At 44.7% G+C, this 230686-nt stretch carries 185 protein-coding genes, 2 tRNA genes and 1 riboswitch (2 of these 188 cut by a window edge); of the genes, 52 read left to right on the top strand and 135 right to left on the bottom strand.

Annotated features, from left to right (window positions below; translation table 11 throughout):
* Positions 1–595 carry the 3' portion of a dihydropteroate synthase gene (folP, locus tag HYN43_RS29765; protein WP_245447091.1) on the top strand. Its footprint begins 260 nt before the window's first position, so 595 of the gene's 855 nt are visible here — the last part of the coding sequence; the start codon falls outside the window, past its left edge; its stop codon occupies positions 593–595.
* Positions 596–602: 7 nt separating this feature from the next.
* Here the strand turns inward: folP and HYN43_RS29760 are convergent, their stop codons facing one another.
* Complete coding sequence (locus HYN43_RS29760) at positions 603–1559, bottom strand: hypothetical protein (RefSeq protein WP_119407443.1); 957 nt, start codon at positions 1557–1559, stop codon at positions 603–605.
* Between the two features lie 90 nt (positions 1560–1649).
* Here HYN43_RS29760 and HYN43_RS29755 point away from each other — a divergent pair, with 90 nt between their 5' ends.
* Entirely contained in the window at positions 1650–2243 is a 594-nt protein-coding gene (locus HYN43_RS29755; protein WP_205589846.1) for a CDP-alcohol phosphatidyltransferase family protein, read from the top strand.
* Positions 2244–2337: 94 nt separating this feature from the next.
* On the opposite strand, the gene HYN43_RS29750 is transcribed toward HYN43_RS29755, so the two are convergent.
* From HYN43_RS29750 to recJ, 3 genes are all read right to left on the bottom strand, one after another.
* Positions 2338–3882: a GH3 auxin-responsive promoter family protein gene (locus HYN43_RS29750; protein WP_119407441.1), complete on the bottom strand. Its 1545-nt coding sequence runs from the start codon at positions 3880–3882 to the stop codon at positions 2338–2340.
* 8 nt (positions 3883–3890) lie between these two features.
* Positions 3891–4631, bottom strand: coding sequence for an LPS export ABC transporter ATP-binding protein (gene lptB, locus HYN43_RS29745; RefSeq protein WP_119409186.1), 741 nt, complete (start codon positions 4629–4631; stop codon positions 3891–3893).
* Between the two features lie 156 nt (positions 4632–4787).
* The gene (recJ, locus tag HYN43_RS29740) at positions 4788–6491 is read right to left on the bottom strand and encodes a single-stranded-DNA-specific exonuclease RecJ (protein ID WP_119407440.1); all 1704 of its coding nucleotides are present in this window, start codon (positions 6489–6491) and stop codon (positions 4788–4790) included.
* Between the two features lie 82 nt (positions 6492–6573).
* On the opposite strand from recJ, the gene HYN43_RS29735 reads away from it, so the two are divergent.
* On the top strand, positions 6574–7344 hold the full coding sequence (locus HYN43_RS29735; RefSeq protein ID WP_119407439.1) for an MBL fold metallo-hydrolase: 771 nt from the start codon (positions 6574–6576) through the stop codon (positions 7342–7344).
* On the opposite strand, the gene HYN43_RS29730 is transcribed toward HYN43_RS29735, so the two are convergent.
* The 3 genes from HYN43_RS29730 to gcvP form a co-directional block, all read right to left on the bottom strand.
* Positions 7341–7760 (bottom strand): response regulator, encoded by a 420-nt coding sequence (locus tag HYN43_RS29730; RefSeq protein ID WP_119407438.1) that lies wholly within the window; start codon positions 7758–7760, stop codon positions 7341–7343. The genes HYN43_RS29735 and HYN43_RS29730 overlap by 4 nt on opposite strands.
* A gap of 204 nt (positions 7761–7964) precedes the next feature.
* Positions 7965–8333 (bottom strand): antibiotic biosynthesis monooxygenase family protein, encoded by a 369-nt coding sequence (locus HYN43_RS29725; RefSeq protein WP_119407437.1) that lies wholly within the window; start codon positions 8331–8333, stop codon positions 7965–7967.
* 63 nt (positions 8334–8396) lie between these two features.
* Complete coding sequence (gene gcvP, locus HYN43_RS29720) at positions 8397–11288, bottom strand: aminomethyl-transferring glycine dehydrogenase (RefSeq protein ID WP_119407436.1); 2892 nt, start codon at positions 11286–11288, stop codon at positions 8397–8399.
* Between the two features lie 231 nt (positions 11289–11519).
* Here gcvP and HYN43_RS29715 point away from each other — a divergent pair, with 231 nt between their 5' ends.
* Entirely contained in the window at positions 11520–13883 is a 2364-nt protein-coding gene (locus HYN43_RS29715) for a T9SS type B sorting domain-containing protein (RefSeq protein WP_119407435.1), read from the top strand.
* On the opposite strand, the gene HYN43_RS29710 is transcribed toward HYN43_RS29715, so the two are convergent.
* Positions 13866–14597, bottom strand: a complete 732-nt coding sequence (locus HYN43_RS29710) for a pyridoxine 5'-phosphate synthase (protein WP_119407434.1) — start codon at positions 14595–14597, stop codon at positions 13866–13868. The genes HYN43_RS29715 and HYN43_RS29710 overlap by 18 nt on opposite strands.
* A 55-nt stretch (positions 14598–14652) precedes the next feature.
* On the opposite strand from HYN43_RS29710, the gene HYN43_RS29705 reads away from it, so the two are divergent.
* Positions 14653–15192, top strand: coding sequence for a hypothetical protein (locus HYN43_RS29705; RefSeq protein ID WP_119407433.1), 540 nt, complete (start codon positions 14653–14655; stop codon positions 15190–15192).
* Positions 15173–16171, top strand: coding sequence for a polysaccharide deacetylase family protein (locus tag HYN43_RS29700; protein WP_205589845.1), 999 nt, complete (start codon positions 15173–15175; stop codon positions 16169–16171). The genes HYN43_RS29705 and HYN43_RS29700 overlap by 20 nt, the downstream gene beginning before the upstream one ends.
* A gap of 136 nt (positions 16172–16307) precedes the next feature.
* Here HYN43_RS29700 and HYN43_RS29695 read toward each other — a convergent pair whose 3' ends face one another.
* The 5 genes from HYN43_RS29695 to HYN43_RS29675 form a co-directional block, all read right to left on the bottom strand.
* On the bottom strand, positions 16308–16592 hold the full coding sequence (locus tag HYN43_RS29695) for a hypothetical protein (protein ID WP_119407432.1): 285 nt from the start codon (positions 16590–16592) through the stop codon (positions 16308–16310).
* Positions 16593–16726: 134 nt separating this feature from the next.
* Positions 16727–18043 (bottom strand): adenosylhomocysteinase, encoded by a 1317-nt coding sequence (gene ahcY / locus HYN43_RS29690; protein WP_119407431.1) that lies wholly within the window; start codon positions 18041–18043, stop codon positions 16727–16729.
* A gap of 308 nt (positions 18044–18351) precedes the next feature.
* Positions 18352–18585, bottom strand: a complete 234-nt coding sequence (locus tag HYN43_RS29685; protein WP_119407430.1) for a UPF0175 family protein — start codon at positions 18583–18585, stop codon at positions 18352–18354.
* A gap of 34 nt (positions 18586–18619) precedes the next feature.
* Positions 18620–19003, bottom strand: coding sequence for a bactofilin family protein (locus tag HYN43_RS29680; RefSeq protein ID WP_119407429.1), 384 nt, complete (start codon positions 19001–19003; stop codon positions 18620–18622).
* A gap of 102 nt (positions 19004–19105) precedes the next feature.
* Positions 19106–19978, bottom strand: a complete 873-nt coding sequence (locus tag HYN43_RS29675) for a M23 family metallopeptidase (RefSeq protein ID WP_119407428.1) — start codon at positions 19976–19978, stop codon at positions 19106–19108.
* Between the two features lie 201 nt (positions 19979–20179).
* On the opposite strand from HYN43_RS29675, the gene HYN43_RS29670 reads away from it, so the two are divergent.
* Positions 20180–20590: a BrxA/BrxB family bacilliredoxin gene (locus HYN43_RS29670; protein WP_119407427.1), complete on the top strand. Its 411-nt coding sequence runs from the start codon at positions 20180–20182 to the stop codon at positions 20588–20590.
* A gap of 500 nt (positions 20591–21090) precedes the next feature.
* On the opposite strand, the gene HYN43_RS29665 is transcribed toward HYN43_RS29670, so the two are convergent.
* The 4 genes from HYN43_RS29665 to HYN43_RS29650 all read right to left on the bottom strand — a co-directional run bounded on the left by HYN43_RS29665 (position 21091) and on the right by HYN43_RS29650 (position 31170).
* A complete protein-coding gene (locus tag HYN43_RS29665) occupies positions 21091–23484 on the bottom strand; it encodes an ABC transporter permease (protein ID WP_119407426.1) in 2394 nt (797 codons plus the stop codon).
* Between the two features lie 203 nt (positions 23485–23687).
* Positions 23688–26048, bottom strand: coding sequence for an ABC transporter permease (locus tag HYN43_RS29660; RefSeq protein WP_119407425.1), 2361 nt, complete (start codon positions 26046–26048; stop codon positions 23688–23690).
* A gap of 124 nt (positions 26049–26172) precedes the next feature.
* Positions 26173–28602: an ABC transporter permease gene (locus HYN43_RS29655; RefSeq protein ID WP_119407424.1), complete on the bottom strand. Its 2430-nt coding sequence runs from the start codon at positions 28600–28602 to the stop codon at positions 26173–26175.
* Between the two features lie 132 nt (positions 28603–28734).
* Entirely contained in the window at positions 28735–31170 is a 2436-nt protein-coding gene (locus HYN43_RS29650; protein WP_119407423.1) for an ABC transporter permease, read from the bottom strand.
* A 648-nt stretch (positions 31171–31818) separates the two neighbouring features.
* On the opposite strand from HYN43_RS29650, the gene HYN43_RS29645 reads away from it, so the two are divergent.
* Positions 31819–34317: a M1 family metallopeptidase gene (locus tag HYN43_RS29645; protein ID WP_245447089.1), complete on the top strand. Its 2499-nt coding sequence runs from the start codon at positions 31819–31821 to the stop codon at positions 34315–34317.
* Between the two features lie 579 nt (positions 34318–34896).
* On the opposite strand, the gene pyrH is transcribed toward HYN43_RS29645, so the two are convergent.
* The 6 genes from pyrH to rplM form a co-directional block, all read right to left on the bottom strand.
* On the bottom strand, positions 34897–35601 hold the full coding sequence (gene pyrH, locus HYN43_RS29640; protein ID WP_119407422.1) for a UMP kinase: 705 nt from the start codon (positions 35599–35601) through the stop codon (positions 34897–34899).
* A 125-nt stretch (positions 35602–35726) separates the two neighbouring features.
* Positions 35727–36851 (bottom strand): N-acetylglucosamine-6-phosphate deacetylase, encoded by a 1125-nt coding sequence (nagA, locus tag HYN43_RS29635; protein ID WP_119407421.1) that lies wholly within the window; start codon positions 36849–36851, stop codon positions 35727–35729.
* A gap of 158 nt (positions 36852–37009) precedes the next feature.
* A complete protein-coding gene (tsf, locus tag HYN43_RS29630) occupies positions 37010–37861 on the bottom strand; it encodes a translation elongation factor Ts (protein WP_119407420.1) in 852 nt (283 codons plus the stop codon).
* A gap of 165 nt (positions 37862–38026) precedes the next feature.
* Entirely contained in the window at positions 38027–38866 is an 840-nt protein-coding gene (rpsB, locus tag HYN43_RS29625) for a 30S ribosomal protein S2 (protein ID WP_119407419.1), read from the bottom strand.
* An 18-nt stretch (positions 38867–38884) separates the two neighbouring features.
* On the bottom strand, positions 38885–39271 hold the full coding sequence (gene rpsI, locus HYN43_RS29620; protein WP_119407418.1) for a 30S ribosomal protein S9: 387 nt from the start codon (positions 39269–39271) through the stop codon (positions 38885–38887).
* A 25-nt stretch (positions 39272–39296) separates the two neighbouring features.
* On the bottom strand, positions 39297–39734 hold the full coding sequence (rplM, locus tag HYN43_RS29615; RefSeq protein ID WP_022830282.1) for a 50S ribosomal protein L13: 438 nt from the start codon (positions 39732–39734) through the stop codon (positions 39297–39299).
* A gap of 814 nt (positions 39735–40548) precedes the next feature.
* Here rplM and HYN43_RS29610 point away from each other — a divergent pair.
* The 3 genes from HYN43_RS29610 to HYN43_RS29600 all read left to right on the top strand — a co-directional run bounded on the left by HYN43_RS29610 (position 40549) and on the right by HYN43_RS29600 (position 43457).
* Positions 40549–41208 (top strand): hypothetical protein, encoded by a 660-nt coding sequence (locus HYN43_RS29610; RefSeq protein ID WP_119407417.1) that lies wholly within the window; start codon positions 40549–40551, stop codon positions 41206–41208.
* Positions 41209–41404: 196 nt separating this feature from the next.
* Complete coding sequence (locus tag HYN43_RS29605) at positions 41405–42694, top strand: BamA/TamA family outer membrane protein (protein ID WP_119407416.1); 1290 nt, start codon at positions 41405–41407, stop codon at positions 42692–42694.
* A gap of 76 nt (positions 42695–42770) precedes the next feature.
* Positions 42771–43457, top strand: coding sequence for a PAS domain-containing protein (locus tag HYN43_RS29600; RefSeq protein WP_119407415.1), 687 nt, complete (start codon positions 42771–42773; stop codon positions 43455–43457).
* 59 nt (positions 43458–43516) lie between these two features.
* Here the strand turns inward: HYN43_RS29600 and HYN43_RS29595 are convergent, their stop codons facing one another.
* Positions 43517–43915 (bottom strand): SPW repeat domain-containing protein, encoded by a 399-nt coding sequence (locus HYN43_RS29595; protein WP_119407414.1) that lies wholly within the window; start codon positions 43913–43915, stop codon positions 43517–43519.
* Between the two features lie 323 nt (positions 43916–44238).
* On the opposite strand from HYN43_RS29595, the gene HYN43_RS30930 reads away from it, so the two are divergent.
* Positions 44239–44373, top strand: a complete 135-nt coding sequence (locus HYN43_RS30930; RefSeq protein WP_281024309.1) for a hypothetical protein — start codon at positions 44239–44241, stop codon at positions 44371–44373.
* 112 nt (positions 44374–44485) lie between these two features.
* On the opposite strand, the gene HYN43_RS29590 is transcribed toward HYN43_RS30930, so the two are convergent.
* A complete protein-coding gene (locus tag HYN43_RS29590; protein WP_119409184.1) occupies positions 44486–44971 on the bottom strand; it encodes an ABC transporter ATPase in 486 nt (161 codons plus the stop codon).
* Between the two features lie 46 nt (positions 44972–45017).
* Between HYN43_RS29590 and HYN43_RS29585 the strand changes: the two genes are divergently transcribed.
* Complete coding sequence (locus HYN43_RS29585; RefSeq protein WP_119407413.1) at positions 45018–45500, top strand: hypothetical protein; 483 nt, start codon at positions 45018–45020, stop codon at positions 45498–45500.
* Here HYN43_RS29585 and HYN43_RS29580 read toward each other — a convergent pair.
* Both HYN43_RS29580 and HYN43_RS29575 read right to left on the bottom strand, forming a co-directional pair.
* Complete coding sequence (locus tag HYN43_RS29580) at positions 45495–46298, bottom strand: (Fe-S)-binding protein (protein WP_119407412.1); 804 nt, start codon at positions 46296–46298, stop codon at positions 45495–45497. The genes HYN43_RS29585 and HYN43_RS29580 overlap by 6 nt on opposite strands.
* A 52-nt stretch (positions 46299–46350) precedes the next feature.
* A complete protein-coding gene (locus HYN43_RS29575) occupies positions 46351–47652 on the bottom strand; it encodes a 4Fe-4S dicluster domain-containing protein (RefSeq protein WP_119407411.1) in 1302 nt (433 codons plus the stop codon).
* A gap of 206 nt (positions 47653–47858) precedes the next feature.
* Here HYN43_RS29575 and HYN43_RS29570 point away from each other — a divergent pair.
* Both HYN43_RS29570 and HYN43_RS29565 read left to right on the top strand, forming a co-directional pair.
* Positions 47859–47931 (top strand) — tRNA-Phe (locus HYN43_RS29570).
* A gap of 196 nt (positions 47932–48127) precedes the next feature.
* On the top strand, positions 48128–49447 hold the full coding sequence (locus tag HYN43_RS29565; protein ID WP_119407410.1) for a phage integrase SAM-like domain-containing protein: 1320 nt from the start codon (positions 48128–48130) through the stop codon (positions 49445–49447).
* Here the strand turns inward: HYN43_RS29565 and HYN43_RS29560 are convergent.
* The 14 genes from HYN43_RS29560 to HYN43_RS29495 all read right to left on the bottom strand — a co-directional run bounded on the left by HYN43_RS29560 (position 49403) and on the right by HYN43_RS29495 (position 58738).
* On the bottom strand, positions 49403–49669 hold the full coding sequence (locus tag HYN43_RS29560) for a hypothetical protein (protein WP_119407409.1): 267 nt from the start codon (positions 49667–49669) through the stop codon (positions 49403–49405). The genes HYN43_RS29565 and HYN43_RS29560 overlap by 45 nt on opposite strands.
* Positions 49670–49731: 62 nt before the next feature.
* Positions 49732–50118, bottom strand: coding sequence for a DoxX family protein (locus tag HYN43_RS29555; RefSeq protein ID WP_119407408.1), 387 nt, complete (start codon positions 50116–50118; stop codon positions 49732–49734).
* Positions 50119–50127: 9 nt separating this feature from the next.
* The gene (locus tag HYN43_RS29550) at positions 50128–50640 is read right to left on the bottom strand and encodes a cupin domain-containing protein (RefSeq protein ID WP_119407407.1); all 513 of its coding nucleotides are present in this window, start codon (positions 50638–50640) and stop codon (positions 50128–50130) included.
* 8 nt (positions 50641–50648) lie between these two features.
* Entirely contained in the window at positions 50649–51314 is a 666-nt protein-coding gene (locus HYN43_RS29545; protein ID WP_119407406.1) for a flavodoxin family protein, read from the bottom strand.
* 71 nt (positions 51315–51385) lie between these two features.
* A complete protein-coding gene (locus HYN43_RS29540; RefSeq protein WP_119407405.1) occupies positions 51386–52384 on the bottom strand; it encodes an SDR family oxidoreductase in 999 nt (332 codons plus the stop codon).
* Position 52385: 1 nt separating this feature from the next.
* Positions 52386–52562: a DUF6496 domain-containing protein gene (locus HYN43_RS30570; RefSeq protein ID WP_162996680.1), complete on the bottom strand. Its 177-nt coding sequence runs from the start codon at positions 52560–52562 to the stop codon at positions 52386–52388.
* Between the two features lie 85 nt (positions 52563–52647).
* Positions 52648–53097: a ferritin-like domain-containing protein gene (locus HYN43_RS29535; protein WP_119407404.1), complete on the bottom strand. Its 450-nt coding sequence runs from the start codon at positions 53095–53097 to the stop codon at positions 52648–52650.
* A gap of 75 nt (positions 53098–53172) precedes the next feature.
* Positions 53173–53913: a DUF72 domain-containing protein gene (locus tag HYN43_RS29530; protein ID WP_119407403.1), complete on the bottom strand. Its 741-nt coding sequence runs from the start codon at positions 53911–53913 to the stop codon at positions 53173–53175.
* Positions 53913–54194, bottom strand: a complete 282-nt coding sequence (locus HYN43_RS29525; RefSeq protein WP_119407402.1) for a DUF3175 domain-containing protein — start codon at positions 54192–54194, stop codon at positions 53913–53915. The genes HYN43_RS29530 and HYN43_RS29525 overlap by 1 nt, the downstream gene beginning before the upstream one ends.
* 29 nt (positions 54195–54223) lie before the next feature.
* Positions 54224–55078, bottom strand: a complete 855-nt coding sequence (locus HYN43_RS29520) for an SDR family oxidoreductase (RefSeq protein ID WP_119407401.1) — start codon at positions 55076–55078, stop codon at positions 54224–54226.
* Positions 55079–55133: 55 nt separating this feature from the next.
* Entirely contained in the window at positions 55134–55400 is a 267-nt protein-coding gene (locus tag HYN43_RS29515) for a YetF domain-containing protein (RefSeq protein ID WP_119407400.1), read from the bottom strand.
* Between the two features lie 462 nt (positions 55401–55862).
* Positions 55863–56447: a hypothetical protein gene (locus HYN43_RS29505; RefSeq protein WP_119407399.1), complete on the bottom strand. Its 585-nt coding sequence runs from the start codon at positions 56445–56447 to the stop codon at positions 55863–55865.
* A 63-nt stretch (positions 56448–56510) separates the two neighbouring features.
* Entirely contained in the window at positions 56511–57068 is a 558-nt protein-coding gene (locus HYN43_RS29500; RefSeq protein WP_119407398.1) for a DUF1543 domain-containing protein, read from the bottom strand.
* A complete protein-coding gene (locus HYN43_RS29495; RefSeq protein ID WP_119407397.1) occupies positions 57065–58738 on the bottom strand; it encodes an FAD/NAD(P)-binding protein in 1674 nt (557 codons plus the stop codon). Before HYN43_RS29495 ends, HYN43_RS29500 begins: the two co-directional genes overlap by 4 nt.
* Before the next feature lie 23 nt (positions 58739–58761).
* Between HYN43_RS29495 and HYN43_RS30835 the strand changes: the two genes are divergently transcribed.
* Positions 58762–59358, top strand: a complete 597-nt coding sequence (locus HYN43_RS30835) for a hypothetical protein (protein ID WP_245447087.1) — start codon at positions 58762–58764, stop codon at positions 59356–59358.
* Here the strand turns inward: HYN43_RS30835 and HYN43_RS29485 are convergent.
* From HYN43_RS29485 to HYN43_RS29455, 7 genes are all read right to left on the bottom strand, one after another.
* Complete coding sequence (locus tag HYN43_RS29485) at positions 59325–61139, bottom strand: alpha-amylase family glycosyl hydrolase (protein WP_119407395.1); 1815 nt, start codon at positions 61137–61139, stop codon at positions 59325–59327. The genes HYN43_RS30835 and HYN43_RS29485 overlap by 34 nt on opposite strands.
* A 108-nt stretch (positions 61140–61247) precedes the next feature.
* Positions 61248–61733: a low affinity iron permease family protein gene (locus tag HYN43_RS29480; RefSeq protein WP_119407394.1), complete on the bottom strand. Its 486-nt coding sequence runs from the start codon at positions 61731–61733 to the stop codon at positions 61248–61250.
* 83 nt (positions 61734–61816) lie between these two features.
* On the bottom strand, positions 61817–62293 hold the full coding sequence (locus HYN43_RS29475; protein ID WP_119407393.1) for an ankyrin repeat domain-containing protein: 477 nt from the start codon (positions 62291–62293) through the stop codon (positions 61817–61819).
* A 1-nt stretch (position 62294) separates the two neighbouring features.
* A complete protein-coding gene (locus tag HYN43_RS29470; protein ID WP_119407392.1) occupies positions 62295–64451 on the bottom strand; it encodes a catalase in 2157 nt (718 codons plus the stop codon).
* A 538-nt stretch (positions 64452–64989) separates the two neighbouring features.
* Positions 64990–65502 (bottom strand): 2'-5' RNA ligase family protein, encoded by a 513-nt coding sequence (locus tag HYN43_RS29465; protein WP_119407391.1) that lies wholly within the window; start codon positions 65500–65502, stop codon positions 64990–64992.
* Positions 65478–65621, bottom strand: a complete 144-nt coding sequence (locus HYN43_RS29460; protein ID WP_119407390.1) for a DUF2256 domain-containing protein — start codon at positions 65619–65621, stop codon at positions 65478–65480. The genes HYN43_RS29465 and HYN43_RS29460 overlap by 25 nt, the downstream gene beginning before the upstream one ends.
* The gene (locus HYN43_RS29455) at positions 65608–66087 is read right to left on the bottom strand and encodes a DUF4385 domain-containing protein (protein WP_119407389.1); all 480 of its coding nucleotides are present in this window, start codon (positions 66085–66087) and stop codon (positions 65608–65610) included. The genes HYN43_RS29460 and HYN43_RS29455 overlap by 14 nt, the downstream gene beginning before the upstream one ends.
* Positions 66088–66636: 549 nt before the next feature.
* Here HYN43_RS29455 and HYN43_RS29450 point away from each other — a divergent pair.
* Complete coding sequence (locus tag HYN43_RS29450) at positions 66637–66870, top strand: helix-turn-helix domain-containing protein (RefSeq protein ID WP_119407388.1); 234 nt, start codon at positions 66637–66639, stop codon at positions 66868–66870.
* Between the two features lie 191 nt (positions 66871–67061).
* Here HYN43_RS29450 and istB read toward each other — a convergent pair whose 3' ends face one another.
* The 3 genes from istB to HYN43_RS30565 all read right to left on the bottom strand — a co-directional run bounded on the left by istB (position 67062) and on the right by HYN43_RS30565 (position 70169).
* The gene (gene istB / locus HYN43_RS29445; protein ID WP_119407387.1) at positions 67062–67823 is read right to left on the bottom strand and encodes an IS21-like element helper ATPase IstB; all 762 of its coding nucleotides are present in this window, start codon (positions 67821–67823) and stop codon (positions 67062–67064) included.
* 20 nt (positions 67824–67843) lie between these two features.
* Positions 67844–69373: an IS21 family transposase gene (gene istA, locus HYN43_RS29440; RefSeq protein WP_245446919.1), complete on the bottom strand. Its 1530-nt coding sequence runs from the start codon at positions 69371–69373 to the stop codon at positions 67844–67846.
* A gap of 649 nt (positions 69374–70022) precedes the next feature.
* Positions 70023–70169, bottom strand: coding sequence for a hypothetical protein (locus HYN43_RS30565; protein WP_162996679.1), 147 nt, complete (start codon positions 70167–70169; stop codon positions 70023–70025).
* 352 nt (positions 70170–70521) lie between these two features.
* On the opposite strand from HYN43_RS30565, the gene HYN43_RS29425 reads away from it, so the two are divergent.
* Positions 70522–70782, top strand: a complete 261-nt coding sequence (locus HYN43_RS29425; protein ID WP_119407383.1) for a helix-turn-helix domain-containing protein — start codon at positions 70522–70524, stop codon at positions 70780–70782.
* Here HYN43_RS29425 and HYN43_RS29420 read toward each other — a convergent pair.
* Positions 70779–71105 carry a hypothetical protein gene (locus tag HYN43_RS29420; RefSeq protein WP_119407382.1) on the bottom strand — a complete coding sequence of 109 codons (327 nt, stop codon included), beginning with the start codon at positions 71103–71105 and terminating at the stop codon, positions 70779–70781. The genes HYN43_RS29425 and HYN43_RS29420 overlap by 4 nt on opposite strands.
* A gap of 267 nt (positions 71106–71372) precedes the next feature.
* Positions 71373–71639, bottom strand: coding sequence for a hypothetical protein (locus HYN43_RS29415; RefSeq protein ID WP_119407381.1), 267 nt, complete (start codon positions 71637–71639; stop codon positions 71373–71375).
* A 246-nt stretch (positions 71640–71885) separates the two neighbouring features.
* On the opposite strand from HYN43_RS29415, the gene HYN43_RS29410 reads away from it, so the two are divergent.
* Positions 71886–72155 carry a hypothetical protein gene (locus HYN43_RS29410; protein WP_119407380.1) on the top strand — a complete coding sequence of 90 codons (270 nt, stop codon included), beginning with the start codon at positions 71886–71888 and terminating at the stop codon, positions 72153–72155.
* A gap of 728 nt (positions 72156–72883) precedes the next feature.
* On the opposite strand, the gene HYN43_RS29405 is transcribed toward HYN43_RS29410, so the two are convergent.
* From HYN43_RS29405 to HYN43_RS29370, 8 genes are all read right to left on the bottom strand, one after another.
* Complete coding sequence (locus HYN43_RS29405; RefSeq protein WP_119407379.1) at positions 72884–73177, bottom strand: hypothetical protein; 294 nt, start codon at positions 73175–73177, stop codon at positions 72884–72886.
* A 52-nt stretch (positions 73178–73229) separates the two neighbouring features.
* Positions 73230–73670, bottom strand: a complete 441-nt coding sequence (locus HYN43_RS29400; protein WP_119407378.1) for an Hsp20/alpha crystallin family protein — start codon at positions 73668–73670, stop codon at positions 73230–73232.
* Positions 73671–74333: 663 nt separating this feature from the next.
* The gene (locus tag HYN43_RS29395) at positions 74334–74699 is read right to left on the bottom strand and encodes a response regulator transcription factor (RefSeq protein ID WP_119409183.1); all 366 of its coding nucleotides are present in this window, start codon (positions 74697–74699) and stop codon (positions 74334–74336) included.
* On the bottom strand, positions 74689–76263 hold the full coding sequence (locus HYN43_RS29390; RefSeq protein WP_119407377.1) for a PAS domain-containing sensor histidine kinase: 1575 nt from the start codon (positions 76261–76263) through the stop codon (positions 74689–74691). Before HYN43_RS29390 ends, HYN43_RS29395 begins: the two co-directional genes overlap by 11 nt.
* A gap of 168 nt (positions 76264–76431) precedes the next feature.
* Positions 76432–79878 carry a PAS domain-containing protein gene (locus tag HYN43_RS29385; RefSeq protein ID WP_119407376.1) on the bottom strand — a complete coding sequence of 1149 codons (3447 nt, stop codon included), beginning with the start codon at positions 79876–79878 and terminating at the stop codon, positions 76432–76434.
* A gap of 149 nt (positions 79879–80027) precedes the next feature.
* Positions 80028–81680: a sensor histidine kinase gene (locus tag HYN43_RS29380; protein WP_119407375.1), complete on the bottom strand. Its 1653-nt coding sequence runs from the start codon at positions 81678–81680 to the stop codon at positions 80028–80030.
* 41 nt (positions 81681–81721) lie between these two features.
* On the bottom strand, positions 81722–82165 hold the full coding sequence (locus HYN43_RS29375; protein ID WP_119407374.1) for a hypothetical protein: 444 nt from the start codon (positions 82163–82165) through the stop codon (positions 81722–81724).
* 104 nt (positions 82166–82269) lie between these two features.
* A complete protein-coding gene (locus HYN43_RS29370; protein ID WP_162996678.1) occupies positions 82270–82983 on the bottom strand; it encodes a LytR/AlgR family response regulator transcription factor in 714 nt (237 codons plus the stop codon).
* Between the two features lie 169 nt (positions 82984–83152).
* Between HYN43_RS29370 and HYN43_RS29365 the strand changes: the two genes are divergently transcribed.
* The gene (locus HYN43_RS29365; RefSeq protein ID WP_245447085.1) at positions 83153–84484 is read left to right on the top strand and encodes an OmpA family protein; all 1332 of its coding nucleotides are present in this window, start codon (positions 83153–83155) and stop codon (positions 84482–84484) included.
* 16 nt (positions 84485–84500) lie between these two features.
* Positions 84501–85082 carry a hypothetical protein gene (locus tag HYN43_RS29360; RefSeq protein WP_119407371.1) on the top strand — a complete coding sequence of 194 codons (582 nt, stop codon included), beginning with the start codon at positions 84501–84503 and terminating at the stop codon, positions 85080–85082.
* 640 nt (positions 85083–85722) lie between these two features.
* On the opposite strand, the gene HYN43_RS29350 is transcribed toward HYN43_RS29360, so the two are convergent.
* The 6 genes from HYN43_RS29350 to HYN43_RS29325 form a co-directional block, all read right to left on the bottom strand.
* Positions 85723–87015 carry a paraquat-inducible protein A gene (locus HYN43_RS29350; protein ID WP_119407369.1) on the bottom strand — a complete coding sequence of 431 codons (1293 nt, stop codon included), beginning with the start codon at positions 87013–87015 and terminating at the stop codon, positions 85723–85725.
* Positions 87016–88203 (bottom strand): paraquat-inducible protein A, encoded by a 1188-nt coding sequence (locus HYN43_RS29345; RefSeq protein ID WP_245447083.1) that lies wholly within the window; start codon positions 88201–88203, stop codon positions 87016–87018. It lies immediately after the preceding gene.
* Between the two features lie 470 nt (positions 88204–88673).
* Positions 88674–89132: a helix-turn-helix transcriptional regulator gene (locus tag HYN43_RS29340; protein WP_119407368.1), complete on the bottom strand. Its 459-nt coding sequence runs from the start codon at positions 89130–89132 to the stop codon at positions 88674–88676.
* On the bottom strand, positions 89129–89359 hold the full coding sequence (locus HYN43_RS29335; RefSeq protein ID WP_119407367.1) for a DUF6597 domain-containing transcriptional factor: 231 nt from the start codon (positions 89357–89359) through the stop codon (positions 89129–89131). The genes HYN43_RS29340 and HYN43_RS29335 overlap by 4 nt, the downstream gene beginning before the upstream one ends.
* Before the next feature lie 88 nt (positions 89360–89447).
* The gene (locus tag HYN43_RS29330) at positions 89448–89819 is read right to left on the bottom strand and encodes a hypothetical protein (RefSeq protein WP_119407366.1); all 372 of its coding nucleotides are present in this window, start codon (positions 89817–89819) and stop codon (positions 89448–89450) included.
* Positions 89820–90288: 469 nt separating this feature from the next.
* Positions 90289–90561 carry a hypothetical protein gene (locus HYN43_RS29325; RefSeq protein WP_119407365.1) on the bottom strand — a complete coding sequence of 91 codons (273 nt, stop codon included), beginning with the start codon at positions 90559–90561 and terminating at the stop codon, positions 90289–90291.
* 396 nt (positions 90562–90957) lie between these two features.
* Between HYN43_RS29325 and HYN43_RS29320 the strand changes: the two genes are divergently transcribed.
* Genes HYN43_RS29320 through HYN43_RS29300 form a run of 5 tightly spaced genes read left to right on the top strand, consistent with a single transcriptional unit; the run spans position 90958 to position 94521 of the window.
* The gene (locus HYN43_RS29320; protein ID WP_119407364.1) at positions 90958–91395 is read left to right on the top strand and encodes a thioredoxin family protein; all 438 of its coding nucleotides are present in this window, start codon (positions 90958–90960) and stop codon (positions 91393–91395) included.
* The gene (locus tag HYN43_RS29315; RefSeq protein WP_119407363.1) at positions 91382–92335 is read left to right on the top strand and encodes an FAD:protein FMN transferase; all 954 of its coding nucleotides are present in this window, start codon (positions 91382–91384) and stop codon (positions 92333–92335) included. The genes HYN43_RS29320 and HYN43_RS29315 overlap by 14 nt, the downstream gene beginning before the upstream one ends.
* Positions 92336–92341: 6 nt before the next feature.
* Entirely contained in the window at positions 92342–92569 is a 228-nt protein-coding gene (locus HYN43_RS29310; protein ID WP_119407362.1) for a DUF4266 domain-containing protein, read from the top strand.
* A 17-nt stretch (positions 92570–92586) separates the two neighbouring features.
* Positions 92587–93810 carry a DUF3570 domain-containing protein gene (locus HYN43_RS29305; protein ID WP_119407361.1) on the top strand — a complete coding sequence of 408 codons (1224 nt, stop codon included), beginning with the start codon at positions 92587–92589 and terminating at the stop codon, positions 93808–93810.
* Positions 93811–93831: 21 nt separating this feature from the next.
* The gene (locus tag HYN43_RS29300) at positions 93832–94521 is read left to right on the top strand and encodes a VIT1/CCC1 transporter family protein (protein ID WP_119407360.1); all 690 of its coding nucleotides are present in this window, start codon (positions 93832–93834) and stop codon (positions 94519–94521) included.
* On the opposite strand, the gene HYN43_RS29295 is transcribed toward HYN43_RS29300, so the two are convergent.
* Entirely contained in the window at positions 94522–95160 is a 639-nt protein-coding gene (locus HYN43_RS29295) for a cytochrome b/b6 domain-containing protein (protein ID WP_245447081.1), read from the bottom strand.
* 51 nt (positions 95161–95211) lie between these two features.
* Complete coding sequence (locus HYN43_RS29290; protein WP_119407358.1) at positions 95212–95694, bottom strand: VIT1/CCC1 transporter family protein; 483 nt, start codon at positions 95692–95694, stop codon at positions 95212–95214.
* A gap of 142 nt (positions 95695–95836) precedes the next feature.
* On the opposite strand from HYN43_RS29290, the gene HYN43_RS29285 reads away from it, so the two are divergent.
* The 3 genes from HYN43_RS29285 to HYN43_RS29275 are packed head-to-tail and all read left to right on the top strand — an operon-like array spanning position 95837 to position 98663.
* Entirely contained in the window at positions 95837–96511 is a 675-nt protein-coding gene (locus HYN43_RS29285) for a response regulator transcription factor (RefSeq protein WP_119407357.1), read from the top strand.
* Complete coding sequence (locus tag HYN43_RS29280) at positions 96511–97764, top strand: sensor histidine kinase (RefSeq protein ID WP_119407356.1); 1254 nt, start codon at positions 96511–96513, stop codon at positions 97762–97764. Before HYN43_RS29285 ends, HYN43_RS29280 begins: the two co-directional genes overlap by 1 nt.
* A 35-nt stretch (positions 97765–97799) precedes the next feature.
* Positions 97800–98663, top strand: a complete 864-nt coding sequence (locus HYN43_RS29275; RefSeq protein WP_245447077.1) for a hypothetical protein — start codon at positions 97800–97802, stop codon at positions 98661–98663.
* A gap of 67 nt (positions 98664–98730) precedes the next feature.
* Here the strand turns inward: HYN43_RS29275 and HYN43_RS29270 are convergent, their stop codons facing one another.
* From HYN43_RS29270 to HYN43_RS29220, 11 genes are all read right to left on the bottom strand, one after another.
* Complete coding sequence (locus tag HYN43_RS29270; RefSeq protein ID WP_281024308.1) at positions 98731–98919, bottom strand: DUF892 family protein; 189 nt, start codon at positions 98917–98919, stop codon at positions 98731–98733.
* A gap of 699 nt (positions 98920–99618) precedes the next feature.
* Positions 99619–104064, bottom strand: coding sequence for a PKD domain-containing protein (locus HYN43_RS29265; protein WP_119407355.1), 4446 nt, complete (start codon positions 104062–104064; stop codon positions 99619–99621).
* Positions 104065–104076: 12 nt separating this feature from the next.
* Positions 104077–105138 (bottom strand): AAA family ATPase, encoded by a 1062-nt coding sequence (locus HYN43_RS29260; RefSeq protein WP_162996676.1) that lies wholly within the window; start codon positions 105136–105138, stop codon positions 104077–104079.
* Between the two features lie 11 nt (positions 105139–105149).
* Positions 105150–106370: a DUF4062 domain-containing protein gene (locus HYN43_RS29255; RefSeq protein WP_119407353.1), complete on the bottom strand. Its 1221-nt coding sequence runs from the start codon at positions 106368–106370 to the stop codon at positions 105150–105152.
* A 374-nt stretch (positions 106371–106744) separates the two neighbouring features.
* A complete protein-coding gene (locus tag HYN43_RS29250) occupies positions 106745–107974 on the bottom strand; it encodes a cytochrome c3 family protein (protein WP_119407352.1) in 1230 nt (409 codons plus the stop codon).
* A 97-nt stretch (positions 107975–108071) separates the two neighbouring features.
* Entirely contained in the window at positions 108072–109574 is a 1503-nt protein-coding gene (locus tag HYN43_RS29245; protein WP_119407351.1) for a RagB/SusD family nutrient uptake outer membrane protein, read from the bottom strand.
* Between the two features lie 18 nt (positions 109575–109592).
* The gene (locus HYN43_RS29240; protein ID WP_162996675.1) at positions 109593–113006 is read right to left on the bottom strand and encodes a TonB-dependent receptor; all 3414 of its coding nucleotides are present in this window, start codon (positions 113004–113006) and stop codon (positions 109593–109595) included.
* Between the two features lie 258 nt (positions 113007–113264).
* Complete coding sequence (locus HYN43_RS29235) at positions 113265–114302, bottom strand: FecR family protein (protein WP_119407349.1); 1038 nt, start codon at positions 114300–114302, stop codon at positions 113265–113267.
* Between the two features lie 79 nt (positions 114303–114381).
* Positions 114382–114972, bottom strand: a complete 591-nt coding sequence (locus HYN43_RS29230) for an RNA polymerase sigma-70 factor (RefSeq protein WP_119407348.1) — start codon at positions 114970–114972, stop codon at positions 114382–114384.
* Between the two features lie 197 nt (positions 114973–115169).
* Positions 115170–116621 carry a porin gene (locus tag HYN43_RS29225; RefSeq protein ID WP_119407347.1) on the bottom strand — a complete coding sequence of 484 codons (1452 nt, stop codon included), beginning with the start codon at positions 116619–116621 and terminating at the stop codon, positions 115170–115172.
* A gap of 281 nt (positions 116622–116902) precedes the next feature.
* Complete coding sequence (locus tag HYN43_RS29220; protein WP_119407346.1) at positions 116903–117664, bottom strand: alpha/beta hydrolase; 762 nt, start codon at positions 117662–117664, stop codon at positions 116903–116905.
* Between the two features lie 674 nt (positions 117665–118338).
* Here HYN43_RS29220 and HYN43_RS29205 point away from each other — a divergent pair.
* From HYN43_RS29205 to HYN43_RS29185, 5 genes are all read left to right on the top strand, one after another.
* A complete protein-coding gene (locus HYN43_RS29205) occupies positions 118339–118479 on the top strand; it encodes a formate dehydrogenase accessory sulfurtransferase FdhD (RefSeq protein ID WP_205589844.1) in 141 nt (46 codons plus the stop codon).
* Positions 118469–118819 carry a DUF7009 family protein gene (locus HYN43_RS29200; protein WP_119407343.1) on the top strand — a complete coding sequence of 117 codons (351 nt, stop codon included), beginning with the start codon at positions 118469–118471 and terminating at the stop codon, positions 118817–118819. The genes HYN43_RS29205 and HYN43_RS29200 overlap by 11 nt, the downstream gene beginning before the upstream one ends.
* Before the next feature lie 15 nt (positions 118820–118834).
* Complete coding sequence (locus HYN43_RS29195; RefSeq protein WP_119407342.1) at positions 118835–121162, top strand: FdhF/YdeP family oxidoreductase; 2328 nt, start codon at positions 118835–118837, stop codon at positions 121160–121162.
* 228 nt (positions 121163–121390) lie between these two features.
* Entirely contained in the window at positions 121391–122068 is a 678-nt protein-coding gene (locus HYN43_RS29190; protein ID WP_119407341.1) for a type 1 glutamine amidotransferase domain-containing protein, read from the top strand.
* 203 nt (positions 122069–122271) lie between these two features.
* On the top strand, positions 122272–124563 hold the full coding sequence (locus HYN43_RS29185; RefSeq protein ID WP_119407340.1) for a histidine kinase dimerization/phosphoacceptor domain -containing protein: 2292 nt from the start codon (positions 122272–122274) through the stop codon (positions 124561–124563).
* On the opposite strand, the gene HYN43_RS29180 is transcribed toward HYN43_RS29185, so the two are convergent.
* Entirely contained in the window at positions 124547–124930 is a 384-nt protein-coding gene (locus HYN43_RS29180; protein WP_162996674.1) for an aldo/keto reductase, read from the bottom strand. The two genes, HYN43_RS29185 and HYN43_RS29180, sit on opposite strands and share 17 nt — an antisense overlap.
* A gap of 191 nt (positions 124931–125121) precedes the next feature.
* On the opposite strand from HYN43_RS29180, the gene HYN43_RS29175 reads away from it, so the two are divergent.
* From HYN43_RS29175 to HYN43_RS29155, 5 genes are all read left to right on the top strand, one after another.
* The gene (locus HYN43_RS29175) at positions 125122–125889 is read left to right on the top strand and encodes a carboxypeptidase-like regulatory domain-containing protein (RefSeq protein ID WP_119407338.1); all 768 of its coding nucleotides are present in this window, start codon (positions 125122–125124) and stop codon (positions 125887–125889) included.
* Between the two features lie 156 nt (positions 125890–126045).
* Complete coding sequence (locus HYN43_RS29170) at positions 126046–127068, top strand: LLM class flavin-dependent oxidoreductase (RefSeq protein ID WP_119407337.1); 1023 nt, start codon at positions 126046–126048, stop codon at positions 127066–127068.
* Positions 127069–127282: 214 nt separating this feature from the next.
* Positions 127283–129088, top strand: coding sequence for a class I mannose-6-phosphate isomerase (locus HYN43_RS29165; RefSeq protein WP_119407336.1), 1806 nt, complete (start codon positions 127283–127285; stop codon positions 129086–129088).
* A 6-nt stretch (positions 129089–129094) separates the two neighbouring features.
* On the top strand, positions 129095–131980 hold the full coding sequence (locus HYN43_RS29160) for a glycoside hydrolase family 38 N-terminal domain-containing protein (protein WP_119407335.1): 2886 nt from the start codon (positions 129095–129097) through the stop codon (positions 131978–131980).
* Positions 131981–131995: 15 nt separating this feature from the next.
* Complete coding sequence (locus HYN43_RS29155; RefSeq protein WP_119407334.1) at positions 131996–133390, top strand: sugar porter family MFS transporter; 1395 nt, start codon at positions 131996–131998, stop codon at positions 133388–133390.
* Between the two features lie 286 nt (positions 133391–133676).
* Here the strand turns inward: HYN43_RS29155 and HYN43_RS29150 are convergent, their stop codons facing one another.
* Together HYN43_RS29150 and HYN43_RS29145 are read right to left on the bottom strand one after the other, a co-directional pair.
* Positions 133677–134219, bottom strand: a complete 543-nt coding sequence (locus HYN43_RS29150) for a carboxymuconolactone decarboxylase family protein (RefSeq protein WP_119407333.1) — start codon at positions 134217–134219, stop codon at positions 133677–133679.
* A 42-nt stretch (positions 134220–134261) separates the two neighbouring features.
* Entirely contained in the window at positions 134262–135134 is an 873-nt protein-coding gene (locus tag HYN43_RS29145; RefSeq protein WP_119407332.1) for an alpha/beta fold hydrolase, read from the bottom strand.
* A gap of 329 nt (positions 135135–135463) precedes the next feature.
* Here HYN43_RS29145 and HYN43_RS29140 point away from each other — a divergent pair, with 329 nt between their 5' ends.
* From HYN43_RS29140 to HYN43_RS29125, 4 genes are all read left to right on the top strand, one after another.
* On the top strand, positions 135464–137929 hold the full coding sequence (locus tag HYN43_RS29140) for a sensor histidine kinase (protein WP_119409180.1): 2466 nt from the start codon (positions 135464–135466) through the stop codon (positions 137927–137929).
* Between the two features lie 42 nt (positions 137930–137971).
* A complete protein-coding gene (locus tag HYN43_RS29135; RefSeq protein WP_119407331.1) occupies positions 137972–139936 on the top strand; it encodes a sigma 54-interacting response regulator in 1965 nt (654 codons plus the stop codon).
* 211 nt (positions 139937–140147) lie between these two features.
* The gene (locus HYN43_RS29130) at positions 140148–140996 is read left to right on the top strand and encodes an alpha/beta hydrolase (protein WP_119407330.1); all 849 of its coding nucleotides are present in this window, start codon (positions 140148–140150) and stop codon (positions 140994–140996) included.
* A 37-nt stretch (positions 140997–141033) separates the two neighbouring features.
* Positions 141034–141948, top strand: coding sequence for a LysR family transcriptional regulator (locus HYN43_RS29125; protein ID WP_245447074.1), 915 nt, complete (start codon positions 141034–141036; stop codon positions 141946–141948).
* A 410-nt stretch (positions 141949–142358) separates the two neighbouring features.
* Here the strand turns inward: HYN43_RS29125 and HYN43_RS29120 are convergent, their stop codons facing one another.
* From HYN43_RS29120 to HYN43_RS29080, 9 genes are all read right to left on the bottom strand, one after another.
* On the bottom strand, positions 142359–142661 hold the full coding sequence (locus tag HYN43_RS29120) for a putative quinol monooxygenase (RefSeq protein WP_119407328.1): 303 nt from the start codon (positions 142659–142661) through the stop codon (positions 142359–142361).
* 112 nt (positions 142662–142773) lie between these two features.
* Positions 142774–143448, bottom strand: coding sequence for a type 1 glutamine amidotransferase domain-containing protein (locus HYN43_RS29115; RefSeq protein WP_119407327.1), 675 nt, complete (start codon positions 143446–143448; stop codon positions 142774–142776).
* A 177-nt stretch (positions 143449–143625) separates the two neighbouring features.
* The gene (locus HYN43_RS29110; RefSeq protein ID WP_119407326.1) at positions 143626–144693 is read right to left on the bottom strand and encodes an NADH:flavin oxidoreductase/NADH oxidase; all 1068 of its coding nucleotides are present in this window, start codon (positions 144691–144693) and stop codon (positions 143626–143628) included.
* Between the two features lie 248 nt (positions 144694–144941).
* Complete coding sequence (locus HYN43_RS29105) at positions 144942–145433, bottom strand: FUSC family protein (RefSeq protein ID WP_119407325.1); 492 nt, start codon at positions 145431–145433, stop codon at positions 144942–144944.
* Between the two features lie 6 nt (positions 145434–145439).
* Positions 145440–146336 carry an alpha/beta fold hydrolase gene (locus HYN43_RS29100; RefSeq protein ID WP_119407324.1) on the bottom strand — a complete coding sequence of 299 codons (897 nt, stop codon included), beginning with the start codon at positions 146334–146336 and terminating at the stop codon, positions 145440–145442.
* 224 nt (positions 146337–146560) lie between these two features.
* On the bottom strand, positions 146561–147667 hold the full coding sequence (locus HYN43_RS29095; RefSeq protein ID WP_119407323.1) for an XdhC family protein: 1107 nt from the start codon (positions 147665–147667) through the stop codon (positions 146561–146563).
* Between the two features lie 33 nt (positions 147668–147700).
* Positions 147701–149854 (bottom strand): xanthine dehydrogenase family protein molybdopterin-binding subunit, encoded by a 2154-nt coding sequence (locus HYN43_RS29090; protein ID WP_119407322.1) that lies wholly within the window; start codon positions 149852–149854, stop codon positions 147701–147703.
* A 27-nt stretch (positions 149855–149881) separates the two neighbouring features.
* Entirely contained in the window at positions 149882–150493 is a 612-nt protein-coding gene (locus HYN43_RS29085) for a c-type cytochrome (RefSeq protein WP_162996673.1), read from the bottom strand.
* Complete coding sequence (locus HYN43_RS29080; RefSeq protein WP_119407320.1) at positions 150490–150960, bottom strand: (2Fe-2S)-binding protein; 471 nt, start codon at positions 150958–150960, stop codon at positions 150490–150492. The genes HYN43_RS29085 and HYN43_RS29080 overlap by 4 nt, the downstream gene beginning before the upstream one ends.
* A gap of 213 nt (positions 150961–151173) precedes the next feature.
* On the opposite strand from HYN43_RS29080, the gene HYN43_RS29075 reads away from it, so the two are divergent.
* A complete protein-coding gene (locus HYN43_RS29075) occupies positions 151174–151527 on the top strand; it encodes a DUF1801 domain-containing protein (RefSeq protein WP_119407319.1) in 354 nt (117 codons plus the stop codon).
* Between the two features lie 11 nt (positions 151528–151538).
* On the opposite strand, the gene HYN43_RS29070 is transcribed toward HYN43_RS29075, so the two are convergent.
* Positions 151539–151790, bottom strand: coding sequence for a hypothetical protein (locus HYN43_RS29070; protein ID WP_119407318.1), 252 nt, complete (start codon positions 151788–151790; stop codon positions 151539–151541).
* Positions 151791–152147: 357 nt separating this feature from the next.
* On the opposite strand from HYN43_RS29070, the gene HYN43_RS29065 reads away from it, so the two are divergent.
* The gene (locus tag HYN43_RS29065; protein WP_119407317.1) at positions 152148–154586 is read left to right on the top strand and encodes a TonB-dependent receptor; all 2439 of its coding nucleotides are present in this window, start codon (positions 152148–152150) and stop codon (positions 154584–154586) included.
* A 906-nt stretch (positions 154587–155492) separates the two neighbouring features.
* Here the strand turns inward: HYN43_RS29065 and HYN43_RS29060 are convergent.
* The 5 genes from HYN43_RS29060 to HYN43_RS29040 all read right to left on the bottom strand — a co-directional run bounded on the left by HYN43_RS29060 (position 155493) and on the right by HYN43_RS29040 (position 163014).
* A complete protein-coding gene (locus HYN43_RS29060) occupies positions 155493–156554 on the bottom strand; it encodes a phytase (protein ID WP_119407316.1) in 1062 nt (353 codons plus the stop codon).
* A 3-nt stretch (positions 156555–156557) separates the two neighbouring features.
* The gene (locus HYN43_RS29055) at positions 156558–157823 is read right to left on the bottom strand and encodes a right-handed parallel beta-helix repeat-containing protein (protein ID WP_119407315.1); all 1266 of its coding nucleotides are present in this window, start codon (positions 157821–157823) and stop codon (positions 156558–156560) included.
* A gap of 25 nt (positions 157824–157848) precedes the next feature.
* Positions 157849–160629: a TonB-dependent receptor gene (locus tag HYN43_RS29050; RefSeq protein WP_119407314.1), complete on the bottom strand. Its 2781-nt coding sequence runs from the start codon at positions 160627–160629 to the stop codon at positions 157849–157851.
* Positions 160630–160895: 266 nt separating this feature from the next.
* Positions 160896–162509, bottom strand: a complete 1614-nt coding sequence (locus HYN43_RS29045) for a tetratricopeptide repeat protein (protein WP_119407313.1) — start codon at positions 162507–162509, stop codon at positions 160896–160898.
* A gap of 283 nt (positions 162510–162792) precedes the next feature.
* Entirely contained in the window at positions 162793–163014 is a 222-nt protein-coding gene (locus tag HYN43_RS29040; protein WP_119407312.1) for a YdeI/OmpD-associated family protein, read from the bottom strand.
* Positions 163015–163187: 173 nt separating this feature from the next.
* Here HYN43_RS29040 and HYN43_RS29035 point away from each other — a divergent pair, with 173 nt between their 5' ends.
* Positions 163188–163886, top strand: a complete 699-nt coding sequence (locus HYN43_RS29035) for a DUF2461 domain-containing protein (RefSeq protein WP_119407311.1) — start codon at positions 163188–163190, stop codon at positions 163884–163886.
* A gap of 176 nt (positions 163887–164062) precedes the next feature.
* The gene (locus HYN43_RS29030; RefSeq protein WP_119407310.1) at positions 164063–165280 is read left to right on the top strand and encodes an MFS transporter; all 1218 of its coding nucleotides are present in this window, start codon (positions 164063–164065) and stop codon (positions 165278–165280) included.
* A gap of 2 nt (positions 165281–165282) precedes the next feature.
* Here the strand turns inward: HYN43_RS29030 and HYN43_RS29025 are convergent, their stop codons facing one another.
* The 5 genes from HYN43_RS29025 to HYN43_RS29005 all read right to left on the bottom strand — a co-directional run bounded on the left by HYN43_RS29025 (position 165283) and on the right by HYN43_RS29005 (position 172105).
* Positions 165283–166218 (bottom strand): PIG-L family deacetylase, encoded by a 936-nt coding sequence (locus HYN43_RS29025; protein WP_119407309.1) that lies wholly within the window; start codon positions 166216–166218, stop codon positions 165283–165285.
* Positions 166219–166407: 189 nt separating this feature from the next.
* A tRNA-Cys gene (locus tag HYN43_RS29020) sits at positions 166408–166479 on the bottom strand.
* Between the two features lie 43 nt (positions 166480–166522).
* Positions 166523–167959, bottom strand: coding sequence for a SusD/RagB family nutrient-binding outer membrane lipoprotein (locus tag HYN43_RS29015; RefSeq protein WP_119407308.1), 1437 nt, complete (start codon positions 167957–167959; stop codon positions 166523–166525).
* A 5-nt stretch (positions 167960–167964) separates the two neighbouring features.
* Positions 167965–171147, bottom strand: coding sequence for a SusC/RagA family TonB-linked outer membrane protein (locus tag HYN43_RS29010; protein ID WP_119407307.1), 3183 nt, complete (start codon positions 171145–171147; stop codon positions 167965–167967).
* A 388-nt stretch (positions 171148–171535) separates the two neighbouring features.
* Positions 171536–172105, bottom strand: a complete 570-nt coding sequence (locus HYN43_RS29005; RefSeq protein WP_119407306.1) for a TlpA family protein disulfide reductase — start codon at positions 172103–172105, stop codon at positions 171536–171538.
* A gap of 93 nt (positions 172106–172198) precedes the next feature.
* A riboswitch (SAM riboswitch) is annotated at positions 172199–172312 on the bottom strand.
* Positions 172313–172528: 216 nt separating this feature from the next.
* Here HYN43_RS29005 and HYN43_RS29000 point away from each other — a divergent pair.
* The gene (locus HYN43_RS29000; RefSeq protein ID WP_119407305.1) at positions 172529–173329 is read left to right on the top strand and encodes a DUF5995 family protein; all 801 of its coding nucleotides are present in this window, start codon (positions 172529–172531) and stop codon (positions 173327–173329) included.
* A gap of 192 nt (positions 173330–173521) precedes the next feature.
* Here HYN43_RS29000 and HYN43_RS28995 read toward each other — a convergent pair whose 3' ends face one another.
* Positions 173522–174661: a hypothetical protein gene (locus HYN43_RS28995; protein WP_119407304.1), complete on the bottom strand. Its 1140-nt coding sequence runs from the start codon at positions 174659–174661 to the stop codon at positions 173522–173524.
* Positions 174662–174869: 208 nt separating this feature from the next.
* On the opposite strand from HYN43_RS28995, the gene HYN43_RS28990 reads away from it, so the two are divergent.
* Both HYN43_RS28990 and HYN43_RS28985 read left to right on the top strand, forming a co-directional pair.
* Positions 174870–175658: an SDR family NAD(P)-dependent oxidoreductase gene (locus tag HYN43_RS28990; RefSeq protein ID WP_245447073.1), complete on the top strand. Its 789-nt coding sequence runs from the start codon at positions 174870–174872 to the stop codon at positions 175656–175658.
* Positions 175659–175921: 263 nt separating this feature from the next.
* Positions 175922–176728, top strand: coding sequence for a phytanoyl-CoA dioxygenase family protein (locus tag HYN43_RS28985; RefSeq protein WP_119407302.1), 807 nt, complete (start codon positions 175922–175924; stop codon positions 176726–176728).
* Positions 176729–176839: 111 nt separating this feature from the next.
* On the opposite strand, the gene HYN43_RS28980 is transcribed toward HYN43_RS28985, so the two are convergent.
* The 11 genes from HYN43_RS28980 to HYN43_RS28930 form a co-directional block, all read right to left on the bottom strand.
* Positions 176840–177499 (bottom strand): SdpI family protein, encoded by a 660-nt coding sequence (locus HYN43_RS28980; protein ID WP_119407301.1) that lies wholly within the window; start codon positions 177497–177499, stop codon positions 176840–176842.
* 1 nt (position 177500) lies between these two features.
* Positions 177501–177770: an autorepressor SdpR family transcription factor gene (locus HYN43_RS28975; RefSeq protein ID WP_119407300.1), complete on the bottom strand. Its 270-nt coding sequence runs from the start codon at positions 177768–177770 to the stop codon at positions 177501–177503.
* Between the two features lie 298 nt (positions 177771–178068).
* The gene (locus HYN43_RS28970; protein ID WP_119407299.1) at positions 178069–180141 is read right to left on the bottom strand and encodes a CehA/McbA family metallohydrolase domain-containing protein; all 2073 of its coding nucleotides are present in this window, start codon (positions 180139–180141) and stop codon (positions 178069–178071) included.
* A 12-nt stretch (positions 180142–180153) separates the two neighbouring features.
* Entirely contained in the window at positions 180154–181164 is a 1011-nt protein-coding gene (locus tag HYN43_RS28965; protein ID WP_119407298.1) for a glycoside hydrolase family 43 protein, read from the bottom strand.
* Positions 181165–181382: 218 nt separating this feature from the next.
* Positions 181383–182459, bottom strand: coding sequence for a cellulase family glycosylhydrolase (locus HYN43_RS28960; RefSeq protein ID WP_245447071.1), 1077 nt, complete (start codon positions 182457–182459; stop codon positions 181383–181385).
* Between the two features lie 287 nt (positions 182460–182746).
* Entirely contained in the window at positions 182747–183895 is a 1149-nt protein-coding gene (locus HYN43_RS28955; protein WP_119407297.1) for a sialidase family protein, read from the bottom strand.
* Between the two features lie 71 nt (positions 183896–183966).
* A complete protein-coding gene (locus HYN43_RS28950; RefSeq protein ID WP_245447069.1) occupies positions 183967–186039 on the bottom strand; it encodes a beta-L-arabinofuranosidase domain-containing protein in 2073 nt (690 codons plus the stop codon).
* 12 nt (positions 186040–186051) lie between these two features.
* On the bottom strand, positions 186052–187893 hold the full coding sequence (locus tag HYN43_RS28945; RefSeq protein WP_119407296.1) for a glycoside hydrolase family 2 protein: 1842 nt from the start codon (positions 187891–187893) through the stop codon (positions 186052–186054).
* Between the two features lie 85 nt (positions 187894–187978).
* Positions 187979–188683, bottom strand: a complete 705-nt coding sequence (locus HYN43_RS28940) for a DUF3823 domain-containing protein (RefSeq protein ID WP_119407295.1) — start codon at positions 188681–188683, stop codon at positions 187979–187981.
* 19 nt (positions 188684–188702) lie between these two features.
* Positions 188703–190589 (bottom strand): RagB/SusD family nutrient uptake outer membrane protein, encoded by a 1887-nt coding sequence (locus tag HYN43_RS28935; protein ID WP_119407294.1) that lies wholly within the window; start codon positions 190587–190589, stop codon positions 188703–188705.
* A gap of 23 nt (positions 190590–190612) precedes the next feature.
* A complete protein-coding gene (locus HYN43_RS28930; RefSeq protein ID WP_245447067.1) occupies positions 190613–193816 on the bottom strand; it encodes a SusC/RagA family TonB-linked outer membrane protein in 3204 nt (1067 codons plus the stop codon).
* A gap of 195 nt (positions 193817–194011) precedes the next feature.
* On the opposite strand from HYN43_RS28930, the gene HYN43_RS28925 reads away from it, so the two are divergent.
* Positions 194012–198004, top strand: a complete 3993-nt coding sequence (locus tag HYN43_RS28925) for a hybrid sensor histidine kinase/response regulator transcription factor (RefSeq protein ID WP_205589843.1) — start codon at positions 194012–194014, stop codon at positions 198002–198004.
* A 294-nt stretch (positions 198005–198298) separates the two neighbouring features.
* Here the strand turns inward: HYN43_RS28925 and HYN43_RS28920 are convergent, their stop codons facing one another.
* On the bottom strand, positions 198299–199621 hold the full coding sequence (locus HYN43_RS28920) for a vanadium-dependent haloperoxidase (protein ID WP_119407293.1): 1323 nt from the start codon (positions 199619–199621) through the stop codon (positions 198299–198301).
* A 238-nt stretch (positions 199622–199859) separates the two neighbouring features.
* Between HYN43_RS28920 and HYN43_RS28915 the strand changes: the two genes are divergently transcribed.
* On the top strand, positions 199860–203414 hold the full coding sequence (locus tag HYN43_RS28915) for a VCBS repeat-containing protein (RefSeq protein WP_162996672.1): 3555 nt from the start codon (positions 199860–199862) through the stop codon (positions 203412–203414).
* 451 nt (positions 203415–203865) lie between these two features.
* On the opposite strand, the gene HYN43_RS28910 is transcribed toward HYN43_RS28915, so the two are convergent.
* From HYN43_RS28910 to HYN43_RS28825, 19 genes are all read right to left on the bottom strand, one after another.
* The gene (locus tag HYN43_RS28910; RefSeq protein ID WP_119407291.1) at positions 203866–206094 is read right to left on the bottom strand and encodes a glycoside hydrolase family 2 protein; all 2229 of its coding nucleotides are present in this window, start codon (positions 206092–206094) and stop codon (positions 203866–203868) included.
* Between the two features lie 216 nt (positions 206095–206310).
* On the bottom strand, positions 206311–207489 hold the full coding sequence (locus HYN43_RS28905; protein WP_119407290.1) for an eCIS core domain-containing protein: 1179 nt from the start codon (positions 207487–207489) through the stop codon (positions 206311–206313).
* Positions 207490–207528: 39 nt separating this feature from the next.
* Entirely contained in the window at positions 207529–208776 is a 1248-nt protein-coding gene (locus tag HYN43_RS28900; RefSeq protein WP_119407289.1) for a hypothetical protein, read from the bottom strand.
* Positions 208777–208786: 10 nt separating this feature from the next.
* The gene (locus tag HYN43_RS28895; protein ID WP_119407288.1) at positions 208787–209350 is read right to left on the bottom strand and encodes a hypothetical protein; all 564 of its coding nucleotides are present in this window, start codon (positions 209348–209350) and stop codon (positions 208787–208789) included.
* Between the two features lie 6 nt (positions 209351–209356).
* The gene (locus HYN43_RS28890; protein ID WP_119407287.1) at positions 209357–210712 is read right to left on the bottom strand and encodes an ATP-binding protein; all 1356 of its coding nucleotides are present in this window, start codon (positions 210710–210712) and stop codon (positions 209357–209359) included.
* A complete protein-coding gene (locus tag HYN43_RS28885) occupies positions 210702–211622 on the bottom strand; it encodes a hypothetical protein (RefSeq protein ID WP_119407286.1) in 921 nt (306 codons plus the stop codon). Before HYN43_RS28885 ends, HYN43_RS28890 begins: the two co-directional genes overlap by 11 nt.
* A 44-nt stretch (positions 211623–211666) precedes the next feature.
* Complete coding sequence (locus tag HYN43_RS28880) at positions 211667–212491, bottom strand: hypothetical protein (protein ID WP_162996671.1); 825 nt, start codon at positions 212489–212491, stop codon at positions 211667–211669.
* Positions 212492–212495: 4 nt separating this feature from the next.
* Positions 212496–214601 carry a hypothetical protein gene (locus HYN43_RS28875; RefSeq protein WP_119407284.1) on the bottom strand — a complete coding sequence of 702 codons (2106 nt, stop codon included), beginning with the start codon at positions 214599–214601 and terminating at the stop codon, positions 212496–212498.
* A gap of 118 nt (positions 214602–214719) precedes the next feature.
* Positions 214720–218919 (bottom strand): contractile injection system tape measure protein, encoded by a 4200-nt coding sequence (locus HYN43_RS28870; protein ID WP_119407283.1) that lies wholly within the window; start codon positions 218917–218919, stop codon positions 214720–214722.
* Position 218920: 1 nt separating this feature from the next.
* Positions 218921–221572 carry a hypothetical protein gene (locus HYN43_RS28865; RefSeq protein ID WP_119407282.1) on the bottom strand — a complete coding sequence of 884 codons (2652 nt, stop codon included), beginning with the start codon at positions 221570–221572 and terminating at the stop codon, positions 218921–218923.
* A 2-nt stretch (positions 221573–221574) separates the two neighbouring features.
* Positions 221575–225312, bottom strand: coding sequence for a hypothetical protein (locus HYN43_RS28860; RefSeq protein WP_119407281.1), 3738 nt, complete (start codon positions 225310–225312; stop codon positions 221575–221577).
* Positions 225313–225321: 9 nt separating this feature from the next.
* A complete protein-coding gene (locus tag HYN43_RS28855; protein WP_119407280.1) occupies positions 225322–225747 on the bottom strand; it encodes a GPW/gp25 family protein in 426 nt (141 codons plus the stop codon).
* Positions 225740–226039: a PAAR domain-containing protein gene (locus tag HYN43_RS28850; RefSeq protein WP_119407279.1), complete on the bottom strand. Its 300-nt coding sequence runs from the start codon at positions 226037–226039 to the stop codon at positions 225740–225742. The genes HYN43_RS28855 and HYN43_RS28850 overlap by 8 nt, the downstream gene beginning before the upstream one ends.
* Positions 226040–226050: 11 nt before the next feature.
* Positions 226051–227841 carry a type VI secretion system tip protein VgrG gene (gene vgrG / locus HYN43_RS28845; RefSeq protein ID WP_119407278.1) on the bottom strand — a complete coding sequence of 597 codons (1791 nt, stop codon included), beginning with the start codon at positions 227839–227841 and terminating at the stop codon, positions 226051–226053.
* A gap of 1 nt (position 227842) precedes the next feature.
* Positions 227843–228499: a CIS tube protein gene (locus HYN43_RS28840; protein WP_162996670.1), complete on the bottom strand. Its 657-nt coding sequence runs from the start codon at positions 228497–228499 to the stop codon at positions 227843–227845.
* Positions 228500–228522: 23 nt separating this feature from the next.
* Complete coding sequence (locus HYN43_RS30560; RefSeq protein WP_162996669.1) at positions 228523–228693, bottom strand: DUF5908 family protein; 171 nt, start codon at positions 228691–228693, stop codon at positions 228523–228525.
* A gap of 1 nt (position 228694) precedes the next feature.
* Positions 228695–229177, bottom strand: a complete 483-nt coding sequence (locus HYN43_RS28835) for a phage tail protein (protein ID WP_119407276.1) — start codon at positions 229175–229177, stop codon at positions 228695–228697.
* Positions 229158–229637: a phage tail protein gene (locus tag HYN43_RS28830; protein ID WP_119407275.1), complete on the bottom strand. Its 480-nt coding sequence runs from the start codon at positions 229635–229637 to the stop codon at positions 229158–229160. The genes HYN43_RS28835 and HYN43_RS28830 overlap by 20 nt, the downstream gene beginning before the upstream one ends.
* 46 nt (positions 229638–229683) lie before the next feature.
* On the bottom strand, positions 229684–230686 hold the 3' portion of the coding sequence (locus HYN43_RS28825) for a phage tail sheath family protein (RefSeq protein WP_119407274.1). It continues 578 nt past the right edge of the window; only the last 1003 of its 1581 coding nucleotides appear in the window; its start codon lies off the right edge, out of view — the gene reads right to left on this strand; its stop codon occupies positions 229684–229686.

The following is a 230686-nucleotide window of genomic DNA, read 5'->3' as shown; positions in this document are numbered from 1 at the left end:
TTTATTACCTGTTGTTGAGGCTATTGCTAAGGCATTTCCGGAAGCTATTATGTCGATAGATACTTTTCGTGCCGGTGTGGCCGAAGCCGCTATTAAAAGCGGCGCGCACATCATTAATGATATTGGCGGCGGCACGCTTGATGATGAAATGTTTGCTACCGTTGCCCGCTTGCAGGTACCTTACATTTTAATGCACATGAAGGGTACGCCGCAAACTATGACCCAACTGGCACAATATGATGATGTGTTTAATGAAGTATTTAATGATTTAGCAGCCAAATACCAACAGTTAAAACGCCTTGGCGTGCATGATGTAATTATTGACCCTGGTTTTGGCTTCGCCAAAACTGCCGAGCAAAGCTATGCGCTTTTAAACAAAGTGGACGAGTTTAAGATGCTTGATTTGCCGGTGCTTACGGGTGTTTCGCGTAAAAGAATGATCTATGGGGTATTGGGGAGTACCGCCGCTGAAGCTTTGAATGGCACTACGGTTTTGAATACTATTGCTTTAACTAAGGGTACGGATATTTTGCGGGTGCATGATGTTAAAGAGGCTGTAGAAGCGGTGAAAATTTGGGAGGCGGTTAACCGGTAACCAGGTCCTAAAATAATCCTACATCACCTTCTATACGCTGCCTGTAAATATTTATTCTTTGGAAAGCGCGATTAAAAAACTGTTTCCTGTCGCGCAAGCTACCCGTATTTAGCGGCATAGAGTGTTTAAGTTGCTGATTGAAAAACAACTCGGTATTGGCACACGTTGCATCGTCGTACGTGATAAAATAGCCAAGCAAATTATAGGGTACAAACAAAGCTTTTTGTTTAGCCGAAACCACCAGCACATTATTATTCAATACCAGTAATTCGTTATAATAAAGATGATAGCTACCATTATTTACTGCGCTTTTATCTTCTATTAATTTCAAAACGGTTTCCAACTCGTTCAGTAAGGTTAAAGCATTTTCTATATTCAACAAACCTGCCCGGTAGTAATAATAAATTTGTTGCAGGCCGCTGTTAACGGTAGTATCGTTCCATATTTCATGTGCTTCAAAATGGCTATACATATCCCGCAGTGCTTTTCCGTATTCATGAATGGGGCCTTGAACGTCAAACTGCTCGAAGCTAACCGAAGCTACATTGCCGGATAACAAGCCCAACCATACGTATTGCTTAAACTTACTGAGTAAACTATCATCAATGGTGTAAAACAAGGGAATATCCTTTGCCGAATAATAGATCTTCGCTGCGCCGTCATTTTTCAAAGTATTGAGGATCCCGATGGATTGTTTCAGATAATCAACAAAATCTCCCGCCGAACGAATCTCTTTGGTCTTCTCTGCCAATACCCGGTTTCCCGGCATAAAAAGCTGATCGGGGCTTAGGCTATAATGCTGGCAAATGATAATGGCCTCTTCTAATAAAAGCTTTGTTTTTCCGGTGATGCGCCTGTGCGCGGCATCATAGCTGATATTCAATACACCCGCCAGTTCGGTAAGCAATGATTTGCTTTGCATCCGGGCCTTCACCTGGTTTAACAATATTGTTTGGCTATCCATGTTTGTGAATTTCGCAAAAAATATTCTTAAATGCATCTATAAAACGCAATCACATTTCGGCTATCCGCAATAATTTGGAGCATGAAAAAAATGCCCTATCTATTGATCCTTTTCCGGCTGCTTTTGGGGCCCTTTATGATACTGATAACCTATCACAATGGCGAAGCTGCAAGGCTGCTTTTAGCCGTCTTGCTTTTGCTCGGCATACTTTCTGATATTTTTGACGGTATCATAGCAAGGCACCTGAAGGTGTCTAACGCTGTTTTAAGGCGAATGGACAGCCAAACCGATGTTGTTTTCTGGCTTTGCGCTGCCTGGTGCGCATGGTTGCTTAATCCGGCCATTATTACGGCCAATCGGTATGCCATCGTAGTTTTATTTATAATGGAAGGATTAACTTATGTATTGAGCATTGCAAAATTCGGTAAGGAAACCTGTACCCACGCTTTATTAAGCAAGCTTTGGGGGCTGGCACTTTTTGCAGCTTTTACATCACTTATAGGTTTTGGATATGGAGGCTTGCCTTTGATGTTGGCTATCGTTATTGGCATCATCTCACATATTGATGTTTACCTTATCATTATGCTATTGCCACAATGGACACATGATGTACCGAGTGCGTGGCATGCCTGGCAAATACGGCAGGGTAAGGAAATTAAGCGGACTAAATTGTTTAATGGTTAAGTTTGGGTGGTTAAGTTATAAACTTAACCTGTTATTCCCACGGGTTACGCTATCGCTAAACCCGCGGTAGATTAGGGCATTTGTTTCCTGATTCTTAATTCTTACAGTCCTGATTCTGAACGCCCACCAACTCCATCATCTTCAATATCCCATCCACATACTCCCTGTCATTAGCCAACCTCGGCACTTTATGCTGCCCGCCCAACTTCCCTTTCTCCCGCATCCAGTTAAAAAAAGTACCATCCGGCGCGCGGCGAACTATCGGCCTGCGCAGGGCCATATCTTTAAAACGCTTGGCATCATAATCAGAATTTATGCGGCGCAGGGTTTCATCCAGCAAATCAACGAAACGTTCAAACTCGGCAGGGCGCTTTTCAAACTCGATGATCCATTCATGGGCACCGCAATCATCGCCGTTAAAATAAACGGGAGCAGCCGTGTATTCCCTAATCACAGCACCTGTTTGCTGGCAGGCCTCATCTAAAGCTCGTTCGGCATTATCAATGATCACCTCCTCGCCAAAAGCGTTGATAAAATGTTTGGTGCGACCTGTAATCTGGATCCGGAACGGATCGAGCGACGAAAACCTGATGGTATCCCCTATCATATAGCGCCACAAACCAGCATTGGTAGAGATAATAAGAGCGTAGTTTTTATTCAGCTCCACTTCATCAAGGGTGAGGGTTTTAGGGTGCTCATCGTGCAGATGCTCTAACGGTAAAAACTCGTAAAAAATACCATAGTCCAGCATCAATAGCATCTCACCCGGCTCTTTGGTATCCTGTATTCCGAAGAAACCTTCCGAAGCGTTATAGTTTTCGAGGTAATACATATCCTCGTTAGGGATCAGCTTTTTAAACTGCTCACGGTATGGGGTAAAGTTAACCGCGCCGTGAAAATACATCTCCAGGTTAGGCCAAACTTCCAGCAGGTTGTTTTTGCCGGTTATCTCCAAAATACGTTTAAACAGCACCAAATTCCAGGTAGGCACACCGCTGATGCTGGTTACGTTTACATCCTTGGTAGCATGAGCTATTTTTTCAATCTTTTCCTCAAAGTTTTCCAGCAGGGCAATATCCAAATGCGGCGTACGGTGAAACTCGGCCCACATGGGCAGGTTTTTCATGATCACCGCCGATAAATCGCCAAAAGAAGTATCCGGACTTAGCTGACTGATCTGGTGACTCCCCCCCAATGTCAATATCTTACCCGTAAACATACGGGCGTTGGGTTGGTTATTAAAGTAGATGGTAAGCAGATCTTTACCACCCTTAAAATGGCATTCCTCCAGTGCCTCTTCACTAACGGGGATAAACTTGCTCCTATCATTGGTAGTCCCCGATGATTTGGCAAACCAACGGATCTCCGACGGCCAAAGCACATTCTTTTCACCCTTCAACATCCGCTCGATGTAGGGCTTCAGCGTATCATAATTTTGTATCGGCACCCGTTCCTTAAACTGGCTCAGGTTTTCAATACTTTTATAGTGATATTTTTTGCCCCACTCGGTGTTTTCAGCAACCGATACCAGTTGCTCAAACCATTCTTCCTGCACTTCATTCGGGTATTTCATAAAAAGCTCTATCTGGTGGATACGCTTTTTCATGAACCAGGTAAATACGGAGTTAAAGAGGGTCATATATTGGTTTATTGAGGAAAAACTTTTCGTTTAAGCACAAAGTTTGCCCCAAGATACACTTTCCTCACCATTTCATTCTCAGCCAATACCTCAGGCACGCCCGATTCTAATATTTTACCTTCAAAAAGCAGGTAGGCCCTATCAGTGATCGAAAGGGTTTCCTGCACGTTGTGGTCGGTTATTAAGATGCCGATGTTGCGGGTACGCAGCTTGGCTACCATCGCCTGGATCTCTTCTACCGCTATCGGGTCAACACCCGCGAAAGGCTCATCCAGCAAGATGAAATTAGGTTCGGCAGCTAATGCCCTTGCAATTTCGGTACGGCGGCGTTCGCCGCCCGATAGCAGGTCGCCCCTATTCCGGCGTACTTTGTGTAAGCTGAACTCGTCAATCAGTTCTTCCAGTTTATCTTTCTGCTGATCTTTTGACATATTGCCCATTTCCAGTACAGCCTTGATATTATCCTCAACCGAAAGTTTTCTGAATACCGAAGCTTCCTGAGCCAAATAGCCGATACCTTTTTGAGCACGGCGGTACATCGGATCCTGGGTGATGTTATCATCATCCAAATGAATAACGCCTTCGTTTGGCTTAATCAAACCCACAATCATATAAAACGAAGTGGTTTTCCCGGCGCCATTCGGGCCAAGCAAACCAACAATTTCCCCTTGCGCTACGTCAAACGATACGTCGTTTACTACGGTGCGCTGTTTGTATTTTTTTACTAAATTATCTGCTCTTAGTATCATGCTGTTGTCTGAACCATGATTTATGGGATTCATGGATTACCCTGATATATTACCGTTGATTTTTTTGATTTCGTTGATTTCGCTGATTATAACTCCGGCTATGAACCATGATTTATCAAGCTTGAACCAACCCAACTAATCTCTAATCTCCAACCTCTAATCACTAAACCGTATTCCCTTCACATTTAACTGTATCGTTCTACGCTCGCGCCAAACATTTTCTTCTATCGAGTAGCACATTTCAAAGGGCGCTCCTGATCGTAATTGTTCAATGTACTGCCCATGATTAAACGCAATACAATCAAACGCCGCCGAACCTTCCTGTATCACACTCATTTTTATGTGCGAGCCGCCTACCAGGCCTGCGTTACCACTAACATACACATTTTTACTAATGAAAACAGGGGCCATATTTTCCGGGCCGAAGGGCGCAAACTGGTTCAGGATCCTGAAAAATTTGGCTTCTATCTGGCTTAAACGTAATTCGGCGTCAATTTGTATTTGTTGTATTAATTGTTCGGGTTTTATGGTGGTGCTTACCACTTCTTCAAACCGGTTGATGAACGCCTCAAGGTTTTCGGGATGCATGGTTAAACCTGCTGCATACTTGTGGCCACCGAATTGAATTAGCAGGTCTTTACAGCCGCAAAGCGCCTCGTACAGGTCGTATCCCAATACAGAACGCGCCGAACCTGCTACATGCCCGTTTGAGCGTGTAAGTACAATGGTTGGGCGGTAATATTTTTCGGTAAGCCGCGATGCTACAATACCGATAACACCTTTATGCCAGTTTTCATTGAACAATACGGTCGATTTACGGGCCACCAGCACGGCATCATTGTCTATCATGCTTAGCGCTTCATCCGTAATGTTCACATCATGTCCTTTGCGCTCGGTGTTATGCACATTAATCAGGGCGCTTTGCTCTTTGGCCACGTCTTTATCGGTTGCTATTAATAGCGCAACGGCATGTTTTGCATCATCTATCCTACCTGCGGCATTAATGCGCGGGCCGAGCAGGAACACCACATCCGATATGGTATACGGTCCTGTTCTGCCTGCAATTTCCATCAAAGCTTTAACGCCTGTACACGGATCAGTATTTATTTTATTTAAACCGAAATGCGCCAACACACGGTTTTCGCCGGTAATGTGTACAATATCGCAGGAGATACTGATCACCACCAAATCGAGGTAGCAATTCACCTCTTCTTCCGGAATATCATTCTTTATTGCATAAGCCTGGATAAGTTTAAAGCCGATACCGCAGCCCGAAAGTTCTTTATAAGGATATTCGCAATCCTCACGCTTGGGGTCAAGCACCGCCACCGCGTTGGGGATTGTTGCACCCGGCAAGTGGTGATCGCAGATAATAAAGTCGATACCCTTTTCATTAGCGTAATCAATTTTATCAACGGATTTGATACCGCAATCCAATGCGATGATCAAATCGACACCCGTTTCTGCTGCATAATCTATGCCCTGGGTTGAGATACCATAGCCTTCCTTGTAACGATCAGGGATATAGTAGTCAATATTATCATAAAGCTTTTTGAAAAAGCTATAGGTAAGCGCTACGGCTGTGGTACCATCCACATCATAGTCACCATAAATCATGATCTTTTCGCCGCCGGCAATAGCCTGCTCAATGCGGATGATGGCCTTTTCCATATCCTTCATTAAAAAAGGATCGTGTAGGTGCCGGTGATCCGGCCTAAAGAAGTAGCGGGCATCTTCAAAAGTGGTGATACCGCGCTGTACCAGCAGGCTGCTTAAAACGGTATCGATATTGAGTTCGGCGGCTAATTTTATTACATCATCATGGTTTATATTATCTCTTAGCGCCCAACGTTTATTCATATCTTTGCAGCTTTAAACAGTAAATATACTATGCCCTGTTAAAGGGGCAAAGTTACATCCAAAATCTGACAGATAGTTTACTATGGAATTTTTTGCTTTAGGCGAAGGCTCTTACTCGGTTGATGCTTCAAAAAAGTTTATCCCGTTCAACCCCGAAACCGATAACCCGAAAGATCGCCCTGCCTCGTTATTCATCCACGTTAACCCTTTTTTAATCAAAACCAAAACGGATCTGATAGTTTTAGATACCGGTTTAGGCTTTAAGGATACGCGCGACGAACTGATGCTGCATCAAAATATCCGTAACGCCGGTTTTGATCCGGATGATGTAACGCTGGTATTAATGTCGCACCTGCACTATGATCATTCGGGCGGCCTGGTGGTTGAACGTGGTGGCAAACTGGTGCCCAGCTTTCCGCAAGCCGAACACGTGATTAACAAACAGGAATGGGAATTTGGCATCAGCGGCAAGGGCTCATCTTACCATGTAGAGATATTTGAAGCTTTACAGGCCAGCGCCAAAATTACTTTTATTGAAGGTAACGGCGAGTTTAAACCGGGCATCAGGTATGAGCATTCGGGTGGTCACTGCCCGGCGCACCAGGTATTTTGGTTTGATTTGGAAGGCGAAAAAGTATTTTTTGGGGGAGATGAACTGCCCGAGCCTGAACAACTATTGCGGAAATTTATCGCCAAATATGATATGGACGGCCGCAAGGCGATGATGCTGCGCGAAGAATATGGTAAAAAAGCCGCTTCCGAAGGTTGGAAATGCCTTTTTTACCATTCTAAATCATTTGCTATTGGTACTGTTGAAACCGAGGGAGATCACTTTAAAGTGAAGCCTGTTTAAACTTCTTTAGCTACGTCAAAAAGCTCTTTTATTTTTTCAACGTTAAGTGGTTTCGAGATAAAATCTTTTACCAGCGGGTAAGAGCGTGCCTTATTGATATCGTTGCTGAAAACAGAAGATGAAATAATGTAGATCTTGCTTTTGCCCAACGGATCGAGGTTTAAGCGTTTATACTCATCTAAAAACTCCCATCCGTTCATGATGGGCATGTTAATGTCCAGCAAAATATAGTCCGGCAGTTTCTCAGGATCTTTCCGCTGGATATCTGATAGCTGTTCGATAGCGTATTTACCATTTAAACAAGCCATGATCTCCGTGTTCAATAAAGCCTTCTTTATCAGTTTAATAGAGATAAAGTTATTGATCTCATCATCATCAACCAGTAATACACTTATGGCTTTGTTGTTAATTGTCATGTTTATAATTCTAAGCGCGTATTCGTTATACGAGAGTACAGTTTAAAAAGTTATATTCCCATTAGTTGTATTATAACGAAAATTTACTTTTGTACGTATGTGGCTAAATAACCTTATAACGCGGTATTTTATTTTAAAAAGAAAAGTAAATAAAGTTTTACGAACCCAAAATTTCACAAAAAAACTAACCGTTGATACGGTAGTTTAAAAACTATAGTCGTGCTCAACCTTACAAATGCGTACCTTGTAACTTTCATACCATTTTTCGCGACCTTGCTGCTGGGCAAATAAATGACGGGCATTGGCCTTCCAGTTCTTAATGGCATCTAAAGTTGCCCAGTATGATACAGTAATGCCCACATCATTACGTGCGGATTCAACACCTAAAAAGCCCGGTTGCTGCCTCGCAAGCTTGTCCATCTCCGCAGCCATTTCACCATAGCCCTCATCACCCGGTGTACGCACCGAGGTAAATATTACAGCATAGTAAGGTGGATGTGGTGTTGGGGCGGTCAGCCTTGCTAAATCTACACTAAGATGAGAAGCTTCCGGATTATTGTCGATGTTATCCATTGTAATAATATTGATATAAAAATAAAAAACCCTCCGGTTTTAAGGGAGGGTTTATGTTAAAGCCTATTCAATCACGCTTTCTTCAAACTCGTACTCTTCCAGCGGAGGGCATGAGCAGATCAGCGTACGGTCGCCATAAGTGTCGTTGACCCTGCCTACCGATGGCCAGAATTTGTTGGCCGCTACGTAAGGCAGCGGGAACGCCGCTTTTTGGCGGGTATATGGATGCTCCCACTCGTTGCCGGTAATTACGGCTACGGTGTGTGGTGCATTTTTTAATGGGTTATCTGTTTTATCAGAAATACCGTCCATCACATCGGCAATTTCATGGCGGATGGCGATCATGGCATCGCAGAAACGGTCAAGCTCGTGCTTAGGCTCCGATTCGGTTGGCTCAACCATTACAGTACCTGCAACCGGGAATGATACGGTTGGCGCATGGAAACCATAATCCATCAAACGTTTAGCAATATCAGTAACCTCGATACCTGCCGATTTAAATGAGCGGCAATCTAAAATCATCTCATGCGCGCAACGGCCGTTAGCACCGGTATACAACACAGGGTAGTGTTCTTTAAGCCTTGCTTTAATATAGTTGGCGTTCAGGATGGCGTAACGGGTAGCGTTGGTTAATCCTTCGGCACCCATCATAGCGATGTATGCGTGAGAGATGATCAGGATAGAAGCCGAACCCCAAGGCGCAGCCGAAACCGCGTGGATTGATTTACCCCTGTCAATATCTACCACAGCATGACCAGGCAGGTAAGGAACCAAGTGTTTAGCAACACCGATCGGGCCCATGCCCGGGCCACCTCCACCGTGAGGGATACAGAATGTTTTATGCAAATTCAAGTGGCAAACATCGGCACCTATATTGGCCGGGCTGGTTAAACCTACCTGGGCGTTCATGTTGGCACCATCCATATAAACCTGGCCTCCATTCTCGTGAATGATCTCGCAGATCTCGATGATGCTTTCTTCAAACACACCGTGGGTTGATGGGTAAGTAACCATCAAACATGAAAGCTCATTTTTATATTGCTCGGCTTTGGCGCGCATATCGGCAACATCAATGTTACCGTTATCGTCGCACTTAACCACAACTATCTTCATACCGGCCATAGCTGCAGATGCAGGGTTGGTACCGTGTGCTGATGATGGGATCAAAGCGATATTACGGTGAGCATCGCCCCTATCCAAATGATAAGCACGGATTACCATTAAACCAGCATACTCACCTTGCGCGCCAGCATTTGGCTGTAAGCTCATGGCCGCAAAGCCGGTGATCTCGCTTAACCAGTTATTGATCTCGTCAAACAGTTGCATATAGCCGCCAACCTGGTCGGTTGGGGCAAATGGGTGGATTTTGCTGAACTCGGCCCAGGTAACAGGTACCATCTCGGTGGTAGCGTTCAGTTTCATGGTACATGAACCTAAAGCAATCATCGAGTGGCAAAGCGAAAGGTCTTTTGCCTCTAACGATTTGATGTAACGCAGCATTTCATGTTCAGACCTGTGGGTGTTGAACAAGCTGTGCGTTAAGTAAGCCGAGGTACGTTGCAATTCGGCAGGGATAACGGTTTCGATGTTGGCGTTAAGTCCGTCAAAGTCAACATCGTTAATCGTTTTACCTTTTACCTTAGCAAAAAAACGAACAATGGTTTTAATATCCTCAACCGAAGTGGTTTCGTCAATACTGATAGTAACTACCGAACCTTCGTAGTTCAGGTTCATTTCGTTATTCAAAGCTTCAGAATGGATAGGGCCTATAAGGTTGCCTACGTCAAACTTAACGGTATCAAAATAAGCTTTATTCAGTTGCTCGTAACCTAACTGGCCTAAAGTTTTAGCCGTTAACACTGCCAAACCGTGAATACGCTCAGCGATCAATTTAATGCCATCCGGACCATGGTAAACAGCATACATACCGGCCATAATAGCCAGTAATGCCTGCGCGGTACAGATATTTGAAGTTGCTTTATCCCTGCGGATATGTTGCTCGCGGGTTTGCAATGCCATACGCAAAGCGTAGTTACCGGCACTATCAATAGTTACACCGATTATACGGCCAGGGATTGAACGTTTGTACTCTTCTTTAGTAGCGAAGAAAGCGGCATGCGGGCCACCAAAGCCCATCGGTACGCCAAAACGTTGTGATGAACCTACTACAATGTCGGCACCCCACTCGCCCGGAGGCGTTAACAGGGCAAGGCTCATGATATCGGCAACAACGGTTAGTTTAATCCCTTTTTCGTGGCCTTTAGCAGCAAAATCGGCATAGTTATAAACCGAGCCATCGCCGGCAGGGTATTGAACAATGGCACCAAACATATCGTCGGTTAATTCAACGGTGCGGTGGTCGCCTATTCTTAGCTCGATGCCGTAAGGCTCGGAGCGGGTTTTTAAAATATCAATAGTTTGCGGGAACACATCTTCAGATACGAAGAACACATTGGCGCTATTGTTTTTACGCAGACTGTACTGCATAAACATAGCCTCGGCAGCGGCGGTACCCTCATCCAGCAATGACGCGTTGGCAATTTCCATACCTGTAAGATCAATGATCATGGTTTGGAAATTTAACAAAGCCTGCAAACGGCCCTGGGCAATCTCGGCCTGGTAAGGGGTGTATTGCGTATACCATCCGGGATTTTCAAGTATATTACGTTGAATAACACCCGGAACGATTACATCATAGTAACCCTTACCGATAAATGATTTGAAAACTTTGTTTTTTGAAGCGGTTTGCTTTAGGGTGTTTAAATAATCAAACTCACTTTTAGCGGCGGGCAGGTTAAGTGGTTTGGTAAGCCTGATCTTTTCGGGCACTGTTTGCCCTATCAGTTCATCGAGTGAATTTACACCGATGGTTTTCAACATTTTGGCCTTATCGGCCTCACTCGGAGCAATGTGTCTCGACTGAAACTGCTCCTGGTAGGTTGTGCTCAACTTCATGAAATAGTCGTCCCTCTTAAATTTAGCGCAAAGGTACGCTTTTACAACATCAGTAACAATTGGGTAATATGATATTGACAGTGTATTTACAAGTAAAAAATATGTTTTAGATTCTCCTTACCCAAACAAATACCGATAAAAACGTAACTTGCTGCTGCGCAGTTTAAAACCGGCAGGTAAAAAACAAGCTTTTCCTATCAATTATAAACTTATTTACGTCAAAAAACGTCCATGAAATACAGGCTGTTTCTGTTTGCTTTGTTAGTATTGCATAGCCTGCAGGCAAGGCCGGCGGTTTTTACCGTTACCAGCAATGCCGATAGCGGGCCCGGTACCTTACACGAAGCGCTTACCAAAGCTGCCGCTAATGGTGATGCAACCCAGGACGTGATCAATTTTAATCTTCCGGGTACAGATCTTGCCTCGCGCACCATTATCCTGCTTACCCAGCTTCCAAACGTAAGCTCGAATGTAATTATTGATGGTACAACGCAGCCCGGCACCAAACTGGGCCGGAGCGATGCAAAAGTAAACCTCATTGCCGATATTAATTTCGATTCGCCGGGTATTTTGCCGGGTGGACTTATATTGGATGGGGTTAAAAAAGTGGAGATCTATGGCCTGGCAATCAAGGGGTTTAATGCTTCGCTTAAAAACTTTAACGGCATGCTTTTTTTTACGGCGATAGGTGTTTACGAGAGTTCAGACATCACCATCGGGGCTCCCGGAAAAGGGAATGTTTTGGCCGATAATATTTACAGCATTTATGGCGTGCGGGATCTGGCAACAGGTAACAGGTATAACGAAAATGTAAAAATCAGTTCCAACTTCCTGTCGTACGACGAATCGGGTACAGTGGTTTACGAATCCGGTTCATCAATTTATATCAATGCCAACAATTCTGTTATAGGCGGATCAACACCTGGCGAACGCAACTATATCGCCAAAAACATTGAAGTTTACGGTGATAGCTATCAGTTTATCAACAACTCGCTTTCTATCGATGTTGACGGGCAAGACAGCCGCGCGCCGGGAGCTTCCAGTACATTCCGGTTTCAGGGAAACGGATTTAAGGTGAGCAACAATGACTTTTGCGCATCGTTATTTTTGTTTATAGATGCTCATAATTTCAGTTTTACCGGCAACAGGCAAAGCCCGCTGCGCGATAACTCGCTTATTTCGATTACCGATAGCAGCAACGGACTTGTCGGGAGCGATAATCCGGCCGAAATAAATACTTTTATCAATGATGGCGGAGCGATGAGCTCTATCCATTCAACCAATATCACCATCAAAAAAAACAGTATCAGCTGCAGTAAAGTACCCTACAAAATTTCGGACGGAACGGCTATACCTGATATACATGTAGCGGTTAACAACAATACCGAATTTTCGGGAACGGCCTCGCCTGGTGCAGCAATTTATATTTACAATGACAATACCGATTGCCCTGTATGCAACCCTGTTCAATACCTCCAGACGGTTATGGCCGATGCGGCAGGTAACTGGAAAATAACAGGCAATTTAAGTGCGCTTAAGCTGGTTGCTAATGCCACGCTAAATAATAACTCGTCCGAATTTACTCAACCTGTGGTATCATCAAACCTGCAGGATGTGGATATCAAGCGCCCCACCTGTGGTAAACAAAATGGCTCCATCACTTTAAAAAACCTAAAAAATGTTACCACCATTAACTGGTACGACAGCAATAACCAATTGGCCGGAAGCGGACCAACTTTAAATGCCGGGCCGGGTACTTATTATGCCAAATGCAGCAGCGGATCGTGCTATGCCCAAACGGATGCTTTTACCCTAACCGATGAAACTCCGGCTTTTGACCTTTCGGGCCTTAAAAAAACTAATGCCACCTGTGGTAATAACAATGGCAGTATTACAGGAATTTACCTCAGTAACAGTACCGGAAATCCTCCCCTAACCTGGACCAATGCCGCCGGTACTATTGTTGGTCACGATATTAACCTTTCCGGGCAACCAGCCGGAGATTACACCCTCAGCGTGATGCTTGATAATTGCACCATACCCAATTACGGACCTGTTACTTTAACTAACGAGGATATAGTTATCGATCCGCCGACGGTAAGCAATTTTCAGCTTTGCAGTCCCGGTGTTGCTTTTATCCCGGTAAACAACCCGGTTGAAGGTTCGGTTTACCGATTGTACGATACCGAAGCTGCTGCAACGCCCCTGGCCGAACAACCTTCAGGAAAATTTAAAATTACGGTTACCGCAGGGCGAAGTTACTACATAAGCCGCGTTACCGATGGTTGCGAAAGTGCCCGCAGCAAGGTTGATGTAAGTGTTGGCCTTTCAAATTTATATATCGCTAACACCATAACGCCAAACGCCGATGGTGTAAACGATTACTGGCAGATCCCCGGTATTGAAAATTACATAGCGGCTACCGTTAAAATATTTAACCGCTACGGGCAACTGGTGTTTGATTCGAAAGGTTACGACCATCCGTTTAACGGCACACAAAACGGCCACGAACTGCCATCCGGCACCTATTATTACATCATTAACCTTAACAGCAGCTGCGGCATTCTTTCGGGTAACTTAAGCATTATCCGTTAGCACAAGCTGGCGCAGGTACATCTGGATGGTATTCTCTAAACCGTAGTATAAAGCATCGCTAACCAATGCATGGCCGATGCTAACCTCTAATAAACCGGGGATATTTTGGGCAAAATATTTAAGGTTATGCAAATCCAAATCGTGCCCGGCGTTAAGGCCAAGTCCGGCTTGCTGTGCAACCTTTGCGGCTTCAATGTAAGGTGCTATAGCCAGTTCTTTACCTTGCGGAAAGTGCGTGGCGTAACCTTCGGTATAAAGTTCAACGCGGTCGGTACCGGTTTTGGCGGCGCCTTCAACCATGGCGGGGATAGGATCAACAAATATTGATACCCGGATGCCGGCTTCTTTAAACACCGCTATCATATCTTTTAAATAATGATAGTTGGTGATGGTATCCCAACCGTGATTTGAGGTGATCTGGCCCAACACATCAGGCACCAGCGTAACCTGTTCGGGTTTATTGGCCAGCACCAGGTCAATAAATTTTTGCTCCTGGCAATTGCCTTCTATATTAAACTCGGTGGTAACTATTTTTTTAAGTTCGAAAACGTCGTTGTAACGAATGTGGCGCTCGTCGGGCCTTGGATGCACGGTAATGCCCTGGGCACCGAAACGTTCGCAATCTTTGGCAACCTGGATCAGATCGGGGTTATTACCACCGCGGCTGTTACGCAAAGTGGCTATTTTATTGATATTGACAGATAGACGGGTCATGCATCAAAGTTAGGCATCATTTAAATAAATTGTCCGATATATTTAACTTTAGAGCATGAAACCTAAACAAATTATAATTGAATTGGCCATACTTGTTGCCATATACCTGCTTTCGTTTTTTTGCTGGCCGGTATTATTCGGAGCAGTTCATGGTAATATGACACTTGATATCAACCTGCACGATACTTATTTTGTTATGTCCGCGTCTCCCGGGCAACTGTTGGTATTGAGTACTTTTTCTCTTTTAAGTACGCTGATCTATTTTATCCGCGCTGTTGTTAAACGTTATAAAAACAAAGCAGTCAATGTTATTACAATAGCAAGCAATTTTTTGCTGATTATTATGCTGATAAAGATATACCGGATGATTTTGCTTTTTGAGCAAACGTTGGATGCAAATGCCAAAGGGTGGACCATATACCCTCCCCTTTCGGCACTTGGCGGGCATGAATATCCAAAAACACCTGTAGCACATCTTCATTTTGACAGCTACATGTTTATTCCTATAGTTATTTTTATGTTAATATTAGTGATCAGCAGTACCCAAACCGGTAAAAACTGGAAAACTAACACCCATGAACAAGCATCTGCCTAAATTATATCTCCTGCTTTTTATCCTGATAGTTTTTTGCGGTGATGCTTTTCCGCAAACCATCTACCGCAAAATAGAAAACTACAAAGCATTTTACGGCTGGGCGCATAACTACCCGCAGGATTGGATGGTCCTTCGCCGCTTTGATAACGAAGGTCGCAATTACCTGCTGATGGTAAACCCGCAAACGCTGGAGACCAAAATAAACGAAAGCAGCTTTTACCAGATCAAGCCGATGAGTATGGAGCAGGCGCGCGATTTTTTTAAAAGTACACCTTATGTTAAAGCCCTTAGCAAAGCCGAAAAACAATCTATAAGTATCCAGGACGCGGGAATAGAAAGTGGTGTCCCCAAACAAACCGGTATCAGCCTCACGGCCGATCTTTGCCCTTCGCACCGGCCTTTAGATAAACGCATTTTTACCGATATCTTCACCGAATTTAAAAAGGTAGAGCGACCGGTACCAATAGCACTTTCGGTAACGGGTATCTGGATGCGCCAGCACCCGCAGGATCTGGCCTGGCTGAAACAAATGCAGGCCAACCACGAAATTTATATCACCTGGATCAACCACTCCTACAATCACCGGGTAAGTTTGAAGGCTCCGCTTAAAGAAAACTTTTTGCTTGAACCGGGAACGGATATCAATTATGAGGTACTGGAGACGGAGAAAGCTATGCTGCGAAACGGCTTGCTGCCATCGGTATTTTTCAGGTTTCCGGGTTTGGTGTCTGATCAGCAACTGGTATACCAGGTTACCAATTTTGGTTTGATCCCGGTTGGTACCGATGCCTGGCTGGCTAAAGGGCAGCAACCGCAAAACGGCAGTATTGTATTAATACACGGCAATGGCAATGAGCCGGTCGGGGTTAATGATTTCATCAAACTACTCCAATCAAAAACACGATCAATAGCCGGTAAACAATGGCTGCTATATGATTTGCGGGAGAGCGTGGATGAGGAATTTAGCGAAGCGCCGTGATTTTGAGTAGACAGTTTTGGGTTTGTGGATAGCAGTTGCAGCGGCCCCTGGCTTAAGTCTTGTGCAGCCGGCCGCGCATGGATACCTTATGAGTTTTTGCCTCTTTGGCGCAAGACTTATGCAAGATGAGACTGAATCAACTAACCAGATTACCTTTTTTTTGACGTTTTACCGCATTAGTTATGATCATAACGAGCAAAACCAATAAGTGTATCGCTGTAATTAATAAATCAAAAAAAACAGGAATTATTCCTTCCTCTCCCCGCCAAAACAATAATACACATCCCCCAATAATTACATTATAAAATATCAGTACAGCTAAGTTGATCATCAAAAGCTTCCAAAACTTCGTATTCACAGCCAATGCATAGCGCGAAAGCACCAGGCATACAAAAAGCATAATGACGATTGCAACAATCATATCTTACTGATAAAATAAAATCCAAACTAATTTAAACATCAAATCGACAAAATAAAAAAAGGCATGGGTCAAAAAAACCATGCCTTTCAAACAAAAACCTTTCAGCTTTCGCCTTTATCCTTTAACCTAAAAGATTAATAACGGTAGTACTCCGGTTTAAACGGACCATCAACAGTTACGCCTATGTATTCAGCCTGATCCTGATCCAGTACTTCCAGTTCAACACCAATTTTGGCAAGGTGTAAACGGGCTACTTTCTCATCAAGGTGTTTTGGCAGGGTATAAACTTCGTTTTTGTAAGCAGCGCTGTTAGTCCAAAGTTCCAACTGGGCTAAAGTTTGGTTGGTGAACGAGTTACTCATTACAAAGCTTGGGTGACCGGTTGCACAACCTAAGTTAACCAAACGGCCTTCGGCTAATACAATAACGTCTTTACCTTCAATGGTATATTTATCAACCTGTGGTTTGATCTCTACTTTAGTATCGCCATAAGCGCCGTTTAACCAGGCCATGTCAATTTCGTTATCAAAGTGACCGATGTTACAAACGATAGCTTTATCTTTCAAAGCACGGAAGTGTTGCTCACGCACGATGTTTTTGTTACCGGTAGCAGTAACAACAATATCAGCCTCGGCAATGGCTGTGCTTAATTTTTTAACTTCAAAACCTTCCATTGCAGCCTGCAGGGCACAGATCGGGTCGATCTCGGTAACGATAACACGTACGCCGGAGTTGCGCAATGAATCGGCCGAACCTTTACCTACGTCGCCATAACCGCAAACTACGGCTACTTTACCGGCCATCATTACGTCGGTTGCGCGACGGATAGCGTCAACCAGTGATTCGCGGCAACCGTATTTGTTATCAAATTTCGATTTGGTAACCGAGTCGTTCACGTTAATAGCCGGCATTGGCAGGGTACCTGCTTTCATGCGCTCGTATAAACGGTGTACGCCGGTAGTGGTTTCTTCAGATAAGCCCTTGATATTGCCAATAAGTTCAGGGTATTTATCCAGTACCATGTTGGTTAAATCGCCACCATCGTCAAGAATCATGTTAAGCGGCTGGCGGTCTTCGCCAAAAAATAAAGTTTGTTCAATGCACCAGTCAAACTCTTCGGCATTCATACCCTTCCAGGCATAAACAGAGATACCGGCAGCAGCGATAGCGGCGGCGGCATGATCCTGGGTAGAGAAAATGTTGCATGAAGACCAGGTAACTTCGGCGCCAAGGGCTGTAAGGGTTTCAATTAATACAGCGGTTTGGATGGTCATGTGTAAACAGCCGGCAATCCTTGCGCCTTTAAGCGGCTGCGTAGGGCCGTATTCCTTACGTAAAGCCATTAAGCCAGGCATCTCAGCCTCAGCCAGTTCAATCTCTTTACGTCCCCACTCTGCCAGCGACAGATCTTTTACTTTGTATTTAACGAATGCAGTTTCTACTGATGACATATCAATTTTTATTTTTGAGACTGCAAAGTTAACTTATATCCTTGTGAAAATGAAATGTTTGGTTTTAACGTGTGAGGCAGATCGCTTTTAACACACGGGGCTCCTATGGAGCCGGAAACCCGGATAAGAAATATTGCTATAAATACGGCACCCCTATGGGGTGTGGTAACGCAAATTATAGTACTCCGTAGGAGTAACGTGTTTATAGCAATACGGATAGTTAGGAAAAAGGCTCTGTAGGTGCCTCGTAATCACCACTTCTTTTAAAGACGATGTATCAACAAAAGAAAAACCAAACAGTATCCCACTCATGTATTGGATGGGGCAATTTCTGCCATTATATCTTCGTAACTATACTGGATATAATTTACTTTAAACTCGTTCAATATCGCTGGAAAATCTATTTTATCGATACTACACATTTCCGCGGCCTCGCCTAATGATAATTTCCCCGCTTCATATAATTTGGCAGCGATAAAACGCACTGTTTCATCATGCTCTTGGGCAAGAGTTTCCGGTACATTTAATATCATATTTGCCATATCATAAAGATAGCAAACAAACGGTTACAAAACCCTACGCCTGCAACTGCTTCTGCGCCTCGCCTTGCTGCATGCTCAGGTTACCATTATAAACCCCACCGTTTTCAACCGAAAGGTTTTGTGTTTTTATATTGCCGGTAATGCGCCCTGTAGCCCTTATTTCGAGTGATGAGGTATTGATATCGCCGGTTACTTTACCGTAAACCACAATCTCTTTAGTGGTGATATTGCCTTTAACCTCGCCTTTTTCGCCGAGAATGAGGCCTTCATCGACAGTCACATCACCGTTAACCAGGCCGTCGATACGGGCAAAAGCCGGGGCTTTTAAATTTCCATCCAAAACACTGCCTTCGCTAATAAGGGTCGAGATAGCTTGCAGGTCGAGCGAAACCTTCTCCTTTTTTGAAAAAATAGCCATGCTTTTTTAAGTCGTAAGTTCTAAGTCTATAGTCTTAAGTAAAATCCCTTTGTAATCGAATGCAAACGTCCGACTTAAGGCTCAGAACTTAAGACTCCCGACTTATTTATTCAGTGTTAAAAATTTAACAGGGTTTATTGGTTTACCATCTTTACGTACCTCGTAGTGCAGGTGCGTACCAGTTGAGTGCCCGGTTGAACCTACTTTACCTATATCATCGCCAACAGTAACCTTCTGGCCAACTTTTACCTCAATTTTTGAAAGGTGACCATACAAAGTTTCCAAATTATTGATATGCTGAATGCGCACGCAGTTACCATAACCACCGGCCCATCCGGCAAAAACAACTTTACCACTGGCCGTACATTTTACCTCATCGCCACGGCGGCCCTGGAAATCAATACCCGGATGAAATTCGGCATGTTCTGAGTTAAACGGATCGCTGCGGTAACCAAAAAACGATGTAAAGGAACTGATGCGCGGATAGCCCATCGGCGTAAAAGCAATGGTGCTGGTTAAATGCTTCAGGTAATCATCATACAAACTGTAAGCTTCACTATCCGGAAGTTTGGCCGCTTCGTTATTACCGCTGCCGCCGGTGCTTTTAACGGCAAAACCTTTCAGTCCGCGGCGTTTTAAATAATCGTTAATGGTTTTGAGCTTGGTTTCGATAGATTGGATATATGATTGGGCCGAACCCTGCTGCGTATTTGCCGGATTTGCCACTGCCGCCGGTACTGCAATTTTTAGTTTGGCTATCTGCGCCTGCAATTGCTTATTGCGCTCTTCCTGTTCTTTATTTTGGCTGTGCAGGTAAAAAACCAGGCCACTCAATGCGGCTACAACGGCAAATACACCCAGGGCGTAGTGCCTTAACCTTTCAATATGCTTGGTTTTAATTTGTAAAGATTTTGCCTGCTGCTGATTTTTGTTGATGATAACAATGGTACTGATGTCAGATGTTTTTGGTTTCATCAAAGTTTAAATAGATTGGGGTATGCAAGATATAAATTCCTGATAATAAAACAATATTAAATGTGTGTTAATAAGTTATCAGCAAAATTGCTTAATACGGTAATCGTCAAACAATTGTTATTATTAGCTTTTATAAACGTAAACAAATTATCATTTCTTATTTTTGTATCACTGATTTTATTTAAAAGCTAAAAAAACATGATGTATCCTGAATATTTGGTAGCCCCAATGCGGGAAGACCTTACTAAAGTTGGTTTTGAGGAATTGAAAGATGCTGCTGCTGTAAAAAGCGCCATCGAAAGCGAAGGTACCGTATTTGTAATGGTTAACTCGGTATGTGGCTGTGCTGCTGCCAACGCGCGCCCTGCTGCAAAAATTGCTGCCGCCAATGGCAAACACCCTGATAAACTGGTAACCGTTTTTGCCGGTATGGAGAAAGAAGCTGTTGATGTAGCCCGTAACTATATGTTGCCTTATCCACCGTCGTCGCCTGCAATGGCCTTGTTTAAAGATGGCAAACTGGTACATATGATTGAACGTTACCAGATTGAAGGCCGCCCGGCACAAATGATTGCCGATAACCTGATTGACGCATTTGAGCAATACTGCTAATTTTTTTTGAGCTAAAAGCGGAAGGCAGAAAGCTGAAAGCATAGGGCGGAAAGCTGAAAGCAAAAGGCTTAAAGCCCAAAGCTAAGAATACAAAAAGAGCCGATGGAATTTCCATTGGCTCTTTTCTTTTATATAATAATCTTGAACCATTCCTGCTTTAAGCTTTCAGCATTCGGCTTTAAGCTTAAATGGGATAAGGCAAAAGCCGGAAGCTCGCCTTCCGGCTTTTGCAGTTTATAACAATCTCATTTCACCTCTATTGTTTAAACTCCTTCTGTATCCCTGGTTGTAAAAGTACGTGCAAATTTTAAATACCGTGTTGGCGGTATGTTATATTTTGCTTGCTTCATATTGTCTGAACCCGAATTTGGGGGAATTATTAGAATTTATAGAATGTTCCTTTCTAAAATTCTGATCATTCATTAATTCTATAAATCAGTTCAGACAAAATCCGAAATCGAAAATCTCAAATCCGAAATTCTTCCCAACCACTAATCTCTCTACTCCGTCTTCAAACTCTTCACCGGGTTCATGGTTGCAGCCCTGATGCTCTGGTAGCTTACCGTTAGCAGGGTTATGGCAATAGCCCCAATAGCGGTCAAACCAAAAATCCACCATGATAACACCGCCCGGTATTTATACTCCTGCAGCCAACCATCCATAAAGTAATAAGCGGTTGGTATGGCTATCAACAGGGATATCGAAACCAACACTACAAAATCTTTCGACATCAGTTGCCATAAACTGAATACGGACGCACCTAATACTTTACGTACGCCAATCTCTTTGATACGTTGTTCGGCCATAAAAGATGCCATGCCGAATAGCCCCATACAACTGATGAAGATAGCCAGTAGTGTAAAGAAACCTGCCAGTTTGCCTATGCGTTCTTCGTTGGTGAATTTGCGGGCGTATTCTTCGTCGGTAAATTTATACTCGAAGGGGCTGCCGGGGGCATATTGCTTGTAAACGGTTTCTATTTGGGCCAGCGCATCATGCGCGCTCATTTTGGGGTTAAGGCGGATATCCACCAGGCCGCCCGCATCGTTATCTAAAATAAATATGGATGATTTGACCGGCTCGTAAGGTGACGACATGATCATATCCCGCACCACGCCGATAATCTTATATTTTTTACCCCAATCTACTGTTTCGCCAACGGCATGTTTAAAATTCATGAAACGGGCAGCGGTTTCGTTTACAATCATACTTGATGAATCGCTTAGGTTGTGACGTTCAAAATCACGGCCTTCCACTAATTTCCACTGGGCAACTTTACCAAACTCGGGGCTGAGGCTTATGGTAGCAAAATCATCCTGTAAACCGGCCGGTTTACCGCGCCAGTTTAAACCGCTGTTGTTTGAATATACATCGGTAAGCGGACTGCCCGACTCGGCAATTTCAATTATAGCGCCCGATTTAAGCAAATCATTCCTAACGGCTTCAAAATGTTTATGGATCTCATCCGTACGCATATCTATCTGCACCAAACCCGTGCGCTCATAACCGATAGGCCGGTTTTTGGTGAATTGCACCTGCCTGAAAACGATGAGTGTACCAATAATCAGCGTAACCGATACCGCGAACTGTACCACAACCAGTATTTTGCGCGGCACAGCGGCATAGCGCCCGGCTTTAAAAGTGCCTTTCAATACCTTCACCGGCTGAAACGACGAGAGGTAAAAGGCTGGATAACTACCTGCAATCAGCCCGGTAATAATACTAAAACCAAAACCCATCAGCCAAAAAACACCATTACCCCAAAGGATATGCATGTTTTTATCGGCAACGCTGTTAAACCACGACAAGGTAAGCTGAGCCAGCAAAACCGAAATTAAAAATGCAAACACCGCCAATATAACCGACTCGATAAAAAACTGGCTGATGAGCTGGCTGCGTAAAGAGCCAACCGTTTTGCGGATGCCAACTTCCTTAGCCCGTTTCTCGCTGCGGGCGGTGCTCAGGTTCATGAAGTTGATACAAGCCAGCATCAGTACAAACACACCGATAATGCCAAACATCCACACAAACTTAATATCGCCGCCAACATTAAAGCCATCCTTAAAGTTTGAGTACAGGTGCCATTTGCTCATAGGATGCAAAAACACCGCGGGCTTAAAGCTTGCACCCACATCATCGCCCTGGGCTTTGATGGCATGCAGTTTCAGATCTTTTATTTCTGCAGATACTTTTTGCGCATCGATACCCGGTTTCAGCTGCGCGAAAATTTGCCACGAGTTGTTACCCCAACGTGTTTCGGCACGTTTTAGCCATGGCGCGGTGTTCATATACAAATCCCAGGGAGCGATAAAACCCAGCTCGCGGAAGGCGGAGTTATGGGGCAGATCCTCATAAACACCCGTAACCTTCACATTCCAAACGTTATCAATTTTGATGGTTTTCAGCATCGGGTCGGCATCACCAAACAAAGCCTTTGCCAGCGAGGCCGAAAGTAAAACCGAAGATGGATCTGTTAAACCCGAGCGCGTACCCTTCAGCATTTTTAAAGTGAGCAGATCAGGCGCTTCGGCCTGCATATAGCTGCCCTCTTTGGTAAGCTTTTTATCACCATAAGCCATAATGTGGCCATAGTTCCAGGATGAAAGCACTACGTATTTAAAATCGTGCTTATAATCCTGTCTTAGTTTGTAGCCAAGCGGTATGGGCATGGCTGTTTGCGAACCGGTTACACCGTTAAAGGTTTGGTTTTGCCATACCTGCACAATGCGGTCGTAACTGTCAAAATTTTTATCGTACGATAGCTCGTCCCAAATCCAAAGGCCTATGAGCATGGCCACCGCCATACCAACCGATAGGCCGGTAATGTTAATAAGCGTATGCGCCTTGTTCTTAACAAGGTTACGCCAGGCAACGGTTAGATAATTTTTAAACATGATGGTATATCATTTTACTTTGTGTCATTGAGTCATTTGCTTCGCGTCATTGGGTCATTGAGTCATTTTTGTCTGAACTCGAATTAAACGAATTAGGAGAATTTTTCGAATTTGCTTGGCATTCTGTTAATTCATTAATTCAACAAATTCCGGTTCAGAAAAATTTGCGATCCTCCTAACCTCTAATCTCCAACCTCTAACCACTATTCACTCCTCAAATTCTTCACCGGGTTAGCCAGCGCCGCCTTTATAGCATGGTAGCTAACCGTTAACAACGTGATTACTATTGCCCCTATGCCTGATGCCGCGAAAATCCACCAGGTTATGGTTGAGCGGTATTCGTAGCGGTGCAGCCAGTTGTTCATATAATAATAGGCCATAGGTATAGCGATCAGCAGCGATATGGTAACCAGTACCACAAACTCGGTTGAGAGCAGGCGCCACAGGTTGGCTACCGAAGCACCCAGCACTTTACGAACGCCGATTTCTTTGATGCGCTGCTCAGCTATAAATGAGGCCAGGCCGAATAAACCAAGACATGAGATAAATATGGCCAGCACGGCGAAGATAGTGGCCAGGTTGCCGATGCGTTGCTCGTCCGAAAACTTGTGCGCGTATTCATCATCGTTAAATTTAAAATCGAATGGGCTGCCGGGGTTGTATTTTTTAAATACAGGCTCTATCTTTTTCAAAGCTTCCTGCATGGCTATGGTTGGTTTAACCCTAAGAGTAATAAAGTTAACCCAACCCGGCGACATCAGGAATATGGAAGCTACCGGCTTTTCATATGGTGATTCCATGATCATATCTTTAACCACGCCAACAACCAAATGCGGCTTACCTCCCCATTTCATTATTTTACCTACCGGATTTTTAAGCCCGGTTAGTTTCAGTGCCGATTCATTCATAATAAACGCATCGGTATCAGTGGGGAAACTTCTCGAAAAATCACGGCCCTGCGTTATTTTCCAGCCTACGGTGTGGCCAAAATCATAGGTTACGGCAATGGATGCAAATGTAGGCTCGAAGGTTGGCGATTTGCCTTCCCAGTCGAACCCGCCGTTACGGGCCCAGATGGCATTGGTGGTACTGTTTGATTCGGCCATATCTTCAATAGCTCCGGTCTGGATCAGGTCGTTGCGCATGGCTTCGTAGTGTCCGTAAATTTCGGGGGTATTCATTTCCACGGTAAGCAAACCAGCACGTGAATAGCCAACCGGGCGGTTTTTGGCATACTGGATCTGCCTGAAAACAATGATGGTACCGATAATCAGCACAATCGAAACTGTAAACTGCACCACCACCAGCACCTTGCGCGGTACCGATGCCAAACGACCAACTTTAAAAGTACCTTTCAGCACTTTTACCGGTTGGAAAGATGATAGATAGAAAGCCGGGTAACTACCCGCAATGATTCCGGTGAATAAGGTGAAGCCTAAGGCCATCGCCCAAAACCAGGTATTGGTAAAAGGCATAGCTATCTGCTTATCGGCAATTTGATTAAATCCAGGCAGCGCTATTAAAACTATCCCGAAGGTAACCATCAAAGCCAGGCAGGCAAACAATACCGATTCGCTTAAAAACTGTTTAATCAACTGCGACCGTAACGAACCGATAGATTTACGGATGCCTACTTCTTTAGCACGTTTCTCGCTGCGGGCGGTGCTCAGGTTCATGAAGTTGATGCAGGCCAGCAGCAATACAAACACACCGATAATGCCAAACAACCACACCATTTCAATACGGCCACCTACGGCTATCCTGTTTTTAAAATCGTTGTAGAGATGCCATTTACTCATGGGGTGCACCTGGATGGTTTCGTCGTAAACCTTGAAATGGGCCGCAGTAACCCGTGCTATTTTTGCCGAAACCTTATCAAAATCGGCGTTATCGGCCAGTTGAACATACATCTGGCAACCGTGATTATCCCATTTATCGGTCTGCGTGCTCCACCAGTTGTCTTTATTAAAAAACGGCATAAAAAACTTCGTTTCGTAAAACGTAGTATTTCGTGGCAGGTCTTCATACACCCCAATAACTTTAAGGTTGGTTTTATTATCAGCCTTGATGGTTTTGTTGATCGGATCGGCATCACCAAAAAGTGATCTGGCTACCGACTGCGATATGATCATAGATGACGGATCTTTAAAATCTGTATAGTTGCCTTTTACCATTTTAAGCGCCAGCATGGCCGGCATATCCGCCTCGGCCCAGCTGCCTGTTTGCGATATCTTTTTATCGCCAACGGCCAGGATATGCGTACTGCGCCAAATCAGCGAAATGCGCTTAAAATCATCAGCAAAACGGGTACGCAGATCAGCACTAAGCGGAACAACCGTTGATTGAAAAGTTACTACATCTTCAGTACCCTTCTGGCTCACCATAATCTGGCCCACGCGGTTATAGGTACTATGATATTTATCAAACGATAACTCATCCCAAACCCAAAGCCCGATAAGCATAGCCACCGCCATTCCTACCGATAAACCCGCGATGTTAATAAAGGCATGCACCTTATTTTTAACCATATTGCGGAACGCGATTTTAATGTAATTCTTTATCATGATTGTTTCATTAAGTCATTTGTCTGAATCAGAATTTACAGAATTTTAAGATTTTCAGAATTACTTGTTGCCGTTACCTTTTTATTCTGCTAATTCTCAAATTCTGTAAATTCTGATTCAGATATTATTCTGCTTTAAGGCTTTTCACCGGGTTCATCCTGGCCGCTTTAATAGCCTGGCTGCTTACCGTTACCAGGGCAATGATCATAGCAAGCATACCTGCCAGGGCAAACATCCACCAGCTTATATTTACCCGGTATTCAAAGGCCTGCAGCCACTTGCTCATGGCCCACCAGGCTACCGGGGTTGCTATAGCAAGGGCAATTAAAACCAGCTTTACAAAATCTTTTGATAACAGTTGTACTATACCGGTTACACTTGCACCTAATACCTTACGTACACCTATCTCTTTACTGCGCTGCTCGGCGCTAAAGGCGGCGAGGCCGAATAAGCCCAGGCACGAGATTACGATGGCCATCACTGTGAAAGCGTTGATAATTTGCGATAAGGTAACTTCGGTTTCATACTGTTTTTGTACCTCGGTATCTAAAAACGAATATTCAAAAGGAGCATCTATAACATCTTTACGCCATAGCGATTCCATTTTGCCCAGCAGCGATTTATAGTTTTTACTATCGGTCGATACCACCATCACATTAAAATATTGCGGATCTTTTTGGTAAACCAGCATAAAGGGTTTTACCTGCATGTGCAGCGAGTTGTAATTAAAATCTTTCATTACACCGGCCACCTCAACAAACGTTACCGGATCGGGAGCGTATTGGGTATAAAGCCTTGTTCCCGGAGCAGTTTGCGGGTTTAGGCCCAAACGCTTACATAAAGTTTCGTTAATAAGCACGCGACTGCTATCGCCTATCCTGAAATCCCTGCCGGCTATGATTTTAATGCCGTTGGCTTTGGCAAAAAACTCGTCGGTATTAATATTTTGCGCATCGGTGGCGGTTGCCATATTGCCACCGGCTGTGTAAACGCCATGATCGTGCGGTACAAACTGGCTCAGGTAGTTATCGGCATTGCTTACGGTTTTCACCTCGGCCAGGCCTTTTAAATCGTTGGCAAAATTCTTCATTTTACCCTGCGTGGTGGCGGTGTAAAAATTAAAGATCAGCTTTTGGTTCTGATCAAAACCCAGGTCTTTGTTCTTTACAAAATTGAGCTGACTATAAATGATTATAACACCCGATATCAATATGATAGATAACCAAAACTGGAAAACCACCAGTGTTTTCCGTATTCCCCCTGCCGAAATATGATTGGTAAAATTGCCTTTAATAACCTTAATAGCTTTAAATGCCGATAGGTAAAACGCAGGGTAGCTACCGGCTACCAAACCCGTAACCAGTACCATACCTGCCAACATTACCCAAAGCTTATAATTGATAAAAAAAGTCAACCTGATGTCGCTGTGCGTTACCTGGTTTAAATATGGAAGCAACACCACCAATAATGGCAATGCCACAGCTACCCCTATTAACGTAAGCATGAACGATTCGCCCAAAAACTGCTTCATCAAATCGCCCTGATCTGCGCCTATTACTTTACGTACGCCTACTTCTTTAGCGCGTTTTGACGCGCGGGCGGTTGATAGATTCATGAAGTTGATGCAAGCCACCACCTGGATCAATACGGCCACCAAAATCATGATGTATAAAAACGACGGATCGAGCGTTTTTGTAAGCTCATGTTCATGACCCGGTGTGATATGGATACTGGTTACCGGTTGCAGATGCAGGGCTTTTTTCATTCCGATAGCTTTGAGCTGATCGGCACCGTATTTATTTAAAAACTCAGGCAGCTTTTTTTCAAGAGCGGCAGCATTGGTGTTGGGGCGAAGTTTTACATAAGCGTATAAAAAGTTATTGCCCGCCCAGGCGGTGTTTTTCCGAACATAGTCGCCAAGGCCGCCGCTGTTCATCGCCATAAATATGCTGGCTTTGATATGCGATTCGCCTGCACTTTCGTCAATAACCCCCATCACCTTAAAATCGTGCTTGCCAAAGGAGTTATCGATAGAGATCATTTTGCCCACGGCATCCTCGCTGCCAAAAAGCTTATCAGCCACCGGTTTTAGCAACACAATGGTATAAGGTTCGGCCAAAGCTTTGTTAGCATTACCGCTAACAAAATGAAAATTAAACATATCGAAAAAGGTCGAATCCACATAAACAGCATCCTGCTGATAAAATGATTTTTCCTTGTAACGCAGCAAATGTTGTTTTGCACCAAAGCCATCGGTATTTACCAAACGGGTATATTGCAAAACCTCGCCAAAATCATTTTTCATGGCCGGGGCAATAGGCGGCGAACTGGCCGCGCCATCATGCTTATCGCCTGTAAGCTCAAGTGTGGTGGTAATACGGTAAATATCTTTAACATCTTTATGCTGTTTATCATAACTGTACTGATCCTGCACATAAAGCAAAATATACAGGCAGCATAAGGTACCTGTGGCCAGGCCCACAATGTTAATGAGGCTGAATGTTTTGTTCTTTAACAAAAACCGCCAGGCTGTTTTTAAATAACTTTTAAGCATTTGAACCTTGATTTATATGATTTTAATGTTATCTGAATCAGAATTTACAGAATTTTAGGATTTTCAGAATTGCTTAGGATTGTTTCAATTCTATTCTGTTAATTCTTTAATTCTGCAAATTCTGATTCAGAACTACTCCGCCTTCAAACTCTTCACCGGGTTCATCAACGCGGCCTTTATACTCTGGTAGCTTACCGTAACCAGTGCAATCATAATAGCGGCCACTCCCGCCAAAGCAAACATCCACCAGCTTAATGTTACCCTGTAGGTAAAATCCTGCAGCCATTTGGTCATGGCGTAGTAGGCTATTGGGGTGGCTATTACAATGGCTATGAATACCAGTTTTACAAAATTCATAGATAGCATGGTGGTGATGTTACCAATGGTAGCCCCCAGCACTTTACGAATACCTATCTCCTTACTGCGCTGTTCGGCCATAAAGGCGGCTAAGGCAAACAGGCCAAGGCAGGCTATCATGATGGCTAATACTGCGAAACTGGTAAAAATGCGCCCCATACGTTGTACATCTGCATACATGCTGGCAAAGCGTTCGTCCATAAAATTGTAGCGGATAGGCTGGTTTGGGGCAAATTGCTTCCAGGTGGCGGTGATCTGATCGAGCGCGGTTTTCACATCGCCGGCTTTTATTTTTACCGATACTATCGATTCGCTTGGGCTTAAGTGCATCACCAATGGTTCGATACCATCGCGCATCGAGTTGAAATTAAAATCTGCAACCACGCCAATGATGGTTTTAGCCGGACCGTAGTTAACTATCTTTTTACCTATCGCATTTTTAAGTCCCAGTTTGTTGGCCATCATCTGGTTAATGATCACCGCCTGCGAATCGGTTTTCATATCAGGAATAAAATTGCGACCAGCCACCAGCTTAATGCCCAGCGTTTTGATATAGTCATGATCCACATCCCAAAACTGCCCGCCAACTGTAGGATCGATCTTTTCTCTTCCTTCAATATAAAACTGGTTACCGTTACGCTTGGTGCCCGATACGGGTAGAAAATCGCTGATTGAAGCACTTTTTACGGTAGATAATTTCAGCAACTCGCTTTTAAACGGTTTAACCTGGTTATCGAGCGTGTTGGTGCCCTGTATCATCACTACCTGGTCTTTTTCAAAACCTACTTTTTTGTTAAGCAGGTATTGCATCTGGTTATAAATAACCACTGTACTGATGATGAGGATAATGGATGTAGCAAACTGGAAAACTACCAGCACATTCCGCAACACCGAACTCTTGCTTCCGTTACTTAAATTGCCTTTCAGTACTTCGGCAGGTTTAAAGCCGGATAAATAAAATGCCGGATAAATGCCCGCCACAACACCAATTAAAAATGCCGATGCCAATACTACGGGTACCAGCCACCAGGCCGCCCAAGGCATAACAAGCGATTTGGACGCCAGCGTATTAAAATATGGCAACAACACCCAGGCAAGGATCAATCCTAAAACAAACGAGAAAAAGCTATATAATAATGATTCGGCCAGAAACTGCTGGATCAGGCCGCTGCGCTGCGAGCCAACTACTTTACGTAAACCAACTTCTTTAGCGCGATTAGCGGATTTAGCTGTAGACAAGTTAACAAAATTGATGCAGGCAATCACCAAAATAAACCCGGCCACCGCGCCAAACAGCCACACAAAACGGATATCCCCGTGCGACATGCCATCATGTACATCGTACGACCGCAGGTTAATATCCTGTACATTCTGCACCATCAAATTAAACATGCTCATCACCTTGCTGGCCCGTTTATCTCCATTACGGGTCATGTTGGGGATATAGTAAGTTTTCAGGATACCATCATTAAGTTTTTTATCAAACTGCGCTATGTTGGTACCGGGTTTCAGCGCTATGTAGATATGATAGTTATTGGCATCCCAGGTAGCCTGCTCGCCGTTCCAAAACTCTACGCCTGCAAGGGTGATGAAAAACTTAAAATCGTGCAGGTGCGAATTACTTGGGATGTCCTGCATTACCGCAGCTATTTTAAAAGGCTTGGTTTTGTTATTGTTGAGGTACATTACCTTACCTACCGGGTTTTGGCCGGGAAAATATTTATCGGCTTTGCTCTTTGATATCACCATGCTTAATGGTTCGCTCAACGCGTGTTTTGGGTCGCCGTAAACCATAGGGAGGTTTAAAATATCTATCAGGCCCTGATCGGCATAGGCAAAACCTTCTTCGTGGGTATTATCGGGCTGATCGGCACGTTTTAATTCGTTGGCACCTGCTCCCCAAAATAATGAGTTGGGCATCAGCCGGCCGGATTTCTCCACCTCCGGAAAATCCTGTTTAATCACTTTGCCCAGTACTGAGGGCCAGTCAACCCCTTTTTCGTCTATCGAGCCATCGTGATAATGCCCAAGCACACGGTAAACGTTGGCGGCGTTGGGATAACTTTTATCAAAGCTCAACTCATCGCGAATGTAGAGGGCAATTAACAAACAGGCCGCAATACTGAACGCGAAACCGCCTATTTTAATGGCTGTATACATTTTTTGCTTGCGCAATTGCCTAAAGGCTATTTTCAGGTAATTTTTGAGCATGGCTATGTGGTTTGAAAACGGTTTATATTGTTTTTATTTTTTATATGACAACTGCTTTTACTTATTGGTTGCACCCTGTAATCAATTTTACTTTGTTTACGTCTGCCCTGTCGGGGTGGAGTTTTGTAGTCGGTTTTCAAAATCAGATCACAAACACCATCATCTAAGCTCATCTCCAACAAGTTTTCAGTTTATGAAAGGCAATACGCTACTATTTTGATAGATAAAAGGCATGCCATTTATCTAATTATCTAAAAATCAACAGATTAATATTTAATCTTAATTTATACTGTTCGAAAGCGTACAGCGGGTGTTCGGTTTTAGGGGGAGGTTTGAGATTGAAGTTTTGAGATTAGTTTGAAAAAGAATGCCTGCACGGTCCGGCTTCCACGCTTGACAGATATGAGTTTCGGTTGTCCACGCTCGCGATTATAGACACCACACCTACTTTCCGAATAGTTCAGGCATAGACATTGGAACTGCGGGTTTTATCTGATTATCTACTAAAATCCAGTCCCGTTCCGTAACATATTGTCCTTCCACGCGTCATAGGTGATTTACGCACAAAACATTTTGGCTGCAGGGATGTATATTTGAAAATTAACTATCCTTAATAGCTTGTAAAAAAGCAAACTTTTTGTACCCTATATGACTGATCGCAAACTAATTACCCGCCTCATGCTGTCGTGCGCGCTTACGGCGGCCATGGCAACAGCCTACGCCCAACAGGCACCGGCTCCCGAAGACCCGGCACTGAAAATTTACCGCGCCGTACCTACCAAAGTAAACGACCTGATCCACACCAAACTCGATGTACGGTTCGATTATAAAAAACGTTACCTCTACGGCAAAGAATGGGTTACCCTCAAACCTCACTTTTACCCAACCGACAGCCTCCGCCTCGACGCGAAGGGCATGGACCTGAAAAGCATCTCGGTAGTAAAAAACGGTAAAAACGTTCCGCTGAAATTTAAATATGAGGATAGCCTTTCGGTAGCAATTAAGCTGGATAAGGTATACCAAAACAACGAAAACTATACCATCTACATTGATTATACCGCCAAGCCAAACGAACTGAAAGCAAAAGGAAGCGCGGCCATTAACGATGCCAAAGGTTTATATTTTATTAATCCCGACGGCACAGAAAAGGATAAGCCAACCCAGATCTGGACACAGGGCGAAACCGAATCGTCATCGGCCTGGTTCCCAACCATCGATAAGCCAAGCCAGAAAACTACCGAAGAGATTACCATGACCGTACCTGCAAAGTACGTTACCCTATCAAACGGTAAACTGGTATCGCAAAAAGCGAACGCCGATGGCACCCGCACCGATACCTGGAAACAGGAGTTACCGCACTCGCCATATTTGTTTATGATGGCTGTGGGCGATTTCAAAATTTATAAAGATAAATGGAAGAATAAAGAAGTAAGCTATTACCTCGAGCCTAAATACGCTCCTTACGCCAAGGAGATTTTTGGCTTTACACCAGAGGTGATCGATTTTTATTCAAAAACCCTTGGTGTTGATTACCCATGGGTTAAATACTCGCAAATTGTAGTGCGCGATTACGTGAGCGGTGCCATGGAAAACACCTCGGCCACCCTGCACGGCGACTATGTACAGGCTACCAAACGTGAACTGCTGGATGCTTATTTTAGCACCGGCCAAAGCACCATAGTACACGAATTGTTTCACCAATGGTTTGGCGATTATGTTACCGCCGAAAGCTGGAGCAACCTAACCGTGAACGAATCTTTCGCAAACTTCAGCGAAACCATCTGGGCCGAACATAAATATGGTAAAGATGCCGGCGATGATCATAACTATGCCGATATGCAATCGTACCTCCGTTCGCCGGGAGCCAATACCAAAAACCTGGTACGTTTTTACTATGGCGATAAAGAGGAAGTGTTTGATGCCGTTACCTACCAAAAAGGTGGTCGCATCCTAAATATGCTTCGCAACTATTTAGGCAACGCTGCATTTTACAAAGGCTTGAACATCTACCTAAAAACAAACGCTTTCAAAAACGGCGAAGCCCAGCAACTGCGTTTAGCATTTGAGGAAGCCAGCGGCCAGGATCTGAACTGGTATTTTAACCAATGGTATTACGGTGCCGGTCACCCGATACTGAATATCAGCTACAAATGGAATGAGGCTACCAAAACCGAAACCGTGTACCTGAAACAAACCCAGGACGGCCAGACTTTCAAATTGCCAATGGCTATTGATGTTTACCAGGGCGGTAAAAAAGTACGCTACAAAGCATGGATGAATAACAAAGTTGATTCGATCAGCTACCAACTGGCCGGCAAACCGGATTTGGTTAATGTTGACGCTGATAAGATTCTGTTAACCAAGAAAACAGATGCCAAAACCATCGAAGAATTTTCATTCCAGTACTTCAACGCACCAAACTATCTTGATCGTTACGAGGCGATAGAAGCAGCCGCATCCGATCAAACCCGCAAAGAGGCTCAAAAAATATTGATCGCTGCTTTGAAAGACAAATACTATGGTTTACGTGTTAAGGCTATTAAAGCTTTAAACCTTACTAAAGATGATATCCGCAATCCGGCTCAACCTATCCTGATTTCATTGGCTCAAACTGATGATAACACATTGGTACGTGCAGCCGCTATCAGCGCTTTAGGTAAATTGAAAGCCAGCGGCAACATGAATCTGTTTACACAATCGCTGTCAAGCCAATCGTACGCGGTACAGGGTGCTGCTTTGAATGCTATAGCGGCTCTTGATCCTGCCAAAGCAATGAGTTTGGCTAAAAGCCTCGAAAAAGACAACAGGGCTGCCCTTACATCGGCCATCATGAACCTGTACACCACGAATGGTAATGATGCCGAGTGGCCTTATGTATACCAGCATTTTATTGACGCCGGGATCCAGGAAAAATTCAATAACCTCAGAGGCTTTGCCGATATGACGGCCAAGGTAAACAAGCCGGAGTATGCACAACAAGGCATTGGCCAGTTAAAAGAAGCTGGTATCAGGTTTAAAGTTTACGGTGCCGCTCCGTTTATTGTTACCCAGCTGGAAAGCATTAAAACCGCCCGTACTGCTATGAAAGACGATGCTTCGGCCAAAGCCGCCGATGATGCCATCAAGGCAGTAAACGATGCCAAATAATTAATTAAGCATATATAACGTGAAAGGCCGCATCTGTTTCAGAGCGGCCTTTCTGTTTCATAATAGTTTGTAGGGCGTAGGTTATATATAAATTATAGTGATATTCTCTTTTTGAGCCGAGGGCGTAAAGCCTAATGCTTAAAGCTAATATACTGAAAATAAATTTCTTATAATAAAATAAAAAATCCCTGTTAGATCAGTTTCGATAACAGGGATTTTCTATTTTATGCCCTTTGTCATGCTGAGGTACGAAGCATCTTCTCCGCCCTGTATAGTGGCCATGCATATTGAAGAATATCCTACCCAGCCGTTGTTGATGTTGTCACCATAGGTGTTCGGAAGATTTTTTCATTCCCTCCCTTGGGAGGGGTGTGATGGATTGCGCAATGGCAGGGAGGGGTTTTTACGCCTTGCCCGACGAATATGCAGGGTGTAGAAACCCCTCCCTACACCCTCCCAAGGGAGGGAATCGCACAATCCCCCGCTTCTTTATTTCTTCCGAACAGCTTTGGTGACAACACCAACAGCGGCATGAGTTTTTTTAAGCCCTCTCCCTTCAGGGGAGGGTTTGGGTGGGGTTTACTTCACCAACGTACCAATATGCTCACCTTTGGCAATTTTCATAAAGTTGCCTTCCTTGTTCATGTCAAATACAATGATAGGCAGCTTATTTTCCTGGCAAAGGGTAATGGCGGTCATGTCCATCACGTTGAGGCCTTTATCATATACTTCCTGGAAAGTGATCTCGTCGTAACGGGTTGCTGTTGGATCTTTCTCCGGATCGGCAGTGTAGATACCATCAACGCGGGTACCTTTCAATACTACGTCGGCTTTAATTTCGATAGCGCGCAGCGAAGCGGCAGTATCGGTAGTAAAATAAGGGTTGCCGGTACCGGCACCAAAAATCACGATTTTGCCCAGTTCCAAATGGTGCATAGCGCGGCGACGGATATACGGCTCGCAAATCTGTTCCATTTTAATGGCCGATTGCAGGCGGGTTTCCACACCAATGCTTTCCAGGGCGTTTTGTAGTGCCATACAATTAATTACCGTGGCAAGCATACCCATATAATCGGCCTGTGCACGTTCCATGCCCGATTTTTCGGCACTCAGGCCTCTAAAAATATTACCGCCTCCAACAACTACCGCTATCTCAATACCAGCGTCATAAACGTTTTTAATGTCCTGAGCATACTGCAATACCTGGTTGTTGTCGATACCATATTGCCTTCCGCCCATCAGCGATTCGCCCGAAAGTTTCAGTAATATCCTTTTGTATTTCATTTGGTGTGATTTGTTATTAATAGAAATGAATGAAACCTGCTTTTGTTTATATCAAGAATTGATAAAGCTCTGTTCATACGGGAGTAGTTCGCCAAAAATAGCGATTAATTTGCAGTGTTAAAATTTTATGTTGTCTTTGTTAAAAAATTACCGTTGAGGATAGTTTCAAGCACTTCAAAATCAGCATTAAAAACAATCAGGTCGGCGTCAAAATCTTTTTCAATTTTACCTTTTTTTGTTTGTGATGCAAGTTCTGCAGGGTATAACGAGGCCATATTAACGGCTTCGGCCAAATCGATACCTACTTGTTTAACGCAGTTTTCAACGGCTTTAAGCATGGTAAGGCATGAGCCGGATAGCGTACCATCGGGCATGGTATACCTGTCGCCGCGCAATTCGTGCTGGTAAGCGCCCTCTTTGGTTGAGGTTACCGCATCGGTTATCAGGAACAGCTTATCGCCCAGTTCGCGTTTAGCTAAACGGATCATGGCAAAATCAACGTGGATGCCATCGGCTACAATACTGGTATAAGGCCTTTCCTCAAAAATAGCAGGGATGTAGCCCGGTTCGCGATGATGCATTTGCGGCATAGCATTAAAGAGGTGAGTAACTGCTTGCACAGGCTTGTTTAAAAAAGCCTTTCCCTCGGTATAAGTAGCGTTGCTATGGCCTGAAGAGATGATGATGCCCTGCCCGTACAAATAATCAATTACCTCCTGGTCCTGTAACTCAGGAGCGATAGTAATCATCTTAATAACACCATCGGCTTTTTCAACCCAACCCTTTACTTCGGCAAGCATAGCCTTTTTAATAAACTTTTCAGGATGCGCACCTTTTTTGGCAGGGTTAAGATATGGTCCTTCTAAATGCAACCCCCAGAAAGCGCCTCTGGCTTTTTCGCGAAAGATCTTTGCCGCCTCAATGCCGGCCTCCACAATTTCATTAGTATTAGTGCCGATAGTAGCAAACACGCCTGTTGTGCCCTGGTTCAACAGGTCGTTTTCCAGTTGCTCAAGCGCTTCAACGGTTGGTGTGCCTGCAAACAATTTACCGCCACTGCCGTAGATTTGCAGATCGATAAAACCAGGAGCAAGATATGCGCCGTTGAGGTTTTTCTTTTCCGCATCCGTTGGGATGGCAGTTTCGTCAATAATATCAATGATGGTTCCGTTTTGAACTAAAACGGCTTTGCCTTCGGCGATGACGCCGGTAGAGATGAGTTTGAGGTTGTGGAGCGCGAGGATAGGCATGATGATTTATTTCTTTACGTCATTGCGAGGTACGAAGCAATCGCGAACTTTACAGAGCGGCTCTGTATATCGGGGATTGCTTCGTACCTCGCAATGACGGGTGTAAAAAGAAAATAGCAAAAAAAATCCCCCGATTTTCATCGGGGGATTTAATATAATTAAGCTCCTAAAGCTACTCGCTTAAAGGCGGTTACTGTAAGGCCTTTTTCAACCTCGTTTAAGAATTGTGAAACGCTCTTAGACGAATCTTTCACAAACTCCTGGTTTAACAAAGTTGAATCTTTGTAAAATTTATTCAGTTTACCGGCAGCAATTTTTTCAACCATTGCTTCTGGTTTACCTTCCGCACGGATCTGCTCTTTAGCAATTTCAAGCTCACGCTCAATTACTGAAGCATCAACACCGTCTTTATCTAAAGCGATAGGGTTCATAGCTGCAATTTGCATAGCTACGTCTTTACCAGCTTCTTCAGCGCCGGCTGCATCAGTGCTTAATGCTACCAATACTCCTAAACGGAAGTTACCGTGGATGTAAGCAACAACTTTCTCGCCTGTTACTACTTCATATTTAGATACACCGATTTTTTCGCCGATTTTACCGGTTTTTTCGATGATAGCTTCAGATATTGCCTGGCGGCCGGTTTCAACGTCGATCTCCAATGCTAAAAGCTCTTCAATTGAAGCTGGTTTAGCTTCAACAGCAACGTTAGCAATTTGGTTAGCAAAAGCCACGAACTCAGCATTTTTAGCTACGAAGTCGGTTTCGCAATTTAATTCAATTACAACACCGGTTTTAAAATCAGCCGAAGTACGTGCAATAACAACACCTTCGTTTGATTCCCTGTCCTGACGGCTTGCTGCAACTTTAGCACCTTTTTTCCTTAAAAAATCGATAGCTGCTTCAAAATCACCGTTAGTTTCGGTTAATGCTTTTTTGCAATCCATCATACCGGCACCGGTTTGCTGGCGCAGTTTGTTTACGTCGGCTGCAGAAATTTGTACTGTAGACATGTTTTTTTGAGTTTAAGATTTTTTATATCGGGTTACAAGTTACCGCAAGCGTGTTACGCTATTATTAACCTGCAACTATTTTTAATATTAAAAATCTCCCACCCCGTTTTCGAGGTGAGAGAATTAATATATTTTGTTGTTCCCTTAAGGGATTAACAAGTAAGATTATTCTTCTGTTTCAGATGGAGCTTCTGTTTCAGCTTCAGCGCTTACTTCAGCAACTTTGCGGGTTCTTTTACCGCCTTCGTTAACTTCAGGAGCATCAGCTTTAGCTTTTGCAGCTACTGCTTCTTTTTCAGCTTCGTCTTCTTTCTCGCGTTTACGCTCGTCTAAACCTTCTTCGATAGCTTTGATGATGATGCTGGTGATCAAAGAGATTGATTTAGTAGCGTCGTCATTCGCAGGGATCGGGAAATCGATGTTTGAAGGATCAGAGTTGGTATCAACCATTGCAAAGGTTGGGATGTTCAACTTCAATGCTTCAGAAACCGCGATGTGCTCTTTCTTAACGTCGATCAGGAACAATGCAGCCGGTAAACGGTTCAGATCAGAGATACCACCTAAAAGGGTTTCTAATTTGATACGCTCACGCTGAATCATCAAACGCTCTTTTTTAGAAAGATTGCTGTAAGTACCGTCTTTAGTCAATTTATCGATGTTTGACATCTTTTTGATCGACTTACGTACAGTAGTAAAGTTGGTTAACATACCACCTAACCAACGCTCGGTGATGTATGGCATGTTTACGCTTTTTGCATAATCAGCAACAATATCTTTCGCTTGTTTCTTTGTAGCTACGAATAATACCTTACGGCCTGATTTTACAATTTGTTTTATAGCTGCAGCAGCTTCTTCAACCTTAGTTAAGGTTTTATTTAAATCGATAATGTGGATACCGTTACGTTCCATGAAAATGTACTGCGACATTTTCGGATCCCATTTGCGGGTAAGGTGACCAAAGTGTACACCAGCGTCCAGTAAATCCTGATAAGTTGTTCTTGCCATTTTGTTGTCCTCCTGTGATTAACGTTTACTGAATTGGAATCTCTTACGTGCTTTCCTGCGACCTGGTTTTTTACGCTCAACCATACGGTCATCGCGGGTCATTAAGCCTTTAGCACGTAATGCCGGTTTCTTATCAGCATCAAGTTCAACAATAGCTTTAGCGATAGCTAAACGAACGGCTTCTGCCTGTCCTTTTACACCACCACCTGCAACGTTTACTTTAACATCATATTTTCCGGTGCTACCAGAAACTTCTGTGCTTTGAGTAACAATGTATTGTAATGGCAAAGTTGGGAAATACTCTTTGTAATCTTTACCGTTAACGATGATCGCGCCATTTCCTTCTGTAAGGTAGATGCGGGCAACGGCTGTTTTTCTTCTGCCTGAAGTGTTAGTTGTTGGCATTTTTTTTCTCCTTAAAAATTAAAAATTAAATGGCTGTTGGGTTTTGCGCTGCATGAGGATGCTCAGCACCTGCATATACATGCAAATTGCCGAATAATGCTTTACCCAAACGATTTTTAGGTAACATACCACGTACCGCTTTCTCGATGATGCGGGTTGGATGTTTCGCCAATAACTCCTTAGGAGAAATAAAACGCTGACCACCTGGATAACCAGTGTAACGAACATAAACCTTGTCGCTCAGTTTGTTACCAGTCAGTTTTACCTTGTCTGCATTGATAACAATCACGTTATCACCGCAGTCTACGTTTGGGGTAAAATCAGGCTTGTTTTTTCCACGAATGATCATTGCGATCTTCGTAGACAAGCGCCCCAAAATCTCGCCTTCCGCGTCAACAACAACCCATTGTTTGTTAACGGTTTTTTTGTTGGCTGAGACAGTTTTGTAACTTAACGTATTCACTTGCTTTAAATTAAATTGTTTAAACGTTTATTATACCCCGTATTTTCGGGACTGCAAAGATAGGGTTAATTATCTTATTAGCAAATAGATTTTAAGGAAATTATCTGAACCGGGATTTGGGGGGATTTTTGGGATGGACAGGATTTGATTTGCGTCTGTTTTTCGTCTGAACTCGAATTTTGGGGGAATTATTTGAATTTATCGAATTTGCTCAGCATTCTGTTAATTCCTTCATTCCATAAATTCGAGTTCAGACAAAAAAATCAGCGAAATCAACGACATCAAAAAAATCAACGGTTCAGAATCGGCGTAATCAAAAAACAATCGGTATAATCAACTGCAAACTGCCTACTCAAAACTGCCAACTGAACAATGGTGTTGCCTGCGGCCCGGGCTATACGCACATACTGCGCAAGGCATTAGCCACAGGGCCGGTATCCGCTCCTATCCCTAACACAACTCATAGCTCTTTTTAAGCTACTCCTCTTTTTTAACATCTTTTTTGAAAAAAATTAAAAATATTTTTTCTTTTTAAACCCACAAACATCAAAAGTTAAAACACCTATTTTACAACAATCTAAAAATCAACATTATAAATGCGATAAAAATTACTTTATCGGCTTTTTAAACTAAGTGTATAAACTACACCAAAAATCACTCATCCCGCAAAATATATTCATACCCCATTGTAACGTAACAGGTTTTTTACTCGTCAATGTCTCCAAAATGCGGCAAACGGAGGCGCCCCGGATGTTGCAGCACATTAAATATTTACCTTAAAAACCGACCTCATGGGTCACAATTTATTACTGAAATGAAAAAATCACTTTTAACCTTAACTACAATTGTTGCTTTATTTTTTGGTGCCTGCAAAAAAGACGATAACAAACCCAACAATAACGGCGGCGACACTTACCAGCCTTTCAGCGCAAACTCTACCTGGAAATATAAAAACACCAACACCTTTACCGAAGGCGCGGATATTGATACCACAACCAATACCATGAGCGCCGAAACCAAAAAAATCGGTGCCAAAACTTATCATGTGCTCAATACCCTAAATAGCGGCGATGCCGATAAAGCTTACTTAGGCTTCGACAATCACATTTACACCACCCTGCAGGAAGACAGTGAATCCGGCGAAACCATGGAGCTTGAATACCTGAACGATAATGTAGCCGCCGGCACCAGTTGGAGCAAAGATATCACCATTGGCGAAGGCGAAGGTTCGGCCCAGGGCAGGTTAAAAACCACCATTGCCGAAAAAGGGATTTCGAAAGTGGTGCTGGGCAAAACCTATAACAATGTTATTCACAGCACAATTGAGCTGCAAATAAAAGTTGGTGCTAACTATCAAACCCAGCTTACCCAGGATTTTTATATAGCCAAAGGCATAGGCGCAATTCTGATCAATGCTAAAACGCCAACCAAACAGCTCACCAAATCCGAATTGATTAGCTATAACATTAAATAGTTCTACTCAACTCAGCATCTGCCTTAAATTACACCTATATCTACCTATAATAACAGCAGGCCTTATCATCCTGCAAAATCGTCACAATTAAAAATAAGGGCGCCCTTTAGCGGGTGCGCCCTTATTTTTGTAATAACTTTTTTACATTTAAATGATATACTTATATTAGCCATAACACTTATAAACTATTGCTGAATTGGCTCCCGCTGTTTACCGGCTTATACTGATATTATTCGCGCTGCTGTGCGGCTGCCATTTGTTTGCCCAAACCGTGGCCGATCCTGTCGATTCATTAAAATCACAACTGGATGCCAATACCATCCTTGCATCCATATTTAGTGGTAAAAGCAATAAACCTGCCGCGCCCGATCAGCCTTTGCAAAGCCGAACCTATTGGTCGGTGCTCCCATCGGCGGCGTATAACCCAAGTGTAGGCTTTGCCGCAGGAGTGATCTCATCTGGGGGCAAATATTTTGGCGATCCGGCAAATACTACCCTATCCGTTATCAACGCCGGCTTTTATATTTCAACCGGGGGGCTGTCCACCTTCGAGTTTAAACAAAACGCCTTTTCGGCCCAAAACAAGTGGAACCTGCAGGGCACCGTACAAATAGGTAAAACCGTAGCCATGGATAACGGCCTCGGCACAGGCCGTCGCAGCTTTGGCGAAGGGAGCTTTTTTATGAATGATACTCATTTCGAAAACAACCCAGATGCCTTCCCTATCCGCTATGTTTATATCAAAGCTAATGAACGCGTTTACCGCAAACTGGCCAACAGCATATATGTAGGAGCAGGCCTCAGCTTTAATTACTACAGCCATATTGATGATGATCGTAAGGATATCCCCATCAGTCAAACGCATAATTATCGTTACAGTATCCGTAACGGTTTTCCCATAAGCTCCTACCAGGCCAACGGCTTACTTTTCAATTTTCAGTTAAACACCCGCGATCAGCCTAACCGGGCCTTCAGGGGTATTTATGCCGATATTGTTTTCCGCAGCAATCAAACCTGGCTGGGCAGCAACCGCGATGCCATGCAGGTTAAGCTGGAATTCAGAAAATACTGGAGCCTGTCAAAAACCAATCCCGAGCATGTTTTTGCTATCTGGCATTGGTCAAACTATCTTATCAGCGGCGCACTCCCCTACCTCGAGCTTCCGGGTACCGGCAGTGATGCTTACGGGCGCATTGGCAGGGCATTTATTATCGGGCGTTTTAAAGGCATGTCATTTGTTTATAACGAGGCCGAATATCGTTTTCCGCTCACTTCTAATAAGCTGCTTAGCGGTGTGGCATTTATCAATGCAGAAACGGCCAATAATCAGCAACGCATTAAACTGTTTAGCCATTGGGAGCCGGGCGGCGGCGCGGGGTTAAGGCTGTTGTTTAATAAATACACCCGATCTAATTTGTGTATTGATTATGGTAGAGGCACCTACGGCTCAAGTGGTTTCTTTTTAGGTTTGAATGAGGTGTTTTAAGCTTCAGGCATCTATCAAAATATATAACTGGTGTTATTTTTGTACTGCTTTAGCTTTTACCATATAAAACTAAGCTATGCGCATCCCGCTAACCTCACAGCTACTTGGCGACCTGATTGAAAAAGGATATAGTTACGTATTGGTTAAAGTTATTGTAAACCAGCAAGCCGGTGAAACTGTAGAGATCACCCTAATACCCGTAAAACAAAAGCCGGAACTAAATAAACTACCGCCCGATTTTGAAACCTTTTACCGCATAACCCGCGAACCCATGCAACTGGCCTGCGGTATTGACAATACCAACGTTTATATTGAATATCAAACTTTTGATGAGACGATAACCGATGCCGATATTTTTAACGACACCTACTTTAGAATGAGTGAAGAATTTTTCAGGCAGGTCCTGGATAGCCTGGAAGATTATGCCGTAATAACCACCGATAAAAACGGCGACGTTAACAGCTGGAACACCGGTGCTCAAAACCTGTTAGGCTATACCGAGCCTGAAGTATTAGGCTTAAGCGCCCGCGTATTTTTTACCGACGAGGATATAGCCGAAGGTAAATTTGATCTTGAACTAAAAAAGGCTTTAAGTAAAGGCAGAGCGGTTGATGAGCGCTATCATGTACGTAAAGATAAAAGCCGCTTTTGGGGCAGCGGCCTTGTTTTCCCGCTGTTTGATGAAGAACATAACCATAGGGGCTTTACTAAAATTATGCGCAACCAGCGGGAAGAGCAACAAGCTAAAAGCGGGAGGATATAAATAAAAAAAGGCGCTTCATTTTTGAAGCACCTTTTCTGTTATATTTTAAAGACCGATAATTAAGCGTTGTGGCTGATACCGAAATCTTCTTCGTGTTGAGGGTTAACAAAAGGCGAGCCTTTAGTAAAGCAACCTACAATTACCAGGTAAGCACCAAAAATTAATTGTGGGGCCACCATTTTATCATGGAAGCCGTAAACCCATGGCGAGCAAAACAGGAATGAACCCATAATTACATCACCAACATTGTGCATTACCATCGGAAATTGTTTGATAAAGCCCATCTCGTTTTTAGCAAAAATAGCCTGGATCAGTTGTAACCAGCCCATCAGTAAAGGCAGGAACAAAGCAGCACCACCAACTTTCAGGGTACCGAAAGTCCATAAAGATGAGATCATTAACAGGGCTACAACGTAGTTTAAAAATCCGTAAGTTTTGGTTGAAATGAAGCCTTTCATGTTTTAGCTTATTGTTATTAAGTATCTGTAGTAAATAATTCCTATCAAAAATTGTCTCAAAGGTAATAATTTGCCCGGCACCAGCCTATTTTAATTACACATATAATATAAATTTTGCGTTACGGCAGATGCTGGGTAAAAAACCGTACATTTATCCAAAAGCCTTAATAATACGTACAAAGTATACGTTTTAAAATTAAGGTACCTCTTTAACCCATCAAAGCCGGGTAATGCAAAACTCCGGCAAACCACCTCCCTATCGCCACTTAAATTACTGCAAATATCAGTAATCTTTAATTCAATCAAACAATAATTTAAAAATCATGAGCAAGGAAAAACATGCCACAAAAGAAAAAAAGAAACCCGCTGCCGAAGGCAGTAAAAAAGCACCCTCAGATTATCAGTCGGGCAAAAAGGACGTTGTAAAACCTATTATAGCCCCGGCTAAAAAGAAATAAAACTATTTTTCCATCTATAACCGCAGGGAATATATACAATAACAAAATTACACCGATCCATAACAGGGGCTGGTGTAATTTTCCCTGCGTTGGGCCAAAGGTTATATACTGATCAGGCTGTTACTATATCCCTAAACAGCTGTATATGCCAGCTATCCTTAAAAGGTACTTCCCATTTGGTTTCGAGTTCTGTAAGGTTTTGCACAAGGTTATTGTACACAATGGTTTCTCTGTTGATACTGCCGTTTTTCAGCTTCTCCTCAAAACCATGGCGCGGCAGCGAAAGCACTTCTTCGCCTTCGCGGTAAGCCAAATTAAACCTATCAAACAAATTAATGCCCAAATGCTGCTGCACCTGCTGCATAAAATGTACCGACTTATCTATCGAGCAACCGCTGGCACCAGCCTGGCTTTCATCAACAATTAAAACAAAAAAACGGTTATAGCGTATTTCACCTTTGGCCTTTAGCTGGTTATTGTGCGCTGTCCATCCTGTGGTAAACCTATCCAACTCGGGTTGTATAGCGGCTACCTCGGCATTGGTTAATTTCCTGTCTGCCTGATAGATCCAAACTCTTGACTGTGGAGAAAAAATCATTTTCAAAAATATCAATTTATTAACTTCGAATAACATCTATGCTGTCATGAAAACATCAATTATTCCGGCGCTCGGGAAAACCATGCTCATCACATCAATTATTGCTTTCAGCGCGCTAAATTACGGTTTTAAAGCCGAAATGAGCGAACAGGAATGGCTTAGCTGGAGCAATAAGTGCCTAAACACGTCATTTACTCCCGGTGCTGATCTTAACCTGAAAAAGTGGGAAATAGTACTTACCAACGATTATTTTCTCCGCCTCCGAAAAACTTATCAACAGGGCAAACAGGAATACTTTTCGTTTAATTTACACCGCTTATCAGGCATTGATTACTTACCTGGCGATACCCTGAGCACCATTAAACTGAGCACCCACGCCGATGATATCATTGTACAAACCTACGAAGATCCCGAAGGCGACCTCGATTCGATGGCCACCTCAATTGATTTACCGGTGCATAATATGAACACGGCCCGGTTTGACAGTTTGAAAAGCGCTTTTAATTATTTCAGGATAAAAAGCTTATAAACCATTCGCTTTAACGGTAATCTCGGCAATATCCAGCACCTGTATTTCCTGTTGTTTATCCTGGTGTTTTACGCCGTCGGTAAGCATGGTCATACAAAAAGGACAGGCAGCGGCAACCACCTGGGCTTTGGCTTCAATAACATCGGCAATGCGCTCCATATTAATGTCTTTTTTACCGGGTTCGGGCTCTTTAAACATTTGCGCACCGCCTGCACCGCAGCATAAACCGTTTGATTTGCAGCGTTTCATTTCCACCAGTTCGGTATCCAATATTTCTAAAGCGGCACGAGGTGCTTCATAAACATCATTCCCCCGGCCTAAATAGCAAGGATCATGATAGGTGATGCGTTTGCCTTTAAAACTTTCGCCCCCCTCGGCTTTAAGCTTACCATCGTTTATTAGCTGCTGAATGAGTTGGGTATGATGGATTACCTCATAATTACCGCCAAGGCCGGGATACTCGTTTTTGATGGTATTGAAGCAATGCGGGCAACCGGTAACTATTTTTTTGATGTTATAACCATCCAGCAACTGGATATTCATCATAGCCTGCATCTGAAACAAAAATTCATTACCTGCACGCTTGGCCGGGTCGCCGGTGCAACCTTCTTCCGTACCCAGCACTGCGTAGCTAATGCCTACATGGTGCAGAATCTTGCAGATATCGCGCGTTATTTTGCGCGCCCGCTCATCAAAACTACCGGCACATCCTACCCAAAACAAAATTTCGGGTTCTTTGCCCTCAGCAGCCATTTCGGCCATGGTAGGTATTTTTATTTCGGATTTCGGATTTTCCATTTCGGATTTTAAAATTTGAATTAAAAACTGCTAACTGGATACTACAAACTGCCTACTGCTCTTCCGCCCAGTTAAACCTGTCGTCCTGGCTGTATTTCCAGGGGGCTCCGTTGTTTTCAATATTGCCAAACATATTGTTAAGGCTTGCAGGGGCCTGCGATTCTTCCATTACCGCGTAGCGGCGCAGTTCGGTGATAATTTCCAGCGGGTTGATATTCACCGGGCAGGCTTCAGTACAGGCGTTACAGGTAGTGCAGGCCCAGATCTCTTCGCGGGTGATGTAATTATCAAGCAGGGTTTTCTCATCCTGGTAATCTTTGCCATGCTTATCAATATTATCGCCCACTTCAGTAATACGGTCGCGCGTATCCATCATGATCTTGCGGGGCGAGAGCAGCTTACCGGTAATATTCGCCGGGCAAACCGAGGTGCACCTGCCGCACTCGGTACAGGTATAAGCCTCCATCAGGTTTTTCCAGGTAAGGTCGGTTACATCTTTAGCCCCAAACCTTGCAGGCTCGCCGGTAGTTTCGGGAACAAATGAAGGATCGAGCATAGCTTTCACTTCGGTAGTTACCGATGCCATATTGGTAAACTTACCTTTGGGATTTAAGTTGGAGTAGTAGGTATTTGGAAATGCCAGCAGGATATGGAAATGCTTGGAATACGGTAAATAATTTAAAAAACACAAAATACCGACGATGTGAAACCACCAGCAAACACGCTCGACAATTACCAATGCCGATGCGCTATCAGGCAGCAGTGGGGCAAGTGCTGAACTAACAGGAAAACTGCCCGCTTTAACATAATGCTCAAAATGCAGCAATTGCAGCTTATAGTCGGCGGCGTTCATGGTAAGAAAAGCCGTCATGAGCAGGATCTCGGTAATGAGGATATAATTGGCATCAGATTTTGGCCCTTGGGTCATCTCGGTTCCCGAAAAGCGTTTAAGTTTCACAATATTACGCCTGCACAGAAAAACAACACAGGCTATCAGCACCAATACTGCCAACCCCTCGAAAGCACCGATTAAAAACCCGTAAAGCCCGCCAAGCGGATTTGAAAAGATGCGGTGCGAACCAAAAATACCGTCGATCATAATCTCGAGCACCTCGAGGTTAATAATGATAAAACCCACGTAAATAAAAAAGTGCATTACGGCGGCTACCGGGCGTTTGGTCATTTTAGTTTGCCCCAGGGCTACCTTTGCCATCACTTTCCAGCGTAGCGCGGGCTGGTCGTTGCGGTCTACATCCCTACCCAGCAGTATGTTACGCCTAATTTTAGCAACATTTTTGCTAAAAAGGTAAATGGCCGCGCCAAGAATAATAATGAATATAAGCTGTGCAATCATTATGCGTGCATAGTAATTTGTTCAAAGTTAAATGAATTGTTCAAAGCCCGAAATGTTTTGATACCGAAAAAATATTTGAAAATTAATTAGCTGATTTCCTGAACAGTTAATTCAAAAACGATGAATTATCCCATCTTTTTGCAAAAAAAATTTTCAAACTTAAAAAAAGACACTACATTTGCACTCCCCAATCACGGGAACGGTTTGGTACCATAGCTCAGATGGTAGAGCAAAGGACTGAAAATCCTTGTGTCACTGGTTCGATCCCAGTTGGTACCACAGCATAAAAAAGGTCATTTTCGCTCGAAAATGGCCTTTTTTGCTTTAAAAGGCGTATTTTTTACGTTACTCTTCTATGTTCGCTTAATCAAGGGATTAGCAGTTAAACAGATTCTTTTGTTGAATTAACCGAAAAAAAATCGAGAAATAATTGAGAATTTTTTGAGGCTATTTCGGTTGCTAAACTTTTGATCTAATGGCAACTGTACGTGGGGTTATCATACCCTTAGAACAAAAAAGTGATGGAACTTGGAATGTTAAAATTAGCGTAAATCACAAAGGCAAAACCCGCTACATTAAGACGCCGCATTATATCGGCGTCAGACAAATTAAAAAAGACTTTACGATTAAAGATCAGTTCATTTTAGATCTGATCGCGCCGACACTCATAGAGTACCGTCGGAAGATCAGCGAACTTGGGAATCGGCTGTCCCTTTACGACGTAACGCGCCTGAAAAAACACCTGGAAGGCGAAAGTATTCAAAGCGCAGATGAGGTTGATATTATCAAAATTGGTAACAATCAAATTGAGATCTTAAAAAAAGCGAAAAGAAAAGCGAGCGCCGCAAATATGCAAACTGTGGTCAATAGCTTAAAAGACTATTTTGAGACGGAAGTGATACCAATAACTGAAATACAGGCAAACATGTTAGTTGAATACGAACGGTACCTTAAAAAGGAGAGGCGCATCATCAGGCTTGATCAATTCAAAAGACCGCTCCCACGGATAGTAAACGGATTATCCGACACGGGATTACACAATCACATGCGCGATTTACGGATCCTGTTCAATAATGCTACCGACTTTTATAACGATGAAAACCTGGGGATTACCATTATTAAACATTATCCATTTAAAAAATATAAAATCCTTGAAGTTCCGGAAAATCAAAAGCCGAAACTAACTATCGAACAAGTATTAGCAATCAAAAACCTGGCTGTACCTGAGAATACCCGAATGGAAATAGCGAAGGATTTATTTATGCTGAGTTTTTATTTGTGCGGCATGAACGCTGTTGATTTGTATCAGCTTTCAAATAGCCAAAGATTTCTTTCAAGGGTTAATTACAATAGATCAAAGACAAGGACCAGGAGGAAAGATAAGGCATTCATTAGCATTGGGGTTCCGCCGGAAGCGCACGAACTTTACATCAAGTACGCCGGAAAACTGCAATGCCGATATTCGACTCATAACACACTTGATCGTGCGCTAAGCATTGGTATGCGCAGAATAGGGCTCCAAACAGGGATCCCTAATTTGGAATTTTATGATGCAAGGCATGCCTTTGGAGATTGGGCAAGAAATATCTGTAGATTTAGTAAAGATGACGTTGCGCTCGCCTTAAACCACAAGGACTTATCAAATGACGTAACTGACATTTACATTTCGAAGAATTGGAAGATTATCGATGAGGTGCAGGAAGGAACAATAAAACTTCTAAAAACGAAACGACTAAGAAAATTATCGAAGTCAGAGCTGTCGATCGAGCTTGCATTCAATCCGATAACATCTTGATAGAATATTGTAGTCAGCCTCTTCTTCCTGACCGGGCACTTTGAAATTGTTATTTTCGGGGTGCTTTTCAGCTGGTTGAGTACGATTGAAGTAGGCATTGTTATTTCCCGCCATTTGTGAGGGATTTGCTTCATCATTGCCCGCTTTGGTTATATTGTTATGCCCGAAATTATGGCCACCCATACCCTTGCCTTCCATACCTTCGTCATCTGGGCTTTTCATACGTAATCTTTAAATTGGTCGATTATGTTCGGCAACTCATTTCTTTTGTCCGCCATTGTGTTCTATTTAGAAGTGCTTTTTAAGGCCCATAAAACCAGCAGGGGCTGGAAGAATAAACGGGCCAGTCTTTTGTGGTCCGTATCCAATCCAAAAGCGTCGCGGTGATTAGTGTATTGCGCAATATTGCCCGGAAATACTGCCACAAAGAATGCTGCGGCCAATTTACCTGTACTTTCCGCGTATTTCTCCGGTGTAAAGATCAGTGCGCTGCCAAGGGCAATCTCTGCAAAACCTGAATACAATACCGTATCGTCTTTTTTCAATGGCACCCACTTGGGAACCTGGGCCCGGAAAGCTTTACGGGCAAAAGTGAGGTGACTGATCCCTGCGATCACCAGGTTAGCTCCAAGGGCAATTCTGACTATTTTTTTGATCTTTTGTTTTTCCATGAGGTATAATTATAACCATTGCTTTATCGACCATGTCCTGATCAGCTCGCCAGTACGTCCGCTAAGGGGGTCGTTTTCCGGCATAGGGACCTGTGCAATGCGCCGATCGGCATCAGGCCGTTCACCCGGCTTGCCGTAATTCATATCATAATCCATGCCTTCCGGATAAGCACCCACTACCGCGATAGCGTTTTTTTCATTTAAATTCCTGTGTGCCACTCCGGCAGGAATTACGAGTACATCGCCCTTTTCAAGAATCAGTACGGGCCCATGATCTCCTCCCAGCTGTGCCTGCGCTTTCCCGGAATATATACCCAACACTTCATGCGTAATGCTATGGTAATGGTGAAAGGTAAAAATTCCCGCGTCCCAGCTATTTGTCCAATTATGTTCCGCAAATTGGCTTTGGACATATGCTGCCGCAAAAATCAAAGGAATATCCAATGCTTGTTTATACAACAGCGCCGGTAAGCTGTTCCCGGGAAAAATCCCGTCATCCCGGATGTAAATTTCCTGTACCATATTTTAGCTTATGCTTCTTCCTGATCGCTTTCTGCTTCGGCTTTTTTTGCCGCATCATTCAGGTTAGTCGTAATCGGATTTTCATACAGCAGTTTGGCCATAAAAGCTAAGTTGCCGGTCATGTAACGCAGGCTTTTATTCGTGTACAGGAACCGTTCCCCTCCCGCTTCGACGTAATCTTTCTCGCCACCTGCCTTGCCCACCCAATACGCATTAACATTTGGTGGGATCGTGAAACCTACTTCCTGTAAAGACCAGAGTACCTGGGCCGCGCAACTGTGCGCGCCATCTTCATTCCCCGTAACCAGGCAACCGCCAACTTTATTATAGGGCATGTACTGACCGGTGGTTTTATCCGCCAGGCCTTCATCCCTGAAAATGGCATCAAGCCGTTCGATCACTTTTTGAGCGGTAGAGGCTAAATGGCCCATCCATACCGGGGTGGCGATGATGAAGATGTTACAGTCTTTGATCTTTTCCAGGATCTGCGACCATTCGTCACCGTCCCCTTCGTCGGAGCTGTTTCCGGTCAATACCTGGTAATCGTTCAAACGGATGATTTCTGTCTTTACCCCGAGTTCCGCAAATTGCCCGGCTGCTTTTTCTGCGAGCGCTTCGGTGTTTGAAAAACCTGGACGCCGTTTCAGTGTACAGTTGATAATGAATGCTTTCATAGGTAGATGGGTTTATATAGGTTGAATAAGCTTGAACGCGGGGCCTGCGTTGCACCGACCCCGCCTGACGGTCAGGGCTGTCCGGCTCCCCCGGATGATCCGTAAACCTGGCCGGCCGCGTAGCTGGCATCGCTGGCCGCCAGTTGTACATAGATCGATGCCAATTCAGCAGGCTGCCCCGGCCTTCCCAACGGCGTCTGGCCGCCGAACTGTTTGAGTTTTTCCATGGACGCACCGCCGCTCACCTGTAAGGGTGTCCAGATCGGCCCGGGGGCAACGCCATTGACACGGATCCCTTTGGGCCCCAATTGCTTGGCGAGCGACTTGATATAGTTCATGGTTGCGGCCTTGGTCTGGGCATAGTCATACAGGTCGGGTGAAGGGTCGTATGCCTGCTCTGAAGTTGTTCCGATGATTACCGAACCGGGCAATAAATGCGGCAGTGCCGCTTTGATGGTCCAGAAGGGCGCGTAAATATTGGTCTTCATCGTCCAGTCAAATTGTTCTGAAGAGATATCCATAATGGATTGATGCGATTGCTGACGGCCTGCGTTATTGACCAGGATATCCAGTCCCCCTAATTGACGGACTGCTTCTTCGACCATTTTCCTGCAAAAATTTTCGTCCCGTAGGTCGCCTGGTATGGCAATCGCTTTCACGCCTTCTTTTTTCATCAGTTCGATCACTTCCTTCGCATCCGGTTCTTCCGTGGGATAATAATTGATCGCGACATCTGCTCCTTCACGCGCGTAGGCGATTGCGGCAGCCCGGCCCATGCCGGAATCCCCGCCGGTGATCAATGCCTTTCTTCCCTTTAACCTTCCGGAGCCCTTGTAGCTCGTTTCTCCGTGATCCGGTCTGGGCTTCATTTTACTTGCGAGCCCGGGCCATTCCTGTGTTTGCTCCATGAAGGGAGGTTTGGGATATTTACTGGTCGGATCTTCCAATTTTGTATTTTCCATAGGTTCGTTTTTAATGGCCGCAAAGGCCGGCGCTGCCGCAGCGGCAGCCAGCGTGGTGCCTAACCCGGTAACCAGTTGCCGACGGGTCATTTTATTTTCACTGTCCATGTCAGTCTTTCTTTTTAGGGACTTTGGCACCCTCTTTCCGGGCTTCGGACAGACCGATCGCGATGGCCTGTTTGCGGGAGGTCACCTTTCTACCACTTCCGCTTTTCAGTTTACCTTCCTTTTCCTCGTGTAATGCTTTATGGACCTTGTCCTGCGCTTTCTCTGAATATTTTGCCATGATAAAAAATTGTTAAAATGATCTTTAAATGCTCACAAACAAAAGGAGCTGCCATCGGCAGCTCCTTTATTCAGTCATATCCGAATTATTTTGACGCGTCCCGCAAAGCTTTCACTTCGTCATGTGCGGCATTGATCCCGCTTTGCTGGCGGGTAATGGTTTCCCGTGCAGTAGCGTTCAGTTCCGTGTCCTCCAATGCTTCACGGTAAGCCTTTTTGATGGCATCCTCGCCACGTTCGGCTTCAGAAAGGATGCTTTCGCGTGTGCTTCCACCAAAAATAGATTTTACATCGATCCAGGCTCGGTGCAGGCTGCCGCTTACGCTGGTTCCTGTTTCCACTTCGTCGCCCTCGGCGCCCACCAAAGCTGCCAGTTCCTGGCTGTTCTCCCTGCTTTGTGCGGCGTAACGCTGAAAAAGTTCTTTCAGGTCGATGTTTTCATCGTTGATATCTGCGATTGCTTTTTCAAAACCGGCTACGCGGTCGTTGTTGATTTCGATCAGTTCGTTCAGAACTGAAGTTGTTTTAGTTTCCATAGGTTAGATCTTTTTACTTTATGGAACAACAGCATTGATTTAGCTTTGTTTTTAAATAAATTAATTAAAAGGAAATCATTCGAACTCTAAATAGTTCGCTGACACCAGGCGGTTCAAGTTTTGCAGATCCTGTACAGCCGCTCCCAAAGTATTGTTAAAATAAGCATATACTGACTTTCCTTCGCCCAGCCATCCCTGTATATAACTGGCATATTCCTCTAAATAATCAGCAGTATAGCTGCCACGGTAACCATCCTCCGGTCCGTGAAAACGGATATAGGTATGATTGGCTGTGAATACCTGCGGCGTTGTCGATTTACGCAAATCATGAAGTACCAAAGCAGCATCAAAACTGTTCAACAATTCAAACACATCGTCCGTGTACCAGTCCGGCTGACGAAATTCGACCGCGATACGCCAGCCATATGGTTTTAATACCGTTAATAATGCGGGTAACTGAAACAGGTCAGGCCTGAATTTTGGCGGTAACTGAATCAACAGGCATCCGCGTTTGGTTGTGACACCTATCGCATCCATAAATGCAGGAATCGGCTGTACGTCAAATGCTCCCTGCAGTGTATGGGTTACCGTTTTGTTTAGCTTAAAAGAAAAGACAAAATCATCCGGAACTTCGCCTGACCATTTCAAGACCGTCTTCGCCCGCGGCATTTTGTAAAAGCTGGCATTAATCTCTACAGAATTGAATAGTGAAGCATAATAACTCAATCTCGTCCGGTCACGAAATGCTTCAGGAAAGAATGTTTTATTGGGCACCGGCAGTACCAGGTTGCTGGTCCCGGAGTAAAAGTTACGCATCAGTGATGTGGCTTCCCAAACAACTCTCTCAATTTGTCTTTAGCCTTTTCCAATACTTTTTTATCCTCATCACTTAGGTTTTTGCCTGCGCGGTTTTCATAAAAGGTAAGCATGGACATCGCACTGCGAAAAGGTGAAGATTTACGGCGCTCACTATGTTCAGCGGAATGCTTCAATGATGCAGCGATCTTGTCTGGGTCGCCTGATTTAAAAATATCCTTTTCCAGATCCAGCGCATCGCTGTGTTCGGTGACTTCACCCGACCATTTTTTCTGTGCCATAATGTTCAGTTATCGAATTTTGCTATACATTAGCCATTAACCACTTCGCCTCCGTTAACATGGATCACCTGGCCAGTAATAAAGGACGCATCATCCGAAGCCAGGAAAACATATGCGGGTCCAAGCTCCGACGGTTGCCCTGCCCTTTTCATCGCTGTTTCACTGCCAAACTTTTTGATCTTTTCCTTGTCGAAAGTTGAAACGATCAGTGGTGTCCAGACCGGTCCGGGCGCTACTGCATTTACCCGTATATGTTTATCAGTGAGATTGGTTGCTAACGAACGGGTAAACGTCGTTATTGCCCCTTTCGTGGAGGAGTAATCAATCAGCGAAGGCGAAGAGCGGTAAGCAGTAACCGAGGTAGTATTGATGATACAATCCCCTGCTTGCAAATATTCCAGCGCCGCTTCCGCGAAATAAAAATACGCGAAGATATTGGTACGGAAAGTAACATCCAATTGCGCTTCGTCGATGGCTTTGACATCTTTTTGAGGGAATTGCATACCGGCATTGTTAACGAGAATATTCAACTTACCTAATGCTTTAACGGTTTGTTCGACAGCTCGTTTACAAAAAGCGGCATCTTTTACATCACCTTTGATCAGCAGGCATTTCTTTCCCGCGGCTTCCACCAGTTTTTGCGTTTCTTTGGCGTCGACATCCTCGTTCAGATACAAGATAGCGATATCGGCACCCTCTTCTGCGAAATGCACCGCGACCGATCGGCCGATGCCACTATCCCCTCCGGTGATTAGGGCAACTTTACCTATCAGTTTTCCGGCCGGTTTATAGGTTTCCTTGATATATTCGGGGGCCGGGTGCATCCTGGCTTCAATTCCTGGTTGTTTGTTTTGCTTCTGGGGCCTTTTAGTTGCGGTTGTCATGTGGTTGTATTTAATTATTAATTAAACTATTCAACCAATAACATTCCTTTAAGTTTTATCCTTTTTTGCGGATTACGCTGACTTCACCGTTGCGCTCCATATATACTTTATCGATCGTATCCATATCTGTGGTCAACGCGGAGCGGCGAATGCCCTGCATCACATCTTCTTTGCAAACCAGTGCACGGCGCATTTCTTCATGATCGAACTTGCCATCATGAAAAAGCAGGAACTTATTTCCTTCTGTCCAATGACTGAATTTCCCGATCTCGCCACAAACCAGCCGAAAAGCCGGTGCAACAAAACGATAACGAGACAACATATAACTACCGGGATAAAGGGCGAAGCACCCACTATCGCACGGCTCATGACAGCCCCCAATAAAATGATAACGATATTATCCAGCGGCATTCTCAATCCAAAAGAGCCGCGGCCGGAAATGCGGATGAGTACAAGGGCGATCAAAAAGAAAGCAACTCCCCGGCAACTCATTTGCAGGGCATTAAGCTGATCCCCAGCCCCGAATAAAAATAGCAATGCTTCTATTGAGCAATAACAGCAGAATTAAGGCTAAGTTTTGGGATATGAGGGCTAACGGTTAAGATTGAACAAAGCCGCATCATCATTTTTCCGGCCGTTCATCGTGTCCTGGATGATCTTGACAGCAATTGCGCTGACTGCAAGGCACATGCATTGGGGATCATAATAATCGGCGTTAAATAAAATGGGCCAGAGTATTCCTAAGTAAAAAGCAGGAATTAATAAACCGAATTTTAAAAGTTCGTTAAAGTACAGCAGCGATGGAAAGCAGGTTAGCTAAATTGCCATTGATATTAAAGGAGCGATACGCATGGTCCAGTACTTTTTGCTGCAAGTCCGTGTTCCCTTTATCCAGGCGCTTCAGTAATCGGATTTTTCGCTCGAGGTAACGCTCCGCTTTTTCGGGCTCATAACAGAGCTTCCAATCCATGTTGTATAACAGGTCGGCATATTTAACCGTTTGTGCAGCGGCGCTGACTTTCCTGAGACGCTTGTTTTCCTTCCGCCGCCGCTCCTTTTTACTGAGTTGGGGATAAGCCTCGCAAGTATAATGATCAGTCAATTCAGTCACCAGTTCTAAAATAGCGTTTCTTTCCTCCAGGCTGTAGGAACATGAAGACAAAGCAGAGATCAGCTCGTCGGTTGTGCAAATACCATCTTCAAGCATATCATGGCACAGGCCCGCTTCATAACCGAACGTCACATAATGCGCAGCTATTTCTGCGACCGCCGAAACATGGTGAATGTAAGGTACATTACTCAGGGGAATGACCCTTCCCTCATAGCGTTTTTTTACCCATTCCAATAAACATGCTGATTTTAATGCCATAATTTTCTTTAAACACCAGGTGCTGCGCCTGTTTTAGAAATCAATTCATTTTTGCGGAGGAGTTTAGCCCAGCTGGCTCATTTTTAAATACCCCAGGTGGATTTCGTCCGCGGGAGCATTTTCCACCGCAGTTAAGTGAATATGCCAGCGGGCCTTGGTTTCCGGCGACAACAAGTCTTCGATCCGGTAAATGTCGTCCACATCGATACCATATTTTTCATCGATATGTGCATCCGCCCCTTTCAGACCTTTGATCGTGGCGGTCCTGAAAAAAGCCGTCAGTTTGCTCGCTTTCAGGGCGGAGATCCGGTCATCCTGTACCGTCAGTAAAGTGTAATGCTGTTCTTCCAGTTTTCCCGAAGTATAACCGCCCAGGTTGATAAAGAAAATGCGCTTATTGTTTCCCTGATGCTCTTCCGGCACAATGTCAACGCGGTAACCATCCACAAAATTGATCTCCCGCCAGCCATCGATATGCAGGCTGTTCCCCGCTTCCGGCCAGAACCCGATAAATTGTTGTTTGAGGTCGCCAAGTTTTTCAGCTATACCGAAAAAGAAATCGTGCTGCTCGACATTTCTTCTCGGCGCTTTCGATCCCAGTAAAACCATAAATAATTTCATAAGCTATCGATAATGGCTTTAGAGGCCGCTTCACAAAAATCCAGGCCGGAATAATCCGGGTTAAATCCCCCGATGAACGGCACAGCCATGATGTAGATCCGTTCGTTCAGTGCATTGAACTCATCAACCGCCTGAAAGCTGTCATTGATACTTACGCCCGGCACCGTCAGGTAATAGTTCTTCTGATCATCAGTGACCACCTTTTGCTGATCATCGCTCATCATTTGCCTGCCCTTTTCCGGATCCCGGAACCGTAAGCGCGCCGGGCTCACCGTACGGTTTTGCAACAGGCCCGGATATGGCAATTCTTCATATTTCAAATGGGGCTGACCGATGCAATCCACAAAAGTTTGGTAATGGGTGCCGTCGATAACCGCGCCCCCGTCCTCTCCTGGCTCGAAAGAGCCGTCTTCTCCCACTGCGAGCAGTTCCAGTTTCCCGGCCTGGTGCATTGCCAGTAAGGTTTCAGCCGAGCTTTGCGGTACAAAAGCGATTACAACGGAAATGAGTGGCATCAACTTTCTTTGCATCCGCAACCAATCCTCCGCTGAAAAATACTTGGCAGGATAATTCATGGCAAAGCTTAGGATGGCCAGCATTTCTTTCCAGTAAACTGACTCGCGTTTCTTTATAGACTGTTCCGCCTCCGCATATTCCTCTTTTAACAATTCAAAGGGGGCAGCCTGCGCCCGCTGTTCCATGATCCAGTCCACGAAGGTTTCCATGTTCATTTCTTTGATCTGCTCATAAAATTCAGGATCCTGCCTTAAAATTCCGGCTTTAAAGTTCTTTTCAAAAACATAGTCCAAAGGCAAAAAACCTTCATGCTGCGCGCGCACCGCTTCGACCTCTTCAGCAGGTAATACCGTTTCTTTGCCTAAATGTGAGTCTTCCAGATGAAAACGAACTGCAGGCAGCAGTCCGTTGCGGGAATACATGACGATTTTGAAATTAGGATCATCAGCTGTAAAGCACAGTTTTCCATCTATCTTCTCAAAAGTGCCGTTATGCCTGCCTAAGGTACGGATCGCATCGATGGCGGTAAGTGAAGAACCGCGTATGGCGACGGCATGATTTACCCTGATACTGATCTTTGCCGGGGGATAAGGAGAGTCAAACCAGCCTTTAACTTTGCCTTCATATCTGAAAGGCCAAAGGTGGCCGGTACAGATGACTACACGGTCGAAATCAAAGCCGCGGTCATCCTCCAGCAAAACTTTTATTTTTCTTTTAACTGGGTCATCGATGACATCAGCTACTATGCTCTTATAACAGACCGTTGTTTCGATTCCTTTTTCCCTGGCCTGTTTAAGGAGCTGGTTAAACTGGTCGTTCAGGTATTGCCCGAAAAGCAAACGCGGCAGGACTTTATAGTCATTAAAGTTCCCCGGATCAATGTGGTACTTGTCCAGCGTGTCTTTAGGAACTTTTTTGATCCAGTCAGCCAGATCACTCATCAATTCCGGGATCTCATTGCCCGAAACATTGGTAACATGTTCGTCCGCCGCGCCATTGTGCCCATAAGGCATCCCGTAACCGAGCCGGTCATTTTTTTCAAAAATGGTTATGTTCTGATGCGGTAGTCCGCGGTCTACCAAACGTTTGAAGATAAACAGTGCAGCGGGTCCGCCGCCTAAAATAGCCAACTGTTGAGAATTATCTTTTTTCATTATTATCAATACCTCCAAAGAAAATGTCGCTTACGAAAAATGTGTTTACCGGGATAACTGCGCATAATGGTCATCATCATCATGTGTTAACTGTTCTTCCTGATCTTTTCGCGAATGTCGGCGATATTCGTTTGTTTTTTCATTTCTTCCAGTTCCTGATCATTATTGCTGATACCGAGCTTTTGCTGGATAGTGTGCAGCATTTCCAGTATCTTGGTGATCTCGTGCTCAGCGCGTACATTAACTTCGAATTCCACCTGCTCACGGATCTTTTCCAGACGGCGCTGCCGCTTTTGACTGATCAAAACCGCAACAGAAAGCACGATAGCGAATATCGACAGTATCGTGTCAAGCACGTTGAACGGAGCCCGGTCAAATGGTTGCAGTCCTTTAATCAGTCCGAAGTTCCAAAGCAGGTAAAACCCAATGAGGGGCGAGGAATGCAATTAAAAGCCACACGCTACCCAATATATCCGAAAGCAGGATTGCTGCCCGGTCGGCTGGCCCTCCTTTGGGATCAGGTACAGAACGCAAAACAGATTTTCCCTTCATTCTTTCAATCGTTAAAGCATTCCCCACACCAAGATCATTTATCCTGTGAAAGTATGACGGCCGAGTAAGGTCCTACCGATATACTGGCTGAATGCTGATATCCGTCGCATTCCTGTTGTTCGGCATTGGTATCCGGCACATTATAATCACCGAACTCCTGGTCATAGCCTTCCCAATCGCTGTTGAAACGAATCTTCCACAGTCCCGCGCCCGGCATGCCTATCCGGTAATCGGAGTAGGCTTGTCCTGAGAAGTTCAGCACAACGACTGTGGTATCTCCCGGCCCTCCCTCCTGCCAGCGCTGAAACACCAGCATTTTCTTCTCATTATCAACCCGGATGACTTCGGTGTTTCGCCCGCTTAATCCTTCGCTGATACCGTCTTTATTCAAGCGTAGACGGATCAGGTCGCGGTGCAAGCGTACGAATCCGTTGAATTCCTTCTCCCGGTTCCATTCAATGGGGTCAGTATCAGAAAACCAGCGGTCTTCCAGAAGTTCATGTCCCTGGAAGATCATCGGGATCCCGGGCGAGGTGAGCACCATCGCCATGCCGAGCGATGCGCGTTTTTTAGAATACCAGTTATTCACGTCACCGTCGGAAATCTCTTCGGCCACCCGGGCTTTCCCATTGGCCACCTCGTCGTGACTTTCGGTATAAATGATCCTGTGAAATGGATCGCCGCTATATTGTCGCATCAGCGCCGCTTCCATTGCACACATATCCCTTTCTGCATCATCAGGAGCTATAATCGCATTGCGCACAGGGTGCACGAAATCACCATCCCATTGTGCACCAAAGCCCAACCCATCACCGTCTGTCGGGTTAGTGATGCTATCCAGACCATGCAGGTCTTCTGCGATGGTCAGTTTCCAGGGAAATTTTTCAGCGATCTCATTGTTGATCCAGCGGAGCAGGCTAAGCCCGTCTTCCAGCATGCTGCCCGGACTCTCATCAGCGTGTACGTTCCTGATGTAGGGGATCATATCCATCCGCAGTCCGTCCACCCGGTATTCTTCCAGCCACATCAAGGCATTATCGCGCAAGTATTGTCTGACCTCTCCCCTCCCATAATCAGGACGGGTATCACCCCAGGGTGTTTCCGATTTCCAGTCATTATAAAAATAGATACCGCCTTTGCCGTTTTCTGACCAGCCGTCAAACTGCCAGAGATCGAGGTCGCTGGGGCCGAAGTGATTGTAAACCACATCGAGGATAACAGCGATGCCCTGCTCGTGCGCTGCTTTTACCAGACTTTTGAACGCGTCGGGGCCGCCGTATTCCGATTCGATTGCGAAAGGCTGGGTAGGGTTATATCCCCAGGAAAACCCGCCGGGAAATTCGAAAGGAGGCATCACCTCGATGGCATTGATTCCCAGCTCTTTCAAATATGGCAGCTTTTCGATTACACCATACAAGTCCCCGGGCTTTCCCTCTTCTTTAACATTAAAGGTACCGGTATGAAGTTCGTAGATCACCAGTTTATTCCATGAGGGCATTTGGTATTCAGTTTCGCCCCAGTCAAACCGGTTACCGTCATAAATCACGCCATTGCCTGCGGAGTTGGTCATTTGTTTGGCATATGGATCATTCCGGAAAAACTCACCATAAGGTGTTTGCAGATAATATTTATATTCATCGCCGGTTTTGGCCTCCGCTGCCGTGCCCGCCCAGTACCCGTTACCTTCGTTTTCCAGCGGGAGAGAGGTTTTATCAAAATCATTAAAGCTGCCAGTCACAAAGACGGCGTCGGCGTTCGGTGCCCAGACACGGAAGTGGACACCCTGTTCAAGCGGCACGGCACCCATGCCGGCCACCGTTATATTAGTGGGTAAAGATGTAGTTTTCATAGACCGCTTAATAAACAATCAGTGTAAAAAATGTTTGCTGCCCGTAACCGGTAATTTGACAAAGCTGACTTTCAATCAATAAAATCGCCGTGGACCATTTCATCTGCTTCAGGCATTATCCCTTTCTTGTTTGCTGTAAGACTTCCGTTTTTTTAGGTTTACCGTTTTGTTACGGTTATTTTCTTCGGCCGCGTCAATAGAATGCGTACAGGTCAGGTCGTCTTCCTTTTCTGCCAGTTTTGCGATCTGCACATAGAACTTATGCAACTGATCAAGTTCCTTTTCGGTCAGGTTTTCTATATCCACCATCCGGTTGCTGGTTCCTTCATGGGAAGCGATAAGTTCATTCAGTTTCAAATGGATCGCTTTGGAATCTTTGTTTTGTGATTTCTGGATCAGGAAAACCATCAGGAAGGTGATAATGGTCGTCCCGGTATTGATGATCAGCTGCCAGGTCTGGGAATATTTGGCTACCGGGCCAGTGGCAGCCCAAATAACCACTGCTGACACTGCGAGAATAAAGGCAGCAGAACTGCCGGTAGCTTTAGTGGCCCATTCAGAAAAGCGTTCAAAAAGGTTTTTCTTTCGTTTCATAGATTGTACCGGGAAGCCCCGCAGAAGACCTGCAGGGCGATATCACAAGTTTAGGAATGCATTTGTTTTTTTAAGTGACGTGTTTATTGATTTTCTAAAATTCCAATAGCTTCTTCATTGCCTTGTTGCGCGGCCAGGTCAAATGCGCTAAGCCCCCGGTTATCCGTTAGATTCCGGTTTGCACCGTTCGCCACCAATAAGCGGATCATCTCGTTGCGTCCAAACATGGCGGCGAACATCAGGGCCGTACCGCCGTTCCCATGCTGAAGATCAAGGTCTGCCCCGTACCGGATCAACAAGTCGGCAATAAGCGGGTAACCCTTAAAGCAAACACCCATCAGGGCGGTATTACCGCCTGCGTCCCCGGTATTGACATCCGCGCCCGCTTCGAGAAGCAACTCTGCGGCATCCGGCTGGTTGTTGTAACAGGCAATGATCAGCGGCGTATAACCTTTCTCGTCACGGCTGTTAACTTCCATCCCGTCGCGAAGCATCCGGTTTAGGGTATCCAGGTCACCGGTTCGGGCTGCCTGGAAGAATAAGGTATTGTTGACATCCATATTAAGCAGGGATTAATCTTGATTTTTCGCGTTCCCAAACCCTGTGTCCCTTAATGGCGGTAATAAAGTCATTGATCAGATCCTTTCCTATTATGACGCCCGGATCATCTTTCACTTTTTGCGAGAAACCGGTAGCGGCCAATATGGCCTCCGTTCCATCTTCAAACGCGATAACCTTGCAATGCTTGAACGCTTCGTTCAGAAAATGTAAAGCATTAGCCTCGGCATCCAAACCCTTCCCACCAGCTACATATACCGCATCGAACAATACAGAAGCGGCACCAAGAAAGCTCTGGTCTGCTTCTATGCCATCATCGATCAAACCCAGTTTCGGAGCGATAACCTCTGCAACAGCGCCCTCGGCTTCCAAAGCAGCTTTGACGGCGTTAAGGGACTGTGCTTTTACGCCCTCTGCTGCCAGGATCGCGATCTTACGGCTTTTGATGGTGTCCTTGATGGTATTGGCCATACTTAAGGCAGGTGAAATTTTTACGGCGCTTTTACCTTTTACAGGTGCATAATCTGCCGGATCGCCATCTGCCGGTATATTCTGGTTGAGAACAGGTCCTTCAGGTACCTGCAGGCCAAGGCCGTCAGCCACCATTTTGGCCAGTGCCGTATCAATCTGCAGGAGCACGCCCAGCATCCGTTCACGGACCGCGACGGTTTTCACCTTCCCAAGTTCAAAGGTTAATGCGTCGATGATGTGGTTCTTTTCCGGCTGCGACTGGCTGTTGAAGAATAAACTTGCCTGGCTGAAATGATCAAAGAAACTTTTGTTCCTTGCCCTGGTTTTGCGGGCCTCGATCCGCTCCTGGTAACTTACAAAGCCGCCATCTGCCTCCTTTACCTGCTGCGGGTCATTGTTCCCTAAAGAATTTGGCCCGTAACTCGTTTTTCCCTTATTGATCATTTGGCGCATATGCCCGTCGCGCTGGTTATTATGGACGGCGTTGAGCGGACGATTGATCGGGATCTCCTGGAAGTTAGGACCTCCCAGGCGGCTCAGCTGGGTATCCGTATAAGAGAACAGGCGGCCCTGCAACAAGGGGTCATTGCTAAAATCAATCCCCGGTACGATGTGTCCCAGGTGAAACGCGACCTGTTCGGTCTCCGCAAAAAAATTGTCCGGGTTCCTGTTCAACGTCATTTTACCGATACGTTCAACGGGCACCAGTTCCTCCGGCACCAGCTTGGTCGGATCAAGCAGATCGAAATCGAACTTGAATTCGTCTTCTTCCGGTATGATCTGCACGCCCAGCTCCCATTCCGGAAAGGAACCGCTTTCAATGGCATCCCAAAGATCACGGCGATGAAAATCCGAGTCTTTACCGGAAATATTCTGCGCCTCGTCCCATGCCACGGCGTGGACGCCTAACAAGGGCTTCCAATGAAATTTAACAAAACTGGCCTTACCTGCTTCGTTGATGAACCGGAAGGTATGTACACCGAACCCTTCCATCATCCGGAGGCTGCGCGGTATCGCACGGTCGCTCATCGCCCACATAATCATATGGGCCGATTCCGGCGTTAATGAAATAAAATCCCAAAAAGTATCGTGGGCAGAAGCCGCCTGCGGGATCTCATTATCCGGCTCGGGCTTAACGGCATGGATAAGGTCAGGGAATTTCATCGCATCCTGTATGAAAAATACGGGCATGTTGTTGCCTACCAGGTCAAAGTTTCCTTCTTCGGTATAAAATCGCACGGCAAAGCCCCGTACATCCCTGGCCAGATCGGTGGAACCTTTCGATCCTGCCACCGTTGAGAACCTGACGAATACCGGAGTTTCCCTTTCGGTGTCCAGTAAAAATTTTGCTTTCGTAGCTTTCGAAACATTTCCGTAGGCCTTGAAAATGCCATGCGCCCCCGAACCGCGGGCATGTACCACCCGCTCCGGAATGCGTTCATGATCAAAATGAGTGATTTTTTCCCGTAATATAAAATCTTCCAGAAGGCTTGGCCCCCGGTCACCGGCTTTCAAAGAATTCTGGTCGTCGTTGATGGCGAGACCTGTATTGGTGGTCATTGATTCCCCGGTGGCGTCGGCAGTATGGGCTTTCAAATTTTCCGTTTTCGCGTTCTCTGGTTGCCGTGCCAGCTTTTGATCTATAGCACTTTCAGTGCCTTTTTTGGGTGGCGTATTTTTCTTTTCCATATTTTCCGGTTAAATCATACCCCCTGAGACTAATTGGGTATCCAGGTCTATCAATCTTGTTTATCAAAAAACGGAACTATTCTTAAATTGTTTGAAAATATTTATATTAAAACGAAAATTTAATAGATAAAATAGCCCAGGCATCAAATACAGCAAATTGAAATCCAAGCCGCTGGGTATAGTTATAAATGATCATTAATTGGGTTTCTATAATTTCATTTTGAAAAAACAACCGTTAGTACTTAATTTTGAATAACTGATTAAACCAAATGATGAGCGGAAATAACATCCCCTATCATGATCGTTGACTTATATCCTACACCACCCAAAGTAAGCCCAGGTTGTCTATGTGGGAAAAATACCCGTTCATCGCTTAAGCGTGTGCCACGAACCCTGCTCATGAAAACTTTACTATTCTGGCTTCCCTTGAAACGATATCGTTGCATGTCTTGTAAGAAGACGAGATGGGAATTAAATTTGTAATAGGATTACAGTGTTCTTTTACGTTTCGTTTCACTGTTTGAAATCAGGAGATTCACTAATGATTCACTTTAAAAAAATGATAACTTGAACTGTGACGCCATGGACCTCCCAGATACTCCCATAAGTCAAGTCCGGTGGCCGTGACCGTAAATGGTTTGAAATTCCCCATTAGCTCGGTCAGCAAATCTTTGGATGCCGCCGGCGTCACTTTATTTTGAATGGTAATGTGGGGTTTGAATGGTTGCCGGTCCTGCGGAATTAACACCTTGTGAAAATATTGGCTTAATTTCCGATGAAACTCCTGCAATTCTCCCGAATCAATTTCGTAAGCCACACCTGCGCCGAGGTGACGCAAGCCGGTAACCTCCACATCAAAAGCGTTGTATCGTAAACTGCTGAAATATTTCGGCGTATCCGCTTCATTCGGCAACTGGTGAAATAAAGTCAAATGTGCTTTGAGAAAATTCCGCTCCGGTGGGAAATACCTCATCCGCAATTCATTAAAGAATGCCTGGCTTTTCTCATCCAGCCTAAGGGTCAATATCATTGGGTTTTGTTCCGTCTGCATTTCTCCGAACAGTATTTAACTTTTTCCCAAACTTTTTCCCACTTTTTGCGCCAAACAAAGGGTTTGCCGCATGTAGTACATATCTTTTGTGGTAAATTTTCCCTTTTAACCCCTCGCATGCTTCCAATCCTTTTTCATGGCAGCGTAAACTTCATTCGCCTCCGCTGCTTTCCATCTGGCATAAAATACTTTAGCCGCATCTGCTTTTTCCAGATCACCCGTGCCCCGTTCCAACAAGACGTGATCCTGCGCCGCATCATACTTCCTGCCTCCACTGTAATTCGCGTAACGACGCGCCCGCGTGTACCCCATCTGCAAGTATTTCCGGGCCATATCTGCGCCTACAAAATCGCCGGACGCTAAGTATTCATTAAACAAATTATAGATTTTTTGGCTGCTTTTCTCAGCAATTGCTTTTGTTTTAAAGCGCCAATATTTCCCGATCTCACTTTTGTAAGGTTCACAGATGAGGACGCCTTGTTCGCCTTTACCCACCTTATATCGTTCAGGATATTTCTTATAGTCAATATCGGATTTCCATGCGTATTTCGACGCATCGAAATTCAGGTAGCTGGGTTGTTGCATTAATTAACCAACAAAAGAAGAGGCCTAATGTTGCGCATCCCTTTAAAACGATCAAATGTTTGTTACTTCCTAACCGCGAATTATCTTATCAAGTTTGTAAAGGCTTAAGCGGCGAGATGTCAGGATGTTGAGCTACAACGCATATGGTCCAAGACAGTCTTTAAATAACGTTTGGGCAAGTTATCGCACCTCGCCTGGTAAAATAACATCAAGCTTAATTTTCAAGCGAAATCAAGGAAGCCCAAAGCTGTTGTGAGCGATCACGATTTCATAAAAAGATAGCGTGCAAAACAATATTTATTCAATAATAATCGATGCTCATCATCATGGATAAACAGCCGAATTATGAATCGTTCTTTCTCGATGTAATTCGGCACTAACTTCTCCTCTCACTTTCTGTGCTCCTCATTGTCTTAAACGATATCTCATCAAAACGTTTATCGGTATTAGTCTCTATTGTCTCTTACCCACCTCCATTAAAATATTTACCCTTCCTTCAGCTACAACTTCAGGTTGTATTTGTAATTTTACGGAGTTTTATATTATTCTATGAACGAACAAGCCAGAGCCCGTGCACATCGCGAACAATTTGGGCGCAAGATAGCGCTTGAGCGAAATTACAGAGCCTTAAGTTTGGAGCAACTGGCGGAACTCACGGCTATCGATGTTGCCATGCTCAGGAATATCGAAGAGACCTCTATAGATTTTTCGATAGAATATATGTTTACATTATTCGAGGTACTTAACATTGATACACAGGACTTTTTCTCTGATTTTAAATAAAAAAAATCCAATATAAGCTCGCTGATATTTCAGTCCCTATTATATTTTTTCTACAGCAGATCATACATGAACGAAAGGCATTATGTATAATACGGAGAAGTTGACCAGGTGATTCCGTGGCAAATTGACCACCTAAAGTGCTGGCGAACGAGCGCAGCGAACGCTGTAGAAGCGTTGTCAAAAGTAGTTATTTAAAGTGTGTTTTGCAGATAGCTTTTTTCGGGCTCTGCCGGCCTTCTTTTTCTCATCGACTCTCCCTTAAGTTCCATCCGGTGCGCATCATGCACGATACGGTCAAGGATAGCATCAGCGATCGTCTTTTCACCAATGACCTCATACCATTTACTGACCGGCAGTTGAGAGGTAATGATCAATGACGTTTTACCGTGCCTGTCCTCAATGATCTCCATCAGTGCAGCCCTGCTCTGCGCATCAAAAGGCTGTATACCGAAGTCATCCAGGATCAGTAGTTGCTGGCGTTCCAGTTTGGCGACATCCTTCATATAGGAACCATCTGCCTTAGCCATCTTCAGCTTAGCAAAGAGCTTGGGTGTGCTGGCATAGAACACGCGGTAACCCAGTATGCAGGCTTGGTGTCCGATAGCAGAAGCGATATAGCTTTTGCCGATACCGGTGCTGCCTGTGATCAACAGGTTCTCATTCCGGTCAATAAAGTGGCAGTCTGCCAGGCGCATTACCTGATTGCGGTCGATACTACGGTCGGCATGGTAGTGGATGTTCTCTACCGAGGCCTTATAGCGGAACTTAGCATACATGATCGTACGCTCTATGCGCCTGTTCTGCCGGTCGTCCCATTCGGCCTCTACCAGGTGGGCCAGCAGTTCATCAGTAGTGTATTCAGCGGTCTGGCCCGTTTCCAGGCAGCTTTTAAAGGCATGGTACATGCCAAAGAACTTCAGCTTGCGAAGTTTGTCCAAGGTGTTCGTGTTCATATCGATCTATTTATTAATGGTTATTTATAGTAGTTCTCTCCACGGATATTGTCATGGCTGGGCATAGGCAGTTCGTCAGCAAATAAGCTATCCTCGTAGCTGTCCATCTTGTTCTCCAGTATCTGCTGTATGGTCTTGTAGTTATAAACGCCATAACCGAGTGCACGCCTGCAAGCGCTGGCCAGCCTTTCGTTACCTGCCTTACGCGCCAGGCTGAGGATACCGATACAGGAGCGGTAAGCTTGTTCCGGGTGTTGCTTCCGGTCCAGTATCTTCAGGATGTAAAGCCTCACATCCTCATGAATGGATGCCGCCCATTCCAGGAACTTATCTGGTGTCCATTCGGTCATAAAGCGGTGTGTCGAAGCCAGGTGGTCTTTATCCGTAGTATAGCTGTAAGGGCTTTTGATACGCCTGTGCATGGCAATGCGTTCGTAGTGGTAATAGACCTCTACGTTGGTGCGGGAATACAGCAGTTTGACCTTCCTGCCGATGAAGCGGTACGGTACGCTGTAGTAGTGTTTGTCGATACCAAGACAAACATGCCCGTTCTTCATTACGGTGGCCTGGTGCTGCCGTTTGAACTCATAACGTAATGCCGGTAATGGCGAGAGAGCCTGGCGTTCTATCTCCTCGAACTGGAGCTTTCTGCTGTAATTGCGGCCTTTCAGCGGCTGGCTGTTATGTGCTTCTAAAGCGGCTTTGACCGCTGTGTTCAGTTCTGCAAGGGTATGATAGGCCTCTTTGCGAACAGGTGCGTAGATACGGCTGTAAACGATCTTAACAGCTCCTTCTACCAGTGCTTTGTCGCGAGGGCGGTACGCCCTCGCTGGTAAGATGGTCGTTCCGTAATGGTCGGCAAAGTCGGCAAAGGTCTCGTTCAGTGTTGGCTCATAGCGGTTGCTTTTGGTAACGGCAGCCTTCAGGTTGTCGGGAACGATGGCGGCAGGTACGCCGCCATAAAAGTGCAGGGCATTCTCGCAGGCTGCTATAAAGTCTTCTTTCTGCTGGCTCAGCACAGCTTCTACGTAAGTTAGCTGACTGGCACCAAGGATAGCAACGAACACCTCGGCCTCGATGACCTCACCGGTATCCTTGTCCGTTATGCTTAGCTTTTCACCGGCAAAGTCCACATACAGCTTATCACCGGCTTTATGATCCAGGTGCATCGTGGGGTTCACGCGGGCTTTCCACTGGTTGTAATAAAAGCAGAACTGGGTGTACTTGAACCCGTCAGGGAACTCTTTGATATAAGCTTCCCACAGGATGCGGCGGTTCATGCCGACACGCTTTAACTCTTTATCTATCTGCGGGAAACAGCGCTGCAGGGCCACCATGCGCTTGTCCGGGGGGCGTTCACTGCTTTTGCCAAAGAAGTCCTCCAGCTCTTTATCATTAAGGGTATTGATCTCTTCGAACGTAAAGCCGCTGGCATCGAACGCAACAAGGTACTTCTTTGCGGTATTGCGTGACACGCCGGACTGGGCCGCTATCGATAGCTTGCTGCGGCCCTGGCTGTACATCCTTAGGATCTGTCTTATCTTACTCATGCTTATCGTAGTGTTGGCCATTAGTGAAGTTGTTAAACCTCAAAAATAGGCCTGCTTCTACAGCATAAGTGGCTCGTTCGGGGTGGTCACTTTCCCGCGGAATCAGGTGGTCACTTTCCCGCGGAATCGGTGGTCAGTTTCCTCCGAAATCAGGTGGTCAATATCAGCGAATTCTCCAGGCATTAGGCATAACGTTATAAGTAAAACTGCGTTTCTCGCCAGGTATTTTCCTGATGAATGTCTAATTACAACGATTCTTCGCTATTTTAAGGTCACTTAGACGCCCACAACAACTTATAGCAAACATGCAATTTATCTAACCGTTGACTCTTGCAACTTTTCGTTTAATTCCACGTAAGAATCTCAAAATAAAGAAAGGATATGAATAATTTCAAGTTCAAAATTCTGTTACATTTGATCAATCTTTTCAGTATGGCTTCTTTAGAGAAATATTGGAAACATGGGATCACCTTTTCTTTTAAAAAACGAAAATAAGTACCTTTTTTGGACCTGAGGATGAATGCTACGGATGCCATCGAAATTAAGAACTATGCTGCACGCGATGAAAGTAAATTCGGCTTCTGATATTTTTTTCAAAGTCCTGTTTAGGTTTACTTATAAAATAGAGTGATAGTAAATAATGCTCCGTTTAGTGGATTACTTTCTGCCCAAGTTCTCTATATAAACCCAGCACATAAAATTTTTCACTATCAATCCCTTCTTGTTTTAAATCGGGCGCTTTATCGAAGATTCTTTCCAGTACAGGCGGGAGGATTTCAATTCCCTGATTTTTCATCGTGACTCTATAAAACTCGAGTTGGGATTTGCCTTTAATTGTTATTTCCGAACAGTAAGGACTGAATTTAATGGGTTTGTTCAATAGATTGTCGATCTCACGCGCAATCTTTTCGGCATATAGCAAAAGCTTCCGAGGATCTTTAGTGTATAGAATGCCTTGTTCTTTTGCGTGAGCAAATTATTTTTGATAGTAGGAATGGGAAATAAATGTCCCGTTTTGTGAAAAACGGTTGATGGTTTATTAAATAACAAACTAAACATAGCCGCGATTGTCTGCGGCACTAAAATTGTACGCGGAAAATCTGTAATAGCGGCGCCTTCGAGGGGGGCCGCATGGTGCAATAAAATTCATGCAAGAGATACATACTAAGATTAAGTCACTCGTTAACACGATCAGATTTATCAGAGAGAAGAAAAATTATTCCCAGGCTTACATAGCTGCAAAACTTTCAATAAGCCAGAATGCCTATAGTAAAATGGAACTTGGAAACAGTACGTTAACGGTGGAGCGCTTGTTAATGATTGCCGAATTACTGGAAATGACCGTTCCTGAGTTAATCAACTATCCGGCACCTACTCCTATTGCGAGGCAAGGAAAACATACCCCCTAAAAGATCGTATCGTCATGGTGTTGGAAGGCGTTTTCAAATTCACTTTTTCTGATGGTAACTGAGGCAACTATCAGGTCATTGTCGAAAATCATGTTAAAAATTTCAACGGTGGTATCTATGTATATTTCAAATTCAAGATATTGGAGCGTTATGTTTTTGTGATTCGCATTGATTTCAGCTATCCGTTCTTCGATAAGCTTTTTAAGATGGTATGTGCCGGAAAGCGCGGGTGTAGTACCCGTAACAAGCGTTTTGCAATACGCCTGAATTTCCGATACAAAGGGGTCGGTAGAGGGATGGAAAACAGCATTAATAACTTTCATTTTCTGACGTAACGGATTAAGCCACCTGCTGCTGATTCAATAAGCAGGAGTAGGCTTTGCCAGCGATAAAGGGATTGTAAATTAGGTTTTACGCACTGACCGGAAATAAGGTTTCTTTCGTGAAAGTAAGTAGGGCTTCAACGGATTACCTCGTATCTACGCAATAGAAACCTATGTGGGAAATTAAAATCGCCGCGGGCACATCGCGTAATAGCTTAATTTTCTTCCGCACGGGGAAATTCTACTAAAGCTAGGCATAAACGATGCTTACGCGAAATGCTGTAATAGTTTTTCAGCATCGGCATTATATCTCTCGATCCATTCCTGAAGTTTGATATCAGCGCACACCCATCCTGTTGATTCTTCCTTAACGAATACAAAATGGTGAGATTTGCCGGCTGCCCGGACATGGCGGTGACTGAATAAAGATTTTTCATTGCCAACTGAAACGATAATGACATCTTCATCGAAATCAGCAGGGCGTGGCAGGACAACCCGCGCCTCTAAAAAAGATTTTTGTAATGAAGTAAGCATTTTAAGATAAATATAGGTGTTGTTTATCCGTTACTTAAAAACAATATCGGCAAATATAATAATCTGCCCGGATCTTGATTAGTGAAAAAAAGTTATTTTTATTTTCACTATATGATTGCCGCTTAAGCGAGACTTACTAATAAACTGCCCTCAAAAACATAAAATCCAATAAACTGGTAATGATTGCATTATGATAGCGAACAAAAGAAAGGGATTTTCGCATAATTTTTTAAATGAATGTATTCAATGAATGACCCTTATTTGGATTCACTTAAATATTTAGTATTGATTAAAGGCAACACGCTGCTAAGTGTCTCCCATGAAGCCAAACAACTTTCAGAATTGATAACAAGGCAAACCAACCACCAAATCGCAGAAGTAACGATCCTGCGTCTTTATGGTTTCATGACGCAAAAATTTCCACCTTCAGCATTCACCAAAAATACATTGGCGCAGTTCTGCGGTTTTGAAAACTATGTTGCATTTTGTGAGGAACAAGAAAGCAGGTTAGAATAACTCCATTCATAGATTAATCTTAAGCCATCTTAAATAACGCATCTATAACACAGCGACAAACTGTGAAACACGTCTCGTGTTTCCAAACTTTTTGCTGATTGTAGCGACGATAAGCCGATTCGTCCCCCCAAAAACCTACTGAATGATATTATTCATCAGGCCGATATTAACTTTTACGTCTACAGTAAAACGACATTATTAGTTGGTCAAAGAAAACTTTTTAAATTATCAATGCCGGCTTCTTCTACTCCCCGACATATTAGACGAAGCACGACATTCCTTGGACTCTCGTTGAGGCTTTTTCTCAGGAAAGTGAAGTTTCATTGTCAGGTGAATTACTATTCCTTCTTTTGTAGTATATCGCAGCACTGCACATCAATATTAATATGATTAATCCCGATTCGACAGCCAGATGACCGGTCGGGATAAAAAGCGAAGTTCCTGATAACATAACCATAGCGTCAGGTAACAATAGGCCGGCGAGAGGAAAACATAAGAACATTCTAAGTATTAATAATTTTTCCATAAATACATCGGTTTAGTATGACTATGCAAAATTAATAAACATTTTCTTAATAATCAGGCAATTCTGACAATTATCTGAACAGTTAGAACATTTACTACGGTATTAGAAATCGCCCCCTATTACCAAGCCAGATCATCATCGTTTTTGCGAAACAATATGAGTACAGCCGCAAAAAGCAGCAGCGTTAATAATGTTTTTGTGATCATGTTTCTCCCCTCAAGTTTTTTTGTCTGAATATTTCCAAAGCCACCCGTTCTGCATTTACCCCTAATTCGTCCAGCCTGCAACATTTACTGCGAATTTTTTCAGGCAGGGTGTCAACGGTTTCAATGAGGTCCACATGAAAATGGCAGAGATCATCCATTTCCGGGTTTCCATCCAGACTGTCAAACAAAGCATAAGCTAACTCCCGATCAACTCCCAAGTCGAATTCACCAAAAGGCTCATAGCTTCCCGGTGTTTTAAGGCTGATCAATAAGTAAAATGATGATTCCATGGTAAATAAGTTAGGCCCCAAACCGGGGCCGTATCATTAGCATCAATACTAGTTACTTGATCTCGATCTGGCGACGAACAATTTTTGCTTCCTCGCGCTTCGCAATATCAATTTTCAGCACGCCGTCCGTATAAGACGCCTCGATGCTTTCCGCATTCGCGCTTTCGGGCAGGGTAAACGAGCGAACCCAGGAATTGTAGCTGTACTCACGCTTGCTGTAATTCTTCGCAGCATCATTGTGTTCGATTCTTCGTTCCACAGCCACGTTTAGCACATTACGGTCAAGGTTCAACTTGAACTCTTCCTTCTTCAAACCGGGCGCAGCCAGCTCTACGTGATAGTGATCTTCAGTTTCACTAATATTAGCAGCAGGCACGCGGGTGGTCAGTCGGTCATTAAAGAATGTGTCATTGAAAACGGAATCAAATACGTCATTAAGGCCGGGAATTAATGAGTTGCTGTTTTTTGCGGGATTAAATTTAACCAAAGTCATAGGTCTTTCCTCCTTAGTAGATTAATGATTTGAAACTTATGATGTTAATTAAACTGATTGGAAACAATCAAGTACTGTGCCATGAGCTTTAATGAGAATATTTACTGAAAAAAGTTCAGTTTTTATGAAAAATTTGCAGTGTGAAATCTCATTTTTTTGGAATTGTATACTTCGATATAAAACTCATCAGGTCGGTCACATTAGTGCTGCCCGCAGTTAGTATAGCGCCGCTGAGTGCTTTTTGAATCGCGAACCACTAACAATTTGCAGAAAAAAAGTCATAAAGGATCAATAGTAGATCGGTGCAGCAGTAATAATATTTTAATTACTTCTGCCACCTTAGCCAGGCGATAATGAATAAATGTAATCATAACATTGCCGCCCAATAGGTATTAGTCACCGAATAGTACAGATGATCCCACTGCACAAGGGTTATTAAATGATATTGGGGCAATTCATGACTATCCATAAAAACGTCCAGAAAGTGGATGGAGAATTTTCCCGTAACCCTGCACAATATAGGGGCAGTGGCAACCGGATATATTTTGTAGCTGAATCCTTTTCCCTATGCGTTAGTTATGCGTGGACCCATTTACAAAATTTTTTTATCAAAAGTTGCCTGCTTCAAACTACCCTGTTATAATACATCAATCAGAGATGTTTTTAAGCTGCTTCCAGCAACGCTTTTACCCTTCCAAGTAAATGATCGAGATCAAATGGTTTAGGTATAAAGTCATTAGCCCCAGCGTTCATAGCGATTGCCTTGCCATCCCCGCTTGCAGATATGACCATAACCGGAAGATTTTTTGTAGTAGGGTCTTTTCTTAGATTACGCAGTACCTGGTCGCCGGACAGTACCGGCATCCATAAGTCAAGTACCACAAGATCGGGATTTTCACTACCGACAAGGTTGGCGACGTTAAGACTGTTAAGCTCAGGGATCACTTCATAGCCTTCTTCTTTTAACACTAATTCGACAAGGTCTAATATCCCCTCATCGTCATCACAGATCAATATCTTAGCGGCCATTATCACCTCCATTTTTACTGGGATAATTAGAAGTCAGCGGTAAGGTAAAGCTAAAAGTCGATCCTTTGCCGGGTTCACTTTCTACCCATAGTGTACCATTGTGGTTGCTGACAATCGAAGCACAGATGAAAAGCCCGATACCCATCCCGGGAAATTTTTGCTGGACGTCTCTCACGCGATAGAACCGGTCAAATACTTTAGCCTGTTCATCTTTAGCAATGCCAACACCGTGGTCGGTCACCGCGACTTTGATAAAGCCGCTCAGCACGGAAAGATGTACTCCAATTTTCTTATGATCCGGGGAATATTTAATTGCATTGCTCAGCAAGTTAGTCACCACCTGGGTGATGTGAGATTCATCACCATTAAACTGGACACCTGTCTGGCCGGTTATGATGATCTCGTGGGTCCCGCTGCCATGTTGGATGCTTGCCACGGTTTCATTAATCATACGATCAAAATCAAATGGCGCTTTGTGCAACTCGATCATGCCGGACTGAATGCGCGAAACATCCAGCAGTTCCCCGATCAGGTTGTTAAGGCGTTCGACATATAAGCTCGTTTTACCAACCGATTCCCGAAGCTTTTCATCGTCATAGTTTTTAATGAGACGGTTAATGATTTGCACATAGCCCTTGATTGTTGTCAACGGGGTTTTAAGTTCATGACTGGCAATGGACAGGAAATCATCTTTGCGCTGCTCGATGGCCCGACGGTCGGTAATATCTTCGATGGCGATCAGAATGCGGTCCTTGTACTGTCCCTCCAGTTCGATGCGGTGTGCATTAAGCAGCATGAGCTTTTTACCAATATGCGGAAAATCATGCGCAACCTCAAAATCTGTTACCGGGTTATTGGTCGGCAAAATCTGCTCCAGCAACTCTTGTAATTCAGGTATATTCCACTGTCCGTTACCCAGGTCGTAGAGTTTTTTGCCTTCAGTTTCCTCACGGGTGACTTTAAATGTATTGATGAAATGATCGTTGACACTCAATACTTTCAGATCAGGAGAAAGCACGATCAGGCTCTCCCGAACGGTCTGCACGATGCTGGCCAGATATTCCTCATTTTCGCGGAGGTCTTTGGTACGTTCCTGGATTCGCTGTTCCATTTTCGCATGGTTGGACTTCACCTCATCTTCGGCTTTTTTGCGGCGTGAAACGTCGTTTTGAACACCGATGAAGTAATTAACCTGGTTGTCCCCGTCTTTGATCGGTGACATATATAGTTCATTCCAAAAAAGCGTTCCATCCTTTTTATAATTTCGGATGTCTACTACAGCATTGGTACCGTTATCAATCGCATCACGGAGAGTATGCCGGGCAGTCTGATCGCGGTCGTCCTTTTGCAAGAAACGACAATTGTGGCCAATGATCTCAGAACGATGGTAACCGGTGATGTCTTCGAACGCCTTATTGCAATAAATTATAGGGTTGTCGGGTTGCCTGTTATCGGTGATTATAATGCCGGACAGGGAAGCATCCAGCGCCTTTGTCAATAATTCAAAATCTTGTTTTGAGGTGTTGTTTGAAAAACTAAATTCCCCATTATATAAACTATCCAATGTATAAATAAGCTATGTAGTTTTACTTGTCATTCTTTATTTTCCTGCATGCTGGAGGCAATAATTATTCCAAACCGCCTTACAGGTAAAAGGCTGTCCATCGCAGCCAATGAACTATACACATGGCTTTAAAACATCCTTTTTTTGATACACTTTTCCGAAGAATATTTATCGTTTTAACAGCCATTTAGCAGCCGTTTCCTTATCATCAAAAAAAGCAACTTGTACGGTGTCATATTCGGAAGGCAGGCTCTTGCCTGCCGCGATCCGGCTAAAAGTGCTGGGTGAGTATATCCAGGCGAATTTCTTCAGGCCGGCTTTGGCCATCGCCGGGAACCAGACTTCTGCACCCCAGTCTGACGCTTCCGACCAGTTACCTTTCACGGAAGTGTTATCATTTAATACCAGCGAGCATTGATTCTTTTTCATCAGATCAAGGAGTGTCTCGCAGCCTTTAACTACGGAATCATAGTTCTGGTATCCCTTCCAGTCCACATCCATATATTGGCCATCAGGCTGGTAATGGATGGTGATAAAACTACCTTCATAGTAGCTTTGCAGGTCTGTCGAGATGTCTGAAAACTCCTGCTGCCCGTTTAATGGCAGTAAAAAGAAAAAAGTTGAACCTTTGTCTAACGTGCTTTCGATCCAGAAACTGCCGCCATGACGCTTAACAATCTCCGAGGCGATAAATAGGCCCAGGCCAAGGCCTTGAAATCTCGCTGATGAATTATCGACACGGTAGAACCGATCAAACAGGCCTTTAAGGTGTTCTTCAGGGATACCTATCCCGAAGTCCTCTACCGAAACGATGAGGTTTTTATTTTCCTGCGCACAGCGTACGATAACCTGATCTGCATCTGGCGAATATTTGATCGCATTGCCGATCAAATTGACCATTACCTGTTCAATGCGGTGCTGATCACCACTATAAATAACCTGACAATCCGTATCCAGAATAATCTGGTGGGTATTTGTCGTATGCTGTATACTTTCAACAACTTCGCGCAACATGAGTTTAAAATCAAATTGTTCCTTGTGATAGACCATTTTCCCGGCATTGATGCGGGATACATCAAGCAGGTCTTCGATCAACCGGCCAAGCCGGTCCAGTTGCCGTTGCGCCTTGCCGATCAGCGGCTGGATGCGTGGTTGCTGATTGATCTCCCGCTGCGTCAATTGAAAAAACGCCTTGATGGTTGTCAAAGGGGTTTTCAGCTCATGGCTGGCGATACTGATAAACTCGTCTTTTTTGAATTCATTGGTCTTTTGCTGATGAATATTGGTATTGGTACCCACCCATAATACGATGCGGTCTTCTTCGATCAGGGGCAGCGCGCGTGACAAATGCCAGTAGTAGTTTCCATCAGCGAAACGTAAACGGAATTCAGTCAGGTATTCACGGCCATTATGAAGCGAGCGGGTCCATCTTTCCAGGGCACCAGGCAGGTCGTCCGGGTGAACGTAATTTCGCCAGCCGTTGCCTACAATGGTCTCATTGGAATCTTCCCCAAAGTCTTCACAAACAACATCATTAACATAATCGAGCGCGCCATCAGGTTTGGCAGTCCAAACCTGTTGTGGTACAGCATTCAGCAAAAATCGAAACCTTTCTTCGCTTTGCTTCAATCCGGTAATCGTCTGCTCTAATAAACGCTGCGTTTCGCTCAGTTCCTCATTGGTCGTTACCAGTTCCTCGTTAGTGGCCGCCACCTCCTCGGTCAGCGACTGTTGTTCACTGTAGCTTTCCTGAAGCAGCTGACGCGATTTTACCATTTCGGTAATGTCAGCTGCCGTAACGATGATACCGTTGACCCTCCCGTCAGGATCCTTGATCGGGTCATAATAGAAACTGATGTATTTTGTCAACTTTCCTGCATCACTTTCCACATAAAATATTTCCTCTTCCTGCCCATAAGCTTCACCGGTTTGATAGACATGCGCCAATAGCTCCGGAAAAGGTTGATCGATCAATTCCGGCAAAATATCCATTAGTTTTTGTCCGGTAATGTTTTCGAGATCTTTATACCAGAAATCTGCCAAAGGGCGGTTGGCGATCTCCACTATATATTCGGGGCCGCGCAGGATCATTAACGGATAGTGGGAATTCATCACCAGGTCCCGGAGATCGGATTCAACCTTCTCGGAATGCTTCCGTGCGCGAACCAGTTCAGTAACGTCGTAAGCAAATACCATAATGCCATCCGTAACGCCTGAGGCGTCTGTACGGGGCTGATAGGTAAAATTAAAATAACGGTCTGCCAATTTGCCGTCCGGATCGGTCAGCGGTACTAAAAGTTCATTTCCGTGATAGGCCTCTCCGTTATTATAAACTTTGCGGATAATGTCGCCAATTGGCTGATGTTCAATTTCCGGCAAGGCCTCAAATATTGGACGCCCGAGTAATTCCCTTTCCGGTAAGAATTCCTGGTACGGGCCATTAACCAGTTCGAAAATGAGCTGCGGGCCGGACAAAATGCAAATACCGGCGGGCGCTTTCATAAAAAAACGGTGTAACTTATCTCGTTCAAGACTCAGTTCCGCGGTGCGCTTATGCACACGTTCCTCCAGTGCGGCATTCAGCTGGTAAAGATTTTCCTGAGTGGAGTTTAATTCTTCATTGGTGGCGGCGAGTTCTTCATTTGCGGCGGCGAGTTCTTCATTCAGCGTTTGTTGATTCTGGAATTCCTGGCTAAGTTCGTAAGCCAGCGCGTTGTTCAGGATCGTTCCGATGTGAAAGGCTGTACTTTCGATGAATAAAGAATAATCCTTGTCAAGTCGCTTTCGTGCAGAAATCCCGCAGACGAACTGCCCCTGCATTTCGGCATCCCCGTGGGCTATTGGTGCAGCATAAGCTTCTACAAGGGCTTCAGGCCAAAAAAGGCTGATATCATCTGGATAAATAAAATGAATATCCTGAAGGTGACCATCGGAAACAAGTGCCAAACGATTGGCATCCCAGCCAGCGGCGGCCAGGATTGTAGTGTGGTCGTTGTTTCGAGTACCATAAATAGCAAAGCATGGAATGTCCGCCTGGCCCGTTTGCAAAATATCTTTGATAACTTGTAATGCTTCAGTTAATCGGCGTGCCTCGTTTTTCCGGTTCATCAGCGCGACAAGTAGCTGATTGCGGCGATCATTGATGACGCGGAAGCTGGTTTCCATCACGGCGTTAAAAACACCGCCAACGCTCCCATCTGCGGCTTTGATTGGCGAAAGTGTGTAATCAAAATAACATTCTTCTGTATAACCGTACCGATGCATGTAAAGTGGGGCATCAGGGCGACGGTAAGATGCGCCCTCATGTAAAACCGATTCAAATTCATCTTTTAAGCCCGCCCATATCTCTGTCCAGACTTGCGCACCTGGTTTACCTAAAGCCCAGGGATGCTTTTGGCCGGGAATAGTGCTCCAGGGTTCATTGTAAATCAAACTGAAATCGGCACCCCAGTATATAGCAATTGGAAACCCGGAATTAAGCACAATGCTGACCGCTGAACGTAGACTTTCCGACCACGACTCAGGTTTACCCAAACTGGTAGCTGACCAGTCGGTCTGTTTAATTAAATCATGATGTTCGCCGCTCCCGGCTAAAAAAGCATATTCCTTGTTCACGGTTATTTGGGCTTTTAAATGTTTCCACTTATAACTTAAAAACCTCCGAATTGTTGAAATAAACGTGTAGTTATATAAATTAATAAGATTCGAATTACTTACAGAATATCTACTAACTGCCCGCTTACAAGGTCATTGCGATCATGCTTTTAAGTATATGGAATTTCAAAAAAGACTGTCGTACCCTTTCCTTCCAAGCTTTCCAGACTGATGTTTCCGCCCTGACGGGTGATCAATTGTTTACATAAATACAATCCAAGGCCAGTACCTGGCTTTTGGCCGCCCGCCTGATAATAAGGCGTGAATAATTGCGCTTGCTTACTTTGAGGTATACCAACGCCTGTATCCGTCACTTCTACCTTAAGCTGATAGCCCCAATCGTAACCGATGAGTTTTCCGTTAACCAATATTGATCCTGATTGTGTGTATTTGATCGCATTGCTTATTAAATTCAAAAGGACTTGTTTGAGGCGGAAGCTGTCTCCATGAACTGTTATTCCCTCATCACTGTTCATTTGCAATTTTAATTCCAGTTTTTTATTCTCAGCCATAAATCGCATGGCTTCTACTGCGTCACGCAATGCATTCTTAGGATTAAAGGGTTCATATTTGTTATCGTCCGCATATCCTCGCTCCATTTTAGTGGCATCCAAAACATTATTAATGGTTTCCAGGACCAGCCCCGAAGCCAATGTAATAGATCCAATCTTTTGTTCCTGCTGGTCAGTTAAGGGTGTTTTTTTGATTGTTGAAACAGCACCGTTGATCGCCATCAATTTATTCCGGATCTCATGGCTCATAATTGCTAAAATCTCCGATTTTTGGCCAGCTAATCTGATCGCACGCCCGTTTTCTATACGGATCCGCTTTTCAGCCCAGCCTGCCCGGCGAACGTAAGCGATAAGTAAAACGATAAAGATCAGTACAGCGATCAGTGCAATACCGGTGAACGTATTTAAATCGCGTGTTGCTGATGCATAAGCTTGTAAGGTTGCCTCCCTGCTGCGTTCATAGGCGATCTGATCAATATCTTGTAATTGGCCCGTAAGCTGCCGAAGCTCCGTCAATAGATTAAGATTAGCAGAGACGAGGGCTTGCCCGGATAATGCCATCCTGCCGTATTGCGACCCCAATTGGGCTAACAGGCTTTTGGCGGCGGCGTCAGATAGTCCAGCCCTTTCCTTTTGTTGCTGACGAACGGTAAGCACTTTGACTGAATGTGTAGCATGCAAGGCATCCTTCAGCCTGCGTAGCAAGCTATTTTTAGTCGTTTCTTTTTTAGTGGTAACTACCGTATCGGTTTTAATGCTTACAGAAGCAGGTCGCATAAACCTCATGCGATTGTGGATACGGTCAAAAGTCGTGACCCTAAGCAAAGAGTCAAAATGTTTTCGCAGACCGAATAATTGTGTTGACAGTTCCAGTTTTTGTTGCAGCTTTTGTTCCAACTGCCTGCGGCTTTCCGGGAGCGTAGTGTCTCCACCCTGCCTGTAATGATCAATAATCGCACTCATGCCATGGAAAATCGTATCAAGTCTCCGTTGGTAAATGATCAAGTCGGACGGGTTGCCATCAGTGGTCGCTTTCTGAAAGCTATTTTCAGCCACATCCAGGTCAACCAGCAACGCGCTGATGCTTTCTTTATAAGAAGGGCTTTTCAATTGCGCGCCCAGTTTATCAAGTTTGACGGTTATCGTGTGCCTTAAAACAAAAGATCCTGTTGTTACCAAAAAGGTAAACAACAGGAATATGATCAAGATACGGTTAACGATATGCGAGAAATTGTCGGCCTTTGTTGTCATAAGGGTAATGTACGGTAAACAACATTTTTCGCGGTAAAGTTTTAGGAATCACCGCGCTGTAGTTTGGCTATCTTCTCGTTCGTTTTATCGATATCCTTATTTAGATCTCTAATCTTGTCCTGGTCTTTCCTGACCTTGTTGGCGGCATCTTCGGCATCTCCGGTTTCTCTTGCCGCTTTTTTTGCGGCCTTTGCCGCTTTGCGGTTATCGCCGGCGTCACCACCCAATGCAGAATTTGCAGCCCGCTTACTTTTCTCCTGTGCTGCTGTAGAGCTATTAGCTGCTTCTTCGGCGGCTGATTGCTCACCAGGAAGCCTGTTTTGTACCTTCGTCAGCTCGGTTTGCAGGTCAGTTAGCTTTTCCTGAAGTTTTCGCAGCTGGTTATTTATTTTAACTGTATCCCGTTTAGTAGAGTCGCTCTTTGACTCGGCTTTGGCCGCAATCCCTAAACTAAGCATCAGGGCAATCATAATAATCTTTTTCATGGTCGTAGATTTAAATTTTATTCAAATCAACGCTGTTGGAAAAAAACCGCCAAGCCGGTTCGACGAAAACTAAGAGTCAGCCGACGAAAATACACTATTGTCCGTCACAGCCATTCACGGAATGCGGCAGTAAATGCTTCGCGATATTGCTCCGTAACCGGAATAATAGTTTTTCCGAACCTTATCGTCAGGTTTTGGATATGATCGATCTTATCAAGGTTAACGATAAATGATCGATGGACGCGCATAAAGCGATGGCCTGCAAGGCGATCTTCCAATGCTTTCAGCGTAGACAAGGCTACGATCATTTTTTCACCTGTAAAAACTTTCACATAATCTTTGAAACTTTCAAGATAGGTGATCTCATGAATATTGACCTTTAACAGGTCCCTTTCGACTTTTAAAAACAGAAAGTCGTTTGGCGATGAAGGTTTAGTATTCAGCGCCTGTCCACGTGCTTTCGCTGCAGCCCGGTAAAAATCTTCGTACGAAAACGGCTTTACCAAATAGTCTATCGCATCTACCTTATAACCGTCAACCGCATATTCACGCGACCCGCTGATCAAAATCACCCGTGGCCCGGCATTTCCGGGCATGTTTTTCAAGGTGCCTGCAAAGGTCACCCCATCTATGCCCGGTAAATTGATATCTAATATCAGTAAATGGATGCCGCCGGTTTCCAGCATATTTAAAGCAGCCGGGGCATTGTCGTAACTGCCCGCCAGGCGAAGGAAAGGAGTTTGTTCTACCATTTCACATACGTAGGCATTCACTTCGGGATCATCGTCGATCACCAGGCAATTAAGCATTTGTTCCATAAAGCTAAGATACAATCGTTCCGCATCCATTCCAACTACGCTGGAGGCGGTTGGTGAGGAGCCCGCCGAAGCAAAGTTACTTTCCGTCTGATCAAATGGGCATTTCGTCGAACCGACTCCAAGGTTTGGGTTTCCATTCGTTGTTTTGGGCAGATAAAATTCTACAACTATGAAAATGAAACTTAAACATGTAGCGATAGCCGCGGCAATAATATGCGGCCCGGCTACAGTCTTCGCACAGAACAACGCGACGGACACCATGCGCTTTGACAGGAAGGCCTTCCGTACCTGGTCCCTTGGGCTCAATGGTGGCATCCTGACGCATTACACGCCTTTCAATAACAGCAACAATGGCGATTTTAAAAAGACACAGGCAGACTGGGGCTATGGCGCTTACATCAAAAAACAAATTTTACCGAGTTTTGGCCTGCAGGCCGATTTCCTGATGGGTCACGTAAAAGGCGCATATGCAAATTCGCTCGCGTCCTCGTCACAAGCACAGGACGCCAGCCGTTTCGATACCCGTATCGAATGGTCAGGTTCAGTTAGCGCTAATTTCACCATTGCAAACATGAGCCTGAATCACCAGCGGTCGTTATTATCGCCTTACCTGACAGCCGGTGCGGGTTATATGTCTTACAATGCTATAGCTTACAACACGCCAAACAGTGACAATATCGGCTATCGGCGTAACTGGTTTGTTCCCGTTGGTGCCGGTTTTAAGATTGGTGTTTCTAAGGCAGTCAATATCGATTTGGGGTATACCGTAGGATTTATGAAGACGAACCGTTTTGATGGCGTGGCTGGTAGTTTAAACGATCGCTATTCTTATGCCCATGCAGGTATAGAGATCGCTTTTGGAAAAAAGAAAGCTTCCCAATTACAAAACTACAGCCCGATAGCGGCGCTGCGTGAAGCCAATGCAGCAGAAAGTGCAGAACTGCGTAACCGTCTTGCAGTAGCAGAAGCAAAACGCCAGGCAGACCAGCAGCAATATGCAATGGACATGGCCGATGATGACCATGACGGTGTTGCCAATAAATTTGATAAATGCCCCGGCACCGTGCTGAACGACAGCACGCAGGTTGATGGCGCAGGTTGCCCGATTAAACGCGTCGTACCGGTATTCCAGCAAAAAGTAATTGTTACAGAAGAAGACCGCAAAGTGGTTGATGAAGCAATCCGCAACCTGGAATTCGACCTGGGCAAAGCGAGTATTCGTGCACATTCATTTGCGACCTTAAATAAGGTTGCTGCCTTATTGGTTGAAAAGAACTTCAGTCTGAAACTGGCAGGCCACACCGATAACACAGGGTCTGCTGATTTGAATATGCGTCTTTCGAAAAACCGCGCGGAAGCAGTTAAAGCTTACCTGGTTGCGCAAGGAGCTAATGCATCACGGATTGAAGCGACGGGTTATGGCCAGACACAGCCTATAGCAAGTAACAAAACAGCTGCCGGCCGCCAGCAAAACCGCAGGGTTGAATTCACCTTATTTTAAATCAAAATCAAGCAAAATGAAAAAAATATTCTTGTTAATGTTACTTGCCGCGGTAGCGCAAGTGACTATCGTTAACGCCCAGATCCAGCAGGGAAATGTGATGGTGGGCGGCAGTTTGTCCAATATCAGCCTTGGACTGGATAACTCCAAAATATTCAGTCTTGACCTGACGCCAAAGGCGGCCTGGTTTGTAAAAGACAATGTCGCATTGGGCGGGTATGTCAACCTTGGGATACAAACAGCAAAAGCTTCGGCTACTACGGTAACCTACGGAATCGGCGGACTCGGACGCTATTATACGGGGGCAGACATGGAAGTAGTTAAACACGGGCGTTTTTTTGGAGAAGGAACAGTCGGTCTTGGCGGGATCAATGTCAGCGATGGCGGGGGCCACACCAATGGATTGGACTTTAGTTTCGGACCGGGCTTTGCCTATTTTGTTACGCCAAATATTGGCTTAGAGACAATGGTCAAATACCAGGGTGTTGGAGGCTTTGGCAACGCGGGCTACCAAAGTAGTCTTGGTTTATCATTTGGTTTCCAGGTCTATCTCCCCGGAAAGCGCACTCTTAACAAGGTCAAACGTGACGTGAAATAAAAAAAGGCCCCGCTGGGGCCTTTTTTTATTTAGGATCCTTAACGGGCACCCCCTCGAACTTCTATTTAACTCATTCACCAGCAAAAACATACAGGACCTTATTATTCAAAAATTATTTAAATAGGATCTACCGCGCAAGTACTTAGATCAAGTTGGCCGTGATTTATTAGAAATTCCGTTATAATTAATCCATGCTTTTCCGCACCCATTTGACGAATGACTTGTGTTGATGAAATCACATTTCAAACATAAAGCTCGGGTAGATAGCATGATTAAAGTATAACAGAATTCGATGGATTCCTTTCCGGAACAAATTGCTCAACGGCTTCAGAATATCCAATTTGCTCTTTGTTCAATACTATCCTTTTTGTTTCCCACATAAGTCATCCGGCAATTATATTTCAATCTATGATTCCATGACAGGCCTAGTCAACGATTTCATCCATTACAGGGCGTATTATTCTATGGGAGAACCCGGTATCACGGCATATCCATAGGGCTGCCAGGTCTTTAATCCTGGATTTTACAAATGTTTTTCCGCTCCTGGTCAGGCATAACCAGCTTAATGTACCTATAGTCATGGCACTTGCGACAAGTGCAGCCAATAACAGGGTTTGATCTTGCTTTCCGGGTGATGTTTTCATAAGCGATCGTTAGGTGAAACGCGTTTTAAAATATAGGAGAGCGCTGCGGCGAACAGAACATAACTCGCGAAAATAAAATAGCCGGGTTGCAGCGAGGTGCCGTTGGAGGTGATGACATTCAGGGATCCGCTGTGAATATTTAAACCTGACAGCTGACTTTTCAGGATGCCGTTCAAGCCGATATAGGTCATCAGCATGCCGACGATCATAACATCGGACATATCCCATTTGCCCAGTTCGAAGGTTAGGTAGCGGACGATGTTGTTACGGCCGAGGCGGTTGGGGTTGAGTACGTATAAGCCTTTGGCAATCAGGCGCAACAATGGGAGTACCAGGATGAACAACAGGATGAGTGCGCCTACGACGATGGCGTCGGGCTTTGATTGGCTGATCAGGGTTTCGACAATCCCCAAAATGCTTTTGCTCTGGTAAAAAAGCACCTGGTTTTTAAACTCCACTTTTCCGTTCAGCAGCTCCAGGTCTAGCGACTGGATACGGGCGTCCACTTCGATAACGGGTAGCAGGCTGCCGGTGGCCAGCATGACAAATGCAAACAACAGGCCGAAAAGGAACAGCGGGGTTTGTAGGTGTATTTTTTTTCGTAATGTAAACCACCATAAGAGTGCGGCCAACACGCAGCCCAGCATGATGCATACATAGGTAATAAGTTGTTTTTTAAGCACATTGAGGCTTTGGGCGATGCGCTGGTTAAAAGCTATCGGATCGGACACCTTGTATTTTTTATAAACGTATTTGGTGACGGCGTAGTTGGCTACGCTCACGCTGTCATAGATCTGGCTGGTCAGCTGGTTGACTTTGCTGCCAGCGATGTTTTTGAGGCGTTTTTCACTTTGAGGGCTGCTTATTTTGGCTACGATGGTTTTGGCAAAGGGCCTGACCTGGGCTTGTAATTCGGCGGAATCAACTAGGGTATTGAAAGCCAGTTTTTTCAACTTGCCGCCCAGGCCTTTCTGAGGTTGGTTGATCTCGGCTACGGTTTTGCTAACGAGGCCGTGCATCTCCTTTTCGACCATTACAAGCAGGTCTTTTTGCTGCGTTTTGGTAATATGATAATCCTGGATCTGGTTGCTCAGCACATCGGTGATGCGGTTCCGCCACTGATCGATGGAAAATAAACCGAAAGTAACGCTGTTGGATAAAGCATAGTCTTCCTTGACCTGTTCTCGTTCGCCGGATGTAGCTGCCAGTTTATAGCCGGAATAAACCGCTCCGGCAAGCAATACGCTGAGTCCGGCAAGCACGATGATATTTAAAACGGTGTACTTCATTTAGTGGGCATCATCCGGGGTTATATATTTCAGGATGGTGGACAGGATCAGGCCGTACAACACAAAGCTGATAAAAACAATATAGCCGGGCTGCAAAGCGGTGTTGTTGGTGGCGATCAGCGTAAGGTCCTGGCCGCGAATATTGAGCATGGCGAGCTGCTTGTCCAGGAGGCCATTCAGGCCGATATAGGTCATCAGAACGGCGATCACAATTACATCGGCCATGCTCCATTTGCCTGACCGAAAAGCGAAATACTTGATGATCCGGTTCTCGGCGAGTTTCTTTTTGCTCAGCAGATGGATGCCGGTGGAGGTCAGCTTCATCACCGGGAAAAGGATACTGAAGCAAAGGATCAGGACACCTACGGCGATCGAATCAATGGCGGGTTGTTTCACCAGTACTTCCACTACGCCCAGAATGCTTTTACTTTCATAAAAAAGCACCTGGTCTCTAAAGGATACGTGCTCCCCCAGTAACATAAAATCCAGTGTTTTGATCCGGCAGTCGACCTCAATCATCGAAGCGCTCAGGCCCACGGCCAACAGGACAAAGGCGAACAATAGGGACAGGATAAATAAAGTGCCGTGCAGTTCGGTACGTTTGCGCAATATCCACCATAATGCCAGTACGGCGAGGATGCAGCCGAGCATTAAAAAGCAATAACGGTACATCGCTGTGCGGATCTCCTGTAATTGGCCGCCCAGTTTTTCATTTAATTCTGCTTTGGAATGCACGTGGTATTTACGATACATGCGCTCAAATAAGGCATGATTGGCGCGCAGGGTGCTATCCATGCTATCGGTATGCTGCAGCTGGGTGAATTTACCCATGGCCAGGTTGCTCAGTTTGTTTTTCTGATTGGGATTATCGGCTTTGGCGATGATCTTCTGCGCGAAATCAGGAACCTGCGCTTTGATCTTATCGGTCTTTACAAAAGTTTTTACGGCCAGCTTCCGGATCTTTCCGGCGAGACTTTGAGGTTTCTTTGCCACCATGGCCTCGGCTTTGCGGATCAGGGCGTAAAGCACTGACTCCACTTCAGCCTGTAATTCCTGTTTTTGCTTTAACGTAAGTTTGAAATGTTTAACCTGCCGGTTCACGATTCCGGCTACTTCTTCCCGCCACTGATCAACGGATAAAAGACCATAGGAAATATTATTGACGGTGGAATGGTCCTGCTTGATCATTTCCTGCCGGGCGGACAAATCGTGGAGTTGGTAACTGAAAAAACCTTCCAGGCCTAGCAGAACGGACAGGCCGAGGATCAAAAGCAGTTTCGGTAGATATCTATAATTGGCCAAGATACATTAAATGGTAAAAATGGTTTGCTCATCACAGGTTCAGACATTTTCTATATAATATCATGCCACGTCCCTTATGCCGTTTAATGTAGGAATCCCCTCCCCCCTTTTTGTACTTTTTCCCGGACAGGGTTTGATAAAAGCGGGCATCACATCCCATACACTCAGCTGTTTGAGACTTCAGTTCCATCAACTGTTTTATGATTTTTTACAAATGTTCTGTTCTGCATTGTTGTAAGAAAATTTAAATCATAAAAAATGCCATCAATTTTTGATGGCATTTACTTCACTTGGAGAAAATCGAACCATTTTCTCGACTAAATGAGGGTCCCCTGAAGTCACCATAGCTTTATTCTTCATCGCCTCAGGTTGGTGATCACCCCGGGATTATCGATAGCACCGAGCACTTCCTGGAAACTGACGATCCGCAGGAAATCCTTGGGTGGGATACCTACGTTCTTTTTGAAAATACGTTCGAGCGTTCGGTTACTGACACACATTTCATCTGCCAGTTCTTCAACGGTTACCTGCCCTCCGGATTCGTACATCCGTTTCCGGAGATAGATAAAATCATATTTACCGGCAACCTGCACCACCGCGTCAGTTGAGCGGTCTGTAAACCATTGGTTCAGCCTGTTGTCCATGTTTTCGGTTTGCCGCATCAGTGTGCGTAAATCTTCGTCTGGAAATTCAATAGTCGAATCAACCGCTGTTTCCATCGTTTGTGAGAACAGGGCATAAAAACCGCCCGGCCAGAAGCGGATGCCGGTCAGCGTACAACCAGGTTTGCTTTTGAGCACGCCGTAAGCGGTCATTGTCCCGCCCAGTATAGCTGTCCGGGATATAAAGGGATGGCCTGATGCGTTCCTTCCAGTGGGTAAAAATAAGCGATGGTGTCGCCTGCATTGCAAATGATATCAGAGCATCCATCGGCATAGATCCGCATGCCGGACGGGTCTACCGCTGCTTCTGTCTGAAGCACCCAATAGAAGGCAATATGCTTTTGCCTGTTTGTATCAGGTAGAAATTCAGATATACCCATACCGTAAAATTAGGGATTATTTGAGTTCTAAGATTGATATTTTGACATTTGTCCTTATATCGAAACGACTTGTGCCGCTAATTTCTCACTATACAGAACCATAAAGGCCTATGCCAAATAAAAATGAGGTATCCATGCCTGTAGAAAAACTAAGATGTTTGAAAAGTTCCAGTTTTACAACGGGTTGAATCGTCGTTTTTTCGTGCCTGATCAATAAAGCAACTGCAATAAAGGCGACGATAGCCAGTAGTACAATCCCATTGTTAGAATTAATATTAACCAGTTGTTCTTTTCTACTCGGGTTGACCATCCACTCATCCTGCAAAACAATACATTTGTTGACACGCCAGGCCATTTGCTTTCTCTGGGCGCTGAAACTAATATCTAACTGGTGATGGATGAACTCGTTTTTTACCTGGGTTACACTTACACGGATACCAAAGAGCACTTTAATGGCCAAATCGGTACGCAGCCATTAACACCTAAAAAATCAATTTAGCTTTGGTGCCACCTATGAGATCGAAGGCAGTTTCCGTTTTGGTGCCGAGAGTTTTTATACCCGGCCTCAATTGTTAAGCGATGGCACAAGGGGAAAAGGATATGCAACCTTTGGTTGATTGGTGCAAAAAATGTGGAAACATCTCGACATATTTATTAATGCGGAAAACCTGACCGATCAGCGTCATACCAAATGGGGGAGTATTTATACCGGAAGCATCACGAGCCCGGTTTTCAAAGACATTTATGCCCCATAGGATGGTGGAGTTATAAATGCTGGGATTAGAATTAAACTTTCGAATAAGTAAGCAGTTCATAGCCTATAAATAAGTGCCACGATCAAGCGTGGTACTTACTCATATAAATTTCATTAATCGTCATCTTCACCTTTAGCAACTTTTACAAAGCCGCCCCCAGAAGGCGATAAATAATTATTTTTTTAAAGCGCGATAAAAATTTTTGTTGTACCTGATAGATGTTTTTTCGATTAACCCCGTATCTACAAGTTTTTTAAGCCTATTGTTAAATGTGGTATTACTCATCTTATTGCCTTTTTCCCTGAAGCCAAGCCAAAGCGTTTCGGCATCCTTATCTTCATCAATACTGTTTATATATTCAAGTATGTGGTTGGTAAGCAGGTTGTATTCTTCCTGTTGTTTGGTGATGCGTGATTTAGAGGCCCTAAATTGTTTTTGATTACTCATCTTTTTTGTTTTTGCTCCTTCGAATCAGACCATTTAACCTACTAAATTAAAACCAAAATTTGAAGCAAATTTGAAGTGTGAAAACACCTCAAAAGAAAATAAACAACGCTCCATCCGTTTGCTAAAGGTGAAAAATTGTTAATTAAATCAATTGATTATCAATCATCGAAATATTGTTAAATTCCGTTGAATGGCTTCAATTTCATTTCAACTACAGAATGTTGACCTATAATTGCTTTTGATTAGTCGGTTAACCAGGGCAACAGCAAATGGTTTTATTAAAATAACAACGACTCCGATTTAATGACACTGGAGTTCTACCAACCCACCTGCTAATTACAGTATCAATTCGCGTTAACCGCTTACCTTTTAAGCTGTTTTATAAAAAATAAAAATATGAAGCTATTAACATTGATATTTTTCTATGCTCTGGCCAATCCTGTCACCTGGCTTGGAGATTTTGATAAAGCAAAAACGGAGGCGGCGGCCACCCATAAACTTATCGTAATTAATTTTTCCGGATCTGATTGGTGCGGGCCGTGTATCAGGCTGCGAAAGGAAATACTCGAAACAGATCAATTTGATGCCTTCGCATCAGATCACTTAGTATTGGTCCGCGCCGATTTTCCACGGCAGAAGAAAAACCAGCTCAGTAAAGAGCAGGTCAAACTCAATGAGGCGCTTGCTGAAAGATATAATCCTGATGGCAAATTTCCGTTTACGCTGCTTGTCGATGAAAATGGAAAAGTGTTAAAGAATTGGGATGGCTACCCCAACGAATCAACCGACCAGTTCATCGATCAGATCAAACCTTTCGTTCATGCAGGAAACTGAGCATGTAAGCGGGGCGCTAAGTGTGCACAGGCGGGTACTGAAATTAATGGGAAACCGTTTCGAGATCAGTGTTGTCAGCGATAATGCAGCATGGGCCGATAGCCGCATCGACCTGGCTATCGGGGAGATCGGCAGGATCGAGAAACTGCTGACTACCTTTAGCGATGACAGCCAAACCTCCCTGATCAATGAACAGGCTGGCATTAAACCTGTAAAAGTAGACCGGGAAGTTTACCTGCTGATCGAACGGTCACTTAAAATATCGGCGCTTACCCAGGGGGCTTTTGACATAACTTATGGTTCAATTGATAAAAGCCTCTGGAATTTTGATGTGAACATGAAAGTGTTACCCAGCAAAGAAAAAGCACTTCGATCTGTTGATCTCATTAACTACAAGAATGTGATCCTCGATCCTCAGGATGGTACCGTATTTCTGAGAAGGCAGGGTATGAGGATTGGCTTTGGCGGGATAGGCAAAGGTTACGCCGCCGACAGGGCCAAACTCATCTTGCAACAGCATGGGGTTAAAAGCGGCATTGTGAACGCGGCGGGGGACCTCATTACGTGGGGGCAGCAGCCTAACGGCAAACCCTGGACCATTGCTATCGCTGACCCTGACAAGCGGCTTAGCCCATTTTCAACGCTTAACATCAGCGACATGGCAATCGCTACATCCGGGAATTATGAAAAATACGCCATTATAAATGGTAAGAGATACTCGCACACCATCGACCCGAAAACCGGGCTGCCCGTATCAGGCATCAAAAGCGTAAGCGTAATTTGCCCGAATGCGGAATTTGCGGATGCCATGGCTACGCCGGTGACCGTGATGGGCGTCCGGGTAGGCCTGGACATGATCAACCAGATGCAACAGGTAGCCTGCGTGATTATAGATGACGACAACAGGCTTTATACTTCAAAAAACATCCATATCAAATAGTAACACATGAAAAAGAGAGCCCGGTTTACATGGCTATTATGCAGCCTCTTGACTGGCACAGCATTCAGTTCCTGCCAAACGGTTAAGGCCTACCAAAAAAACAAGCTCAACGATTCGGAAATGGAACTTTCGGCAAGAAAAGCCCAAAAATTCGAACAGAGCTTCCAGTTGTACCGCGAAGGCGGTTCTGGTGCCAATGGCGGTAAAAGCGGTGGTGGCTGCGGGTGTAACTGATATTTAAAAGGTCATAAATGAGAAAAATATATCTTGGCGTTTTAGCCTTATACCTCGGGATCCTGTCATCGCACGCGCAAATTGGAAAAACAGTCGTTAAAGACACCTCGAACTATGAATCGCGCCGGTTGAAGATCGATGAAATAAATTTCGTGTCTGCCTATTACCACCAGGACGGTAATAATTCGGCGGTCACCGGGGGCATTGGGACCGAAAAGCTGACAGACTTTGCCAACACTTTCGACCTTCAGTTATCGAAATACAGCGCAAGCGGAAAGAAACATACCTTCCTTTTTGAGCTCGGTATCGACCATTACACTTCAGCATCTTCGGATAAGATCGATCCCAATACCATATCTTCCGCTTCGATGTCTGATAACCGGATCTACCCTTCACTGAACTGGACGGTATCCAACGAAAAAACGGGCAATGCCTTTGGGATCACGGGGTCGTATTCCCATGAGTTCGACTACCAGTCCGTAGGTGGCGGTGTTAACCTTACCCGTGTTTCCAAAAACAAAAATACCCAGTTTGATTTTAAGGCCCAGGTATTTCTGGATAAATGGAAAGTGATCTTACCAGTTGAACTTCGGCCACCGGGGTATGGCTCCGGCTCTGACCGGGAAGACCATAGCCCGGTCGATCATAAGCCGCGGAACTCGTACAGCACCTCATTTTCTATTTCGCAGGTCATCGACACAAAGTTACAGGCATTGTTTATCGTCGAACCTTCCTGGCAACATGGTTTGCTGGCTACTAAATATCAACGCGATTACTTTACAGACGGCTCTGAACGCGTTGAGAACTTACCAGGCGACCGTTACAAATTACCGGTAGCCGTCCGCTTCAATTATTTCCCCGGTGACCATTTTATTATCCGCACCTTTTACCGTTACTACCTGGATAATTGGGGTATCAGGGCGCATACGGCAGAGATTGAAGTGCCCGTAAAGCTGACCGCATTCGTATCGGTAAGCCCTTTTTACAGGTATAACAATCAAACCGGCACCCGTTACTTTGCTCCTTATGGCCAGCATAATCCCGCAGATAATTATTATACCAGTGATTATGACCTTTCAACACTGCACAGTAATTTTATTGGGGCAAACCTCCGGCTCGCTCCTCCTAAAGGCGTATTCGGCTGGCAGCACTTAAATACACTTGAGTTACGATACGGTCACTACATGCGGTCAACCGGGTTAAACTCAAACATTATAACACTGGCAATGAAATTCAAATAGTAAATTAGTTATCGGAATTATATGCATAAAGAGCAACATGTCACCAGTTCGGAGACCATCAGAGATATCGTTATCGGTATGTCTGATGGTTTGACCGTACCATTTGCACTCGCTGCCGGATTGAGCGGAGCAATCAGTTCATCGGCACTTGTGGTTACCGCGGGCATTGCAGAGATCGTTGCAGGGTCTATCGCCATGGGGCTCGGGGGGTATCTCGCCGGCAAAACAGAAGCTGACCACTACCGGTCTGAACTTAAGCGGGAATTTGAAGAAGTGGAGCTGCTTCCCGAACAGGAAAAAGCGGAGGTAAAGGAAGTCTTCGCCGCATTTGGTCTTTCAGAAGCCTTACAGCAGCAAATTGCTGATGAACTGGCTAAAGACAAAAAACAATGGGTTGACTTTATGATGCGATATGAATTGGGGCTGGAAGAACCCGATGCCAACCGGGCTACGAAAAGTGCGATCACGATCGGGATATCGTATATTATCGGCGGTGTTATTCCATTATCGCCTTATATCTTTATCGAACAGGCTCAGCAGGCGTTATACTACTCGTGCGGGTTAACCTTGATCTGTCTTTTCGTTTTTGGGTATTTTAAAAGTAAAATGACCGGACAACCGCCATTAAGCGGGGCTTTTAAGGTAGTAGTCATCGGAACCCTCGCTGCCGGGGCGGCTTTTCTGATGGCCAAACTCATTACCGGTAAATGATCAAGCCCGATCTTCGCCACCACTGATCATATCAGAAATTATGCCTTTGTCTGTTGACCTTTCTGCTAAAAAAACACCGGTGATATGAACGATGATGAAAGCGAGTACCAAATACATACAAAAGCCGTGCACCTCTTTTACACTATGCCTGATCGCTTTGAATGGCGCGAGAAGATCTTCAAAGGCCAGGAATAATCCGCTAATTACCATTATAGTGAGTAATCCGTAGAGCGAAGCATAAATAGCTTTTACAATAAAAGTGTGCTTAGCATGCTTCTGTTTCTTACCGGTCAACTTGAATTGACGATAAGCGTTACTCAATTTAAAAATAAACTTTTGATCGGCACGCTGGAAAAACTCCATCCCTATCCGAAACAGCAGCAGCAGAGCCAATGTATAACCAAAATAAACATGTATGTTCCAAACATCATCGCTGATCCCGTGGGCAACTGAGTTTGCCTGTTGGCCCGTAATGGTTACGCCGGATTTTTGAAGCTCGGTTTGTACAAGCGCACTGATCGGCTGTTCATCGGTAACAGTCGAATTGATCAGAACGGTTATCAATGACCCGCTGATCACAATTGTGTTTGTCCAATGCCAAAAACGCAATGAGGCCGGATACTTTTTTACGGGTTTCATATTTGTTGGTCCGGTTGTTTTGGTTTTAATAGTTCTCATATGTTTTTTTTTCTATGCCCCTGCTTTACCAAGGAATATGCCCAGAACGAAAACGATCCCTCCCCCTACTACTACCTGGAGGATCGTGGACAGCAATGGCGTTCTCATATACCGGTACCGTATGAAGGCGATCAGCAGGAGCTCAGTAACCACCACGATGTAAGCGAGATGCAAGGCCTGTTGAATGTCCCCGAGTAAGAACGGCAGGGTATGGAGCATGCCGCCTATCGCCGTCGCAACAGCAGTTATGCTGCCCCTGAGTACAGGGCTTCCCCTGCCTGTGACTTTTCCGTCATCTGACAATGCTTCTGCAAGCCCCATGCTGATTCCAGCCCCCAGCGAGGCTGCAAGTCCCACGTAAAATGCTTTAATTGGCTGGCCGGTCAGGCCGGCAGCCGCAAAGATCGGGGCAAGTGTAGAAACGGAACCATCCATGAGGCCAAGTAACCCTGGCTGGACTTTCTGAATGACGAAGGAACGGTCGCGTTTTGTCATCTTGCTTTATAAATTGGCATTTTAAAAATACCTAATAATTTTGTGGCAAATCTGAAGCCGGTTTTTATTAACTTGATCAAGGTTAGCAACATCAGATTTGCTCCAGTTTTATGGTTTATTTTTAATAGAAATTCAAAAGACATTGAAGGTACTGGTAATTGAAGATGAGCAGGGCTTGCGGGAAAACATCACGTCTTATCTCAACGTGGACGGGAACATCTGTGAAAGCTCGGCCAGTTTAGACGGCGCTATAGAAAAGCTTTCCCTGTACCAGTACGACTGCGTTCTATTGGATATCGGTTTACCCGACGGTGATGGTTTTGCGGTGCTGGATTACCTTAAAAATGAATCCAAAAGCGAAGCTGTATTGATCATATCCGCCCGCAATTCACTGGATGATAAACTAAAGGGCCTGAACATCGGGGCGGACGACTACCTGACGAAGCCCTTTCACCTGGCTGAATTAAAGGCCAGACTGATGGCCGTTTACAGGCGAAAAGTGTTAAACAGTAATAATAAACTCCTGTTTAACGAAATTTCGATAGATATTATGGGACGCACATTTTTTGTTAATGACACGCCTGTTATACTTACGAGGAAAGAATATGACATCATGCTTTATTTCATATCTAATAAAGGCAGGATCATTTCCAAAAGTGCTATCGCTGAACATCTTTGGGGAGATGAGATGGATATGTACGACAGTTATGACTTTATTTATACCCATATAAAAAACCTTCGTAAAAAACTGCTTGACGCAGGGTGTGCTGATTATCTCAAATCTATATACGGCATGGGTTATAAATTCTCGGCCTGATGAAGCTCTCTGCACATTATACCAAAACAAGTGTTTATATCAGTTTATCGGTATTGTTCATTGGCGCAATCATTTACTACTTTGCGATCAATTTCATTGCCGACAGCCAGCTGGACCGTGGGCTGCAGCAACAGTTGACTGAGGCGGAAGAATATCTGCGGACCGGTCAGGCTCCCCAGCAGTACGACCTGGATCGTGACCACGCTGTCTTTACGCAGACCATGCAGCAAACATTAAAAAAGCGTTTTTTTGACACTGTTTATTTTAATCCTAAAACTCAAAAGGCTGAATCCGGACGAGCAGTTGAAGAGCTCTGCACATTTAACAATGTCCATTACATAGTTCGGATCACGATATCACGTGAGGGTACCAAATACCTGATCGAAGTGATAACGATCATTACACTTGCATTGCTGGCCATACTGGTATTCACCCTTTTTCTGACAAACAGGTATCTATTGGACGGGCTCTGGAAACCGTTTTATGGAACCCTCCGCGAAATAAAGGAGTTTAATATTGCCGATGTTCCCCGTTTCAGCGGGCAGCCGAGTAAGGTGGAGGAGTTCAATGAACTGAACAGTGCGATCAACGAAATGTCGCTTCGCGTAAAGGATGATTATCTTAGCCTCAAGGAATTTACAGAAAATGCTTCACATGAAATGATGACGCCACTCGCGGTTGTCACAACCAAACTGGATACGCTGATACAGGATGAAACACTTGGCCCGGAGCAATTATCGCAGATCACAGACATTTACGCCTCCATCAATAAATCAACCAGGCTCAACCAGGCGCTGATCCTTTTAGCGAAGCTGGAAAATAAAGTGATCACGGATGTTGAAGTGATTGTTTTGGAAAGCGCCATTGAATCGAAGGCCATGCAGTTTCAGGAATTATTGCAGGCAAAAAATCTCAGCCTCAGTCAGCAACTTACTCATAAAACCTTCGAAGCGAGCAAATATCTCATCGACATCCTGTTGAACAATTTTTTCAGCAATGCTATCCGGCACAACTATGAGGGTGGGACGATTGAGGTTATGCTTTCTGAAAAAGAATTGTGCTTTAAAAATACCGGCACGCCTGATGATCTGGCACAGCAGCATATTTTTGAACGTTTCAAAAAAGGAAAAGAGTCACAGGGCATGGGCCTTGGCCTGACCCTCGTTAAAAATATTTGCCAGTTATACCGGCTTGGTATCTCCTATAGCCATGTCAATGGTATGCATATTTTTACTGTAAAATTTCCCCATTGACAATCCAGGTGTAAAATCATTGTCATAATCTCCAATTGCAGTTTGTTGAAGGTTCAACTTCAGATTTGCCACAAATTGCAGGTATAGTTTTAGGCCAACATTCATTGCTGACATTAAAATATATGCGCCGTTTACTTTTAAATAATCTGACACTGATTTTTTGCCTGTTGATATCCATCAATAAATTGAAGGCACAGGATAATTATGAAATACAGGTATATGGCTCGGAAACGGTTGAAAAGGGAAAAACGATGCTGGAACTCCATAGCAACTTTACCTTAAAAGGGAGTCAATCAGTATCTAACGGGGAATTCCCGACCAACCATGTCGAGCATGAAACCATTGAAGTAACACATGGCTGGACCACCTGGTTCGAAACCGGGTTCTACTTTTTCAACTCCATAGGCGATGGCAACCGCACGGCATACGTTGGTTCCCATATCCGTCCAAGGATTGCGGCACCGGAAAGTTGGGGTTGGCCTGTAGGGGTCAGCATCTCGACTGAATTCGGGTTCCAGAAAAGTGCTTTTTCAGCAAATACAAGTACGCTGGAGATCCGGCCCATTATCGATAAAAAGTGGCAGAAATTATATCTCTCGGTAAACCCTACTTTAGAAAAAAGTTTTAAAGGCCCCGATCAGAACAGGGGGTTCACATTTTCACCGAATGTCAAAAGCAGCTATGATATAACCAAAATCATTACTCTTGGCCTGGAATACTACGGAAGTACCGGACCTTTTTTTCACTACGATCCTTATCGGCAGCAGGACCATCAATTATTTTTAGCAACAGACCTTAACTTTGATCCCGCATGGGAATTCAATGCAGGGGTGGGATATGGTTTTCCACAACGATCTGATAAAGAAATATTAAAGATTATAATTGGAAGAAGATTTTAATAGGCAACACCTACCTGCTAAAGGAAAAAACCTGTAGCTAAAATAACCCGGTAATTAAGGAACATCGCTAAACCCAAGTAATGTATTTAGCCGCAATAAGCAGCATAAGTGTCCTGTCAGCCTTGGCTTCATCGTAGTTTCGCTGGGTGAGTTTTTTAATCTGACTGTTTTTCAGTTTAACTGCAGCTATCCGTAGAATCTGAAATGAGGCCATTTCCATGCTTTCGATATTGTGAAGATAGAAAAGAATGGACATATCTCTGGAACGTGGATCAAGACATTCCTAAAAAGCATACATCGAATTCTGTTACACTTTGACCACTACATCTACCTGAACTAAAAATTTAAAATTTGATCACATTAACACAACTCATTGGTAAAATGGGTGCGGAACAGCATGGTCAAGCACAATGGAATATCCACGCATGCTTATGAATAGTCCACGCGTGATCATTTTGTAATTTGCGTAAATTTGATTCAGGTTACAGCGGATCGTCCAAGTAATGATCTATTTGATTGAGCAGGGAGATTATAAGTCTAAAATCGCTGTTAAGCAAAATCGAAATGGTTCGAGTTTTTTATATTAGCTAAATTGGCGGAATTCGAACCACTTTTTAGATCAAATACGTATTTTAAGCGAATTAGGACACTTTTAATAATCCCCAGACTGGGCTCGAATCATTATCCGATGTTAAACATTTTATAATTAAAGATATATATTTAAATTTGTGAATAAAATTGAGAATCTGAATTTCTATCTCAATAATCATTTGAATTACAGCGAATTATACAAACAGAGCATACGACTGAAAATCCTTGTGTCACTGGTTCGATCCCAGTTGGTACCACACTCAAAAGCTTCTTAGTTAATTCTAAGAGGCTTTTTATTTGCCTGGTACAACATTCGGATCAGTCTAACTACTACCGCATCACTGCTTCAAGCCCTCCATGGGGGCTATCCCTTCGCCTGTTGCCTCTTATAGATCTCTACATAAATAAAGGCTGCCTTTGTTAGCGGGTTTACCCCGGCAGCACCTATCCGTGTGAGTGTAATATGGTATTGATAATCTCCTGAGTTTATAACTACCGGCTTCGAAATTGATAAAAGTTGACTCGTACTTATCACGTTTTGTCCCGGTAACTCCGTGATTCTTACATCAACGGTCTTAGCCGAATTATCCAGATCGTTAATTCCAACCCTCAGTAAACCTCTAAATTGTGCGTAATAGCCTTTTTTGCAATAAAGGACCTCTGGTTTTGCATACAGTTCATACCCTTTTATGGTCGATGTGGTGTCTGGCTTTATTGAATTTTGGATACCTGTAATTTCTTTTATAATGGCAGGAGTGATCTGCGCGGTATCTACCGGCTTAAATATTGTTTGCCTGTTTGCCGTTAATGATTTAATTAATTCGCTTATATGTTTAAATGCGGGTAAATTAACCAGGTTGCTGTTTTTTGGCGGTGCTGACGCATCTTTTGCTGCAATTTTAACAGCTACGGCAAATTTACTGTTGCTTGTTACCCGTATCACCAACATGGCGTAGCTTGTTTTTACAGTTGCCACACTACAGTACACCACATCAGTTTGGTTTAACCGGTCATAATATATCTTTAATATCCTGGCAGAAGGATAACCTGCTATTTGCGGAGGAGCTTTGACAGAATCCGTCAGCACAAAATCATTGCCGTTACCAATTTGCCACAAACCAAAAAGGCGCTTATCTGTCAATTTATCAGGGGAAGTATAGCCCTTAGTATCAAATAATAACGCATACCGGCCGGTTGCAAATATTTTTGATTGTAAAATATTAAGTCCCTTACTATCTATTGACAACCGGGTGCTATCAACCACCTTCCGGTTGTTGTTTAAAAGATAAATAGTGTAGCTGCCTCCACAGTATTTTATCTGCCTGGAGATACGCGCAGTTGAACCCAGGTTTTTAGTATTAAAGGCAATACTATCGGGATATAACGCCAGGTGATTTGTCATCGCATCATTATAGTAAGTGTTGCCGGCTGCCAATCCCTGAATAGAACTGAAATCAACGGTTTGGCAATTGCCGGTGCTGCTTATCCATATTTCAAGTTGTCGGGGATTATAACTTGATTTATCTCTGCGGTTGGGTTGCGGCGCATACAGCGCAACAAATTTTTCAGTTGAGCACTGTGATAATTCGGACACCAATATTTCAGCATTGTCTTTCATTTCCGGAACCAGGTACTTTACTACATTCCGGCCCTTATAAGACAGCAGGTCTATCCCTTCCGCAATATATCCGTCTGATAATATACACTGACGGATACTTTCGGCAGCGGCCTTATTAACGGTGCTATCGTATTGTATATATACTACCTGGTTTGACAAATTACATAAAGGACCGGTAATCACCAATCCATACTGCTTATCCACAGATTGAATACCCGCATGCATAAGCTCAGTATTTTTTCCTGATGAAAACAAAGCAATACTGCTGCCATCGATTTCATTGACCGGAATATTCTTGAACACAATTTTGTGTGTAGTGTCCGGGGCGCTGTTAGCCGAATCAGATTTTGAAGCAATAAAATGGAGCTGTTGGGTATAAATATTATTAGAGGTTTGTAATTCCAGCTTAAGCGGGCTGTTGTTTTTCCGCGATATTAGGGTGTTTAAACATTTCCCTTCAGCAAAATCAAACGTTATATCTGTAAATTTTGGTTCATAATAACTCAATGCCGGCAGGAAGATATCATTAACGGCCGTTTCAAAACCACCCTGAGGGCTCCGGGTATACTTGGTTATCATACCCCAGGAAATCGAGATCAACAGTATGATAAATGCTGCAGATACCCATAATAACGGAAGCCGTTTAGGTTTAACTATTATTTCGGTTTGTCCCTCCGGCTGCAATTTATTGCCTTCGATAGCCTTCAAGGGCGGGTTTTGCTTCCCGTCCTCATTTTCAAGATGAATTTTCAATGCCACATCAAGTATCTGCCCGCTGTTCCACAATTCCATAAACCGGTCGGCATCGGCCTTGTATCCACTGTTTGTTCCCGGATCATTGACATAAAGCACAAACTTATCGGTTAAAATTTGAGTTTGTTTTTCCTGATAGCTTAAACTGTTCTCTTTAACAAACGGATCGGATTCTTCCATCATACCCAATACAGTTTGCCTGGCTAATATTTCATTGGCTGTAGTTAGTTTGCTCAGCATGTCCGCACGGAGATCGGTAGGGATTGTGCCGCCATGAATCCATTTTATCCTGGCAATTCTTAAAAGATTGGTGTAGTTTAGTTTATGCAATGCACCGGCGTTTTGCAGGATAGCTTTGCCAATGCCTATAATCAGTTCCCATCTAATGCGGTAGTGAACGGCTAAAGCACACATCCACTGAAAAAGATCGGCATCTGAAAAATATTTTTCAAGTGCGTCTATATCGTCAAAATCTACATTAGGTGTCGGCAAACGCCTTGCGGCTTGTTTTGAATGAAAACCACTGTCCGGCTGCTCTATTAACATGACAATTTGCAGCCAACCTTCGAGATCAGCTGTAAGCAGGGTGAACGACCTGGATAATATTTTTTCGTTTGCCTTCCAGTTTTTCTGCAAAACCGGCGTTATTAAAAAACGTTTTTCCCAAAGATTTAAATCCTGTTCAATCTGCGTATCGAGTCTTGGCAAGGCAACATCCATGAAAGCATAACCATTACTAACCACAATCAACTCAGAATCGGGATGTAACAGGTTGATATCGGCAAGGGTAACTTCCTTCGCCTTTTTTAAATTTTTAAAGGCATAGGGCTCGGTATAGCTGGTATTCGGATCTGCAGTTTTAACTATTGGTACAGGTTTAAAGGCATTAATGTTGTCGAAAACGTAATAGTGGATAATAACATTTTTACTTATAAGCTTGCTTATAAGGTAATTAAACAAATATACATGCTGATTAAACGCCCCGCTTTGATCAACCAGGAACACATATTCATAACTCTTTTTGGTATTGACGTATATGGGAACAACGAGGCCGTGGCTTATAACAGCGTTCCTGATGGTTTTATTGATATCCAGAGATTGAAAAACAGAATCCTTTTTCCGCTGTAATTCATTAAAAACAGAAAATAACTTGTTTTCCGTTTGGATGCTGTTGTCACGTTTATCAAAAGGGATATCGTACGGTTCCTCTATCCCCGTGATCTCCTCCATACTACGCTCACTGTTTTCATCCGGCACCAGAGTTGCCTGCCCTAACTTTCTTTTAATTGGATAACGCCTAAAGTAAAGTATCCTTAACCAGCGTAAGGCGATTGTAACCAACAACAAGATTAAAAAAGTTTGCAATACAATATTTATTTTATTAACAGCGTATTGCCGGGGTATCTTGCCGCCCCCTGGTATCACAGTTAAGTTGTAATTGTTTACCGCATGGGGCTTCGCCGTAATGGTAAACGCGGATGTAGCTAATTCACAGCTATTTTTTCCGCTATCTATTAATGTTATAAAATATGTGCCCGAGTATAATGGTTTATAAGTTAAAGTTTTACCTGTGTACGGTATTGTTGTAAATGAATGCGAGCGCGGACTTTCAATTTGCCAGTGAACGGTGCCACCCACTGGCGGTATATTTTTTGAAGCAATTTCAATGGATATAAACTTATTTGAATCGGGGTGTTCAGGATTAATATTAAGGTGCAGCGATGCCGGGCATATGTTTAAAATGGTATCGGCTATAATGTAATTTTTTCGAGAAGCAGCCTTTACACTTACTGAAAAATTTCCGGCGGTTTCAAAAACATGCGATATTTTCCTGCCTGTTTGCCCGCCGCTATTATTAAAATTCCAGGTATAAGTGGTGTCGCCACTTTGGGGCCTGGTTGCCAAACTATTTTGTGCGGTAAATTCAATGGTATCCCCAACCCGGTAAACTGCTGAACTTTCTGCCTTCCCCCGGATGGTTATCTGTAGATGAGATGAGTCCGGGCTTTGGGGTGACGAATCTCGTTTTTGGAATGGTGAGGGAGGTGTTGGCTGATTATTCCGCGAATTATAAAATAAAAATAAGACAACGATAATACCAATACCGGAAAGTACATAGTAACGATTCGATTTCAGCCAATACCAAAATATAACGGCTATGCTTTTTATCGGGGATGTTTTTTTTCCTGATGCGCACCATTGATCAAACACCCGGTAAAAAGTTTGCTGCTCGGCAGGATTTTTACAGACAATAGGTGCCAGGTAATATTTAAATTGTGAGGGCTTTTTATTCCTGAAATCCCGAAATACAGCCGCGAATTCTACATAGTCCCGTACACCTATATGAAAACCTTCCCGTTCAAGCAGGTCAATAAGGTCATCAAACGGCAAATCGTTTTGCCGTTCATGAAGCTGACCGTCATTGGTGAAAAGTGGCACGGCTTTATACTATTAAAATGTTTTATCGAGAACAAACTCCAGATCTTCCTGCTTTTTTAACAAAATGGGGAAAAAAGCCTTTAACGGCGAATCTTTAAGGCTTTTACCAGGGGCAAACAAGCCGGTGCTTAAAACCCCGGCCTTCATTATAGATCGTATCCAGTCTATACATTCAGAGGTTGAAGGCTTCTTTTGCAGTTCATAATTGTAGATTATAAAAAAATCATCTATCCTGTTTGTTATATCGTTCAAGTGCTTATTATCGATCTTTAACCGACTCATCACAATTTCAACAAGGCGGTCTCTGCTCGGAAAATCGATATGAAAATAAATACACCTGCGCAAAAAAGGTTCGGGAAGGCTTTTTTCAAAATTGCTCGTTAAAATAATGATCAATCGTTCGGGTTCCTTGTCTTTCAATTCTATTTTTCTGTTCAATTCTTTTATTTCGAACACATAGTCTTCAAGTTCGTTCAACAAATCATTTGGAAAATCGCGCGATGCCTTATCAATCTCATCAATCAGTACAACCGATGATGTGGGCTGGGCCGGCACGCCGCTCTTCTCGAATAAAGCCTTATTTTCTCCGGCATTTTCACAGCCAATAGCCCGCGCAAACGCCAGGCCGAGCGCCTTTAGCTGGATGTAATCTGCGGCATTTAATTGCGGCCTGGCCGGTACTTTCTCCTGTTCAACGCTATCTGTTTTGATGATAGTAGGGTTGCCATCAGTGATCTTTTCAATGGCCGTAGTTTTTGTTTCCTTAACATTATCCTGAAAATGAGGACGATTATCCCGGAAATGCGAAACAGCATCGTAATAGTAAAACAGGTCGCTTGATACGCTTGATGATTTTGTAGCATATACGAAAGGTTTATCTGCAAAACCCCGGCTTTTAAGAGATTTCGCCACCCATTTTGCAAAATCAGTTTTGCCCGCGCCAGGCGCGCCCGACAGCAAAAGCGGCCTTTTAAGGGTGTAAGCGATTTCCAACGCGCTTATCAGCTCGTCAGACGGCATATAACCATCGGCGCTTTTGTCTATGTCAATCGGGTTGAGTTCAATTTCTTTCATGGCTTTTATCATTAGTCTAAATACTGGGTGATATCGTCAGTCTTACTTATAAAGTCGGTCATCGTATACTCGTTCTTGTTAAATACTTTTTTTTCAATCTCTTGTATTTTAACAACGCTTTCGGTTACGTGATTTTCAAGCCAGGCCCGAATCTGTGATGCCGTGACTTTATCAAAGGGGATTAATTTTGAGATGTTAAATCTGTTATCGGGGTCCAGTTTATCCATTACTGACTGATCAATATTGGTTGATTTCTGAAATTCGATTATAAATGTTAAAAAAAAACTAAATTTTGATTGGGCACAAGCATCCTGCAACTCCATCAACAACGGTGTGATATAACTTATTAACGTTGCATTGGCCACCTCTTTGGGGCTTAGTTTAAAATACAAAAAAAGTTCTTCAACGCCATTGCTAAGCAGCGCTTCCAGGTTTATTTTAAAACCCTTGTTTTTTTGACGCCACAGGGGAGGCATGATATGGAGCAGAAACCTTTCCCGCATATTCTCAATCAGAGGGCCGGCCGATAGCAGGAAATTTGCCTGTAAGGGTTCGATGACCGATATCTTTTTAAAACCATACTCAATTCTTGCCATCCGCTGCATAAAGTCCTCTGGGTTATCATTCGGTTTGCATACCGCAGCAAAAACGTTTAGCTGGTTTTTCATAGTAAGGAACGTTCCGTACATTTCAGAATACTGGTCTTTTCTATCGCATTTTAAGATCACTTCGTTAGAAAGTACCCACTTTTTTTCTGCGTAAGGGAAAAGCGCCAATGTCAACTGACTTCCCAAATGGTCGGTGTTCCTGAAATTGAAAATAATATGTCTATCTTTTATAACGTTACAAAATCGATCGAACCGGTCACGGTCATCTACAGGAATATCTTTGAGTCCGACTGCATCTTCTTCGGCAATTAATGAAATAATCGTTTTTCTTTTTGAAGGATCTTTTTCGTTATATGCTTCATTATATTCATTTTCAGTAAATGAAAGTCCCGTGTCTTCGGCCATTGAGCCATATTTTTTTCCTATAAGCAGGATATAGATGTTGCAGGCGGCAACATCTTTTAAGCATTGTTCTAATGGTCGTTCAGGCGATCCCGGCATCATGTATTCCATGATCCTACCCACTTCAAAATAGGGTTTCAAAAACTTCAGTGCATTTTCAGCAGCTTTTCGATACTCTGCCAAATCCTGGTAAGTTGACGATATGTATATTTTTTTTGGCATTGGAGCGTGAAAAATAAAGGTCGCCCCCCGGTAACCGCCATGCCAAGATTATAAAGCGATAGTATCTGAATAATCTATAGCCTGCTTTGCGATAATATGTTAAGGCCATTAAATATATAACTTTATTATTTATTCGCCAATACTTAAAGAAAGGTCAAAGAATATTAAAATCCATAACGGTCAATCGTTTAGGAAGAGGCCCCGGGCAGTAATAGAGCCGGATATAATAATTGATGCTGTTTAAAAAAGGAAAAATGGAAATCTCCTGCCGGAAGCAGCACCCGGCTTTAAGCGGATCATTGACAAACTCGCAGCCAGGAACTTCGAAAAATCCGCTGCTTGCGATTCTTACAACCTGCAGACATTTTTACCTACTACTTACCGTTCAAAAAAGCCAATATCTTTTTCGCTTCTTCCGGGTAAACAGCTATCCGGTGCGTCCGCACCAGGTACAGCGATTTTTTATTTCCCGCCGTATCATTTATCGAAATAGTATTTGAGGGCTTAAGTGGCATATGACAATCAACACAATTGTTTTTCATTAACGCGCTTAATTTTGGCGCCACTTTGCAAACATTGTGATTAGCATCATTATGGCAGCTCATGCATTTTTGCGAATACAGGGCCAGGTTACCGCTGTTGTTTACATGTGTATTGTGGCAGGTGGTGCAATCCATATTGCTCATCATAAAGCATTTGCTTGCGGTTAGTAAGCCGGTCTGGTTGCCATGCACATCAAGCGAGGCATTGTTGGTTTGTATATTTAAATAGTCCGGCTCTTTAAAGCGGGCCAGCGTATCGCCCATTTTAAATTTAAAGGTTGATACCTGGAATGCCTGTTTACTGCTGGAGTGACAAACCCCGCAGGCATCCATTTTTTGCGCCCGGTTTAACGACGCAAAACGGGTAATGTATTTCGGTTGTTTTTCTTCGGGATAAGCTTCGTGATAATTTACGTGGTTGGCTGCCGGGCCGTGGCAGCGTTCGCAATCAATACCATAAATAATTGATGCCGGCTCAAACTCCACTTTGCGGTTTTGCATATCGCGGTTTTGCTGCAATTGCTGACTGATAAATGAACTGTGGCATTCAAAGCAACGCTGCAATATGGGCCTGCCAAAATCCGGATGGTTACTATCATAACCCGGGCTGCCTGCCCAGCCATGAACTTTGCTGTAATAAGACACCGGCAACTCAAATAGCTGCGTACCCTGCCAGTACATATAGGTTTGTGCCTTGTTTACACCAAAGGTTATGTCCATGCGGCGCGCGTCGGTTTGTTTACCGTTAGTATAAATAACCTGGTATAAACTGCCGTTGCGCTTTTCCATTTTTACAATTGTTCCATCGGCATATTTAACACCCTTATCATCGGTATTAAAGTTACCTGGTACATGATCTGCCGATGTTGGTTTGGAGCTAAGATAATGAGCCGTGTGCAGGTAATTATCGTAAACGTCCTTATGGCATTTTATGCAACTGGCCGATCCGGCAAAAACTTCGTCGCGCGGATCTTTCGGTTTATCGCTAAAACATTGCACCAGCATAAAACTTAGTGGTACCAGTAACAATAAAACCAAAAACAAGGTGCGTTGCTTAAACATATCCGTACAGTAAAAAGGCGATGTTATCCTCCTCTATATAAATGCAAAAAGGCTGCCATGTAACATGACAGCCTTTTGCATTATTTACCCACGCTTATTAATAGCCCGGATTTTGTTTTATTTGGGTGCCGTTAAGCGTTTCGTTTAACGGAATTGGTAAAATTTCGTTAACACCGGCTTTAAAACCTTTAAAGGCAAGCACGGTAGGTGCCTGGCCCCAACGCACAAGGTCAAACCAGCGGTGCCCTTCGGTAGCAAGTTCAAGCCTGCGCTCGTCGTAAACATTTTGCAGCGTTGCCGGTTTTGAAGGTAAACCTACACGGGCACGTACGGCATCAAGCAATGTTTGCGCACGGCTTGCATCACCGCCATTTAGTTGCGCTTCTGCTTCCATCAGGTAAGTATCAGCTAAACGAATCTCTATATAATCGTTAGGCCAGTTCAAATCGGTAGTACCGGTTGTTACTTTATTGGCCATTACCGGCGCGTATTTCTGGATAAAGTAACCGGTATTCTGGTAGCTTGGCGAATACGATGTATTGGTAGCCTTGGTTAAACTATCAATATTAACAACGGTATAACCATAACGCGGATCGCCTTTTAAAGCATTGGCCAGTTGTGTTGTTACCGGGTTAAAACCGTAACCACCGCTATAATAAATTGGGCCGGTATAGCTACGCGGACCAATCATCTGGGTGTAGATATTTGATTTAAACTGATCCCAGTTGCTCCAGGTATAGCTTTGCGAACCCGAGTGTACCAACTCAAATATCGACTCGCTGTTAAATTTATTTTTAGGGCTGAAAATATCGCCATATTTAGGCAGCAACTGGTAGCCATAAGCCGGGTTTGTGTTCACATCCTTCAGCATGGCAGCGGCATCGGCCCATTTCTTTTCGTACAAATAAACTTTACCCAGTAAAGCTTTCGCGGCACCTTGTGTAACGCGGCCACCTTCGGTAGCAGCAGGCACTGTAGCCGGCAAACCAGTAATTGCAGCTTTCAAATCTATTTCAATTTGCGCGTAAACAGCTTCGGGTGTGGCCTGCGGCTGCTGGTAAACGTTGGTCAGATCCAACGATTTCAATATCAGCGGCACGTTTTTAAATAACCTTACCAGGTCGAAATAATAATGGGCACGTAAAAACTGACCTTCGGCAGTATACCTTGTTAACTGGGCAGCGCTTAAACCAGGCACTTTAGGTAAATTTTCAAGCAATACATCGGCGCGGTTAACACCCTGAAAGTTAATTGCCCAAAACTGGTTTTGCGGCCCCTGTGCCGGTGTAAGCGTATAGTTATTGATCACCTGCCACTGAATAACGTCTGATGAGCTGCCGCCCCCTGCAAAACAATCATCAGATGCCGAGTTAAGCGCCCCAAGCGGCGATGAGTAAGTATTATCAATACCGCCGGTTTCGGTAACCAGGGGATCGTAGGCGGCCACCACGGCTGCCAATGCCTCATCGGCGTTAGCGTAGTAGTTTGATTCGAGAAACTGCCCTTTGGGCTGCAACTCGAGGAATGATTTTTTACATGATACCATGGCTCCCATTCCCATCAATGCCAGGCCGGTATATATAATATGTTTTGATTTCATGATAATTGTAATTTGTTATTATAAAGTGATGTCCAAACCGGCCATAAATGTGCGCGCCTGCGGATAAAGGCCCATGTCAATACCGCCGCTAATTTCCGGATCGTAGCCTTTGTAACCGGTAATGGTTACCAGGTTATTGCTGCTCAAAAACACCCTTACCCTTTTAATATCGGCTGCTTTTAGCCAGGTTTGCGGCAAAGTATAACCTAACTGCAGCGTTTTGATGCGGAAATATGCACCGTTTTGCAGCGAAAAATTTGATGGGTTTTTAAAGTTGCCATTCGGGTCGCTTTCGCTTAAACGCGGATAGTTGCTACCTGCGTTGGCAGGAGTCCAGGCGTTTAAAGCCTCGATAGGATAGTTGGCCGACGGAATATCTAACCTGCGGTAACCCTGGTAAATTTTGTTACCCCAAACGCCCTGTCCAAATAATTTAATATCAAAATTTTTATAGTCGGCATTAAAGTTTACACCATAGGTAAAAGTTGGCAGCGGGTTACCCAGAAACTGGCGGTCCGATTCAGAAATTTTACCATCGCCGTTAGTATCCTGCCACTTAAAATCGCCAGGTTTGGCATTTGGCTGTATCAGCTGACCGTTTTTTGTGTACGCATCAATTTCGGCCTGCGAGCGGAATATACCAATCTCCCTAAAGCCATAAAACTCGCCGATAGGCTGCCTTGGGGTGATACGGCCAATTTCGAAATTAGTGCTCTGTACAGTACCGGCCACAAAGTGATCAATCTGGTTACCCAAACTTACTACGGTGTTTTTGTTGTATGATATGTTACCGCCAACGCTGTAACTTAACCCACCTATTTTATTGCTGTAGTTAAGGCTTAACTCCACACCTTTATTCTCCATATCGCCCACGTTATCAGACGGCTGGCCAGAAAAACCCGCGTACGAAGGCAGCTGCACATCCTGCAACATCCCCTTTGTAAGCTTTTTGTATATATCAAACGTTACGCTCAGGTTATTGAACAAGGTAGCATCAAAACCAATATCAGTAGTATGGGTTTCTTCCCATTTTAAGTTGGCGTTTGGTGGTTGATTAGGGCTGTAACCAATGTTGATATTATCGCCAAAAATGGCATTACGACCGCTGCCAATGGTTGCTGCATACCTGAACGGACCAAGCGCCCTTTCATTACCTACTGAACCATATGAGGCGCGAAGTTTAAAGAAATCAACAAAAGAGTTTTTAGGGAACCAATCTTCACGGCTCACTACGTAACCAACCTGCCCTGCCGGGAATGTACCATAAAGGTGGTTAGCACCAAAGCGCGATGAACCATCGCGACGGATGATGCCCGAAAACAGGTATTTCTGATCGTAATCATAAGTAACCCTGCCAAAATACGAAGCCAATGTGTGTGGCTGTACATCATCCAAACCAAGCGCGCTCTCGGCCAGCCTGTTAGCGGCAGGTAACGAGTAGTTAATAGAAGCATCGGCCAATGAAGTGGCTGGTTCGCCGGTAAAAGTACCTTTCAGGCCCGAAGCCGTTGTTTTTTGCGCACTTGTACCCACTAAAGCGGTAAGGTTATTTTTACCAAACGAACGGTTGTAGGTAATGGTGTTATCCCAGTTCCACGACAGGTTTCTGTTATAAGTTTGTACCTGGGCAGTAGTGGTATTAGCCGTACTTGAGTTAAGGTAGTATAGCGGTGTAAACCCATCAGAACCATAATAGGCTTGTTTAGCGCTGATTTGTGAGCGTACTTTCAGGCCTTTTATCGGCTCAATTTCGGCAAACGCGCTTCCTAAAAGATTGGTAGCATCACTGTAGTTACCCAATACTGTTTGCTGATAAGCCAGCGGGTTGGTAATTTCCTGGCCAACATAGTGCGAAATGCCATAAGGTAAACCCTGCGCGTTACGTACTATGGTAGGGTTATTATAATCGCCCGGATATGGCTGTGTGCTGATATCATTGATGGTAGTTGGCGTAATAGGATCAAGGTTTAACGCCGAACTTAACGGACCGCCAAAAACACTGTTTGTGTTACCAAACGCCTTGTTTTTGGTGTACGAGTAGGTAAAGTTTTCGCCAATGGTTAACCATTTTTTAGGCTTGTATGAAGTATTAACCGTAAAGTTAAACTTTTTATAACCCGAAATTTCGGGCATTACCACACCTTGCTGATCAAGATAACCAAACGACGTATAATAATTTGCCTTATCGGTAGCACCGCTTATGCTTAAATTATGATTGTGAATTAAAGCATTGCTATCAAAAATTTGATTTTGCCAATTTGTTCCGACACCAAACACTGCCGGATTAGGGAACAACGCGGTTTTACCTTCGTTAACCAACGATTCGTTTCGTAAAGTGGCGTACTGGCTGGCATTGGTAAGTTTTACTTTGCTTACTGCCGATTGAACACCTACATAACCGTTATAAGTAACCTGGGCGTCGCCTTTTTTACCTTTTTTAGTGGTTACGATAATTACACCGTTTGATGAACGTGAACCGTAAATAGCAGCCGAGGCATCCTTCAATACCTCTATCGATTCTACATCATTAGGGTTTACGTTGTCCAAACCTCCGTTATCAACTACAATACCGTCAATAACATAAAGCGGATCGCTGTTTAACCTCGAGGTAACACCCCTTACCCTTATTTGCGGAGCTGCACCCGGCGAACCGGAACTTTGCACTACGGTAACACCGGTAACACGGCCACGTAAAGCATCGTCAACACGGGTAACCTGCTGATCCTGCAGATCGCTGGCTTTAACACTGCTGATAGCACCGGTAACGGTAGTACGTTTTTGCGTACCGTAACCTACCACAACAACCTCGTTAATCGCTTTAATATCTTCGGATAATACAACTTCAATTACAGTTTGGCTGCCAACCACAATTTCTTTTTTGGCATAACCAATAAACTGAACTACCAGTACCGATTGCGGCCCGGCAACCGAAAGTTTGAAGCTACCGTCGGAACCGGTAGTGATGCCGTTAGTTGTACCTTTTTCGGTAACGGTAGCCCCCGGAATGGCCTGCCCTGCATTATCAACTACTTTACCGGTGATGGTAGCATTGGCTTGTTCCTGAATTGCGGGAACAATTTCAACAGGTGTACTGGCAGCGGCAGTGTTAGCTGCCGATTTTTCAAGTACTACCCTATCGTTCATCACATCGTAATTGATGCCGTTATTTTTAAACACCTGGTCTAAAACCGTTTTTAACGGTTGATTGGTGATGTTTAGCGAAAAGTGCTTATCAGCATCCAACGAACTGGCACTGTAAATAAACTTAACATTGTTATTTTTTTGCAGGTATTGTAAAGCTTCGAGCATGGTGGTGTTGCTCAGCGTTATGTTTACCTTTTTATTTAATATTCCCTGAGCTTTAATAGGGCTTGCATAAGTGATGCTGCTTACCAGTATTGCTATCAGGATCTGGCTAAAAGTAATCTTCATGATTTTACCCCATGGGATGGGCCTTCGTAAACGAAAATTCATATATTTGTTATGTTTCTTTGTTAAAAATGAGACAATTAATAGCCCGCACACCTCCCCGAGGTGTTCTTAGCGGAACGGGCTTTTTGATCCTTAAAACTTAGGGGTGCTCGCAACACTTCTAAGTTTTTTTTATGCAGATCTTTTTCTGGTTGGTTTCTTCTTTAGGTTTGTATTTTTTTGTACATCTTATAATTTTTGAAAGGTTAGTGTAGTTGGTTATTTAAGTTCTATATGGTTGTTTTCAATAGTATAATCTACATTGAGCGATTTCTTTATCGCATCGAGCACATCGGGCAGGTTAAAGCCTTCAAAATCGGCATTCAGGATATAGTGATTAAGTTTTTCGTTACTTATCGTGATATTCACATTAAAGGCCGAATCAAGCACGGGAATGATATTGCGTAAAGGTTTATTATCAAACACCAGGTGTAAGCGGCGGTATTGCTTTACTGCCGAGGTAGCTTCAACCTGCTGTGCTGTTAATAAATGTTTATCGTTAAGGTAAACCGCCTTTTGATGCGGGTAGATCATCACCTCATCCTTGGTTAACCTGGTTGATATTACGCCGTTTTTACCCGAAGGCTTCATACTTACCGAAACCTTACCGGTAAGTACCGATACATCGGCCACATTACTTTGCTCATCATCCCTTACCAAAAAGCTGGTACCCCAAACTTTGGTTACTATTGACCGGCTGCTGATGATAAAAGGGCGTTTTGGATTTTTAGTCACCTCAAAAAAACACTCGCCCGATATGGTAACCTGGCGCGAACCGTCGGCGAATACATTAGGGTAACTAATTTTTGCCGAGGGGTGCAGCCAAACCGAGCTGCTATCGGGCAGGGTAACTTTATAAATATGCGGGGTGCTGTTGGTTACGTTAAATAACTGTACATCATTTACAGGCGAAACGGCCAATTGCTGCGGATCTGTTTTTTTTGTGTAGATAACTGCCAAAACAGATAATGCCAAAACCGCAACAGCCGCCGCGGCGATGGCATACCATTTACGGAAAGCGATAACTTTAGCAGGCTTTTCTGTACCAGGCTGCGCATCGGCAAGATCAAGGTTAGCGATGATACTGAAATAGATCTGTTCTTCCAGTTCCTTTTCCCGGGCAGGTGAAAGGGCCGATACATGATCATCTTCATGCTCAAAGCTTAGGTACCATTGTTTTATCAATGCTATCTCGGCCTCGGTGCAATCGCCTTTAATGTATTTTTCAAGCAGATCGATGCGTATAGGTTCTTTCATGAAAAAGAATGTAATTCCGGTTTATAGATGATATGACGTATGCGGGATAGTGTACCCCCTACACCTATGCAATATTTTTTTAAAAAAATTTATGCAGCAAGGTAGCGAGTGCCAAAAGCAGGTGGTGGCTTAAACTCATCCTTAGCCTTTTGAGGGCTTTGGTAATCTGGTTTTCAACTGTTTTTTCCGAAATACCAAGCAATTGGGCTATCTCCTTATTGCTTTTATATTGTTTTCGGCTCAGTTCAAAAACCGAGCGGCATTTATCAGGCAGGTGACTGATCTCGGTTTCGAGGGTATGGGTAAGGTCGCGAAGCATAATGGCGTCTTCGGTACCGGTATCGGTTTCGGTACTTAACAATTTAAAAGCCTCGGTATGTTTTGCGCGGATAGTTTGTTTGCGGTACTGGTCAACCACCTGGTTTAAAACGGCCAGGTGTAGGTAACCGCCTATGGTAGTGTTAATTTGCAGCGTATGCCGTTTATGCCACAGGTTTGAAAATATTTCCTGGACAACCTCTTCGCACAATTCCTTATCCTTCAGTCGCTTGTAAGCATCCCCGTATAATTTTTTCCAATATCGCTGATAGATCTCCCTGAACGCACCAAGCTTATCCTGCTGTAGCAATCCCATCAATTCATCCTCAGTCAGCCTGGTAAAATCGTTCATTTGTTAAGTAACGCAACAATTAGTGTTAAATGATTGGCAAAACTCAAAATAATTACAGCAACTAACAAGGTTAGGATTGTAATAGTTTTAACACAAAAAATTGCCGGTTTGCGATAAAAAATGGCAAAGAATGGGAACCTCCACGTTACATGTTGGAGTAGCAACGTCTTTTTTTAAATACTAACCAGGTATTGTGATCATAAGGTGATCTGCGTGGCGATTATAAATGTGCCTTTCGATGCAGCCTGCATATTGTTTTCTACAATTGGCCTGGTCTGGTACTTAATAGTTAGTCGGGCGTAATGCCCGTCAAGAAATATATTGCCGCCTGCGCTCCAGTAAGTGAAATTTGCGTTCCCGTAGCGCTGAAATTTTTGCAGGCTGAATTCGCCGAAAGGCTGAATGCGTGTATTTGATTTGGTCAGGCTTTTGGGTAATAATAAACCGGCCTGCGTAAACCAGCTCCAGCCTGTGCCTATCAATGGCGCATTATTGCCTAAGCCGCCCTGCGAAACAGGGCCGACATAACCCGGATCGGCGGAGACGTTCGCATTCATAATGGCACCGTTCCTTAGGTAATTAGGCCCGAAGTTATATTTGTAAAAAACACTGTAAGCGGTCACCGCCCAGTTTTCATGTCCGCCAAAAGGCAAATCGGCGAAACTGTCAACCGCCCATAGATTGATATCATGCCTGATCAGCGGCGATGTGGCGCTATTTCCGGCCTGTGTAACCGTACCTTCACCTGCCGAGTAGTAGCCGGCTCCAATGTTAAATACTTTTTTTGTGCCGACATAAGTACCCGTTGTATAAGGCAGCGAATTGCCTTCTTTATCAAAAAACTGCCATGCCGCGTAACCGGTGGTAGCCAGTTTGCCGGTTGCATTATTATCAACTGCATAATTTATCTCAGGAGAACCGGCAGGATAGTTCGCAGCGTTGGAAAGCACCGTAAAAGGCTTGTTAAGCGCCCAGCGATAGGCCACCGGGCCGATATTGCCCTTGAAATAAATCCCTAACTCACGTCCAAACTGGTCAGATAATTCAACTGTAGGCCAGTTAAATAACGGAGCGTCCAGCGCCAGGTAATTGGAGGAACTTGCAGAGGTCATCCGGCTTAACCCCATCCAAATATGCAAGCCGGAACCTATATACATCGAAAACCGGTTCGTCAAACCCGTCTTTACATCCTTATCCGGAATCACGGTGAACTCATTGGTCAGGCCATGCAGGTATATGCCTGGTTTTTTGCCCAAAGTTCCATTGAAGGTTGCTCCGCCATTGCCGGTATTTCCACCTCCCGGCGCACCGCCCGAAGAAAATGCCTGGTTATCCATCCCGATATCGGTAAGGATCAGGAACCGGGGGCTCAATTGCCCGATGGTTATGAACCTGAACTGCCTCAGGCTAAAGTCGGTCCAGTTGGTTTTGGGTATACCGTTTACGGCCGTTCCGGGATTGGCCTCTGTATATCTTGCCCAAAATGTAGCCGATGTAATAAAGCGAATATACTTCTTTCCGGTACTGTCAAATTTAAGAGTCATGCCTTCCTTGTAATCAGGCGATTCTCCTTGTCCGAAAGCATCAACAGAAATGAAGATTGCTGCTGCAAAAAAAAGGGCCCACCGAAAAACATTGATCTTGATCATAGCAAACAGCTTGTTTTATAACATAATGTACCTGGAATAAACCGATTATCTCGTCCTCCGGATAGACAAAGACGCCCCATTTCCGGACAGCGACGTTGGTAAGTTGCCGGGGATGCCGTGCAAAAAAACGTTCCGGTCATGATCAATTTGAGTTTAATAACCCGCTGAAGTTTATTGAGTTTGAGCAAGATTCAGGAACATGCGGCATTGCCAAATGAGATGACACTGCCACATGCGTGCTCACATCCGGATGTTATTGAATCAATCAACCGGATGATGATTTAATATTTATAGGTTGCCGCCTCTTCAATCACTTTCAAAACCTCGTCAGGGTGTGAAAGCATCATGACATGCGAGGAAGCAATCTCGATAGTTTTAGCTTTCATCCTTTTAGACATGAAACGTTCAAGGTCCGGGTGTATAGTCTTATCGTTTTTAGCAACAATATACCAGCAAGGTTTACTTTTCCAGGCCGGAACACCGCTTTTATCGTCAAAAACAGTATGGAAGGCAGGTGTTTGCGTTGCGTAAAGGACAGACTGCACTTGTGGATCCAGGTCTGGCGCAAACACCGTCCTCACGCCTTCCTCTGTAATAAAGACAGTGCCGTCCGTTGGCACAAGGTATTTAATAAGCTCTGTTGCCGGGGCATTTTTCGAAACATCTGACAATGATTCATCGGCTTCCGGTCCGTAAGCTGCGAGATAAACTATGCCCTGTACCTTCGGGTCGTTACCAGCCTGGGTGATCACCATACCACCCCACGAATGGCCTACAAGGATAACTTTTCCTTTGGCCAGTGCGATCGCTTTTTTAGTTAGGCCTACATCGTCGGAAAGCGAGGTGACCGAATTCTGTACAGACATTACAGGATAGCCTTTGGCCTGCAACGCTTTGATTTGATTGCTAAAGCAGGAACCGTCGGCCCAAATCCCGTGTACAAAAATGATAGTTGGCTTGGTGTTGTCAGTAGTTTGTCCCATAGTTGTGATTGTTGATAGTAGCATTAAAATTAGAATAGAATAAAATCTGATAGTTTTCATGGCATTGAGGTTATTTATGTTGTTTTGAAATAAAATTAAATTGGAATTTTCGAGCCAGATGTAACATGGTCAATCAGCATAATAGCGCCCTGAGCTTCGAAGCGGAGGAGTGCGTTGTATCTACCGGATTTATACTTTCCATTTTGCATTTCTTCAATGCCTTGATCCGGGTACCGATCGCCGAAATGTTGATCATAAACTATAATTATTAAGGTGACGTGACAGCTCATTTTTGCTGTACTTTTTTTTGATGAAGTTCGGGTTAGTTGTGAGTTATTTTAAATAACCTAAATGATAAGATTTATTAGTTATGTAATAACGATCAGCCTTTGCTTTCCTGCCTGCAACCTGTTTGGTTTTATGGTCTTAACCCCATCGGCTTTCTAATACAACACACGCATATGATTAGTGAAGGTTAGATTGAATGCACCATTTATCGTAAGAAGCCAAAATGAATCTCCATACTTTTGGCGTCATTTATCAGAATTGTTATAACAGTTATCTTTATGATGATTTAAAAGGCGCAACTGCGGCGTTAACTTTACAATACGAAAAAGAACCAAAACTTTTTCGTCAACCTGGCCCAATATGTAATAAATATATCTATAAGAACCTGTACCGCAGAAACCTCCTTGCCGATATGGGATTATAGCAATTAAAGCAAGTGAAAATGAGTGATCGTTCCACCATCAAGCCTCGCTGTAGAACTTGCCGTTGAATTTAATATTACATTGGTCGGTTTTCTTCGGGAAAACAGGTTCAATATTTATAATTCCAGTGATCATATAACCATATCCACTTATAATGAAAATTAGAATTAAGGGTAATTCCCTGAGATACAGGCTAACCAAATCTGACATTGCTCAATTGGGGAACGACGGTTTCCTGGAAGACAGAACGGAGTTTACAGGCAAGACTTTGAATTACGCAATCATGATCACTGATGATGACAATTTAACATCGGATTTTACCGGAGATAAGATCCGGCTGAACCTGCCGAGAAAAATGATTGAGGAACTTATCAACACAGAAAAGGTAGGCTTTATGGATCAGACCGGCCCGGTAAGCCTGCTGGTAGAAAAAGATTTTACCTGTTTAGATAATACAGAAGAAGACCAAGGCGATAATTTTCCTAATCCATTGTTAACCTGTTGATTAAAGCCTAAAGCCATGAGTGAAGAAAAAAAAGTGCCATCTGCAGAAAATCCCTATAAATTACTGAAACTAAAATCTACCGGGGCCGAAAAATGGGCGGCAGGTATTCCTGCCGTGATGGCCGCGTTCAGTGATCTTTTTGAAGAGGGCGTTCCGATACGAGGCATGAAGGCACTCTTTTCGATGAACCAGAAAGGTGGCTTTGATTGCTCGAGTTGCGCATGGCCAGATCCTGATGACGAGCGGTCGCCGGTGGGAGAATATTGCGAAAATGGCGCTAAGGCCCTGGCAGAAGAAGCAACAACAAAGAAAGTTACCGCTGACTTTTTTAAAAAAAATTCGGTATACGACCTCGCCATGCTAACCGATTTTGAAATTGGCCGTTTCGGGCGGTTAGCCGAACCGATGTATATGCCAAAAGGAGGCACACATTATCAGCCAATTAGCTGGGATGATGCCTTTAAAAAAATAGCAGAACATTTAACTGCGCTCGATTCGCCCGACGAAGCCGCTTTTTATACTTCGGGAAGAACCAGTAATGAAACCTCTTTCCTTTACCAGCTTTTTGCAAAAGAATTTGGCACCAATAACATGCCCGATTGTTCGAACATGTGCCATGAAACATCCGGCTTTGCATTAATGCCTACGCTGGGCGTAGGTAAAGGGACGGTTAAACTGAACGACTTTTACGACACGGATGTCATCGTCATCATAGGTCATAATCCTGGTACAAATGCGCCGAGGATGATGAGCGCCCTTGAAAAAGGCAAATTGAATGGCGCAAAGATCATCGCAATCAATCCCATACCTGAAGCCGGACTGATGGGATTTCACAACCCGCAGCATTTAAATGGTGTGTTGGGCAATGGTATTTCACTGGCCGATCTTTTTCTGCCGGTTAAAATAAACGGCGATATGGCACTGTTAAAAGCTATGGAGCTTTTGCTTCTTGATTTTGAGAAAAAGAGCCCCGGACAGGTGTTTGATCATGACTTTATTGAAAAAAAGACGGGCGGTTATGATGAGTTCATCAAACAATTTGAAAACTATCGCCTGGAAGATTTAGCAGAAGAGAGCGGAGTACCCGCCGCATCCATTTACCAGGCTGTGCAAATGATGGCTTTTAAAAAGCGGATTATTTTTTGCTGGGGCATGGGGCTTACGCAACAACCAAACGGCGTAGATATGCTCAAAGAAATTGTGAACCTGCTACTACTAAAAGGAAGCATCGGGAAACCCGGCGCAGGGGTTTGCCCGGTGCGCGGGCATAGTAACGTTCAGGGAAACCGTACCATGCTGATCAATGAAAAGCCCACACAGCAGCAACTGGATCGTTTAAAAGAAGTGTTCGGGTTTGAGCCTCCCAGAAAACATGGTTACGATGTTGTACGGGCCATTAAAGCTATGCATGCCGAAAAAGTTAAAGTACTGTTTAGTATGGGGGGCAATTTTATATCAGCCACCCCTGATACAACCTATACTGCCGAAGCCCTTCGAAAACTTCGTTTAAGTATCTGCGTTTCCACCAAACTAAACCGTAGTCACCTGGTGCATGGCCAGGAAGCCCTGATATTGCCCACCTACTCCAGGAGTGATCTGGATATCGTAAACGGACAACCGCAGCTCATCAGTACGGAAAACTCTATGGGTATCGTACAGTCATCGCAAGGCATCTTAAAGCCCATATCCGATAAACTGATTAATGAAACACAGATTGTTTGCCGGATGGCGATGGCAACATTAGGCACGCGTTCGGTTATTAACTGGCAGCAGTACGCCAACAGTTATGATGCCGTACGAGATATTATTGAAAAGTGTATTCCCGGTTTTGAGGATTACAACAGGCGTGTGCGTGAAAAAGGGGGCTTCTATTTACCCAATGCCGCGCGCGACGGAAATTTCATCACCGAAAAATATGCAGACCGCGCCGTATTTACACTGACAACAATTCCTGACAACACGCTTAAAGAAGATGAATATTTGATGGCTACCACGCGTACGCATGATCAGTTTAATACAACAATTTACGGATTGGAGGATAGGTATCGCGGTATTAAAAACGAGCGGAGAGTAATATTCATGAATCAGAAAGACATTGACAATAGCGGATTTGCAGCAGGCGACAAAGTTGATCTGTTTAATTATGACGATGATATTGAAAGGATTGCACCGCTTTTCATCATTGTACCCTATTCAATACCCCAGCGAAACACACTCACCTATTTTCCGGAAACCAATGTGCTGGTTTCAATAAATAACGTTGTTGGCGAAAGTAATATGCCAGCATCAAAATATGTCAAAATCAAAATCAGGCCGCACGATCCATTGAATATCGGAAATTGATGATGGCTCCTATTACCGCTTAAAGTTTAAAACCTCTTTTTACTGAAGTTCATCAGGTTCGGCTTTTACAAACCTGCTTAACGGCTTCCATATCTGCGTCATCGGGGGGTCTTCGTATCGGTTAGGGCAGAGGCAATCAGCCGTTTTATAAGCAATACGTAACTCCCGATGCGAACTTTGACAGCAATAATAAACAGCGCAATATTTATCATTTAAGTCAAATCAATCATGAAAAAGAAAGTTTTAATCATTGCATCAAACACAAACACTATTGGCCCCAACAAACGGCGAACAGGTAATTTTTTACCGGAAGTGGCGCATCCCTATGCCGAATTTACCAGAGCAAACTATGAAGTTGATTTCGCTACGCTAACCGGAGAAAGCCCGTATCTTGATGATCTTGAATCTGCAGCCGACCCGGATAACCTGGATTTTTTAACCGGTGAAGGCTGGGTAAAAATGAGAAAAGCGGTTAAACTTTCTACTGTTGATGTTAGTAAATACGATGCCATTTTTGTTCCCGGTGGGCTTGCTCCCCTGGTAGACTTAGCCCATGACGAGCTGATCAAAAAAGTAGTTAAAGAAACCTGGGAGCGTGGTGCGGTTGTTGGGGCTGTTTGCCACGGGCCGGTTTCACTGCTGAACGTTAAACTAAGTGATGGCAGTTACCTGGTGAACGGCAAGAACATTTCATCTTTCACAACAGAAGAAGAAGATGGCTATGCCAGGGCAGACGTGCCATTTGACCTGCAAACTGAGTTAACCAAACAAGGCGCAATTTATCACACGGTAGCGCCATGGCAGCCTTTTAGTATTGCGGATGGCAGATTGGTAACCGGCCAAAACCCGGCCTCCGGAAAAGGCGTTGGTGAAAAAATAGTTGCAATTCTGGGACCATCGAATTAAAACAATTTACATTGAGGCCGCACCGCTTTGAAATAAAACGGTACGGCCATTCTTTTTAACGCTATACGATTAGTAATCATTTACACTGGAAGGTCGTTTTGAACGAAAACGAAGTTTCTTAGTCAATTATCCGCAGGGAGTTATAAGATATTTTTTTGAAAATTTTGTAAGTTAGAATTTAATATTAAGCAGGGGGATTGCCAATGAAGCAATTTTACTTTTTTTTGCTACTGTTATTTTTTATAAGTTCTGCATCAGCACAGTCGAGCGAACTGGATGAACTGACTTTGCCAGTGTTAAGACAAAAACTATCCGAAAGTAAAAACGATACCAACAGGGTTAAATTGCAACTTGCATTAGGGCATTTAATGTTTTTCAAACCTAATAAAGGCGCTAAGGATATTGATTCGGCGAAGAATTTTGCAGCTCAGGCCTCAACTCTGAGTTATCGGCTCAAGTATGATTTTGGTATAATTAATTCCATGTTGCTTAGCGCCGAAGCGTTTTATAACAGTGATGACAGGAAAATGGGTCTGAAGATCGCCCAAAACGCACTTGCGTTTTCACAAAATCATCATAATAATGACGGACAGGCACGATCATATCACATGATTGCCCGATACTACCGGGTTTCAGATCCGCTTGAAATTCAAAACAGAATGCTTTACATCAATAAGGCGATTTCCATATTCAGAAAGGAGCGAAATATTCTGTGGCTTTCTTTTTTGCTGACTGTAAATGCCGACTCGCTATTTCAAGTGGAAAAAAATACAGAGGGACTTAAGTTACTGTTTGAAGCTTTAAATTTAGGAAAAGGTGTAAGTCGCAGAACTGTAGAAGGAATTTACCGGAATATAGGCAGGATATCATTTAAATTAGGAGATTACACCAATTCGTTAAAATATAATTTGTTAGCCCTCGAAACTGCAAAAGAAGTTAACGATACAACCTCACAGCGCGGCGCTATAAACCATGTTATCGCATCGACATATATTGAAATGCGGCAATATCACAAGGCTATCCCATACTCAGTCGAGGTACTAACGATGGCCAGGCGATACGGAGAACACCGTTTTGTAATTTTGGAATCCGCTGCGCTCGCACTGGAATACACCCGCACCAATCAGCCCGGAAAGGCTTTTGCCGTCTTAAATGAGATGAAAAACATGGCTGTTAATGATTTAGACAGGCTATCGGTGGCAGTGGAGTATATCAATAATCTGATCTATGCCAAACGTTTCGGCGAAGCAGCGTTGTACGTACAACAACTTACAAGTTTGTTACCTAAAATTTCCCCGGCAAATACCCAGGAACTGATGGGCGCTTACAACGCTCTTGCCTCCTATTATTCTGCAACGGGCTACGTGAAACAGGCTTATCGTTATACTGAGTTGTATGCCACCATGGCGCACAAGCAAAATTTTGCGGCAAGTGCCAGAACAGCTGAATACCGTTATTATGAATTGCTTTTTTTAAAAAAAGGAAATAAAAAATCCGCCATTGAGCATTTCCTTAAAGAAAAAGAGATTAAAGATTCGATAGATAATGTAGCAAAAGCCTACCAGATTTTCTTATTGAATATTGAAAACGAAGCACTCGAAAAAAACAAGCACATCGATTCGCTCTCCAGAAATGCACTGCTAATTGAAACCAAGATAAAACGTAACCAGCTTCTTCAGAAAGTGACCATTGGTGGGACGGCTTTACTACTGGTTATCACTGCACTTATCTACAGCCGGTATCGATTAAAACAGCGCAGCAATGCTCTCTTATTACAGCAAAAGTATGAGATCGATCAAAAGAATGCCGTTCTTCAAAAGCTGGTAGCAGACAAAAACAAGCTTTTGGAGGATAAGGATGAGTTACTGTCAGAGAAAGATTTGCTGTTAAAAGAGGTTAATCATAGAGTGAAGAACAACCTTCAGATTGTTATGAGCCTGCTCGAATCGCAATCAACCCAGGTACATAACAAATGGGCGCAGGAGGTTATAATAGAAAGCCAGCATCGAGTACAGTCAATTGCCTTTATCCATGATCAGTTGTATAATAGTGACAAAGTTTCAGAAATTAATGTACTACCCTATATTACCCAACTGTTAAGATCATTGGACGGCTCTTTAAATAAAAAGAGAGATAAGGTAAAAATAACACTTGATGCCGACGAGTTGTGGCTTGATGTGGCGCAGGCTATCCCGGTTGGTATAATTTTAAATGAGCTTGTAACCAATGCTTTAAAATATGCTTACCCTGATAACAGGTCGGGAGCGATCAATGTTAGCCTGAAACAGAACGGCCAGCGGGCCATCCTTCAGGTTAGCGACGATGGTGCAGGATCATCTGTAGATCTCGGCTTTGACATGGCGGATTCGCTGGGTATATCTTTAGTTAAGGGGCTTAACGCGCAGCTAAAAGGCATCCTTTTATTCACCTACAAGACCGGCGTAACAGTGAAAATAGATTTTCCGATCGAAAAAACAGCTACAGTACGCGATTAAAGCGGTCGGCAAAATGGCCCTTAATCTTAAATGGCGACACCTTCCGCCCGCGTCTTATCCGGCGTTTTACCAGGTTCACAGTTCGCTTCACATCAGCTATATCCCGGTTAATTAAAGCTATTTCCTCCCGGCTTAAATCTATCTTCATGGCCAAGGCATTTTCTATAGCCTGTTCCGCATTTCTGACTCCGGCCAATACAACGGCACTACCGGGTTTCAGCAGAGCCCAACGCAATATCAGCTGTGAAATACCTTGGTTGATGGCAGATTGGTAAATACCGGGTTGGGTTGGCGCTGGGTATTCGGGGTAATGGCGCTTATCGGCGGCCTCCTGTTGGTTGCGTACAATACGTTTACAGGAAACCAAAGAGGCTATGTTAACATTCCTTAAGGGTTAAGCGCATATTCCACGGCTATCTTACCTTACTGCAGAACCGTAAGTTTGTAAGTTAAAGTCTACCCCACATATTAGGCGAGTTTTTTTAACACCGGGATCAACCCAATGATTTTTAACTTATTTTAACTTCCCCGTAAAACTTAATTTTTTAATTTTAAAAAATGTTTCGCTCCGCTTTAGTACTTATATTTTTGTTTATAGCATCCTTTGCCTATGCCCAGCATAGCCAGGAAGGCATTGTTTATGAAATTAAAACCCACATTGCCCTGCCGGGTATTAATATCGAAAACCTGAATGGCAAGTTTAAAACCCAAACCGATAAGCAGGGGCATTTTTCCGTTCCGGCCAAAGGCGGCGACCTTTTGGTTTTTAGCGGCATGGCTTATAAAACCGATACTGTGGTAGTTACCAACCTGGATGCACGCTATTTTTACCTTACCCCAAAGCAGCATCAACTAAACGAGGTGGTAATTAATGGTAAAGGTGCAGCCGCGGTAAATCAATCGGCTTTTGCGCAGCCTATAGATCCCTTGTTTCATAACCAAACCATGACTTACCAACGCAATACCGATGGCCCCAATGCAGATGGTTCGGTTAAAGGCGGTGTAAGCTTCCGCATCTGGTCGAACAAATCCACCGAAAACAATGCGAAGAAACAGGCACAACTGGAAGAGCGCGACAGGATCATCACAAAAATCCAGCAAACCTTCGCCGACGATAATATCAGCAAGTATGTGCCTTTAAAAGACCAGGAGCTACATGCTTTTGCTGTACGATACACCCCGGATATAAAAACTTTTACCGCCAAAGAATTTAACCTCACTACCTACATCAGCAAATGCTACGAAGAGTTTATAAAACTTTCGCCGGGAGAGCGGCTTAAAGTGCCGGTTTTTGAACATACAGAAGACCCGGTATCATCAAACTGATCTACAGGTAGGACCGCACATTATTCCCTATCCTGCCGCAAACAAATAAAACTCCGCTGCCTTAAGTATTTATTGGCAATATCATGACAGTTAACAAATAAATGTTTAAACATTTATTTGTTAACTTTGCTGCGACTATTTCATACACAGTAAATTATGAAAAAAATAGGTTTTTTATCATTCGGGCATTGGTCTGATCATCCGGCTTATCAAACCCGTACCGGGGGCGATACCTTGCTCCAGTCGATTGACCTGGCTGTTGCCGCCGAAGAACTTGGTTTAGACGGGGCTTATTTCCGGGTGCATCATTTTGCCCGCCAGCTGGCTTCGCCCTTTCCGCTGCTCTCGGCCATCGGTGCCAAAACCAGCAAAATTGAGATCGGGACGGGCGTTATCGATATGCGGTACGAAAATCCGCTATATATGGTTGAAGATGCAGGAGCCGCCGATTTAATTTCGGGAGGGCGATTACAGTTAGGTATAAGCAGGGGTTCGCCGGAGCAGGTAATTGACGGCTGGCGCTATTTTGGCTATGAACCCAATGAGGGCGAAACCGATACGGATATGGGACGACGGAAGGCTCTTGAGTTTTTGGATAAACTAAGTGGTACCGGCTTTGCCCAGCCTAACCCCTACCCCATGTTTCCTAACCCCCCGGGCTTATTGCGTTTAGAACCGTATTCGGAAGGGTTGCGCGAGCGTATCTGGTGGGGAGCAGCTTCAAATGCAACCGCCGTTTGGGCGGCCGAACAGGGCATGCACCTGCAAAGCTCCACTTTAAAATTTGATGAAAGCGGCAAGCCTTTCCATATTCAGCAGGCCGAGCAGATCAGGCTGTACAAAGAGGCCTGGAACAAAGCTGGGCACGGGCGGGAGCCGAGAGTATCGGTAAGCCGTTCTATTTTCGCATTGGTTACGGATGAAGACAGGTATCTGTTCGGCCAGCAAAAAGGCGGATCGGACAAAATTGGTTATATCGAAGCCGATAAGCGGGCTATCTTTGGAAAAAGCTATGCTGCCGAACCAGACCAGCTTATTGAAGAACTGGCAAAAGATGAAGCTATCCGGGAGGCAGATACCTTGCTTTTAACCATACCCAACACACTTGGGGTTGATTACAATGTACACGTACTGTCGTCTATATTAAAACATGTAGCCCCCGCATTGGGCTGGCGTTAATGTATTACAACAAGCAGGCATTGTTTTTTTGTTAAATCATCAGGCATACGCCTGAAAGGAAATATCTTATTGATTGTGATTGCATTATCGCAAATACAGAAAGCCATTTTAGTGCAAAACTAAGTGGCTTTCTGCATTAAATTTCAGATTATTTTTGATATAGTATTTATCAAAAAAATGAATATGTTTGTACAATACAACATACTAAAATACCATGCCTCCTAACCCCGATTTTTTGGACACTGCTACCTCTCTCCGAAACACCGAACAGTTTTTAATGCCTGCCGGGCAAAACGGCTGTAAATTGCCGGGGTATGATATTTACCCGGCCTTTAAAACTCCCGAAACCATATCGCGGGGGTACGATGGCATAGTGAAGTATATGCTTGGTGTCGGCACTCATTTCATCTTCGAGGGTTTTGGCGGTGTGCAATGGGAAATGGTAAAAGCATCCGTAAGTGGCTTGCTGGGCGATACAAATGTTAACTGGATAAATATTGATACCTGCTTAAAACCAGAGGCAGAGGTAAATAACCAGGTAGCTCCTTTTACGGGTGGAGATGATCCGCTTTTTGGAACCGCCTACACCGGATCACTTTTAGATTTTTTCGACCAGGCTAAGTTATCGGCATTAGCTCCTCCGGGCAATGGCCTCACTATTATTTACGGTTGCGGCGCTGGCCTGGTTAACTGGCAATGCCCGGTTATATATTTTGATGTACCTAAAAACGAGATCCAGTTCAGGTCGCGGGCCGGGAATGTGCGCTGCCTGGGTGCCGGCCAACCTGCGGATGCGAAAGTACAATACAAACGTTTTTACTTTGTGGATTGGCCGGTTTTCAATCAGCATAAAAAAAAATTGTTAGGGCAGGTTGATATCTGGGTTGATGAACAGCGGCCCGATGATATTACCTGGATAAGCGGCCAGGGCCTGCGCAATGCACTAACCCAAATGTCATCAAACGTTTTCAGGCCGCGGCCCTGGTTTGAACCGGGCGTTTGGGGAGGCCAGTGGATTAAACAAAATATAAACGGTTTAAACAAAGCCGCGGTAAACTACGCATGGTCGTTTGAACTGATTGCGCCCGAAAACGGTGTTGTGCTGGAGAATGGCGACAACCGGCTGGAAATATCCATAGATAGCCTGCTTTATCATAACAACACCGCCGTATTAGGCAAGGCCGCGGGCAGGTTTGGCTACCACTACCCCATCCGCTTTGATTTTCTGGATACCATGGATGGGGATAATCTCTCGGTGCAGTGCCATCCCTCGGTAAAGTACACCCGCGATAATTTTGGCGAAGATTTTACGCAGGATGAAACCTATTATATATTAGAAACACAACCGGGCGCCGAGGTGTACCTTGGCTTCCAGGATGATATAGACAAAGACAAGTTCAGGCACACCTTAGAAAACAGCTTTGAAAACAACGAGCCGGTTGATGTAAAGAAATTTGTACAAACCTTCCCGGCAAAAAAGCACGATCTGTTCCTGATCCCTAACGGCACGGTACACTGTTCGGGCAAGGGCAACCTGGTGCTTGAAATAAGCGCTACTCCATATATTTTCACTTTTAAAATGTACGATTGGCTCCGCCCCGATCTTAACGGCAACCCGCGTCCGCTCAATATCAACCGGGCCTTTGATAACCTGAATTTCGACAGAAAAGGTGAAACGGTTGCCGAAACCCTGATCTCCAAACAAACAGTTATTAAAAAGGCGCAGGACTGGCAGGTTGTTTCCCTCCCTACCCATCCCGAACATTTTTATACCATCGAACGGTTGGAATTTAACCACGCTATAGCCGACATAACCAACAACCAGTGCCTGGTATTAAGCCTTGTAGAAGGAGAAAAAATTATTGTACAAACCCGTGATGTTGAAATGGAAATTCATTACGCCGAAACCTTCATCATCCCGGCAAAGGCAAATACTTATAAAATGATCAATATAGGCGGCGGCACAGCCCGGGTAATTAAAGCCTATGTAAAAGACGAATGTTGTTCCCCCATAAACTAATTTAACATGAGAAAATATTTTTTACTGCTGATATTCTTACTCCCGCTCACTGCCGCTGTGTATGGCCAAAAACCTGCTGCTGCCTTTACCTCCGTTAGCCTGCAACCAACGGTAGCATACATTAAACAAAATGGCGAAACGCGGCGCGTAGCCCGTTTACTATTTAACAATGGCAAAAACTATGCAGGCGGGCAGTTATACATTTCTTTTAACGGCCACCAGAAAACTATTAGCCTGCCCGAAAATAAATCGGGTGCAGAATATGATGAAGTGGCCTTACCCGGCCCTGCCATAAAAGTGGCAACACAGGCTACAGTAACGCTTAAAACGGCAGGCCAGGCTTATACAACCCGCTGCATTATTGAGCCCGCCCGCCAAAACTGGACAGTTTATGTACTGCCCCACTCGCACGTGGATATCGGTTATACCAATGTGCAGGCCAAAGTGCTTAAACTGCACATGGAAAACATTGATGAAAGTATTAACCTGGCCCAAAAAACGCAAAACTACCCCGAAGAAGCCCGTTTTAAATGGACAACAGAAGCCATTTGGGTGGTTGATAATTATTTAAAGCTAAGCAGTCCCGAAAAGCAGGCCAGTTTTTGGGATGCCGTAAAAAAAGGTTGGATTAACCTTGATGGCGCCTATGGCAACATCAACACCAGCCTTACCGATAGCCGCCAGTTAATGCAAATGTTTGCCGAATCGCAGCGGTTGGCCAAACAGCACAGCATCCAGATCAATACCATGTTTCAGGGTGATGTTCCCGGGGCTTCATGGGGCTTATCGGCCCAGGTTGAACAAACGGGCATCAAATATTTTCTATCAGGTCCTAATGCATCCGACAGGATTGGCAACCTGGCCAAATGGCAGGATAAACCTTTTTATTGGGTAGCGCCCTCGGGCAAACAAAAACTGTTGTTTTGGCAATGCCAGCCTTACTCCATAGGCTATGCTTTAAAGGGCACCAAAATTCCTAATTTTTTCTCTGTTGAAGACCCTAAACCTTTTTATACCGGTAAACCCGAAGAAAATTTCCTGAACCCTTACCTGTTTAAATACCTTGGCGACCTGGAACAAAAAGCTTTTCCGTATGATATGACCATCCTTACCTGGGCCATGAGCGATAACGCTCCTATAGATCCTGAACTGCCCGATGCTGTGAAAGCCTGGAATGAGCACTACGAATCGCCCAAACTGGTTATCACATCGGTAAAACAATTTTTTGGCGATTTTGAAAAGAAATACAAAGATCAAATTCCATCATTTGCCGGAGATTATACCGAATATTGGACCGATGGCGTATCATCTGCCGCCAAAGAAACCGCAAAAAACCGCAATGCATCGGATATGCTGAAACAGGGTGATGCCATCTGGGCTATCAGAAACAAAACAGCCTACCCTGTAAAAGATTTTAACGAAACATGGAAAAATTTGCTTTTGTTTAATGAACACACCTGGGGAGCCTACAACAGTACGGATGACCCCGAAGATAAAAAGGTATTGAGCGAATGGGCATACAAACAGGCCTTTGCTCTAAATGCCGAGAAAAAATCAGACTCGTTATTAAACACGGCATTAACGCCCGTGGAGGTAAAAGCAAACGCGGTAGATGTGTATAACACCCTGTCGTGGCCACGCACCGACGTAGTTTACCTCTCGCCCGAACTAAGCAAAGCCGGCGACCTGGTTAAGGATGATGCCGGCAAGAAAGTAGTATCCCAACGCCTCAGCACGGGCCAATTGGCCTTCGTGGCCGAAGCTGTGCCACAGTTTGGCAAGCGTACTTACACGGTTAATGCAGGCGCTGCTTATAAAGGAACTGCCAAATCAACTGTTAATCAATACATGCTCCAAAGCGGGTTGTATACCATCAGCATAAATAAAACAACCGGCGATATCCAAAAACTGGTTAAAGCAGGGGTAAATTTTGCAACCGATACCACGGGTTTAAACCATTACATTTATATGCCGGGCGATTCGCTGGAAAGCAGCCAAAGTGTTGCTGATGTGCAAATCAGCGTTAAAGAAAATGGTCCGCTGGTAGTGAGTTTACTGGTAAAATCTGCTGCGCCCGGTGCTAACGGCTTAAGCCGGGAAGTACGACTTGTAAACGGGCTCGACAGGGTGGAGATTATCAATATCCTCGATAAAAAAGCAATCCGCCAAAAAGAAAGCGTTCATTTTGCTTTTCCGTTCAGTATTGAAAATGCGCAGGTGCGTTACAGCATTCCCTGGGGCATTGCCACCGCCGAGGCCGATCAACTGCCTTATGCCAACCGCAACTGGTACACCATGCAGCGCTGGGTTGATGTATCAAACGCCGGCCGGGGTATAACCTGGAGCAGCCCCGATGCACCGCTTTTTGAAATTGGGAAAATAACCACGGCCAACCTGTTGGGCGGCCTGCACTTTTCGCCATACTGGGTAACGTATACGCCTCAATCTTCTGCTTTGTATTCGTGGGTGATGAACAACCTTTGGCATACCAACTTCAGGGCCGATCAGGAAGGACCAACCACCTTCAGGTATTACCTGAGTGCACATACTGGCGGCTATGATAGCTTTGCTGCAAACCAAACCGGCTTAAATGTGCATCAGCAGCTGATAGCCTCGGCCGCCTCGGCAATCCAGGCAAAAGGCCCCGGCTTTAAGCTTGATGCCACCGGCGTGTATGCCGAAGTGTTAAAACCTGCCGATGACGGTAAAGGCACCATACTGATGCTGGTAAACAGTACCGATGCTGATAAAGAGGTAACCATATCGTCAACAACCGGCAGCGCTATACAGATCTGGGAGAGTAATCTTTCTGAAGAAAAAAAGGCATCCCTAAATAACAAATTTACCTTAGCCGGCAAGGGTATCATCACCCTAAGGATAGAAAACAAATAACAACCAATTGGTAAAATGGAATCCAAAACACCTAAATCTTCACTTTTTTTAGTTTCGGTAACCCTTGTTGCCACCATGGGTGGTTTGCTTTTTGGCTTTGATATGGCAGTGATCTCGGGAGTGCTGCCCTTTGTAAAAAAGCAATTTGATCTTTCGGCCATAGCGGAGGGTTGGTTTGTGTCCTCCGCCCTGATTGGCTGCATTATCGGCGTAGCATTTTCGGGCGAATTGAGCGACAGGATAGGCCGGAAAAAAATGCTGATGGTATCGGCCGCATTCTTTTTCCTCTCGGCAATAGGTACTGCAAGTACACCGGGGTATTTGTTTTTAATTATTGCCCGCATGCTGGGTGGTACCGGCGTAGGCGTTGCATCAATTGTGGCCCCCTTGTATATTTCAGAAATTGCACCGGCAAAAACGCGGGGAAGGCTGGTTACCTTTTATCAGCTGGCCATCACTGCCGGCATATTGATAGCTTATCTCACAAACTCGGGCCTTGTAAGCTTGTCTGCAAGTTATCATAACCTGCCTTTTAGCAAACTGGTAGATTTAATACTTGTTAAAGAAGTATGGCGCAGCATGCTTGGGCTTGGCGTTATCCCTTCGCTGCTGTTTCTTATCGGCCTGTGTTTTGTACCCGAAAGCCCGCGCTGGTTAATCCAAAATGGCAGGGAAGCCGAGGGCATCAAAATTTTGGCAAAAACCGATACCGGTGAAGATCCGGAAAAGGAAGCCACGATAATCAGGGCCCAGGCACAGCAGCAAAGCAGTGCTTATAAAGAGTTATTTTCGCCGGCGTTCAGAAAGCCGCTCTTAATTGGTTTGCTGCTACCGCTTTTCTCGCAATTCAGCGGCATCAACGCGGTAATTTATTACGGACCAAGAATATTAAGCGATGCTGGTATTAAAATAAGCAATGCCCTGCTAAGCCAGGTTATTTTTGGATTAGCAAATTTTCTGTTTACCATCATCGCGATATGGAAGGTTGATAAAATGGGGCGCAGGCCGCTTTACCTCATAGGTTCGCTGGGGGCAACGCTATCGTTAGCCTTTACAGGCTATTGTTTTTATAGCGGCGCAACCAACAGCATAGCGCTTGTTATCAGTATTGTTTTATTCCTGGCCTGCTTCGCCTTTTCAATAGGGCCGTTAAAATTTGTTGTCGCCGCCGAAATATTTCCGAATAAGATAAGAGGCAGGGCGCTTGCCCTAAGTATTATGATGATGTGGGTGGCCGATACCATTGTAGGGCAGCTTACACCGGTTTTTCTGTCGGCTATCGGACCTGCACTAACGTTCGGTTTTTTCTCTTTTTGCTGCCTCCTCTCGTTTTGGGTTGTTTATAAAATGGTGCCCGAAACCAAAGGCAAATCATTGGAGGAAGTGCAGGAGATTTGGGTAGGGCATTAATGCGATCAAGCAGAACTGAATACTGGTCGAAGTTTAGCGACAGCGTAACTTCGTCCTAAAATGTTGGAAGCATTCTGCTTCCGTGGCTCGTCATTAAATACTTATGGGATTAAGAAAACCTTAAAAGCGACATGTTATAAAGTTAAGCTGAAAGCTTAACACAGTTTGGGTCGAAGTTACGCTGTCGCTAAACTTCGACCAGGAGCAAAACTTTTTAAAAAAAGAGAGCCTTGCAAACATTTGCAAGGCTCTCTTTTTTTAAGCATCAAAACAAAACCGGCGGCAACTACGCAAGCGACTGCGCCAAAGGAAAATCAATAGCGATAGAACTGTTGATAAACACATAATTGGTAAAAGTTCTCACAACAATCAAACCCATCAAATTAACCAGGGCGTCCTGCTTGTACCCGAAACCAAAAAAAGCTTCCACCAGATCCTGATCGGCCTTTCCTTTATTTTCGGCAATGGATTGGGCCAGTTTGAGTACCATGTTCAGCCTGGTATCAGGTAGTTGAGTTTTACGGATGGCTATGGTTTCCTCTTCAGAAAAACCACGCATTTTGGCCAGCGTGGTATGGGCAGCCAAACAGTAATCGCATTCGTTTACCTGAGATACAATGAGATTTATGGCTTCCTTTTCTTTTGGGGTGAAAATGGCTTCCTGACTCAGCAAATTCTCAAACTCCAGCATTCCTTTTAATGATGCTGCCGAATAGCCGATAGTGGCATAAAGATTAGGGATTTTACCGAGCCGTTTTTTTACCTGCTCCAGAATGGATTTCGATTCGCCGGGCAGATCATCAAAATTAGGTAATACAAGTGTTTTCATATTCAATTGTGTTTTTAGGTTGATTGTAGAGCGTAGTTCAACTTAACGGCTAAGTTTCCGGTTCAAAAAATCCTTTATCACAGCGGCAATCTCAATACCATGGCTTTCGAGGGCAAAATGGCCGGCATCAAATAAATGATACTCCAGGTTTTTCACATCTTTTTTATAGGCCTCAGCACCGCTTACCGGGAAGATGAAATCATTTTTACCGTAAACTATCAGCATTTCGGGATTATGGTCGCGGAAATATTGCTGCCATGCCGGGTATTTGGGCGGATTGGTGTGGTAGTCATAAAACAGATCCAGCTGGATCTGGCCGTTCTCCGGCCGTTCCAAATGGCGCAGATCAATCTCCCAGTTATCAGGGCTTATTACGGATGTATCGGATAAGCCATGTGTGTACTGCCATTTCAGTCCATCTGGGTTATGGAACGTGGTTAGGGTGTGTTCGGCTTCTTTATTATTCCGGTTTTCCCAATAAGCTTTAATCGGGTCCCAGAATGTTTCAAGCCCTTCCTCGTAGGCGCAACCATTTTGCACTATAAGGGTGTCTATTTTCTCCGGGTACTTTGAGGCTAAGCGCCATCCAACCGGGGCACCATAATCCATCAGGTAAAGGCTGTATTTTGAGATGTTCAGCTTATTCAACAACTCTTCAATAATGATGGCAAAATTATCAAAGGTGTAGGCAAAATCGGCAATAGGCGGTTGCTCGCTTCGGCCGTAACCCGGATAATCAGCAGCAATTAAATGATACTGATCAGATAACGCGCCAATCAGGTTTCTGAACATGTGTGATGATGCAGGGTATCCATGTAATAAAACCAGTGTAGGCGCATTTTTGGGGCCTGCTTCCCGGTAAAAAATTTCGGTGCCATTAATTTTGATGAAATGATAGGTTGTTTGATTTTCCATGTTGAAAAGTTTGGTGGGAGTGTATGTTTTTAAAAGTTAACGCATTAGTAAAGTTACCGGCGCTTGTTGCGTGCAAAAAATCAGCAGGATTATATCAGTTATCATAATAATCATATAAACCGGTATCATATTTTTTTAAATATTGTGGAGCATATGATATAAGCTTTAACCGGCAAAAGCAGATACTCTAATACGTTTGCACAGTAATGCCCCCAGAAGCCTGCAATCCGGTTTATTTTTCCCGGTTATTCGTTATATTCGTTTTTACAGAATCCGGGCATCGTTCATTACATTTCTAAACAACAATAGTATCACAGGTTATCATGGTTATGACGTTCAAGTCCTTTCATCCTGCACGGCAATTTATATGGGGACTATTATGCTTTATCCTCTGTATCTGTTTTACAAACTCTCGTGCACAAACTAACCTTTCGGGCTATAACGATGTAACCCGGCAGCGGCTGCTTGTAACAATTGCAGGCCAATACCTGCATACCATAAGCCAGGGACAGATTGATGCGGACAGCGCTATGCGCATCTCGGCAAAAATTTACGGGTTAAGCCCGCTACTCATTTATAACGAATGGTACAGCGATGGCAAACCAACCGCAGGAAGTAACTTGCTCGACGCCGGCAAAGTAAAAGAAGCCAGGGCATTGCTGGAAAGGCTCACCGGCGATGATCGCTTAAGGCTACTGGCCGATCTTAGCTGTTATTTCATTTTCAAACCAGGCAATGCAAAAGCTGATCTTGATGAAGCTTCGGTGTATATTAATGAAGGTTGGCGCATTATTAAACCAGGTGCGGTTAATTGGGAAATTGCATATACAACTCTTAGGGCACATTGGCTCAATCAAAGCGGGCGGGACGATGAAAGTCAAAAAGCATTTGCCTATGTTGTTGCTTTATCTGAAAAAACGGGCAATATGCGCGCAAAGGCCCAGGCAATGCTCTCGGCGGCCGAACTACTCCATTACGGCGATCCGGCACGGGTTGCCATGTTTCAAAAAGCTCTTTCAATTTTCACTTCCCTCAATTTAAAGGATAAACAGATTGAAGCGCTCTCTGAAATCAATATCGATTATTTTGTAGAAAAGCATTATGATATAGCCGAAAAATATATGCTTGAGATAGTGAAGCTTCAATCCGCTATAAAATTTCGCTATCAGCAATTTCCTTATGATGCCCTTGCTTTTATTGCCATACGCAAGGGCGACTTAACCAGTGCGTTAACCTATTCTACCAAATCGTTACAAAGTATGGTCACTAAAGCTGATTCTGCCTTTAAATCCTTCTTTTGGGGCCGGCGGGCTGTCCTTTATTCAAAACTTTTAAAATATGATGACGCGATAGAATTATTTAATAAAATACTGGAAAATAAATCAACCCAAACACGACTATTCTGGTACAAGGCTTTCTTAGCCCAATCAGAAACGTTGTTATTTGTAGGTAGGGAAAAAGAGGCTTTGAGATTACTTACAAAAACCGGAGCAGAATATCGACCCGCTACTCTTTTTGAGAAAATGTTTTACACCTACCTGTTGGGCAGAGCTTACGAAACCCTTCATCAAAACAGTTTAGCAGAAAAAAGCTACCAGGCCTTCCTTGAGATGGCAGAAAAATTTCCGCCCGAATATATTCAGGACGAGTATCCGCGGGCATTTATCCAGATTGCCAACTTTTATAGAACATTGGGGCAAAACAGCGGGGCCCGTAAATTACTTGAGCTGGCCCGGAGGGCTACTCCTAAACTTGATATGGAATGGGCCGGTGTTTATCACTACAACCTATTCAAGCTCGACTCGGCCGACAAAAATTATCTAAGGGCGTTTAAAGAACTTCAGCTAAGCCAGCAGTACAGTGATTCGGCCTTTAGTTACGATCAGCGAAAAAAAACCGCCGAGTTATTATTAAAATACGAAACAGAAAAGAAGGATAAAAACATCAAGCTGCTTAACAGCCAAAATCAATTGGAGCGAATAAAGGCACAGGAAGCTAACAGAACAAAAAACAAAACGCTGATTGGTATTGTGCTGCTCATTATTATTATAGGCTTATTATTTAACCGCTACCGTATTAAACAAAAAAATAACCTGCAACTGGAAGCCAACCAAAAAGAACTTGACCAGAAAAATGCCTACCTCGAAACACTCAATACCGAGCAGGATAAACTGCTTAAAGAAAAAGAATGGCTGCTTAAAGAGGTGCATCACCGGGTTAAAAATAATTTACAGATGGTAACCAGCCTGCTTTACTCCCAATCTGTTTACCTTGAGGATAATGCTGCCAAAGTTGCCGTTAACGACAGCCTGAGGCGGATGCAGGCCATGGCTTTGATACACCAAAAACTTTACCAGGACCAAAATACTACCACCATTGCCATGCCCGAGTATATTAACGACCTGGTACAATACCTGCACGAAAGCTTTGATGCCGGCAACCGAATAAGTTTTGAGCAACAGATCGAAGCACTTGATCTTGATGTATCGCAGGCTATCCCGCTGGGGCTTATAGTTACCGAAAGTATAGTAAACGCCATGAAATATGCCTTTCTTAATGAGGAGGACGGAACGGTGAGCATTATCCTACAGCACGACAGCCCCGATTACCTGGTGCTTAAAATATCGGATAACGGGATTGGTTTGCCGCCGGGCTTTGATACGATGGAACATAATTCGCTTGGGCTCGACCTGATGCAGGGGCTTGCCAGGCAGTTAAAAGGCTACTTTAATATCGAAACGGATAATGGTGTACATATAACAGTTCGGTTTTTGGCCTTAACCCTAAATAAATGAGCCACTTATAAAATAAAAGACTAAGTTTTTGCGACAATTTACATGAGTACCAAAGTATTAATAGTTGAAGATGAATTTGTGGTAGCCAACGGATTACGCCTGGTATTGAAGCAGGCAGGGCATACCGTTTGCGGCATTGCAACATCGGCCGAGGAAGCCGAATATGCTGCCGAAAAATATAAACCGGATATTGTATTGGTAGATATCCGTTTAAACGGCAAACGATCAGGAATTGATCTGGCCAGGAAACTGAAGGCCACAGATGTGGCCTTTGTGTATCTTTCGGCAAATTCAAGCCAAAAGGTGCTTGAAGAAGCAAAAGAGACTCAACCTTATGGTTTCCTGGTTAAACCTTTCAGAGAAAAGGATGTACTTGTTGCGCTTGATATCGCCCTGTATCGCCATCAACACAATATCGAAACAAAATTACGGCAGGAGCAATTTCTGAAAAATCAGCTGGCGGATATCAGCGTAGAGGTAAAAGATGCGGTACAAGGCGTTCTGAAGCTTACGCGCCTGTTGCAGCCTCATATCCCCAATGATTTGATTGTATCCGGCCGCAGGCCTGCACCCGGCGAAATATGCACCGGTTTTGGATATATACGCACCGGAACCGACGAGTATGAGCCCATCGGCAACGACGAACTCACTAAAATTGCCGGCTTAACACCCAATTTCTTTTTTGAAAACGAAAACCTCTCACCCGAAGGTGACGCCTTTATTTACAATTCAGATTCGCCCCATAAAAACAAACAGCCCAACGAATTGCATCGCAGGCTATTTGATCATTTTAAAATCGAATCAAACCTGATATTCCCGGTGGCGCTCAATAATGGCAACCTGGTTAACTACTTTTTTTACAGCCGCCGACGCGGCGCCTACACAATAGAACATATTGCGCTGCTTAACCGGCTTAAAATACATCTGAAAGAAATTACCGAAAGGCTTTTTAGCGGCCGTACAATGCTGCATCAAAATGATCAGTACCAGCCCGAGACCGAACCGGTAACGGCAAACTCCGGATTTGAAAACATCATTGGTACCCACCGCCTTTTACTGGCTGCCTTAGAACTGGTAAGGCAGGTGGCTCCATACAATACCTCGGTTCTGATACTCGGCGAAAGCGGCACCGGAAAGGAGCGCATTGCCGAATCTATTCACCTGCTTTCGGGACGGAATAAAGGGCCGTTTATCAAAGTTAACTGCGCTACCATTCCATTATCGCTGGTTGAATCCGAACTTTTCGGGCACGAAAAGGGAGCCTTTACCGGCGCTACCGAAAAACGGATGGGTAAATTTGAGCGCGCCGACGGCGGTACCATTTTTTTGGATGAAATTGGTGAGCTTTCAACCGATATGCAAGTAAAGCTGCTGCGGGTTTTGCAGGAAAAGGAAATTGACTACGTTGGCGGCACGGTAACCAAAAAGGTTGATGTGCGCATCGTAGCTGCTACTAACCGGAATCTTGAAAAGGAAATAGCAGCCGGAAACTTCAGGCTTGATTTGTATTATCGTCTCAACATCTTCCCGATAACGCTACCACCGCTGCGCGAACGCAAGAGCGATATCCCTGCTTTATCATTATACTTTGCAAACAAATTTTGCAGGGAGTTTAACAAGGAGTTTAAAGGGATTGCCGAATCAATGCTTGCCGAAATGTTTGCTTATAACTGGCCGGGCAATATCCGCGAACTGGAAAATGTGCTGGAACGGGCAGTAATTCTTAACGACGGAAAATCGGAACTAACGCTGAAGCAAAATCTTAATGATAAGGTGATCGAAGCCACTCAGCTCGCCAGGCTTACAACCTACGAAGACGTAAAATTTGCCCAGCAGGAGGCAGAAAGGGAGTATATTATCTCGATCCTCAAAAAATCCGAGGGGCGCATTCGTGGCACAAATGGCGCGGCCGAACTGCTGGATATTAAACCAACAACCCTCGAATCAAAAATGGCCCGGCTTGGAATAAAACGGGATGATTACCTCAGTCAAACCGGTCATCTATAATCGGTTTATGATAAAACCGCTACGCTTTTTCGTCACAGCCTCCGAAATTTACGGAGGCTGCCTACGCCCGTTTCGGAGATAGTGTATAATAAAGCCCTCAACTCTTGCATTAATAGCAATACAACCTGTTAATAATCAAATACTTAAAATAAAACACATTCATATCTATTGTATTTTGGGTTAATGGCATGAAATTGACGTTATCTGTGCCATGGAGTTGATAGTAAAGCAAAGAACCTCAAGCTTCGGCAATACAAAGGGGCAAAAGCTATTTTTCAGAAACTGGTTAACGGATAGTAAACCGAAAGGTATCGTACTGATAGTACACGGCCTTAATTCGCACAGCGCCTATTATCACAACTTTGCCCTCGAACTTAATAAAAGCCAGTATGAGGTATACGCTCTTGATTTGCCGGGGCGGGGATTATCTGAAGGCGAGCGATACTATATTCATGATTATAAAGAGATCATTGCCAACATCGATCAGTTGTTGAACATTATTCAAATGGCGCATCCCGGTGTTCCGGTAATTTTATTGGGTCATAGCGCGGGCGGTGTGTTTGCTGCCGTGTACGCGCTTAAGCACCAGGAAAAACTAATGGGATTTGTTTGCGAGAGTTTTGCCTTCAGGATACCCGCCCCCGGCTTTGCTTTAGCCGCCATGAAGTTGCTGGGTTATATTATTCCGCGTGTAAAGCTGATTAAATTAAATAACGATTTTTTTTCGCGCGATAAATCTATCGTTTACAAAATAAACCATGATCCGCTGGTAAAAGACGAAAAGCAACCGGCCCGCACCATGCAGCAGCTTTTATATGCATGCAATTATTTAAAAAAGAATATGGCCGGTATTAAACTACCCCTGTTTATTATTCATGGTACTGCCGATAAGGTTACCATGCCTGCCGGAAGCAAGTATTTTATTGAACATGCCTCATCGCCCGATAAGCGCTTGAAATTTTATGAGGGGCACTATCATGATTTATTGAACGATAAATACAACGACATGGTGATACGGGATATCATCAGGTGGATTAACGGAATAGTTAGCACCCAATAATTATAAATATTACTGCAAACCTTAAAACAAAATAATTATGCTAAATCTGGAATGGCTACGAACTTTTAAAGTAATTTATGAAGCCCGTTCGCTCTCGGCCGCGGCCCAATTGCTGTTTATTTCACAACCGGGGGTAAGCCTTCATTTAAACTCGCTGGAAACCTATATTGGCCAACGCCTTTTTGAGCGCGATACCAGGAAAATGCTGCCAACGGATAAAGCTACGATGTTATACCACACCATCATCGAACCGATGAACCGCCTGGAAGAAACCGAGCATGCATTTCATCGCAAGGCAAAGGTTAATAAACCCACCATCAGCGTGGGCATCTATTTCGAAACTTTTCAATATGCGCTGGAGGCGCATATATCGCAACTGCCTTTTAACCTTATTACCCATTTTGGCGAGTATCCGCAGCTACTCCAGGAACTGCACAATGGTAATGTCGATTTGATTTTGACGCCGCACAACGGTAACCAGCATAACCTGGAATTTACGCAGGCCACTTCCGAACGTTTAGTACTGGTTTGCGGCAGTAAAACCCAAACCGCCGAACTGAAGAAGTTTATTGAAGATGGTGATAAACGCACGACAAGTAAATGGCTGTCAAGACAGACCTGGTATACCACAACCGACAAGGATTACCTGCGAAAATTCTGGGCTCACAACTTCGGTGGGGTACCCACGTTTCAGCCCAATTATGTACTACCCTATTTCAGTTCTGTGTTGCGCAGCCTGCGTAATGGCGAGGGTTTTGCCGTTATCCCCGAGTTTTTGTGCGAAAACGACCTTGAAAACCAGGCCATCAGGTTGGTATGGGAACACGAATCGTCGCTGGAACATCCGATGTATTTCGGAAAGCGAAAAAACACTTTTTATACCAACGAACTTAAACAACTGGAAAACATGCTAACCAGGAGTTTGATTAAAAATGAGGTTGAAGCAGCATAGCGGTCCCCACGGAATCCTGAATTATCTCGGGATCCGCAGGTCAAGCAGCCTATTGGCCCGATATGGGCAAGTGAGATTTGAAGCAAGCTATCCCACGGTATAATTAAAAAAGTGTATTAAGGCTGAGCTTGACGGAGCATGGCGGGCGTGGGCCTCTGCGCGCAACTTTTCAATAACCCGCCCATGACATGTTTAAATGTGGGCGTCATGCTGAGCCTGTCGAAGCATGGTGGGCAGGGCCTCTGCGCACGACTCTTCGACCGGCTCAGAGTGACAGGCCTGCCCGCCTCATGTCATATACTCCTTCCGAGGCGTCGGCTTTTATTTACTCAGGGTGACAGGCCCACCCGCACGATGCCATATAAAACCATAGGTTGAGGACATTATGCATTCAACTCTACATATCACCCTCAAAACACCAACGGCGTAGTAAAATTTATCTCACGCGCTTCAAGCAGCGGAACAATACCACCCACAACAATGGTTTGAAAAGCTTCGGAATTGCGGTGAAAGTTTAGCGCCTCTTCGTTTTTATATCCTTCAAATAACAGCAGGGTATTAGCATCAGTATTGTCCTGTTGTATTTTATAAAAAAGATTACCTTCTTCGGCAGTGCTTGCTTTTACAGCTTCGGGTAAAAGGCTCAGTACATCGTCCAGTTTGCCGGGCTTAACCTTCCATTTGGCAATAACATGAATTGGTGAATTTTCCATTCTGTAATAATTTGTGGTACAGGGTACCTGTTAATAATTATTTGGCAGTTGTATTCAATAAAATGCCCGGCTGCCCGCATTACGGAATAGCAGCCGAGCTATCTATAAATTATTATTGTGCTTCAAGGATAGCTTTAACCTTTTCGCCAACACCGGTTCCCGAAGCTGGGTTTTGGCCGGTTACCAGCTTACCATCGGCAATGCTGAATGGCTGCCACGGATCAACCGTGTGATAAATTGCTCCCTGTGCGGTTAAGGCTGTTTGCAAATCAAACGGTACATCGGCGCTGGCGTAACCATCTTCTTCGGCGGTTGTGAAGGATGATATGTTTTTACCGTTTACAAGGTATGAGCCATCGCTCAATTTAACATTTAAAAGTGATACCGGGCCATGGCATACCGCGCTTACCACCGCACCGCGTTCCCAGGTTTCGGCAACTATTTTTTTCAGCAATGGCGCCTCAGGCATATCTACCATGGGGGCCAGGCCGCCCGGAACAAATATGGCATCATATTGCGATACATCTACGGTTTCTAACTTAACGGCTTTCTGCATATCTTCCCATCCCTTGCCGGTTAAAAATTTAAGATTCCCCGGATCTGCAGCCAGGTTTAAAGCATCGAGGTATGGCGTATCGCCGGTAAGGCTTGCAAAATCTATCTGGTAACCGGCTTCGCTCCAAACTTCATAAGGGTGCGCAACTTCGGGCAAAAAGTTACCGGTTCTTCTGTTGCGAGGGCCGATTGCGTTGGCATTTGAAACGATGATTAAAATTTTCTTTTTCATGGCTTTTTAAGTTGTTGGTTATTGTTTGCTTGTTTTTTTGGTTGATTTACATTACAAATTTGCGTTGCTAAAGCCCTCAGGTACAAGGAGCCAGGTCACAGACAACGTGTGACCGAAATCACAGTATCCGCAATTATTAAAGCGCAATGTGGGCGATGGCTTTTTTAAATGCATGTATCAGGTTGGCTTAGCCCTTGCATACTGATTTGGCCAGGTAACATCATGATGTAACTGATGCGCTGCCTTGAGCGGGAAATAGGGGTCGCGCAGTAACTCGCGGGCTATCATTACCATATCGGCATCGCCGTTGGCAAGTATGGTTTCGGCCTGTACAGCTTCGGTAATCAGACCAACGGTACCTGTAGTTATTCCAGTACGCTTTTTGATGTTCGACGCAAAGGGGAGTTGATAGCCGGGCCCTACCGGAATTTTCTGGTGCGATACCAGTCCGCCTGTTGTTATATCTACTACATCTACGCCTTTATTTTTTAAGGTTGCGGCTATTTGTACGGCATCTTCAAGATCAAGTCCGCCCCCGGCCCAGTCGCTGCCGCTTAAGCGTACAAAAAGCGGCCGGCTTTCGGGCCATACCGTTCGTACAGATGCTATCACCTCCAGCAATAGGCGCATGCGGTTTTCAAGGCTGCCACCGTATTCATCATTTCGTTGGTTACTAAGCGGCGAAAGAAACTGGTGTAACAGGTACCCATGGGCTGCATGAATTTCAATAACGCCAAAGCCGGCGCGCATTGCTCTTTCGGCCGCGTGGGTAAAATCGGTTATTACTTTTTGTATCCCGTCTCGATCCAGCTGAAGCGGGTGAGGATACAAATCAGAATAAGCAAGCGGCGATGGGGCAAACGTTTGCCAGCCGCCTGCTCCAATAGCTATTTCGCCATGGCCCCGCTGGGGCGCAAACGTGCTACCCTTTCGGCCGGCATGCGCCAGCTGTACACCCGCAACACATTGCTGCGAGGCAATAAATGATGTGATATGCTTTAGGTTTGCGATGTGTTCGTTTTTCCAGATGCCCAGATCATCCGGTGAGATCCGGCCTTCGGGCGATATGGCGGTAGCTTCGGTAATGATTAAACCGGCCCCTCCCACAGCCCGGCTGCCGAGGTGTACAAAATGCCAATCGTTAGCAAAGCCATCTATAGCCGAGTACTGGCTCATCGGCGAAACCACGATACGGTTTTTCAGCGTTACATCTTTAATCGTTATTGGTTCAAAAAGCTTTGCCATGGTGTTTTATCCTGATGCGTTGTTTATCGTTCTTATTTTCCGCTTGCGGCCTTAAGTGAAACAGGAATGATGATGCTATCCGCATACCCAAATTTCGTATCAGGTATTACACGCTGTATATCAGCCGAATGATAAGTGTTATGAAATAGCTGATAGCTTATTGACCAGGGAGTTGCACAAACCTATAAAGCACATGGCGGCAATACAAATTAAAAGTTAAGAGAATAAGTACCGGAGATACAGGAAGCTTATTGCTTAGTGAACGAGGGAATTTTTTTTGGCAACAATAAATTAAAACTCAGCGTAAGTAAAAATGCTACCAGGCATCCAACTAATGTGGTTAAAGCCCGCTCAAGCGGAATAAGCCATAAACGCGGGCCGGTATTTTGCAACATAACAATCACAAATGCCGTGATAGCCGTACGGATCATATCGGCCTTGTTAAACTTAAATGCTATTAAAACTATCAAAACCAAACCGATGGACAATTGCATGATGCGGGCAATAGGAATGGGATACAGTACTAAACCGGCTATACAGCCCGTTATGTTTGCCACCGTGCGGTCTACCGCGGCTTTATTGGTATTATCAAAAGATAAGCCGAGCCCCACCGAGATTATGGCCCACTCAAATGGAAACGTAGGCCATTCTACATAAAAATAATAACAGATTGCTACCCCTATAACGCACTTGATGGTAAAAAGCCAGGCCGCGGAGTCTATTTTAGTGACAGCATTCATTTAATTTTAAAGTTTACCGGCATTACTTTGCATAAAAGACTTTATCAGCACAGCCACTTCCTTGCTGTATTCTTCCAACAGAAAATGCCCGCCATCAAATAAATGGACATCTGCCTGCGGCAAAACCTGCCGGTAAGCCATAGCGCCTGCGCCCGGAAAAATTTTGTCATTATTACCCCAGGCCACAAGCGTTGGCGGCTGGTGCTCCTTTAAATACTGCTGCCATTCGGGATACAGCGGGAAGTTTGTTCCATAATTTTCAAACAGAATTTTCTGTACCTCTATGCGGCCGGGCTGCATTATTAAAAAATAATCGGTGTAGTAACTATCCGGACTGATTAAACCGGCATTGGCCGTACCGAAAATATATTGCTCCTTAATCCCCTCCAACGACATCATATAATCAACAACCCTGTTAAGCGCCTTCCAATCGCCGGCTGCATGCAGAGTTCCTATTTTTTGCACATCGGGGCCGATGCCTTCTTCAAAAGCGTTGGCATTTTGGATAATAAGACCTTTAATTAGCTCGGGCCTGCGTGTTGCCACCCTAAAGCCGATAGGGCCGCCATAATCCTGCATGTAAAAGGTTATATCGGATAGTTTGAGCTCATCAATCAGTTTTTCGACAATTTCAGACAGCCTGTCGAAAGTATAATCAAATTTAGCCGGATGTGGGCAGCTACTATAACCGAAGCCCGGATAATCAGGCGCTATCAGGCAATAATCATCACTTAACTGCTCTATCAGGTTTCTGAACATGTGCGAGGATGAGGGAAAGCCATGCAGCAAAAAAATCAAGGGTTTACCCAGATTTCCTGCCTGCCGGTAAAAAATTTCAAGGCCATCTATCTGTACCTTGTGGTAGCTGGTGCGGGTATTATTGCTAACCTCAGTTGTTATCATGATTTTAACTTTAAAAGTTCGGGATAAAACAAACTAATTTATACCAGCAGAGGCCGATATACCTGTTGTATTATTTCAAAGTTAATAGGATATGAGAGGTTAATGCCCGCTAATGGTTATCACATAAATCATAAAACTTATCATTTATGTGATAGTAACGCTAACGTAAAAAGCTATAAAGCAGGAAAATGAACGAGGTAATGGCGAACTGAAAGGCCTGTCATTTACACACTATGAATAACCGTTGTTTTATATTTTAACGATCGTCCGTTTCGTTTAGAAAACACAGCCTTAATTTCGGCTATTATTGATAGTGCAATCTCTTCGGAGGTTTCCGAACCTATGTCGAGGCCGACCGGGCCGTGTATGGTTTCGAGGTTTTTTTCGCTTATGATAGTCCCGCCTTGCTCCAGTTCATCAAGCATCCGCTCAAGCTTTTTCTTCGGTCCTAAAATGCCGATGTATGAGGGCTGCAGGGGCAGCAGCTCTTTCAGGAAAGCGATTTCATAATTGTAATTATGGGTCATCAGCACAAAAGCTGTGCGTTCATTTACTTCCAGATTTTTTAAGATCTGATCTGGTTTGGCAATTATCTTTTTTACCGAGGGGAAACGCTCTTCGGTAATGTACATGGGCCGGCCATCAACAACGGTGGCATTCCAACCCAAAACATCGGCCATCTTCATTAGCGGGATGGCATCATTGCCAGCGCCGATAATCACCAGCGATATCAGTGGCTTTACAAACTCAACAAAAGCAGTGTACTGCCCGTAAGCGCTAACGGCCGAGCGTTGATTGGCCAATGCATCTCCGGCGTCGGCCAGTAGTTGGGTTTCAAACGGCAAAACCTGCAAGTCATCGTAAAACAACTGGCTACCGGTAAGGCATAAACAGGATCCGGGCTGCGGTGCCTTTCGGTTTTGGAGCGAAAACAGGGTGCCCAAAACAGAATTGCCGCGCGATGCAATAGCCGTTTTTAACAAAGTAATGGGGTTGATTTTACCAGCGTGGATAGGTTCGATCAAAATATGGATAATACCGTTACAGCCCAGGCCAACGCCCAAACGGGCATCGTCATCATCCATGGTATCGTAAGTAACCAGCAAAGCTTCCTGCTGCAAAATAACCATGCGGGCCTTGCGCAGGGCATCGCCCTCCAAACAGCCGCCGCTTATGGCACCGGTTAACTGCCCGTCTTCGGTAATCAGCATCCGTGCGCCGGCCCTGCGGTAGGCAGAGCCTTCCACAAGTACCACGGTGGCTAAGGCCGTTTTTTTGTTTTCGGCGATAGCCTTTTCATAGGCTGCTACAATGTCAATAATTTCCTTCATCCTTTAGCCGGCTGCAGCAATTTAAAAATCCGGTTAAACTTCGTTCATGTTAAAAGGCAGCTTCCTGATGCGTTTACCCGTAAGATCAAAAATAGCATCTGTTAATGCCGGTGCAAACGGAGGCAAACCGGGCTCGCCAACGCCGCCGGCATCGGCAGTGTTTTCCATAATGTGCACCTCAACCGGCGGCACATCGCTCATGCGCGGCATCAGGTAATCATAAAAGTTGCTTTGCTCAACCAAACCGTTTTTAAAGGTTATTTCATGGATAGTAGCTGCCCCCAGGGCCATTACTACCGAGCCCTCAACCTGAGCTTTGATAATATCGGGATTAACATACCAGCCGCAATCCATAACCGCCCAAACCTTATCTATCTTTACTTTTCCGTTGGTATGCCTTGATACCTTCACTATTTGCCCAACAGTAGTTTCGAAGCATTCGGTAATGGCTACGCCAAATCCATCTCCCTTTTTCCTCGCCTTCCAGCCCGAAACTTCTTCCATCCTGTCAATCAGGCGCTGGCAGCGTTCATCTTTTAAATATTTTCTGCGTAAATCAAGCTGATCCTGCCCGGCTAAAACAGCCATTTCGTTCAAAAAGCTTTCGTAGGCGAAGCCGTTGGTTGATGCATAAACTGAGCGCCACCACATATTGGGCAGGGGCATCTCGTAAGGCACATCGGCAAAGCTGATGTTTTTAATGCTATCGTAATAAGGTTTCAAGAAACCTTCGGTGGTGCTGTTATTGGCCTTATCGCGTGCCGGGTTACTCCAGTGATCAATATTTTGCCCGGCCATTTTAAATTTCAGGGCACTGATCTCCCCGTTTTCAATAGCTCCCTGCCCGCGGTACGAGATGCCGGCGCGGTATGGCCCTTGTTTCACATCATCCTCCCTTGTCCAAACCACCTGAACCGGGCCACCTATCTGCTTTGAAATGGCAACAGCCTCGTACGTATAATCTAAAAATGCCTTGCGGCCAAAGCCGCCGCCCAAAAAGGTCATATTTACAATCACCTTTTCTTTTGGCATTTTAAACTTATCGCTGATATCGCCCTGTACCCAGTCCGGTGCCTGGATCGGTCCCCAGATCTCTATTTTATCCTGCTGATAGTGAGCAATACAGTTTAAAGGCTCCATGGCGGCATGGGCCTGGTAAGGCGTTTGATAGATCACGTCGATCTTTTTATCGGCCTTCGCTAAAACTGCATCAGGTTCGCCTTGTTTTTTTGCAGATAAGCCTTCTTTTGTTTTTAGCAGATCCTCGTGCGCTTTATAAATATCGGTTGTGTTTACATGCTCGAAACCGGTATCGTCCCATTCAACTTTTAGCGCTTTCCGGCCCTGCATGGCTGCCCAGGTTGAATCGGCAATAACTACAACACCATCACGGGTGGTATTAAAAACCATCATCTGAATTTTAAAAACCTGCTTAACACCCGGTACTTTCCGCGCCGCCGTATCATCAAAGCTTTTGATTTTGCCACGCAGTCGCGGGCTGCGTTCCACCGAGGCATACAACATCCCCGGTAATTTTTTATCCAGACCAAAAACGGCTTCCCCATTGGTTTTCATGGGGGTATCCAATCTTTGCAGCGGCTTGCGGATCAGTTTATATTGTGATGTTTCTTTTAGTTTAACTGTTGCCGGAGGCGTAAGCTGTGATGCAGCAGATACCAGTTCGCCGTAATTAAGCTTTTTACCTGTAGGCTTGTGAATAACATGGCCCGCCTCGGCGTAACATTCGCTTACCGGTACCTTCCACTCGTTTGCAGCCGCGGTAACCAGCATCTCGCGTGCCGTAGCGCTTAATTTAAGCAGCCTTTTGTACGATCCCCTGATGGTGGAGCTTCCGCCGGTTATCTGGCTGCCAAATTTGGTTGGATTACCCTGCGCAAATACCACATTGATAGCGCTCAGGTTAACCTCCAGTTCTTCGGCAATAATTTGCGGTACTGATTGAAAGGAGCCCTGGCCCATTTCGGCGCGATGATCTGTAAGGGTAACCTTACCATCGGTATCTATCCTGATCCAGGCATTAAAATCAAAACCCGAAGCTTCGGCAGTGGCGCTTACCAGCTGCTCATTTTTTGCATTGGCCGGGAAGTAAAAACCCAGGCAAAGCGCTGTTCCGGCAAGCCCCGAAACACGGAGAAAATTTCTTCTTGATATGGTGTTAGTTTCCATAATGATTCATTTTAGCGGTTAAACCTGTTATTTTGCTTTTGCCGACGGAGCATAAGCGCCTTTGGCTATCCATAAACGTACCTGCGCTGCAAATGCTGCGCGGCTCATGGGCGGCAATGTGCGGCCATCGCCGGGATGCCAGGCCCAGCCTACCAAATCATCTTTAGCCATATGGTCGATGATTTGTTGTTTGCTTCGTCCGCCGTTTTGTTTAGTATCAAGCAGTTGTAAAGCCAGCTGGCGGGGCGTACGGCCCTGGAATACCATGCGCATGTTTTCGGGCGGTAAGCCCCATTTGGGGTTGCCCGGCGGCATGTGCAGGCCGGCAGTGTTTTCGGCCTGGTGGCAGTTACTGCAACGTGCCGAGTAAAGCCCATGCCCGTCCACACCTCGTTTTATATTCATGGTATGGATGTGGCTGTCATCGCCCTGCAAAGGTGCGTTACCCGCCGGATGGCAGTTCATACAGCGCGCGCTCATTAATACTTTATATACCGACATGAATGCCTTTACCGAACCAACACTATCCTTTGGTAAGGCGGCATAAACATCCTTTTTCTTTTTTACATCCGGCCGGAACGATAACGTAACTACGCCTATCATTGTTAAAAAGCAGCTTATCACCAATAGCTTCTTCATATTTTAGCCCCTTCTGCCTGCATGGCGGCTGCTTTATGAATGGCGGCCCTTACACGCTGGTAGGTACCACAGCGGCAAATATTGCCCGACATGGCGTCGTCAATATCCTGATCGGTCGGGTTTGGATTTTCGCGCAGCAATACCGCCGCCGACATGAGCTGGCCCGACTGGCAGTAACCGCATTGCGGAACATTCATTTCGTTCCAGGCTAATTGCAAAGGATGATTGTTATTAGCTGAAAGTCCTTCGATGGTAACCACTTTTTGCCCGGCAGCCCGGCTTACCTTGGTTACGCACGAGCGTACGGCCTCGCCGTTTAAGTGCACCGTGCATGCACCGCACTGCGCGGCCCCGCAGCCAAATTTTGTACCGGTTAAACCGATAAGATCCCGGATGGCCCAAAGTAAAGGCATGTTGGGGTCGGCATCAATATGATGGAGTTGCCCGTTAACTGTAATGCTGATCATAAGCAGGGAATTGGTTGGAGTAAATTTAACTTAAAATTTGTTAAAACCATAAATCGTCCAATATCAATTTTATTACAAATGATATGGTATCCGGTTTTAAATAAATCCGTTACACAAAGATTTTTATCGCTTTAGTACAGATTCACTATCTTAACACTTTAGTAATCGCTAAAAAATTCATCGTCACCCGTTAGATATATTGCAACAACCTGAATGCACAAAGAAGATACAACACATTCCTATTATATCAGTAAACCCGAACCTTACCAGAGTTGTATGCTGGCTTTAAGGGATCTTATTTTGCGTACAAATCCCGAAATTTGCCACGAGCGTAAGTTCCAGATTCCGTTTTTTACTTATAAAGGAAAAAAACTGGGCTATATCTGGCTCAACCGCAAAAAACTGATGCTTGGTTTTTGCACAGACAGAAGTTTGCTAACAGTGCCCGAGGGTGTAAAACCCAAAGATCAATACGAATCAATACTGATAGATCCTAACGCCGACCTGCCGGTAGCTTTGATCACAAAAAAACTGCAGTATTGTATCGAAACTATCAACAAAGGATAATCACCTGCCAATCAAGGTGCAACCAGCTCAACCTTCATATTAAAATCTTCACGGTTCAATTTACCCCTCCTCATCTGGCTGATGTATTTTATAACGCTCAGGCGGTCAATTTCCTGCTGGTAAAGCTTACGATCGGCTTCAATACTGGTTTGATCCTGCAATTTTAAACGGATAGAAGTACGGGAGATCTCGCCCTCCAGCTCATCAAGCGGGCATGTTTGAAACTTTTCGAAGGTTTGGCGTGAAAATGCTATGCGTATCATTTATTCTCTAATGATAGCATTTACATGCAAACTTCTCCTTAAGCAAAAATGAACAAATTGTTATTAATAAAAGCCTGGCAAATTCCCGCGAAATATCCCGCCATAAAAATCAGCATCCTACAAATTAAAAGCAGTGCAACGACAGCCGATTTAAGTGTATTTTTTACAATATAAACATACATTCTTATCGAAAAATATATAAAACACACAAAAACAGATAATTACATTTGTTTTATTATTTGTAATAAATCTAAATAAAAATAACTTTGCAGCATTAAAAACCCGGTGATCGGTCGGCAAACTTCACACCGGGTTAAATTGACAAAATCTGTTTCACGATCTTATCTAAACAAAGCTATGGATTCTAATCTACGCATTAGCGAAGCAACGCACTGCGCGTTAAAAAAATTTCTCTCCTTTTCATCATCATTACTTATTGTGTTGCTGTTGTTAACCACCCCGGCGCTTGCCCAGCAAACGGGTACCATAAGGGGGACGGTAAAAACATCCGACGGCAAGCCCGCCGCCGATGTTACTATCAGCTTAAAAGGAACAACCAAAGGCGCAATAGTAAATGAAAAAGGCACCTATCAAATTAACCACGTTGCCCCCGGCACATATACCTTAACCGCCCAGTTTGTAGGCCTGGCATCACAAAGCCAAACAGTTGAGGTAAAAGCAAACCTTACGCAGATTGTGGATTTTACACTATCCGAAAACAATCAAAAACTGCAGGAGGTTATTGTTAGCGGCAACAAACCCAACAAGTTTGGCAATAAAGAAAGTGCTTATGTAGCCCGCATGCCGCTTAAAAACCTCGAAAACCCGCAGGCTTACAGCGTAATTTCAAGCGAATTGATTAAAGAGCAGGTGATAACCAGCTTTAACGATGCACTAAAAAACGCACCCGGCCTTGATAAACTATGGACCTCGACCGGCCGCGGCGGCGACGGCGCAGGTTATTTTTCGTTAAGGGGATTTGCTGTGCAACCAACCATGGTTAATGGCCTACCTGGCTTAACCAATGGCGGCCTTGACGTTGCCAATATTGAACGTATAGAGGTTTTAAGAGGCCCATCGGGAACACTGTTCGGCAGCAGCCTTATCTCGTACGGCGGCGTTATCAACGTGGTAACCAAAAAACCTTTCGATACTTTTAAAGGTGAAGTTAATTACACTGCCGGAAGCTTTGGCCTCAACAGGATTACAGCAGATATCAATACTCCTTTAGATGAAGATAAAAAATTGCTGCTCCGCGTTAATGCCGCTTATCACGATGAAAACAGCTTTCAGGATGCCGGCTTTAAAAAAGTGAGGTTCTTTGCTCCGTCGTTATCCTATAAGGTTGATGATAAGCTATCTTTTTTGGTTAATGCCGAGTTTTTAAGTTCGGAAGGCACCAACCCGGCCATGTTATTTTTTGATCGCGGAACCGCACTGCGTGCCAAAAACCTGGCCGAACTGGGTTACGATCCTAAAAAATCATACACCAGCAATGCCCTTACCATCAAAAACCCTACAACAACTTTACAGGCCCAGATGAACTACAGGTTTAACGACCAGTGGACATCACAAACCGTATTATCGCGCAGCACGGCAAAATCGTTAGGATACTACTCATACCTGTACGAAGTTTCGCAATACCTGCCGGGCTATCCTAATGTATCATCAACTTTTGGCCGTTACATCAGCGATCAAAACGCTGTTACCAATACCACCGATATTCAGCAAAATTTTAATGGCGATATCAAAACCGGCAGCATCCGCCACTGTATTTTAGTTGGCCTGGATTACTTTAGCCGCGTGGCCATTGATAACGGAACCGGTTATGCGGGCATCGGCATGGTTAATATGGCGGGCGATGATACAGGCAATTTATCGCGCCAATATGTTGATTCGGCTTTGGTGAGTGCTAAAGGCAGCCCAAGTAATACACAACAACAGGTATACAGCGCATATGCATCTGATGTAATCAATTTCACATCAACGCTTTCGGCCATGTTGAGTTTAAGGGTTGATCATTTCAAAAATGGGGGCCTCTCAACCGCTGCTTCTGATAAATACTCGCAAACTGCCTTGTCGCCAAAGTTTGGTTTGGTTTACCAGCCCATTGCCGATAAGCTTTCAGTATTTGCCAACTACATGAACGGCTTTAGCAATGTAGCCCCGGTTAGAACCCAGAGTGGCCAAACCATTGTTTTTAAGCCCGAACATGCCAACCAACTGGAAGCAGGTGCCAAAATGAACCTTTGGGATAGTAAACTTACCGCTACTGTAAGCTATTATGATATAAAAGTATCGGATAAAGTAAGGCAATTGGGCCCTAACGAATATATTCAGGACGGTAAAAACTCGAGCAGGGGTTTTGAGGCCGATATAGCCGCCAATCCGGTACCAGGCTTGAATATTATTGCCGGTTATAGCCATAACACCAGTAAAGTGATCAAAACCGCCGATGCCGATTACCTGGGCAGGCGTCCGGAAGAGGCGGGTCCGCAGGATTTGGTTAACGCCTGGATTAGCTATCGCTTTGACCAGGGCGCTGTAAAAGGTTTCGGTTTAGGTTTTGGTGGCAATTACGCCGGCGAAAACAAGATCCTGAACAGGCAAACTACCGGCGTGTTTGTTTTACCGGCTTACACGGTACTTAATGCATCGGTATTTTACTCGGTAAAATCATGGAATTTATCGCTGAAGATGGACAACCTTACCAATAAGGAATACTACAAAGGCTGGTCGACATTAGAGGCGCAACGCCCGAGGGCCTTTTTAGCGAGTTTGGCGCTTAAGTTTTAAGTGTGCTTATTTAAAACAAAGGCTGCTTCCATACAAGGAGGCAGCCTTTTGTTTTTAAAAAGAAGTGCCTACGGAGCCCAGCACCTTATCATCCTGAGTGAGTGAAAGCAGCTACCATTGAAGGTGAAATGGCTTTGGCCCATTTGTCATCCTGAGGCACGAAGGATCTTCTCCGCCCTGCACAGCGGCCATGCTTGTCGTAGAAGATCCTTCGTGCCTACCCATGACATAATTACGGGTGTCATGCTGAGCCCGTCGAAGCATGGTGGGCAGGGCCTCTGCGCGCGACTCTTCGACGGGCTTAGAGTGACAGGCCCGCCCGCCTCACGTCCCTCAGGGTCTTTCGCAGAGGACCCTGAGGGGACGAAAGCGTCCACGCCATAGCCGTTAACTTAAGGACAAAAGCCATTCAAAAGCGGGGGGAATGTGCGATTCCCCTCTTGAGAGGGGTGGAGGGGTGTGTTATTCTGCATGCGACTTATTGCTTATATAACACACCCCTGCTCTCGCTCTTTCCCATCCCGCCCCCTCTCAAGAGGGGATTTTAAACGCGATTATGTCAAAAGCTTCGCTTAACTTAACGGCTATGGCGTAGACGCTTGAACTTGCGAAGATTCTGATAGTTGGTAAGGCCTTTTCCTGTCAATAATGGCCCAATGATGGGTGCACCAGAGGTGCAAAAGGTTTGTAGCAACATCATAACACCCCGTATTTATTGCACCAGAGGTGCAAAACAACAGATTTTACAGGTCCGATTTTTATGGGTTAACTTAAATCTGCGAGAGACCCTGAGGGGACGAAAAATTTGGTGAGGTAAATAAAAAAGCCCACCGGCAAACCCGGTGGACCTTAAAAAAATCAGCCGGGCTGCTCAAAACCCGGCCGGCTTTATAGGGGTAAATATTATTACTTCACTTTCAACTCTTTGCCTGCAATATCTTCCCAGCGGTAGTAGTGAAAAGTTTTATCGGTGCTCATCACCACAAACAAACCGTGTTTAAAGGTATCGTTCAAGGGCACATTCACCACGTCCGATCCGTCGCTTTCGCGGGCAGCTACATTAGCCACCTTCAGCAACTTGTGCTCAAACGGGTTTTGTTTGGTGCCCTCGCGACTGAAGATCTGGAAGCGGTTTGCTCCCTGATCTGATACCAGGATATAGCCTGTGCTATCGGTAAGTTTGTAGATAGAGATGCCTTCATGATCGGCAGCAAAACCGGTTGTACCAAACATCGACAATTGCTTATCTCCTTTTTCCGGATCGGCATAGTACTGGCGCACGCCTGTTTGCTCGTCCGAGTAATAGATGTAGCCTAACTCATTATCAACAGCTATCGATTCAATTTCTTTTTTGCCGCTGTACTCGCCAAACTTGCGTACCAGGGTAGCTTTTACGTTTCCGGTGCCATCATCGCCCAGTAAATACTGCCAGATGTAGCCGCCTGTTTTAGGGCCGTTTTTGCGGCCTACAATGGCGTACATTTTACCATCCTTAGCAGTATAAATAGAGATGCCCATCAAATCGCGGTATTCCGGACCGGCTTCGCCAACAAACATGTCAATGCCGCCTTTATCTACCGGTTTCATATCCGGCAGCGAATAAATGCGCAGTTTGTGGCTGATGCGCTCGGTAGTGATGGCGATATCTGTTGGTTTGCCATTCAGCATCAGGCCATAAGCCAGATCCACGTTATTGGGGCGCTTTAAGCCCCGTACTACCTTATCTTCAATAATCTTGCCCTGCAAATCAAACACATATAAAGCTCCATCGGCATCTTTATCGGTACCGATTACCAAACTTTTTGATGGGTCGGCCTTGTTAATCCAGATAGCCGGATCATCGGTATCGTACTTAACCGGCTGGGTAATAACCACCGGTTTAACCTCGGTAGTATCGGCAGTGGGTTTGCACGATGTGAGCGACAATAAGGCCAGGGGCGCTAAACTAAAAATATTATTCCTCCGCATCTATTACAATTTAATTCCGTAAGCGCCAATGTAAGTTGCCGGTTCGGGCGATGTATAGGTTAAGCCATTGCTTAATGCTATACCCGCTTTGTGATGACGGGTAAAATCTGTTGTACCTTTACCCAATGCAGGTGAATTACCTTGCAAATGGAAATCCCAGGCGGTGTTGAAATCAGGACTGTTAACATCGTTACTTAATGGATAGTTAACAAATTTAGGATCGTTTTCACCGGCTTTAGTACCTCTTACATCATGCGTACCGCCTGCTACAATATCGTTACTGCCCACCTGGAACTGATCAACCGTAGTTTGGCCGTAACCATAGTACCAGTTATAATCGTTTAGCGAACGGGCGTCTTCCTTTTTCTTCGGATCGCGTTTGATGCCGAAACGGGTATTAGCAAAAAGATTGTTATACAAATCGGCATGTACAGTAGCCTCTAACCATACCGAACCACCTTTTGCAGTAGGCCTGCGCCAGCCTGTGTTAATCATGGTGTTGTTATAGGCAATGATGTAAGCCTGCGGAATACGGTCGCCGCTGTTTGATAATTTAAGTGCGTTGGTGTTACAGCTATAAACCAGGTTATAAGCCACATCGGCCAAACAACCCGATTTAAAGTTCATAGCCTCGCCGCCGCTTACACCTGTGGTGTAAAATACGTTGTTGGCAAATATGATCTTACCACCTTCAATGTAAGTACAATCTTCCTGGAAGTTACGTACAATACAGTTTTGAACAATCAGTTTACCGTTGATGTTTGAAAACCAAAGCGCAGGCAGGTTTTCGCCGGCTACGGCTTTGTACAGACCCATTTTTACCGATGTTGAAGCATCAGATGTGGTGTTGCCGCCGTACTCTAAAATAGTATGGTCAAGTACAAGTTCGGCACAGGTAGGTGCGGCCAGTACGCCGCCCCATAATTTACCAAATTTGTTCTCGGTTGTTCTGTAAGCATCGCTCACGGTAAATTTCACCGGGCTTTCGGCAGTGCCTAACGAGTACAGGTTACCTTTGATGATGATTTCCGGTTTGGCGGTAGCGTCCATTAATACGGTTACGCCTTCTTCAATGGTAAGGCTTTTGCCTTCGGGTACAATGATATCGCCTTTAATTTCGTGCACGCTGCCTTTGGTCCACACGCCCGATACCTCGCCAATGGCCGAACCATCCTGCGGCGTGGTATCAACATCGATATTAGCCTTTTCGCAACCGCTGAAAACTACGGCGGCAAGCGCAATTGCTGTAAAGATCTGTTTTAATTTCATGATCGTATATTTTTGATAATGGTTATTAATTGAATTTGTAACGTACACCTAACAGGTAGCTTTGGCCGTAATGATCGTTGCGGATCAGCGTTTGTCCGTTTTCAACAATCTTTTCGGCAATCCTGTCATTCTCAGGGTTGGTACCTTTAATAAATAGTTTGGTTGGGGTGTTCAGGATATTGTTTGCTTTAACAAATACGCTGAAACCGCCTTTAAACCTTTTTTCGGCCGAGGCATCCATCTGCACAAAGCCTTTTTGCCACAAATCATTATTCAGGAACTGTGAAATGGTGTTGATACGCGGACCGGTATAAGCACCTGCAATTTGCGCGTCCCAACCTTTTTTGGTGTCTTTATACAATAAAGCAAGGTTGGCAATATGTGCCGACTGGCCAAACAACGGCCTGGTTTGGTTTACCAGTATCGGGGTTAAATCGCCGGTTGTCTGGTCAATTTTCCTTGATGTTTTTGGTGTGGTGATGCGTGAGTGGGTATAAGTATAGTTAGCCCTGATACCTATTTTGTTGAAAAACCTGGTATAATCAACCTCGGCACCGTAGTTTTTAGCAGTACCAAAGTTACCCGGACTGTAATAAACGTCCTGGCCCCTTATTGCATCCGGCTGGAAGGTGTATTCTATCGGGTCTTTAATCCTTTTGTAAAAGGCACCTACCAATAAATTTTCTGAAGCACCCGGGAAAAGCTCGTAACGTAAATCGTAGTTATCGGCAATGGCACGTTTCAAATCGGGATTACCACGTTCCTGGTACTCTTCATTCACTACTTTGCTTGGTACAATTTCATAAAAACCAGGGCGGTTTAATGATTTGTAGTACGATGCGTGTAACTGCGCTTTATCGGTTAAGTGATATTTTAAAGTTGCACTTGGCAATACATCAGTGTAGATCTGGCTGCCTGTCGGCCTTGATTCGCCCTGCGAAAACAGCAGGTGATAACCCTGGTTGGTATGTTCAACCCTTGCACCGGCTATAACTTCCCATTTTGCATCGCTGTATTTAAACATACCGTAACCGGCACTTGTTTTTTCAGATGCATCGTAGGTTAACGGGTTAATTACGGCACCGGTTGGGTTTGATACTACCAGGTAGTTTAAATCGGCATAGCTTTGAAAATCTTTACCGTACTCATCCTTAGCATGATCGGCTACCTGGGCCAGTGTGTAGTTGTTATAAAAACTGCTGCGTTGTTTATCGCGGTATAAGCCGCCAACCATAACATCCAGTTTTTTATCGCCACGGAAAATATTGTAGGTAAGGTCTAAATAACCGGCCTTATCTTCGTCGGTATTACGTTCCCAGCGGCGGGTGATAGGGGCTGTAGTTGCAAGCGATGTACGCCTGTCCTGGTAATTTTGTTCCAAACCGTTCAGGTTAACGGTAGTATTATCAGGCACATCATTTTTTGCCGAAGAGTATACTGCCGACCATTGCACTTTAAATTTGCTATCAAAAAAGCTGTGATCGCCATGTAAGGTGCTGTTATAAATCTGCTGCTCGGTTAAGCGGCTGCGGGTGCTGTAGCTTAACTCGGCATTGCCTGTTTCGGGATGGTACTGCCCGTTGTATGATGTGCTTATCACATCGCGCAATTGCTGGTTAATTAAGTTTACGTATACATTGTAAAGGCTTATTTTGTTGTTTTTATCAAACACATAATCAACCTTGCCGTGTAAACCTAAACGTTTTTGCTGCTCAGAATACTGGCGGCTATCCTTGCTGGTAATTACGGCGTACTGATCGGTACTGTTTACCGATGAATTGTAAAAAGTACTGTTGCTGCCGCGATAGGTATTTTGGTAACTACCCGCTACAATGACGCCCAATTTATTATTCAAAAACCGCTGACCGATAGATAAGCTACCCACCAGGTTTGGTGCCGGTTTTTTTGAATTGTAAGTTACGGTACCTTTGTTAAAATCGGCAGGGGTGGCGTTGTAAGTACGGCCATGCAATTCGTAAGGCGATTTATGGTTAATTCCCGATGCATCAAAACTGGTAAAATCACGATCAAAGAACAACTGGCTGTAGCCGGTGGCTATATTGGCATTAATCTGTAAACGATCTGGCGCATTTTTCATCACCATATTGGTAACACCGCCAATAGCGTCGCCTTCTAAATTAGGGGTAAGGGTTTTGTAAACTTCCAAACGCTCCAAAAGGTCGGAAGGGAAAAGATCCAGCGGCACGTAGCGGTATTTGTTATCGGGGCTTGGTATTTTAACACCGTTTACAGTGGTGTAGCTATACCTTTTATCCATACCGCGTAAAATAGCATACTGGCCGTCGCCGTTGCTGTTACGCTCGATAGATACGCCGGATACACGCTGCATTACGTTGGCTACCGTTAAATCGGGCGATACTTCAATGGCCCTGCCCGATACGATGTTCATTACCTGCGTAGCGTTTTGCTCAATGCGGCGGGCTTCCCTATCGGTAGATCCTCCTGCTGAAGCCCGTACGGTAACCTCGGTTAAATCTTTAGAGGCAGCCTCCATGTAGATTTTTAAATGGGGGTTATCCTCTTTCAAAACATTGATCTGTTGGGTAAATGTTTTGTAGGTAATGTAAGTTACCCGGATGGTTGCAGGGCCCTGGGGGGCGTCCTTAATTTCGAACGAACCGTCGAGACCGGTAACGGCTGCCTTGTTGGTTTGTTCTAAAACAACGGTGGCTCCAACAAGGGCCTCGCCCGTTTGCTTGTCATAAACATGACCTTTAATTTTTGCTGCACTGGCTACCGAAGCACAAAATAACAGCGGTAACAGAATTTGTAAAAGTTTATTCATCGTCTTATGATAACGTCCATATTTTTGGTTGACGATGCAAAGTTGTGTAACATCCCAACGGTTATGAAACTTTGCCTGTTACATTAAAGCAACACCGTTACAAACGCCGTATATTAAAAGGAAACAATAAAACTTAAATAATTGTATATCAAATATTTAAACTATTTAAAAACCTCCGTTATCGTTTCGTTACCGTTACATTAACAAATTGTTAAGCCGTATTTTAGATTAAAAAACCCATAAAAAATGATGCTTATGTAACGCTATTATAAAGCCTGTATGAAGGCTGTAAGGTTATCTCCCTGCGGAATACTGAGCTTTTTACGCAGCCTGTAACGCGAAACACGCAGGCTATCGGGCGAAATCCCCAGCAAGGTGGCGATATCATTGGAGTTAAGATTGATGCGGAGCAGGGCGATGAGCCGCATATCGGCCGAGGTTAGTTCGTTGCTATAGGCCCGGATGTTATCAAAAAATTGCTGGTGCACCTGCTCGAAGGCGGCGGTAAATTCTTTCCAGTATTGCTCGTGGTTAAAGCTGTCGTTTATCTGCGAGATGAGTTGTTGCATTTGCTTTTTCTGATCACGCTTATCATCTTTTACCATGGTGTGCAGGGTGGTACGCAAATGCTCCAGAAACTGGTTATTTTTGATGAGGTTTAAAGTATGGGTTGATAATTCTTTACTTTTTATTTCGAGCTGCTGTTTCAGATTTTCCTCTTCCAGTTGCTGATTTTTTAATTGCACCTGTACCAGTTCATGCTCGGCTTCCTTTTGCCGGGCCAGCGTTTGCTGCTCCTTAATTTTAAATCGTTGCCGGCTGAAGATAACCAGACTAAGAATGATGATGAGCACCGCCACAATAACCCCGGCAATAGCTATCACCTGGTTTAGTTTACGCACGTTATTGAGGCGATTAATTTCATCGCTCTTTTTATTCATATCATACAGCACCTGCAAAAAGGCGGTTTGGTTAACGCCATCTTTCGAGTACACTTCGAGCGAGTATTTGCGGCTTAGCTCGGCATAGTGATAAGCGCTGTCCATTTGGTTCATCAGTTCATAAACTTTTCCCAGATCTTTACTGCAGGATGCCAGCTGGTAGATGTTACCCGTTTGCCGGGCCAACTCCATAGCCCGGCGCGATTGGACGATGCTCTCTTTATACTTGCCGGTTTTACGCAGGATATCACCAAGGTTGTTAATCACCTCTATCGAGCCTATTTCGTTATGATCTTCTTTATACAACTGCAACGATCGGTTAAAGCTTACATAAGCCGAATCGTATTTGGCCAGATCTTCATATACACTGCCCAGGTTTTCGTAAATCTTAGCTGCGCCTTGTTTATAGTTTGCCTGGTTATAGCTTTTTAATGCCAGGTTTTGATAATAGAATGAACTATCGTACTGGTGGCTTTTCTCGTACAGGTGACCGATGTTGCCGAAAATGGCAGCCTGCCCCTTAAGGTTGTTATTCTTTTTGTAGATGGCCAATGCCTTATTATACATCTGCCGCGATTTGCCTACCTGTTTGTTGTAGTAGTATAAAACGCCCATTTCGCCCATGTTAGCGGCCAACAGGTTGGGGTTATTGATCTTATTAAAAACCTTATCGGCATGCAGGTAAAACTCCAAAGCCTGCGCATAGTGGCCCTGGTTAAAGCAAATCTCGCCCATTTGCTGCAGGCACATGCCTTCGGCAACGCCATCGTTTTTATCCACAGCGCGGGCGTAGATCTTTTTTAAGATGATCAGCGCCGAATCCGGATGTTTTTGGCTAAGGGAGTGGATGGAGAGCAGCTTATCATCTTCGGCATGGGAAGTTAAGCTTGACAACAGGAAACTAAAAACTGCGATAAGGAAACAGAAGCGTTTAAACATTTGCTAATCAGCTGATTTTATGACAGCATAATTAACAAATGACGTGCTTTTATATTAAGTTAATGTTAAGAAACAACACAGGCTTAAAACATTATAAACGAGGGAGGTGTGATCCCGAGTGGGAAACTGAAGTATCTAAAGAAATCATGACATTTCCCGCTTTGTCATGCTGAACTTGTTTCAGCACCCCACTCGCTAAGCAACCTTGCTAAGCAAAGCGGGCTACCTGTCCTGTGAGATGCCGAAACAAGTTCGGCATGACGGACGTATATGGATAATAAACTCAGGTTTTCAAAGTCTTCTGCTTATTTCTAAGCATGATCATCGCTTTATCGGCCCTAACCTTACGGGTTTCTTCCTGTTTGGCCGATCCTACCCAATCGCAGTAGCCTTGTTTGTATGATTTTGAGAGGCTTTCAAAAAATTCATTCGCCTCGACATCCTGATCTAATAACACCTGTAATTCGGCAGGCGTGCCTTCAATATGTTCTCCTTTTTTTAGCATATAAGCTTAACAGTTATATCTGTCTGATTTTTTCAAATGTAATACATCATTACGGTATTAAAAATTTGAAATGATCAATGTTTAATGGATCATTAACCTGTAATTTTTAAAGCTATGCTAAAATATATAGCATAGCGATAATATATTTGCCATTAACCGGTACAACATCTGTTATGACAAAAGAAACATCAGCAATTATACAACCATCCAACCTTAATTTTCTTGAACAATTAAGAGAAAACAACGAACGCAACTGGTTCAATGCCAACAAGCCCACTTACCTGAAAGAGCTTGCAAACATTGAACTATTTGCCGGCGAGTTGCTAAGGCTGATGAACGTACATGATGTGATCGAAACTCCATCGGGCAAAAAGAGCCTTCACCGTATTTACCGCGATACCCGTTTTAGCCTTGATAAAACGCCTTTTAAAACCAACTGGAGCGGCGGCTTTAAACGTGCCGGTAAAAGCCGCAGGGGCGGCTACTACTTCCACATTGAACCGGGCAACAGCTTTGTTGGCGGCGGCTTTTGGGGGCCAAATGCTGATGACCTGAAAAGAATAAGGGAGGAAATAGCTTACGATGCCACGCGATTAAGAGAGATCCTAAACAGCGATCTGTTCATTAGCAATTTCGGACAATTGGAGGGCGAACAGCTCAAAACCACCCCAAAAGGTTTCGATGCCGATAACGAAGCCATAGATCTGCTACGTTACAAACAGTTTTTACTCCGCAGGCGGTTTACCGATGAAGAAGTACTGAGCGATGATTTTTTATATAAAATGAACGAAGGCTTTAAAGCCATGCGCCCGTTTTTCGATTACATGAGCGAGGTACTGAGCACTGATATTAACGGCATCGAGATCATTTAAAAGTAAGCGAGGCTATCAATTATAACTTTTAAGTAAAAACGTATCAACGTTGCCATTTTAGCAAAAAATTCATCTTTTCATTGCTTAACTTCGCGCCATTATCGGCCGGGGCGTCGATGAGATCAAATCTATCCACACCCTTGTAAAGGCCGTTACGGACTATAACCATTGGTGCGATGTTACAAGATAAAAATCAAAAAATTGCCACTCTCCTGGCATTTTCCCTCATACCGTTATCGGGCTTTGCCACAGATATATACATACCCTCATTACCCAGCATGGGGTTGAGCATGCACGCCGGCAGCCTGCAGGTGCAAATGACACTTACTTTTTTCCTGATCAGCTACGGTATTTCACAGCTTTTTATCGGTAGCATATTGGATAGTTTTGGCCGTTACCGCTTTAGCCTGGTGGCCTTGCTGGTGTTTGCGGCAGCCAGTTTTGTTATCGCTTTAACACATAATATTTATGTGGTGTACCTGATGCGTGTCATCCATGGTATTACTGTGGCGCTTATTGTAGTATCAAAAAGGGCATTCTTTGTGGATGTTTATAAGGATAAGCAGCTAAAACATTACCTCAGTTTGTTTACCATTATCTGGTCGGCGGGGCCAATTGTAGCGCCTTTTTTGGGTGGATACCTGGAAAGCGCTTTAGGTTGGGAGTATAATTTTTACTTTTTAGGAGGCCTGGCATTGGTGATCGCCGTGCTTGAGTTTATCTTCAGCGGCGAAACATTAAAGAAGCCTGCCGAATTTCACCTCCAAAAAATTACGGCTGTGTACGGCACCATGGTTCGCTCAACCGATTTTACGCTTGGGCTGCTGATGCTGTGTTTTGCCTACTCGATGGTGATGGTTTACAACATGACGGGGCCTTACATTATTGAGCATCAATTGCACCTTACCCCTGTTATCGCCGGATATTGTTCGCTGATATTAGGCTTAGCCTGGATGGTTGGCGGCTTCATTGGCAAAGCTACTATCGAGCGCCCGTTCTTCAAAAAAATGGCCACTAACATCACCCTGCAGTTGCTGTTGGTAAGCATCATGATCATCAGCCTGAAATTTGTAAACGGGTTGTATGCCATGGTAGCCTTTGCGTTTTTAATTCACGTTTGCGCAGGTTATACCTATAACAACTATTTCACTTACAGCATGAGCCGCTTCCCTAAAAACGCGGGCATTGCAGGTGGTTTAACCGGCGGCGGTGTGTATGTTTTGCTATCATTCTTAACCTATGGTATTGTATACTTCATCCCGGCACATGATGAGCGGAACCTGAGTTACAGCTACATGATATTGATCGTGTTATCGGCTATTGGTATGTATTTTATCCATCGTTTAAATAAAAAACAGGAAGCTAAAGTTTCATTGTTAGCGGCAGCTGCTTAAGGTTAAAACTTGGTATAAACAGGTTTTGTTTCCGGATAAGTTTTAACGGGACAGGGAGTTATATTGAGCTTATTAAAGAAATCGGCAGTTTTTTGGATGTTGGTTTTATCGTTCACCGCGAAATACCAAAACTGCTCCCAATCGCCATCGTTCATGCTCATCTGCGTAAAACCCTGCGATTTATGTTCGGCTATTTCCCAGTTGGCTATCACTTTATAGTTCAACCGGTTTTTATAGCTGAATGATGCTGTACGATCAACCTTAAACAACGCTGTATCTGCTACGGTTTGTGTTTCCGAATATCCTTTGTAAGATATAAAGCGGCTCACTGCATCTATTTTATTGGTTGTGGTTGCGCCTAAAATTATCGGTCGGTTTTGGGCGGGCAATTCTTTCACCGCATCTATCGCCAAAATTGTAGCTGCTTTATGGCCTCCATGGGTATCATCAGTTGGCAATAAGGTAAAAACGTAATCGTAGTGATTTGCTTTTAATACCTGGTTCAAGCGTTTTTTAACGGCGGGGACATCCCAGCTGGTATCCAGCGGTTCTTTTTCATCAAGCGTAAAATGAGCATCCAGTTGATCTTCAAAATAATATTTATTAACACCCAAAATCTTACCTGCATTAACCAGTTCCTTTTTACGGATACGGGGCAGGTTAGCCCGGCCTACAGGTTCATCCGTAAGTTTCACACCATAATAGTCTTCGGCAAGGGTTGAATATTTGTAGCCTGCTTCACCGTTGGTGATCACAAACAGATCAACAATGCCGTGCTGCTCTTTGGCTATTTTGTATAGCGTTACCGAAAATGTGCTTTCATCATCTGGGTGCGCTATCACTACAAGGGCGCGGGGTGCGGATACGATGGTTTGCGCATGGGGTGTATTAATACCCAAGCCAATCACCATTACCAATAACAAGATGTATTTTTTCACTCTGATGATATTTATTATTAAACCATCGTCATTGCGAGGTACGAAGCAACCCCCAACTTTACAGGGCAGACTTGCATAGCCGCTCGGCTTATCGGGGATTGCTTCGTTCCTCGCAATGACGTGGTGTTTAAGTTTCGTTAATCCTAAACAGCTTTAAGCTTTACGCCTTCCGCTTTCAGCTCCAACATGAGGCGTGAGGACGGAATCGAACCGTCGTAAAAGGTTTTGCAGACCCCCACCTAACCACTCGGCCACTCCGCCTTATTGGCGGCTACAGTATTGAACTGTAACCGCCGTTTTATTTTTAGTTTACATCAAACCACAATTTGGTGGTAAGCACATCAGCACCCTGTGCGGCTACGGCTGCGCTGTAATTTGTTTTATTAAGCGATTGCTCCGTTCCCGGGTAAATAAACCTTACAGGAATTTTGCCGCCCAAAGTACCGGCAACGGCAGGTTGCAATACCGGGTAATCAAGTCTGCGCCATTCTGTCCAGCCTTCAAGTCCCTGGCCAAACAAGGCTATCCATTTTTGCTCGCCTATTGATTTTTTGTAGTTGGATGCATCGTACTTAACTGCCGGTTGAGCTAAATAAGCTGCTATATCCGCGGTACCTATACTGTATTGGGTTAATGCGGCGGTTACCGCCTGCTCGTACAATGAACCCGCATCTTCGGTAGTGAAACCGCGGGCAGCAGCTTCGGCCCTGTCAAACAAGCTTTCGGCATAGCTTAATATCACGGCAGGTGCATGCGGTGCCCTAAAGTAGGTACCCGGTTTTGAAGTTTTGGTGAAACCAAGGTTACTGGCATCGCCTACTAACAAACCATTTGGGATACCAACGTAAGTTTGCGGTGTAGCATCCTGCGTTTTAGCGGCGTAAACAGCTAAGCGTGGATCATTCAGGGTAAACAATTTATCAACGATGGTTTTACTGATGCGATAGTCATCGCGCGTATCAAACAAATTGCTCACCGGGTTTTGGTTAGGCGAATCAATATAGGTAAACTGCGCCGTTTCATTGTTCGAGCTAATGAACGAACCTCCTTCGGCCTGAATATCGGCTATCACCTGTTTGGCTTTAGCAGGTTCCCTATCAGCAATTCGCAAAGCGATACGGAGCCTTAACGAGTTGGCAAACTTTTTCCACGATGCGATATTATTGCCGTAAACTATATCGCCGGCTATTGCTTTACCCGATGGATTAAGCGCCGTTTGAGCCGCTTTCAAATCATCTAACAAAGCAAAATAAACATCCTTTTGGCTATCATAAGCGGGCGTAACATATTGTTTAATATTGGCAGCCTGCGTGTATGGGATATTACCAAAAGCATCAGTTAGCAAACTAAAAGTCCATGCCCGCAAAACCAGTGCTACGCCTTTATAATTAGTGTTGCTTTGTGCGTCGGCAATTTTGATCACCTCGTTCAGGTTTATAATGCTTTTTGAGTAGCCCACGGTCCACAACTCCTGGAAAGCGCTGTTAGTGTAGATATACCTGTCGGGATCGGTATACTGAATTTTGGCCCAGTACTGTACAAACAGCAAACTGGCATCCAGGTTATTGGCCACACCCCAGTAAGTATCGGCAGTAGCTTTGGTAGCGGCGGTTAACAGATAATCGGGCTGTGCGGTTTGCGAACCGTTGGGGCTCACATTAATGTCTACCAGTTCCTTTTTGCACGATGTTACCGATAATAAAACCGCGCCGGATAATATGCTTAGATATTTAAGTTTCATGATGATTAAAATTTAAGGTTTACGTTAAAGCCAATATTGCGCACGGTAGGCAGGGTTAAATCTTCTAAACCCTGGGCGTTGCCGGCATTGAAGGCGGTTTCAGGATCGATGTTCGGCACATTTTTGTGAATGATCCACAGGTTGCGACCAACTACTGAGAAGGTTGCACCCTGGAAACCTATTTTTTTGATCCATTTGGCAGGCAGGCTATAGCCTAACTTCACTTCGCGAAGTTTGATATAAGAGGCATCGTAAACAAAAGCCTCATCAACATTGGTAAACCCTTTATAGTATGATTGAGCAGGTAATATAGTTGTGTTTGGCGAGCCATCGGCCTTAACGCCTTTAAATATCATACCATCGTTATATACAGTTACACCTGCAGGGGCCGCACCGGTAACCTGCACGGCAGCGGCCGATGTATTGTTACCCGGATAGTAATAGCTTAAACCACCGTTAGCAGCACCACGGCCCGGCAAGGTTGAGGCCAATACGCCGGTATAAGTACCGGTACGGTTGGTGTTTGAATAGATCGATCCGCCAAAACGGGCATCAACCAAAAAGCTCAGGTTTATACCTTTATAGGTAAAGCTGTTGTTAATGCTTCCCAGCCATTTCGGGGTAAATTTGCCCAGGTATTGTTTGGTTGGATTGATAACCGGTGTACCGTTGGCACCAATAATGATCTGCCCCTGCGGGTTACGTTGGTAAGCATTACCGTACAATGTACCATAAGGCTGGCCTAATGCCGCCAATACCTGCACGGTACGGTCGCTGCCCAATACAATGCTCTGTAAACGGCCTTCGGCATCGAGTTTAACCACTTTACTGCGGTTTAACGAGTAGTTGGTGTTGATATCCCAGGTAAAGCCTTTTGATTTAATGGGGGTTAAGCCTAACTGCACCTCGATACCTTTGTTGTTAATACTGCCGCCGTTGATCAGTTTTTGGCTAAAGCCTGTAGACGGACTAACATCTACCGTTACTATCTGGTTAACACTGTTGGTGTTGTACGCGCTTACATCCAGGTGGATCCTGTCGTTAAAAAATCCCAGTTCAAAACCGGCTTCGCCTGATGTAGTTGTTTCGGGTTTCAGATTAGGGTTCAGATCCACTGTAGAAATGCTTTGCTGCGGGTAACCGCCAAACAGAGCCAAAGTGGTGAAAAGGTTTTTTAATTGATAAGCCAATGCCGGTTTACCAACTTTACTCCAGCCACCTCTTACTTTGGCATAACTTAGTATATCACTTTTAATATCCAGGGCTTCAGTTAATACCAAACTACCGTTTACCGATGGATAAAAATAAGATAAGGCGTCTTTAGGTAAAGTTGACGACCAATCGTTACGGGTTGTAAAGTTTAAAAACGCGTAGTTCCTGAAACCAACCTGGGCCGATGCAAAATAGCTGTACGTTTTAACCTTATCATAATTGTTGCTTGAAACCAGCGGATCGCGCGAGTTGGTGAGCGTATATAAGCCGGCCACTGCCAGTTTCGGCGCTATCTGATCGTTTTGTTCGATTGTTTTTACAGCGATGTTACCACCACCAAATACATCCAGTGAAAAGTCATTATTCAGTTTTTTGGTGTATTGTAACCTGGCTTCAGTGTTGTTTTCGTTTACGGCATAAGCATCTTCCTCGTACGAGCCGAAAGGTGTGCCGTTAGTTCCGAAGGCTACTTTAATTTTACGGCGATCATTATAATAATCGGTACCGGTACGGAAGTTTGCCGATAGGCCATCAATAATTTTGTAATTCAATTCGATACTACCTATCAGGTGGTTTTTGTGTTGCCCAACTGTGTTTTCATAAGCCAACCAGTATGGGTTGCTGTAGTAGCTGTTATTCCAGTTAAAAGTATTGCCATTGGCATCTTTGTAATTTTTTAACTGGCTGATATCAACCTGGCGGCCAAACCACGTAAACTGCAGCATGGTGCTGGTAGCGCGTTTTCCGTAAGTACCTGGCAGGTTATCAGCATCATCTTTAATATAGTTAACAATAGTATTTACGGTTAATTTATTGTTGATGCGATAGCTTGAATTAAACGCGAAAGAGTTACGCCCTTGCGATGTATTTGGCACAATGCCCGTTTGGTGCAGGTTATTATATGATACCCTGAAATCACTTTTTTCGGTACTGCTTGCTATAGCTACGCCATTGTTAAGCGTAACGCCTGTTTTGAAAAAGTCGCGCACGTTATTTGGATGGGCTACGAAAGGAACCGCTTGTCCGTTTGAATTAAATTGAGGGATCAAAGAGCCATCCAATGCAGGCCCCCAGCTTTCGTCAACACCATCGTTAACACCGCCGCCTTTACCATCAACATAGCTAAATTTACCGTTCGAGCCTTGTCCGTATTGGTTCTGGTAATCTGGCAGGATATTTACGTTGGCAAAACTGGTGTTTGAGTTTACGGTAACGCCAAGCCCTTTGGCACCTTTACCTGTTTTGGTACGAATCAACACAACACCAGCCGCCGCGCGCGAACCATATAGAGCTGCCGCGTTAGGGCCTTTCAGTACGCTTACCGATTCAATATCTTCCGAGTTAAGATCGGATAACGCGTTGGCAAAATCCCTTGATCCGTTTGTGCCCAGGATCTGGCTGTTATCAACAATAACACCATCAACCACAAATAATGGCTGGTTATCTTTCGAGATAGAAGTTTCGCCGCGGATAACGATACGTGACGAACCCATATCGCCCTGGCTGTTGGTAACCTGCACACCGGCAATTTTACCTGCAAGGGCATTAACAAAGTTGGTTTCTTTAGCTTCGGAGATATCTTTTGACTTTAAGCCCTGAACAGAATAGCCCAGTGATTTTTTATCTTTCGAGATATTCAATGCCGTTACAACCACTTCGTTAAGGGCATTAGGCTGTTCAATCAATACCACATTCAGCGAAGCTGTGCCTGAAGTTACCGGGATCTCCTGCGTGGTATAACCTATATAAGCTACCCTAAGTACATCATTAACATTGGCTGTAACCGAAAACTTTCCGTTTACATCTGTTTGGCCGCCGGTATTTTTTCCTTTAACCGATACGCTTACGCCCGGCAGCGGCAGGCCATCAGCTTTGGCGGTTACCACTCCGCTTATTTTAACAGATTGCGCCGCAACCGTTTGGATGAGAATAAATGGCAATAAAACTGCCAGTAATACTTTGTAAATTTTTAACATGATCAAATAATTGTGATTGATTTTTAATACCGATACAGCTTAAACAAGGCATAGCAGTAGCTAACACAGGTTTGTTAAACCCTGCCCAAAAGCTTTGAAAACCGTAAAGATTTGATTGATTGTTGAGGCTGATAGTTGCGGTTAAGCTACTGAAGGCTTAGCGTTTATAGCCCGCTGATGAGGATCAACAGCAACAACGCATGCTTTGCATACTTAAAAAGGAGGTTGTGCAGGCAAACTGCAATGATGAATTTGAGGCAGGAACCAGGCCGCTTTGTGCTACGGTGGTAATGGTTTTGTTCATGACGATAGTATAATTATATATGCAGATAGATTAGTGTTTTGCAAATGGCGACCAGCACAGCCGGCCACCATAGTGTTTATAGTTTTAGTTTAATGATGCGGTTTTATTGTTCACCAGGGCATCAACAGCTTTAAGCATCGATGCAAATTCCTGCTTATCATATAGCCGGGTGAGGTACACTATTTTACCATCCCTATCTATAACCACGTTGCGGGTTACGCCGCTTTTTTTATTGGCAAAACGGCCAAAAATATCAGCACCGGGATCAAGTGCCAGCGGATAACTGATGTTCATTTGCTGGTGGAATCCTTTTACTTTTTCAAGCGGCTCATCGCGGTCAACACCTATCAGCACCAGGCCCTTATCTTTATAAGTCTGCCATATATCGCTTTCCAGGTGGGGCATTTCTTCGCGGCATACACTGCACCAGCTTGCGGTAAACTGCGGTATCACCACCTTGCCGCGCAGTTGCTTTAATGAGGTTTTAGTGCCGTCAGTAAGTGCCAGTTCAAAATCGGCAGGAGCTATATCGCCAACTTTAACTATATATCCCCTATCCACATCGGCAGGGTTTGCAGCTGTTTTTGTTTGGGCCGATGCAAACGCCGTGGCCACAACCAGCGAGAAAGTAAAAAGTAGATGTTTAATATTCATCGTTGTAAGTATTAACCTTAATATCTAATTATCAGGAAAAACGGAGAATAAAAGGAGAAGATGCACGGTATGTAAATCATGCGCTATTTACTTTTATTATCTTCTCTGCCATAAAACCGGCAGACAGGAATTAGCACCTTTATAACAATGGGCTTACAGGTTGCTAAGACATCACAGGGCCTTTCCCTCAGTCTTTCTTGATAATTAAAATATTAAAGAACCATTTGATGATGCAAATATAGATAAATAATCTACTATTTATATAGATATTATAGATTTAATTATATTTTTCTTTCAAATGACATTTAAATTACGTGGTGGGCTATTGCGGGTTTCATTATTTAAACGTTACAAGGCTTGCATCACATTTGTTATTCAACTATATTACAGCACATTAACCAACAATTAAAACCTACCTACCTTATGCAGGCAACAAGCATTGATGAAGTGATAACCGCTTTGCAAACTATTATTGATGATAGCAAAAAACGCGATAGCCGCCTCGGTTACTTCGCGGTTTTGTACTATAAGGTGACCGCCAGCGTACGCGACGGCATCAGGAACGGGCAGTTTCAGGATGGCCCACGGATGGAAAAACTGGATGTTATTTTCGCTAACCGCTACCTGGAAGCTTATACTTTGTGGCAGCAGGGTGCCGAACCTTCGGCCTGTTGGAAATTCGCGTTTGAAACAGCAAAACGCTCCTCACCTTTAATTTTACAGCATTTGTTATTGGGGATGAATGCCCACATCAACCTGGATCTTGGCGTAGCGGCCGTTGAAGTATCAGGAGATAAGCCCATGCAGGATCTGCATAATGATTTCAATATGATCAATACCATCATATCCTCATTAACCTACCAGGTGCTAAGCGAAATTGACAGGTCGTCACCCCTACTCTCCCTGCTTGGCCTGCACGCGGGTAACAGCAATTCGGTACTCATCCAATTCAGTATCGATAATGCCCGCGACGGTGCCTGGTGTTTTGCCGAAGAACTATACGCCAAGACAATAGCCGACAGACCAACCGAGATCAAAGCCCGCGACCAAAATGTTTTGGCCATAGGCAAAAGCCTCATTAACCAAACCGGCTTTTTAAGATTTACGGTTTGGCTCATCCATCTTTTTGAATGGAAAAACCCAGCTAAGGTGATTGAATTACTACAGGAAGATCAGAAGAAATATTTTAGTGTGGATGATAAAATGGAGGTGAAGGCGGGGTAGAGTAACGCCACAATCGGAGATTTTTTTTAATTCCCTCCTTGGGGAGTGGCGCGAGGGATTGTGTAGTGGCAGGGAGGGGTTTGCATGCCCTGCTAATCAACATGCATGGCGATGAAACCCCTCCCTACACCCTCCCAGGGGAGGGAATCGCACAAGGCCCTGCTTTTTCATATCTTTAACAAGAGCTGGAATCTACTTAACCGCCTCATCAAAATTTACAAACACATCATCATTATCATCATCATAAACGCCACCTGCAATAATGCTCTGCCCGGTTATACCCGGATTATTACCACTGCCCAGCGGCCATGATCCTTTAGAACTGGTTACGCCAAAGCCCGCGAAAGCCGCGGCCTGCAAAGCGAAATCGGTACAGTTGTTTTTAGATAGATGGTATTCCAACCCCTCGTAACGTTGGGTTAATTTCAGGATACGTTTAAATTTCCGCTCGGTGATAAACTTGCCCATCACCTCATCCCAGTGATGGTCTGAATCATTTTTGAAGCCGCCGGTTGTTTCCGGTTCCCATGGCGTGGCCGAAAATATATTATCCTTAATAGGATAAAACCCAAACGACACCGAAACCGAGGTTGAATCGGTATTATATTTTATAAGCGTAATAAAAGTATGCCCGGTATTGGCCCTAACAAATATCGTTGGCTTGCCCGGTTTTGGTTGCTTAACATGAAACAGCAGGGCATACGCGGCAGCCTTTTTACCATCGTTAAATGTATTGAGGATACGGTTGTAAGTGATGGATTTGCTTTTTTTTTCCTTCTTATCTTTGATCTGAACCGGGTTATTTACAAATACCGAATCATCGGAGGCATTAATGGTAAGGGCATTGCCGTTAAACCTAAACGCGGTATCCGCCACAAGCGAATCCGGCTTGGTCTGCCCCTTTTGCTTGTAGCCCATCGTTTTAAAAAAACACTTCATAGCCAGGGGATACATCCTTAATTTGGCAAATACGCTGGCCAGTTTGTAATAGCCCCGCGCTCTGGCCTGGTTGTAGGCAACTTCATCGCTGTTGTTATCGCTCAGATCTTTTAGGTATTCGAGTAATTTTTCCCTGCCTGCACGGGTATCCAGCTGCCTTTCTATATTACTTTCAAAGCTGGCTATATTCTCGGCGCTTAATTTTCTATCAGCTTTCGGGCTGGTAATGGCCGCGGTATAATTATCATCAATAATATTATGCAGCAGTGTATCGGGCAGTCTATTCTTGATCCTTAGCGAAGCCGATAGCTGTGCAGAAGCCGTAGAGGTAAAAAAAATAAAACCTACGATGGAGAAAGCAGTAAAAAGATACTTTATGTTAAAGGTTTTCATGGCAAATTTTTAAACCGTTATTGTTGTACGATGGGGATTAAAGCGCGCTTGTTTATCAGCATCGGCAACAACAACACCCTGGCGGGCTACAGCTTAAAATATGAAAACGGAGCATAATGTTTTGCTATATGGGTACAAACGTAAAAACATTTTAAATAGTCTACAAGTTTAGTAGATTATTTTTATTTAAACTTGCACTTCATCAACAATGGCTATACGGATGGATGGATACGCTTTAATAACCGGGGCAGGCAAAGGCATTGGCCGGTCCATCGCTTTACAATTGGCGCAAAAAGGCCATAACTTGTTATTGGTTTCCCGCTCGGAAAGCGACCTGAAAAGCCTGGCCACTCAACTCATAACCGATCATGAAATTAAGATTGAGTATCTCGCCATCGATCTTTCCGTTAATGGTGCAGCATTAAAAATATTCAATTGGGTTGCCTCGCTCACCGTTCCGATATCGATATTAATCAATAACGCGGGGCACGGCCTGTGGGGCGATTTTGAAGCCCTGCCCCTTGATGGCCAAACCAACATGATGCAGGTAAACATGAATGCCCTTGTTGAACTTTCGCATTTGTTTATCCCGTTGTTAAAACAACAAAAGCAGGCGCATCTACTCAATATAGCAAGTACCGCAGCTTACCAGTCGGTGCCTGTACTGGCGGTGTATTCGGCAACCAAAGCTTTTGTATTATCATTTAGCAGGGCATTGAGGTATGAGTTAAAAGATAGCCCGATAGCAGTAAGCTGCCTTAGCCCCGGCCCTACCGATACCGGGTTTGCCAAACGCGCCGGGATGGAAGCCCTTGCTGAGCTGGCCGAAAAATTTAATATGCAGGCAGATGATGTTGCCCGCATAGGTCTGAAGGGGATGTTCAACAAAAAAGCGGAAATAGTACCGGGATTATTGAACAGGCTTTCGGTATTCGGGGTGAGGCACATCCCCAAAAGCTTTAGCGAACGCATTGCTGCTAATCTTTACAAGCACTAAAAAATATTTTCAGAAAAATTTGGAGCGATTAACATTTTCTTTACATTTGCATTAGTCTACTAAAAAGATAGATTTAATATACATTGAACAATAACCACCACATATCATCTGCATGCCCAATGCGAATGCCCTTGTTAACAAGGGTGATGTGTAGCTGTTGTTGCTAACTCTCCCTATCGGACTCCGGTCCTTCTACCGTTATCTCACCAGGTAACATCCAAAGTTTACAAACTCATTTCCAGGCATTTTAATTATTCGTTTTTATGGCAGCGTCATATCAAAAATTCACCTTAGGCTCAACTATTACGCCCGAACAGCAAGCTTTTTTCAACCAGCACGGTTATATCCACTTTAAAAATTTCATCAAGCCCGAAACGGTAAACGATATCATCAAAGCCTCCAAACAGGTTGAACAGAAATGGATTGACGAGAAAACCGAAAAAGTGAACGGCGTGCCCATTAAATACGGCAAAGACCTCGATGGTTCACCTATAGTACAACGTTTCGCATTCATTAATAAACATAGCAGCACGTTGGATGAATTTTCAAAAGATCCGCGTTTCCAGATCCTGTTAAACCTTGTTGGTGAAGGCGCACGCTTAGGCACCGAAGAGAAAGACGGCATGGTTTTTAACCACTATGTAAACGGCCCCAACAGCAGTTTTACTAAGATGGGCTGGCACACCGACGGCCTGCGCGACATTTTCCAGGGGCAAAAACTAAACCCGATGCTGAATGTGGGCATCCACCTAAGTACTTTGAAGCCCGAAAACGGCGGTTTGCGCATTTTGCCAGGCACGCATAAGCAAAACCTTTACCAGCTGCTTTTCCGTAAAAAGTATTTCCTGGATCACGATACCGATGAAAATGAGATTGCTATTACCCCCACCGCGGGCGACCTTACCATTCATGATGGCCGCCTGTGGCACCGCGTGGCCCAATCATCGGTAATTGGTGAAGAAAGCCGCCGCAGGGTAATCTACATTCCCATCATCGCCGGTAAATATGAGCCTAAGCATGCCGATAGTCCAACGGCTTTTTATCAACGCTTTGCAGGTATAGTAAAATAAAAATATGTTAATAGCCTTATTCATCAGCTATTTGGTACGCACCGGGAAAATAGCTGCCGTTAAAAATTTCCTCGCAACCAAATTACCGGGCAAACCCCTGGCATAAGCCGCTTAGCGCGGCCTATGCTTTTTAAAATAAGTGTACGAGTAAACAACCGGGATGAACACCATAACACCAACACCTACCAAAAACACCACGGTACTTGCCTTGGCCGGCAGAAACAATACCAACGCCGTAAGCGAAATACCTGCCGTAAACCACAGTTTACCTGCAAGGCGATGGGTTGCGCGCCAGGTATCATCGTCTTCCAAAGTCCATGGTGTGCGAATGCCTGCGAAATAGTTTGGCTTGATGCTGTGCATCATGTTGCCGATAAAAGCAAACAACAACCCAACAATTGGCAATATCAGTTTATCAATCTTAAAGGCGTGGTTTAGCGTAGCAAATGCTATGGCAATACCCAATGCCGCAAAAAAAGCAACCATACCAAAAGCCAGTTTCTGAAAGGTGGCCTCACCATATTTTACATATTTTTTAGGGTCGATAGCGGGCAGGAACTTCATTAACAGGTACACCAGTGCCGATGTACCCATCAAAATCGCTTCTCCTCCAATAAATTCTCCCCTGCTGCCATAACGGTCGGGCTGTCCATTCGCACCAAAATGTACCGGTACCGAAACCGGCAACGATGAATAAATATAAGCGATATAGGCAACCGGCAATAGCCAGATGATCAAAGCGGCGGCATCGATCCAGGTAAACTTTTTCATTTTATTTATTTTTTTGTGATGATTTAAATTGCATAATCCATTTCAGCATTTCGTCCATTACGGTGGTATTGATAGAGTAATAGATAAACTGCCCCTCTTTTACCGAAACAACTAAACCGGCCTGCCGTAACAGATCGAGGTGGTGCGAGATGCTTGGTTTGGAGATGGAGAACTGGTCGGCTATGTCGCCGGCCGTCATGTCTTTATCTTTTAACAGCTCGAGTATTTCGCGGCGGGTTGGGTCGTTAAGGGCTTTAAATAGTGCGTTCAATTTGATTTTGTCTATTTATATATTTAGACAAATATCTAAATATTTGTTACAAAAAAAGTTGTGATTGATCCTATTAAAAAATAATCCTATACCTGGTCGAAGTTTAGCGATAGCGTAACTTCGTCCTAAAGTGGTGGAAGCATTCTGCTTCCGAGTCGCAGCATTAAATATCTTTCTAAAGCTAAAACTTGGTGAAAGTTGTAAAAGTTAAGCTGAAAGCTTAACACAGTTTAGGACGAAGTTACGCTGCGCTAAACTTCGACCAGAATGTAGGCGGCATCGTTTCTTTATTTTGATTTTATTTAAACCAAACCGTCTGCGTATAAGCCCCATCCACCGCGGCATCCCAAACTTCCAGCCTCACCCATTTTCGCCATCTCATATCCAACACTTTACTAAAACTTTTTGCGCCGAATGCCTGCGTAGAAGTCAGATCAATACGTTCACGATAAACCTGTTTACCATCGCCGGAAACAATCTCAGCAAAATTAAGCGGGAATGTCCAGCTGGTTTGAAAATTGATGGCGCATTTACCATCGGCAGGTAACGCTATAGTTTCGCCTGATGAATGGCCGTTCACCTTGAAATCTTCGATCAATACCTCCCCGGTTGTAGAGAAGAATTGGCCTTGCTCCAGTTTATTTAAAACCGGTTGCCAGCCATTTTTAAAATTAGGGATCTTATCCAGCTTCAGGTAATTGATATTAAGATGGGCGTACATTTCATTTTCCGGTTCGATAGTGAACAGGTCTGCTTCGGAGAGAAATTTCTTTTTAAGCCCCCAATTGTTCATATCATCCATCAGATCGAATACCCTTTTACCTAAACGCGGTTGCGACAGATCGGCAGGTAAAGCTTTCCATGCTGCGCCTAAAAACCTTTCCGACAGGAAAAAATCTTCTTTTTTATATGCATCCGGAAACCCGGTTGAGCCCTTGGTACGGGCATGTGCGGTCCAGGCCAGGCCGTTCTCGGCTTTCAGCAGGTTCAGCATATCGGTTTTATCACCAATGTGATAAACTTTACCATGTTTGGTATCGGTACTTATAAACGGTATACCCTCCTTGCGCGACATAATCCAATAAACCGGCTTCGGAAAAAATGCCAGCCAGTGGCCGCCGAAAAATTCGTTAGGTTCCTCGCCTGGTAACAATAAAAATTTATTGTCAGATAGCCTGCTGCACTGATCAAACAAAGCTTTTAACTCCTTAAGCCGCTGCTCGTCCGGTCCTTTAGGATGTGCGGTGTAATGAAACTCGGCCAGGTGAACGATATCAACCCCGTGCCTTTTAAATACTTTTACAAACGATGGGCTATCGGGTACAGGTTTACCGGCCAGCACCACGCTCATGATAAACTCATTGTGGAAATGGCTGGCCAATGTTTTGTAACCCGGCAAAGGTTTATAGCTATCGTTATGGGTGAATTGCTTTACATTATCCAGTAAAGCTTCGGCTCCATTGGTACCCAACAGGCAGAAGAAGTTGAGGCGCTGTTTAGTTCCCGGAGGCGCGTTGAACCAGGGCACAAAGCGTTTATCGCCCTGTAATTCCTGCCTGATGCCGAGGCCGTATCCGGGCAACAGGTTGCGGTAATTATTACCGTACCAAACAAATTTAAGGTTGAATGCCTCATCCAAGGGATAAAAATACTGATGCGGTGCAGGGAAAACCGCGATGCTATTGTTGCCATTAATACCGATGATAGTACGGTATTTAACCGCCAGATTTTTAGCGGTATCAGCAGAACCGTCATCGGTTTTAAGCTTTTCATAAACATCGCTGTAGCTGATGCTTTTTACCGGCTGAGACTTCGCCACCAAACCTGCATCATACAAAATAGCCGTCGAATCTACCCGTGTTGATATTACAGCAGCTACATTAAATAGCGGCTGTCCGTTAAAAAGGGTTATCTCCAGGTCACCTTTAAAATTGGGGGCTTCAATCCCGCCTATTTTAATAATGGTGCGCGTCCCCGCGCTGCTAACCGCTATCCCTTTTTTATTAAAACCAACTTTATAGGACTGATGCGGCTTAAGCGGCACTTTATCAAAGAAAATATTCCAGCCATTTTGAGAGATCAGATCGCGTTTGCCTTCGGTAAGTACAAACTGCGGATCAACGTTTTCAATTACCTTATTGTATTTGCCTTTATTGCCTAACGCAATGCTATTGAACAACGGTTCGCCATTTTTCAAATTAAGCACAAGCCTGCCCGAATTGCTATTATCCACAGGCCAGACTACCGACACCAGGCCAGCTTTTTCTTGCTTCACCACAACACCTGCCGCCGGCTTGCCCGGAACCTGTGCCCTCACTTCGAAAAAACACAGCGTTGCCGCTAAACTTAAAACCAGATATTTTACCCTCATAATCTCTTCTTTTTATTTAGTTACTACCGGCCAGCCGTTTTGATATTTTATCGGACTGATGCACATTACCCTGCCCTTTTGCTTATGGGCAATTTCAATAGCATGGTAAGCTATAAACCTGTTCCCTTTTTCATCTGTAAAGATGGAGTTATGACCAGGGGCGGTATAAGTTGCATCCTTGATCAAAATAGCGCTGTTCAAAGTTTTGTCTGCCTCGCCCAAACGAGTGAACGGCCCTTCCGGGCTGGTTGCTTTGGCTATCATTACCGCGTAATTGGAGTTGTCACCACAGCAGTTATCACCCGAATAATAAAGGTAATAAGTGCCGTTATCATAATCCAGCCACGAACCTTCAATCAGGTTACTATAGTTCTGGTCTTTTCTGGCCTCAACAGCTACCACCGCCTGCGAACCTTCTTTAAAATCCGACCAGTCATCTTTCATCTCCTGCACCCTCAAAGGTTGAAAGTCTGATCCCCAATACAGGAAATGCTTACCTGTTTTAGGATCGACAAAAGCTTTTGGATCGATGCAATGAAAGCTTGGGCCTTTCATAAAAGGAGTTCCCCTATCGGTAAACGGACCAAGCGGATTATCGGCATAGGCAATACCCATCCATTTCCCGGTAAGCTCATTAGGATCGGCAGAGTAGAACATCACAAATTTGTTCAGTTTGGCATCAAAGAAAACATCCGGCGCCCAAAAGTTTTGAGTATTTGATGCCCAGGTCGGTTTCTGCGGCAAGGCATCACCCGCGTGTACCCAATGCTCATGATCAGTTGACCAGGCTACCTGGATATTCATCATCCTCCCATCTGCCCCCGGCGATTGGGTGGCGTAGGCGTAGTATTTACCATTATAGCGAATCACCGTTGGATCGGGAAAATCTCGGTCAAGCACAACATGGATGAGACCAGTGTAGGTTGGCGTTGTTTTAACAGGTTTGGCTTGTTGGGCATGGCTGCTGCAGGCGCTAAGCGTGCTGAGGAAACCCAGCATCAGGTAGGGGAGTAATATTTTCATAGCGTAGTTGGTTAAGAAGAATAAACCATCGTCATTGCGAGGAACGAAGCAATCGCGAACTATACTGGGCGGATTTGCTTCCGTGCGATTGCTTCGTTCCTCGCAATGACGTGATGGGTAAATCAGACTTACGAAGTTTTAAAAACTTCGTAAGTCTTGCTTAGCAAATTTCCATGCATCTGCACATCTAAAATCTGCACATCTGCATATCTAACCCCCTACCTCCCGGTAAGCTTTTTGATCAAATTCGTTTCTTCAGGGATATAAGCGGTTCCGTCCTTGCGGAAAATATCATGGAACCACACTTTAGGCTCGCTGCCGTCCGGTATCGGGGTATCCCAGGCGTAGATGGTATTGGTTTTACCGCTTACAAAGCCCCAGTTTATAGCGCCTACATTCTCTTTTTTAAGCATTGGCAACACGGTGCTGAACAGGCTGTTACGCGGACGCGCCATATATTCCGTACAGATCAGCGGTCGGCCATTCATTTTCAGGAACTGCACGGTTTTCAGGTGCTCGTTTTCGGGAGTGTAATCATGATAGGTAACGATATCCGAATTAGCTATCTGGAATTTATTCAACTCTTCCAGATCCCAGCGCCAAACACCCGCGCTTATCGGCTGACTTGGATTTACCTGCCTTGCCCATTTAAACACGCTTTTCAGCAACGGTAACGAGCGGTTGCCTTTATCCGAGTTGCCCGGCTCGTTATACAAATCCCAAAGTAAAACGCGTTTATCATTAGCAAAACGTTTCAATACATCTTTCACATATTTTTCAAGCACCGGCGAGTTAGCCGCATTATCAGAAGCCGGCTGACCAGGATCCTGCATCCAACCCGAATTGTGGATACCCGGTTTTGGCTCAGGCTGTTTGCCAATTTTAGGTACTTTGTTCCAGCAATCGTCAAAAAACACAAACATGGTTTTTACGCCGTGCTTGCTCGAGATGGTCAGGTATTGATCCATGCGTTTTTTGAAACCTTCAGGGTCCTGCTCCCAGGCTAAGTGGTGCAAAAACACACGCATTACATTCATGCCTATTCCCTGCGCATAGCCTAATTCTTTATCGATAGTTTTAGGATCGAAGGTATCGGCCTGCCACATTTCTAACTGGTTAATGGCGGTGCTCGGTATAAAATCAGCACCTACCAGCCATTGCTGCTGGGCATACCAATTTTTTGCTTTCTGCTCAGACCATACCTGCGCTGCTGCCGGGGCTTTCTGCTGCGCCATTACCCTCATCCCCAACGGCATCGCTAAAGCCAGGGCCAATACTTTTAGTTTTGTTTGCATGTATTTGTGTTTAATAGTTTAATTAATGTTTTGTTTGCCCCCCTGCTCGACACAGCCGCTCGGCTCCAGCCCATAGCTGTTGCGAAGGCTTTTTAATTCCCTCCTTGGGGAGGGGCGCGGTGGATTGTGTTGTGGCAGGGAGGGGTTCTGCACCATGCTAACAAACATGCATGGCGTTGAAACCCCTCCCTACACCCTCCCAGGGGAGGGAATCGCACAATCCCGCCCTCATTTCTCGTCTTCCTAACAACTATAAACTGAGCCAGGCAGCGATATAGAGCAATTATTTATTTCTTCACCAACCTTCCCTTAATCATCCAAATAGCCGTATTCCCACCATACGCATTGGTTGACGTAAGCGCAATGATCGTATCATCATTCAACACACATATCGAGTTCCAAAGCCCCTGCTTATCCAACGGAACAGCAAACGGATCGGGCACCGTCACAAAATCGCGTGCTTCGCCATTACCTACCGCTACCTGCATGCGGGCTTGCTCCCAGTTATGATTACGGTTTAATGTGCTTTGGTATGATAGTATAGTTTCGCCGCTATGCAGTTGCCTTAAAAACGGTGCGCCTGCATAAACGGTATCCGGCAGTCTCGGGGTAAGGGCATAACTCCGTTCAGTATCATCGGCCCCAACTGTTTTTTGCCAGTTTTGGGTGATGCTGTTACGGATGATAGATGGCTTAAAAGTAGTGCCTGCATTATCCTCGATGGAAAACGCGATCTCGTTTTTACCTTTCAGGAGGATAGCTATCGGCATTCCATCCCGATGTCCCGGCCTGAAGGAAACGATCTGCGGCTGCTTAGTCCAGGTAAGGCCGTTATCCTTCGATCTGAGTATGGAAATATTTTGTTCATTTGATTTGGTGTAGATACCCTCGTTAGAGAAGAACAACTGGATCTCGCCCGATGGCAATTGAATTTGTGAAGGCTCCCAGCAACCATCATCAAAACTGCTGGCGGCCTCATAAATCAGCCTTTCATCTTTCCATGTTTTACCGCCGTCGTAGCTTTTTTTTGTGCAGATGCCGAAGTGTTTGGCTTCATCCCATGCGCCGTTAACCTTATGCGGACGAGGATTGTAAGATGCCAGTATCGAACCATCTTTAAGCTCCAATACATCCGGCACGGCCATGTTAACGCCATTGCCCGATGCGGCAATTATAATGGGTTTGCTCCAGGTTTTGCCGCCATCGCTACTTTTGGTACTCACCGAGCCTTCCCGGCTTTCGTAAACACAGAGCAGGCTTTTATCTTTTAACTGAACCATGCGGGCATAATTGCCGCCTTTTTCGCTCACCTGTTTTAAGGTGGATTGATCCCAAACTATGGTTTTGGCTGGCACGATATCCTTAACGGCATCGTGTCGCCCCGGAACCATCACCGGGGCAAACACACCCATTAACCAAATGAATACCTGCCGCATAACCAATTATAGTTTATTTTTTATCCGCTTATTTGCCTTACCCGGTGAAAAGCTACAGCAATTTGCATTTGTTATTCAGCAACCGGGAAAGCCGAGATCCTTAACCTCGCACCGCCCATTGGCACTAATGTTAGCTCTTTAGCTGGCTCTTCGGTTTTTACCGGGCTTTGTGGCAGCACGCCGCATAGTCCGGTTTCATCAACTTTCCAGCCAGGGAGCTGTTTGCCTTTAGCTTTTAGTTCGATAGGTGCGGTAGCATTGGTGAACGGATTATTATCCTTCGGCCATGCACGGTGAACAACTTCTAATGATTTTTCGGGGTGTTGCTCATCTATCAGCAAACCATAGTTCCATGGCGATGCCGCGTAAATATTAAACGATGGCCATTTCGAAGGATCGGCAGTTGGCTGCCAGTGCGAATCGCCCTGCGCATCTTTCAGATTATCGCCTTTGGTATATTCCTCTTTAATTTTAAGCGAATAAGTAAGCGGACCATAGCTAACGCTCACGCTGTTTTTGTTTTTAGCCCACTCCTGTACTTTTAATTGCATTGGCAATTGCAGGGTTACCTTATCGCCATTTTTCCAATTTTTAGCTACGCGGATGTAATCGCCTGTTGAAGTATTCACATTAACGGCAACACCATTCACCTTAACCGAAGCGTCTTTACACCAGGCCGGGATGCGGAGATAAAGCGGGAAATCAACCGTTTTTGGTGTATTAACTGTAAAGCTGATCTGATCCTGGAATGGATAGTGGCTGGTTTCGGTAATGCTCACTTCGGTGCCTTTACCAACTTTGGCGCTCACCTTACCTTCGGTGTAAAGCAGGGCAGCTATACCGTTATCCGGCGTAGCCATCCAGCTGTTCTCTACATAATAAACCCAGCCGGCCGAGTGGTTATGCTGGCAGCAACGGCTACCAAAAGGATTCATCATTAAAAACGGGCCTTCGTTAGCAATACCGGGATGGTGGTTTTTACCATCGCTAACAATCATGTTAGGCGCGGTAAGGTAACGCAACGCGCGGTAATCAGGCATAAAAGCCGCCGGGAAGGTATTGAAAGCCACATCTTCGCAGTTTTCGGCCCAGAAGCGGTCTCCGGTTGCGCCTAATAGCATCTGGTCGGATGTCATTTGCTCAACGAGGCCGCAGGTTTCAACTGCCTGGCGTGGGTCATCATATCCTTTACGTGCATTTTCGTCGGCACCAAACATACCCCCCGGTACCTGGCCGTAAATATCACGGATCAGTTTAAAATCGTGATACGTAGCGTCCAGATCTTTTTTATCGTGGCTTTGCAGGTAGTACGTTGCAGGTTCGCGGAAACATTGGGCTACGTTAACATTGTGCCAGTTGGGCAGGTTATTGGCCTGGCGCCAGTCGGCAGTGTTTTTGTCAAGCTTGGTGGCAAGGTCAAGTAAAAACTTGTCGCCTGTGCGGTTATACAGCCAGTACACGCTCAGTATGTTATCGCCGCCGCGGCTGTTCTCCCAGTAATCTTCCAAAAATTTGTTATCCGGAGTGGCTAATTCGTATTTGAAGTATTTGGTCATGAAAGGGATCACGCGCGGATCTTTGCTGTACTCGTAGTACGATTGCAGGCACCACAGCATCGGCATATTGGTCCACAAATCGCGGTTACCATTATGCTCAACCGCCGGACCGAAATCGCCGTTATCCCTTTGATTATTCAGCACCGCGTCTATCCAGAACTTGGTTTCGGCAATCATTTTTTTATCACCTAAAGTATAAGCGATATCTGCATAGCCCTTCAGCCAGTAAGGTAATTCTTCCCAACCGTATTCGCCTTTGCCTTCTTTGTTTAACCAGGCATTGTTGGTTTTTGAAAGCCACACGCTGATCTCGCCCAGGTTGCCGGTTAAGCCATCGCGTTGCAGCTCCAGCATCTTTTTCATCCAGCCGCCGGCTTTGATGCTCCCGGTAGGCAATTTTGTAAAATATTGTTTTTGCAGTGGCGCACGGTTGCTCACATATAAAGTATTAGAAGCTTTATTATCAACCGTGGTAACTGTTGTTGCTTTCACTCCCTGGGCACTTGCCGTGGCAAAGCCCGCACATATTATCGCCACCGAAAGGCAAACCTCCCTGCGCATTAGTTTTATACTGTTTTTGATAGTCATGTAGTAAATATATTATTTAACCAGGGCCTCGTTGTACAATTTGCTATTGGCCTTTTGTAACAATTCTACAGGCATTTTGATCATCTTCCTGTCGTAGGTCATAAAGCCGTTCACCTCACCTTCCACATCGGTGGTTTGGGTGTAAACAGCTGCTGATAAGCCAACTTTTATCAGCTCTTCTAATCTATCGGTAAAGGTTGAATAACGCTTAAACAGGTCATCGGCATTTTTAAAAGTTTGGTAGCCCCAGTTTTTATTACTCTGCCAGTTATGGCCTTCAACAGGCCAGCCTAAACCACCAAACTCGCCTAAAACAACCGCCTTGGTTTTGCCGAAAATTTCGGGACGAGGCATAGCAGGGTGCGGGTAGTTGTGCAGATCAACGATATCGCCGGTATCGTAAAAATTACCGCCGCTGGCGCTGTTCACCAAACGCGATGGATCTTTTTTCTTGGTCCATTCGGTTATCTCCACAGTTTTAAACTGGCCCCAGGCTTCATTGAACGGGGTCCAAACCACAATACAAGGGTAATTATAAAGTGAGTTGATGATGGCGTTCCATTCTTTACGGTAATAACCTTCAGATTCCGGTGTGCGCTGCTGATCAGTAGCGCGGTCCAGCACCCCCGGGCGGTTTTCCCAATGGTTGCCCAGATCGCCGCTTGGCATATCCTGCCATAACAGCATACCCATTTTATCGCAATAGGTATAGTAACGGGCAGGCTCAACTTTAATGTGTTTACGGATCATGTTGAAGCCCATCGCTTTCAGCTTATCAATATCATAGCTCATGGCTTCGTAAGTTGGCGGGGTATACAAGCCATCAGGCCACCAACCCTGATCAAGCGGGCCATATTGAAATACAAATTTGTTGTTCAGCAACATACGCTGAATACCATTAGCATCGGCACCAAGCGAAATTTTACGCATGGCAAAGTAGCTGCCTATCTCATCAACAGCTTTGCCTCCGCGGGTAACAGCCACTTTCAGGTCATACAAAAACGGATCGGTAGTTGACCATAGATGCTGATCTTTAATATCCAGCACTGCCGTTTCGCCCGCGTCAATTGTTTTTTCGGATACAAGGGTTTTGCCGCTCCAGGCGCTGATCTTCAGCTTATCGCCGGGCTGGCTATTGCTAACTTCGGCCGAAACCGATAGTGTGTGATTGTCAATGTCAGGGGTTTGTTTGGTAGCGTCGATATGGGTTTTGGCAACGCCTTCCAGCCAAACAGTTTGCCAGATGCCTGTAACCGGTGTGTACCAGATCCCTTCGGGCTTTTTAACTTGTTTACCACGTGGCTGAGGCCCGTCATCTGTAGGGTCCCACACGCTTACGGTAATGTCTTGTTTCGAACCGCCTTTTAAATAAGGGGTAATGTTGAACGTGAACGGATCAAAGCCGCCTTCATGAATGCCGGCGCTTTTACCATTTACAAATACTTCGGTACGCCAGTCTACCGCGCCAAAGTGCATCAGTACTTCTTTACCTTTTAATGTTTTATTTAGGCTGATGGTTGTTTTGTACCACAGCATGCTATCCTTACCCACCGTTTTACCCACACCAGATAATGCCGACTCGACCGCGAAAGGCACCAATATCTTTCCATCATATTTAGCCGGACCAGTAGTGGCTTTAGGCACAATGGCATAGTTCCACAAACCATTAAGGTTTTGCCAGTTGCCGCGTACCATTTGCGGGCGGGGATATTCGGGAAGAGGTGCTTTTGGGTCAACTTTTTCGGCCCATGGTGTAGTGATCCTGTCTTTGATCAGGTGCCAATCGCCTTGCTGTGCATTGGCGGATAAACAGGCAGCAAAAAGAAGGGACAGGAGTAGTGGTGTTTTTTTCATTTGTTTGTTTAGAAGATAGCTACAATGATATGTATGAGAGAAAAAAGGGGCCGAACCTCACGGCACGGCCCCATCCAATTATTAACTAAAAAGACACTTTAACTATCGGTGAGTAGATCCGGTCTTCCACGCCGGCAATTTTTATTCCCAAACGGGCAAACACATAATTTTGTGTAGGCGTTAAGGTAGGAATATTTACGCTCATCGCGATATTGTTCATGCTGGTTATGGCCGAACCTGCAAGTTCGGTTTTCGCTACCCGGTTATCGCCATTTTCAGACACGAACGAAGTTTTGCCAATATACAGCGTTACGGTTTCGATATTTTTCGCATTAGCATCTGTAACCACTTTCTCAATATTGAACGTAGCATTAACCTTACCTGCTGCCGCTGCAAACTGCGGGCTGCGAAGCATGTAAAAAGGTGTAACCTCAATATCTAAAGTTTGCGGACCGTTAAGGGCGATGGCAACGGTATCGCGTTTGCTGCCGCCAAGCTCTTTCCATAAAAACGGGCCCTGGTTGGCGGGCATGGTAAACTTATAGTTACCGTTAAATAACAGTAAGGAGTATCCGCCGTCCTGGTCAAAAAATCCTCGGATCGATCCGGTTTTACCAAAACCGGGCTGGTAAACGTCAAACGGAACCTGGTTGGCTTCCACATTAACGTTTTCGCCCTTGTAGGTTAGATGGCCTTTCAGGGTTACAGACGGCTCCTTATAATTATCCTTCTTACAACCTGAGGCCGTAATCAAGAGGACTATGATGATATGATGAAATTTTATTTTCATGATTTTATTTTAAAAATACCTATTGATTTGGTTGCTTAACAATTTTAGGGTTTTTAGATATGATATCATCCGAAATCTGCGAATAATAGTTACCCATCTGGAACCTGTTTGAACCTGTAACCGGAGCCGGTTTAATCTCTTTATAAATCCATTTTCCGCTGTTGGCATTGCCCGGGTTGTAGTATTTATATGGCCATAAACCAAATGGCTGGGTATTACGTTTTTTAGCATCGCCAATGTTGGTTACCAGTTCGGCGGCCGTCATCGGGTTACCATCCCAAACAATGTGGGCAATCCTCCAGCGTTTCATATCAAATAATATGTGGCCTTCAAATGCTAATTCAACACGGCGCTCGTGCACAATCCTGTCAAAATAATTGGCAGCTGTTAACACCAGCGGGGTGGTTAAACCTGCACGGCTGCGTACCTGGTTAATATAGGTTGATGCTGTTGCATAATCCCCTAACTCGGCAGAGGCCTCGGCAGCGTTCAGCAATACCTCGGCATAACGGTAACGGATAAAGTTAACATCACTACCACGGCCACGGCGACCAGAACCCACAGTTGGATCAAGATACTTGCGCACATAAAAACCGGTTTGCGTACGTAACTCCAAACCACTAACCGGACCATCCTGCCCTACAACCTGCACACGGCCTAAACCGGGTACATCCTGCGGCTGGCTGGCATCGCTGCTGCTGATTATTGCGCCGCTGGCTAATTGATAACCGGCCATTACATCGGTACGTTTACCTTTAAATAAGCCGTTTGGCAGTAATACGGTACCGGCAAGCCTGGCATCCCTTCCGGCAAAAATATCCAACTGGTTGGTATAGTAAATCGGGTTACCCAAATCATCTTTGGTTGCCAAAGGTGCGTAAGTGTTATCCAGCTTTTCAAACGCTTCAACCAGGTTTAATGAAGGATCTAACCTACCCGCGTCACCGCCTTCATCCGAAATTGAATATGGCTGGTCGTTGGTGGTGAAACCATGTGTTTTACCGGCATTAGCTTTAAAATCCTCAACAAATATCGATTCTGAACTACCTTTATCCAAGAAGATGTTGGCAAAGTTATCGCTCAAATCAGGTAATTGCTTGTACAACGAGTAAGTACCCGAAGTGATGATAGCCTTTGCAGCAGTAAGTGCTTTGTTATAATAACCGGTTGCCATGCTGGCCGGTATACCTACTTCACCACCTGGCAAAGTTACTACCGGAGTTGTAACCCCATACTTGGCAATTGATGCTGCATATAATGCAGCCCTTGCTTCCATTGCTAAAATAGCACCTTTCGAGGCTCTTGACTTATCGCTGGTATTGGTTGCCAGATCTTTGATAGCCTCGGCCTCGCTGATCACGAAGTCGTAAACCTCAGATTCTTTTGCGCGGGGAATCTGCAAGGAGCTTACGTTACCCGAGAAATCATAATCAAGTGATTTGGTGATCAACGGTACACCGCCCATCCTTTTTACCATCTCGAAGTAAAAGTTGGCACGTAAAAACCTGCCCTCGGCAATAAAACCATTTTTTTCAGATTCGGTTAACGCGGTTGAAGCAGTTACACGCTCGATAAACAGGTTAAGGTCACGAACATAGGTATAATCATATAAGCCCCACTCGCCAAAGCCCCAGCCGGTACGTTGTACAAAGAAGTAGCTGCCGTTTTCTGAAGGGAACGATTCGCTGAAATCAGCAAATGATGCCCAACCGTTATCCAGGCCCGAAAAATCAACCTGCCTGTTATATAAATCGCCCAGGATGGATAATACCAGTGCCGGATCTGTAAATGCCACATCAGAAGCGATGATGGACTTAGGCGGCACATCCAAAAACTCACTGTCCTTTTTGCAGGCCCCTGTAATTAACAGGGCTGCAAACATCGTTGTTATAGTTATTTTTTTCATTGATTTTAAACTTAAGGGATTAATTAAAAGGTTAAATTAACACCGAAGTTAAGCACCTTACTTTGCGGAAACTGAAGCCCGTTATCGTCGGTGGTTTCCGGATCAACACCATACTGTTTCAGGTTATCCCACGAAAACATGTTGTACGCGTTAACATAAAACCTTGCTCTTTTTATCTTCACCCTCTTTAACAAATCGGTTGGGATTGTATAGCCCAGCTCAAGCGTTCTGGCGCGCAGGTATTTTACGTTGTGTAACCAGTAAGTTGAGTTACGCTGGCCGTTCAACTCATAATCTGAGTGGCTGAACTGAGGGTTATACCTGTTTGCAGGATATTTACCCGGAATCCATGGACTGTTAATGTCAAACGGATCAGCACGGTGGTACCTATCTGTAAAAATGGTATTTAAGTTACCGTTGTTTTGGAATGCCCAGCGTGTTTCATAGTTCTGGAACCAGGTATAACCTGCACCACCTGAGAAATCAGCATGGAAGTCAAAACCATTGTAAGCCAAACCTAACTGGAAACCGAAGTTGATATTAGGCTGTGTACCATAACCAAAACCTATCGGGCGCTCATCGTACTGGTCAATCCTGCCATCACCGTTTTGATCCTTGTACATTAAATCGCCCGGTAATAAGCTGGTGTTACCTTTGCCATCGTTATTGATCTTATAGTTATTAATCTGCTCCTGCGAGGTAAACTGGCCGATAACCTGGTAACCCCAATCAATATGTGAGTACCTGTTGGCAGCCGAGTTACGGTATTTATCAAGCGAGTTATTAAAGATCGGTTTGTATTGCGACAGATCTTTTGAACGTGAGTACGAAAAGTTACCACCTACGGTATAATTAACTTTACCTATGCGGTTATTATAGTTAAGCGAGATCTCTTCACCAAACTGCGCATCGCTGTTCAGGTTTTCCTGCGGAAGATCGAAACCTACCTCAGCCGGCAATATTACGTCGTACTTACGGGCCAGTAAACCGGTACGTTTGCGGTAGAAGTAATCTACCGTACCATTCAGATGGCTGTTAAGCAAGCTGAAATCGGCACCTACGTCAAATATTTTACTTTTTAGCCATGATACGTTGGTAGTTACGATACCTTTATCCCTTGATGTAACCAGCGGATTACCACCAATAATTGCGGTACCTGCATTGTAGTTGTAACCAGGAACATAAGAGTAAGGACTGATCAGGTTCCTGTCGTCACCCAATAAACCGTACGATGCACGTAATTTCAAGTCGTTAAGCAGGCTGTTGTCGCCCAATAACTTTTTCATAAAGCCTTCCTGGGTAATTCTCCAGCCAACAGAGCCGCCCGGGAAATAACCTACACGTTTATCAGGTGCAAACAAATACGATGCATCGCGCCTTGCCGAAGCTTCTAAATAGTATTTGTTATCGTAGTTGTAGTTGATACGACCGATATAACCGGTACGTGCTTCCTTATCATCACTATCCTGATACTGATCGGCAGTTGGGAAGTAGATAAGCGGCAGGTTGTTTGATACCGGCGAAGCATGAATCCAGTTACGTAAGTGCTGCAACTCAATACGTTCAGATACAAAAGTAGCACCTACAGTGTGTTTACCGAAAGTATTGTTATAGTTGATTTGCCATTGGTAAGTTTTGGCAAACTCTTTACGTTGCTCACGCTCGCGCCATGGGTTGGTACTGCCACCTGTTACTTCGTAAGTATCATTTTCGGGATGGTAAGTGTACGCCTTGTACGTATACTCTTGGTTGTTCAGCAAATAATCGGCAATATAGTATGAGTATAAGCCTTTAACTACCAAACCCTTAACACCTGGCACCTGGTATTCGGCACCAAAGTTGGTTTGTAATACCCTCCAGTCGCTATGGTATAAACCCGATAGCTTTGAGTTAAGGAAAGCGTAGTTTGATTCGGTATTGTTGATCTTGTTGAGGTAGTTAGGGTTATCGTTGGCATAAGGGCGCTCGAGCGGGGTATTCCTTAAAACAGCAAAACGGGCCAGGAAGTAATCGTCACCACCCGGTACACCAGGGTTTTCGCGGGTTTCGATACGGCCGTTAATGTCCAGGCTCACTTTAAGGCCGTTGGCCACTTTTAACGATACGTTCGATTGGATATTTGAACGGTTAAATTTATACTCCTTACCTAACTGCGAGTTTTGGAACAGGTTGGTAGCAGATACATAATAGTTTAATTTATCGGTACCTCCTGTAAAGTTTACGTTGGCCGAGTTTTGCGAAGCGTTGTTATTGCTTTTCAAAACATAATCGCGCCAGTTAAAGCTTTGGTAACCTTTTTCGGTACCTGCTTTGTATTTATCAAGCTCGGCCTGGGTAATGCTTGTTGACCCATTGCTATTCACTTGTGCATCGGCAAGATAACGCATATAATCATACGAGTTGGTTAACACGTTAGGGAAACGGTACCAGTTTTGGAAGCCCACATAAGCATCAACGTTAACGCGCGAATCGCCGTTACCTTTTTTGGTGGTTACCACCACCACACCGTTGGCCGCACGTACACCGTAAATAGCCGCCGAAGCGTCTTTCAGTACCGCGATACTTTCCACATCGTTAGGGGCAAGGTTGTTAAACTGGCCTTCATCCTGCTGAATCCCGTCAATTACGTACAGCGGCGAACCCATGTTACGGATCTGGATGCTGGCGCTGGCGCCCGGACGGCCTTCTGATTGCCTGAAGGTTACGCCAGGAATTTTACCGGCCAACGTTGTACTTACCGTCGAACCGGCGTGTACGCGGTCTATATCCTTACTGGTTACACTTGAGATTGCACCCGTGATAGAGGCTTTTTTCTGCGAGCCGTAACCTGTAACCACAACTTCCTGCAGGGATGAATTTGTTTCGCGCAGGCGAACCCTAACGCTTGTTTTGCCGTTAAGCGGCACTTCCTGCGCAATGTAACCGATGTAAGTAAACACCAGCGTGGCATTGGCATCAGCTACGTTAATTGAAAAGTTACCCGATGCATCGGTTGTTGTACCGCCTTGCGTGCCCTGCACCCTCACGGCCACACCGGTAAGCGCGGCTCCTGTGGTGTCGGTCACGGTACCTGTTACCTTGAGTTTATTTTGTGCCGATGCACTAAATGAAAACAGGAAACCGGTCATGATGAAGAAAGCGATTAACATTACTTTTGGGCCCCACTTACTGGGCGGCCACTGTACATGCGGGTGCCCCCCATGCCTGAGTAGTAAAAATTTTCTCATAAATGATCTATTAATTGGTTAAGCATTGATTTTAAAAATGTAGAATTGACATATCTAAAATCAATGCATCAAAGAAAAAGGATTTTAGGCCCGGCGATTAACCAAATAATATCAATACTTAGTCGAAAAGTATCAATTTTTGAGAGGCTGAAAACCCTGCTGCAGATTGGTTATATTTGCTTTAAGCTGATTATTTTGAAACCGTTATACACCCTACTCTTACTATTTATGGCATCCTGCGGCATTTGCAATGCCCAGCCCTACTATTTCAGGCACTACCAGGTTGAGCAGGGCCTGTCGCACAATACCGTTTACTGCGTACTGCAGGATAAACGCGGTTTTTTATGGCTTGGCACCAAGGATGGGCTTAACTGCTTTGATGGTTACAGCTTTAAAATTTTCAGGCATAATGCCAGGGATACCAGCAGTATTGCCAATAACATGGTACATACTTTAAACATTGATAAACAGGGCACGCTTTGGGTTGGTACAGATGAAGGCCTGGACAGGTACAACGAGTTAACCGAAACTTTTACACATATTAATAAGGCCAATATTAACGGCGTAAGGAGCATTGCCAACGATGAGCAAAACAACTGCTGGTTTGTTGCCGGTCCGGCGCTGATAAAACTCGACCCCAAAACCGGTAAAAAAACCGACTATGGCCCGTACCAGCATTTTGATGCCACATCAATAGCCATTGTTAATAACCGGGTGTGGGTATCAACAACACAAGGCACCATGGCCTGTTTAAACCAGTCCACACGCAATTTTGACAGTTATAACATTTTTCAGAATACGGAGCGGGTAACCACGCGCTTTATCGAAAAGGTATATACCGCCGGCGACGGTAAAATTTTTATCGGCACCAACTCGCAGGGGTTTAAACTGTTTGATGTTAATGACCATTCGTGTAAAGACCTGGTTTCGTATAATCCCGATGGTACAGCTATTTACGTGCGCGATTTTATAAAGTATAACGATAATGAATACTGGGTAGCCACAGAATCGGGCGTGTTTATTTACGATCTGGAGAAAGGAACGTTTACCAATCTTAAAAAACATTATAACGACCCTTATTCCATATCCGATAACGCGGTGTATTGTTTATGGAAGGATTCGGAGGGTGGTGTTTGGGCGGGCACTTATTTTGGGGGCGTTAACTACTACCCTAAACAATACTCAACCTTCAATAAATTTTATCCAACCCCCGAGCCAAACTCGTTAAAAGGAAACGTGGTGCGCGAAATTTGTAAGGATATGTATGGCAACCTTTGGCTGGGTACCGAAGATAACGGGCTGAGCAAACTATCGCCCGATAAGAAAACCTGGACACATTATTTCCCGGCCGGTAAAGGAACCATTTCCAATACCAACATTCACGGGATAATGGCGCTGGGCAATGAACTGTTTATCGGCACTTTTGAACGTGGGCTGGACGTAATGAATATTAAAACCGGCAAAGTTGAGCGCGTTTACCTGGCCGGCGAGGGCCCCAACGATTTAAAAAGTAACTTCATCATTAACTTTTGCCAAACCCGTAAAGGCCTTATTATCATAGGCACCACCCGCGGCGTTTACCGCTATAATTTAGCAAGCCGCGATTTTACGCTGATTGATAAGCTGCCTCCTTATGATTTTGTTTATTCCATCATCGAAGATCATAACGGCAAAGTATGGGTAGGTACCGTACGCGATGGCATTTACTGTTATGATCCGGTAACTAATACCAGTATTAAGCTAAACTATCGTTATCCCGTAAAAAATGCGCTGAATACCACCACCGTTAACGGCATATTTGAAGATAGCAACCACAAACTTTGGTTTGCCACCGAGGGCCTGGGTTTGTGGCGATATGATCCGGATAAGGATACCTATAAATTTTACGATCTGAATACCGGTTTTCCGAGCAATTACATTTTCAGGGTGATGGAAGATAATACCAAAACCCTGTGGATCAGCACTACCCGTGGCCTGGTGAGTTTAAACCTGGCAACCGAACAAATAAAAACCTATACCAAGGCAAACGGCCTGCTTAGCGATCAGTTTAATTACAACTCATCCTTTAAGGATGATGATGGCACCATGTACTTTGGTTGCGTAAAAGGGATGATCAGCTTTAACCCGGCCAATTTTAAACAAAACCGTTTTGTGGCACCGGTTTATATTACGGGATTCCAGGTGCATAACAAGGAGATTTTGGTTAAAGGGGCCGATTCATTGCTGAGCCAATCCATCATCAGCACAAAAAAAATTAACCTCGATTATTTTCAATCCTCATTCAGTATCGATTTTGCGGCCCTTAGCTTTCCATCGCCCGAAATGACCCGGTATAAATACACCATGAAAGGGCTTGATAAAGGCTGGACAGATCTTAACCGCAACCGCAAGGTTTATTTTACCCAATTGCAGCCGGGCCATTACACCTTTATTGTAAAAGCCGCCGACAACAGCGGCAACTGGACACCACACGAAACCACCCTCGAAATAAATATAGCACCACCTTTTTGGCAAAGCGTTTGGGCCTATATTGCCTACTGCCTGCTATTTCTGTACACCGGCTATTACCTGTTGAGGAGCTACCACCGCCGCACGCGCGAAAAAAACAGGCGCATTATCGAAATGCTTGAAAACGACAAGGAAAAGCAGATATACAATGCCAAAATTGAGTTTTTCACCAATGTAGCCCACGAAATCCGTACGCCCTTAACCCTGATAAAAGGGCCGATGGAAAAGGTGATTAAAAAGGCCGAGAACGTTCCGGAGATTCAGAACAATTTGAAGATCATGGAGAAGAATACCAATCGCCTGCTCGATTTAACCAACCAGCTGCTTGATTTTCGTAAAACCGAAACCAACGGCTTCAGTCTCAGCTTTGTTAAAACCGATATTACCGATTTGGTAGCCGATACCTTTGTAAGGTTTAAACCCATGGCCGAGCAGAAGAATCTGCATTATACTTTTATCCATCCGGCAAAAAGTGTTTGCGCTTATGTAGACATTGAAGCGTTCACTAAAATTTTGAGCAACCTGATTAATAACGCCATTAAGTACGGCAACTCGGAGGTGGAAGTTGAATTGGAAGATCAAAAGGATAGCGACGTAACTTTTACCATCGAAATACGGAACAACGGCCACCTCATCCCTTATGAAATGCGGGAGAAGATATTCGAGCCGTTTTTCAGGATGAAGGAATCGGAGAAGCAAATTGGCACGGGGATCGGGCTTTCGCTGTCCCGCTCGCTGGCCGAATTGCATAAAGGTTTATTGGTGTTGAATAAATCTATCAACGATTTTAATATATTTAACCTTACTTTGCCTGTTCACCAGGAAAAAGAGTTCGACCTTCAAACCACACCCGATGAGTACGAACAACCAGACCTAATTAATAAAGAGGAGAATATTGACTTTATGAAACCAGTTATACTTTTGGTGGATGACAACCCCGAAATATTGGATTTTATTTCGGACGATTTGAGCGATAAATACTCGGTACTTAAAGCCCATAATGGCCAGGAAGCATTGGATATGATCGATATCGAAAATATTCAGCTGATTATTAGTGATGTGATGATGCCCGGTATCGACGGCTTTGAACTGTGTAAGATCATCAAAACCAATTTTGATCACAGCCACGTGCCTATCATCCTCCTTACTGCCAAAAATACCCTGCAAAGTAAAATTGAAGGCCTTGAAGTTGGTGCCGATGCTTATATCGAGAAACCGTTCTCGCCCGAGCATTTGCAGGTGCAGATAGCCAACCTGCTCATCAATCGTAATAAAATAAAAGACCATTTTGCAAGTTCGCCGCTGGCGCATATCAAATCGATGGCGTATTCAAAGCCTGATGAAAGCTTTTTGGATAAGCTGAACGGCGTGATCTACAAAAACATCCAAAACGCCGAGCTGGATGTGGAGCAGATAGCTAACCTCATGAATATGAGTAAGCCTACGCTTTACCGTAAAGTAAAAGCTATCTCCAACTTAACTATTAATGAGCTGATCAATATCACCCGTTTAAAAGCTGCCGCGCAGTTGCTGGAAGAAGGCGATTATAAAATATATGAGGTAGCTAACATGGTGGGTTACAGCTCACAATCGCATTTAGGGCGTAACTTTTTGAAGCAGTTTGGCACCACGCCAACTGAGTATCAGCAGGCTAAACGAAGTAAGTTGAAGCAGGTTTGATATTGTTAAATTACCGGTTTGACCTTCAGTGTAAAGCTGTTCAAAATCTTTGACTTCGAACAGCTTTACTTACAATATCCCCCAGGGACGTGTCTTAACGCCCGATTGCATACCTTGCAGCAAGAATAACAAGACGGGAAAACTCGCTGTCGTGGAGACATGACAGCAGGGTTAAAAGAATTATTCCTTTGTAGAGACGCAGGTTCAAGCGTCCACGCTTAATTTAAAAACTGGAGCGTGGACGCTCAAGGCTCATAAAGTTCAAGCGTAGACGCTTAAACTTACGAATTGAATTTATTTCCTGGTATGCAGTTTAGTCAACGCGAACTGCCCTATTCTCTCCCCTTCATCCACCCCATTGGTAATGGACGGCATATAATGAATCCCACCGTAAAACCGGCTGATGGCAGCTTCCTTAGCAGCAGCTTCAAACGAATCAAACTTGCGCACCGGGATAGAAAACTCCAGCTCCGTCGAATCGGCAAACGCAAACTCCTCGCCAAACAATTTACTCAACACCACGGCCGAAGCTGTCGATACCACGCTATGCCCGCTGGTATATTCCGGAAAAGGCGGCGTTTGCAACAGGGGCGTCCAGCTTTGTTCAATATATTGGTTAATGTAAGTTTCGGGGCGGATCACTTTGCTGCGGTATTTTTCGTCCCAGCAATTGATAAAACTATCGGCAATAACCACCGCTAAACTGGCGTAAGCCTCGGCGCTACGGATGTAGTCGGCTTTGGCTTTACGGCAGGCCAGTGCGGTGATATTGATCCAGTGTCCTCCCGGTGAGATCTTTTTAGTGGCAAACATGGTGTGCCCGTTAATATTTACTTTAAATGGGTTATCATCCCAAAAAGTGGCTATGGTAGTTTGATCATCAGTAAGGTTTTTACCCGCGTCTCTCACCTCCATAGCCAGCTTATAAAAATTACTGCCGGGGATGTTGGAGAAGGTGAAAGGGTGTAAAGGTTTAAACTGTTGTGCAGAATCGAGCAGGAACGGGCGAATTTCGTTCCAGTGCGGTTCAACACCTTTCATGTAGGCCGGTGGGGTTGGTTTCCAGCTGGCATCATCAGTTTGTACATCGTATTTGGATAGCGAGCGCGTGTGTTTATAGTTATCCTTGCCTGCCCATTTAATGATCCTGTCGGCTATGAGTTTTCCGTAATCTATCGAGTTTTGGTAAATACTGTCCGGCATACCGGTATTCTTAAACTCCTGCATCAGTTTATCGTGAAAACCTTCTATCCGGCCTTCACTCATAATCAGGATTTTGCCAACAGTCAATACCGCGTGCGATGCAGCTAAAGTGTAGCAGTATTGCTTACCGGCCATTGGTTTAGGTACCGAATCCAATCCCTTCAATTGCCCTTCAAGCGATAGGTATTTTGAATCGCCATTTCGCGCGGCTTCGTACGCGGCAACGCTGATGTAAGCATAAATACGGCTGGCTACCGGCGGCGAGTAAATATCATGCCTTACCACATCGGTAACATCTTTTATGGAGCGATGAATAAAATCGGGGTTTTCGGCGGCCTTTTTCCAGGTTTTATTGCCGCATGATGAACAGGCTATAAGGAGCGCAACCATAGTTGCAAAGTAAAAACGCTTCATGTTGATGAGCAGAACGGTTTAATCGGGTCAAATCGGGTGCCTTAACTGGCTCTGCTTCAAAGCTAACAGTTAATGCCGATGTACGTATAAGCCGATACAATTTAACCAACTTTTGATACAATTTGCAGAAGCCAAAATGGCAAAATCCATTTTCTTTACAGTAGCTTATTGCGTTGTAACCAGTAAGTTAAAGCTTAACCAAAGCATAAACCATCAACTAATTAATAACCATTGCTGCATGATTAAAAGTTTACCCCTAAAGTTTAAACTACCTACCTTTTTATTAATAATTTTTTGCCTCGGCTGTTCAAAAAAACAATCGGGACCAACACTTTTTAAATTGCTCGACGCCTCGCAAACCGGCATCGATTTTAAAAATACCATTACCGAGAGCGATAGCATCAACATCCTCAACCACCCCTACCTGTACAATGGCGCGGGCGTTGGCATTGGCGATTTTAACCACGACGGCCTGCCCGATGTTTACTTTGCCGGTAACATGGTGGCCAATAAACTGTACCTTAACAAAGGCTCATTAACCTTTAAGGATATTACCGGTACCGCAGGTGTAGCCGGTAACGGCGATTGGTATGCAGGTGTATCGGTTGTGGATATTAACAATGATGGCTGGCAGGATATTTATGTTTGCTCATCCTTTAAAAGCAGCCCAGAGCATCGCAAAAACCTGCTTTATATTAACCAGGGCACTAACAAAGATGGTGTACCTACTTTCAAAGAATCGGCGGCGGCCTATGGCCTTCAGGATACCGGTTACAGCACCCAGGCTGTATTTTTTGATTACGATCACGATGGCGATCTGGATATGTACCTGCTCACCAACTTTTTGGGCAAGGAAACCCCGGTAGCTTATCGCCCTAAATTAATGGATGGCAGCGCCACCAATAACGACCGACTGTACCGCAATAATGGCAACAACACATTTACCAATGTAACCAAAGAAGCGGGTATTTTGATAGAAGGTTTCGGCAACTCGGTGTCTATCTGCGATGTAAATAATGATGGCTGGCCGGATGTGTATGTGGGTAACGATTTTATATCTAACGATGTACTTTGGGTAAACAACAAAAACGGCACGTTTACCAATCGTGCGGGCGAGTATTTTAAGCACACGGGCTGGTCGGTTATGGGATCGGATATGGTGGATATTAATAACGATGGCAAGGCCGACCTTGTATCCTTAGAAATGCTTCCCGAAGAGAACGTGCGCAAAAAAACCATGCTGGTAGGCGATAACTATATCACCTATATCAACAATAAAAAATTCAATTACGAGCATCAGTATATCCGCAATGTATTGCAGTTAAACCAGGGTCAAACGCCTGCAGGTCACCCGCAATATAGTGAAATAGCTTACCAGGCCGGCGTTTACCAAACCGACTGGAGCTGGACACCTTTAGTTGCCGATTTTGACAACGATGGCTATCGCGATATGATGATCACCAACGGCTACCCGCGCGATGTAACGGATTTAGATCATGCACTTTACAGTAACGATCAGGGTCGCACGGTTAAAGAAAATACAACATTAGCCGCCGCCGATTCATTCCCGGTAGTAAAAACATCAAGCTACGCGTTTAAAAACGCAGGCGGTTATATGTTCAAAGATCAATCGAAAGATTGGGGCATTGTAAAGCCAACATTCTCTACAGGTGGCGTTTATGCCGATTTGGATAACGACGGGGACCTTGACCTGGTGATCAACAATATTGATGATGATGCTTTTGTTTATGAAAACACTGCCAACACCAAAACACAGGTAGCCAAAGATCATAATTACCTGGATGTTGCCCTGCAAGGCGATGTCAAAAATTTGGGTGGCATTGGTGCTACAATCCGCATTTATTACAAAGGCAACCAACAGTTTTATGATCAGCAGCCCTGCCGTGGCTATATGAGCACGGATGATGCCCGTGGGCATTTCGGCATAGGTTCATCTTCAATTGTCGATTCATTAAGGGTGAGATGGCCCGATGGCAAAACGCAGTTGCTTACCAATGTAAAAGCAAACCAAACGCTTAACTTGCAATACAAAAACGCCGCGGGATATTATCCGACCGATGCGCCGGGCAAAATTACGCCGGCATTTCAGCCTGCCAATAATGCAACGGGCATTAAATACGTGCAGCAGGAAAAAGATGCCATCGATTATAATATTCAGCCTACCCTCCCTCATAAGCTAAGCCAATACGGCCCATGTATTGCCGTTGGCGACGTGGATGGCAATGGTTACGATGACCTTTTTGTTGGAGGATCGGCAGGCAACAAAGGCGTATTCTTTATGCAGGATGCCGGCGGCCATTTCACTATGGATAATAACCGTTTTATTCACGAAGAGTTTAAGGAAGAGGAAGATATGGGCGCGTTGTTGTTTGATGCAAACGGCGATGGCTTCCCCGATCTGTATATAGCCAGCGGTAGCTACGAATTTCCGAAAGGGCATACTACCGCGCAGGACAGGCTTTACATCAACGATAAAAAAGGCCATTTTACCCGTGATCTTTCTGCAGTACCGGTTGAGTACGATAACGGCTCATGCGTTCGCGCCGCAGATTTTGATGGCGATGGCGACCTTGATTTGTTTGTGGGTTCGCGGTCTGTTTCCGGCTCATATCCATCATCGCCGGTTAGCCACCTGCTGCGTAATGATGGCGGCAAGTTTATTGATGTAACCGCCCAGCTTTGCCCTGATCTGGAGCATGGCGGCATGATCACCGATGCGCTATGGTCTGATTTTGACAAGGATGGCAAAGCCGATTTGGTGGTGGTTGGCGAATGGATGCCGATAACTTTCTACAAAAACAACGGGCATGGCTTCAGCAAGATCAAATCGGGCATTGACGATCATGTGGGCTGGTGGAACAGCATCGTATCCGGCGATTTTAATAACGATGGCAATATCGATTATGTGGCAGGTAACCTCGGCCAAAACTCCAACTACAAAGCCTCTTTCGAGCAACCAATGACCATTATGGGTAAAGATCTCGACGGAAACGGATCATTCGACGCCATGATTTTTTGTTTTATGAAGGATGAGGATGGCTCACAAAAGCCCTTCCCAATGCATACCCGCGATGATCTGATCAGCCAGTTGATCTCCATCCGTAAAAAATACCCAAGCTACCGCGGTTTCGGCCACGCTACCATGAACGATCTGTGGGCCGAAAAAGATAGAGAAGGCGCCGTGGTATTGAAAGCCACCGATATGAACACCAGCTTAATTACCGGCAAAGGCAACGGAACCTTCAGCATCAGCGCGCTGCCGCAGGATGCCCAAATGGCCCCGGTTTACGGCATGGTAGCCAAAGATGTTGACCATGACGGCAACCTCGATTTGGTAATGGTTGGTAATGATTTTGGCATGGAGCCTTTTACCGGCCGTCATGATGCTTTTATGGGATTATACATGAAAGGCAATGGCAAAGGCGGTTTTGCCGGGTTAACCGTAGCCAATAGTGGTATTTATGTAACTGGTGATGGCAAAGGTTTGGCAAGCATACAATCCGCCAAAGGCGATTTACTGGTCGCAACACAAAACCAGGATAGTTTGAAGGTGTTCCGCAGTACCGGTACCCCTTCCGGCAAGCGGTATATCAAGCTGAAGCCCGATGACTTTTATGCTGATATCAACCTTAAAAATGGCGGTAAAAAGCGTGTTGAATTTTATTACGGTTCTACTTATTTGTCCCAATCATCGAGGGTATTGGAATTGGATGGGAACGAGTTGGATGTGACTATTACGAGCTATAATGGGAGAAAACGGAAAGGGAATTAAACATCAATCAGGTCGTGCTGAACTTGTTTCAGCATCCCACATGCTAAGCGGCTATGCAAATCCGCCTGTCCCGTGGGATCCCGAAACAAGTTCGGGATGACGAAATACTAAACAAAAACGGCTCAGGCAGAATGCCTGAGCCGTTTTTGTTTACCCCATACAGCTACCGCGGGTTTAGCGATAGCGTAACCCGTGGGAATAACTGGTTAAGTCTCTGACTTAACCCCCAATAATCCGACATACCATCTGCCGCCGACTTAGTGATAGCCCGCACTATGGCAAATAGCTCTTCCAATCTGGTGTTACTTTTTTGTGACTTAAGTCAGAGACTTAAGTGATTTTACACCACGGGTTACGCTATCGCTAAACCCGCGGCAGATTACCAGTATTCGATAAAAATGGAAACGCCAGGCATGCTGCCCGGCGTTTCCATCAAATATCAAAACTTATATTACTGCTTATTCTTACTCAATACCGAAATCCCGGCATCAACATATTGCCCGCCTACTGTTTGGTTACAATGAATAGCAATTACATTTTTGCCATTCAATCGCAACGCGGCTTTACTTTCGGGGGTCATTTGCACAATGGCATAGCCTGATGTGTAGCCCTCTTTTATAGCAGCTTTAACGCCGTTAATGTAAACCTCGCAGGCATCATCATGATGCAACGACAGCACCAGTTCATCTTTATTTACGTTGGATGCATTCAGCGTAAACTCCTGCCTGATCCAGATATCTTTACCATCCCAAACGGTTTTAACAACCGCGCCTGGTGTTTCTTTAGTGCCGAAACCAGCCTCACCCTGTTTCCAGGCGGCATCGTTGAATTGCTCGCCAAACCAACTGTCGGCAGGTTTATCGAAAGTATATTTCCAGGTGCGTGGAGTATTTTTTGATGACGGTAATACCTCGCGGATATAGGCTTCGCCGTGGATGATCTTATCGTTCGAGGCTTTGATGGTTTCAACCGGGGCTTTTACAATTTCCCTATCATAGGTCATTAAGCCATTCAGTTCCACTTCCACATCGGTTGTTTCGGTATAAACCGCTGCGCTCAGGCCTTCGTTGGTTTTGTAGATCACCAGGTCGTTGGCAAACTCATCGTACAGGTTGGTGTACGCTTTTTGGTTATCCATCATAATATAAGTAGGACCGGTTTTCCAGGTATGATCCGGAATGATATAACCGATACCACCATATTCGCCACAAGCCAAAATCTGCGTTTTGCTCGAAGGCGCTGCAGGTGGCGGATAGCTATGGATATCCAGGAAATCGCCCACACCAAAATGGCTGCCGCCACTGGCCTGGTTAATTAAACGCGATTTATCCAGGCTACGCACCAGGTTAACCAAACCCGGCGTGTTATGTTGCCCCTGCGATTCGTTGAACACTACCCAGGTTACAATAGAAGGCGAATTCCAATGCGTTTTAATCATGCGGGCAAGCTCCGAAGCGTAAGCAGCGGTATCAACCGGAGGCGTATGCTCGGTGTATGAATTGGCCGACGGCATATCCTGCCAAATCAATAAACCCAATTTATCTGCCCAATAATACCAGCGATAAGGCTCAACCTTAATGTGTTTACGCACCATGTTGTAGCCAAAATTCTTGATCATTTGCAGATCGTTTTTAATGGCCGCATCAGTTGGCGCGGTATAAATACCATCCGGCCAGAAACCCTGATCTAACGGACCGATCTGGAACAAAAACTTATTATTCAACAAAAGTTTTTTGTAGCCATCCTGATCACCCATCGAGATCTTACGCATCCCCGCGTAGCTGCTCACAGCATCAACCTTTTTACCATCTTTTTCTAAAGTGATATCCAAATCATACAAAAACGGCGAATCCGGCGACCATAATTTGGCATTAGGTACAGCCACTTCAAAATCAGAATTAACCTGGTTTGAAGCCATACTCACCACCTTATTACCATCTTTAACTGTCACTTTAACCGTATAACCCGAAGTAGCTGCCGTGCTAACATTCAGCTTCAACACCGATTTATCAATATCCGGCGTAATACGAATATCACTAATGTTCGCCGCAGGCACAGGCTCCAGCCAAACAGTTTGCCAGATCCCGGTAGTTGAGGTATACATAATGCCCTGCGGATGCAAAGTTTGTTTACCACGCGGCAAACCGGCATCATCTGTAGGGTCATAAACCCTCACTGTAATATCCTGTTCACCCGCACCTTTTATAGCCGAAGTAATATCATAGCTGAACGGGTCGTAACCGCCTTTATGCACACCAAGGCTTTTACCATTTACAAAAACTTCGGCCTCATAATCAACTGCGCCGAAATGCAACAGGATATGCTCGCCTTTCCATGATGCAGGTACAGTGAATTTGCGGCGATACCAGATTCGGTCATGTTGCTCCATTACTCCCGATAGCGCCGACTCCACCGGAAATGGAACCAGGATAGTTTGCGATAACTTTCCTTGCGGAACAGCTTCGCCGACTTTACCCGGCTGATATTGCCACAGACCGTTCAGGTTCATCCATTTTTCACGCGCCAGTTGCGGGCGCGGATATTCGGGCAAAACATTTTTAGGATCAACGTCTTTGGCAAAACGCGTCATCAAAACGGCTTTTTTTGGATGCCATTCCTGCGCCTGCACAAAATATGGCAACGCGGCAGCAGCAAGTACAATAAACTTTTTAATGTTCATAATTTTAGGTGATAAAGCTGGTTAAACAGTTGCTTATAAACCATCCTAACCGGCCATTATTGGCTTTTGAATTAATTATTTCGCATTAAAAGTATGTGATAATCTGCAGTGATTTTAACGTTAGGTTATGTTTGATCGGTTTTGAAGAAAAGTTGATACGATTTGTTGCGGCGGAGATAAGTTCATCCATCATAGTAAGCCCTTAGTTTAATAACGTCATTCATCTTCGTCGGAGGAGTCCGACATTTCTTCAATTAACTTTTGCTGCGGTTTTGTTAACTCCTGTTCACCTTTAAGAGCCCTGTGATAGGCTTGAGCACCTCCTTTGGCAGCCATCGCAAAATCAGGATTATCGCCAACAAACGATTGTTTGTAATTTCGTTTTCCGTCCCTTACATTACGGAAAGCCTGCCGCGATATTTTTCCCGACGCACTGAACCGGGAACGCTCGGCGTGGCCGGTTATGCCTACTAACATTGCCAATTTCCTCTTTCTGCTATCCGAAAGCTTTCCTGCTTTACCCGAAAGCATCCCGGCTTCTGCCGCACTAATTTCTAAATCCTTATATCTGCCGCTTTTTAGTACCGCGCCGTTAAAATCCTCCTGCCTCGACGTAACATTGGGTTGCCCGCCCCTCCCTTTCGAAACTCCCACGGGGCCAAATGCGGTGGCAACTATCCTCTTTTTTCCGAGCGGCGCATCCGGACTAACCATTCTCCGTTTTTCAGCCCGCTGGTGGGCACGCCTCAATCGCGACATAGCATCCATCAACTTTGGCGAACTTGCCGGCGGGGCCTTTTTTGCCGCCTTTCCGGTTAGTACGGTTTTTCCTTTTCTTGTCTGCACTAATTGCACCGGATAACCGCCCGCATTAGTACGATGAAATTTGGGCAGCGAGCCTTTTACTTTGGTTTGCAGAGCCTTTGCACCCATAGTATCCGCCTCATTTTCCAAAGCCTTGTTATCGTTAACATTTATGTTTCCTTTTAGCTGAGTGGTGGGTTTTACCCTGCCCTGCTTTTGCTGTACAACGTGCCAGGCTTCGTGGGGCAGATGCTTTTCCTGCCCTGATGCTATATGGATATCTGTTCCCTGCGCATACGCATGGGCTTGAAGCTGAGCCGGCCGCGGAGAATTATAATGAACCTTAACATCATCCATCGAGTGGCCGGAAAGGTTTTCTACACCTGTTTTCAGATGATCGGGCAGCCCGGTATTATTCGATTTTTTTTGAACAGGGGTGTTATCAGATTTTAAACCCATCTGTTGCATTCTATCGGCAACTCCGGGCCGGTTATCCCTGAGTGGAATAGCAGAACTGCTTTTGCCTACATTTGCTACAATAGCGTTTGATTGTGAGGCATTATGCTTTGGTGCGTTTTTAATCATTCCCATTTTATCAACTTATTTAAAAACCCTTGTTATGCTGTGTAATTAAACTATGCCGGTAACAAACTTCAGCGCAAAATTTTTATTCCCGTCTTTATGAATCTGCACGTACAGAATGCCATAAGTGCCCCCACCTCTACCTTCGTTAATCGAATTATATTCATCAACTATTGTAAGGGTCGATGCTGCATTCTGTGTTTTAAATAGTGGTTGCCAATGTGGGTCTGATCTTTTAACAATTACCGGGTTCTTCTTTTCTTCGGCCATAATCTGGTTTAAAACAGCCACCGTTTGGTCATTATCGATATGATTTCGGTAAAAATTTTTCGGAAAATGTTCAGGCAAATTCCTAACGTCCTGTTCTTTACCGATGGCAGTTAACCATTGACTAAAAAACACGTCGCTTGCAAAATATCTTTTCCAGGGTGGCCTGTAGTTTTCAAGCATTACAACCGTTTGAGGCCCGAAAAGGTTGATAAACTTGGCCCCGGTTAATTTACCGGGCCCCACGTCCGTCTCCCCTTTCAAATATGGTTCCCAGGCTTTCGGGGTTGCTCCCTTAGCCGCAAAATATGCGTTCGCTTTAACACGTTCGCTGTAATTTGCCATAGATGGCCCATAACCTTCCACATGGTTCATTTCAGCTACATGCTCTCCCGACGGATCATTTTTAATGGCATCTACCCGTCCCGGAATCTTTGGATCCATCCCGCTCGACAGAACTTCACTATCATCAAGATAATGGTCAATTCTTGATTGCATGGCACCTGCTTTTGCCTTGTAAACCCCGGCCCGCCTATCAACCAACTGCATTGCTTCATCGGTTTCTTCAAGTAACTTTTCGCCGTCTCCACTTTGAGTATACCAGTTTAACCTGGATTGAAGTTTCTTAAGGCTATTTTTTGAAACCCCACCCTCCCTGTCAAGAATAGCCTGGGTATCAAAGTTGAAAAAAATGGTAAAGTCGGCCTTCATTCGTTCCCACCTGTTTTTAACCCACTTTAAAGCTATTGGAACAGGCCCCTCAGCAATCGCATCAAACTTTGGTATCAACAATTCAAATTGTTGTTTTTTATCCCGAAGCATAACCGCCGCTTTTTCAAATTCGGCACGCACAGCAGGATCTTCCTGCCTCTGTATTATTGCTGCCGATGGTCGTTTATCCGCCAAAGTGCCATTATATTGCCGCTGCAAAACCGAGGCATTACGATTATCAAAATGATAAGAAGCATTGCCATGTAAGCTTCCTATAGCTTCATAATTTTTCTGTCGGATAGTTTTATAGGAATTCATTTATGGCTGTTTAAATAAAAACGTTTTCATGGTAATTACCATGCACCCTTACCACCACCGGCCCGTTTGCCCCCGAATAATCGATAGCCGAACAAAACTCCGATCGGTTTACGAGATCTTTTAATTTCTCGAGCGCGGCACTGTAGTATGGCAACTGCACCCCTTGGCCGGTAATCAGTTTTATCAAATTAAAATTATCCAGGTTATATAGCCTGAATAATGGTTTCGCCCTGATGATATGCCCGGGATGATGCCCCCTGATCTGATCGAGATAATTCTCAATCTGCTTTTCAACCCTTTCAAAAAAAACATCGGGCAAATGATGGGGCCCTATTTTGTGCGTATGCAAAACCAGGTACACAGCCCTTTGTGTAATTAAATAACCTTCAATGTGCAGCTTTTCGTGGTACACACAATGGTTCAGCGCTTCGGTAACTATCAGCTGAAGCTGAACCCGGCCAAGCCAGCGCCACCAATCGCCGGCCACCAGGCATAGTGAATGCCGCGAAGGCAGCGCTTCAGGGTGTTTAACCGGTTCGGTATATTTTATTTCGATGGGTTTTCGTTTGGTCATAAAGGTTCAGGTTATCAGGTTGATGGTTTTATTATCTTTTTTAAACTCGCGGCGGATGCCTTCCATCAGCTCATCTGCGTTAACCACTGTATCGCCGCGGCTTATAGCACACATGGCGCAGTACCTAAGCACGTTGATAATGGCACCGCCTGCCAGTTCATATTCTTCGGCAATTTTATACAGATCGATATCCGGGCTAAGTGTACATTTACCCGAAAAGGCGCCCTGCCAAAGCTCATACCGCTCGGTGGCGGTCGGCATCGGGAAGCGCACCATAGCCTGGAAACGCCTTGAAAAAGCCTCGTCCATATTGGCCTTCAGGTTGGTAGCCAAAATCACAATTCCCGGAAAATCCTCAATCCGTTGTAACAGGTAGGCTGTTTGCTGATTGGCATGCCTGTCGTTTGATGAATTGGCGGCTGTGCGCTTTCCAAACAAGGCGTCGGCCTCATCAAAAAACAAGATCCAGTTTTTATGCTGCGCGATATCAAAAATCCTCGACAGGTTTTTCTCCGTCTCGCCAATGTATTTATCAACCACCATCGACAGATCGACCCTATAAACATCCCGGCCCGAGGCTTTACCTATCAGCGTGGCCGTAAGGGTTTTGCCCGTTCCCGGAGGGCCATAAAACAAAGCTCGGTAACCGGGTTTCAGTTTTTTAAACAATCCCCAATCATTCATCAGGGTATCGCCATGTTCAAGCCAGGTACGGATACCGGTTATCTGCTCCATCACATCATCGCTCAAAACCACATCCTCCCAATTCATATTGGTATTTATTTTTTGAGCCGGGAAGGATGAACTGTTTTCCTGCAGCGGATATCGGCCGGTAAGGAAATACTGAAACCAATAATTACTGAGTATCAGCACCCCGTTAAAACGAGGCAGATAACTTTCTACATCACTAATGGATATCACCTGCTCTTTAGTAAGCACATTTTCATTGGCAAAAATTTCCATCACCTCCAGCCGCAGTTCGGGATTGGTGGCCGTAATTAAAAAGCACAGCGTTTGCGCGGTTGGTAAAAAACCGCTGTGCCCTTTGTCTGTCACGCCGCCAAACTCGGTAAAGCCCCTGTCGTACAGTTGGTTTTTGCCAAAGAAAACATCCAGCGCATCGGGCCTGATGTGCGGAGCCATGGCCAGTACCAGGGCAAGCCGGCTATATACATCAAGGTTCCAGGCGTTAACGCTATCGGCATAGGGGCAGCTCACACCTGTTAAATCGGGCATTGCAATATCAAGCCAGTGGTTTTCATGGCCTTCCTGTAACAGGTAGCTTTTAATAACCTGGTCAATTACCGCCTGCAGCCAATCCATTTCCTGCTGCAGCACTATCAGTGAGGTATCAGTTGCCATAGTTTAAAAACAGTTTTTCAATGTCGTCCAAGTTGGCATCGGCCCATCTAAAGTATTGGAGGGCCGTATTGGGGTTTAGCTCATTGGCGGGCAGCATATCTAAAATACCGGCCCTGGCGCTTACAGATACCTGCGGGTTATAAAGTGGGTCATGATCATAACCATACTTAAAAAACTCATTTGCCCAGCTATACCTGTACTGCTGTTCATCTATCAGTTCATTGATAAAGGCGTTTAATTTTTCATCCTGCACAACCAGTTTGCGGGCCTTAAAAAACACCGGCCTGCGCGTTGATTCGCGCTGGTAAAATTCAATATCCTTTGATTGTACTGTTTTTGCCGATTGATGCCCGAAAACATCGGCCAGACCAACACTTTCATAGTCGCCGGCTATTTCAAGTTCGCCTTGTGCCGATCCGGCCACGGCCAGTGTCCAGGCCGAGGTAGTGGCACTTTCGGTAACCACATAAAGCTCCCTGAACGAGTAAAGCGTTTGCGTAAGCTTGATGATAAGCTGCATGTTGATATCGCCCCAGTTATTGATCCGCACCGATTCGGGGTTATCTCCCTTAAAAAAGAAAGCTCCCCACGCAGCAAAAGCCAGAATTTGCCGGCTAAATTCAAACTCGCCGGTACCGATGCCGTTACCGTTGCCCCGGCCCGAATAAGGTTTGCTCACGCCATCGCTAAAATTCCAACTGGTGGGCGATAGCCTGATCTCATAGCCAATATCGCAGTTTTCAATATCGATAACCTTGTTGCGGTAAATGTTGCCAAGCACCACCATTTCGCCGTTGATGATCTGGAAAAAATCGCCGGGGTATACCTGTTGGTTAAGCGGACAGGCAGGGATAAACCCGCCCGTCCGCATGTAAAAGCTTCTGTAAAATTTTCTGTAAATGGCATCCATAACATTGATTTAAACAGGTGTCTATAAAGTAATCAACCCGGACACTAAGAAGCCAGGGCCGCAGCAGTAGCCGCTGCCAACCCGGCCTGTAGCGATTGCAGTTTTACCTGCGCCTTGCGCAAATCGGCACTGGCCAGGTTAAGCTGCATCAGGGTGCGGGTATTAGCTTCGTCGGCTAATTCATAGTTGCTTTTTGCCGTATCGTAAGCGGTGTTTATCAATGTCAGCAGCGATGTTTTCCGGGTTTCGTCATCAACAGGTGGGTTATAAGTACCCGTGATGAGGTTATACAGGTGCAACGATTGCTCGGCCTCAAGCTCGGCTGCTGCTTCGGCCTCCATATTGGCCGATTGCGAGGCAAAGGCCGATTTTAAAGCCACCAACGTTACTGCCACAGCGTTATTGGCATCGTTACCCGCGATACCTATCAGCGATACCAGTTCATCCGAAATAAGCGGATTAAGGGCTTTATTCCTCAGCACCAGCACAGCCAGTTTGTTGATAATTTCGGCGGAATAGATCAGCTGATCGATCACAGCCTTAATTTGCGAGGCAACGCTTTTGGTACTGGTATTGGCCTGGCCCATTTGCCCCAGGGCCAGCTTTGAGCTATCAAGCAGCTCTTTGGCCTTTTGCACCAAATCGTCGGTGAGGTTGCGGTTGTTAAAGGCAAGGGTTTTATTGTTGGCCGCCAGGGTTAGGTAGCCTGCAAAATTTGCTGCCTTTTCGGTAAGCGAATCAACAATAGCCTGCAATTGCTGCACCTCTATCTGGGCGTCCAGCACCTGTATGGTAAGGCCGTCTAATTCGGCTTTTTTACGTTCGGTAATACCGTATCTTGGTTTGATAAGTTCTTTTAAAAGTGCCATAACGTTATTGGTTTGATGTGTTTGCTGGTTCAACTACTGGTTTTTCTTTTTCGGCGTAGTACACAAAGCTTTCAGTGTTTTCATAATCAGAGATTGTTGAAGTGTACTGATCGTCATTCACCTCTGTGTTTCCCTGGTAGATGGATAATATAACAGGTATATAGCTGATGCCATCAACCAGCAGGTTGCCGAAATTATCGGTAACCGACGAATCGATGTAAACCTGGTAGCTTTGCTGCGCCGTTTCATTCTCTTTGCCGCCGTCGGCAATAGTTGCAATTGAATAATTGCCGGCCAAAACACCCTCGGCAAGGGTAACATTGAAGAAAAATCCAACTTTATCTTCCTCGGTTGTGTCAAGAACAAGTTTTGCGGCTTCTTTTTCGGCCTTAATTTGTTCCAACTGCTGGGTAAGGCTGTCAATGCTATCACCTGTCGGTGCCAGGTTGCCGGCGGGGCGGTTATCAACCGGGCCGGGTGCTGCCGGGGTATCGCCGGCCACAGCTGCAGGAGCAGTATCTGTAGCAGGGGGATTACCATCCACCGGTACGGTTTGAGTAGTTGCCGTGGTATTGGCTGCCGTTTTTTGAGTAGTATCACCACCGTCAAGCTGCGCCTGGATACTTAGCATATTGATGCGCGATTCAAGCTCGGCAATTTGCGGATCGTACTCAAGCACGATATTTTTCATGGCATCAACCTGCTTCTCAGCTTCAGCCTGGCCTTTTACGGTGATCAGTGCTTTTTTTATTAAACTTGAGGTAAGCATTTTTTCTTCGGGCAAAAACATACACCTGTATTGCACCGGGATATTGAGCTGCGGCGCAATACTGAAGCTAAGCAGCTCTGTAGCATTTTTGTCTGCAGGCGGATTATCTCCTTCTGCCAGGCGCTCAACGTTGATATCTCCGCTATCAACCGAGGTTAGTACGGTAGTCATTACAAAAGGAGCCGAAGGGGCAGACAGAAACTCGTCAAAATCGTTTACATCTTTTTTATACCCGTCCTGGTAGATGCCATAAACAAAAACCACATAACTGGTACCGGGTACCAAAGCATCGTTATCGGTATCATTGAGCTCATTAATAGTAATTGCCTGCTTTGCGGTGTAACCATCGATACTGGCCTGATCAACCGCTATAAAATTGTTGCCCTGCAGCATCTGGATATTTTCGGCAACAGAAAGCGAGAAGATCGATTTTTTCGATTCCTTAACCACCATGATGTAGTAGGTTGACATAGGGTATGGTGCCGACGGTAAAGGCAAAATATTGATCATTTCTATAGGGAAGGGCACCTGCACCATGTCAAAGGCGACAGTGAAACCCAGATTTTGCACCAACGGATCGGGAAAAGTTACGGTAAGATTAAGGTTAAGCTGGTTATTGATAGCTTTGTATGCCCTGCGGGAAGCAGCGTATTCCACATTGACATCGCTGAAGGCACCCTCGGCCAGTTTTTCCTTCGCGCTTACATCTGATAAGTTTACGCTTGCATTCCTCACCATTTCGGATGCGTTGTCAAAATCGGTTGAAGTGATTTTGAGGATATTGTCCATCCCTGCTTTTACAATTTTGGCTTTATCCACCACGGTAGATACCGATACCTCCGAAGTACGCATCGATGCCTCCATCGAGGTTTGCGAAACCAGCTCGGCATTGTAAGCGGTATCATTAATAACATTGTAAGCTTTTTTGGCAAGGGCGTAAATATTGGTATCAAAATCGGCAGCATTTACAATACTGTAAATGGCACCAACATCGCTGGCCAGCTTAATTATGGCATTTGCTGCTATTTGCACGTTTGATGCGCTTACAGCCGTATTGGTAACTGCCTGCTTTACATAAGTACCGGCCTGCCCTGCAGATAAAATAAGGTTATTAGCAATGTTACTGTTATCAACAGCCTGGTTTTTTAAAGGAGCTTTAAAGTTGTCGAGGTCGCGCTGGGCAGCCAAAACTTTTTCCGAGGCGGTAATTTCCGCTCCCTGGGCATAATAAAGGGTGAACATGGCGGCATTATATTGGGCCTGCACCTGTTTAAGCTCCAGTTCCTGGCTTTGCAGGGCGGTTATAACGCCGGTTCGCAAATTGTCGTTGTACGAATTCATAATTTTTGATTCATTAGGTGTTAATAAATTGTTTTGTTCAATTTCATTCAGGAAGCATTGCTATCAGCTGCTGTCCATTTGGTGATTTGGTTTAGGTGATATCATCTTATTTCTTTTTTTAACATGGCCAGTTTACATGAAGCGGTTTAGGCATCCACGGATATTTAATAATTGAAAATGAAAAGGGCGAGCGAGAAATGAGCAGATCATAAGGGCGTTTTTCAACCGTTAGTTCCCAGCGTTCTTCCTGCTCGGTAAGCAAGCCATCGCGCACCAGCCAGTTGCCCCTGAAGCCCGGTACCGAGCAACTGCCTATTTCGGGCCAGTAACCTATGGCGGCGTTAATGAGGCCTTCAATAAGGTGCTCATCATCTTCTGAGATTTCAACACCGGCAGGAACCGCCTCAGCCAGCGGAATACCGCATAATACTTTATTAAGCGGCAGCCAGATCTCTTCTGTTTCGCTTTGCCCGGTGGCTACAAACTGCAGGTAATGGGTTGCGTTGTGCCGGGCGGTGTTATTGGTAAATTCTTTTTTATCGTTGATGAGGCCCAGGCGTTCAAGCAACATCGGGATGTAGTTGTTTAACAGTACAAGCCCTGCGTTTTTCACGGCCACGGTTTCGGTGGCAGCAGGTGCTTTGGGCGTTTTCTGCACAAATTTTATAGCACTTTTTTCATTCATATCGGGAGATGTTTTAACAGTTACAGGCTGATCCTGATTAAGCAGCCGTTGTAGTGAGATCTGCAATGCTGCGGGCAGGGCCGTTTTGATATTAGCCAGGCTTTGTAGTAACTGTTTTTGCGGGATGCCATGTTTTGTGCACAGATCCCAAACCAGCTCGTTCCAGATATTTTGGGCCGAGATAAGCCGCCAGTTATTGCCTGTAAGCGCTTTTACAACTTTATTGAAAATAACCTGCCTTATCCCATCGGTCGAAATGCCATTGATGGTGATAGCGCCTAACACACGGTACAGCTTTTCGCATTGTTCAAGCGCCGGCTGCCCCGCCCGGTTTAATGAGGCCATTGAGCGGGTAAATTGTGTAAAGTTGATGGCCTTGCCCAACCAAAGCCATTGCTTTTCGGGAATTAGCTGCTGCCGTATTGCAGCCAAAATAATGGCCGGATAATGGGTAATGATTTCGTTAAGCAACCATTCGGGTCTTAGTTTATTTTCCGGATCGTACCAGGCCGGTACTGCTCCATTATTAAACAGGTAGCTGATCAGTTCATCAATCACACCCAGTTGTTTGGCTTTCAATAATCCTTCAGGTGCGTTCTTTGTCAAATACTCGAGCTGCACAAGCGCAATGCCGGGGAAATATTCTTTAATGGCCGAGCTTAAAACCGGCGAAAGATTAAGATCCATCTCCTGCATTTTGGCTACAATTGCGGCAGCGTTCATGCCCGTTTTTTGGCTTATCTGTTTAAAAACATATTGAATAAGTTTTATAAAACCGCTTTTACGGCTGGCTTTATTGGCAATAAAAGTCCAAAGGTAATTCCAGCATTCAAGATCAATCTCTTTGGCCTGCCCGCCGTGTGTAAACGCGGTTACTATCAGGTGCAATTGGCGTACAGCCTCAATAGTATCGCCGGCAATACCTGGTATTTCAGCATTGATCCATAAACTAAACCGGTTAAAATCCACCACGGCGATAAGCATGGAAATTCGCTTTTGGGTTACCGGCAAAGTGGTTAAAATTGCAGGCATTTCATGGGTGTTTAAATCCAATGCTATGGCCATCAATTCGCTAAACCTAATCCGGCTTCCGTTATAGTTAATTTCGGTTTTACCTTCGGTCAGGCATTGTTCTATCAATGTAAATAAAAGTGAAGCCGGTAAGTCCGGGCCGCTTTTTAACCTCAACACGCTACCGCCAATAAATGAAGATTCTGTTTTAAAACGGTGCCTTTTTGCAGCGGACTGCAGTACCGGATATTGGACCATCACAGCCTTGTCAAAGCATTTTTTTAACCTGTCGGCGCTCCCGTTATAATCAGCGTAGTTTACTACACATCGCCAAAAAAGAATGGAAAGCCGCTGAACGGCATCGCTCGCCGAATACTGTTTCAGTTTATTACTTAGCCGTGCCTGGTATTTTTTTACCAATGCGGCCATCAACTTATCGCCGCCCGGTAAAAAATAATTAAGCAGTGCTGATGTTTCCGCTCCCTGGTACCGGCGAAGCTGCACAAAACCGGCATCGGTAAAATTATCATTCAATAACCTGCCCGCTTCTTTTTGCTGATGAGAAGATGTTTTTATAATTTGAAAAACCTGCTCTAAAACACTTAGCCCTGCAATACGCTCATATTTGCTGATAAGCCGGTTAGCTGTCGCATCCGAAATCACCGGTGCCTTCATCCCTTTTTCATTGAACAGCGTACGAAGAAAATTGCCAAATTTCCGCTTTTCAGCCACCGGTAATTCATCGTAAATCAACCCTGCTATCTGCTCAAAAAACGCGTTGCCTTTTTGCAGCGTGTTTAAAACAAGCATATGTAAAATCGCCTGGCTAAAAGCCTCCATTGCAACCCCCAAACCAGCCCGGTATTCCTTGTTGGCAGCAACACGCTGTACTGCCTGAACAATTATTGTTATATTACCACCGGCATTATTCAGCAACAAGCTGGTTGCCTGCTCATCAATAATAAAAGGCAGTATTTTATGGAGGTGATTTTTATCCGGATATTTTACCAACACCTTAAACGCCGCTGCTGGATTCAGACGAATATATTTTGCAAGCGAACCCGCGAGTGAAAGACAAAGCGTTTTATCAGGAGCAGGCTTTTGCAACTCTTCATAAAAAGCCATCAGCCGTTGCTTAAACCTATCCGGTACAAATGCCTCATTAAAAGCCAGCATTAAAGCTTCTTTTAAACCGGTATAAACATCAAGATTACCCGGTATTTTAACATTGCCAGGGGGGTTGGCGGTTATCAATTGCTCAAGCACCTCATCTTTTTGGCGGGTGCTGCCTTTGGTTAAACCGGCGAGATAGTAATTAAAAAACTGTTTATTATTAAATGCCGCATTCTTGTTTTTGTGCAGATACTTAACACCCGCTGCCCAAAGCGTTTTCCGGTCGGTTTTTAATTGGGTTTGTTTGCCGAGGGCATTGAGCAGGCGGATGCTTTGGATAAGATCTGCGCATCCGTCTGCGGTAAGCGCCTTTAATATTACCGTTAGCGAGGTCTCATTCAAATCGCGGATAACATGGAGCCAGAGTTTTTCAGAATAACTTATTGACCCCATCAGTGCATTGAACCGCCGTGTATCCTGTTTGGATAGGTTGATCACCAGTTCGTTAAATTCTATTTTTTGCGATCGTGATCTTTTTAAAGCCGGATCGCTGAGGTTCTTTTTAAGCAACTGCCAAAAATCAACCATCCCACCACCGCCCGAGTATGTTTTTTTTCCGTAAGCTTTATTTTCACGGGCCAGCATTTTGAGCGTGGTGATAAAATCCGAATTGGCATATGATCGTTTATCCACCTCATCAACGGCCTGTTCAATCAAATCAAAAAGTTCAAGGTAGCCAATATTGTAGTGATCGGCCATTTGGCGGATACTGCTTTTAAGGAAAGCCACTTTATTAAATATGGTGCCGCGCTCGGTAAACAGGTAGTTCAGGATCCAGAGCCACAGGTTTTTCCTGAAATCGGTGTTGCCCGTTTTCACGATTGATTCTTTTACCTGGATTTTGTTAAACTCGGTAGAAAAATTAATGATCTGCGCATTGCGGCCGGGCTCTAAACCTTTTACTATTTTAACGATATTAGGCTCGGTAAACTGCCAGGCTACCCGTTTGCGTACACTCTCGGATGTGCGCCATACCGCTTTAAGCATTTCAATAACACCCTGCAGGTTATGTTGCAATTGCTGGCCAAGCAGGTTATTGATTGAACCATCGGCGCCTTTATAATTCCAGGGGATAACGCCGGTAAGCAGGAAATTGCTGATGATATCCAGCTGCGAAGTATTTTCGTCCAGCATTTCAATGCTGCTGCCCTGCTCATGCCCGCGGATTAAAAAATCCATCAGCTTTTCGCTTAGCCGGCGGCGCAGTTTTTCGCTCAGTTCAAACTCCAGGTTATTGTAATCTATCTCACCCAGATCAACCTCCAGCGACTGGATCTTCCAGATCAAACCATCGGGGCAGATATTATCCAACACGCCCGAAATCTCACCCGGCATACCCACCTTGCTCCAGCGGCTTAAGCGCTCCTGTAATTCTACGGCCTGCTCCCTCCTGTCGAAAGACGTATCCCAGGCAAAGCGCGAAATGATGTGGCTATAGTTGGCGTTCATATCAGCTTTGGTAAATTAAGGTGAGCATGATGGCCAGGTTACCCGCGCTTTTGGCAAGCCACTGGTTATAGCCGTTATTAAAATTATAGCGAATAAGGCGGTTATGCCATAAGGAAAAAACCGGGATCAATACTCCGAGTTGGGCCTGGGTTACAAAATGGCAATTGTAGCCTGATTGTATTGGCAGTTCGGCCTGCATCAGCAAATCCAGCCTGTCTCTGAAATCATCGTTATTTAGGCCTGGTATAAAATCAGGGTATATCAGTTCGAGGTTGTTATCAAATAAAGGGCTGCCATCCGGTATTTCGGTTTCCCGATCAGAGCCGATGATTTTTATGGTGAATAACCAGTTAGGGGCACTATCTATCCTGGTAAAATATTTATCGCCGCCATTTGCATTATCCGCGGCAGCAAGCGCAAAGGTTTGCCCTAATACAGTAAACGACTGGTTATCGATCTGGCATTTGGTACCGGCAGCGAAAGCATCTTTTACCAGTATTACATCCTCATAATTTAAATGCCCGTTGGTTTTATAGTACGGCCCGTTTGCAACAGATTGCGTAAGCACAATTTCAAAATCAACAAATTGCAATAACAAACGCGTTTCAATGGCTATCACGCCGCGGCACTGGCTCATCATCCAAAAAGCCTGCTGTATTATTTCGCCGCCTGGACCGACATCATAATTATCCGAAATAAATTCCCGGTAAAGCTTTTGGATGCCGAAAAACAGGCCGATCTTTAGTTCGATTGCCGAAAAATTGATAAAATCCTTTTCGGTTAACTTTTCGGCTTTATCAAGTTCCCTGCTGTTAAAAATAAAATCGTTGGTATCTTCAAAAATGCCTTTACCAAAACATTTGGGCACATCCAGCGGCAAATCATCCAGCTTGCCTGCCCCAACATAGTTATAAGCCTTTTGCCTGTAATAGGATAATAACCCAAGATTTTGCAGGTACAGGCTTTTGATGATTACCTGATCTTTTAACCTGCTACCCGAATAAATAATTCCATTGGCAACAGCATCAATCAAATCGGGCGATTCACCGTGCCGGGCCAGCAGGTGGTTGAGGATGTCATTCCTTCGCGTAATATTTTGTTGTTCATCTTCCAGCATCCCCATCAATCCCCATATATATGGGTTGTAAGGATCCTGTGTGTAGGCTATCCAGCTTTGCTGTTCCTTTTCTTTATCCGTTTCGATAACGGTGCCGTAGCCGAATGTATCATTATCCTTAAGCAAGGGCCTGATGTTGGGCACATCATAAAGCGCCCTGTAAAAATAGGTGGGTGCAAAGCTGAGATAGGGCACCGGGTAGCCGGAATGCTTTTTTTCGTCCGGAGTTTTTACGGCATAAAAAGCATTGCGTGTAGCGGGTGTACCGGTGCGTTGATTTTTGAACGAAAACAACTTATCGATATTGGCCAGCTGCGAAAACTGGTTGGCCAAAACCTGATCAAACAGCGTGAGATAACCTTTCAATTGCCTTGATTGGGCTATCTGAAAATCGGAAGCATTTGAGGTGATGGCATCGGGCCCAACTGCAAAAATTTCGGGGAAAGTATTTTGGATGGAATAGTAGCTGTCAATTTCGCGATAGTTGCCAACGGGCAAAGCAGGCTGGATATTGGCCGGAGCACCAAAAACAACGCCCGTGTCCAAATCCTGCGATCTGCTTATAAAAACACCGATGTTTTTGTTAATTGGTAGCTCCTTCCCTCTGCATAATACCGAGAGGCCGCTAAAAAGCGACAAAGCCAGATCAATAATAATCAGCTCGTTGGGAGCGGCGATAATAATATTGCCCGGTTGGGCAGGGTTAAAGTTGATGCCGTTAAGCGATACAACACCCGGTACGCCGCTCAGCACATCTATCAGTTCCATCAGTGTCAACCGGTCTTTCTTTTCGCCAAGTGCTTCATCGCTGATATAACCGTTATGGAGTACCGGACCATTAAATACCTCGTTTACGTCGATCCCGGTTTGGGTTAAGCCGCTATATCCCTGTTGCGAAACATCGGGAAAGATATAATCGCGGATCTGCCTGTTTATCGCAGCCAAAACAGTATTCAATTCGCTGCCGGCGGCTATTTCAATAGTCCCGTTAATGGATACCTGTTTTACCTGCAAGGGTTGAGGGATCATAAACATTTCGCCAAGGTTGCGGCGCTTGTTGAGGTAAAAAAAGGCAGCCATGCAAATCTCGTTCTGCTCTTCTTCGCCGGTTACCTGCTCATCAATAGCCAGGTAAATCTGGTAGGTATTATTGCTTACCCCGCCTGTATTTTGGTAGGGAGCCATCACCACATTGTTGATGTTGGCTACGCCATCAATAATGTATTTCCGGTAATCGGCAATGGTTACGGGCGATGTGGTGAGAATTTGTTCGGGTTGATAAAACTGGTCTTTATAATTGATCTTGCCATTGGCGTTGGTGAGGATATCGCTGATGGGGAAATCGTTGCAGTAGCCCAGCTCGGTAAGGGCGAAGCATACCTGGTCAAGGATGGTTACGCCGGGGTCGCTGGTGTTGTAGTTTGTCCACCGGCTGCCGCTGTGCAGTTGGATATAGGCCAGCGCGTCCTGTTTCAGCAGTTTAAAATTCTGACTGAGCGGCAGCGGCGTATCCAATATGAAAGCGGCGGTTTCCATATTTATGTGGTTATGGTGATGTTATGATTCATGAACGATACAAACAAAGTACCTCCGGCCGGTATTACTGCTTGCTGTAAAAGCGGTGTTAGGCCGTTTACAGGGCTAAGACTATCCGTTGGAAACAATTGGAATAAAACACTGCTCACCGTATCAACCCCCGCAATGGCTTTGATAAACTTTGCGGTTTTCGTATCGCTTATTTCCTGATCGATAATTACCTGCTGCTGGCTGCTGGTTATCCAGGGGGATAAAAAGATATTCAAGGTATCGTTCACATTTTTTTGAACGCCGGCCAGTTCAAAACCCTGCTTAATGGTGATGGTAGCCGTTATTTTTAAAAACTGCAGATTAAAGTTTGATACACTAACACTTGAAAATGCCGAAGTACGCCGGTTTAAAAACTTAGCCATCTCCAGTTCCCGGCATTCGCTAAACATTGGGACAAAAGCGTTGGGCTCGGTATAGCTATCATAAGCTTTTACTACAAATACATCGGTGCTTTTGGTAAGCTGGTTATAAAACGAACGGGAATAGTAAACATCATTAAACCGCTGCCTGATAAGCCTGAAATAATCGCCGGTACTTACCGCCCTGTTTTTTGTTTTTAGGCGATTACTTACCCGTTGGTACATAACGGCCGGCGTTTCGGCAGCGCTGCCACCAAATGAGGGGAAGGGCTGACTGATACTGCTGATCTGCGGAACAGGGTTCTGCGTTTTGCTGATCACATTGGCAGCCAGCCGCGGCGCTGCAGCGCCGGCAAAAAAAACATCGCCCGTGCGCTGAACTTTAAACCCGTTTGTTTTGAGATAAGTGGTTTGGGCAATAGCCGATGGATCACCCTCCACGCTCAATGCCAGCCAATATTTACCCGATGGCATTGCTACGCCGCTGTTAGCAATATCAACAGGGACATTTACCTTAATAATGCCCGAACAACTTAAGCCATTAGTACCATCGGCAACAACCGGCAATTTTTTCCAGCCGCAAGTGCTGAGATAATGATATGCAACCTGCTTAAGCATGGGCACACCACTAATGTATTTGCGAGCTAATTCAACATAAATATTAAGCGCTTCGGTAGGTACCAGGTTATCCATAGCCAGGTACAATGTGCCGTTATAATTTGGCTGTGTAAACAGCGGGATACTAATGGCAGGTATGGTATTTATGCCTGCTGAGGCGGCGGGTTCGGCCGCAGGCATAACGGTGTAAGGCGCTATATCAGCATTACTGTCATAAACCAGGTAGTTGCCAAATGGGGCATATAAAAAACATTGAAGCGGATAGGCGCCGGCCGATGATGAACTGAAAGTATATTTTTGCGAAGCCGAATAATTCGCCGTAAAGGTATCAAGCTTAGGCGCGAAGGGCAGGTTAGCAGGTGCTACGGTGGTTTCTTTACCTTTAGGATTTTTGATCTTGTTATACAGGATCTCGGAATTGCGCAGCGCTACCGACGATACCACATTAGCATAGATCCCCGAACCAAAACCATAATCCGGACCGCTAAGACTCATCCGCATGAAACCGGATGTGCTGCTATCTGTAAATTTGAGGGGACTCAATTGAATACCGGCATCACTTTCGGTTGCCGCTTCTCCCGCAGGTAAATCATACTCAAAATAACTTACCGGGCTAAGCTTGCAATCTTCGCCATCGGTGCTGAAAAGCAGGTTGGATGCAATATCTCCGGTTTCGCAGGCACAGGTGGTGTCCCAAACATAAGGTGTGTACGTACCATCTTTTTGCTGCTGCATTTTGGGCATATTTAAAGCCGTCCAGCTTTGGTTTTGCAGCAGTTCAAAATCAACGGTAAAACAGGTGTTTTTAAAATACTCCTGTATGGTTTCGGGTTCTACAGGTTCATCTTTTTTAAATATGGAAATAAACCAATTGAAGAAGCGCTTTATCATTGATTCCGGATCATCATCCTCGGGCGGGCCGTTCAAATAATCGTTGTATTGCTGATAATAAGCGGCAAAATCGGCAGGCAGGTTATTCCAATCCAACCCTATAAAAAGCCGGCCGAGCGGCTTGCTGAACACCTCATTACTACCAATAATAAAATTGCTTTTAACCAAAGGCACCGGCCCAAAAGGCGGGTAAGCAGTTTTGGTGCTCAAAGCCCCGTTATCATTATACAACTGGAAGGTTTTAACACCCGTAACATTTACATCTATCTGTAAAGAGGTAATCTGCGGAGGTGCGTCATCACCCGAAAACAATTGAAATTCAATTTTCAGCAATGGCCAAACGGTGTTAAGACCGTCCGGGTTTTTAATAAACGGTTCGATGGCCGGTTGGGTGGCGGGCAGGTAAATATCAACCTCTACAGTATCCGTCGTAGCGTTGTTACAGGGTGTAAAATTGGCGGCAACGGGTAGCCAGGTATTTTGAGTGCTTAAGTACCAGGTAGCCATTTCCAAAATCCCCATGGCAATGTTCTGGTTAAAAGTAATGATGAGTTTTATTTTCCGCTCACCCTCGCGCAGCAAAAGCATAGGCGATGCTATGGCAATACCGGTTTTAACCAAAGTTGAGGTGGGCGTTACCGAGCCGCCAAATGTTTCCCAGGATTGGATCTTGCCGTCCTGATCGGTTTGGATGCTACCGGGATTGGCTATCGGCTGTACATACCATGAGCTATAAGGTCCGGCTCCCGGTACACGGGCAAGGGTATAAGCCTGTGTAATATTTGCAGGGTTTAAAACTACATCTTCGGTATTGGCAAACAGGATGGCGTTTTTATCGGCATCCAGCCCGGCATTGAATTGGGTACCGGCTGGTAGCGTAAAAGTTTGCCCTTTATTTTCAATAGCAGCGCAAATAAAGGCGCTATCGGGCATTGCCGGGTTGGGCGTTTGTTTCAGTATATCCTGGTAATAAAAATCAAGATGCTTTTGAGCGATGCCATTCAGCTGATCCTGGTATACCTGCAGCTGGTTTACAAAAGTGCGCAGCAGGGTTGTATCCGGATAGCTGCTTTTTTTCAGTTTTACAATCTCCAGCTCGATGGCGGCGCGGCTGATGATGGCCTGGAAAAAGTTAAACAGCTCGTCGCCGTTTTTTATCAGCGCGTTAAAAACGGCGCCGAGTTGAGCTGTATCTCCCGGCTTTACGGGGTTGATGTTAAAAACTTCCCAGTAGGGCCCGCTGCCTTTGCTTTGCGTCCAGGTCTGGTTATAGCCATCGTACAGGTAATATTGTGCAGGTTCAATACCTGGAATCATTGACGAGAGGTACAGGCTTTGCCTCAGGCTAAGTGTTGCCCATAAATTTTTGCCATAGGTATTGGTTACCTGGTAAATAATATCGGTTTTAAGATCGTAGCTATCCAGCGAGTTGAGCATGTAGCTTGTCCAGCCTTTAATGCAGTTATAAACTTCCGCAAGCAGATCAAACAGTTGGTTTACCGAAGCCGCGGCGGCAAATTCGGGTACCTGCTGCGCCCATTGTATCTTTTTTACATCGATACAGGTGTTAATGTACCTGTTATGAATTTTTTCGAAATTGGTTTGCGAGATCTGTGCCAGTAAAAAAACCGGATCCTTCAGTAAAAAAGGGGCCCAGCTGCCATTGCGCACATTGTCTTTATCATAAAAATTAATCAGCGTAGCAAAATCATTCAAAAAGCAAAGCCTGTCGGTTTCCGTTCTGCCGTCTATCAGCAGCGGGGCCGGAACAAGGGCTTTGTTCAGTGATTGAAGGATGCTATTTTGATCAATGATGCTCATTCTGTTTTTTTAAAGATTTGTACCCTCGTTTAAATGAAAGGGAAATACATAGTTATGCCGGGTATTGGTTTGGTTGTACACATAGGTTATCAGCACCTCCACCAGGCCGTTAAGCGGATCCTTAAAATCGACACTCACATCCTTTACCGTAATGCGGGGCTCGTTGAGCGAGAGCGATGATTTCACCACATCGCTGATATCGCCTTTAAGCGTTTCGTCCATCTTTTTAAAAAAGAACTGCTGTAAACCAAGGCCAAACCTTGACGCCATATTGCGCTCGCCTTTCCGTGTCATTAAAATGATGTTGATGGCATCATTTATATTCTGTTCATAGGATGATGTCTCCAACTGCTGGTCGCCTGCCGAAAAGGTGACCGGGAAAGCCCATCCTGTTCCTAAAAACCTGCTTTCGGCCCTGTTTAATGTATTATCCACCTATCATTACATTTAATGCTCCTAAAACTATTTCGCCGCCGTGAGCTGTTTGGTCGCCCATGCGGGCGGCAGGCATCCCGCCTATCATTACTGTTGCCGATCCTTTAATGATCGAATCGGGCGGGCCAACGCAAACCAGCATATCGCCTACCCTTGCCGCGGGCAGGCCGCCAATCAAAACCGTGGGTTCGCCGGGGCCTATAATGGGGCCGCCCACATGCGGAATAGGCACCGGTGCCGGGGTTTGCATGGGGCATTCATGAAAATCTGTTAACCGTGCTGCTGGTGGCATATTTTTTCCTTTTAGTTGATCATTACCATTGCGCCTTTCAGCGTTAATTCCATTCCTCCCTGCACCTGCGCCATTTCGCCGCCCTGGGCCGAGTATTGCATATCTGCATTCTCTTTGATATTCATGGCGCTTACGGCCACATCCCCGCTTGATGCGGTGACCTTTACACCCATATTGCCGGTGATGTTCACATTCTGATCGGCCTGGATATTAATGTCCTTAGCGCTTTTAATGGTGATGCCACTTTCCGACATCACAATGCTGTTTTGGTTTTGATCCTGTATGGTGATGCTTTTTTCCTTATCGCTCACGATGATGGTATTGGTAGCGGGCGTAGCTATGGTGAATACAATGTTTTCATCATCATATTTCACCGCTATCCCCGATTTGGATACGATGGCCTTCATCGAGTTTTTCTCGTTAGGAGATAATCCGCTGAAAGGCATAATGGTAGAGCTGCTGTACACGCTGCCTAAAATAACGGGGTAACGCGGATCTTCATTTAAAAAACCGAGAATCACCTCATCCCCCACCTCGGGCAAAAAGAAAGCGCCCGCGCCGCTGGTTGAGTAAAAGTTGGAGAGCCTTGCCCAAATGCCGGCGCCGTTGGCATCAAACAAAGGCACGCTTACCAATATCCTCAACTGCGAATCGGGATCTTCATACATCTGTTTTACCGTACCGCTTATCAACCCCCTTGCTCCGGGCAATAAGCCGGATGCGGGCGGGGCCATTACATCAGGCTCTTCGGTAAACCAGTTGGGCGATAAACCTACCGAAACCTCGGTAAGCCAGTTGCCATCCGAAATATCATGTGATACTGCCGATACCAAATGATCGCCGCTAAACCTGTCGCCCAGGCCTTGCAGGGTGATGTAGGTGCCGGGATCAACCAAACTGCTGCCCTGAAATTTTGCTTCGCCCCGTATTTTTGAATAACTGCTTTTAACCAGTTGTGCTTTTGTCCAGCCGGTTAAATCGGCGCTTTGAATATTACCGGCGGTTTGCAGCCCGTAGGTACTGAGCCCAACAACGGCCGATAATGTTTTTGACGACAGGTTACCTGGCCCCGCATAACTGCATGCCGATTGCCCGGTAATTACGGCCTGCGTTTTATAATCCCAGGTGCTGGCGGTAGCATCGCTCAGTTGGTTTATGGCATTTAAATCAGCATTAAACTCCATCAAACCATCGCCGTAGGCAATCGTTAGTACCGATGTTGTATTGGCATCCGGCGCAAAAACAGCTACCGTGCCGTTAAGCGTGGTTACTATAAAACCATTGGCCTCGGCCCTCGCCAAAATAAAATCCCAGTCGGTAGCATAGTATTGGATCTGCTGCGGCCAGGTTGCTGAAGTTGAAGTAACATTAGCCGTTAGCCCGGAGTAGGTGCTGATGATGGACGACATGATATCACTATCGGTTTGCTGGTTAAACGAAAGGCATTTACGCCCTACTATCATTTTTACAGCCGCGTCCCGGCACTCTACCTCTAAAGCCGAGCCCACCAATTCGTCAATCCGCAGGGATTGGCCCGTAATGATGCCGGTAAATACCACCGAGTTTTTTGTATCATACCCTACCTCGATACTCACGGTACCTCCCGGTACAAAGGTGGCCGATGAACTGGCATCAAACTTACCGGTGTTAGCCTCGCCGTCAAGGATTACGATCCTTGCGGTCGAGATCCGGTTTACTTTTTTTTCGATGTGGATAGATAGCACGCTCAGTGCATCGGCAATAGGGCTGCCGTTTACTTTGATGGTAAAAGTTACCAAACCTCCTACGTTATTTGTTGCCATGTTAAACAGGTTGTATTATTGGTGGAAAAATCAGTTTTTCAATCCCTTTCAGGTTCCTGAATTTATTAAGATTATTAAACCGTGCAACCTGCACATAATAAGTATCATCATTCCACACCTGCTGGCATAACTGCGGCAGGCTCAATCCTTCGGTAACGGTAACCAGGTGCGTTACATCCGGCGATTCTTCCTGGTCATCAATACCTACCTGCTGCGGCGATACGTAGTTGCTGAAACTTAAGGATAGCTTAGCCCTTAACGGACTGCCATCCGGCCTGAACAACGTGTACGAAATATCAAACGAGGTTAACACCCCTTTAAAAGTGAGGTTCGAACCCCATTGCACCTTTACAAAATTTGGCCGGTGAATTTTGCCGTTGTACACATAAATGATCTTCTCCAGTGCCTGGATCTCGGTATCCATATTGGTGCGCGTAGCATCAACAATGCCCGTACAATCAATCACTATTTCAAAGCTCATGGTATCGGCCGGCGTGCTCTTGTATTTTTGCGATGGCGAACTGGTATCCTGCGCCTGCTGCTCGTTGTACTGGATAGTTTTTTGCCGCTTGATAGAATCCGGATTGATCATTACCGAATAGGGATCACCCTCGAAGGCGTCGTTAAAACCTTCGTCGGTATATCCTGTAATCTTCATCAATTCCAAACCTGGCATAGTGCTTATCTTTTATTGTCGTTCCGTTTTTTTGTATCGGCAAACAGGCGCTTGCACTCTTCAAGCAATTGCCTTTTCATGGCGTTAAGGTCTTTTTCTTTAATGCCTTCGCTTTGCCTGGCAGCGCCTGTTGAAATGGCCGTTTTGATAATCAGTTCCCTTATTTCTACCGGCATATCAGTTAGGATTATTGGAGGTTTGCCCCGTGCTTATATCAAAGTAGGTATAGGCCAGCTCAATGGTTTCGATCATGATCTCGCTCTCCTGCGATTTTAAATCGGTTACTGAGTATTTTATAGGGTAGGCATTGTGAAAAGTCCACATTACGCAAACATTGCCCTGGTTATCCAGCAGGCTAACCGAAACATCGTAAGCCTTAATGGCCTGCGCAAAGCCCTGATCCAAAACGCTCGAGCACCAACCTATCAATTTTGAGCCTTTAGGTACCAACGCCCGTTTCAGTACCAGGTTCTGGCTGGTAGCAACGGTAGGGAGCCGGTATTTAAACCGGTTTTCCCCGCCGCTGGTAACTTCTTCAACGCTTAACTCCTTGCTGATGCCCGATACTTCCTGAAAAGCGGCATCATCATTATTAAACGAAAGCTGAAACCTGAAACCAACCGGGTATACCGTACCTGTATCAGCTTGCTGCTTTGCCATTGGTTATAATAAGCTGCTCGTGCGCTATCTCGATGGTATCAACAGCAACCTCGTTCCCGTCCGATTTAAGATCGGTACTGGTGATTTTTGTAGGCCAGGCGTTGTTTAGCTGCCATTGCATGGTTACGTTACCACCTTCATCAAGCAGTTTAATGAGCACGGTACGGCGGGCTATGGTGTTCATGGATACCTGGGCGTGCCAGTTCCAAAAGGTGTTATCGTTTACAAAAACTCCCCGTTTCATGGTTACGTTGCCGTATTTTTTTATACCGGGCATTTTCTCTGTCGAAAACAGGGGGCTGTTGCTTTTCCGGTATTCAATTACCTGGTTTTCTACATCCATTCCGGATACTTCCTGGAATGCTACTCCTGTAAGTTCAGTCCCGAGATCTACCTCGAACCTGAACTTGGGCATGGGCCATGTGGCACCTTGCTTGCTACCGTCATCTGGTGTTGGCATGTTGTTGTTTTTTATTATTAATTAATGTATTGGGTTAATATTGATGTTAGCTTGAAACAGCCATTTGCTGCTGGAAGGTGATTACGATAAACTCGGCCGGCCTAACCACCGCCACTTTTACCATCACGTTCATAAATCCGTTCAAAATATCGTCGGATGTCATGGTGGTGCCTAAACCGCAGCTAACCGAGAACGCATCAGATGCGCTTGCACCCTGTAAGCCGCCTTCCTTCCAAACCGAGGTTAGAAAACTGCTGATCATGGCTGTTACCGCTGCCCAGGTGTTCATATCATTAGGCTGAAATACATAAGGGTGCGCTGCCAGTTTGCACGATTGCTCGAGGAAGGTTACGGTACGCCTAACCGAAAGGTATTTCCAATCGCCGCTGTTGCCATCCAAGGTACGCGCGCCCCAAACCAGGATGCCGATACCGTTGAAGAAACGGATAGCGTTAACAGATTTACCCGAAACGGCATCCATATTTAAATTGGCCTGCTGACTTTCAGACAAACGGATAGGCAATGAAGCCGCGCCAACTATCGAAACATTGGCCGGGGCCTGCCAAACACCTTCCTGGTTATCAATGGTGGTCATTACACCGGCCATAGCACCGCTTGGGGGCAGGGTATTGGCATCGTTAAGAATTTGTTTGATGATGGTGCTGTATAACTTGCTGGCATTAATAAGCGAGTTATTATACTGCGTTACCGTTAAAGGTGTGCCCGATGGTGTTTCGATACTGTTGATAATGGTGGTAAGCGTAGGATCGGCACTGGCGGGCGGATTAATGATGGGGGCCAGTTGTTTAATGTCGCCACCAAACAAATTGGTATAATCAATATCCTGCGATTGCATGATGGTTGTGCCGATGAAAGGATAATAGGCAGTACCATAGTTAAGACCATTTACACCTGTATTATTCCTGAAGGTAGTAATATCATTGGTATACATGATCGGGTCGGGATTTTTGCCGCCTATGATATCGAAAATGCTGATGGCAGTTTGCATGTTACTGCTTTGCAACAGCATCTCCTGCATCAGGGTGCCG

Origin of the sequence: Mucilaginibacter celer (assembly GCF_003576455.2) — a bacterium.
In the GTDB taxonomy this organism is placed as follows: Bacteria; Bacteroidota; Bacteroidia; order Sphingobacteriales; family Sphingobacteriaceae; genus Mucilaginibacter; species Mucilaginibacter celer.
Note: the sequence above shows the minus strand (reverse complement) of the source record. Positions and strands in the feature narration are given on the sequence as shown.

Bases quoted from the DNA above. Each gene is read 5' to 3' on its own strand.
- HYN43_RS29760 (WP_119407443.1), bottom strand. From the start codon at position 1,559: ATGGATAGCCAAACAATATTGTTAAACCAGGTGAAGGCCCGGATGCAA.
- HYN43_RS29755 (WP_205589846.1), top strand. From the start codon at position 1,650: ATGCCCTATCTATTGATCCTTTTCCGGCTGCTTTTGGGGCCCTTTATG.
- HYN43_RS29750 (WP_119407441.1), bottom strand. From the start codon at position 3,882: ATGACCCTCTTTAACTCCGTATTTACCTGGTTCATGAAAAAGCGTATC.
- lptB (WP_119409186.1), bottom strand. From the start codon at position 4,631: ATGATACTAAGAGCAGATAATTTAGTAAAAAAATACAAACAGCGCACC.
- recJ (WP_119407440.1), bottom strand. From the start codon at position 6,491: ATGAATAAACGTTGGGCGCTAAGAGATAATATAAACCATGATGATGTA.
- HYN43_RS29735 (WP_119407439.1), top strand. From the start codon at position 6,574: ATGGAATTTTTTGCTTTAGGCGAAGGCTCTTACTCGGTTGATGCTTCA.
- HYN43_RS29730 (WP_119407438.1), bottom strand. From the start codon at position 7,760: ATGACAATTAACAACAAAGCCATAAGTGTATTACTGGTTGATGATGAT.
- HYN43_RS29725 (WP_119407437.1), bottom strand. From the start codon at position 8,333: ATGGATAACATCGACAATAATCCGGAAGCTTCTCATCTTAGTGTAGAT.
- gcvP (WP_119407436.1), bottom strand. From the start codon at position 11,288: ATGAAGTTGAGCACAACCTACCAGGAGCAGTTTCAGTCGAGACACATT.
- HYN43_RS29715 (WP_119407435.1), top strand. From the start codon at position 11,520: ATGAAATACAGGCTGTTTCTGTTTGCTTTGTTAGTATTGCATAGCCTG.
- HYN43_RS29710 (WP_119407434.1), bottom strand. From the start codon at position 14,597: ATGACCCGTCTATCTGTCAATATCAATAAAATAGCCACTTTGCGTAAC.
- HYN43_RS29705 (WP_119407433.1), top strand. From the start codon at position 14,653: ATGAAACCTAAACAAATTATAATTGAATTGGCCATACTTGTTGCCATA.
- HYN43_RS29700 (WP_205589845.1), top strand. From the start codon at position 15,173: ATGAACAAGCATCTGCCTAAATTATATCTCCTGCTTTTTATCCTGATA.
- HYN43_RS29695 (WP_119407432.1), bottom strand. From the start codon at position 16,592: ATGATTGTTGCAATCGTCATTATGCTTTTTGTATGCCTGGTGCTTTCG.
- ahcY (WP_119407431.1), bottom strand. From the start codon at position 18,043: ATGTCATCAGTAGAAACTGCATTCGTTAAATACAAAGTAAAAGATCTG.
- HYN43_RS29685 (WP_119407430.1), bottom strand. From the start codon at position 18,585: ATGGCAAATATGATATTAAATGTACCGGAAACTCTTGCCCAAGAGCAT.
- HYN43_RS29680 (WP_119407429.1), bottom strand. From the start codon at position 19,003: ATGGCTATTTTTTCAAAAAAGGAGAAGGTTTCGCTCGACCTGCAAGCT.
- HYN43_RS29675 (WP_119407428.1), bottom strand. From the start codon at position 19,978: ATGAAACCAAAAACATCTGACATCAGTACCATTGTTATCATCAACAAA.
- HYN43_RS29670 (WP_119407427.1), top strand. From the start codon at position 20,180: ATGTATCCTGAATATTTGGTAGCCCCAATGCGGGAAGACCTTACTAAA.
- HYN43_RS29665 (WP_119407426.1), bottom strand. From the start codon at position 23,484: ATGTTTAAAAATTATCTAACCGTTGCCTGGCGTAACCTTGTTAAGAAC.
- HYN43_RS29660 (WP_119407425.1), bottom strand. From the start codon at position 26,048: ATGATAAAGAATTACATTAAAATCGCGTTCCGCAATATGGTTAAAAAT.
- HYN43_RS29655 (WP_119407424.1), bottom strand. From the start codon at position 28,602: ATGCTTAAAAGTTATTTAAAAACAGCCTGGCGGTTTTTGTTAAAGAAC.
- HYN43_RS29650 (WP_119407423.1), bottom strand. From the start codon at position 31,170: ATGCTCAAAAATTACCTGAAAATAGCCTTTAGGCAATTGCGCAAGCAA.
- HYN43_RS29645 (WP_245447089.1), top strand. From the start codon at position 31,819: ATGACTGATCGCAAACTAATTACCCGCCTCATGCTGTCGTGCGCGCTT.
- pyrH (WP_119407422.1), bottom strand. From the start codon at position 35,601: ATGAAATACAAAAGGATATTACTGAAACTTTCGGGCGAATCGCTGATG.
- nagA (WP_119407421.1), bottom strand. From the start codon at position 36,851: ATGCCTATCCTCGCGCTCCACAACCTCAAACTCATCTCTACCGGCGTC.
- tsf (WP_119407420.1), bottom strand. From the start codon at position 37,861: ATGTCTACAGTACAAATTTCTGCAGCCGACGTAAACAAACTGCGCCAG.
- rpsB (WP_119407419.1), bottom strand. From the start codon at position 38,866: ATGGCAAGAACAACTTATCAGGATTTACTGGACGCTGGTGTACACTTT.
- rpsI (WP_119407418.1), bottom strand. From the start codon at position 39,271: ATGCCAACAACTAACACTTCAGGCAGAAGAAAAACAGCCGTTGCCCGC.
- HYN43_RS29610 (WP_119407417.1), top strand. From the start codon at position 40,549: ATGAAAAAATCACTTTTAACCTTAACTACAATTGTTGCTTTATTTTTT.
- HYN43_RS29600 (WP_119407415.1), top strand. From the start codon at position 42,771: ATGCGCATCCCGCTAACCTCACAGCTACTTGGCGACCTGATTGAAAAA.
- HYN43_RS29595 (WP_119407414.1), bottom strand. From the start codon at position 43,915: ATGAAAGGCTTCATTTCAACCAAAACTTACGGATTTTTAAACTACGTT.
- HYN43_RS30930 (WP_281024309.1), top strand. From the start codon at position 44,239: ATGAGCAAGGAAAAACATGCCACAAAAGAAAAAAAGAAACCCGCTGCC.
- HYN43_RS29590 (WP_119409184.1), bottom strand. From the start codon at position 44,971: ATGATTTTTTCTCCACAGTCAAGAGTTTGGATCTATCAGGCAGACAGG.
- HYN43_RS29585 (WP_119407413.1), top strand. From the start codon at position 45,018: ATGAAAACATCAATTATTCCGGCGCTCGGGAAAACCATGCTCATCACA.
- HYN43_RS29580 (WP_119407412.1), bottom strand. From the start codon at position 46,298: ATGGAAAATCCGAAATCCGAAATAAAAATACCTACCATGGCCGAAATG.
- HYN43_RS29575 (WP_119407411.1), bottom strand. From the start codon at position 47,652: ATGATTGCACAGCTTATATTCATTATTATTCTTGGCGCGGCCATTTAC.
- HYN43_RS29565 (WP_119407410.1), top strand. From the start codon at position 48,128: ATGGCAACTGTACGTGGGGTTATCATACCCTTAGAACAAAAAAGTGAT.
- HYN43_RS29560 (WP_119407409.1), bottom strand. From the start codon at position 49,669: ATGAAAAGCCCAGATGACGAAGGTATGGAAGGCAAGGGTATGGGTGGC.
- HYN43_RS29555 (WP_119407408.1), bottom strand. From the start codon at position 50,118: ATGGAAAAACAAAAGATCAAAAAAATAGTCAGAATTGCCCTTGGAGCT.
- HYN43_RS29550 (WP_119407407.1), bottom strand. From the start codon at position 50,640: ATGGTACAGGAAATTTACATCCGGGATGACGGGATTTTTCCCGGGAAC.
- HYN43_RS29545 (WP_119407406.1), bottom strand. From the start codon at position 51,314: ATGAAAGCATTCATTATCAACTGTACACTGAAACGGCGTCCAGGTTTT.
- HYN43_RS29540 (WP_119407405.1), bottom strand. From the start codon at position 52,384: ATGGACAGTGAAAATAAAATGACCCGTCGGCAACTGGTTACCGGGTTA.
- HYN43_RS30570 (WP_162996680.1), bottom strand. From the start codon at position 52,562: ATGGCAAAATATTCAGAGAAAGCGCAGGACAAGGTCCATAAAGCATTA.
- HYN43_RS29535 (WP_119407404.1), bottom strand. From the start codon at position 53,097: ATGGAAACTAAAACAACTTCAGTTCTGAACGAACTGATCGAAATCAAC.
- HYN43_RS29530 (WP_119407403.1), bottom strand. From the start codon at position 53,913: ATGCGTAACTTTTACTCCGGGACCAGCAACCTGGTACTGCCGGTGCCC.
- HYN43_RS29525 (WP_119407402.1), bottom strand. From the start codon at position 54,194: ATGGCACAGAAAAAATGGTCGGGTGAAGTCACCGAACACAGCGATGCG.
- HYN43_RS29520 (WP_119407401.1), bottom strand. From the start codon at position 55,078: ATGACAACCGCAACTAAAAGGCCCCAGAAGCAAAACAAACAACCAGGA.
- HYN43_RS29515 (WP_119407400.1), bottom strand. From the start codon at position 55,400: ATGTTGTCTCGTTATCGTTTTGTTGCACCGGCTTTTCGGCTGGTTTGT.
- HYN43_RS29505 (WP_119407399.1), bottom strand. From the start codon at position 56,447: ATGGCATTAAAATCAGCATGTTTATTGGAATGGGTAAAAAAACGCTAT.
- HYN43_RS29500 (WP_119407398.1), bottom strand. From the start codon at position 57,068: ATGAAATTATTTATGGTTTTACTGGGATCGAAAGCGCCGAGAAGAAAT.
- HYN43_RS29495 (WP_119407397.1), bottom strand. From the start codon at position 58,738: ATGAAAAAAGATAATTCTCAACAGTTGGCTATTTTAGGCGGCGGACCC.
- HYN43_RS30835 (WP_245447087.1), top strand. From the start codon at position 58,762: ATGTCGCTTACGAAAAATGTGTTTACCGGGATAACTGCGCATAATGGT.
- HYN43_RS29485 (WP_119407395.1), bottom strand. From the start codon at position 61,139: ATGAAAACTACATCTTTACCCACTAATATAACGGTGGCCGGCATGGGT.
- HYN43_RS29480 (WP_119407394.1), bottom strand. From the start codon at position 61,733: ATGAAACGAAAGAAAAACCTTTTTGAACGCTTTTCTGAATGGGCCACT.
- HYN43_RS29475 (WP_119407393.1), bottom strand. From the start codon at position 62,293: ATGGATGTCAACAATACCTTATTCTTCCAGGCAGCCCGAACCGGTGAC.
- HYN43_RS29470 (WP_119407392.1), bottom strand. From the start codon at position 64,451: ATGGAAAAGAAAAATACGCCACCCAAAAAAGGCACTGAAAGTGCTATA.
- HYN43_RS29465 (WP_119407391.1), bottom strand. From the start codon at position 65,502: ATGCAGACGGAACAAAACCCAATGATATTGACCCTTAGGCTGGATGAG.
- HYN43_RS29460 (WP_119407390.1), bottom strand. From the start codon at position 65,621: ATGCGAGGGGTTAAAAGGGAAAATTTACCACAAAAGATATGTACTACA.
- HYN43_RS29455 (WP_119407389.1), bottom strand. From the start codon at position 66,087: ATGCAACAACCCAGCTACCTGAATTTCGATGCGTCGAAATACGCATGG.
- HYN43_RS29450 (WP_119407388.1), top strand. From the start codon at position 66,637: ATGAACGAACAAGCCAGAGCCCGTGCACATCGCGAACAATTTGGGCGC.
- istB (WP_119407387.1), bottom strand. From the start codon at position 67,823: ATGAACACGAACACCTTGGACAAACTTCGCAAGCTGAAGTTCTTTGGC.
- istA (WP_245446919.1), bottom strand. From the start codon at position 69,373: ATGAGTAAGATAAGACAGATCCTAAGGATGTACAGCCAGGGCCGCAGC.
- HYN43_RS30565 (WP_162996679.1), bottom strand. From the start codon at position 70,169: ATGAAAAATCAGGGAATTGAAATCCTCCCGCCTGTACTGGAAAGAATC.
- HYN43_RS29425 (WP_119407383.1), top strand. From the start codon at position 70,522: ATGCAAGAGATACATACTAAGATTAAGTCACTCGTTAACACGATCAGA.
- HYN43_RS29420 (WP_119407382.1), bottom strand. From the start codon at position 71,105: ATGAAAGTTATTAATGCTGTTTTCCATCCCTCTACCGACCCCTTTGTA.
- HYN43_RS29415 (WP_119407381.1), bottom strand. From the start codon at position 71,639: ATGCTTACTTCATTACAAAAATCTTTTTTAGAGGCGCGGGTTGTCCTG.
- HYN43_RS29410 (WP_119407380.1), top strand. From the start codon at position 71,886: ATGAATGACCCTTATTTGGATTCACTTAAATATTTAGTATTGATTAAA.
- HYN43_RS29405 (WP_119407379.1), bottom strand. From the start codon at position 73,177: ATGGAATCATCATTTTACTTATTGATCAGCCTTAAAACACCGGGAAGC.
- HYN43_RS29400 (WP_119407378.1), bottom strand. From the start codon at position 73,670: ATGACTTTGGTTAAATTTAATCCCGCAAAAAACAGCAACTCATTAATT.
- HYN43_RS29395 (WP_119409183.1), bottom strand. From the start codon at position 74,699: ATGGCCGCTAAGATATTGATCTGTGATGACGATGAGGGGATATTAGAC.
- HYN43_RS29380 (WP_119407375.1), bottom strand. From the start codon at position 81,680: ATGACAACAAAGGCCGACAATTTCTCGCATATCGTTAACCGTATCTTG.
- HYN43_RS29375 (WP_119407374.1), bottom strand. From the start codon at position 82,165: ATGAAAAAGATTATTATGATTGCCCTGATGCTTAGTTTAGGGATTGCG.
- HYN43_RS29370 (WP_162996678.1), bottom strand. From the start codon at position 82,983: ATGGAACAAATGCTTAATTGCCTGGTGATCGACGATGATCCCGAAGTG.
- HYN43_RS29365 (WP_245447085.1), top strand. From the start codon at position 83,153: ATGAAAATGAAACTTAAACATGTAGCGATAGCCGCGGCAATAATATGC.
- HYN43_RS29360 (WP_119407371.1), top strand. From the start codon at position 84,501: ATGAAAAAAATATTCTTGTTAATGTTACTTGCCGCGGTAGCGCAAGTG.
- HYN43_RS29350 (WP_119407369.1), bottom strand. From the start codon at position 87,015: ATGAAGTACACCGTTTTAAATATCATCGTGCTTGCCGGACTCAGCGTA.
- HYN43_RS29345 (WP_245447083.1), bottom strand. From the start codon at position 88,203: ATGATCAAGCAGGACCATTCCACCGTCAATAATATTTCCTATGGTCTT.
- HYN43_RS29340 (WP_119407368.1), bottom strand. From the start codon at position 89,132: ATGACCGCTTACGGCGTGCTCAAAAGCAAACCTGGTTGTACGCTGACC.
- HYN43_RS29335 (WP_119407367.1), bottom strand. From the start codon at position 89,359: ATGGGTATATCTGAATTTCTACCTGATACAAACAGGCAAAAGCATATT.
- HYN43_RS29325 (WP_119407365.1), bottom strand. From the start codon at position 90,561: ATGAGTAATCAAAAACAATTTAGGGCCTCTAAATCACGCATCACCAAA.
- HYN43_RS29320 (WP_119407364.1), top strand. From the start codon at position 90,958: ATGAAGCTATTAACATTGATATTTTTCTATGCTCTGGCCAATCCTGTC.
- HYN43_RS29315 (WP_119407363.1), top strand. From the start codon at position 91,382: ATGCAGGAAACTGAGCATGTAAGCGGGGCGCTAAGTGTGCACAGGCGG.
- HYN43_RS29310 (WP_119407362.1), top strand. From the start codon at position 92,342: ATGAAAAAGAGAGCCCGGTTTACATGGCTATTATGCAGCCTCTTGACT.
- HYN43_RS29305 (WP_119407361.1), top strand. From the start codon at position 92,587: ATGAGAAAAATATATCTTGGCGTTTTAGCCTTATACCTCGGGATCCTG.
- HYN43_RS29300 (WP_119407360.1), top strand. From the start codon at position 93,832: ATGCATAAAGAGCAACATGTCACCAGTTCGGAGACCATCAGAGATATC.
- HYN43_RS29295 (WP_245447081.1), bottom strand. From the start codon at position 95,160: ATGAAACCCGTAAAAAAGTATCCGGCCTCATTGCGTTTTTGGCATTGG.
- HYN43_RS29290 (WP_119407358.1), bottom strand. From the start codon at position 95,694: ATGACAAAACGCGACCGTTCCTTCGTCATTCAGAAAGTCCAGCCAGGG.
- HYN43_RS29280 (WP_119407356.1), top strand. From the start codon at position 96,511: ATGAAGCTCTCTGCACATTATACCAAAACAAGTGTTTATATCAGTTTA.
- HYN43_RS29270 (WP_281024308.1), bottom strand. From the start codon at position 98,919: ATGTCCATTCTTTTCTATCTTCACAATATCGAAAGCATGGAAATGGCC.
- HYN43_RS29260 (WP_162996676.1), bottom strand. From the start codon at position 105,138: ATGAAAGAAATTGAACTCAACCCGATTGACATAGACAAAAGCGCCGAT.
- HYN43_RS29255 (WP_119407353.1), bottom strand. From the start codon at position 106,370: ATGCCAAAAAAAATATACATATCGTCAACTTACCAGGATTTGGCAGAG.
- HYN43_RS29250 (WP_119407352.1), bottom strand. From the start codon at position 107,974: ATGTTTAAGCAACGCACCTTGTTTTTGGTTTTATTGTTACTGGTACCA.
- HYN43_RS29245 (WP_119407351.1), bottom strand. From the start codon at position 109,574: ATGAAATCAAAACATATTATATATACCGGCCTGGCATTGATGGGAATG.
- HYN43_RS29240 (WP_162996675.1), bottom strand. From the start codon at position 113,006: ATGAAGATTACTTTTAGCCAGATCCTGATAGCAATACTGGTAAGCAGC.
- HYN43_RS29235 (WP_119407349.1), bottom strand. From the start codon at position 114,302: ATGAAAGAACCTATACGCATCGATCTGCTTGAAAAATACATTAAAGGC.
- HYN43_RS29230 (WP_119407348.1), bottom strand. From the start codon at position 114,972: ATGAACGATTTTACCAGGCTGACTGAGGATGAATTGATGGGATTGCTA.
- HYN43_RS29225 (WP_119407347.1), bottom strand. From the start codon at position 116,621: ATGATCAAGATCAATGTTTTTCGGTGGGCCCTTTTTTTTGCAGCAGCA.
- HYN43_RS29220 (WP_119407346.1), bottom strand. From the start codon at position 117,664: ATGAAAACTATCAGATTTTATTCTATTCTAATTTTAATGCTACTATCA.
- HYN43_RS29200 (WP_119407343.1), top strand. From the start codon at position 118,469: ATGAAAATTAGAATTAAGGGTAATTCCCTGAGATACAGGCTAACCAAA.
- HYN43_RS29195 (WP_119407342.1), top strand. From the start codon at position 118,835: ATGAGTGAAGAAAAAAAAGTGCCATCTGCAGAAAATCCCTATAAATTA.
- HYN43_RS29190 (WP_119407341.1), top strand. From the start codon at position 121,391: ATGAAAAAGAAAGTTTTAATCATTGCATCAAACACAAACACTATTGGC.
- HYN43_RS29185 (WP_119407340.1), top strand. From the start codon at position 122,272: ATGAAGCAATTTTACTTTTTTTTGCTACTGTTATTTTTTATAAGTTCT.
- HYN43_RS29175 (WP_119407338.1), top strand. From the start codon at position 125,122: ATGTTTCGCTCCGCTTTAGTACTTATATTTTTGTTTATAGCATCCTTT.
- HYN43_RS29170 (WP_119407337.1), top strand. From the start codon at position 126,046: ATGAAAAAAATAGGTTTTTTATCATTCGGGCATTGGTCTGATCATCCG.
- HYN43_RS29165 (WP_119407336.1), top strand. From the start codon at position 127,283: ATGCCTCCTAACCCCGATTTTTTGGACACTGCTACCTCTCTCCGAAAC.
- HYN43_RS29160 (WP_119407335.1), top strand. From the start codon at position 129,095: ATGAGAAAATATTTTTTACTGCTGATATTCTTACTCCCGCTCACTGCC.
- HYN43_RS29155 (WP_119407334.1), top strand. From the start codon at position 131,996: ATGGAATCCAAAACACCTAAATCTTCACTTTTTTTAGTTTCGGTAACC.
- HYN43_RS29150 (WP_119407333.1), bottom strand. From the start codon at position 134,219: ATGAAAACACTTGTATTACCTAATTTTGATGATCTGCCCGGCGAATCG.
- HYN43_RS29145 (WP_119407332.1), bottom strand. From the start codon at position 135,134: ATGGAAAATCAAACAACCTATCATTTCATCAAAATTAATGGCACCGAA.
- HYN43_RS29140 (WP_119409180.1), top strand. From the start codon at position 135,464: ATGACGTTCAAGTCCTTTCATCCTGCACGGCAATTTATATGGGGACTA.
- HYN43_RS29135 (WP_119407331.1), top strand. From the start codon at position 137,972: ATGAGTACCAAAGTATTAATAGTTGAAGATGAATTTGTGGTAGCCAAC.
- HYN43_RS29130 (WP_119407330.1), top strand. From the start codon at position 140,148: ATGGAGTTGATAGTAAAGCAAAGAACCTCAAGCTTCGGCAATACAAAG.
- HYN43_RS29125 (WP_245447074.1), top strand. From the start codon at position 141,034: ATGCTAAATCTGGAATGGCTACGAACTTTTAAAGTAATTTATGAAGCC.
- HYN43_RS29120 (WP_119407328.1), bottom strand. From the start codon at position 142,661: ATGGAAAATTCACCAATTCATGTTATTGCCAAATGGAAGGTTAAGCCC.
- HYN43_RS29115 (WP_119407327.1), bottom strand. From the start codon at position 143,448: ATGAAAAAGAAAATTTTAATCATCGTTTCAAATGCCAACGCAATCGGC.
- HYN43_RS29110 (WP_119407326.1), bottom strand. From the start codon at position 144,693: ATGGCAAAGCTTTTTGAACCAATAACGATTAAAGATGTAACGCTGAAA.
- HYN43_RS29105 (WP_119407325.1), bottom strand. From the start codon at position 145,433: ATGAATGCTGTCACTAAAATAGACTCCGCGGCCTGGCTTTTTACCATC.
- HYN43_RS29100 (WP_119407324.1), bottom strand. From the start codon at position 146,336: ATGATAACAACTGAGGTTAGCAATAATACCCGCACCAGCTACCACAAG.
- HYN43_RS29095 (WP_119407323.1), bottom strand. From the start codon at position 147,667: ATGAAGGAAATTATTGACATTGTAGCAGCCTATGAAAAGGCTATCGCC.
- HYN43_RS29090 (WP_119407322.1), bottom strand. From the start codon at position 149,854: ATGGAAACTAACACCATATCAAGAAGAAATTTTCTCCGTGTTTCGGGG.
- HYN43_RS29085 (WP_162996673.1), bottom strand. From the start codon at position 150,493: ATGAAGAAGCTATTGGTGATAAGCTGCTTTTTAACAATGATAGGCGTA.
- HYN43_RS29080 (WP_119407320.1), bottom strand. From the start codon at position 150,960: ATGATCAGCATTACAGTTAACGGGCAACTCCATCATATTGATGCCGAC.
- HYN43_RS29075 (WP_119407319.1), top strand. From the start codon at position 151,174: ATGCACAAAGAAGATACAACACATTCCTATTATATCAGTAAACCCGAA.
- HYN43_RS29070 (WP_119407318.1), bottom strand. From the start codon at position 151,790: ATGATACGCATAGCATTTTCACGCCAAACCTTCGAAAAGTTTCAAACA.
- HYN43_RS29065 (WP_119407317.1), top strand. From the start codon at position 152,148: ATGGATTCTAATCTACGCATTAGCGAAGCAACGCACTGCGCGTTAAAA.
- HYN43_RS29060 (WP_119407316.1), bottom strand. From the start codon at position 156,554: ATGCGGAGGAATAATATTTTTAGTTTAGCGCCCCTGGCCTTATTGTCG.
- HYN43_RS29055 (WP_119407315.1), bottom strand. From the start codon at position 157,823: ATGAAATTAAAACAGATCTTTACAGCAATTGCGCTTGCCGCCGTAGTT.
- HYN43_RS29050 (WP_119407314.1), bottom strand. From the start codon at position 160,629: ATGAATAAACTTTTACAAATTCTGTTACCGCTGTTATTTTGTGCTTCG.
- HYN43_RS29045 (WP_119407313.1), bottom strand. From the start codon at position 162,509: ATGTTTAAACGCTTCTGTTTCCTTATCGCAGTTTTTAGTTTCCTGTTG.
- HYN43_RS29040 (WP_119407312.1), bottom strand. From the start codon at position 163,014: ATGCTAAAAAAAGGAGAACATATTGAAGGCACGCCTGCCGAATTACAG.
- HYN43_RS29035 (WP_119407311.1), top strand. From the start codon at position 163,188: ATGACAAAAGAAACATCAGCAATTATACAACCATCCAACCTTAATTTT.
- HYN43_RS29030 (WP_119407310.1), top strand. From the start codon at position 164,063: ATGTTACAAGATAAAAATCAAAAAATTGCCACTCTCCTGGCATTTTCC.
- HYN43_RS29015 (WP_119407308.1), bottom strand. From the start codon at position 167,959: ATGAAACTTAAATATCTAAGCATATTATCCGGCGCGGTTTTATTATCG.
- HYN43_RS29010 (WP_119407307.1), bottom strand. From the start codon at position 171,147: ATGTTAAAAATTTACAAAGTATTACTGGCAGTTTTATTGCCATTTATT.
- HYN43_RS29005 (WP_119407306.1), bottom strand. From the start codon at position 172,105: ATGAATATTAAACATCTACTTTTTACTTTCTCGCTGGTTGTGGCCACG.
- HYN43_RS29000 (WP_119407305.1), top strand. From the start codon at position 172,529: ATGCAGGCAACAAGCATTGATGAAGTGATAACCGCTTTGCAAACTATT.
- HYN43_RS28995 (WP_119407304.1), bottom strand. From the start codon at position 174,661: ATGAAAACCTTTAACATAAAGTATCTTTTTACTGCTTTCTCCATCGTA.
- HYN43_RS28990 (WP_245447073.1), top strand. From the start codon at position 174,870: ATGGCTATACGGATGGATGGATACGCTTTAATAACCGGGGCAGGCAAA.
- HYN43_RS28985 (WP_119407302.1), top strand. From the start codon at position 175,922: ATGGCAGCGTCATATCAAAAATTCACCTTAGGCTCAACTATTACGCCC.
- HYN43_RS28980 (WP_119407301.1), bottom strand. From the start codon at position 177,499: ATGAAAAAGTTTACCTGGATCGATGCCGCCGCTTTGATCATCTGGCTA.
- HYN43_RS28970 (WP_119407299.1), bottom strand. From the start codon at position 180,141: ATGAGGGTAAAATATCTGGTTTTAAGTTTAGCGGCAACGCTGTGTTTT.
- HYN43_RS28965 (WP_119407298.1), bottom strand. From the start codon at position 181,164: ATGAAAATATTACTCCCCTACCTGATGCTGGGTTTCCTCAGCACGCTT.
- HYN43_RS28960 (WP_245447071.1), bottom strand. From the start codon at position 182,459: ATGCAAACAAAACTAAAAGTATTGGCCCTGGCTTTAGCGATGCCGTTG.
- HYN43_RS28955 (WP_119407297.1), bottom strand. From the start codon at position 183,895: ATGCGGCAGGTATTCATTTGGTTAATGGGTGTGTTTGCCCCGGTGATG.
- HYN43_RS28950 (WP_245447069.1), bottom strand. From the start codon at position 186,039: ATGACTATCAAAAACAGTATAAAACTAATGCGCAGGGAGGTTTGCCTT.
- HYN43_RS28945 (WP_119407296.1), bottom strand. From the start codon at position 187,893: ATGAAAAAAACACCACTACTCCTGTCCCTTCTTTTTGCTGCCTGTTTA.
- HYN43_RS28940 (WP_119407295.1), bottom strand. From the start codon at position 188,683: ATGAAAATAAAATTTCATCATATCATCATAGTCCTCTTGATTACGGCC.
- HYN43_RS28935 (WP_119407294.1), bottom strand. From the start codon at position 190,589: ATGAAAAAAATAACTATAACAACGATGTTTGCAGCCCTGTTAATTACA.
- HYN43_RS28930 (WP_245447067.1), bottom strand. From the start codon at position 193,816: ATGAGAAAATTTTTACTACTCAGGCATGGGGGGCACCCGCATGTACAG.
- HYN43_RS28920 (WP_119407293.1), bottom strand. From the start codon at position 199,621: ATGAAGCGTTTTTACTTTGCAACTATGGTTGCGCTCCTTATAGCCTGT.
- HYN43_RS28915 (WP_162996672.1), top strand. From the start codon at position 199,860: ATGATTAAAAGTTTACCCCTAAAGTTTAAACTACCTACCTTTTTATTA.
- HYN43_RS28910 (WP_119407291.1), bottom strand. From the start codon at position 206,094: ATGAACATTAAAAAGTTTATTGTACTTGCTGCTGCCGCGTTGCCATAT.
- HYN43_RS28905 (WP_119407290.1), bottom strand. From the start codon at position 207,489: ATGGGAATGATTAAAAACGCACCAAAGCATAATGCCTCACAATCAAAC.
- HYN43_RS28900 (WP_119407289.1), bottom strand. From the start codon at position 208,776: ATGAATTCCTATAAAACTATCCGACAGAAAAATTATGAAGCTATAGGA.
- HYN43_RS28895 (WP_119407288.1), bottom strand. From the start codon at position 209,350: ATGACCAAACGAAAACCCATCGAAATAAAATATACCGAACCGGTTAAA.
- HYN43_RS28890 (WP_119407287.1), bottom strand. From the start codon at position 210,712: ATGGCAACTGATACCTCACTGATAGTGCTGCAGCAGGAAATGGATTGG.
- HYN43_RS28885 (WP_119407286.1), bottom strand. From the start codon at position 211,622: ATGGATGCCATTTACAGAAAATTTTACAGAAGCTTTTACATGCGGACG.
- HYN43_RS28880 (WP_162996671.1), bottom strand. From the start codon at position 212,491: ATGGCACTTTTAAAAGAACTTATCAAACCAAGATACGGTATTACCGAA.
- HYN43_RS28875 (WP_119407284.1), bottom strand. From the start codon at position 214,601: ATGAATTCGTACAACGACAATTTGCGAACCGGCGTTATAACCGCCCTG.
- HYN43_RS28870 (WP_119407283.1), bottom strand. From the start codon at position 218,919: ATGAACGCCAACTATAGCCACATCATTTCGCGCTTTGCCTGGGATACG.
- HYN43_RS28865 (WP_119407282.1), bottom strand. From the start codon at position 221,572: ATGGAAACCGCCGCTTTCATATTGGATACGCCGCTGCCGCTCAGTCAG.
- HYN43_RS28860 (WP_119407281.1), bottom strand. From the start codon at position 225,312: ATGAGCATCATTGATCAAAATAGCATCCTTCAATCACTGAACAAAGCC.
- HYN43_RS28850 (WP_119407279.1), bottom strand. From the start codon at position 226,039: ATGCCACCAGCAGCACGGTTAACAGATTTTCATGAATGCCCCATGCAA.
- vgrG (WP_119407278.1), bottom strand. From the start codon at position 227,841: ATGGCAACAAATAACGTAGGAGGTTTGGTAACTTTTACCATCAAAGTA.
- HYN43_RS28840 (WP_162996670.1), bottom strand. From the start codon at position 228,499: ATGAAGATTACAGGATATACCGACGAAGGTTTTAACGACGCCTTCGAG.
- HYN43_RS30560 (WP_162996669.1), bottom strand. From the start codon at position 228,693: ATGCCGGTAGAAATAAGGGAACTGATTATCAAAACGGCCATTTCAACA.
- HYN43_RS28835 (WP_119407276.1), bottom strand. From the start codon at position 229,177: ATGGCAAAGCAGCAAGCTGATACAGGTACGGTATACCCGGTTGGTTTC.
- HYN43_RS28830 (WP_119407275.1), bottom strand. From the start codon at position 229,637: ATGCCAACACCAGATGACGGTAGCAAGCAAGGTGCCACATGGCCCATG.